The sequence below is a fragment of the Paenibacillus sp. RC21 genome, assembly GCF_044907935.1.
Taxonomy (GTDB): domain Bacteria; phylum Bacillota; class Bacilli; order Paenibacillales; family Paenibacillaceae; genus Paenibacillus; species Paenibacillus terrae_A.
Map to the genome: position 1 here is coordinate 57,672 of NZ_JBIYCS010000007.1, position 181,614 is coordinate 239,285.

Sequence of the window (181,614 nt, forward strand, 5' to 3'; positions counted from 1 at the left end):
TTTCCTTTTGCTGTTGTAGAAGATCAACGGCCAGCTTCTGATCTGCTAGCTGTTGACGACTTTGCTGAATGGTTTCCAGTTGTGTTTTGGAACGATCCACGGACAATTGGGCACCACGAATTTCTTCCGCTGCTTGTTTTACAGCAACAGATGCTTGTGTCGTTTGCTCTTTGGCTTGCATTCGTTCTTCCGCGGTTGCGCCATTGAGCAGCTTTTGCAGAGACTCTTGTTGCTGACTCAACTGATTTTTAGCTAAAGTCAATGATGAATCGGCATCATCCAATGCAGCTTTGGATACACTGCCTGCATCATATAGTGCTTTGTTACGATTATAGTTAGTTTGGGCCGTCTGAACGCTTTTGGTTGCGGAGGCTACTGCAATTCGCTGTTGCTGGACATCCTCATGCCGAGCACCATCATTGACGTGCTTTTCCGCTGCCGTGGCTTGACGCTCAGCGGCTTCTGCCCGCTGCAATGCTGCTTGACTCTTGCTTTGAGTTACTTGAGATTGTGCAATATCGAGCTGTGCCTGCTTTTCCTGAGTTGCAGCTCGTGCATAACCTAAGTCAATTGATTTTTGCTGTTGGCTGATCTGTGTATTGAACTGGGCAATTTGCGTTCGTAGTTGCTCCATTTGCAAATCTACATCTTTGGCGTCCAGCGTCATAAGGATAGTACCTTTTTTTACGGGAGTTTCCTCTTTTACTGGAATGCTGAGGACTTTTCCACCTACTTGTTCAAAGGATACATGAATGCTGTCCGAATTCAGGGTTGTACCTTTAACAGATCGTGAAGCATTGACTTGGTCTTGTCCGTTGGTTTGAAGGAGAAAACCTCCGCCGATCAGACAGGCAATAGAAATTAGAGGAATAATGAGACTGGTGATTTGTGTGCGATTCATTGAGTAAATACGCTCCTTTAAGTTAATCAATTGGCTTAGGCATGGAGATAGAATAAATAATAGGGTATGTAGATATTATTTATTTTAAAATTAAAAAGTAACCCGGCTAACTAAAGCATAAATTTTAGAGTTATTATGGTTTCGCTTTTTTATATATTTCTTGTGCTTGGGGAATGCCGAGTTCTATTTTTTGCAGTAACGTCAGCAATAACTCTTTTTCATCGGTGGATAGGTGGCTCATCAGCTTGGAGGTGCTTGTAAAATGTACAGGCAGCAGCCGCTCCATCAATGCTGTCCCTTGATCAGTCAGTTTAACGATGCTCATACGACGGTCAGAAGGGTGACTTTGTCTAATGACAAAACCATCGCGCTCTAAGCGGTCAATGAGTCCGGTAACAGTAGGTTTGCTTATTCCCACTTTCTCCGCAAGCTCTGTAGCCATCAGTCCTATGTTCATGTTTCGGTACAAGAGAATTAATATTGAAAATTTTCCATGAGATATACCGAATTGTTCAAAGCCCTCAAAGCTAACTTTAAAAGTACTGGAGGATACGCGCATAAAGAATAGCATGGCTTCTGTGGCTTTGATATCAATCTCGGGAATACGCTTGGAAAATTCTTGAAGTGTTTCACGAGTGGGCAAATCCCGTAAATCAAAATCCATAGGGTTCTCCTTTCGACTGGAAGTTATTACAATTCGGAATTTTGTTAGCTGGCTAATCATAATACAATAATATTTAAATTACAAGCTAAATTTTGATGAAATCTTTGTTTACGGAGTTTATAAATTCTTATCGGAAAGCGAACGTTTATCTTTGTTCCCTATCTTTAAGCCCACCAAAATCATCGTACATATGATCATAGCCAGTATGAACAAGGTTGGCATAAACGTCTGAAAAAGGTCGAGGCTCAGCCCGATCAAGGCAGGTCCCAGAGAGCCTAGCAAATATCCTCCAAATTGCATCATTGCAGACCATGAGGTAGCTTCTTCTGTATGCGCTGCTTCTTCGATTGGAATGAGTAGTGCTAAAGGAAACAATCCACCAGCTCCAATGCCCAGGAAAATAGCAGCCACCCAAGGAGAAGAGTGTGTCATCAACAGGACAATGCCGATCAATTCAGATAGACCACATAGAAGCAGCCATGTTGTTCTGTTTCCTGATTTACCGGCAAGAAGAGGGATGAAGAAGCTTACCGGGATTTGAATCAGGGTAAATAGGGTAAGCACCATACCGGACTGAGCATGGTCTAAACCCGCAGCTTGCGCGATGGGGGCCAACCAAGCAGTCACAGCGTAAAAAATACCCGCCATACAGCCAAAAAATAAAGTAAATAAATGTACCCGTTTATTCCTGATCGAGAAAGACGAACTCCGCAGGTTTTTTGCAGGAACTTCTCTTTTTTGGAGCAGGGGGAGAAGGAGTAGCACAGCGGGAACCGCTAAAATGCTCCAGAAGCTCAGAGCGTGCTGCCAAGAGTCCATTTGTCGGAAAAGTGGCACAGAAAAGCTGGATGCAACGGCTGCTCCGATTACCATGGAAACGGAATAAAGCCCGGTTAACCCTGGTTTCTCGGGAAAATATTTTTTGATAAACCCCGCAACCAAGGGGCCTGCGATTCCGATACCTATTCCAGAGAATATAGCGGTAGCGAGCAGGAAGGAAGTATGATGAACGAACATGCGCAGGAACGTGGCTATGAGGATCAACAGCATGGCTGCAAGCAAAGATCTTTCAACGCCTAAGCGATGCTGGAGCCAGATAGATGACAGAGAGAAGAGGCCCATACAGAAAATAGGCAGCGCCGTAATTAAACTGGCGGTCACCCCGCTTAATCCCAAATGAGCTTGAATGATATCCAGTAAAGGCCCGACGGACGTAATGGAGGGTCTTAAATTTAAGGAGATAAAAAATATAATCAGGATAAGATACACCAAACGCATACAAAACGCCTCTTTTCTTTAACGTTGAATTCATTGTAGATTTCGCTCTATAATAGATCAATACTATTTATTCTATATAAACAATAGTTATAAACTATGATTTGGAGGCGAGATTCTATGGAAATACGGCAATTGCAATATTTTCTTCGATTGTGCAAAGAGCTGCATTTTTCTGAGGCCGCCTACAAGCTGGGAATTTCGCAACCCACGCTGAGCCAGCAAATACGGGTATTAGAGGATGAGGTAGGGGTCCCTTTGTTCGACCGTATTGGCAAGAAAACCGTAAAGACGGAAGCAGGCGAGCTTCTGGAGCACTACGCTTCACAAGTCATTCAGCAATTGGAAAATGCAAAAAACGCCATATCTGATCTGACCCATCTCCATACCGGTCATTTGCGTGTTGCGGTTCTGCCCTCTGACCTGGATTATCGACTGACTCCTGTACTGATCAGCTTTCACAAGGAGTTTCCTCATACGAAGGTTCAGGTCATTCCCTCGATTGATATTTACAATGAAGTGCTCGATAATAAAGTGGATATTGGAGTAGGCTTGGGGATTCATTCGGATCACCGTTTGCACCGCATCCCTTTTTATACGGAAACGCACAGCTTGTATGTAAATACAGAACATGATTTAGCAGACAAAGATATAATTGTACCGGAAGACTTGGCAAAAGTTTCTTTAGTGATGTATCCCAAAGGATTTGTCGGGCGTGATCTGGTGGATCGTTGGTGTGAAGATCAGGGGGTTTTAATCCATCCTTTGATGGAAACAGGCTCAGCAACATCTCTGTTTCAACTGGTGAAAGAAGGCATAGGAGCTACGATTCAGCCGAGCCAATTGATTGAAAGCTTCGGGTCACTAGGGATTCGCGCGATTCCGATCAAGCATGCACCTACCCGACATTTGGAAATGTTTTATCGTGTAGATAAATATGTAGGTCCAGCCGCAAAAGCCTTTATTCAAAAAATGGAGACGTTTTTTGAAAATTGAAATCCAAAGTGAGGAACCTTGAATGACGACAAAACTATACTACTCTTCTCCGACCCTTACGGAGTGGGAGACTCATATTACACGCAGCATGGAAAGAGACGGCGGATATTTTGTTATGCTGGAGGAAACGGCTTTTTATCCGCATGGAGGGGGTCAGCCATGTGATACGGGAACGATTCAGGGCGTTCCGGTGGTGGATGTTTTTCTGGAAGAGGGCGATATTTGGCATCAGGTCGAACGTTTGCCGGAGGCTGAGAAGGTGGCTTGCACGTTGGATTGGGAGCGCAGATTTGATCATATGCAGCAGCATAGTGGACAGCATTTGCTGTCGGCGATTTGTCGGGAGTTGCTGGGAGCGCAGACGGAAAGCTTTCATCTGGGACAAGAGTACGCCACGATTGATGTAAACTGTTCTGAACTGACACCTGCGCAGTTATCCGCCATCGAGCAGGAAGTGAATCGGCAAATCTATAGTAATCGCAGCATCCAAAGTTATGTTGTAACGAATGAGCAATTGAAGGACATTCCACTTGTGAAAATGCCTAAAGTAACGGAGAATATCCGCATTGTCGAGATTGAAGGTATTGAATACAATGCTTGCGGCGGTACACATGTCGGCCGAACCGGGGAAATCGGAATGATCAAATGTCTGAAATGGGAGAAGCAGAAGGGGCTGGCGAGAATCCATTTTAAATGCGGCGTTCGCGCGCTTCAGGATTTTAACGAAAGTCTTCAGATTTTGGACGTGCTGTCTGCGAAGTTTAATACCGGGCGCAAGGATATTTTGACCCGCTTTGAAAAGTGGGAGCAGGAGCACAAGCAGCTCAAGGCGGAAGTGGACATCCTGCAAGAAGAAAATACTTCGTATCAGGCAGCAGAGTTGCTTTCTGCTGTTCAGGGGAAAGTTTTGGCTCATATTTTTGAACAAAAAACCTTTCAGGAATTACAGCAAATGGCTGCCAAGCTGACATCTGAGCATGATTTACTTGTATTATTAGCCACAACAGCAGAAAACAAAATCCTTCTGACGCATAACGGCACACAGCATGTTGCCTGCGGAGCATACTTTAAAGAGCATCTGGGCGCGTTTCAGGGTAAGGGTGGCGGCAGCAACCAATCGGCTCAGGCAGCGTTCTCGTCCCGTGAAGACCTTTTGAACTTTTTTGAAACCGCCCAGCGACAGTTTATTCAGGGCTAATGCAGGATTAGTGGCTCAGGGGTAGCTTCCACTTATGTTCTTTTTCCGTAAATAAAATAAAAGAAAATATGAGTGCCACGACAGCGCCCCAGATGGCTTTATCCCCAATAGCTAACGTCAAAAAACCTCCCAGAAAAGCCCCGACCAGAAAGGTGATCAGGATGACACCGTAACGCATGGCGCGAATGGCAGCATTCGTGTCCTTGGTCGTAATGGCGATATACACCGCCTCTGTGGCAGATCTGAGGTTCCCGGTGCTGACGGTGGAAGTGTACGGCGCATCAATGAGCTTGCGGAAGGAAGTCATTTGAACGGAAGCAACGAATGAGACGATCACCGTCACCACCGTATTGGGAACCCCCTGCGGAATCAGACCCACGATGAAAAAAATGAAAATTTCCAGCAGTAGAATGGCACGGGCCCAGTCCGGTGTCAGGCGGTGGGTAGATTTTCTCTTAATCCCCTCAGCTACAAAAACACCCAGCGAAAAGGCGATCAGGGGCGGGATATGGGCTAACGCCTGACCCCAGTTTCCCTGAATGGCTTTGACAGCCAGTAATACGATATTGCCTGTCTGAGCATTGGCGAACACGCCATCTCTTCCGACAAACGTATATGTGTCCAGAAAACCCCCTACTAATGAAAGTAAAGCGCCCAGTCGTAACGATTCGGACGTTACTTGATGTAAATGGATTTTGCCTTTCATATTCACGGCATAAGCCTCCTATGCTACAACGTCGATTCCTCTAACATAGCACGACTATTCTGATTCGACAATTCCATTGGACACTGCGGCACGAAAAACAGGTGTAAAAGGAGAAAAAGTCATGGAGAATAAAGGATTTGTGGAGGCAATTCGCAGCATGACTGCGGGCGAACAAAGATTATGGCTGATAGACATCATACAAGTGACAGAAGCTGTGAAACGGAACGAAGCTTCTAAAGATGATTTGTATGAGCAAGTGTCAGAGTTATATGATTACTTGCTTGAAACTCAAAACAGACACTCATGGTGGGAGCCTGACGAGGGTGGCACGCAGGTGCATATCGTGATTGGCGATTCTTTTGCAGGGAGTATGAAAATAGCACTCAAACAACTGGGATGGGAAGATACGCATCGGGTTATTCCTTTTCGGGATAACTATGCCATCGGCCCATTGTGGCAGCTTCAGCAGGAAATGGGGCGCAGGCAACGGCGGGAATGGTTCAGAGATCATATTTATGATGAGCATGATGAGCATGATGAGGATGCTGAAAGGGATGATTTTCTGTTGCTGGAGCAGTTTGCTGCTATTCCAGCGCAGGCGGATATTACGATCTGGACGGGGAGCAATACTCCTGAGCAGGTGGGGCTTCGTTTGAGCATGTACCTGCTGAGGAATATGTCTAACGATATTCGGATTAAAAATGCGGCAGATGCTTACAGCCGCGTATTTAAACGTCCGGATGCTACAGGCCTAAGATCAGGCGAGATACCTGCCGACAAACTACAAGCTATTCTAAGTCGAGAGGACAAGGGTGTTTCTTTAACACCAGAAGAAAGAGAACGAATGGCGGAAGAATGGTGTAAGCTGGCGATGAAGCCTGAGGTGCTACGTATATGGAAGGATGGGAGCATCGTTAATGTAGAAGAAAACGATTATGATGCCTATATTTTGAGTAAGGTGAATGAGTTGCACAAGCGGCAAGTCCAGCCTGATTTTATCAAATCAGCAAGAGTGATCGGAGAAGCTATGGGGCACCTGGATCAGCAGATGGGAGATGAATTTTTCGAATATCGGCTTCGAGCCCTGATTTATGAGGGAATGCTGGAAATCAAAGGCGTTCCAGGAGCCATGAGACGTTATAGTATTAGAAAGAAAGCATCTCCAAGTCCAATAAAAAAAGGGCCTGAAAATGCTTGATCGTATTACCTGTTCTGTGGGGGGCTCGGCTCAAACCTATTGCAAGGCTTGAACGAGGGCTTCGCCAAATTCCTGTGCGCCGTCTGGACCATCAGCAGTAATGATGTCGCTATGGGCAACCACATGCTGAGTCACATATTCGACTTGATACGTCTGGAGCTGATCCTTTTGCACGTCCACCGGATAGCATGCAGCCGCTCTGCCGGAGAGCAGCCCGGTTTGGGCCACGGCTACAGAGCCAGCACAGATGCCGGACAACAGAATCTTTTGCTCATGCGTTTGTTTTAGCAGGGCTTGGAGATCCGTGTTGTTCCACAGATGATCATTCGTGCCCGATCCGCCGATTACAGCGACCACATCATAATCAGTAGGGACAGCGTCTGTGAAAACCAGATTCGCGGTCGCTTTACCGTTGTAGTCACCGATAATTTCACCTGTTTTGGTACTAGCCAGCGTAACGGTAACGCCTGCTTGCTCCAGCGCTTCCTTCGGTTTAAACAATTCATCTTCATTAAAGCGTTCCGGGGGTATAATAAAAAGAGCCTTTTTACTCATACTTCATTCCTCCTTGAATGTGAAACGATATCTATTATTGTAGAATGGCTTCGTCCGGCTGTGAAGAATGCACTTTCAAGTGCGGAGGTTACCTGCAGGTTACTATTACGGTGCAAGTACGGTGCAAGATCATGATGGAATAGAAGGAGTTAACCGATATATGTCTGATACGCTGAGAGAAGAAATACGGGAGAAGATCGTCAACGGAGACTATAACTGTGAAAAAGAACTGACCTTGTCGGTGTTAAGCGGCAAGTGGAAGGTCGTCATTTTATGGCATCTGGGTGTGGAAGGGCCGCACCGGTTCAGTGACTTGCAAAGGCTGTTTCCGAAGCTGTCTCATAAAGTACTGACCAATCAGTTGCGAGAATTGATGGAGGACGGCATTGTACATCGAGAGGTGTATCCCGAGGTGCCCCCAAAGGTAGAATATTCAATGACCGAGCTGGGGATGACGATTTTACCTATTGTAGAAATGATGTATGATTGGGGGAAAAAGCGGGTTCAGTCTATTCGCGAGGAAATGCTACGAGGCGATATATAAGTAAATCATAGGGCAATCCGTCATATGAAAAATAGAACGCCTTGCGTCATGAGTACAATTGTACTCATGACGCAAGGCGTTCTTTGGCATGTTAGCAGTCTGTGTCCGTGTTGATTTAACGCAGGTTATTGCTGCTCAATTGCTGGCAGAACTTCAATCCAGCGGGTAGCCCAAGTCCCGATATGGTCAAACAACGGCGCTAAATCGCGTCCCTTATCCGTAAGGGAGTATTCGATCCGAACCGGCTTCTCTGGATAAACCATACGTTGTATGATTCCTTCTTCCTCAAGCTCCTTCAAGCGATCGGAAAGGACCTTCCCGCTTAAATTGGGGATTGAATTCTCAATCGCGACAAATCGTTGCGGACCGTTAGTTAGTTGAAACACGATTAATACCGTCCAACGTTTGCTCAGTAGCTCCATGGCTTTTTCAAACCGTGGGCACATTTGCGGAATGTTCATGTGATCACCTCATGCTCCTATTATTAACGATCCACTGTTAAAAGTAAATGATTTTACTTTACATAAATTTATTACTTGACGAAATAGAATGATATAAATATACTTTGTTACATAAAGTAACTTGTCGGATTCGATACGGACGTATATATAGCATTTTCCATCATTCGATTCCCCACGCTCGAAAGTACAATATATAGACGAACTAAACCGCTTCGATCTATATATTGCTGATTCGAAATCGCTCTTGGGATTGTTGCAAAATGCTTAAAATTTGATATTATAACGATGCAATTAAATTAACAGGTACGGACTAATTGTTGAGGTCATGGTTTAGGCGCAGGAGGAAGTCAGATGAAGCTGGAATGTGAAGTGTGCGTAGTTGGAGGGGGACCAGCCGGGGCCTTGTTATCCTGTTTGTTGGCGGAGCAAGGTGTTTCGACGATATTGGTTGAGCGGCAGAGCGTGGCGGGAAAGGCTTTTCGCGGCGAAATTTTAAATGATGAGGGTCAGCAAGTGATCCAAAAGCATAAGCTGCTCGAACAAATTCATGAGGACTACATCCTCGCTTCGACGAGAATCGAATATTGGGAGCATCAGCAGCAGGTGAAGACGATTGAGCCAGCGGTCGGTAATGTAGGGGTCCATATTCCACAGCCTCATTTTTTGGACGCTTTGCTCAAGCAGGCGGCTACGTATGAGTCCTTTCGTTATTTGGCGGGCACGACAGTGACTGCGCTGGAAGGCGATAGCGAGCAGGGATACACGGGCTTGATCGCTTGCGATAAGAACGGCGATGAGGTTACGATTCGCAGCTCTGTTATTGTCGGGGCAGATGGTCGCTATTCGACCATGCGCAAGCTGGCGCAAATGCCAGTGACGAATATCAGACACGGCTATGATCTGCTGTGGGCCAAAATTATGGCACCTGCCGGATGGGAGCCTGTCACACGTCTGGCATTGGTCAACGGGCGGCAGTTGTCTTTATTTTCGCAGGCTGAGGGCTATATTCAAATTGGCTGGAACGTAGATGAAGGCAGCTTTCCTGCCTTGTTTAAGCAGTCGTTTGAACCGTTCATACAGTTGTTGGCAGATGCATTTCCCGATCTGGAGCATAACGTGCATGATCACATTCGTTCGTGGAAGGACTTCGTACCGTTGGATATTTTCAGCAGCCGCAGTGATACGTGGTCGCGGAACGGACTGGTCCTCATTGGAGATGCGGCGCATACCATGACACCTACCGGAGCTTTTGGCTTGAACGCAGCCTTGAAGGATGCCGATGTACTGGCGAGTGAGCTTCTTCGTTTGCGTCAGGAGGGTGGATATACTGCAGCGGGCCTAAAGGAGTTCGAAGACGAGCGGTGGCTGACTGTCACAGAGCTTCAGGAACGACAGCTTACGATGGAATCCACGTTTCATGAATATTTTTTACAAGCAGAAAATCAAATCATATAAATCAGCGATTAGCCTTTAAATAGCCGGGGCTTCCGGATAGATAGAGCTTATATAAAGGATGGTGCAGAGAGATGAACCAAAAAGACGTAGCTACGTTACTTAATGATAAAATTCAAACGATTCGCGGAGAGCAATCTTCGACGATTTTGGTTGGGCCGATTAAGCTGCCAGTCAATTTGGAAGGGGAAACGGTTGTTTTTCAATGGTATTGCTGGTTGCCTGTACGGGATGAGGAAGATCGTCAGGACTTGATAAATGCCAACGCTGACACGATTGTGAAGCGTTTGTCCACACTGAATTTGGCAGAGGGGCAGCAATCGAGCGTACTGGTGTACGGCGATCTTCAACAGTCGGAAAATGCGCTTGTTCGTATGCATAGCATTTGCCATACTGGAGATATTTTTGGTAGCAAGCGTTGTGATTGCGGATTTCAGCTCCACCAGTCCATGAAAATGATTGTGGAGCACGGAACGGGTGCGTTGTTCTATCTGGCAAACCATGAGGGCCGTGGGATTGGCTTGTTTAGCAAAGCGATGGCTTACATTTTGCAGGAAGAAGGTATGGACACCGTCGAAGCCAACCACCAATTGGGCTTTGAAGATGATACTCGCAATTATGCGGATGCGATTAGTGTGCTCCGTCATCTGAGACAAAAACCGGTAACCTTAATTACAAATAACCCTAAAAAACTGGAAGCCTTGAAGCAATCCGGTATGAATGTCGCAGGGCGTATGCCGTTGTGGGGCGATGTGTCGCAATATAATGAACGGTATTTAAATACGAAGGTGGAACGGTCCGGCCATTTGCGGGATTTCGATTTCAGGGAGGTTCTATGACCACTCACGAGAAATATATGCGCCTGGCGCTGGAAAATGCCAAAAGTGCCAAGGGACAAACGGAACCGAATCCGCTCGTTGGCTCGGTCATTGTGAACAACGGCCGCATTGTCGGGATTGGTGCTCATCTGAAGCCTGGCGAGCCACATGCCGAGATTCATGCTTTGCGTATGGCGGGTGAACATGCTCAGGGAGCGACGATTTATGTGACGCTGGAGCCGTGTTCCCACCATGGACGGACAGGCCCGTGCGCGGAAGCGATTGTGAAGGCTGGCATTCGTCGGGTCGTTATTGCAGCGCTGGATCCGAACCCGCTGGTTTCGGGCAGAGGGGTACAAATCCTGAAGGATGCGGGCATTGAGGTAATCGTTGGGGTATGTGAGCAGGAATCTGTCCGCATGAATGAAGTGTTTAACCAATATATCGTGAGCAAGCGTCCTTTTATCACGATCAAATCAGCGGTGACGCTGGATGGCAAAATTGCCACTCGAACCTCGGAAAGCAAATGGATTACGTCCGAGGTGGCACGAGAGGATGTGCATCGCCTTCGTCACGAGCATGTAGGGATACTGGTCGGTGTACAGACAGTCATTCACGATAATCCGCAGCTAACCACTCGTCTGCCGGAAGGTCGGAATCCGATTCGTATCATTCTGGATAGCACGCTACGCATTCCTTTGGATGCCCGTGTCATTACAGATGGCGAGGCGCCTACCTGGATATTTACAGGACGTGCTTATGATGAAGACAAGCGGAATCAGCTGGAACAGCTGGGTGTAAAGGTATATCCGACACAGGATGAAAACAGTGATCGGGTCAACTTGCCGCAAATGCTGGATATTCTGGGCGCAGCGGAGGTGTCTTCGGTGTTCGTGGAAGGCGGGGCCGAGGTGAACGCTTCGTTCGTGCAGCAAGGACTGGCAGACAAGCTGGTACTGTATATTGCGCCGAAGCTGGTTGGAGGGCGCGGAGCACCGGGCTTTCTCGGGGGAGAGGGTGTGTCCGCCATGAGCGATGCGGTTGGGCTACAAGATTTGAGCGTAACGCAGGTTGGCGTGGATTGGAAAATAGAAGGGTATTTTGGGCGGGAAAAATGAGTGGGGTTGTGGGTGGGAGAAAGCGCTCCGCGAAGGGGTTGATCTTCCGATCGCTGTTGCAGTGGGATTCTTCGGATTGTATAAGACATGTAGAGGTAAGAATCCCACTGCAAAGGCGAACGCTCACGCTTCTCCAGATTCAACCCCTCCGCTCCGCTACTACCCGCCACAAAGTAACTCATTTTTCCGAAATGGTGTGGAGCAATGGGGGAAGGGCAAAAGGACTTAAAGGCTTAAAGACTTAAAGACTTAAAGACTTAAAGACTTCAAAGATTGAGGATCTGAAGGGCTACAAGCCTGGAGGATTCTTTTTTGTATACCTAACGTTTATTAGGGTGAATGGTTATTGGGATGAATAACTCATAGGGTGAACACCTAATGGTGTGAATGGTTTAGGGAATGAAGAAGTTTACATATATTGCAATATGGCAAAAGACACGAGGGAAGCGAATGTGCTTCTCAGGTGTCTTTTTTTTCTTTTTTTATGGAGTCGTAATACTTTCGCCATGTTCGTGAGTGCGGGTGTGCGTGATAATGATAAAGGCTGATACAGAAAGATATTACCGAGGTGAGGATTTCAAATGGTCCCGCAGTGCCTGCCTGATCGGGTGAGGTATCCTGTAAATCTGATGTATCCACCAAATTAGGGTTCGAATCCCAATCGCCTTCCACGCGACTCATGGTAGAGTATTTAAAAAATCGAAAAAAACCACTACAAAGACCCTAATGAGTATCCCATGTCTGGTCCACATGACAGAAATCGGGGAGGTGGCTATGCGGCCAGCGGATACCGGGGAGAGCAAGCGCTGACAGGCTCCGAAGCTTCGGGAGATATGAGTTTACAGTCGATGTTGGACTGATGAATTCCATCCTCGCAACACGGGAACAGGCGGAACCTTCCTTTTTCCTCAAGCTTGGCCCCGCCGTCCACACCGGAGGGATGCTCTGCAAGGGTCACTAACCCTACTACAACGAATAAAAATGAAGAATCCTCATTTTAAAAATGTGTTGATTTTAAGGCGGGCAGCAGCGGAGCGGTCCATTTGAATCTGAAGAAGCGAAGCGTTCGCCTTTGCAGTAGAATTCCTACCTTTGAATGTTTTATCAATCCTAGGAATTCCACTGCAACAGCGATCGGAAGATCAAATGGACCGCGGAGCCGCCACACGTAGAAAAAAGCACACTTTTAAGCTGAGGATTTTAAATACTAGGAGTGATACGATGTTTAAGAAAATAACGATTAAATCGGATGAGCGCGGGCTGCTGTTTAAAAAGGGAAGCTATCACAAGCTGCTGCTGCCGGGGACTTACATATTGAAGACATTTCAGCAGGAAACGGTTGAAATTTTGAATGTTGCCGAACCGTTTTTTGTACCGGATCATGATATTCGTTTGTTTTTGACGGATTCCGTTCTGCTGGAGCAATTGAGTGTCGTCGATGTAGAGGATTATGAATATGTGCTGCATTATGAGGATAATCGGTTCGTGGAGCTGTTGCCCGCTGGTAAATATGCTTTCTGGAACGTGCTCAAGGAGCATCGTTTTGTTCATGCGGATACCCGGCAGCCTGCGATTGATAAGGCGTTGGGGCAAGCCTTTTTGGCCAAGACACAGGGCTTCTGGAAAGCGCTTCAGGTGGCAAGCTATGAGCTGGGCTTCCTGTATTATGATAACGTGCTGCAAGGCGAGCTGAAGCCGGGTAAATATTATTTCTGGATGTCGACGGTGAACACGGAGATCAGAACGATAGATTTGCGACAGCAGCAGATGGACCTGATGGGGCAGGAAATCATGACTGAGGACAAAATCACACTGCGCCTGAACTTCGTCTGTCAGTACCGCATTGTTGACCCGCTGCGGGCCTTGGAATTCCGGGCATTCGAGGAGCAAATGTACATTATGCTCCAACTGGTGCTGCGTGAGTATGTCGGAACGATGAAGCTGGATGATTTGTTGAAAATGAAGCAGGAAATTGCGGAATATGTCTTGACCCGACTGAATGAGCAAAGCGGCGAATATGGGGTCACTTTTACGTCGGCAGGGGTGAAGGATATTATTTTGCCGGGGGATATCAAGGATATTTTGAACACGGTGCTGCTGGCAGAGAAAAAGGCTCAAGCCAATCTCATCACACGGCGCGAAGAAACGGCGTCCACTCGCAGTCTGCTTAATACCGCCAAGCTGATGGACGAAAATGCCACCCTCTACCGTCTCAAAGAGCTGGAGTTTCTGGAAAAAATCTGCGAGAAGATTGGTACCATTTCGCTGACTGGCGGGAATACGCTGCTGGAACAGTTGAACACGCTGGTTCACATGAAGGACGGGCAGGGAACCGTATAAAGGGATAGCGGCAGGTTTCACGCCCCTTAACGCAAAATACCACCCAAAAGATGAGCGCGAGACGGCTCAAGCTTTGGGTGGTATTTTACATCAATACGCTTAATTCGTCTTGGTCGAAGCGAGAAAAGCGTCCATATCGATCACCGGAACGAGAGCACCCTGATGCTCCAGTACGGTAGGAAACAGCTCGCGTTGCCACTCTTCCTCGTTGCTTTTCAACTGACTGTCCAGGGCGGAAGCTGTATCCTCCACCTGATCGACGAGCAGAGCAATTTTTGCCCGGCTGAGCAAAATCATCTTGTCCTCGGAGGACTCACCTGAAGCAGGGAGCAGCAGTTTTTTGCGCAAATTCAGGATCGTAAATACATTACCGCGAATGGTGACCATTCCTTCGTGCCATGACTCGGAAAAAGGAAGCGGTGTTCCTTTCTTGGCATTCATGACTTCTTCCACTTCTACAAAGTTTAAAGCGAACGTTTTGCTCGCCAGACTGCACATAATAAATTCGGACATAGGCCAATTCTCCTTACATTTGAGATAAGACTACAGGTTGTGAAGTGACGTTAAAATGGGTTAACTATTGCGTTTTAACAAATGGAAAGATAAAGTTGAAGGTGCTATGTAGCCAGGTTCTATTCACAGAATATCACAAAATAGCAGTTAAATCTTCCAAATGGCCAAGGCATGGCGCTCAGTTTCTCCTAATATGTGATGCTTTAGGAGATTGAAGTTGTGTCCGGTGGCACTACATTTTAAGATAAGCGGGTTGAGGTAGAATGGATCATGAAAAGCAGCGTCTAAGTATCGAGGCAGCCAGATTATACTATCTGAACGACTATAGCCAGCAAGAAATTGCAGTCAGACTCGGGGTATCGCGTCCCACGGTATCGCGGTTGCTTCAAGCTGCCAAGGAACAGGGATATGTAAGAATCAGTATTGTTGATCCGATGGAGGATATGGATGAGCTCGGAGAGCAGGTCAAGAAGAAATACGGGCTGGATACCGTTCTGGTCTGCTATTCGCCGTTAAATGAATATCAGGAGATCAAGAAGCATATTAGCAAAAAAGCTGCCGATTATTTGCATGAAACGGTACAAGATGCAGATATTATTGGAGTGACGTGGGGAACGACGATGCATGCGGTGGCGCTTCATCTCCAGCAAAAGCAGGTAAAGGGCGTCGAGGTCGTTCAGCTCAAAGGAGGCGTAAGCCATTCGCATGTCAACACGTATGCCGTGGAGACGGTGAATTTGTTCGCGGAAGCCTTTCACACGATTGCACGGTATTTGCCGCTGCCTGTGATTTTTGACAGCCACGCCGTCAAGAAAATGGTCGAGGAGGATCGACACATCCAGCGTATCATTGAGCTTGGCAAGCAGGCGAACATTGCCGTGTTTACGGTGGGGACGGTCAAGGAGGACGCGCTGCTGTTCAGATTGGGCTATTTTAATCATGAGGAGCAGAAGCTGTTACAGAAAATCGGCAAGGGTGATATTTGCTCACGCTTTTTTGATGATGAGGGCAATATATGCAGTCAGGAAATTAACAGTCGCACCGTTGGCATTGATCTGCCTGATTTGCGTAAGAAGGAGAAGTCCATTCTCGTAGCCGGAGGACAGCGCAAAGTAGAGGCTATCCGGGCATCGCTGCGTGGTAAGTATGCGAATATTTTGGTGACGGATCAGTTTACGGCACAGGCACTTTTACAGTAGACATATGGTTCGGCGTGAGGAAATATAAGCTAAACTAAAAAATGAACAGTTAAAACGGAGTAGGCGGAGTGGTGCTGTACAAGCGAAGCACCATCCGACTGCGCAGTGGCGCAAAGTGGCGCAATAGGTAACTTTTAAGTTCAGTTCATAGATGGGTAATGTGGACTGTAGATAACGTCTTATGTGCAGGCTTGAACATAATTTCAAAATGTGTTTTACATATGTTCAATGCCGTGCTATGATGGTCTTATCACAGAGAAGTAAAGGACATCGGTCCTAATACGATCTCTCTAATGAAGGAGCGTTTAGAGAATGAACATTGCAGGATTGATCGACCATACATTGTTGCGTGCAGACGCGACGAAGGATGAAATTACTAAATTGACCGCTGAGGCGAAGAAATATCAGTTTGCTTCCGTATGTGTGAACCCGACCTGGGTAGCTTACTCGGCAGAGCAACTGGCAGGAACAGGCGTGAACATTTGTACCGTTATCGGTTTCCCGCTGGGAGCCAATACGACGGCAACGAAAGCGTTCGAAACGAAGGATGCTATTGCCAACGGTGCAACTGAAATTGACATGGTCATCAACATAGGTGCTTTGAAAGAACGCAATCTGCAATTGGTGGAGCAGGATATCCGTGGTGTTGTGGAAGCAGCGGCGGGTACACTGGTAAAAGTGATTATTGAAGCATGCTTGCTGACAGACGAAGAAAAGGTACTGGCTTCTGAGTTGTCCGTGAAAGCAGGAGCGAATTTCGTGAAAACGTCGACAGGCTTCTCTACTGGCGGAGCAACTGCGGAAGATGTGGCTTTGATGCGCAAAACCGTAGGACCTGAGCTCGGTGTTAAGGCTTCCGGCGGCGTACGCAGTCTGGAAGACGTACAGAAATTGGTGGAAGCTGGCGCAAGCCGTATCGGTGCAAGTTCCGGTGTGAAAATCATCGAGGGTGAGCAGTCTACATCTTCCTACTAAGTTCATTTTAAAGTCATGGAGGGATTCGCGATGAAGGATCAATTGATTCAGGAAGCGCTTGAGGCGCGTAAACAGGCATATATTCCGTATTCAAATTTTCAGGTCGGTGCTGCGGTTCTCGGAAGCGATGGCACGGTTTATCGCGGATGTAATGTAGAAAATGCCTCCTACGGCTTATGCAATTGTGCAGAACGGACAGCGATTTTTAAAATGGTATCTGAAGGCTGTCGTAAAATTGATGCCATTGCGATTGTTGCAGATACGGCAGGACCTGTGTCTCCATGCGGAGCCTGTCGTCAGGTGATTTCCGAATTTGCTCAACCAGATACCAAAGTGTATCTGACCAACCTTCATGGCAACACGGAAGAGTGGACGGTGGACCAACTACTGCCGGGTGCTTTCCGACCTGCCGATCTGGGGAAATAAAAAAAAGAATGCCTCTTTCGGGGCGCATTCTTTTTATGGGTAATGTAAGCGCTTAATGTAATAAGGGGGAAATTTAAATGAAATATGTAATCGCTCTGTTGGGGCTGCTCGTTGTATTTGCACTTACTTACGTTGCCAGCAGTGACAAACGTAAAATCAGGTATCGTCCGCTGGTGGTTATGGTTGTATTGCAGGCGGCGCTGGCTTTTGTATTGCTGAATACAGGGATTGGTGAAATTCTGGTCAAAGGTTTTGCAAAAGGGTTTAATAGTCTGATTGGATATGCTATGGAAGGAATTAACTTTGTATTCGGCGGGATTGCGAATGAAGGAGCGGCGCCGTTCTTTATCGGTGTATTGCTGCCAATCGTGTTCATATCCGCGCTGATTGGGATTTTGCAATATGTAAAAGTGCTGCCTTTTATTATTAAATATATCGGGCTTGTCTTGAGCAAAGTAAACGGAATGGGTAAACTGGAATCCTACAACGCTGTAGCTTCGGCTATTCTGGGTCAATCCGAGGTGTTTATTTCCGTTAAAAAGCAAATTGGTCTCCTGCCGAAGCATCGACTATATACGCTGTGTGCGTCTGCGATGTCTACGGTGTCCATGTCGATTGTGGGAGCCTACATGCAAATGTTGAACCCCAAATATGTGGTTACTGCTTTGGTGTTGAACCTGTTCGGCGGCTTTATTATCTCTTCGATTATTAATCCGTACAAGATTGAGAAGGAAGATGATTTGCTGGAGGTTCAGGAGGAAGAGAAGCAGTCCTTCTTCGAAATGCTCGGGGAGTATATTATGGACGGTTTCAAAGTCGCCATTACGGTAGCTGCGATGCTGATCGGTTTTGTGGCGCTGATTGCCATGGTTAACGGGATTTTCTCCTGGGCGCTTGGAATAAGCTTTCAATCCTTGCTTGGTTATGTGTTTGCGCCTATCGCTTTTGTCATGGGGATTCCATGGAGCGAAGCGGTTCAGGCGGGCAGCATTATGGCCACCAAGCTCGTGTCTAATGAATTTGTGGCGATGCTGGATCTGACCAAGCAAACGGGCTTGTCGGATCGCACAATCGGGATCGTATCGGTGTTCCTCGTATCTTTTGCAAACTTCTCGTCCATCGGTATCATTTCCGGGGCTGTGAAGGGTCTGCATGAGAAGCAGGGGAATGTGGTGGCCCGCTTTGGTCTGAAGCTGTTGTACGGCGCGACGCTGGTTAGCGTGCTGTCGGCAACGATTGCAGGGTTGTTTTTGTAAAAAAAACAGCGAGTTAGGAAAGGAATTTCATCATGTCTAAATTCAAACGGATTCACTTGGTTGTTATGGACTCTGTGGGGATCGGCGAAGCGCCGGATGCTGCCCAGTTTGATGATTACGATGTAGATACACTGGGTCATATTGCCCGCGAACGCGGCGGTCTGAACATGCCGAATATGGGTAAGCTCGGTCTGTCCAATATTCGTTCTATTGAAGGGGTGCAAGCCGCTGAGCAACCTTTGGCGTATTACACCAAAATGCAGGAAGCGTCCAACGGTAAGGATACAATGACCGGACACTGGGAAATCATGGGCTTGAATATTGCGGTTCCTTTCCGCGTATTCCCTGATGGTTTTCCGGATGAGCTGATTCAGCGCATTGAGGAGCATACGGGCCGCAAAGTCATCGGCAACAAGCCTGCCAGCGGAACGGAAATCATTGACGAGCTGGGCGAGGAACATGTGAAAACAGGAGCGCTCATCATCTATACATCGGCGGATTCGGTGCTGCAAATTGCGGCGCATGAGGAAGTTGTACCTTTGAAGGAGCTTTATGAGATTTGCGAGTTCTGTCGTAAAATCACGCTGGAAGACCCGTACATGCTGGGCCGGATTATTGCGCGTCCGTTCGTAGGAGAGGCTGGGAACTTCTCCCGCACCTCCAATCGCCATGATTATGCGCTCAAGCCGTTTGGTCGTACCACAATGAACGAGCTGAAGGATGCAGGTCTGGATGTGATTGCATTGGGTAAAATCTCCGACATTTATGACGGAGAAGGTGTGACGAAAGCTGTGCGCACCGTGTCCAATATGGACGGTATGGATAAGCTGGTGGCTACGCTGGATGAAGATTTTACCGGATTAAGCTTCTTGAATCTGGTCGATTTTGACGCCGTATACGGTCATCGCCGTGATCCGCAGGGATATGGTCAGGCTTTGGACGATTATGATGCCCGTCTGCCGGAGGTATTCGCTAAAATGACGGATGAAGATCTGCTGATTATCACCGCAGACCACGGGAATGACCCGACGTATCGGGGAACGGATCATACACGTGAATATGTGCCTCTGTTGGTGTACTCCCCACGTTTTGCAGCTGGAGGCAAGGAGCTTGCGGTACGTAAAACGTTTGCGGATATCGGAGCAACGGTAGCGGATAACTTTGGTGTGAAGCTGCCTGAACACGGAACGAGCTTTTTGGCAGAGCTTCAATAATCGGAATTAGAATCAGGATTAAGCTCGGACAAATGGGACGGAGGAATAAAAAACATGAGTGTACACATTGGAGCCAAACCAGGAGAGATTGCAGAAACGATTCTGCTGCCTGGAGACCCGTTGCGGGCGAAATTTATTGCTGAAACGTATCTGGAAGACGTGACCTGCTACAACGAGGTGCGCGGAATGCTCGGATTTACGGGAACGTATCAGGGCAAACGCCTGTCTGTACAGGGAACCGGAATGGGACTGCCGTCCATCAGTATTTATGTCAATGAGCTCATTAGTGAGTACGGTGTGAAAAACTTGTTCCGCGTAGGTACATGTGGCGGGATGAAGGAGCATGTACACGTTCGTGACGTTATTTTGGCACAGGCTTCTTGCACGGATTCCGGCATGAACCGCCATATTTTTGGCGGCTACGACTATTCGCCGATTGCCAGCTTCCCTTTATTAAAGGGCGCTTATGATCGCGGTGTTGCCAAGGGCTTAAAAATGCATGTCGGTAACGTGTTCAGCTCGGACAGCTTTTATCGTGATGACAAATCAATTACACAAAAGCTGATGGAATACGGCGTACTGGGTGTCGAGATGGAGACTTCGGCATTGTACACGCTGGCAGCCAAATTTGGCGTAAACGCGTTGACGATTCTGACGGTAAGCGATCATTTGCTGACGGGTGAAGAAACGACAGCGGAAGAACGGCAAACGACCTTTAAAGAAATGATGGAAGTTGCCCTGGATACAGCAATATCCCTGTAAACGATCATACGCACAGTGAGGAGAAATGACATATGAGAATGGTAGACTTGATCGAGAAAAAGCGTGATGGAAAAGAACTGACCACCGAGGAAATAAATTTTATTATCCAGGGCTACACGCAGGGGGAAATTCCTGACTATCAGGTGAGTGCGTTAGCGATGTCCATTTTCTTCAAAGATATGACCGAGCGCGAACGCGCGGATCTGACGATGGCAATGGTTCATTCAGGTGACACAATTGATCTGTCCGCGATTGAAGGCGTGAAGGTCGATAAGCATTCTACTGGCGGTGTGGGTGATACGACAACGCTGGTGCTGGCTCCGCTCGTAGCGGCTTTGGATATTCCGGTAGCGAAAATGTCAGGTCGCGGCCTTGGACATACCGGAGGAACGATTGATAAGCTGGAGGCTATTGCAGGCTTCCACGTAGAAATCAGTAAGGACGAATTCGTGGATCTGGTCAATCGCAGCAAAATTGCGGTCATTGGACAAAGCGGCAACCTGACACCTGCGGACAAAAAGCTGTATGCGCTGCGTGATGTTACCGCTACGGTAAACTCGATTCCGCTGATTGCCAGCTCGATTATGAGTAAAAAAATCGCTGCCGGTTCTGATGCCATCGTACTCGATGTGAAGACAGGTGCAGGTGCGTTCATGAAAACCGTCGATGATGCCAAAGAACTGGCACACGCGATGGTAAGCATCGGTAACAACGTCGGCCGCAAAACGATGGCGGTTATTTCCGATATGAGCCAGCCGCTGGGTCTTGCCATCGGTAACTCGCTGGAAGTCAAAGAAGCGATTGACACACTGCGCGGTCAAGGACCAAAGGATCTGGAAGAGCTGTGTATGTCCTTGGGCAGTCAGATGGTATTTTTGGCTGGCAAAGCCAATTCCCTCGAAGACGCCGAAGAGAAGCTCAAAGAAGTCATTCGCAACGGCAAAGCGCTGGAGAAATTCAAAGAGTTTATTGCAAACCAGGGCGGTGACGCTTCGGTTGTGGATCATCCAGAACGCTTGCCACAAGCACAGTATCTTATTGAAGTACCTGCGAAGCAGGATGGTGTGGTCGCTGAAATCGTGGCTGACGAAATCGGTACGGCTGCGATGCTGCTTGGAGCAGGACGCGCAACCAAAGAATCCGAGATTGATCTGGCTGTCGGCCTGATGCTGAACAAAAAGGTCGGCGATGCTGTAAAAGTGGGCGATTCACTGGTTACCATTCATGCCAACCGTGAAGATGTAGCCCAAGTGCTGGAGAAAATTTACGCGAACATCCGCATTGCGGATCACGCCGAAGCTCCCGTACTGATCTACGGAACGGTGACAGAGTAAGCGTTAAGCCGTACTCATAAGGTTGTAATAGATATCGTGGTTATCGAGCCGGAGACCCTCAGTTAGAGGGCTTCCGGCTTTTGTAGCTCCCGCTTTGGTTAACCAAACAACAAGGAATTTCAATGATGAAAAGAAAGGATGAGCGGAGCTATTTTAAGCCGAAAGGAAAAAATGCTATTGTCAATGTCCAGTGAGGGTACTATACTGAACCTACAAACTGACGACCGTTCGTAAGGTTATTGGAGGAAGAACATGACACTGCAGAAAATTAAAGCAGCTGGCTTGCAGCAATTTGCGAGAAAGGGATACGATGCGGCCTCCCTGCATCTGATTGCTGATGAGGTAGGGATTAAGAAGCAGTCGATTTATGCCCATTTTAAAAGCAAGGACGATTTATTTTTGGATATATTTGCGGATGCGGTGGATCAGGAGATTTTGGAGCTGGATCGTTATTTTCAGGATCAATCCGAACAGTCCCTTGAAGCTGTCCTGCGAGGGTTAATCATTGAATTCAAGGAACGCTATGAGAGCGCCATGAATTTGCGTTTGATCCTGTATGTCGGCTTTCTAATTCCGTCTACGCTGGAAGCCCAGGTTCAGGCCCTGGTCACACGCTATGTAGAGCATAAAACCAGCTTGGTATATGAGCGGCTGGCAGCCGAAACATCGGTTAAGCTTCGTGTTCCAGCTCGATCCGCTGCAACAGCTTATATGAATTTGATCGAAGGCATGCTGGTAGAGCTGGTGTATAACGGTACCGCCGATTTTGATCCGCGTCTGGAAAGCTCTTGGGATATTTACTGGCATGGCTTGATTCAGGCCTGAGCATCTAAGCACTTGAAGAACATGATTTTATTGGGGGAAGAGAGCTGTGTCTGTGAAGGAAAGCTTTTGGTCCAGAAACTTTATACTTTTGATGATTTCCAATGCTATATTATTCATGGCATTCGAAATGCTTTTGCCGACGCTGCCGCTGTTTGTGGAAAGTCTTGGTGGTAGTCCGTCACAGATCGGCCTGGTGACAGGTGTGTTTGTGTGCTCAGCGATATTCATTCGTCCATTTTCTGGTAAGCTGATCCAGCTTATGGACAGGAAGTATGTTCTCATTATCGGGGTGGCGATTTGTATACTTGCCACGGGCAGCTACATGTTTTCCACCAGTTTGCTGCTGTTGCTGGTGTTCCGGCTGGTGCATGGCTTTGGATTTGGTATTGCTAGTACTCTATATGCGACTTCTGCCTCGGATGAATTGCCTTCTCATCGTATGGGAGAAGGAATGGGCTATTTTGGCGTAGGTGAGACGGTAGCGATCTCCGTGGGGCCGTTGATTGGCATATGGATGCTGCATGCAGCGGGCTTTAACGGACTGTTTTCCATGGGCGCTGTCATTATGCTGCTAGCTCTTGCTATGATCGTATTGGCTCGTCGCCATTCTGTTCAACCGACGAGTGCAGATACAACGAAGGAAAAAACGAAGGTTCCACTCAAATTATTTGAAAAAAAAGTGCTGCTGCAATCCTGTCTTGTACTGCTGGTCGGCGTAGTGGCAGGTGGAGTGATGTCTTTCGTGGCCTTATTTGCCAAGGAGCAGGGATTTACCAACGTAGCATGGTTCTTCTTTACGGTGGCTATGGCAAGCTTCCTCGTCCGACTGGTGTCCGGTAGAATTTTTGATACCAAAGGCCCGGCTTATATCCTGATTCCCGCAGGGGTTGTGCTTATCGCCGCCATTATCATGGTGGCCTCATCGCGGACGGAATTGCAATTTTTGGTCGCTGCTGTGCTGTATGGCTTGAGCTTTGGAGCTATTTTCCCGGCTTTGCAGGCTTGGGCCATCAGTGTGGTCGGAGAAGATGAGCGAGAGGATGCCGTGGGTTCGTTTTATAATTTCTTCGATTTGGGCATCGGGGGAGGCTCTTTGATTTTGGGTATGGTTGCGGGATTAACCTCCTATAAAACGATGTATTTGTTCTCCACTCTCCTGATTGCGGCATATTTAATTATATTTGTGGTTTATAGTGTATTGGATAAGAAAAAGTCCCGTAACACGCTGAACGTATAAGCGCATAGATGCCTTGGATCAAGTTTGAAAAATATGACAGCCGGACTCATAATAGATATGAGTTCGGTTTTTTGTATAGTAAGGCAGAAGGGCATCATAGAGGGGGAGAGACATGTTCGAATTATACAGCGATGTCCGGGGAACGGCCTATGAACGGCTGATTGATTATGCTATGGAACGAGCGCACACTTTTATGCTAGGCGTACATGAATGGGAGACAGAGGACATGGATATTGATTTCGACACGACTATCATGTTCAAGGAACTGTTACAGCAATTGAATCCATTTTTGCTGTCAACGCATTCCTATGAGGAGATGAGAGGAAAACATGCTGTAGCCTACACACAAGGAACGTTCTATCGATACCAATGCACGCCAGCGGCGGGGGAGCTGTTAAAGCGAGCGTCGTCCAGCTTGTTTTCCTGGATGCATCCGAAAGTACCTGAGGATTTGTGTTTCCAGAATGTCGAAGGAGAGGATTGGATCCTCAACATTGCTCACGAGCGAATAGGCAGACTGAACATGGGTAGAGAAGAGGCCGCTGCATTGGAGGAGCTTATCCCCGGTGTGTTCATTCACAAGCCTGAGCATCGGGATATAGATGCTTTTCTGAACGATGCCATTCGGCATCAGCCAGATCGGTTGGAGTTGATGGGGTTTGCTTTGACGGAGATACCGGAACGGATCAGAGAATTGTATTCTTTGCAGCATCTGACCATCTTCGAGCAGGATATACGATCATTACCTCCAGCTTTGTTCGAATTGGAATCCTTGGAGTCACTGACGATACAAGTAGCGGATCTGGAAGAGCTACCAGCCAACATTGCCAAGCTAACCCGACTCCAAAGCTTGAATATCGCTTGTGGGAGCTATGACCGTCCAGCACCGGATTACAAGGTGATTCCCAAGGATGAGTTGTCATTCCGGCATTTGCCGCCTGAGATAGGAGAGCTACAACAGTTGGAGTATTTGGATATACAATATAGCGGAATTCGTACACTGCCCCCTGAAATACAAAATCTGAAAAATCTGCGCTCCTTAAATGTTGTGAACGGATTGATTGAATCTGCCCCCGATTTTATATTCAAAATGACCTGGCTGGATCGTTTTCTTGTGGAAGATAAGCCGTTCCATCTGTGTAATCACGGCGACGACTAAATGGTATGGAAAATGGCTTATATCGTTTAGGATTCAACATATTTCTATAAAGGAGGAAATGAAATGGTAGATAAGTGGGTTTGGATGGGGGTCGCAGGGGCAATTGTGGGGTATGCCGCTTTTGCCAACTTATCGACGACTACGCATACTACATCAACGGCGAGTGTGGTGCACCCGGCTGCTCCGTTAAGTGTGCAGAATGAGCAAGGGGGCGTAACGAAGCGCATTGTACATGATCAGGAGATGCAATTTGAGGGGCCTGCTCATACGAACTTTACATTTGAAGAGGGACGGAAGCTGTATATCAGCATCAAGAATACAGGGAAGCAACCTATACGATATAAGCTTAAAAGCGCGGGTACGTCAGGCTTGTCAGGTCAGACAGATGGATTTTCCAGCCGAACGTTGCAGCCGGGAGAACGGCATGATCTGTTGTTGGTAAAGCCGGAGGAACAAAATGAAGCAACGAAGGATTCCACAACTGAGCTGATTTTGGATGTAAATACGGACGATGGCTCCAAAGGATCAGTGAAAACGTTCGCTTATATTACACTGTAAGCTCCTTCCATATGGGCACGACATGCGGTCATTAGCCTACTTATGTTACAATAGAACGGTTGAAGACTTAATGAACAGAATAGGTCAGAGCAGAAAGCAGAAGCAGAAAGGATGACCCGTTGTGCCCAAAAACCAAGAATACGGTAATCAGAAAATGTCACGGAGGCTGTCACTCACAGCCATTTTACTTACACTTACATTTGTAGCTCTCGCTGGCTGCGGCCAGGATAAGAATGCTGAAACCGTCGAGACCGGAAGCAATACAAGTGCGATAGAGCATGGAGCTGATGCGGATCGTAGTGGTTCAGCCCCAAATGAAAAAGTAGCGAAAGAGAGCGAGAGTGCGGAAAACAACGGAAATGAAGCGGAAAAGTCAAGTCCATCGGCCCCGGCTACTTCATCGGATGTTTCTTCCTCCCCAAAATCCGCCAATCCATCCCACAATCCTTTTGAGGTAGCAGGTATTCAGGACCCTAAGGCGTTTTTGAACACGTTCAAAGCGTTGCAGAAGGCTGTTGCCGACAATGACAAGGAAAAGGTGGCCAATTACATTTTCTATCCTCTGCGCGTCAACGACAGTGAAAAGGCACTAACAATTCCGAATAAGAAAGAGTTCATTGCCAAGTACGATCAGATTTTTACGGACGCAATTCGTGAAGCGTTGGTGAATCAAAAGACAGACGACTTGTTTGTCAATTATCAGGGAGTCATGGTTGGCTCAGGCGAGCTGTGGTTGAGAAGAGATACAAACAATCCGAAGCTTTTTGGAGTTTTTTCAGTCAATCTTGAAACGGTCGCCAATTAAGCAGTACCTCGTGTGTGAAAATAGCCTGTAAGCAGTCGGGAACATCCTGTTGTTCCTGACTTTTATCCCCTGAAGGAAGCGAAGCACAGATCATCCATCCCAAAAAAAGGTTTGACAACGCTCATAAACTCTCGTATTATATCTACATAACTCATTAAACAGGTAGGAATTAAAGAATTAAAGTATTAAAGTATGATCTCGCCATTGTGGCGGAGAACCTCTAGGAACAGCAGGCAGACACTGTCCAAGCGACAGGTTTGACCTATCAGGGCTGCATCAGGGAATTCTCCGCTCTTTTTTTTGGATACGTCTGTCAATAACAGGCGTAAATGAATTTGTTTTTATTAATTACATAGAATTAGGAGGGTTTTGATGAAAGGGAAATGGAAAAGTGGACTTATTCTCGGGCTATCTTTGGTTTTGACGTTGACGTTAAGTGCTTGCGGAGCAAGCAAAGGAGAAACACAGGCGAATGGCAGCTCTGCTGCGGGTTCCAAAGATGTGGAGCTGCTCAATGTTTCTTATGATCCGACCCGTGAGCTGTATGAGGCGTATAACAAGGCGTTTGCCGCTCACTGGGAGAAGGAGAAAGGGCAGAAGGTTACGATCAAGCAATCTCATGGAGGATCTGGTAAACAAAGCCGTTCTGTGCAGGACGGGCTGGATGCGGACGTAGTTACTCTGGCTCTGGGCTACGATATTGATGCGTTACAGGAAAAAGGGCTGATTAAAGAGGGATGGCAGGATAAATATGAGCATAATAGCTCTCCATACACTTCAACCATTGTGCTGTTGGTGCGTAAAGGTAATCCGAAAGGGATTAAAGACTGGGACGATCTGATCCGGGGTGATGTGCAGGTTATTACGCCGAACCCCAAGACGTCAGGTGGAGCCCGCTGGAACTACCTTGCGGCATGGGCCTATGCGCTCAAGAAAAACAATAACGATGAAGCTAAAGCCCAGCAGTTTGTACAGGAGCTGTACAAACATGTGCCGGTACTGGACAGCGGTGCGCGTGGAGCGACAACGACCTTTGTGGAGCGCGGAATTGGTGATGTACTGATCGCTTGGGAAAATGAAGCGCTGCTTTCCGTGAAGGAGCTGGGTACGGATAAATTCGATATCGTATACCCGTCGATCAGCATTTTGGCCGAGCCTCCGGTAGCGGTGGTCGATAAGGTTGTGGATAAAAAAGGTACACGAGAGGTAGCGGATGCGTACTTGAAATATTTGTACAGCGAAGAGGGGCAAACCATTGCTGCCGAGAACTATTATCGTCCAACGCTGGATAGCGTAAAGGCGAAGTTCAAGGATCAATTTCCCAAGCTGGAACTGGTGACCTTGAAGGATGTATTCGGAACGTGGAAGGAGACGCAGCAAAAGCATTTTAGCGACAAGGGCATCTTTGACCAAATTTATGTACCTGGAAGTTAATGGATTTCAGAGAGGGATGGACAGAACATGAGTCAAGTGCAAGTCACCCGAAAACGCGTACTTCCCGGGTTCGGGTTAACGATGGGATATAGTGTGCTGTACCTCAGTCTGGTGGTGCTGGTGCCTTTATCGGCGCTGCTTCTGAACTCAACCGGATTGACGTGGGAGAAGTTTTGGGATGTGGCGACTGACGTCAGGGTACTGGCTTCTTACAAGGTAAGCTTTTTGTGCGCTGCCGCTGCGGCGCTGATTGACCTGTTCCTCGGTTTTCTGATCGCCTGGGTGCTGGTGCGTTATGAATTTCCGGGAAAACGGATTTTTGATGCGGTGATTGATCTGCCCTTTGCATTGCCTACAGCGGTTGCGGGTGTTGCTTTGACAGCTCTATATGCGCAAAATGGCTGGATCGGCTCGTTGTTCGAACCGCTTGGCTGGAGGATGGCCTACTCGCAGACGGGTATTACGCTCGCGCTGATGTTTATCGGTATCCCGTTCGTCGTGCGGACGGTCCAGCCCGTGCTGGAGGAGCTGGACAAGGACGAGGAGGAGGTCGCCGCTACGCTGGGAGCGGGCAGATGGCGTACCTTTCGCAGCGTTATTGTGCCCGAGCTGATACCACCGCTGCTGACGGGCTTTGCGCTCGCCTTTGCCCGTGGCATCGGGGAGTATGGCTCAGTCGTCTTCATTTCCGGCAATATGCCGATGAAGACCGAGATCGCGCCGCTGCTCATTATGTCCAAGCTGGAGCAAAATGACTATGCCGGAGCTACGGCGGTAGCATTGATGCTGTTGGTCATTTCATTCCTGCTGCTGCTGGTGATTAACAGCATTCAGCGCTGGTCGCGGCGACGTACTGTCTAACGTTATCACGCAGGACAGTATGCGTTTGGTTCATACGATAGCGGTATATCCGCTGTTTAAGGAGGAAGAAACATCATGTCACAAGCGATAACCGGACAGGAGCTTACCCATGCATCTGTGCCTTCATCTGCACCGCCCAACAGGGTTACAACCGAAGCCCCTTGGGTGAAGTGGACGCTGATCGGTGCCGCTTTTCTGGCTTTGCTGTGGGTGCTGGTACTGCCGCTGATCGTCGTACTTACCGAAGCGCTCAAGCAGGGCTGGAGCGTATACGTTGAAGCGTTACGCGACCCGGACGCCATGTCGGCGCTGCGGCTGACGCTGTTGGTGGCGGCGATAACAGTACCGTTGAATACGGTATTTGGCGTAGCGGCGGCTTGGCTGATTACAAAGTTTCAATTTCGTGGTAAGGGCCTGCTGGTCACCCTGATTGATTTGCCCTTTGCCATCTCTCCTGTCGTCGGCGGATTGATGTATGTGTTGGTATTCGGCGCACAGGGCTGGCTTGGGCCGTGGCTGGACGAGCATGATATCAAAATTATTTTTGCCTTGCCGGGCATTATATTGGCGACGCTGTTCATCACGTTTCCTTTTGTAGCGCGGGAGCTGATTCCGCTAATGGAGGATCAGGGACACCAGGAGGAAGAAGCGGCGGTTACGCTGGGCGCACGCGGCTGGCGTATTTTCTGGAAGGTGACGCTGCCGAATATCAAATGGGGTCTGCTGTATGGCATTATTTTGTGTAATGCGAGAGCGATGGGTGAATTCGGGGCGGTGTCCGTGGTCTCGGGACATATCCGTGGAGAGACAAACACACTGCCGCTCCATGTGGAAATTTTGTATAACGAATATCAATTCTCGGCATCCTTTGCGGTGGCCTCGCTGCTGTTATTGTTGGCTCTCGCCACCTTAGTGCTTAAAAGCTGGTTTGGGCGCAAACGGGTTCATTAATGAAACGCAGGAACATGCTTGATTCCACAGGGTCTCTCTTCGCGTCTATCGTCGATGTTTGGCGATAAGATGGGAAGGGAGACCCTTGTTCTAAGATGACTTATATGGATAATAAAATGATCATATCAAGGCACGCAGCTGTGCCCAAGAGGAGCGAAGGGAATTATGAAACATCCGTTTCAGTCCTACCGTCAGCTATTTCCAGTGCTGTCCTCACATATTCATCTAGGGAGCTGCTCCCAAGGAGCCATATCAAGGCCAGTTTCTGCTGCAATCGAGGAATACCATCGAAGCTTGCTGCAACACGGGCATAATGGCGACTTGTCTATGGCACGGGTGGAGGAGGCCAGAGGACATTTTGCCAAACTGATCGGGGCGGAGCCTGACGAGATTGCGGTGCTGTCCTCAGCCTCCGAGGCGATTGCCAGGGTGGCAACTGCACTTCCTTATGTATCGGGAAAAGAAGGTATTGTGTACGCAGATACTGACTTCCCGACCGTAGGGCACATCTGGCAAGCGCAGGACCAATTCCGTGAGCACATTCGTTGTATCCCCTCCATGCATGGTGAGGTTACTTTGCAGCAGTACGAGAAACACATTACCGAAAACACTGCACTTGTTATGGTGTCCCATGTGAACTACACCAACGGATTTCAGCAGGATCTAAAATCTATGGCGGATGTGGCTCACCGAAATCAGGCGTTGCTGTTTGTAGATGCCTATCAGTCTGCGGGAATCATACCTATGGATGTAAAAGCGATGGGCGTGGATATTCTGGTGGCAGGAGCCCGCAAATATATGCTGGGGATTCCGGGAGTCGCTTTTCTTTATGTAAGCAACGATTGGATAGACCGCTTCAAGCCCAAACTTACCGGATGGCTCGGACAGGAAGCCGCTTCCCGGTTTGATATTACACGCTCGGTTCTGGCGGCAGGAGCCCGACGCTTTGAGACGGGATTGCCTTCATTCATTAGTATCTTTGCCGCCAATGCGGCCTTAAAGCTGCTGCTGGAAATCGGGGTCACGGACATTCAGGCGTATATGAGCGAATTGCTGGAATTTTCTATGGAGTATGGCCGCCGCAAAGGGTTAAGCATACGTTTGCCTTCCGGGGAAGGAGCTTTACCTGGCCTCATCGCTGTTGAGGTAGCCGATGCATCGGCGGTTGAGAGGCGCTTGAGAAGACAAAATATCATCGTTTCGGCACGGAAGGATGTGATCCGCGTGGCTCCGCATTTTTACAATACAGCAGAGGAAATCCGGCGGGTGATGGACGAGGTAGCGGCCATTTGATGAATCTAAAAAGCCTCTTCTGCGTAACGGGAGCGTAATGTTGTCCCTTTTACACAGGAGAGGCTTCTTTGGCATTTTCAATCTTGTTGATTATACAATCCGCTTGCGCAGCCAGCCGGAAATTAAATCCGTTAATATGATCAGGACCACAATGCCTAGCAAAATGACACCTACACGGTTCCAGTTGCGCATTTGGAGCGCAAACAGCAGCGGAGTACCGATACCGCCTGCCCCGACCAGACCGAGCGTGGTTGCGGAACGGATGTTAATTTCAAAACGGTAGAGCGAATACGAAAGGAACTGTGGAATCACTTGCGGCAGCACAGCGAAGAAAATCACCTGCAAACGGTTGGCACCACAGGCGATCAAGGCTTCCTGCGGCCCGTGATCGACGCTTTCGATCGTTTCTGAAAAAAGCTTCGCCAGCATGCCGATCGAGTGAATACCGAGGGCAAGCACACCCGCGAATGAGCCGGGTCCAACGGCCTTGATGAACAGGATCGCGACGATCATTTCAGGAAATACCCGAATGACGCTGAGTACAAATTTACCGCTGCCTGACAAGGGGCGTAACCGAGTCATGTTGCTGGATGCCCAGAAGGCAAACGGAAGACAGACAAATGCGGATACGAAGGTTCCGAGAACGGAGATAACCAGCGTATCCAGTAGCCCGCGCAGCAAGTCCTCTCCTTCAGGAATGTACACGAATGACCAGTCAGGATGAAGAAAGCCGTCCAGTATAGCGAGAGAGACGTTTTTGGCGGTTCCCTGCAATCCTTCGAACTGCATCCCACGGAAAGCCCAAATATAAATGATGATCAGCAGAATGGCTATCGCCCATAAACGCAGTCTGGAGCGAAGAGGTCTGCGAAGTGTGGAATCATTCATAATAGTTTCCTCCGTAGCATGTTACTGCCGTAATCAATCGCCAAAACGATGACGAGGGTCAGTAGAATGATGATGCTTGCCCGGTCATACCGGAACAGGCCAAGCGAACGGTCGAGCAGCAGGCCGATACCGCCCGCGCCGACCAGCCCCAGAACAGAGGCCGCACGTACATTGACCTCAAAGGTGTACAGCAAGTAGGACACAAAATAGGGCAATGCCTGCGGTACGACTCCGAAGGCAATCACCTGAATGCGGCTCGCGCCAACGGCGGTCATGGCTTCCAGCGGGCCGGGATCAATGGCTTCAATGGCCTCGAACGTCAGCTTCGCAATGATGCCGAAGGAGAAGAAGAGCAGGGCGAGCATCCCTGCGAACGGCCCGATGCCGAACACCGCCACAAAGATGGAGGCAAACAGCAGATCGGGAACGGTCCGCACGAGGTTCAGGATTGTGCGCATCGGCAGCGAGATCAGCTTGCGCGGCATGACATTGTAGGCGCACAGCAACGCAACAGGAATAGCCAGCAACGCACCCAGTGTCGTGCCGACAATGGCAATCTGGATGGTTTCCAGCATCGGCTTCCAGATGGTAGGCAGGTAACTCCAGTCAGGAGGAAACATTTCGCCCAGCAATTTGCCCATCTCCGGCAAGCCGACGATCAACTGGTAAGGCGTAGCATTCGTATGAATGGAGCATGCCACCAGCACCACAATAAAGATCATCCAGGTGGCGTAACGCTTGTAACGACCCGGCAGGGCTGGCCCTGCGGTCGGCTTTGATGGCTGCGGCGGTCCGGCTTGCGGTGACGGCGGCGTCGAAGAGAGCGGCTGGACAGTGGAGTCGGGCTTCATGATCCCACTCCCAGCAGCTCATCATGCTTGATGGCCCGGCCGTAGATTTCCGCAAAGGCATCATCCGTAGCTTCCTCCGGCGTGCCGTCAAAGACGACCTCTCCGGCACGCAATCCAATGATCCGCGTCGCATATTCGCGCGCCAGATCAATGAAATGCAGATTGACGATGGTCGTAATCTGCATTTCACGATTAATCCGCTGGAGGTCGTCCATGACCTGGCGGGTGGTCAGCGGATCAAGCGATGCGACAGGCTCGTCCGCCAGAATAATCTTGGCCTCCTGCGCCAGAGCGCGGGCGATGGATACGCGCTGCTGTTGACCGCCGGACAGCTCATCGGCCCGGCTGTAGGCCTTTTCGCGGATGTTCACGCGTTCCAGTGCCGTTAGGGCCAGCTCGACATCCTCCTTCGGAAAGAGGCCAAGAATGGTTCTGAGCGTCGAATGATAGCCGACTCGGCCGGAAAGTACATTGCGGAGCACGGTGGACCGCTTAACCAGATTGAAGCTTTGAAAGATCATGCCGATATCGCGGCGAATGCGGCGCAGCTCGCTGCTTCCGGCAGACGTGACAGACCTGCCGCCCACGACAATGTCGCCGGAGGTAATGTCATGCAGTCGATTAATGGAACGCAGCAGAGTAGACTTGCCCGCACCGGACAAGCCAACAATGACGACCATTTCGCCCTCTTTAATTGTCAGATTAATATTGTTCAACCCTTTGATGCCGTTCGGGTATGTTTTCGATACATTGCGGAATTCGATCATATGCTCCCAACTTTCTCCCCCCGATGGGGTGGAATGAAAACAACACCGCCATGAATACATGGACGGTGCTGCCCTGTCATTCGTAAAGCCTGTTTCGTAGCTACTGCCTCATTACAATTACGCGTTTGCTCCTATTACTTAACTGCTTGGCCGACGGCTTCGGCATATTCACGAACAGAATCGAAGTTTTTATCGTCACCTTTTTCATAGCCTACATGCGTATAAATTTCTTTAATGATTTGACCGCCTTCAGGGTCTTTGGCGATATCTATAAAGGCTTGGCTGATTTTGTCTCTCCACGCCTGATCCATATCGGAACGTACGCTGACCGTATCATTCGGAATTTTAGCTGTGTAATGAATGACACGAGTTTTTTCAAATACATCCGGAATTTCCTTCTTTACCGTGTTGCGTGCATCCTGGAAAACAGCTACAGCATCAACCTGACCGTTCAGTAGCGCCAGAATAGCAGCATCATGGCCTTTGATCGTTACACCCTGGACATCTGTGTCCGGGTCCACGCCGGCTTTTTTCAGCTCTGCTGCCGGATACACATAGCCTGCGGAGGAGGTTACATTTTGCCAGCCAACTTTTTTACCCTTCAGATCAGCCAGGCTTTGAATCGGAGAATCCTTTTTCACCACGATCATCGCTTTATAAAAGTTTACTTTTTCAGTTGTATCCTTGCCTGTACCGTCTTCAATGCCGTAGCGTTGGGCTTGCAGGAGCAAGTCAGCCGCTTTACGGTTATCGTGGGCCAATACATAGGCATTCGGCGGAAGGAATCCTACATCTACCTGTTTGGAAGACATGGCTTCCACAATTGTGTTGTAGTCGGGGGACACGGTTACTTTTACCGGAATTCCGAGCTTGTCGCCCAGCAGCTTTTCGAGCGGCTTGGCTTTGGCTTCGAGCGTATCTGCATTTTGGGAAGGAACGAACTGTACTTTTAACTCTGTAGGAACATAGGCTGTGCTTTCGCTTTTCGTGCCATCTGTGCCTGGAGTGGACGCGCTGTTGTTATTGCTTGCATTGGAGCTGCAAGCGGCCAGACCTGCCGCCAGTGTGAAGGTCATGCACAAGGTCAGTGCTTTTTTAAACAAAATAATTTCCCCCTAAAAATAGTAATAACGAAAAATTGAAAAAGTCTGTAAATTCTGTGACAAACAGAATCTTAACAGCTAGTCCGGTCACTAGGGTAAAAACTATTCCTGACTTTGGTAAAAAGTATGTAAAATATATCTTATACTCTCTCATTTCTATTCATTTAACATTCTCTTAACAGTACCCTGTTAGACTTGTTCAAGCTCTATGACCGAAGCTGAAGGAGAGAACAGGATTGGATATTTCAGATATCAATAAAGAGGTACAACAGCAGACGCTATGTCCTGTGAGGGTGAAATTCCGTGTTATGGTTACGACCGATCTGCATGTCAGCTTGTGGAATTACGATTATTATACGGATCGGGAAACATTACAGTACGGTCTTGCGCAAACAGCCAGTCTAATCCAGGCAGCTCGGTCCGAGGTACCTAACCACCTGCTGCTGGATAACGGGGATGTTATTCAAGGCAATCCGATGGGGGATTATGCTGTACAGCTTCTCCAACAGGACCCGAACGCCGTGCATCCTGCCTACAAAGCGATGAATCTGCTTGGGTACGAAGCGGGCAATATCGGGAATCACGAATTTAACTATGGATTGGAATATTTACAGACTTGCATTCAAGGAGCCAAGTTTCCTTTTATCAATGCCAACATCTATATGCAGGCGGATACAGATATAGATACGAAGAAAGATATTTTTACAGATAGCCATACAGTCGTGGAAAAAGAACGAAATTACTTTACACCTTATCTGATACTGGATAAGACGGTGGAGGATGAAGCAGGCGGCAAGCATTTGTTGAAGGTGGGGATTATCGGGTTTGTGCCTCCGCAAATTATGCAATGGGACAAGGCGTGGCTGGAAGGAAAAATCATCGTCAAGGATATGCTGGAGACAGCAAGACGGTTTATTCCGCAAATGAAGGCAGAGGGAGCAGATTTGATTATTGCCATGCCTCACGCGGGCTTCGAAGATATTCCTGAAACGCCATATATGGAAAATGCGGTGCTGCATCTGAGCAATGTAGAAGGGATCGACGCTATTTTGTTTGGTCATGCGCATAAAGTATTCCCCGGCCCTTCGTTTGTTGGTAAAACTCGTGTTGACGTGGAGCGAGGCACCATACATGATATTCCGGCGGTAGAGCCGGGCTTTTGGGGAGATCATCTGGGTGTCATAGATCTGGACCTGACCCTTATGGACGGAGCGTGGCAAGTGGCTGCCTCTTCTGCAGAGGTACGTCCGGTGTATGATCCAGTACGCAAGCAAGCGCTGGTGCAGCCGGATACTGCCATTCAGCAGGCGGTTGCGGAAGAGCATGCCGGAACGCTGGACTATATTCGCGCACCTGTTGGCCAGACGACATTAGCAGTAAACAGCTTTTTTGCCCAGGTGATAGACGATGCTTCCGTTCAACTCGTGAACGACGCGCAAATTTGGTATGTGAAGCAGCAGATGCAGGGGAGTGAGTACGAAGGTCTGCCCGTTTTGTCGGCAGCGGCTCCCTTTAAAACAGGCGGCAGATACGGGCCCTCGTATTATACCGATATTCCGGCGGGGACTTTTGCAATCAAGCATATCGCCGATCTGTACAATTTTCCAAACACACTGCATGTCGTCCGACTGACCGGGGGAGAAATTCGGGAATGGCTCGAATGGTCTGCCGGACAATTCCGACAAATTGATCCTTATGCAGAACAGGAGCAAGAGCTGATTGATTCGGATTTTCCGAGCTTTAACTTCGATATCATTGACGGGATTAGGTATCAGATTGATGTGACGCAGCCCGCCAGATATGATGCTGCTGGAATATTGAAGGAACCGGATGCGCACAGAATCATTCATATGTCCTTGGATGGAGCGCCGATGGATATGCAGCGAAGCTATTTGGTTGTCACGAACAATTATCGTGCGTTTTCTTCTACATTGGTCAATCCGGGTGGGGAACGAATCGTACTCGCTTCACCGGATGAAAATCGGCATGTGCTGACTGAATATGTGCGGCATATGAAGACGTTGACGCCCAAAGCAGACGGTCACTGGTCCCTCTCACCATGGCCGGGCCGCCCGCACGTGACATTCCTGACCTCACCGCAAGCAACAGATGCCGCCCAAGCCTATTCGGAGTTGCTTTATGAAGGATTGACCGCAGAGGGATACGCCAAGTTTGCCCTGGATTTCGGACGATCCTGAATTCTTTTTTTTAAAAATTGAATCCAAAGTGATCCAAACGGAAAGCTCCCCCGTTATACGGTATGTAAGCAACACATGACAACATATCCAACGAGGGAAAAGCGGACTCATTTCCATTCTTTATGAGCCTATGGCATCAAATGTTGAGCAAAGACTGTCCCTTCGGGGGTGGTTTTTTTGCACACGGATTATTTGAAATCGTACGAAATTCGTAATTTTATATGTCCTGAGTCGCGTTTAAGTTATTGACCTCCGTTATAATTAGACATATACTTTGATTAAACAAATTTTGGTTTAAAAGGTAATGAAAAAGTCACCATCATTTGATGGAGGGGGTGTCCCTTTGGAAAAAAACACCACGATTCGTGCAGAAATTGAAAAGTATATTCAGCGTGAAGGTATTTCCATGCAATGTTTCGCAGACGCTTCCAAGGTAAATCCGGGTACACTTAGTGGTATACTTAACCGGAATCCCCCACGGCCGATTTCAGTTAATCAGCTTGATCTGATTACCGGGGCTATGGGATTGGAAGAAGGGGCCTTGTTCGAGATGTATGTGGATGAATGTTTTATTCATTCCTTACCGCACTGGAGGAGGTTACGTCCGTTTCTTCTCCGTTGTTCAGAGCTGAACAAGCTGGAATGTATTTGCAGCGTACTTGGCTATCTGATGGATGATTTATCGAACATTCCGGCTATTTTTGAGACCGCAGAAGCGATGTTTGAAGACGACAGATATGAAGCCGCTATGCTGCTGTACAATTGCGTCATCGAGAGTGAAAAATATACCCACTCCGAGCGGTTAGCGATCAGCTATTTCCGTATATTCCAGGTTCAGATCAAGGATAACAAACGGAGCTTGAAGGCTGCTGTACAATTCCATTTGTACCGTGGTCGGTTGCCGGAAACTTACGCATTGGAAGGCTTACATATGCTATCTCAAGTGTTTGCGTTAAAAATGCAATGGTCCGAGATGGAAATGTATGCGGACGAGCTGCGAGAATTGGCTCAGGCGCTATACCGCAATCGGAACCGCTTTGGAGATGAGCATCTGGAGTTGCTCAAACCGCTTGTCTACTATTATGCACAGGGTCATCTGCTCAAGGCCAGCTGCTATGAGTTTCAGGGCAGGTATGAGGAATCCAAGAAATGGATTGATGGGTATGCAGATTTGAGCTGGTTTGAAGGATTGGACGAGGAAGGCCGGAAAGTAGTGGACATGCATCGTGTGTATGCTCAAGGCAATCGGCTCTGTATCGAAATTAAAATGGGCAATACCTCTGCAATTTATGAATATATTACGTATTTGCGCGAGCATCCGGACGAGACACTGGAAGGCTTGAATACGCTGCTGGAATCAGCGAACAGGTTCGGTTACTTTGCGGATGCCGAGCTGGGGCTATTCAGCGAGCAACTCAAGAGCTTCTGGGAGCTTGCCCCGGATCAATGGGACACTCACTACCGCAAGCATTTTAATGCATTCCGCTTCGCCTCCTTTTGCAAGGTGTATGCCGAATATCATTTTCGGAAGGGTGATTATGCGAAGGGACTGGGGCAAACACTGCATTGCTTGCAGCTGTCTGTAGACAATAGCTATACTGAGCATATTATCGGTTGCATGGCTTTGTTTGAGCAGCACCGGAATTTTGCTACCCCGGAACAGCAGCATTTGTATCAGAAGTTTTGTCTGGGCGTGCGTGAAAATGAAAAGAATCATGCTTATGATCACAGCACCGGCGGGTATTTGTAATCTTTGTCATTCAAACCTTCATAGATCCTATTCTTGTGAGGATGTTCCCGGTCAAAAGGGAACGTTCTCGTTTTTTAATGCTACTGTTTTCTGTGACTTTTAGCATAGGAAGAACGCATTGCGCGTTGACAAGTTTCGCATGCGGGATTAGGATAAATGCAGCACAGTAAGTGAAGGAGAGCATGTGAAAATGACGATTCCCAAAACATTAACGATAGCCGGCTCCGACACCAGCGGCGGCGCGGGTATTCAGGCAGACCTGAAAACCTTTCAGGAGCTTGGTGTATATGGAATGAATGTATTGACAACCGTAGTTGCGATGGAACCCCAAACATGGAACCATCTTGTATATCCTGTTGCGCTGGATGTGGTAGAAGCACAGCTGCGCACGGTATTGGAAGGTATCGGCTTTGACGCGATGAAAACGGGTATGCTCGGTTCTGTTGATATTATCGAACTGGTTGCCAGCCATCTGCGCAAGCATGATCTTAAACGGGTCGTTATTGATCCGGTTATGGTCTGCAAAGGCACGGATGAAGTGCTTCAGCCGGAAAATACAGAAGCGATGCTGGAATTTCTGATCCCGGGCGCTGATCTGGTAACGCCGAATTTGTTCGAGGCTTCGCAATTGGCGAAGAACGGACCGATTACGACGCTGGAACAGATGCAGGAAGCGGCTGCGATTATCCATGAGCGCGGGGCGAAGCACGTGCTGATTAAGGACCGTGGCAAAATTCGCGCAGGTAAAGCGATGGATCTGTTGTATGACGGAATCACCTTCGACTGGTTCGAGGCGGATGTTGTGAAAACAAGCTTCACCCATGGTGCAGGCTGCACCACGTCGGCAGCAGTAACGGCTGGCTTGGCCCAGGGGCTGACCGTACGTGAAGCGGTGGATCAGGCCAAAAAATTTATTACCCAGGCGATTGAAGGCAGCTTCAAGCTGAACGAATTCGTCGGCCCGACTCTGCATGCGGCACATCGTTTGCAAAATCAGTAAAGCATGAATGCATTTATAAAACGGCTGCTATAGGCAGTGCATCTACGATATATTTAGCGTTAGGCTAGAGTCTTAAGCCGCAATACAGGGTATTGCGGTTTTTGACGTTGTATTTTTTTGGAATTATATCTTCCAGTTTGCTCTAATCGTACTGTATAATAGGCATCAGATTTATTAAATTTAGGGAGGACTCGAAGCAATGACATTATTCAGCCAAATGGCTTATATCCGGCCAGTGCAAACTGAAATTGAACAGTGGTTTAAAACGCTTTTGCAGCAATTTCGTGAAGCGGACAGCGTAGAGCGTCAAAATGAAGTCATTCATGCCATTAATAAGCTGCGCAGTAACGTGGAAACGCAATTGCAATTAGTAGAGGTTCGGCACTCCATTGATACGGAGGACGCATTTTACAAAGCAGAGCAAGAGTACGCTGATGATTTCATGCCGGTCATTCAGGAGTATGTAACCGATTACTACCGGGCCTTGGTGGACTCGCCGTTCAGAGCCGAGCTGGAGAGCCAGTGGGGTAGCCAGCTTTTCAGTATCGCCGAGGTATCACTCAAGTCGTTCCACCCGGATATTATTGAGGATTTACAGCAGGAGAATAAGCTGACCTCCGAATACTCCCAATTGATTGCTTCAGCGAAGATCCCGTTCGAGGGAGAAGAACGTACATTGTCGCAGCTCCTGCCTTTTGAAATGGCGACAAACCGGGAGACACGCAAACAGGCCTCCGAGGCCAAGTATCAATTTATGAGCGAGCATGAGGATGAGCTGGATCGAATTTACGATGAACTGGTTAAGGTACGCACGCGCATAGCGCACAAGCTGGGCTACGATAACTTTGTAGAGCTGGGCTATGCCCGTTTGGGTCGTACCGATTACAATGCCGCTATGGTTGCCAATTTTCGCGAACAAGTGCTGAAACATATCGTTCCGCTGGCAACAAAGCTCAAGGAGCGCCAACGCGAGCGGATCGGAGTGGATCAGCTTCGCTATTATGATGAAGGCTTTAACTTTTTGTCAGGCAATCCTACACCCAAAGGCGACCCGGAGTGGATCATTCGTAATGGAGCACGTATGTATGAGGAGCTTTCACCGGAAACACATGAATTTTTCAGCTTTATGATCGAACGTGGGTTGATGGACCTGACTAGCAAAAAGGGCAAGCAAAGCGGAGGCTATTGCACGTTTTTGAGTGAGTATGGCACGCCGTTTATTTTCTCCAATTTCAATGGTACATCCGGTGATATCGATGTGCTGACGCATGAAGCGGGTCATGCCTTCCAGGTGTATGAAAGTCGACATTTTGAAATCCCCGAGTACCACTGGCCAACCATGGAGGCGGCTGAAATTCATTCCATGAGTATGGAGTTTTTCGCATGGCCCTGGATGAAGCAGTTCTTCGAGGACGATACGGATAAATATCACTTTGAACATTTGTCCTCATCGTTGTTGTTTGTCCCTTACGGCGTAGCTGTGGATGAATTTCAGCATGCAGTATATGAACATCCAGACTGGACGCCAGCCGAACGTAAAAGCGCATGGCGCTCCATTGAACGCAAGTATAAACCGCATTTGGACTATGAAGGCAATGAGTATCTGGAGCAGGGCGGGTTCTGGCATAAGCAGGGACATATTTTCCAATCCCCGTTCTACTATATCGACTACACACTTGCACAATTGTGCGCATTCCAATTCTGGAAACGCATGAGTATCGACCGGACAGCTGCGTGGGAAGATTATTTGAAGCTGTGCCGTGCCGGGGGGAGTCATTCATTTACCGGATTGGTGAAGCTGGCTGGTCTGATTTCGCCGTTCCAGGATGGATGTATCGCCTCTGTGATCGGAGAAATTGAAGCTTGGCTGAACAGCGTGGATGATAAAAAGCTTTAAGCTTAACCCAAAAGGGCATTTCACTTACCAGTAAAAGCTGAAAGGCTTGCAAATGAGATGTCCTTTGGGATGGAAACAGAGCTGTTGCACGGAAAAAGCCGGGAACCTCTACATGATGTAGAAGTCCCGGCTTTGTGTGTTTTTAGAGCAAATATAGCTCTATTAAAGCTTGGTATTCAGCGGTTTGAGGTTGGCCTCAATGGAAGCGCGACGCGATTCCAAAAATGGCGGTAACGCCAGCGATTCACCCAGAAACTCCAGTTCTTCATCTGTATCAAAGCCGGGTCCATCGGTTGCCAATTCAAACAAAATGCCGTTCGGCTCACGGAAATACAATGAACGGAAGTAAAAGCGATCCACGAACCCTGAGCTGGAAATTTGCAGTTGGTTAATACGATCAACCCACTGTCTAAGTTCTTCCTCAGTCGCAACACGGAAGGCTACATGATGCACACTGCCTCGTCCCGGGCGCTCTTGTGGAAGATCGTTACGTTCTTCCAGATGAATCTCAGTTCCGGTACCGCCTTCGCCGGTTTCATAGATGACCACATCAGGCTGCCCGGCAACGGTGGAAGAATAGGAGCCCTTTTTGCGGAAGCCCATCACCTGCTCCAGAATGAGGATCGTGTTCTCCGCTTTTGGAATGGTCAGATGAACTGGGCCAAGTCCGACGATGCCGTATTCAGCAGGGACAGGGCTTTTCTCCCAAGGCGTACCGCCCCGCACTCCGTTGTCATGCTCATCCGAAACCAGGAAGAAGCGCTGCCCTTCAAAATCCTCAAACGAAAGCGCCAAACGTCCCGCTTGATCCGTAATTTCACCATGTTTTACATCCAATTGCTCGAAACGGTCTTTCCAGTAATCCAGTGCTTTGTCATTCGGTACCCGCAGGGAAAGCGCCGAAATGCTGTTATTCCCCGTACGAGTTTGCCCCGCATGTGGGATTTCAAAGAAAGTGACTTCGGTACCAGCCGTTCCGCGCTCATCTCCATAAAAGAGGTGATAGACGCTAACATCATCCTGATTCACCGTTTTCTTAATGAGCCGAAGTCCCATTACCTGAGTATAAAAATCAACATTCTTAGCCGCCGCCGCCGTAATCGCCGAAACGTGATGCAATCCTAACAGTTTCATGTCATTATCCTCCTTGGTTTTTATATGATTAGGTTTTTCAAAGCAAAATAAACAGTCGTAAACTTTTCTTTATTATTTATTATCTTGATATTAAGATATATTACTTTGGATTGTTTGTCAACTTGAATTATACACTGACTCCAAAGACGGACAAAAATAGAAATTCGAAATAGTGCAAAAGCAGATACAATAAAGCCCGATATAGCCCAATGTAGATAGAATGAATTTTATTATAAAAGGAGTGTACTCGATGTATGCGGATAAGGATTTAACCATTAGGCCCGTTACAGAAGAAGACTTACATGCTCTTTGGACGCTAACCTATAAAGAAGAAGCACCGGAATGGAAACAATGGGATGCGCCTTATTATGAACATAAGACACTTTCTTTTGATGATTATTTAAAAGATAAGGAAAAGCGAATCGGGCAAGATGACTTTTGGCTCATTGAAGTGGAAGGTAAGATCATTGGATCGGTTAGCTACTATTGGGAGCATAAGCCTTCCCAATGGCTTGAAATGGGAATTGGCATTTATGATTCGCAGTATTGGAGCGGTGGGTTTGGTACCAGAGCATTGCGACTGTGGATCACGCATTTATTTAATACACTACCTCTAGTTAGAGTAGGCTTTACAACCTGGTCAGGAAACCATCGGATGATGAAGGTTGGGGAGAAGCTGGGGATGACCTTGGAGGCCCGGCTTCGAAAGTGCAGATATTATAATGGACAGTATTATGATTCGATCCGAATGGGGCTTTTGCGGGAAGAGTGGAAGTCGTAAGCTCCTAATTCAAAATTTTTAAAATCAAGTAGATCAAGCTGTCGGGATGCTCCCGACGGCTTTTTTTGCATGTTTTGTTCATTTCAAAAAATTTGACAGATACGAGATGACTGATATAATTTATGCTAGTTGATTTTTGATAATGATTATCATTATTGGAGGGGAGGACAGGGCCGAAGCTTGGTACAGGTTGTTGGAGAACAGGCTCCCTTGGTTAGAACATGAAATTGCGTTATTTAATACTGGCTTTTCTGGTACTGGCCTTCGCCTCGGTTTTTATCGGTGTTCATGATGTAACTCCACTTGATTTGTTCCACTTAACCAATGATCAGGCGCAGGTGCTCCTGATTAGCAGACTACCGCGTTTGATCAGCATCATCATCGCAGGAGCGAGTATGAGTATCTGTGGGCTTATTATGCAGCAGCTTACCCGGAACCGATTTGTATCGCCCACCACCGCAGGGACGATGGATGCGGCACGATTAGGTGTGCTGATGGCTATTATGGTGTTTGGAGCGGCTGGATTTTGGACGAAGATGCTGACGGCTTTCGGGTTTGCCCTAGCGGGGACACTGATTTTCATGAAAATACTGGATAAAATCCGTTTCAAGGACCCGGTATTTATCCCGCTGGTCGGTTTAATGTTCGGGGGCATTTTAAATTCGGTGACGACCTTTTTCGCCTATAAATACAATCTGATCCAGAGTATTTCCTCGTGGATGCAGGGTGATTTTTCACTGGTGATGAGTGGTCGCTATGAGATGCTGTATCTTAGTGTTCCTTTGGTTGCATTGGCGTACATATATGCGAATCGTTTCACAATTGCAGGCATGGGCGAGGATTTTGCGGCAAATTTGGGCGTACATTACAAGCGCACCGTCAATGTTGGTCTGGTGATCGTGGCTTTGGTTTCCTCCGTCGTCATATTGACCGTGGGAACGATCCCTTTTCTGGGGCTGGTTGTACCCAATCTGGTCAGCATGTATATGGGCGATAATCTGAAAAAAAGTTTGGCCCACACCGCGACCTTGGGCGCCGTCTTTGTGTTGTTTTGCGATATTTTGGGACGGGTCATCATTTATCCGTATGAAATATCTGTAGGGCTTACGGTTGGTGTGATCGGGAGCGCGTTGTTCTTGTATTTGCTGTTGAGGAGAAGGGCCTATGAATCCTAAATTAAAAATCGGCATATTAGCCGCTGCCGCGCTTCTGTTGATTGCTGCTTTCGTGTTTATAGATCTTCCGCATACCTGGCACTACGCGCTGCCACGAAGATTGAAAAAGATAGCAGCCTTCATCCTGACAGGTGGATCGATTGCTTTTGCAACGGTTATTTTCCAGACGATTACCAATAACAAAATTTTGACCCCGGGCATTATCGGGCTGGATTCACTGTATATGCTGATTCAGACGACCATTGTTTTTGCGTTTGGCTCTGTACCGTTCATTTCGACCAGCAGAGAGCTGAATTTCTTATTATCTGTGGGACTGATGGTACTGTTCGCGGGTTTATTGTACAAATTAATTTTTCGCAAGGACGGACGCGGGATTTATGTTCTTCTGCTGATCGGCCTGGTGTTCGGCACGCTTTTCAACAGTTTATCTACCTTTATGGAAGTGCTGATTGATCCGAACGAATATGCAAAAATTCAGGACAAAAGCTTTGCCAGCTTCAGTAATGTGAATACCGAGCTGCTGTGGCTATCCGTCGTGATTCTAGTGCTCGTATTCGCTTATGCGTGGAGGTTCATCAAGTATCTGGATGTGCTGTCGCTCGGACGGGAGCATGCGATTAACTTGGGGCTTCCATACGGATTTATTATTAAAAGATTGCTGGTGATCGTGGCGATTCTCATCTCCATTTCCACGGCGCTCGTCGGACCGATTACTTTTCTCGGGTTGATTGTGGCGAATGTGGCCTATCAAGTGATGAAGACTTATCGGCATCGATATATTATTCCAGCCTCCATCTGTGTCAGTGTCATTGCATTGGCAGGCTGCCAACTGCTGGCAGAGAGAGTATTCGACTTATCGACAACGGTCAGCGTCATTATTAACTTTATCGGGGGGGTGTACTTCCTGTACCTTTTGCTGCGGGAGAATAAATCATGGTAGAAGTCAAAAACGTATCCAAACGCTACGGGAATAAAAATGTGGTGGATCAGGTATCCGTCACCGTACCGAAAGGCACCATTACCTCCTTTATTGGACCTAATGGCGCGGGAAAAAGCACGTTGTTGTCGATGATCAGTCGTCTGACAGACAGCGATGAGGGAGAAATCCTGATTGACGGACAGGCCGTGAGCCTGACGAAAAGTGAGGATCTGGCCCGGAAGATATCCATTTTAAAACAGACCAATGATGTCAACATCCGCTTAACCGTGAAGGAACTGGTCAGCTTCGGCCGTTTTCCGTATTCCCAAGGCAGATTGAACAGCGAGGATCGCCAAATGGTCGAGCAGTCCATGGCCTACATGGGGCTGGAGGACATGAAAGACAAGCATATTGATTTGCTTAGCGGTGGACAGCGACAGCGGGCTTTTATTGCGATGATTTTGGCTCAGGACACGGAATACATACTGTTGGACGAGCCGCTGAACAATCTGGATATGAAGCATTCGGTTCAGATTATGAAGACGCTGCGCGCTTTGGTGGATGATCTCGGCAAAACGATTCTGGTCGTGCTTCACGACATTAACTTTGCCTCCTGCTATTCGGACTATATTGTGGGGATGAAGGACGGCAGGCTACTGAAGCAGGGAACGGCTGACGAGATGATTGATAGTCAGGTATTAAAGGATTTGTACGATATGGATATTCCGATTCAACAGATCGGTGATCATAAAATTTGCGTTTATTTCACATAGGGGGAATGTAAAATGAAGAAAAATATGATGTTTTTAACGCTGATGCTGGCGCTGGTACTGATCGTGTCAGCCTGCGGCAAAGCGGCTCCAGCCACTCAGGAAGCGACTGGCAACGGCTCATCTTCTGCTGCAACAACGGAATCGAAAACCATCTCGGTCAAACACGCACTGGATGAAAACCCGGTCCAAGTCAAAGTTAATCCAAAAAATGTCGTTGTTTTTGATTTTGGCTCATTGGATACGTTGGATAAGCTGGGTGTCGACGTTGCGGCGGTAGCGCAGCAGGATCTTCCTACGTATTTGAGCAAATATAAAGATTCCAAATATGCAAGTGCAGGCACGCTGTTTGAACCGGATTACGAGAAAATCAGCGATCTGTCTCCTGAATTGATCATCATTGGTGGCAGACAGGCAGATGCGTACAAAGAATTGAGCAAAATTGCACCGACCATTTCGTTAGCTGTAGACACCAAGGATTTTGTGAATTCCTTTAAGAAAAACGTTGAAACACTGGGTCAAATCTTCGATAAAGAGGATGCTGCCAAACAGGAATTGGCTACGATTGATAGCTCCATCAAGGCCGTACATGACAAGGCTGTAGCGAGCAAAGCCAAAGGACTGATCGTTCTGACGAATGAAGGTAGCTTGAGCGCATATGGCGAGCAATCCCGCTTCGGTATCATTCATGACGCTCTGGGCGTCACACCTGTGGACCCTAGCATTAAAGTATCCACGCATGGACAAAAGGTTTCTTTTGAATATGTACAGCAAAAAAATCCGGATTACATCTTTGTCGTTGACCGTGGAGCAGTCGTGGTAGAGGAAGGCAAGGAACAGGTTACAGGCAAACAAACGATTGAAAACGAGCTGGTGAAGAAAACCAATGCGTTTAAAAACGGTCATATTGTGTATCTTGACCCGAACTACTGGTACTTGTCAGGTAACGGTCTGGAATCCGTGTCCGAAATGATCAAGGAAATTGATGCCGCGCTGTAATGGATAACTTGTACATGATGGAGATTTGCATACGATGAAAGGTCATCTGGATTTCCAGCGTCAATTCCCCGAGGCCGTCAAGTGGTTGTTCCGATAGCACGATTGGAATATGGACTTTATGCAATAATCCCAAAGGATTGGAGATCGTGGAGTCTCTATGCCCTTTGGGGTTATTTTTTGCGTATAATAGAGTAATATTCAAAATTTAATGTTACACGCTAATGAAAGTGAGGGAACCCATATATGAAGAAAAATCGTCTGGGGTCTTCGGATCTGCTGGTAGGCGAGATTGGCTTGGGCTGTATGTCGGTCGGTACGGAGGAACAGCAAGGTGTTTACCTGATCCATGAAGCGTTGGATCGGGGCGTGAACCTGCTGGATACAGCGGATTTGTACCATCACGGACGTAATGAGGAAATTGTGGGGGCAGCGATTCGTGGACGGCGTCAAGATGTCGTTTTGGCGACCAAGGTCGGTAATCGGCGTATGCCGGGCCAAGAGGGCTGGGGGTGGGACCCGTCCAAGGAGTATATTCTGTCTGCGGTCAAAGAAAGCCTGCGCCGCCTGGGAACGGATTATATCGACCTGTATCAGCTTCACGGTGGGACGATTGACGACCCCATCGACGAAACGATTGAGGCTTTTGAACAGCTCAAAAGGGAGGGGGTCATCCGTTATTATGGCATTTCCTCGATTCGTCCTCACGTCATCCGTGAATATGTCGAGCGTTCGAATATCGTCAGCGTCATGAATCAATATAGCTTGCTGGACCGTCGGGCAGAGGAAGAGGTACTGTCATTACTTCAGGAGCGGGGAATCAGCGTCATTGCACGCGGGCCTGTCGCCAGCGGCGTATTGACCGACGAAGGAGAAGGCAAGGTAGCCAAGGGCTATCTGGACTACGAAGAGGCAGAGCTGCTGGACTTACGCAAGCAATTAAAGGCATTTACGAGTGCAGAGCGCAGCATGGGGCAGACAGCTATCCGTTATAGCCTGTCTCACCCGGCTGTTGCTGCTGTCATCCCGGGTGCAAGCTCACGGGGACAATTGGAGCATAATATCGCAGCAGCCAGTATCCCGCCGTTATCCAAGCAGGAGCGGGAGGCACTACAGCAAATTAGCCGGGCTAACCGCTATGGTGCGCAATACCGTTAATATGAGCACAGGTAGGGCAGAGGGGATCTTTGTCACACGGTCGGAAATGCGATTTGCCAGCCGATAAATTGGCTCATACTTTTGAACGTGTACTTGCCATAGTTGCAATATATGAAAGAATCATTACAATATAAGAATAAGCTCAGGTTTATAATCCATATTTGGTTATGGAGACGTTCATAAATATACTCTAGGAGGAACCAACAAATGGAACGCATCGAATCACAGCAGCAGTATCAGGATTTGATTAACGGTGACGGCTTGACGGTCGTAAAATTTGATACAACCTGGTGTCCGGATTGCAAGACACTGGATAAATTTATGGGTGGCATTATCGAGGAAAATGCAGATAAGCGCTTCTTTGCACTTGATGCTGAGAAATTCCAGCCGATTGCCGAAGAAAACCAGGTGCGTGGAATTCCGAGCCTGCTCGTTTTCCGTAACGGCGAAAAAATCGCTCATTTGCACAGCAAATATGCCAAGACGCCAGCACAAATTTCCGAATACCTGACCACGTTGGAATCAAAACAATAATGAATGATGCAAAATGCTGAAATAGAAAAAGGGTTATCCCATGGCTGACAAATCAAGCCTATGGGATAACCCTTTTTTGTCATACGAAACGAGCTGTAATTGCTGAAAAGCATGAAGGCTTTGCGGCAACAAACAACAGCTTACAAAATAATGAAGAAGAACACAGCCGCCAATACGAAGCGGTAGATGGCGAATGAAGTCAGGCTCAAGCGTTTGAGCAGACCGAGGAACGTTTTGATCGCCAGCATTCCGACGATAAAGGCAGTAATAAAGCCGGCCGCGAACACTGGGAAATCACTCATAGACAGATGATCCATGCTTTTGATCATATCAATACCCGATGCGCCCAGCATGACCGGAACAGATACAAGGAATGTAAATTCCGCGGCTGCCGTATGACTTACACGTGCGAATAGGCCCCCGGACATAGTTGAGCCTGAACGGGAGAATCCTGGCCATAGAGCTAGGACTTGGAACATACCAATGGTAAATGCTTGTTTGTATGTGATCTCATCCAGCGTATGTGATCTAATAGGCGGATGGAATTTTTCAGCCGCGATCATTAGCAAGCCTCCGATGACCAGACTGTACAGAACAGTTTGAGGGCCAAACAGGTATTGCTTGATTACATCACGGAACAACACGCCAATCACACCCGCAGGGATCATGGCCAAAATAATATGGAGCAGGTTCAGGCGCGGCTGGGTCGAGATTCTGCGTCTGAAATCAAATAAGCTCAGGAACCTGCGCCAGTACAATACGACAACCGCCAGCACAGCACCCAACTGCACAATAACCTCGAACGTTTTGACTGTATCATTCTCCGTGTTTAACCCGAGAAGATCAGCCGTCAGGATCATATGACCCGTCGAAGAGACCGGCAAAAACTCTGTCAGCCCTTCAATAATACCCATAATAATAGATGATAAAATATCCACTTTATTAGTTCCTCCTTACACGCGTGCAGGGCAAACGGCCTAAGCCGTTTGCCCTGGAAGTATGTCATTTCAGTAGGAGTGAACGCAAGTGTCAAGTGCACAGTGCAAGCCGCTCAGGTCACAGCGGTTCACTCCTGGGGAGAAGTGTCAGATTCCGCTTCCAACTCGGATACAGGAGATTCATTGTGCAGAATAATCTCCACCCGTCGAATACGATTTTTACCCATTTCACGAATGATAAATTTCACATCATCTTCTATGAATTCCTTGCCCTGTCTCGGTTCCGGAACCCGACTATACACCCACCCTCCGACAGTATCCACGTCCTCATCGTCCAACGTCAAGCCAGTCAGATCACTCAAATCGGAAAGCATCACCTTGCCATCCATCAAATAACTGTTCTCCGTCAATTTCTCGATTTCCTTCCGTTCATCCTTATCAAATTCGTCACGGATTTCGCCAACAATTTCCTCCAAAATATCCTCAATAGTAATCAGACCGGAGGTTCCGCCGTATTCATCGACGAGTAGGGCGATATGAACCTGCTCCTTCTGCATGCGTTTGAGCAGCGTGTTGACAGGTATAACTTCCGGAACAGTCAGGATCGGTTGAATCAGACTATTGAAATCAAGCTCAGGGTTGCGGTCATACTCAAGGAACAACTGCTTGGTATTAATCATACCGATGATCTGATCCTTGTTCTCTGTCGCCACCGGAAAACGGGTATACTGCTCTTCGTGAATGGTCAGCATGTTTTCTTTCAGCGAGCGATTCGTAAACAAGCATACCATATCTGTACGTGGCACCATAATTTCTTTGGCAACGGTCTCGTCAAAAGCAAAGATACGATTCACGTAGCCATATTCGGTGTTATTGATCTTACCACTTTCCACGCTTTCGGACAAAATGATCTGAATTTCCTCCTGAGAATGCGCTTCCTCATGCTCGCTTGCCGGTTGAAGACCAAACAAACGAACCAAACGGTTGGCCGAGCCATTTAGGAGCCAGATAAACGGATACATAATCCGGTTAAACCATACGATGACCGGGGAGGTCAACAAGCTTACTGCTTCCGCTTTGCGGATCGCCAGCGTTTTGGGAGCCAGCTCACCGATAACCACGTGCAGGTAAGTTACAATGACAAATGAAATAATAAAGGCCAGGATATGTGAAAATTCCCCATTGATGTTGAGCTGTTGAAAGAGAGGCTCCAGCAATTTGACCACGGTCGGTTCACCGAGCCAGCCGAGTCCCAACGCTGTAATCGTAATACCAAGCTGACAGGCGGACAGGTAGCCGTCCAGATTATTGACGACCTTTTGTAGCGCCAGTGCGTTTTTACGGTTCTCCACTACCAGCTGATCGACCCGGCTGGAACGGATTTTAATAATCGCAAACTCGGTAGCCACGAAGAAAGCACTAAATATAATCAACACCGCGAACAAAAATAGACTGACACCTATACCCATGTAATTTTCACTCATCCCTTTTTCGTTCAATTTTTAATGAACTCCATTTTAAGTTCACTTGAACTTATTTTAAGAACTTAAAAGCAAATATACAAGGTTCATATCCAATCATAGCAGGTCACCTACCTCCAATTTGCACGGAAAATAAGGCAAAACAGAACCCGCACGGATCATTGCTTCACTTTACAAGCCTAGTTTATGGGCGTATGATGAGTTCAAATGAACTTGAAATGGTTTAAAGGGAGGAAAGCAGATGGAGTCTTTTACCCTCACACGCCGTGATATGGCCCATTTGCTGCTGGCGATGGAAGGTCGCCGCGAATTGCAGCCATTGGCCGTTCTTCAGGATGCCTGGAGACGCACCCATATCCATCCGGGCCGTCCCGGCAGCACGATGCCGACATTTTTGTATACTGAGGTAACGCCTGTGCTGGATAAAATTATCAAGGGCAAGCACAGCGCAGCCTTTTCGTTACAGGAGATTGTTTCTCTTGGTCAACTGGTCGAATATAGCCATGTTTCATTGGCCTCTATGCAAAATTGGGTCAAACGCGACTTCAAGGAATTTCTCGGATCACCGAAGATCGGTAAAAAATATTCAGTCAACCAGGCCGCACTGCTGCTCATTGTGGAGGATTTGAAATCGTGTCTTGATTTTGAATCCATCCGTCAGTTATTTCATATCCTGTTCCAACAGCCAGAGGATGATACGGATGATCTAATCCAGCCGGTCGATTTGTACGCTGCTTATTCAACCTTGTTTGAGGAGCTGGATGCGAATGGAGATCAACTGCTGGATGTGGCAGGCGCCGGGGTTGCAAAAGAAAACGGGAATTCCGCTACAGGGCAGCAGCGTCAGGAAGGTGCGACAGAGGAATTGCTGATTCAGGCGGCAGATCAATACACCAGCCGTTTGCAGCATTTGACCCCTAACCAGTGTCAAGCCGTTCGGAATACATTGCTGGTAGCTGCGGTATCGGTGCAAAATAGTTATTTTTTGTCCATAGCACGCAGGTATGTGAATGCGACGTTGTTTCTGGACTTTCAAGGGTAGATCAGGATTGGCGCTAGAAGCCGATCCTATTTTTTTGCCCTTTTTCGAGTATTGTCTACCCTTTTGGAGACTGAAAAAGTATACAAAAGAGGTATATACACTCAAACGCTGTCAAAGATACAATAAACATATATCATCCAGCAATTGGAAAAACTTTGAATATCTCTTCCAAAGCATCTGAATACACACACAGGAGGTAATGGCATGTCCGATGTCTCCATCATCATTTGTACCCGCAATCGGATCGAAGATCTGACACGCTGTATACAATCTATCGCAGGACAGCAGCAGCTGGAGCATACGGCTGTAGAGCTGCTGATTGTGGATGACGGCGATATTTCCGACCAACAGGTCGAGCTGTACCGTGACATGGTATCCGGCTTGCCTCAAGGCGTTTTGAAGTATCATAAAAAAAGTCGTCCCGGCGTTTGGTTATCCCGCTATGAAGCGTTGTCTCTCGTACGGTATGATATCGTGCTGTATTTTGACGATGATGCCGAACTGGATGATAAACTCTATATCCGGCGCTTGCTCGATACCTATGATCAGGATGAAACGATTGTGGGTGTTGGAGGGATTGCAAAGGGACTACATTCGAGCCGGGCAGGGAAGCTGCTGGGCATTTTGACATTTCAGATGTCCCCGTCTCTCGGCAAGCTTTCGCCCAGTAGTCTGGCAGGTTCATTGCTGCGTTGGGGAGAAGCGACGGAGGTTTTTGACACGGAATTTTTTCATGGCTGCAACATGTCATTCCGGCGGGTTGCGCTTCGAGATATGAAGCCGTATCCGTGGATGACCAGCTATGCCGTGGCTGACGATTTGTATATGTGCCAGTTAGCGAGCCGTTACGGCAAGCTGGTTATCAATCCCGACTTAACAATCATTCATCACGAATCTTCAAGCTCGCGCGATAAGGCGGGCAAAGTAGCCAAGGCTACAGCGATCAATCACTATTATTTCCTTGCTCTGAAAAAGGCGGGAGCCATCCAGTACGGGGCGCTTTTATGGACCTTGTCCTACCTGATGTTCAAGGAGATACTACGTCGTAACTTTAATGCAGCAGAAGGATACAAGCAGGGGGTGCTGTTCATTCTGAATCCGCGCAAGCAAAAATATAACGAATATTTAGGCCCGGCGGTTCAGTAATCTGATTCCACACACATTTTCAGGATAAAGGGGGAGTATGATGTTAAGCTTGTCCATTGCCCTGTGCACCCGAAATCGGGTTGACGATCTGACCCGATGCATTAATTCAATAGCTATTGGTGGGGCACCGGAGGCATGTGAAACCGAGCTGTGGATTATTGATGATGGAGAACTGCCGAGGCATGTGCTGGAACGCTATAAGCGTCAATTGGGCAGAGCGGGGATTACCTACCGATACCATCGCAAGGAGCAGCCGGGCTTATGGCTTTCACGTGTAAAAACAGTTGAGCTGGCGCAGGGCGATATCATTTTGTTTCTTGACGATGATGTTGAGCTGCCGAACAACTATTTGAACGAGCTGATACGTACCTATGAGGCTTACCCGCAGGCCGCTGGTGTCGGCGGGATTGCGCAGGGCATGAGCAACAGCTTCATGGGAACCATTCGTTGCCTGCTGTCATTCCAGCAGTCCTTGTCCAAAGGAAAGCTGTCTCTCAGCGGTCAGTCCGGCTCGATGTACAACTGGCACAAGGCGAAGAAGACGTTTCGAACCGAGTTCTTTCATGGTTGCAATATGTCATTTCGCCGTGAGGCGATTCGCAGTCTGGAGCCGGTACCTTGGTTGCAAAGCTATAGCGTAGGGGAAGACCTGTTACTTTCACGAATTGCCATGAAAAGCGGCTCGCTATACATTAACCCGGCGCTTACGCTCCTTCACCACGAATCGCCGTCCTCGCGCGACAATATGGAGCAGGTCACTTATATGCGGGTGATGAATCATATTTATCTGTTGCGGGACGAGCGATCTGGGCCGATTGGCTATGCTGCGCTGTATTGGACGACGCTGTATCAAATTTTGAGAGAGAAGCCCAAGAAAAATCATACTGCCATTCAAGGCTACAGAAAAGCACTGAAGGCGATTTTTTCAAGTCAGAAGGAGCCTATGGGCGGAGGGCAGCTACCTGAACGCAATTCCAAAAAAACGGTAGGCTGATGGAGGTGCGGCAGGAGACTTGATGTGAGCATAGAGACGAGAGGCTTAATAAGGAACAGGAGTTGGACGTAACATGAGCACATGGACAGCAGCAAGGAAAGTATTCACGGGTGACAGTCTCGCCAAAACGATCATGCGCACGAGCTTTAACAATTTTTTCGTGCTGATCGTCACGACCCTGACTTCGATCCTGACCGCACGTATGCTCGGAGTCGAGGGGAAAGGAGAACTGGCGGCAGTTCTGTTCTGGCCTACGCTAATCGGCAGCGTGCTGAGCTTCGGCTTGCCAACGTCGCTGATTTATAACCTCAAGAAGAAAACAGGCACGACGGAACAATTACTGGCGTTGTCGCTGTGGATTCAGTTGCCTGCCAGCTTGCTGGCGGGGGCGGTGGCCTGGATATGTATGCCGCTGTGGCTGAATGGCTATGGTGCGGATATCGTCCACCTGTCACAGCTCTATTGTGCGGCTGCGGTACCGCTGGCGGTGCTTACGGCGCTGACAACAGCATTATCGCAAGGGCTGGATCGGTTTAGCGTATATAATGGACTGTTGTTTTACTATCCGCTGCTGAACTTCATCGGTCTGGTGACGCTGTGGCTGATAGGGCTGCTCAATGTGCAGCTGGCGGGGGCCGTGAATTTTGCCGCGAGTTTCCTTGCGCTGGTATGGGCGTTCCTCCGTTTGCGCAAGCATATGAATTTGCGTACTTTCCGCCCGTTCACCAGCCGCCAGGTGCTCCGCCCTTATTATAGCTATGGAGCGAGAGTCTACGGGATGGAGTTGATGGGGACGCTGTCCACACAAACGGACAAAATTGTCATCGTGGCGCTGCTGTCACCCAAAGCATTCGGTCTGTACTCTGTCGTCTATGCTCTGTCGCGTGTGTTCAATGTGGTGCAGAACGCTGTTACGAATGTAACCTTTCCGAAGGTGACTGGAATGGAGCACAGCAAAATTGTCGAAACCGTCGGTCGTGCTTTTCGCATCTCCATGGCTGCTATGCTGATCGTCATCGTGCCGGCTTTGTTCATTGGACGATACATGCTGGGCTTGCTGTATGGCCCCGCTTTTCTGGAAGCATCGTTAACCTTCTACCTGCTGTCACTGGAGTGCATCATCGGAGGTGGCTCATGGATTCTGGCTTCGGCCTTCAACGCACTGGGTCGGCCGGGGCTAGTGCTGTTTCGGCAAATTGTGGCATATGCGATTACCGTCGGGCTGTTCTTTATTTGTACCCCGATCTTCGGTCTGGACGGCATTGCCATTGCTTTGCTCGTAGGCGCTTGTGTACGGTTGGCATTCTCTCTGTTTTCATTCCCGATGTTTTTCGATGTTCCGTTATCACGGATCATTTTTGATAAAAGTGATATCACATTTGTTATTCAGACCATACAAAAGAAGCGCAGGAAGGGAGAACTGAAAGATGCCGAATTCGCATCCCATGGCTAAACTGAAAAATAAGCTGAGCGTCATTCTCGACGTAGTCCCCCAAGGTTCGAATATCATTTATGTTGACTACCCCGTGTATAACAACGGTGGGGACGTACTCATCATGAAAGGCACCGAGGCGTTCTTCAAGGATAACGGTATCCGAGTTCGTGCCCGTTACAGTGCTATGGATATTCCCGATCAGCTTCAAATTCCGGGCGACTGGATTATCGTGTGTCATGGAGGCGGCAATTTCGGCGATTTATATTCAAATCACCAAAATTTGCGGGAACGTATCGTGCGGGATTTCCCGAGCCACCGCATTGTAATCATGCCGCAGACGATCCATTTTCAATCCGAACAGAAGGGGAATGAGGTCGCTGCGCTGTTCAATGGTCACCCGGATTTACATATGTTTGTGCGGGATACACGTTCTTATCAGTGGGCCAAGGAAAAGCTGAATCAGTGCAGCATCACGCTATGCCCGGACATGGCACACCAGCTCTGGCCGTTGAAGCCGACGACAGAAACGGTCAAGGACGTACTGTACTTCCTGCGTACGGATATTGAAACCGTAGGGGGGCAAAAGCAATTCGACGACGAAGCAGATGCCGCCCACCGTCTGGACTGGGACACTCTGTTCACTCCGCTGGAAGTAAAAGGGATCGTCTACTTCCAGAAGTTTTACCGTCTGGACAAGAAAATCGGCGGTCCGCTGCCAACGCGTACCTTCTGGTACAAGTATACCGATCATCTCATGAACAAGGCGGTTACGCTGTTCAGCTCTTACCGCGAGGTTCGCACCTCACGGCTGCACGGTCATATTCTAGCCTGCCTGCTCGATATGCCGCATGTCGTCATTGATAATTCGTACGGCAAAAACTCGCAGTATTATAACACCTGGACACAGCCCAATCCCAAGGCGAAGCTGTTCATCGATACACCTGATGCGCTGGAGCAGCTTTCTTAATCTCTATTCCTCCGCACCATAAACTCGCAAAAAGCCTCCTGACCATTTACTGGTTCAGGGGGCCTTTTACTTTGGAAAGCTGATTATTTATCATTTCCTAATGTCATAGGAAATTCGTTTAATATCTCTGACATCCTTTGTCGTTTACAATGAATTCATAGAGTTTACAGGGAGGGTGATATGGGCAAAGTGTGGTGAAAGGGGGGGAGATCATAAATGAACAATCGTCAAATCAGTATACTTCTTCGTATTCTCTTTGGAAACGATCCACTTACCGGCAGTTCCATTGCGAAAGAATTTTTGGTCAGTGCCAGAACCGTTCGTTCGGATATTAAGCTGCTGAATAACGAATTGTCTAAATATAAAGTCCAGATTCATTCATCGAAGCAAGTCGGCTATTATATCGAGCCCAGAGATAAGAAAATCATTAGAGGTATTTTCGAGGAGTTCAATCTCACGGATCAGGAGACGGATGTACCGAATACGCCTATTGAAAGAACCGTGTATATCGTGCTCAAGCTCTTGTTTTCAACCGACTATATAACGATGGAAACTATAGCCGATGATATCTACGTTTCCAAGACGACCATTAATTATGATATCAAGCGAGTGAGTGAAGTCGTTCATAGCTTTTCAAGCTTGCAGTTAACGGTATCTCAAACCAAAGGCTTATTGCTGTCGGGAAATGAAATTTCCAAGCGGGCGCTTCTATACCATGCTCTACAGCAGGGGACAACAGGCAAGCACTTGGAAATTATGAATCGCATAAAATATCTGTTCAAGGAACCCCATGTCTATGATGATCTTATTGAGTTCCAGAAGCTAGTTATGAATATGCTTAATTCTTACGGGTACTTCCTAACCGATCAGGACATTTTCTCCTTGTTTATAGATTTTTATATCAGCATGAAGCGCAGCCAGACGGGATTTATTATAGATCAACAGATTGAGGAAGAGCTGGACCCGGATATTGTGAAAATTGTCTTGGCAGGTATGAGCAAGCTTATGGCTGAACCGGAGGAAAATGAACTGAAGTATCTACAGCAACGCTTCCAATCCAAGCGGCTGTTAAATGTGAAAAATGATGATTCATATACACAGAACCAAGAAGCTGTTGACATTGTGAAGCACTTATTGGTCGAGATACGAAGTAAATTTGGTATTAATTTTCTGAACAATGAGAATTTGACCCATAATCTTATTCAACATATAAGTCCGCTGATCTATCGTTTGAAAACGCATACTTTTGAGATTAATCCCTTAAAAGAGGAAACGCGAAGAAAGTATCCTTTTGCCTTTGAGCTATCGAATGTCCTTGTACCTATCATTAAAGAAAGGTACGGGCTAACGATTAATGAATCAGAGCTGACCTACATTTCATTACACCTTGCCGTGGCGCTGGAAGAAGTATTTGACAAGCCTGCGGTTGCCATTATGTGTGGCTCAGGCTTGGGAACGGCTCAGCTTTTATACCGCAAGCTGTTGTCCTATTATGGTGAACGGCTGAACATTTTGGGATGGTACTCTATGTATCAGCTTGAACAGGTATTGAATGGGGACTTGGGGCAGGTTGATTTTATAGTGACTACGGTACCCATAGAAGCGGACACAAGCATTCCTGTGTTGCAGGTCAATCCGTTGCTGAACCGGTCAGACCTGAATAAAATCGAGAAATATTTACAAAGTCCTATTCGTATTCACAGCCAGAACAGTCACGAATCAGGGAACGGCCATTCTTTTTTCAGCGAGGGATTATTTGAATACGTTAGACAGCCGGGTGATTACTTTCAAGTTCTACGTACATTAACAGCAAATTTGCTAGAGCAGCACATGATTAGCGATGGTGAAGAGTTCTATCAATCTGTCATTGAGCGGGAGCAGATGCAGTCCACTGTTTTGGCAAATTTAATTGCTCTGCCACATGCGATGGATTATATCTCCACCAAAACAGCTATTTCGGTAGGGGTGCTGGAGGAGCCGATCAAGCATGAAGGCAGAAAAATCAAACTGGTGATGCTGGTGGCCATTAATCCGAAGGAAAAAGAAGAGCTGAACCGATTGTACAGCATGATTGAACGAATTTTGGAAACAGACCATGTCAAAGCGCTCACAAGCGCGGAAAATTTTCAGGCTTTTATGGCAAATTTAATATAAAAGGAGATCGTTTATTATGAATATTTTATTAGTTTGTGCCGCAGGAATGTCTACCAGTATATTGGTCAGCAAAATGAAAAAGTCCCTTGAGCCAGATCAACAGGATTGGGTCATTGAGGCTCATCCGATTGGAGAGTTATCTGATTACATTAACAACTTTGATGTGGTTTTATTGGGACCGCAGGTGAGCCACAAGCTCAAGGGAGTCGAGAAGGAGTACGGTTCTTACGGTAAGCCGATTGCTGTCATTAATTCTCTGGATTACGGAATGGGTAACGGAAAAAAAGTAGTTGAGTTTGCAATTGAGTTAGTTCATAAAAACAATTTATGATCCAAATATGTGAGAAATAAAAAAGAAAGAAGAGGGATGGAATATGGAGACAGAGACAGAACAACATATTATGGGAATTATTCTACACTCCGGCGAAGCCAACAAAAAGGCATTTTCCGCACTCGGTGAAGTGAGAAAACGGAATTTTGAACAAGCCAGAGCACTGATTAAGGAAGCCTCCAAGGAATCGGTTCAAGCACATAAAGTGCAGACCAAGCTGATGCAGCAGGAAGCCGACGATCAAAAGCTGGAAATGAATCTGCTGGTTGTACATGCACAGGATCATTTAATGAACTCTTTATTAACCATTGATTTAATTGAGGAATTAATTGAAGTATTTTATGAATTGCACCATTAAAAATATACAAACATCGAGAAAGAAGGCGCAGCCATATGGCAATTTCAATAGAGTCCTTCACTGAAAAACTACAGCAATTTGCGGGAGTATTACAAGATAATAAATACTTCGATGCTATTTCCAAGGGCTTAATGGGGACGATGCCGATTATTTTCGTAGGCTCCATTGCGGCGTTAGTTAATGCCCTACCCATAGATGCCTATCAAAGCTTTATTACAGACACGGGATTGAAAAATTACCTTCAGTTGGCGACCAAGTTGACTACAGACATGATCGCTCTCTATGCCGTATTTAGTATTGCATACAGCATGTCCAAAAATTATAAGCAAGACGGACTGAATGCAGGCATACTGGCCTTGCTGAGCTTTTTAGTCGTCACTCCATTGGATATGAGTAAGGATGGAGCATTTTCCTTGCCGTTTCAGTGGCTGGGAGCAACCGGATTATTTATATCTATTATTATGGGTTTAATGGTAGGCAGATTATATGCTTTGCTTCTTAAAAAGGGAATATCCATTAAGATGCCGGATGGCGTTCCACCGTCCGTTGCAAAATCTTTTGCCGGGCTGATCCCGGGACTCGTGATTATCGCGGTTGATTTGTGTATTAATGGCTTGTTCAATGTAACTTCCTATGGAAATATTCATAACTTTGTTTATCATCTCCTGCAGACCCCTCTTCAAAATCTGGGAGGAACGTATTGGGCTTTTATTCTGACGATCGGGCTTTTGAGTCAAATCTTGTGGGTCGTAGGGATTCACGGAGGAATGGTTTGTTTGTCGGTGATGATGCCCATCTTTATGGCCTTGGATTTACAGAATTTGTCCGCCTACTCCGCAGGACAACCTCTTCCGAACATTGTGGGCATGAACTTCATGTTTGTGTACGGAATTGGAGCAGGCTGTTCGATTGGACTGGCTATTCTTCTGGTTGTGGCTAAAAGTGAACGTTATAAAGCGTTGGGCAAGATTGCTTTTCCATCGGCTATATTTGGGATCAGTGAACCGACCATTTTTGGTGCTCCGATTATTTTAAACCCGGTATTGGCGATTCCTTTCATCGTCAGTCCAATCATCAGTTACACACTGGCCTACTTCCTAACTACGATGGATGTATTGCCTCGTCTGGGACTGCAAGTACCTTTGGGTCTTCCACCTATTATTAACGGTTTTATGTCCGGTGGCTGGAGGGTTGCTTTGTTTCAGGTATTTTTGATCCTCATATCTCTTGCTACTTATTATCCTTTCTTCAAGTCACTTGATAAGCACGCGAAGAAGGAAGAATTGGGAGGTGCAGCCTGAATATGTTAGGAATTTGGAACTGTATTGTACAAACTGATGTATTGAATATGAAGTTCATTTTTAGAATTATCAACGACCATGGCTATACCGTAAATATGAAAATGGAGCCTATGAACTTTAACGTGGAGTTCTTTAAAGTTTCGGTGGATCAGAGAAAGTTGAAGGCCGTCGGACGGTCTGCTCTGCTGGCTGGCAAAGAAGTGACCTTGGAACTGGGCTTTGAGGCGGAAAAATGCAGCGGTTCTATTGATTTTCCCAAGTTAGGAAGCATCAAACTGGCGGGAACTGTAGGGGAAGGACCCTCGTTGCTCGAAGGACTCAAACAGAAAATTAAGGAAGAAAAACACTCCGAACCCGTTCAGAGAAGTGCTGCGGAAATTGATGCAGCCGTTAAGGAATGGCTAGACCGAATGACGTTAGAAGAAAAAATCGGCCAAATGAGCCAAACGGTAGCCTCAGCTTTTTCCTTTGGCAACACGGTCATTTCAGACACACCGCAGAAACTGGTGGAAGAAGGTAAAGTAGGCTCCATCCTTGGAGCCTTTGATATGAACAAGGTGTATGAACTGCAAAAAATTGCAGTAGAGAAATCACGCCTGAAAATTCCGCTGTTTTTCAATGCCGATGTTATTCATGGTTATCAAACGATTTTTCCGGTTCCCTTGGCTTGGTCCTGTAGCTGGGATTTGGAGGCGATCAAACGGGCGACTGCGATTTCAGCGAAGGAAGCCTCGGCCTCCGGCGTGACCTATAACCATGGACCCATGGTGGATATTACGCGCGACCCTCGTTGGGGCCGTGTAGTAGAAGGGGCGGGCGAAGATCCCTATTTGGGCTCACAAATAGCCAAAGCTCAGGTCGAAGGCTTCCAGGGCGAAGATTTATCCGACAGGGACTCTATCATTGCCTGCCTCAAGCATTTCATCGCATACGGTGCTGTTGAGGGTGGTCGAGATTACAATACGGTAGATATATCGGAACAGCGGTTAAGAGAGACCTATCTTCCTCCTTTTGAGGCTGGATTAGCTGCTGGCGCAGGCTCTGTTATGAACTCGTTTAACACGTATAACGGCATACCGATTGCCGGAAATAAACAGATATTAAATACGCTATTAAGAAAAGAGCTTGGTTTTGAGGGCATGGTTATTTCCGACTATGGTTCCATCTCGGAGCTTGCAGTCCACGGGGTTGCCAAAGATAACAAGCAAGCCGCCAAGCAAGCTCTGGATGCTACGCTGGACATCGAAATGGTCACACAGATGTATGCCAAGTTTTTGCCTGAACTGGTGGCAGAAGGCCAGGTTTCGGAAGAACATATCAATGCAGCAGTAAGCAGAATCCTTACTTATAAATACAAGATTGGAATTATGGACGATCCGTATCGTTACATTCGGCCGGAAGAGGCTGAACGGCTATACATGTCTCAAGCACATTTGGAGGAGAGCCGATCGTTGGCGAGAAAGTCCATTGTGCTGTTAAAAAACAAACAAGTGCTGCCTTTACAGAAGACGGGTCAAAAGCTCGCTTTAATTGGACCGTTTGCCCTAAGTAAAGATTTGTTGGGCTCCTGGCAATTCTCCAATTATGGAGAACAAACGGTAAGTCTGCTGGAAGGGGTATTATCCAAGCTTGCGGCGAACGATTCTGTTACAGTGGTGGCAGGCTGTGCCGTTGAACATAAAATTGAGGGTGGAATTACCGAAGCGCTTGAAGCCGCTGCTTATAGCGATGTTATCGTTTTGGCTCTCGGTGAGGAAAGCGAGCATTCCGGCGAAGCGGCTTCCAAAACGAAAATTTCGCTGCCAGAAGCACAACTGGAGCTAGCTCAAGAAATCGTAAAGCTGGGCAAACCGACGGTATTGGTACTTACAAATGGTCGTCCTGTGTTGTTAGACTGGTTTGAGACGCATATGGATGCCATCGTCGAGACATGGTATCTCGGTTCACAGGCTGGACATGCCATCGCCGATGTATTGTATGGAGACTATACCCCGTCTGGCAAGCTCACCATGAGTTTTCCGTATAATGAGGGGCAAATTCCGATTTATTATAATCACTACAATACCGGTAGACCAGCTACAGAACGAAAAGGAAAATATGCTTCAAAATATTTGGATGCGTCCAATGAGCCTTTATATCCTTTCGGATATGGCTTGAGCTACACGACTTTTAAATATTCTGAAGTAGTCCTTAATTCCGAGCATCTACATCGCGGAGGTAGTATCACAGCGAGTGTCACCGTTACTAATACAGGCGAATACTGCGGGGAAGAAATTGTACAGATGTACATTCGGGATTTGGTCGGCAGTGTCGTAAGGCCTGTAAAAGAGCTTAAAGGTTTTAAGCGGATTTCCCTGACTGCGGGTGAAAGTCAGCAGGTTATATTCACCATTACAGAGGATGATTTGAAATTCAACACTTCGGATGGCTCCTTTCAGGCAGAATCTGGAGATTTTAAAGTATGGATCGGCACTAATTCAAGAGACGTCCAGGAAGCTGCGTTCGAGCTATTGGATTAAGAAAAAAGCCACTACATGGTCGGAGGGGCGCATTATCGTTATTGTGCCCATTCAGTTCTTTGGTATCGACTTATTTATAGCAGGGCTTGTATGGCTGTCATAGATCAGGAGACTTACAAATCACTTAGTGTGATATGTAAGTCTCTTTTCTTGTTTATCTTTTTGACAATTCATTTCATGAATAGATATAATTTATGGGATAAAACTTGCAGTAGAATCGAGGCTGACGAATGAGCAATCAACCAATGGACATGCTTCTCACGAAGGATATCGTGCGCGAAGGGGAACCGATTTTGCGTACGAAGGTTGATCCGGTATGCTTGCCGCTGCGTGAAGAGGATCTTCAACAGATGCGGTGGATGATGGATTATCTGAAAAATAGTCAAAATGAAGAGCTGGCAACCCGTTATGATCTGCGTCCGGGTGTGGGATTATCAGCCAATCAGGTAGGTCTGAACAAAAGAATGTGTGCTGTCTATTATCAGGATGGAGACAAAACGGTTGAGTATGCGCTGTTTAATCCGAAGCTGGTCAGCCACTCGACGTCCATGATTTATTTGGAACAGGGCGAAGGCTGCTTGTCAGTGGATCGTTACATACCCGGATATGTCCCGCGTTATGAAAAAATTCGCATTAAGGCCAATTTGCCGGACGGAACGCAGGAACTGCTGACTTTCAAAGGCTATCCGGCGATTGTGGTACAGCACGAGATGGACCATTTGGATGGCATTATGTTCTATGACCGTATTAACCCGGACGATCCTCAAAAGCTGCCGCAGGGTGTGCATATCGAACCTTTTGTGCGTGAATAGTTCATGATCCGTAAAGTGTGGTGACTCCGTTCGCCACATTTTTATTTTGCAAAAAATATAGATATAGATGTTGCGAAGCTTTAAACTGAAATCATGTATATCGTGATGCGGTGAGTAAGTAATACATATTAATGTAAGCGCTTATCTAACGGGGGGATGGCATGTATCGTGGAGTTCGACATCTGATGAATAATATGCGTATGCGAAATAAGCTGCTGTTCTCCTACGTGCTGATTGTCATGATCCCGGTGCTGGTGGTGGGCGGCTGTGTCACGTTTTATTTGCGGGAGCAGGCTTTGGACAGTGCGATTGCCCAAACGGTGAACAATGTGGAAAAGATCAAGAGCCAGACTGCGAATTTACTGCGCGTACCCACGGATATTTCAAATGGGCTGATGTTCGATAAAAGGCTGAGGGAGATGGCGAATCGCCGTTATTCGGGCATGGTAGAGCTGATGAATGCGTATCATCAATACAAAGACTTTAATGAGTATGTACAGCAGTATAGAGAGATTGCGACCATCCGGTTTTATTCGTATAATCCGACGCTTGTTAATAATCTGGAATTTGTCCCTGTAGATTCTGGCATTGAGCAGCAGAAGTGGTTCGAGACGGCCTTGAAGGGGACGGCGATTAACTGGTTTTATATTCAGGATAAAGAGGACAACCCGGTTAATCGGCTGAGTCTGGTGAGGCAAATTCCCTTTCCCGAATACAATACCAAGGGAGTTCTGATGATTGCACTGAGTCAGACGGAGCTGAACCATATGCTCAGCAAGGAGCCGTTTGAAACGTTGATTGTGGATCGTAACGGAATTGTGGTCGCGGCTACCCATACACAGTCCGTGGGTCAAACATTGACGGATTTGCATTTGGGCTTTGATGTACAGGGTAGGGGTAAGGGGATATATGAAGCAAAAATAAACGGGAAATCCTCGAACATTATTGTGGATGAGCTGCTGCCAGCCTCAAGTGTGAGCGGATTGACGATTATTTCGGTGTTTTCGACGGAACACATTGTACAGGGAGCGAACCGAATCAGCTTGATCGGCGCATTGTGTGTTCTTGCGGTGCTGGTCATGGCTTTGATTCTGATTACGATGATTTCCTGGCTGATCACCAAACGGCTACAGCGATTGAGTTATGAGCTGGGTAAGGTGGCTGCAGGGGATTTCCATGTCGTGTCGAGCGTGGAGGGGATGGACGAAATCGGGGACTTGTCCCGTCGCTTCAACTATATGGTTGCCAGCATCCGCCAGTTGATGGGGCAAGTGTATGAAGCGAGTGAGAAAAACAACAGGCTCGAAATGGCACAAAAGGATATCAAGCTGAAAATGATGGCCAGTCAGATTAACCCGCACTTCCTGTTTAATGCGCTGGAGTCTATTCGAATGAAGGCGCATCTGAACGGGGAAGCCGAGATTGCAACGACGGTGCGTTTGCTTGGCCGATTGATGCGGCGGAATCTGGAGATTGGCAGCGGTAAAACGACAGTGCGTCAGGAACTGGATATGGTGCGATCCTATTTACAAATTCAGCAGTTTCGGTTTGGAAATCGTTTGGTCTATGAAGTGAATCTGGCAGAAAGCGCTGAGGAAATGTCCATTCCTCCATTAATTATACAGCCGCTGGTGGAGAACGCAGTTATTCATGGCCTGGAAAACAAGGAAGAACCGGTTACCGTGAAAGTCGATATTTCGATGGAGCTGCGAGAGTTGCAAATAAAAGTAGCCGACGATGGAGTTGGCATGGAGGCAGAACAGTTGGCCCGTCTGCTTGACCGTATCACAGGCACGGAAGAGCCGGAAGGGAGCAGTATTGGTCTGCGCAATGTTCACCAGCGTCTGACGCTGATGTATGGTGAACATTGTGGTCTGCACATGGAGAGCGTACCGCAGGCAGGAACAACCGTAACCTTTTCAATACCCAAGGAGGAGGGGTCGAATGTATAAAGCGATGATTGTGGATGATGAGCCTGCGATTCGTGAAGGATTAACCTCCATTATTGATTGGAGAGACTGCGGCTTTCATATTGTAGATACCGCAGGGAACGGGCGCGAGGCATTGGATAAATTTAAGGAGCACCGGCCGGAGCTGGTCATTGTTGATATTCGTATGCCGGGGATGAGCGGGCTGGAGGTCATACGGAGCATACGCGAAATGAACGGCGAGCCTTTTCATTTTCTCATTTTAAGTGGATATGCGGACTTTGATTATGCGCGGCAGGCGATGGGCTTTGGCGTGGATGGTTATTTATTGAAGCCTGTGGACGAAGAAGAAATGACGACAGAGCTGAAACGGGTAAGGCGAAGCATTGAGAGCGAAAAAGAAGACGGCAAGTGGGGGAACCCGCCTGCCCATGAGAGCGATTGGATCGAAATCCTGCTGTTTCCGGTTCAGGAAGATCGGGCTAATCGTGGTGCATTGGAACACAGCGACCCTCTCCACGGAGGAACGGAGCAAGCTGAACATCATGGCCAGCATCCGGCGCCACCCTCTTTGGATTGGAGAAGCTATCAGGTCGTACTGCTGGATCTTCGGATACCCGACTGGGATCGGCAAGCTCGGCAGTCGGCAGCAAAGCTGCGGCTAACGGAAATGTGCGGGGAGCAGGGCAGGGGGATTGTATTCGAGGCAGGAATATATACAGGCTTGCTACTTCCCTCCACGGTGGACACAGAAGAAAATGCTGTTCGATTGCTGGCTTCCTGGCGACAGGCGCTAAAGCCGTGGGCAACGAAAATATACGTAGCTGCTGGTGATCCGGTGGAGAGACTTCATGATATTTCGAGTTCTTTTGAACAGGCGCTGCGTCTACTGGAGCGTACTTTCCTGTTCCGTGCGGAAAGGGTGATGCTTACCAGTGACCTGCACGATTTGGAAACTTCGGACGAGGAAATGTGCGAAACGACTGACAAAGCATCAGACCCCATGCGTTATGCAGAGAAGCTGTACTACGCGCTGGATATGTCCAATCGTGAAGCTGCAATACGTGTATTGAAGGAAATGGAGGTCCAATTTCCACAGATCTATCGTTCAGAGGCTGAAATCAAGGCGGCGTTTGCACAGACATTTACCTTGGCGCTGAACAAGTATGCGGCTGGACAGGAACAGAGCCGTACGGTGCTGGAAGAGCATTCCCGCTTGATTACGGATGTATATGCCTATTCAACCTTGGGAGAGCTGGTGGATCGGTCAATGGAGCATGTGCTGCAATGGATTGGTCAGACCGATCCAGGTGGTAAGGAAACGATCATGAAACAATTGATTGATTTCATTCATAGTCATTATGATGAGAATTTGCGCTTGGAGCTGTTGGCGGATATGTTTAATTACAACAGCGGCTATTTGGGCAAATTGTTCAAAAGCCATACGGGCGAAGCTTTTAACGCCTATCTGGACAAGGTGAGGATCGAGCGGGCAAGGGAATTGCTTGCACAGGGAATCAGGGTGCATCAGGTGGCAGGACGTGTCGGATATGCCAATGCCGATTATTTTCACGGCAAATTCAAAAAATATGCGGGGATGTCGCCTTCCTCTTATCGTAGTCGGGTTCAGAAGAACAGAGGGACGGATGGCAGTTGATGGATTCCCGTGGGTTAAATTGATGAAGTCTCTCTTGCGGATGTCGGAGCAAAAGTCTCCGGACGAAGAGAGGCTTTTTGCTTGGAAAAAAATCAGACAGATCAATCGAAAATGTCACACTAACTAGAAGATTTGAGTTGTTTTCATAAATTCGCCATCATTACGACACAGCTTTGACACGATGTTCACACTTTCGATTCTATTTCATTCAAACCTATTCTATATAATGATGATATTCTGAAGCCGGATCATGAGATTCCGTAATGAAGATGCCTGAGGGGGCTATTCATAAAAAGTGATCGTTCCATATGTAATAATGTGAATACTATCACAAGGATGAAGGGAGGCTTCAGAACCCAATTATTAACATTCATTCTTAAGAGAAGCGCAGGGGGAGGAATAACATCATGGACGTATTAGAATTGGCACGGTTGCAGTTTGCAACCACAACAATTCTTCACTTTGTTTATGTGCCGATCTCCATTGGATTGTCGTTGCTGGTGGCAATTATGGAGACCATGTATGTAATCAAAAAAAATGATTTATACAAAAAAATGGCTCAATTCTGGGGAACTTTTTTGCTGATTAACTTTGCAGTAGGCGTGGTCACCGGGATTTTGCAGGAGTTCCAGTTCGGGATGAACTGGTCTGACTTCTCCCGTTTTGTCGGTGATGTGTTCGGTACGCCGCTGGCGATTGAGGCACTGCTTGCCTTTTTCCTGGAATCAACCTTTATCGGATTGTGGGTATTCGGCTGGGAACGGCTGTCCAAAGCAGTCCATTTAACCTGTATGTGGCTGGTATCCATTGGTACGATGCTGTCCGCCCTGTGGATTTTGGCAGCCAACTCATTCATGCAGCGTCCGGTAGGATACGAGATTCATAACGGTCGCGCAGAAATGAAAGATTTTTTCGCTCTGTTGACGAACGAACAACTGTTATGGGAGTTTCCACATACATTGTTTGCAGCTATTGCGACAGGGGCTTTTCTCGTGGCAGGTATTAGTGCATGGAAGCTGATGCACAAAAAGAATCTGGACTTTTTCAAGCCTTCTTTCAAAGTAAGTATTATTGTTGCATTGATTAGTTCGATGTTAATCCCGATGTTTGGTCACGGACAGGCTCAATATTTGGTGGAAACACAGCCAATGAAAATGGCTGCCAGTGAAGGGTTATGGGAAAACAGTAGTGACCCGGCCCCTTGGACAGTTATTGCAGGCATTGACCCTGAAAAGAAAGAAAACAGCTTTGAATTTAAGGTTCCTTATGCGCTCAGTTTGCTGTCCTATAATAAGCTGTCCGGCGCGGTACTGGGGATGAATGAGCTTCAGGCACAATACGAAAAAGCCTACGGCCCCGGTAATTATATTCCGCCGGTACGTACTACATTTTGGAGCTTCCGCATTATGATTGCAGCCGGATGTGCCATGATTGTACTTGCTTTGTATGGAGCCTATCTGACATTCCGTAAAAAATTGGAGGGTTCGCATCGTTGGTTCTTCCGGTTGATGATGCTCGGTATATCTCTTCCATTCATTGGAAATACTGCGGGTTGGATCATGACAGAAGTGGGGCGTCAGCCTTGGACGGTCTTTGGTTTACTTCAAACCAAAGATTCCGTTTCGCCTACCGTTGTGGCAGGGGAAGTGCTGTTCTCACTGATCTCGTTTACCGCATTGTATTTAATTTTAACGGGTGTGCTGACGTTCCTGTTTGTCCGTACGGCTCGCAAAGGTCCGGATATCGAACCACATCAGGAAACGGTAATCCATGATCCATTTGCTCAAGGGGGTGACACCAATGTCGTTAAATGATTTGTGGTTCTTATTAATTGCTGTGCTGTTTACCGGCTTCTTCTTCCTGGAGGGCTTTGATTTTGGCGTGGGTATGGCTACAGGTCTGGTACCGCGTAATGATCAGCAAAAACGCTTGATGATCAATACGATTGGTCCATTCTGGGATGCTAACGAAGTATGGTTGATCACAGCAGCAGGTGCGATGTTCGCGGCTTTCCCGCACTGGTATGCGACCATGTTCAGCGGATATTATCTAGTATTTGTATTTATTCTGCTTGGTTTGATTTTACGCGGAGTTTCCTTTGAGTTCCGGGGTAAGGCAGAAGGGAAATGGTGGACAGGGACGTGGGATGCCTGCATTCTGATGGGTAGCTTTCTGCCGCCGATGCTGTTCGGTATGGCTTTTGCGGCTTTGGTAAAGGGTGTACCTATTCAGCAAAACATGGACTTGAAAGCCGGATTCTCCGATGTGTTTAACGGATATACGGTATGGATTGGACTGACCGTGGTTGGGATGTGCCTGATGCATGGGCTAACGTTTATTTCTCTGCGGACGATTGGAGAAGTACGGGATCGTGCTCGTGTGATTGCGTCAAAATTTCTTCCGATATTAGGTGTTTTGCTCGCGGGTATGGTGGTATGGACTTATTTTGCAACAGACTTATTCGCACGTCGTGGCCCTTATATGTACGCTGCAGTTGCAGTGGGGATCGTCGCCTATGTGCTGTCATGGTATTTCCTGAAACAACGCCGCGAAGGTTGGGCCTTCGGGATGACGGGAGCTATCATTTTGCTGACATTCGTTTCGTTGTTCGTCGGCTTGTTCCCGAGATTTATGGTGAGCTCGATCAACAGTGCATTTGATTTGACGATATATAATGCAAGCTCCAGTCATTACACCCTGAAAGCCATGACGATTGTTGCAGCAACGCTTTTACCCTTTGTGCTGGCTTATCAGGCGTGGAGCTACTTTGTTTTCCATAAGCGTCTCAGTGAAAAGGACCATTTGGAATACTAATGGATAAAGCATGGTTTGGATTAAAGGGCATTCGGCCGGTAATGCTGCTGCTGGCCGCCCTTTCCCTGGCCCAGGGGGCCGCTGTGATTGTGCAAGCGATCTTTTTGGCGAAGGCTATAACGATTTTATTTGATAAACATCCGCTGGTGATGGCTTGGCCGTCACTGGCGTTGTTTTTCGCGGCTTTTGCGGCGAGGCATACGATGATCTGGCTGCAACGCCGGACAGCAGGCCGCTTTGCCGAAGCATCAGGCGCTTCCTTGCGGGAGCGTCTGCTTGCTCGTTTGTTCGAGCGAGGACCTGTTTTTGCTGCCAAGGAAGGCAGCGGCAAGCTGGTGACGTTGGCGCTGGATGGAGTGGATCGTTTTCGCACGTATTTGGAACTGTCCATTCCTCGTATGATTGACATGATGTGTGTGACGATACTTGTGCTCGTGTCTGTTTTCACATTGGATGTAATTTCAGGTGTGATTTTGACGGCTACGATGCCCATCCTGATTGGCTTCTTTATCCTGCTGGGCTTGGCGGCGCGGAAGCAGGCAGATAAACAGTGGCGCTCCTATCGCCTATTGTCGCATCATTTCACGGATTCGTTGCGCGGCCTACAGACGCTACGGTTTTTGGGCCGTAGCCGGGAGCATGGAGAAACGGTCGGGAAGGTCAGCGACCAGTACCGCACGGCTACGATGCGTACACTGCGGGTCGCGTTCCTGTCCTCCTTTGCGCTCGATTTTTTTAGTATGCTGTCGGTCGCTTTTGTGGCGGTAGGCTTGGGCTTGCGTCTGATTAGCGGATCGGTGGGACTGGAAGCGGCACTTGCGGTACTGATTTTGGCACCGGAATATTTTATGCCTGTACGCCAGTTGGGATCGGACTATCATGCCTCACTGGATGGCAAGGAGGCTTGGAGCGCGATGCGCTCCATTCGCGGTACAGAGAATGAAGCGGCTCAGCAAACAGATTCCGTGGATATCCTTACGGGGAGTGGCCGCACAGACAATGCTAAGGGTGACGGCAATGCCCTAAATATCACAGGACAGGATACGATCAGGCTATCGGATATATGCCTTCTTAATGAGGACGGTTCCGCACGACTTGACCACATATCCGCGAGTGTTGAGTCGCATATGAATATGATCGGCATCGTCGGAGCCAGCGGTGCAGGCAAAACAACGCTGCTCAGTTTGCTTGGAGGCTTCGCTGAACCGACGTCGGGTGAGCTGAACGTGAATGGGTGGGCATTGGCTGGTGATACCAAAGCCGAATGGCAGCGACATATTGCCTATATTCCGCAGCATCCGTACCTGTTCAGCGCTTCCTTGGCGGATAATATCCGGTTTTATGAACCGGAGGCATCCAACGAGCAAGTGGAATGGGCGATTGACGCGGTTGGACTGCGTGAGCTGGTGGATGGTCTTCCGAATGGATTGGATGAGCCGATTGGTGAAGCGGGCCGGACGCTGAGTGGAGGACAGGCGCAGCGGATAGCGTTGGCGCGTGCTTTGCTGAGTAATCGTCCGGTTATTTTGCTGGACGAGCCGACTGCACATTTGGATATCGAGACGGAATGGGAGCTAAAACAGACGATTTTATCTGTTTTGCAACATAAAAGAGTGTTTCTCGCGACTCATCGACTCCATTGGATGCCGGATATGGACTGTGTCTGGATGATGAATCAAGGTCGTCTGGAGGAAGCAGGATCACATAAGCAACTGGTTGCCCGTAAGGGAGGATATTACCGTTTGCTGACGGGAATGACGGAAGGAGGGGACGGAAGATATGAGAGCCACGGACAATAGCGGCCAAGGCTGGTTTGTATTTTATTTGAGACAATATTTTTGGGCCTTTCTGGCTGCGGCGCTATTGGGCGCTCTGGCAATTGGATGTGCAGGCGCATTGCTCTTTACGTCCGGTCACCTGATTACCCGTTCGGCTTTAAAACCGGAAAATATATTGATGGTGTACGTTCCGATTGTGCTTGTACGAACGTTTGGTTTTAGTAAAGCGGTCATTCAGTATCTGGAACGGTTGGTGGGGCATGATGCCGCGCTGCGTCTCGTGTCCCGTATGCGGGTGCGGCTGTATCGGGCAGTAGAACCGCAAGCGCTTATGATTCGAAGCAAGTTTCGCACAGGGGATCTGTTGGGTTTGCTGGCGGAGGATATTGAGCAGCTTCAAAACATATATTTGAAGCTGGTTCTGCCTGCGATATCGGCGTTGCTCATCTATGCTCTGGGGATTTCAGCACTCGGATGGATGGACGGAACCTTTGCCTTGATGATGGCACTGTATTGCGGATTTTTACTTTTTATCGCCCCGGCCATCTCGCTGTGGACCTCGCTCGCTAAACGACGAACGTTCAAGCAGGAACGGAGCACAGCCTATCAGGAGCTGACCGATGCATTGTTCGGCATGAGTGATCTGGTGCTGAGCGGTCGGACTGGACATTTTCTGGCTTCCTTCACCCAACGGCAAAACAAGGCTGCTGTAGTAGAAAATTCACTTCGGCGAAGCGAATGGCGCTCTCATTGGATCGCACAGTGCGTCGTAGGTGGCGGAATTGTGATGATGACCATATGGGCTGGAGGGCTGGTAGCAGAGAACCGCATAGAGGCAACATGGCTGGCGTCCTTTGCGCTTGTTGCTTTTCCATTGCTGGATGCCTTCGTCCGCGCTGGAGAAGCGGTGGTCCATGCGCCGGAGTATCAAGATTCACTACGACGGTTGAAAGATTCGGAAAAACATACACCTACAACTGCCGCATCTGTACCGTTTTCGACCTCGGCTTCTGTGCATACAGGGCGGCAAGCAGCAGGAGGCATAGTAGATAAAATAGAGGCGGAACATGTTACCGCCCAGCGATCGGGCAACGCAGGTGAACTGCTGCTGAACAACGTGAGCTACCGCTATACAGCAACGCAAGAATGGAGCGTGCGCGATATTTTCCTGCGTGTGCCGCAAGGGGGTAAGGTTGCACTGCTTGGTCGTAGCGGTGCGGGTAAGTCCACCCTGCTGAATCTGATTCAGGGTGCATTGCAGCCGGATGAAGGGAGCGTCACTGTCGCAGGTGCGCCCGTGTATACAGGCGGGGCGTATTCCAGCCTGTTTGCAGTGTTAAACCAGCAACCGTATTTGTTCGATACAACGGTAGCGAACAATATTCGGTTGGCGCGGCCCGATGCTACGTTGGAAGAGGTTCGTGCAGTAACGCAGCAGGTGGGTCTGGGAACGCTGATTGATTCCTTGCCAGATGGCTATGACACTCGGATGCAGGAAACGGGCCTACGCTTTTCCGGTGGAGAAAGACAGCGAATTGCACTGGCGCGGATTTTGCTTCAGAATCACCCCATTGTTCTGCTGGATGAACCAACCGTAGGACTCGATCCGCTGACAGAGCAGGAACTGATGCAGACGATGTTTCGTGTGCTGGAGGGCAAAACGCTCATCTGGATTACACATCATCTGACCGGAATGGAGCATATGGACGAGGTGATCTTTATGGAGCAGGGTGGCATATCCATGCGAGGCAGTCACGAGCAGCTCTGGCAGGAGCAACCCCGATACCGCAACCTGTATGAGCTGGATCATCCCGGTCTGTAAAGAAATAGAGAAGATCAGGCTTCGGTAAAATGAACATACACTTTGGAGTCGGCATGGATATATGCTGGCTTTTTTCCTTCTCTATCCGCTGTAGGATTGATCTTGTTCCGAATCAGCAAAAAAGGTATGCTTGGAGGCATAAAGACACTCGGAACGCTTTGGACCACTGATCTGCTCGGTTAGTGCAAGTTTCGTGCTGCTGCAAGGAGGCCCTTATGACGTATAATCAAATTAAATGGATTATCCTATTTGTACCTACACTAACGGTTGGAGCCTGGGAATATGTAAGACACCAGTTCTTGCTCCCCTATATATCCATGGATCTGGGAAACTGGCTGACTCCGGTCATCTTGTATTTGGTCAGTGTGACGCTGTTGACCAAGCTTTTTCATATGCTGGAACGTATTCAGATGGAGTTGCAACACGAACGCGCGGCCAAGGCAGCCCTTGAAGCCAGAGAGGATCTTGCCAGGGAGCTGCATGACGGGATTGCCCAATCACTTTTTTTATTGTCCGTCAAAATGGATCGCCTGGAGCATAACCAAGATCAGGAGCAGTATCGTCAGGATATTTATAAAGTCAGAAAGACCGTCCACGAAGTAAACCGTTATGTTCGTCAGGCGATTGCCAATTTAAGATTTGATCCGACCATCGACGAGACGCAGTCAACCAACGAATCTATGGACTATAAGGTGCAACAAATGATTCACGAAATTCCTGTGTACGTAGATATTCGGTGGAACATTCCCGACGATGCGCTGACTCCAAAAGAGAAAGTAGAGCTTCTGGCCTGCATTCGTGAGGCAGTTGTCAATATTGAAAAGCACGCAGGGGCTTCCAAAGGCTGGATTATTGGAGAAGGTGACCACGATCATTGGAAAGTCATCGTCAAGGATAATGGCAAAGGTTTTACGACCGATCCTTTTCGGTTTAAAGACCGATACGGCCTGAATATCATGAAGGAAAGAGCGGGAGATATGAACTGGACGTTGCAGCTTCTGTCGGATTCTTCGTATACCATGGTGGAAATAACCAAAGAGGGAGAACATAAATGACGCATACCCGTGTACTGGTCGTAGACGATTCTGCTCATGCTCGCGAGGCCATCTGTGAAATATTGTCCATGGATCAAAGCTTTGAAATCATCGGGATGGTGGACAACGGCGAAAAAGCAATTGAGTTTACCGAGCAGTGGCTTCCAGATTTGATCCTGATGGATATTTCGATGCCTGGAATGGACGGGCTGGAGGCTACACAGCGGATTAAGCTCATGTTTCCATATGTCAAAATAGTGATGATTACCGTGTCGGATGATATGATTCATCTGCTTGAAGCTTTGAAACGGGGGGCCCAAGGCTACCTGTTAAAAAATATAGCGCCCTCCACATGGCTGGAATACCTGCATTCTATTGTGAATGAGGAAGCACCACTGAGCCGGGAACTGGCTTTTCAAATCTTGAAAGACGTCACCATAACAGCGAAAAAGGAACCACAGGTCCGTCTTACCTCAAGAGAGCAGGATATTTTATATGGGGTGGCCGCAGGGTGGACGAACAAGGAAATCGCCGAAAAGTACGGTATTTCCGAGTACACAGTAAAAAACCATTTGAAAAATATTTTGCAGAAGCTGCATGTACAGAACCGTGTACAACTGACGAGATATGCATTGGAAATGGGGCTTGTTCCTGATGATCCTAAATTCAGGTCATAAGCCTCTTTGTTTTTTTGACACCATTTAGTTCAAAATATAGCTCGAATGAGGTATTTTAAATTTTGATTAACTTTTGTATACTGGTTAGAGTTGGCGTGCTTCACATGAACGGTCAACTGGAGGGGAATGATCTGAATGAAAACATTTATCTCTAAGCATTGGCACTTGATGCTGATTGGCTTTGTAGCGCTGATCGTGGGCGGGTTTGTCTTGTTTTATTTTCAGGGGAGCGTGTCGTCGTTTCCGGCTAGCCAACCTAAAACCGTTCAAGAAGAGCCGGACAAAGCCAAGTATGAAATTGCTACGGTCAATGTAGAGGGAGACGGTTTTTATCCTAAAAATATTGAAATAAAAGCTGGTGTCCCGACTAAAATTAATTTTAAGAGATCGACATCCTTTACTTGCATAGATGAAGTACAATCGTTGAAGCTTGGAATGGACGTCTTTATGGACCACGAAAATAACTATTTTACTGTCAAGGACCTGAAACCGGGTGTATATGAGTATAACTGCGGTATGTACATGTTCTATGGGACGATCACGGTAAAATAAATCAATACCAGCTTTCCAGCACATTTTTGCCGGGAGGCTATTTTTTTTGCCTTAATACAAGGTATCTATAATAATAGTCACAAAATGTTCAAGGTTATAAGGCATATATGGCTCAAGTGGGCCAGGTCATGACAAGCCAAAGGTAGGTAAGATGGAAGGAAACGATAGAGAAATGAAGGGGAAATATGAATAAACACAGGTTTATCCCAATGGTATGTATGCTTTTGACCGTAGTCTTACTGGCTGCTTGTTCTGGCCCTCAAGAGGGTTCAACGCAAGCAACACAGCAGCCAAAGAAAGAGCTGACCTTTCTGTTTAACTTTGCTAGTCAGACCGTTGATCCCGGTCTGGATTATACTCCGTTAAGAGCAGGTGTCGTAGAAACGTTGGTTAAACTGGACGAGAACGTAAAAATCCAGCCATGGCTGGCTACCCAATGGTCGAGTAAAGACGGGCAAAACTGGGAGTTTCAGATTCGTGACGGTGTAACCTTTCAAAACGGAAAAAAACTCACCGCAGAGACGGTTAAGCAATCGTTGGAACGCTCAATAGAGCTGAATCCGGGGGTTAAGCAGGTATTGCGAATTAAATTCATGAAAGCCTCCGGTCAAACGCTGCATGTGGTGACGGAAGAACCATTCCCTCAGTTCCCATCCGAACTGGTTCATCCCAATACAGCCATTCTGGATACAGAAGCAGCCGATCCGGATAAAAAGCCAATCGGTACAGGGCCTTTCCAAGTAGAATCCTTCACCGCAGGCACATCATTAAAGCTTACCCGCTATGATGCATATTGGAGTGGGGCGGCCAAGCTGGATCGGGCGGTTTTTGCTTTTAACGAGGATGCGAATGCACGTTTATCCGCCATTTTATCCGGTGATGCAGATATCGTCTATCGCCCACCTGTTGAAAGCATGGACAAAATGAAGCAAGACAACCAGCTCAAGCTGGATTCAGTGGTTAGCTTGCGTACACATGAGTTGATTTTTAACACGAAAAGGCCTTTGTTCCAAAATGCGAATTTGCGTAAGGCATTTGATGCTTTGGTTAACCGCGAGGAGCTGAAGGACGCTATTATGGGCGGACAGGCTACAGTGGCGCAAGGTCCATTTTTACCGGATTTCCCGTTTGTACCGGAATATCCAACCCGCAAAACCGGGGCTGAAGAAGCGCTCAAGTGGTTTAAGGAAGCCGGATTTCAGGTGGACAATGGCAAAGTAACGCAAAACGGGAAGCCGTTAACCTTAAAGCTGGTGACTTATGCATCCAGAGCCGAGTTCCCAATCTTCTCACAAGCTTTGCAATCGGAAGCCAAGCAATTGGGCATTACGCTGCAAATTGAGCAGGTTGAAAATTACGAAGACTATTTGATGAACGATACGACTTGGGATCTCGGTATGTACAGTCCGTTGATTGCGCCTCGCGGTGATGCCAGCTACTTTTTGAATGTATCGTTTTTGCCAGATGGAACGCTGAATTATGGAAAAATAAACGATGAGTCGTTAAATAAATTGATTTACCAGTTAGATCAAACCGTAGATACAGCAAAACGGGATGAACTAATATCTCAAGCGCTCACGAGAATTCATGAGCAGACGTACTATTCCTATCTGGTGCATCCGAACACGCTGGTTGTATACAAAGACCGTGTGAAAAACTGGGTTACCAGCAAAAGCGAATATTACATCCTTACCAACCAGTTGGATGTTGAAGCCAAATGATTCAAATGCTTGGGAAAAGGCTGATCGAGTTTTTCCTGTTTATTTTTCTTCTGTCGCTCATCAGCTTCGCGGGAATCAAGCTTGCTCCGGGAGACGCTGTCCGACAACTGCTGCGTGTGGATGATGTGGCGCTTACGAATGAGCAAGTGGAAATTCAAAGGGAGATCATGGGGCTGAATGAGCCGGTTATCGTGCAATATGGGGAATGGCTCTCGAAATTCATTCGTTTGGATTTGGGAGCTTCCTACATGACACATCGTCCGGTCATAGAAGAAATATGGACGAGGATGCCAGCGACGCTTCTTCTGACGTTTACCTCCATTGTGGTGTTGATCGGAGTTGCAGTACCGTTGGGCGCTTGTTCAGCTTTATATCCCAAGAAGTGGATTGATCGAGTCAGCCGGGTGCTCGCGATCATGGGAGCATCGATTCCCAGCTTTTGGCTAGGACTTTTACTTATTGAGGGGTTTTCGGTAAGGTGGTCGATCTTTCCAGCCATGGGGAACGGTACTTTGATGCATCTGGTGCTTCCTTCGCTGACACTGGGACTTACGATGGCTGCGGTATATGTACGTCTTATTCGTTCCAGCCTGTTAAACAGCTTGAGTCAGGATTTTATTCTGGGTGCAAGGTCCAGAGGGATTGGAAGGCAGCGTATTTTTTGGTTGCATGCGTGTCGCCATAGCCTGACTCCAGTAATGACCATGTTTGGCGTCAGTGTGGGAAACTTGCTGGGGGGAAGTGTCGTGGTAGAAACGATATTCGCCTATCCGGGTCTGGGAAAGTTTATTGTAGAAGCTATTCATAACCGGGATTACCCGATGATTCAGGGATACATTTTATTTATGGGTGCTGTCATTATGCTGCTTCACGTGATGACGGATGTAACGGTGGGATACGTGAACCCTGAAATCCGCTTGAAGGAGGGAAGACATTGAGTACATCCCGACTTCCTTTATGGTTGTTTATAGGTGGAATAGCTGCACTGTTCATCCTGCCTGAGTTTATGAAAAATGATCCGTTGCTCGTTTTGCTCACTCGTAGGCTTCAATCCCCAAGCGCCGAGCATTGGCTGGGTACGGATGGTTTGGGCAGAGATTTAATGTCACGGGTGGTATACGGAGGCAGAAATACGGTTGGAACAAGCTTATTGATTTTGCTTCTGTCTCTTGGTATTGGCATTCCTGCCGGGGTAATCGCAGGGGTTATGGGAAAAGGGGTAGACCGATTGTTCATGCGGGTGTCGGATTCCATTCTGGCTTTTCCCGATTACTTGATTGCGATTGTACTGACGGGCTTGCTCGGGCCGGGTGTCGTCAACCTGATGATTGCGATTGTATCGGTAAAATGGGTGGCATATGCTCGTCTGGTGAGAATCAGCCTGATGGCAGAAAAAAAGAAGGATTATATCTGCAGTGCCCGCTTGAGCGGGGTACCAACGATTCGATTGGTCATCCGGCATTTGCTCCCAGCGGCTTTCAGAGAAATTGTGGTCGTAGCCACACTGGATTTGGGTAAAATCATTTTAATGATCGCGGCTCTATCCTATATTGGACTTGGGCTACAGCCGCCTATCCCCGAATGGGGAGCGATGCTGAATGAGGGACGGGCCTATTTTCACAGTTCTCCGCTGGCGATGGTCATTCCGGGTGTAGCCATTATGCTGTTCGTTCTTTTATCCAATCTGATTGGGGATCAGCTACGGGACAGTCTTGAACTAAGGCCACGGGGGAAATGAAATGATGAATATTCTGGAAATAACCGGACTGCATTTGAAGTCCGAGCAAGGCTTGATTGTACGTGATCTTCATATATCCATTAGTGCGGGACAGTGCCATGCGCTGATTGGTGAAAGCGGTAGTGGAAAAAGTATGACCTCGCTGTCGATTGGCGATCTGCTTCCTGCAACGGTTTGGGTAGAATCCGGTAAGATCGAATTGTGCGGGCGCTCGTTACTCACCCTGTCCAAGAAAGAAAGAGAACGCCTTCGCGGGCAGGAAATCGCTTATGTTTTTCAGGACTATGCCAGCGTGTTTACGCCGTTTATCACCATAGGCAAACAAATGGACGAAACGCTAAAAGCACATCATGTGTTAGAACGCAAAAGCCGAAAAGAGCGCATCAAGCAAGTCCTCGAACACGTTCGATTAACGAAAGAAATATACAACCGTTATCCATTTCAGCTCAGCGGTGGGCAGCTACAAAGAATATCGCTTGCGGTAGCCATCATGCTGGAATCCAAACTGCTGATTATGGACGAGCCTACGACAGCATTGGATCAAACGAATGCCAACGAAATTTTACGGATCATTTCAGAGCTAAAAGAACGCACCCAATGCTGCATTTTGTTCATCTCGCATGACCTGAGAAACGTCAAGCGCTACGCCGATCAAGTCACTGTGATGCGTGAAGGCCAGCTTATGGAAACGGGGAACACATTGCCATTGTTGAACAACCCGAAACAGCCCTACACCCGAAGGCTGATTGAAGCTATTCCATCCTTGCGCCCATCAATGAAATCCGTGCATGAGTCCATATAGAGAGGGCGGTAACATCTTTATGAACCAGATACTTGAACCTGAACTTTTAGTCGTGCAGGACCTTCATAAATCTTACCGCAAAAAGGGACAAGTGCTTGGCGGGGTATCGTTGACGATTCGAGCGGGTGAATGTGTGGGGCTGATCGGAGAAAGCGGCAGTGGAAAAAGCACCTTGGCACGCTGTATTATGCTTATGCAAGCTATAGATCGAGGAACAATCCGGTTTCAGGGAACACCCGTTCAAGCAGGCAACAGGCAGTCGTTAAAACGTTATAAAGGACAGATGCAGGCCGTATTTCAAAATCCCTCTGCGGCGCTAAATCCAAGGTTTCGTTTACTGGAATCCGTCATGGAGCCACTGGATCAACTGGAACGAAAGGTTCCATCTTTTTTGAAAGACTGTGGTTCAGACAGAAGAGAAATAGCAGTGAAATTGCTGGAATTTGTGGGCTTATCACCTGGATTGCTGGATAGATATCCTCATGAAATCAGCGGTGGACAAAAGCAACGGCTTTGCATGGCAAGAGCTATCAGCGTGGAGCCTGCACTCATTATTATGGATGAACCAACATCCAGCCTGGATACCTTAATTCAGTCAGAAATGCTAAACTTGCTCAAGGAGTTGCAGGGGAGGCTGGGATTTTCGTATCTGTTTATTTCCCACGACCTACCTGTGGTGCAATATATGTGTGACCGGGTGCTAGTCATGCACGAAGGCCGTTTGGTGGACGAGTTTGTAAAGGAGGAACTGTTTGCTCCCGACAGACATCTGTACACCCGCCAATTAGTTGCAGAATATGATTGAGAGGTTTGACCAGCTTACATTGCTGGTCTTTTTGTATTCTATAATTTAACTTGAAAATTCACACGGAAAACGGAGCAGGCGGAATGGTGCTGTACAAGCAACAGCGATGGGAAGCACCATCCGCATACGTAGTGGCACGAACGTAATTTTCAACTCCCTCCCCATATATCTAATTTTGAACTGATTTTTCTCCTAATTCGTTGGGTATCCGCTTTCAAGCTAGCAAAGTATGATAATAGTAACTATATACAAGGAGGAGCTTGCTATGGAATCATCAACTGAAACCGCTTCCAATGCTGGTGCTACGATTCCTGAGTCTAACCGGGGCAGACTGCGCAAGGTACGCGGGCCGAAGCGCGGGCGTGGAGAAAAAGGCTTGTGGGACAGTGTAAAGCAACAAAAGTACCTTTATTTTATGTCCATTCCTTTCGTCATATGGGTGTTTGTTTTCAGTTATCTTCCGCTGTGGGGCTGGACGATGGCGTTTCAAAATTATAAGCCGGCCAAATCTTTTTCGGACCAGAAATGGGTAGGGCTGAATAACTTTATTGAGCTATTTCAGGATGAACGATTTTATCTTGTATTACGCAATACGCTGGCGATGAGCCTGATGGGTATTGTATTTGGTTTTGTTGTACCGATCTTTTTTGCCATTCTGCTAAATGAGCTACGGGGGATGCTGTTCAAACGATTTGTGCAGACGATATCCTACCTCCCGCATTTTGTATCCTGGGTGGTTGTCGCCGGATTGGTTACGAAAATGCTGTCCATTGACGGAGGAATTGTTAATGATTTATTGATAGCGCTTCATATTGTGGATGAGCCGATTCAGTTCATGGCGAAGGGGAGCTGGTTCTGGTACATTGTAACCGCTTCCGATATATGGAAAGAGACAGGCTGGAATACGATTATTTATTTAGCCGCCATTACCGGAATTGACCAGGAGCAGTATGAAGCCTCGCGTGTGGACGGGGCGAGCCGCTGGAGACAGATGTGGCATATTACGCTGCCAGGTATCCGTTCGACGATTGCTGTTCTGTTCATTATGGCGATTGGACATTTGGTGAGCAACGGTTTTGAGAAGCAGTTCTTGCTTGGCAATAGTCTCGTGACGGATTATTCCGAGGTGCTGGATCTGTATGCGCTGAATTACGGGATTAATTTGGGCCGCTTCTCTTACGGGACGGCAATTGGTATTTTCAACTCACTGGTCAGCATTCTGCTGTTGTTTACGGCGAACGGTATATTCAAAAAACTGACCAAAGAAAGCATCATGTAGGGAGGGAGAAGCAAAATGACGAATAAGGCATTTAATGCTACTCGGTCTGAAAAGCTGTTTGACCTGTTCAACTATATCCTCATGGCTCTAATCGTGGTGTTGACGCTGTACCCGTTTCTGAACGTACTTGCGATTTCCCTGAACAATTCAACGGACACGGTTCGCGGCGGTATTTATATATGGCCCCGCCAATTTACGCTTGAAAATTACAAAACAATTTTCCAGTACGATGGCCTTCTTCAGGGTCTGCAAATATCTATTCTTCGTACATTGGTCGGGACGGTACTCGGATTGATATGCGCGTCTATGCTTGCTTTTACATTGAGTCGGGTCGAGTTTCGCGCTCGTAAGTTTATTTCTACGTTTTTGGCGTTGACGATGTATTTTTCCGGCGGGATGGTGCCCGTGTTTATTTTGATGCGGGATCTGCATCTGCTGGGTTCATTTTGGGTGTACATTTTTCCAGGCTTAATTAGCGCATTTAACGTGTTTGTCATTCGTTCCTTTATGGATGGTTTGCCGTATGCGCTACAGGAGTCTGCCAAGCTGGATGGTGCGAATGATTTTACAATTTATTGGAAAATCATTTTGCCGCTGTGCAAACCAGTATTGGCAACGATTGCTCTTTTTTTGGCAGTAGGTCAGTGGAATGCTTGGTTTGATACGTATTTGTATAATGGTGGGGCGCCACAATGGACGACGCTGCAGTATGAGCTGATGAAGATACTGCAAAGTACGCAGCAAGGCGGCTCCAGTATGGCGAATAGTAACGATATGGCTAAGCAAATGGCTCAAATTTCACCAGAGTCGATTAAAATGGCAATTACAATTACGGTTACACTTCCCATTCTGATGGTATATCCGTTCCTGCAAAAGTATTTTGTAGGCGGGATGACGCTGGGAGCGGTGAAATCATAAAAGCCAGAATCCTGAGTGTAAAGCAACAGTTATTTGCAGGCTAAGTCATCATATGAATATAGGAGGATTTATACATGAAAAAACACTGGTCTAGATTTGCACTGATTCCCTTGCTCGCGGTGTCACTTACCACACTCGCAGGTTGTGGGGGAAGCGATAAAGCAGCAAAGGAAGGTACATCCAGCGGCACAGACCCGATTACGTTTAGCTTCTTCGGAGCAGATACAAGCCCGCAATGGAATGGAATGAAGGATGAAATAGGCAAGGAAATCACCAAGAAAACAGGTGTAACCTTGAATGCGGAATTTGATGTCAGCGGCGGAGGTGGAGATGACCGAATTGCTTTGATGGCAGCAAGTGGAGAATACCCGGACTTGGTTTCTCCTAAAGCGAATATCAGCAAGCTCGTGGATGCGGGGGCCATGATTGATCTGACAGATCTGATTAATGATCACGCACCCAATCTCAAAAAGCTATACGGACCCTATATGGATCGTTTGAAATACAGTAATAAAGATCAATCCATCTATGTCCTTCCTACGTATGCAGGTGTGGGACAGGAGAGTTTTGACGCGACGGGGGGATTTGAAATTCAGCATAAGGTGCTCAAGGAGTTAGGTTATCCAAAGGTAAGAACGCTACAGGATTATGAAAACGTACTCAAAACCTATGTAGCCAAGCATCCGACGATCAATGGCAAAAAAACGATCCCTCTCACGCTGGATGCAGACGACTGGAGAATTATGATTACCGTAACGAATCCTGCCTTCCAGACGACTGGAGCGCCGGATGATGGTGAATATTTTATTGATCCCAAAACATTTGAAGCCCAACTTCATTATAAACGTCCAGAAGAAAAGGAATATTTCCGTTGGTTGAACCACATGTACAATGAAGGGTTGCTGGATAAAGATTCGTTTGTGCAAAAAAGTGATCAATACAAATCCAAAATTGCCAGCGGTCGTGTCCTCGGTCTGATCGACCAGGAGTGGGGTTACCAGGATGCTGAAAATGCGTTAAAAGCGTCAGGCAAGGCCGATTCCAGTTACGCCCATTTTCCAGTTACACTTTCCGAGGAATACAAGGATCGTTCTTTTCAGGATACGGGTTTCACGTCCGGTTATGGTGTAGGTATTACGGAAAATTGCAAGGACCCGGTGCGGGCTATTAAATTCCTTGATTATTTAGCATCCGATGAAGGACAGGTGCTAGTGAACTGGGGCATCGAAGGCAAGCATTATGAGACCAAAGACGGCAAACGCGTCATCCCGGCTGATGTATTGGAGCAAAAAACGAATAATGCAACCAACTTCAATAAATCCACTGGAATAGAATTGTACACGTTACTCAGCGGACACTATGGCGACGGAGTGAAGGACCCTACGGGTAACTACTACACTGCCAAATTCCCGGAGCAAATTATCGCGGCTTATTCGGAGCCGGAGAAAGAATCACTTAAAGCGTATGGCGTAAAAACGTGGAAAGAACTGTTCCCGGACAAGAAAAAATTTGATGTAAAGCCTTGGGGCGCAGCCTATAACCTGACGACAGACAATGAATCCAACTATAACGTCACCTTCAAAAAAACGACAGATATTATCCGCAAACGTATACCGGAAGCTATTTTAGCTCCGGCTTCCAATTTTGATACGATATACGACAACATGATTAAAGAGCTGGATGCCGCCGGAGCGGTACAAATGGAGCAACAATATACTCAATTGGTGAAGGACAGAGTGGAATTGTGGAGCGGCAAGGCTTCTAAATAGCGAGCTGACTTAACGAGGCGCAACAAAATGATGGGTTGTCGGAATGACGGAGCGCTTGTCCTTGTGGTTCATACGGGATTGGCGCTCTGTTTGATCTCAATGGGGGAGGGTTCGATGTGAGACAACGCGAAAAGCATAAATCCCTGCGTTTATGGTATCGCCAGCCTGCTAAGGTGTGGGAGGAAGCATTGCCTGTCGGCAATGGGAGGCTGGGCGCGATAGTTTTTGGCGGGATCGGGGAGGAGCGTTTGCAATTAAACGAGGATACGCTCTGGTCCGGATTTCCCAGGGATGGCGTTCAGTATAATGCATTGAGATATTTGAAGCCCGTCAGGGAACTGATTGCGGACGGAAAATACAAGGATGCTGAGCATCTGATCAATACGAATATGCTGGGGCGGGATACGGAGGCTTATCAGCCTTTGGGAGATTTGTGGATTACACAGCAGGAACTTGGGGAAATTGTGGAGTATGAACGCGAATTGGATTTGACCACCGGAACGGCTGCGGTCATTTTTCATAACGGGGGTATCCGTTATACTCGTGAAGTCATCGCCAGTGCACCAGATGGAATTATTATGGTATCGCTGACTGCGGATAGGCCTGGAAAGATCAATGCAATCGTGCGTATAACTACACCGCATCCTTGTGAAACCGAGGCTGGCGAGGATGCACATTTTGGTGATTCATCCCCGTGGGATAGTCACAAGGAAGATGGCCCATCTAATGAATCAACGAGGGACGTAATTACGTTAACCGGACGAGCGCCCAGCCATGTGGAGTCAAATTATCGCGGGGATCATCCGCAGTCGGTTGTTTACGAGGATGAATTGGGGATGGCCTTTGCGGTTCAGGCGCGGGTTATCCCCGAGGGGGGGACGCTGACAGAGGATGCTGACGGAGTGCTGAGTGTATCGGGTGCGGATAAACTCACGGTGTATTTAGCCGCAGCTACCGGATTCCGGAGATTTGATACTAAACCGGACAGTGATGCAGCGGAACCGACAGGCGTATGCCAAGTTACTTTGGATAAAGCAGTCTCGCTTGGATACGAGCAGGTGAAGCGACGGCATGAGCAAGATCATCGGGGACTATTTGGCCGCGTTGAGTTAGAGCTTGGGAATGATATCGGGACGGATCGAATGACAAAAAGACAAATTCCGACTGACTTGCGATTGGAGCAGTACCGCGAAGGTCAGACGGACCCGGATTTGGAGGTGCTGTTGTTTCAGTATGGACGCTACTTACTGATAGCAAGTTCGCGTTCAGGCAGTCAGCCCGCCAATCTTCAGGGTATCTGGAATGACCGGGTGCAGCCGCCGTGGAACAGCAATTATACAACTAACATTAATACCCAGATGAACTATTGGCCGGCGGAAATATGCAATCTTGCTGAGTGCCATGAACCCTTGCTGCACATGATTGGAGAAGTCAGCCGTACGGGACGCAGAGTTGCTTCGATCCATTATGGTGCGCAAGGCTGGTCGGCCCATCACAATGTAGATGTGTGGAGGTATGCCGGACCGTCAGGCGGCCATGCCAGTTGGGCCTTTTGGCCGCTCGGGGGTGTCTGGCTAACCGCCCATTTATGGGAACGTTATCTGTTTACTCAGGATATGGCTTATTTGGCTGAGCAAGCTTATCCGCTGATGAAGGGAGCAGCCGCCTTTTGTATGGATTGGCTCGTGGAAGGCCCGGATGGCTGGCTAGTGACCTCTCCGTCTACATCACCTGAAAACAAATTTAAAACTCCGGACGGAGAGGATTGCAGTATATCCATGGGCTCCACGATGGATATGACGTTAATTCGGGAGTTGCTGAGCAATTGCATTCAGGCTGCGGAGCTGCTGGAATTAGACGATGAGTTCCGCAACCGCTGTGAAGAAACGCTGCAACGCCTGCTGCCTTATCAGATCGGTCGTCACGGTCAGTTACAGGAATGGTTTGCCGATTTTGAGGAAGCGGAGCCGGGACATCGACATGTTTCGCATCTGTATGGATTGTACCCTGGCCGACAAATTCATGTTCGCGATACCCCGGAGCTGGCGGAGGCGGCCCGCATATCTCTGCGCCGACGGCTCGATCATGGCGGAGGTCATACCGGCTGGAGCTGCGCCTGGTTGATTAACCTGTACGCGCGGTTGGAGGATGGCGAAGCAGCGCATCGGTATGTTCGCACGTTGCTGTCGCGCTCGACCTACCCCAATTTATTCGACGCTCATCCGCCTTTTCAGATCGACGGCAACTTCGGAGCGACGGCGGGTATCGCGGAAATGCTGCTACAAAGCCGTCCGGGTGAGCTGACCTTGCTGCCTGCCCTGCCTTCTGCATGGCCTGAGGGGCGGGTCAGCGGATTGCGGGGGCATGGCGGGATGACGGTTGGCATGGAATGGTCCGGTTCCCGGCTCGTCCGCGCGGAACTTACCGCATCCGCCCCGACGGGACGCTGCACGATTCGCAGTGCTCATCCGTTTAGCGCAGATGCTCGGCAGGCTCAGCCTGATCCGAAGCATGGAGGATTCATTTTGTCATGGAATTTTACCAAAGAGCAGGAAATAACGGACAGACAAACGATTATTATTGATGGAGAGGAAGAGCAAATATGACCATTTTTCAATTTCCGCAGGACTTTATGTGGGGGACGGCAACAGCAGCCTATCAAATCGAGGGGGCCTATGAGGAGGAGGGAAGAGGTTTGTCCATCTGGGATACCTTTGCCCATACGCCTGGCAAGGTGTTCAACGGAGATAACGGGAATGTAGCCTGTGACAGCTATCATCGCTACGAAGAGGATATCCGGCTGATGAAGGAGCTGGGTATTCGTACATATCGTTTTTCGGTATCTTGGCCGCGTATATTCCCCAATGGTGACGGTGAAGTTAATCAAGAAGGATTGGACTATTATCATCGCGTAGTAGATATGCTGAACGAAAATGGAATTGAGCCGTTTTGTACGCTGTATCACTGGGATCTGCCGCAGGTACTTCAAGATGCAGGAGGATGGGAGAACCGTCGCACGATTCAGGCATTTGTCCAGTATGCGGAGACGATGTTCCGTGAGTTTCATGGAAAAATACACCATTGGCTGACGTTTAATGAGCCGTGGTGCATCGCTTTTTTATCCAATATGCTGGGAGTTCATGCCCCTGGTCTGACAAATCTCCAGACAGCCATCAACGTTGGGCATCATCTGCTGGTTGCGCATGGTCTATCTGTACGTCGTTTCCGCGAGTTGGGCACCAGCGGTCAGATCGGCATAGCGCCGAATGTCTCATGGGCTGTGCCCTATAGCACTTCCGAGGAAGACAAAGCGGCGTGTGCGCGTACGGTTTCCCTGCATAGTGACTGGTTTCTCCAGCCCATCTATCAGGGTTCGTATCCTCAGTTTCTGGTAGATTGGTTTGCTAAGCAAGGAGCTACCGTACCTATTCAGGAAGGAGATATGGACATTATTAGCGAACCTATTGATCTGATCGGTATAAACTACTACGCTATGTCCGTCAATCGTTTTAATCCCGAAGCTGGATTCCTTCAATCCGAAGAGATTAATATGGGGCTGCCTGTGACAGATATCGGCTGGCCGGTGGAATCGCGCGGGTTGTATGAGGTACTGCATTATTTGCAAAAGTACGGCAACATCGACATTTACATTACAGAGAACGGGGCTTGTATCAACGATGAGATTGTGAATGGCAAGGTTCAGGATGACCGCCGTATTTCCTATATGCAGCAGCATTTAGTGCAGGTACATCGGGCGATTCATGACGGCCTTCATGTGAAAGGCTATATGGCATGGTCGCTTATGGACAATTTTGAATGGGCTGAAGGATATAATATGAGATTCGGCATGATTCATGTCGATTTCCGCACTCTGGCCCGCACCCCCAAGGAAAGCTACTATTGGTATCGAAATGTGGTAAGTAACAACTGGCTGGAGACCAGACGTTAAAAGAAAATGTACTTTGATACTAAAGCGGACATTGGCCTGTCTTCGCTCCCTTTTGTTTGAACAACGAGTTCTCTGGGGTAATAATATCCAAGTTGAATTGCAGGTTGCTAAAAGTATGGTGAAGCGATTAAGAATATAATCACAGGGATTGTGCATACTGACAAAAATACCCGAAGAGGGCGCTTCATCAATTTTAGACCAGAGGGAGTGGAGGATATGGCTTCGAATTTTAGAAAATCAGGATCGAACGAAAAGCAAATGAGCCGCTCAGTGTCTGTCATCGCCTGGCTCGCTTGGATTGTAGGCGTTATTCTTATTTTGTTCAATTTAGGTAATCTAAGTGATCGTAATATATATTTAATGGTGGGTATTGGATGTGTCGTTGGCGGATTTTTTATTTATATGATCGGAAAAGGGCTGGTCATTGCCCGCAAGAAGGAAGATCAGGAGAAGGGACGCAGTTAATACAACTGAAAAAACATCTATAGAAAAACAACAACGTGGGTCTTCGTACAGTGTGGAACAATAAACTGTCTGGAGCCCCGTTTTTGCTTCCTGACATCGCAAGAACAAACTTCAGCTACAAGCAGTCTGTCTTCCTTGGAATGCTTCGATATAGTTTTGGCTTATGTCACCTTTTTAGTAATAGTAGATTTTGAATTTGCAAGAGAAATTTTATTTTTAGAGAGGTTTTTCACAAAAAACGGACAAATAATCGACAATTCTGTTAACAATAAAAAAAGTCCCCTCTTTTCTGATATCTTATATAGGGGCAACATTACAGGAGTTCGTAAGTTTTGAGTAATTTATTATTAAAGGAGAGGGGAACAACATGAACAAAAAACCAAAAGCGATTATTGCGTTGGTTTTGACCGTGCTCACGGTAGCATTGCTCATTTGGACGTGTTTTTATGCTGGCGGAAAATACGTTGTTTTCGATCCGAAAGGACCTATTGGGCAAGCACAAAAAGAGCTGATCATTCTTTCAACGTCTATGGCTGCACTTCTAATTGTACCGGTCATGTTTTTGACTTTTTTCATCATTTGGCGTTATCGCGACGCGCCGGATAACAAGGCGAAGTACCAACCCCACTGGGACGACAGTAAAAAACTGGAGACCGTATGGTGGAGTATTCCGATTGTTGTCATCTTGATTCTTGCGGTTATCACTGCGAGATATACCTACTTGCTGGAGCCTTCCAAGCCAATGGCAAGCACACAAAAGCCAGTAACCATCCAAGTAACTGCACTGGACTGGAAATGGCTCTTTATGTATCCGGAGGAAGGTATTGCTACAGTCAATGAAATTCACATTCCTAAAGGCGTTCCGGTCCGTTTCGAGCTGACTGCTGATGCGCCGATGAACTCGTTCTGGATTCCGCAATTGGGCGGCCAGATCTACACCATGTCAGGCATGGCCATGAAGCTGCATTTGCAGGCTGATCAAGAAGGAACTTACTTTGGTTCGGGCGCAAACTTCAGCGGTGAGCATTTTGGACAAATGCGCTTTGATGTAGAGGTTCAGTCGGATGAAGAGTATAAAAACTGGGTCGCTAACATTAAAAAGCAGTCCAAACCGCTGACAAAGGACGGCTATTTGGCGCTTGCAAAACCAGGTTTGTCCCAGCCTGATGAGTATTCTTCGATTCCAGACGGTTTGTTCCAGGATATTGTGACCAAGTATGTAGTGGAAGGAGCTCCTAATCCTCATGGCGGACATGGCGGAGCATCCACAGAAGGTTCTTCCAAGTCTGGCAGCACTGAAGATACAGGCACCATGAGTAATATGAATATGAGCGGACACAATTAAATGATTATAGGGAAGGAGGCCCCCAATGCTTGACAAAATAAAAGAGTTTGCATCCACTTTCTTCGTTACTGGAGACCCAATGATTTATGGAGCGGATGTTTCTATCGCTCTCGCGATGATCGGGATCGTGTTTGTGCTCACTTATTTCAAAAAATGGGGCTGGCTTTGGAAAAACTGGTTGACTACCGTTGACCATAAAAAAGTCGGTATTATGTATATCCTTGCAGCCATCTTGATGCTGTTCCGCGGAGGCGTGGACGCACTGTTGATGCGTTTACAGCTTGCTACACCGGATGTTACACTTTTGCATCCTGAGCATTACAATCAGATCTTTACAACGCATGGCACGATCATGATCTTGTTTATGGCGATGCCATTGATGTTTGGTTTGTTTAACATCGCGGTACCACTTCAAATTGGTGCGCGTGACGTTGCGTTTCCTTTCCTGAACGCGCTGAGCTTCTGGCTGTTCTTTATGGGAGCGATGCTATTCAACCTGTCCTTCGTTATTGGCGGTTCGCCGGACGCAGGTTGGTTGAGTTATCCACCGCTTTCGGAGCTGCAATTTAGTCCCGGCGTCGGTCAGAACTTTTATATCTGGGGTATACAGATTTCTGGTATAGGTTCATTGGCTACGGGGATTAACTTTATTGTTACCATTATTAAAATGCGCGCACCTGGTATGACCTGGATGAAAATGCCTGTCTTTACGTGGTCCGTATTTTCATCATGTGTTATCATCATTTTCGCGTTTCCGATTTTGACGGTTACTTTAGCTTTGCTATTCCTTGACCGCTTCGGAGGAGGACATTTCTTTACACTTGATTTCGGCGGTAACCCAATGATGTATATCAACCTGATCTGGATGTGGGGTCACCCTGAGGTTTATATCGTGGTTATACCTGCCTTCGGTATTTATTCCGAGGTCATCAGCGTATTCTCCAAAAAGAAATTGTTTGGCTACAAATCCATGGTTTACGCCATGTTCATGATTGCTATCCTGTCCTTCTTCACCTGGGCGCATCACTTCTTCACGATGGGATCAGGCGCAGATGTTAATGCATTCTTTGCCATTTCGACGATGGTTATTGCAATACCGACAGGGGTTAAAGTGTTTAACTGGCTGTTCACGATGTATCGGGGTAAGATCACATTTAAGACACCTATGATGTGGGCAATCGCCTTTATTCCGAATTTCCTGATTGCAGGTTTGACGGGCGTCATGTTGTCTGTAGCGCCTGCGGACTTCCAGTTCCATAACAGTTACTTCCTGGTCGCTCACTTTCACTCCGCTCTGATTGGCGGTGTAGTGTTCGGCTATCTGGCAGGTCTGTACTACTGGTGGCCTAAAATGTTCGGCTTCACTCTGCCTGAAACGCCGGGTAAATGGGCTTTCTGGTTCTGGAATATCGGCTTCTATGTGTGTTTCATTCCACAATATTCCCTCGGTCTGATGGGTATGACACGTCGTCTGAGCACTTACGGCTGGGATACTGGCTGGCAGCCGCTTAACCTTGTATCAACCGTTGGAGCATTCCTGATGGGGATTGGTTTCTTGTTCCAGGTTCTTCAAATTCTTCTGGGTATCAAAAATTTCCGCAAGCTGAAGGATACAACTGGCGACCCTTGGGGTGGTCATACGTTGGAATGGTCGATCCCTTCACCTGCACCGGAATACAATTTTGCTACCATCCCACAAGTAGAAGAACGTGATGACTGGTGGGCAGAGAAAGACAAACGAGCAAAAGGAATTTTCAGAAAGCAACCGCCAATTGAAGCGATTCATATGCCGAAAAACTCGGCGATTCCATTCATTATGTCGGTATTCTTTTTCATCGCAGGTTTCGGTTTTGTATTCGGGTGGTCGATCTTCTATATTCCGGGTCTGATCGGCGTTGCGATTTGTATGATTTGTCGTTCTTTCTTCTCGTATGATGGCGACTACTACATCCCTGCGGATGAGGTAAAACGCACGGAAGCGGCAATAAGGGGGTCTGTATAATGGCACAAGCAGCAGCACATCACAGCCATGATCATGACCACGGGCATCACGATCCACAAGAATTGAAGATGCTTGGTTTCTGGATCTTTCTTGTAACGGACGTAATCCTGTTCAGTACCTTGTTCGCAACCTTCGTCGTCCTTCGGAACAGCACAGCTGGAGGACCTGGGGGCGCAGAGCTGTTTAACATGACGGGCGTTATCATTGAAACGTTCCTCTTGCTCACAAGCAGCTTCACAAGCGGTCTGGCTGTGTTGGCCATGAACAAAGGAAGCATGAAGGGATTAATCAACTGGTTAATCGTGACGGCGATCCTGGGTCTTGGTTTTATCGGTTTTGAGGTTTACGAGTTTGTTGAATTGGTACACGAAGGAGCCAATTTTGGAACGAGCGCGTTCCTGTCGGCATTCTTCACATTGGTCGGTACGCACGGACTTCACGTTTCGTTAGGTCTGGTGTGGATGATCGGCCTTATGTTTCAGTTGAAAAAACGCGGGCTCACTCCAGAGACGAAGGGCAAAGTTTCGGCATTGAGCTTGTACTGGCACTTTTTGGACGCTGTCTGGATCTTCTTGCTGACAGTCGTCTATTTGATGGGGGTGATGTAGATGGCACAGCATCAATCAGGAGCGGGTTCGCATGGTCATGATGAGTCTCACGGTTCAGTGAAATCCTATGTAATCGGATTTATTCTGTCCATCGTACTGACCATCATTCCTCTCGGTGTGGTCATGAATCATATGTTGAGTCGCACTTCAACTATGGTTGTTATTTTGGCCGCAGCAGTGCTGCAATTTCTGGTGCAGTTATTCTTCTTCATGCATATCCGTGAAAGTAATGGACCACGCTGGAATGTCATGACTTTGATTTTTGGTGTAGTCATCCTGTTGACCATTGTTGGCGGTTCTGTCTGGATTATGGAATACAACATGGTAGCACAATAATAAGTACAAACTAATTAGGTAAGAGGAAGCAGCTTAGAGCCGCTTCCTCTTTTTTTGTGAGTATCGTGTTGGAATATAAACTGTGGCTACTTGAACTCAAGTTTAACTTTGTGTAAAATGGAATTGTATAACAGTAGGGTGAAAACGATAACACTAGTTGAGAGCGGAGGATGAAAATAATGAATACAGATATACTATTTAAACCTTTTAAGGCAGGTAACTTATCTCTTCCCAATCGGATCGTTATGGCTCCAATGACACGGAATTTTTCTCCTCAAGGTGTCCCAGGCCCTGAGGTTGCCGCGTATTATCGTCGCCGTGCGGAAAATGCAGTCGGATTGATTATTACCGAGGGAACTGCTATTAATCATCCCGCAGCCGTGGAGCACACGAGTATTCCTAACTTTTATGGTGAAGGTTTGAAGGGGTGGGCGAAGGTAGTCGAGGAGGTTCATGCGGCGGGTGGCAAGATTATTCCGCAGCTCTGGCATGTGGGTGCGGCCCGGAAAATAGGCGCGGCTAACCAGCCGAATCCCGAGGCATTACCCGTCGGTCCGTCCGGTATCACTCCTGCTGGTGAAAAGGTAGTTGAGCCGTTGACTGAGACCGAGATTGCTGATATTATCGCAGCCTATGCCCAAGCCGCAGCCGATGCCCAGCAGGTGGGATTCGACGGCATTGAGCTTCATGGTGCACACGGCTATTTAATTGACCAGTTTTTCTGGGATAAAACCAACAAGCGTACAGATCAGTACGGAGGCAATTTGGCCCAGCGTACTCGGTTTGCGGTGGAGGTCATTGAGGCTTGTCGTCGTGCAGTGGGTCCGGATTTTCCAATTGTACTGCGATTTTCCCAGTGGAAGATGTACCATTATGGAGAGAAATTGGCACAGACACCGGAGGAGCTTGAACAGTTTCTGGCTCCATTGGTGAAGGCCGGGGTGGATGTATTCCATTGCTCAAGCCGCCGTTTTTGGGAACCGGAATTTGAAGGGTCTGATCTAAATTTAGCAGCTTGGACCAAAAAGCTAACAGGCAAGCCGGTCATTACTGTTGGCTCCATTGGTTTGGAGAAGGCTTTTTTGAGTGAACTGGAAAAAAATAATAACAGCCAGACCGATAATTCGAGTAGCGTACAGGCAAGATTAGAACAACTTGTTGGGCAAGTAGAGCGAGAGGAAGCTGATCTGGTTGCGGTTGGACGGGCTTTACTGGTTGACCCGGCGTTTGCGGTTAAGTTACGTGATAAACGGATAGAGGAACTCGTGCCTTACAGTGATGAAGCATTAAAAACGTTGAATTAAGCTTTATTTAGCACAACTTTATATAGGGTGGATACCCAGGCATTGAGACTTGAAAATTCTCCGTTACAGGGCAAGCTGTAATATAAGCTATTCGTAAATTCTACGAATTTGCTATAATAGGAGCATCAAGTCGAAATACACGGGGTGAAAAGGATGAATTCTGAAACGGAAGCTTTGGATTGCGAGCCGGCTTGTCACGGTTCAGACAAAGAAATCGAACACATAAAATCTTCTCTTGTTGAGGATTCCATCGCATACAAAATGTCGGAGCTGTTCAAAGCCTTGGGTGATCCGACACGGATCAAGCTAATCTACGCTTTGGCCCAGAAGGAGCTGTGTGTACATGATTTGACCCAGGTGTTGAATATGGGGCAGTCTGCGGTATCTCACCAGCTTCGTTATTTGCGCAATCTGCGCATTGTCAAACGGCGCAAGGAAGGCAAAACGGTGTTTTATTCGCTGGATGATAATCATGTGGAGCAGATATTTTTGCAAACCCACCAGCACATTTCACATCAATAATTTTGGGATAGAAAAAAAGCAGGGCGCCAAGCGATTGGCGCTCTTTTGGTGTTTGTCCGATGAAATAGATTTATTTGGCGGAAAGGGGCTATTATCATTGACTTTTACTCATGATACTGAATATAATGAGTTTAATAAATAATATATGAACAGTTGCTCATATATAGTTAATTGGAGGCCAATGATTATGGATGCTCTGAAAAGAACGGAACGGCACGAATGGATTTTGGAAGGCTTGGATTGTGCCAACTGTGCTCTAAAGATTGAAAATGGAGTCAGTAAAATAGAAGGTGTGCTTGATTGCTCGGTCAATTTTGTAACGAAAACATTGACGATGACAGCAAGCTCGGATCAAAAAGAGGAGATTTTTCGTCAAACGGAACGGAAGGTTCACAGACTGGAGCCTCACGTCCGAATGATCGTAAAAAGCGCCCGGGGACGCTCTGGTGAGAACAGTCGCAGTGTGGCGGGTGCAGCACAGGCAGGCAGCGCAGGGGAGCGCACCCATAGTCATGAGCATAGTGAAGGACATACGCATGAGAACGGCCAACAACATGGAGTTCACAGCCACACAGGTCATACTCATAGTCATGAAGCACATGCTGAGGAAGTTCATGCCCATGATGGCCACCACCATGGCGAACATGCACATGATCATGGTGATTCCACACATGCTCATTCACATTCGCATGGAGATGACAGCCATGCCGGGCATACACATGACCACGGTACAGACGGTATACGCCGCATGATTACACGCTTGGCTATTGGTGCAGTCGTTGCGGCTGTTGCCTGGTGGTTGCCTGTAGAGGGCCTAGGCAAGCTGGCACTGTTTTTACTGGCATATATCATTGTTGGTGGAGATGTAGTCATGCAGGCTGTGCGCAGTCTGGTGCGAGGAATGGCTTTTGACGAATATTTCCTGATGACGCTGGCTACTGTTGGTGCATTTGCAATTGGGCAATATCCGGAAGGCGTAGCCGTCATGTTCTTTTATCAAATCGGTGAGCTATTCCAGGGCATTGCGGTTAATCGTTCGCGCAAATCTATCAGCGACCTGATGGATATTCGACCGGACTATGCCAACCTGAAGACGGCTGATTCCGTAAATCGGGTGTCACCCGAGGATGTGCGTGTAGGTGGTCTGATAGTAATCAAGCCGGGCGAGAAGATTCCGCTGGATGGTAAAGTTGTAGACGGAAAATCGCATGTGGATACCTCGGCGCTGACGGGTGAATCCGTGCCTCGTACCGTAGAGCCGGGAAGCAGTGTGATGAGCGGATTTATCAATACGAACGGACTTTTAACTGTAGAGGTTAGCAAGGAATTCAGCGAATCAGCAGTCGCCAAAATTTTGGAGCTAGTGCAAAATGCGAGCGCCAAAAAAGCGCCGACCGAAAAGTTTATCACCAAGTTTTCCAGATACTATACTCCTGTTGTGGTTATCGTTGCGCTGCTGCTGGCAGTCGTTCCACCGCTCGTCGTACCGGGAGCGCAGTTTGCAGATTGGGTATATCGTGCACTTGTTTTCCTCGTCATTTCTTGCCCATGTGCGCTGGTCGTATCCATTCCGTTGGGCTTCTTTGGCGGCATCGGGGCAGCCTCCCGTTCAGGTGTGCTGATTAAAGGCGGGAACTATCTTGAAGCACTGAACCATGTGAAATATGCTGTTTTTGATAAAACAGGTACACTCACCAAAGGGGTTTTCCGTGTAACAGGCATTTATCCTGCCGGAGAATTTACGAAGGAAAGCCTGCTGGAAACGGCTGCTTTGGCGGAGCTGCATTCCACGCATCCTATTGCGGCATCCCTGCGTGATTCCTATGGCAAGGAGCTTCAAGCCGAGCGGGTACAGCAATATAGCGAGATTTCCGGTCATGGGATTCAAGCGCAGATAGATGGTCGTCTGGTGTTGGCCGGGAATGCGAAGCTGATGGAGCGGGAGCAAGTTGCTTTTGACGATGCACAACGTGCAGGAACGATGGATGAAGGAACGGTCGTTCATGTGGCTGTAGACGGAACGTATGCCGGATGCATCCTGATTTCGGATGAAGTCAAGGAGGACGCGGCACGAACGATTGCTTCACTGAAAAAGCTGGGTATAGTGAAAACGATCATGCTGACAGGTGACAACCGGACGGTTGCAGAGGCCGTTGGACGACAGTTGGGTCTGGATGAAGTACGTGCAGAGCTGTTACCCCAGAATAAAGCCGAAGCGATTGAACAACTGTCTGCAAGTAAAAAAGCGGGCGACAAGATTTTGTTCGTGGGCGACGGGATTAATGATACCCCTGTGCTCGCACTGGCGGATGTAGGTGTAGCGATGGGCGGTTTGGGTTCAGATGCCGCGATTGAGGCGGCGGATATCGTGATCATGAACGACGAACCTTCAAGATTGGTTACAGCGATTCATATCGCCAAGCGTACACGCCGCATCGTATGGCAGAATATTATATTTGCACTAGGCGTCAAAGCCGTGTTTCTCACTTTGGGTGCGTTCGGTATTGCTACCATGTGGGAGGCTGTATTCTCCGACGTGGGCGTAACACTTCTTGCCGTACTGAATGTTATGCGTGTACTGAAAGTACGTTCTTTTGAATAAAAAAATCAATGCCCTCGGGTTATCATCGGATGTATTCATCCTTTGAAATCCGGGTTTTTTTTCGTTTCATGCTGCAGTTTAATCTATGCTTTCCTGTCGTTCTACAGATATGTATAAATGTGGGGTGCGCCTAATACGTTAAGGTAGGGACCTTACAGGTAAGGCTCATTTGAATTCCACTTGACGTCTAATAGGTAAGCGTTTTCTTTTATGGTGGGATACTCAAATTCGTGTGTGCCAACTTGCTGACGGGAGAAAGGATGGATTTGTAGCATGGAGGCTAAACTGATGCATGTATTCGCAGAACTATTGAGTGAAAAAAACAATCGGGATTGCGATGACCCCGAGTCAGGGAGTAAGGTCGCTGCTGCACAGAGACTGGCTATCGAGTCGGTGCTGGCAGGGTGCAGTGAAGTATCTGCCTCACAGGAGGAAGACCCGCTGGGCTGGCTGGTCGGATTAGCCGAACAGGGCAGGATCAGTCAAGAGGAGGCGTTGCTGGCTGCGGACTCCGAGCTAATAGGGGAAACGCTGCTGAATAAGGGCAACGATGACAGGGAAGCGATGACCACACTGCTGGAGTGGGGCGATGAATACAGGCGTACATTCATACGTATCTATGCTGATAATCCTGCCCATGTGAATTATACAAGCAAGGAGTCAACGATCGGTCTAAGTATGGGCAGCCTTGATGGCTATAGTCTTCTGCACGGCCCCTTGTCGCAGTCGTCCAGCCGTGTGGCTGAATTATGCCGTGCCTATCTGGACGCGGCAGAGTCCGGGCATACGATTCATGGTCCTGACGGGGAGCCTGACCCCCTCCTTATTCCAGGCTCCCGTGCATCAGACACGTACAAAGCCTTTAATCAGGCATCTGGCTTGCCCGGATTGTGTGAGCATCTGTCCCGGCGAATTATCGGGCTGCTGGAAACAGAGTATGAAGGCTTGTTCGAGTCTCTGAACGGATTACCACTCACAATCGCCCTGATCGAACAAAACAATGCGGTGGGCATCGGAAGCTTGCAAGATATGCAGTTGGAGGCGTTGCTGCGTGCGGCGTTGCGAAGTGTGCAGCGGGGGGGAGAACCGCAGTTGGAGATTGTGGTGCGCAATCCGGCTGGCGTGAACCAATTCCAGGCAACCCGGGACTGGATAGACGGTGTTGCGGAGCAGACCTTATGCGGCCGCCTGCGGTGCATTCCATATCGGGTAGGCGTGCTTTTGACGGTCGATGCCCCCTCGAAGCTCAACGTCAGCCAAACATGGAACAGGCAGGCCAAACCGTCTCATGAGTCTGCCAGCGCCAACCTCATGCCGGAAGTGAAAGCGCAACAGATCAAGCAGGCGGTTCAAGCCGCAGATATGGCGCGTTTTGCCGATGCGGTGATTTTGGAAATCGCACCGATTCCATCATATAATGGCGAGGCCGTGCATCGGTTGAATCAACCCGTTGCTGGTAGTTTTGAGAACACCAGTGAAACGATAAAATGCATGACGCACGCTATTCGGGGTGTGAAATCCGAGCTGCCCGTATGGGTGGCGTTAGATGTTATTCACGATTCGCTGGATGAAGCTGCCATCTGGGGAAGCGGGCTAACGGGCGTGATTTGCCCGGAAAAAGCAGCTTCCGTTGCACGTCTTGCGGCTGCACGCTTCGGACTGCTGCAACAAGCAGAGCAGCAACAAGGCTCTGTTGCTCTACAAAGCCCCGCCCAGCGGTTTCCGCTGTAGCCCAATCCCGAAGGTAACACGCAATTCGTATGACAGCATGCTTTTAAAATATATAGGATATCTGCGCTGTTTGCGCAGGTATCTTTTTTATTTGGGCGAATGTTGGTTTACAACTGGAGAAGAAAAGGGTTATAATAAAGCGAAAGTTTCTCTAAACCAAAATAATTGCATAAATGCAAAAATGATTATCATTCTCATTGCCAAACATGCTGTTTCGGGCTTCCCGAAGCAGCATGTGCTATTTTAAGGCACTTAACAATGGATATCATTCTCAATGAGATGCAGTAACAAAGAACAAAAAAGGAAAGGAATGTGACATGATGCAAGCAGTTCAACAACTTCAAAAGACATTGTCTCCCTCTGATCGGATACTTTCAAAAAACAGCGGCAGCGGACGGCCAGGCCCGAATCGCAAACCACAATTCCAGCTCAAAAGCATGCTGAAAAACAAGGAGATGCAGGCTGCTCTGGGCAGTGGAACACTTATGCTGATGGCATGGGGCGTCTCGCATTGGTCGCAATGGCTGGCGGTCATCCTGTATGTGGTTTCCTACGCCCTAGGTGGCTGGTCTAAAGCTAGAGAAGGCATTGAGACGCTGGTCCGTGAACGTGAACTGGATGTCAACCTGCTCATGATCGCAGCGTCATTGGGGGCTGCGGCTATTGGCTATTGGAATGAAGGAGCAATGCTGATCTTCATTTTTGCACTCAGCGGTGCACTGGAGAGCTATACCACCGAGCGCAGCAGCAAGGATATTTCCGAGCTGATGGCGTTGAAGCCGGAAACGGCTTTGCGTCTGTCCCGCGAGGGGACAGAAACGGTCGGTATTGAGCAACTGCTGCCGGGTGATCTGCTGCTGGTGAAGCCGGGCGAGCTGATTCCGGCGGATGGCCGGATTTCCAAGGGGGTTTCGGCGGTGAATCAGGCATCTATTACCGGGGAATCCATTCCGGTGAACAAAGCGGCGGGTGACGAGGTATATGCGGGCACCATTAACGGGGAAGGCGTGCTGTACGTGGAGGTTAGTCAATCCTCCGAAGGCACTCTATTTTCAAAAATCATCCGTATGGTGGAGGAAGCGCAGACAGAGGTCCCCGATTCCCAACGGTTTATCAAAAGGTTCGAGTCGATTTACGCCCGAATTGTTGTTGCGGTTACGCTGATTGTTATTGCAGGTGCGCCAATGGTATTGGGATGGACGTGGGCAGCGGCATTTTACAAGGCAATGGTATTTCTCGTTGTGGCCTCACCATGCGCACTCGTGTCGTCCATTATGCCAGTCATGCTGTCGGCTATTTCCAACCGTGCCCGTCGGGGCATCCTGTTCAAAGGTGGTGCGCATGTGGAAAATATGGCGCTGACATCTGTCGTCGCCTTTGACAAAACAGGTACGCTGACCATCGGTTCGCCTGTTGTAACCGACTGGATTACCGCCACAGGCTACGATGTTAATGAACTGTTACGCATTGTCGCGGCAATAGAAAGCTACTCCATGCATCCGTTGGCACGAGCGATTGTAGCCAAAGCCGAAGCTGAATTGGGGCAGCGAGAGCTTCCCGCAGTGGAGCAAGTACAGTCTCTAACCGGATGGGGAATGGAAGGCATGGTAGACGGGGTGAGGTGGAAAATCGGGCGCACGGATGCGCTGGATGACGCTGGCCCGCTGGCAGAGCCGGAATGGGTAGAAACACGTGCCCGGCTGGAAGCCGAGGGTAAAACCGTATCCATTATCCTCGCGGATGACAGGATAGTTGGGATGCTGGCACTGCGCGACGAGCTGCGGCCACAGGCGCAGGAGGCGGTGAGACGCCTGCAAGCGCAGGGAATTCAGGTCGTTATGCTGACCGGAGATCGCCCGGAAACCGCCGCCGTGATCGCGGCGCAGGCCGGAGTCGATGCGGTATACGCTGGTCTGATGCCGGAGGACAAAGTCAATCATATTCGCATGCTTCGGGAGCAGTACGGGCATGTCGTCATGGTCGGCGACGGTGTGAACGATGCTCCGGCACTGGCTGCCGCAACGGTCGGACTGGGCATGGGTATGCATGGTAGTGGAGCCGCACTGGAGGTCGCGGATGTGGTGCTGATGAACGATGGCATCGAAGAGATTGCCCCGACGGTAGCACTGGCACGCAAGGCACAACGGGTGGTCAAGCAGAATATGATCTTCGCCGTAAGTGTCATTTTACTGCTCATCATTAGCAACTTTGTGCAAGATATAGCTTTGCCATTTGGCGTTATCGGGCATGAGGGCAGCACGTTGCTTGTCATTTTGAACGGCTTGCGCTTGCTGCGGTCATAAAGCAAATAAGATCATGATCCTAAGATGATAAACGAGAAGGAGCATTCACATCCCTTAAAGGACAGGGGATGAATGCTCCTTTTTTGCGTGCCAGCCTATCGTGAAAGGAAAATAAAGTATTAGACTGAAAATTATCAAGACCTTGGTTGAAAAAAACTTATTAAAATAAAAGGATCTACATATTATGCATAACTAATATGTAGATCCTTTTATTTTCCAAACTGAGAAAAAAAGCATTAATCGAGGATCGATCGTTACGCTAACGGGCAGTTTAACGCAACAATATTCTGGAGCGGTAGCCTTAGATTCAGGTTATTTAACGCCCTCTATTTGCAAAGGCCTTCAAGATCGAAACATACGCGGTATGTGTGTCCGCAACAGCAAGAATTGCCCTATCGAACTACGGATGGACGGAGCACCTTAGAATCAGCAAAAGAAACCCGAAGTCTCATAAAAGACTTGGGTTTCTCGTCAATCTGAGTAGCCTTTAGGACTACTCTTTATTTACTAATATTAAACCAACCTGGCATTTCTTGAAATACATTCCAAAGTTTCTCTGGAATATTAAGCTGGTTGAGTTTCGAAACGTTCAATTCAGAATCTACCTCGGCTTCACGTCCATTTGCGACCTTTTCAACCCAATTAGGATCCATAATTAACGCATGCCCAATGGCGACTAGCGGCAAACCTAATTCCATAGCTTTAAGAGCATCATCCGGTGTTATTATGGAACCAGCAGCCATCACAGGTACCTTACCGTTTGCTCTTTCAAGAATTAATTCAAGCCGTGTTTTTTCATCTTGACTATCTACTGGCTTTGAAGACACATTGTCTAATGAAGCATGTATATAATCTAAATCCTGTTCAACAAGGATATCAATTAATTCATACGTGTCTTTCATACGTAATCCGTCCACTTTGGAGGATTCTTCAGGGGAAAATCGGAATCCTAAAATGAATGGTTTTGTAGCATGTTTTTCAATGACAATTTTGATTTCTTCAATAATTGCCAATGGAAAACGCAAGCGATTTTCAAGTGATCCTCCCCATTGGTCCGTCCGTTGATTTGTCGCTGGCGACCAGAAATTCTGAATTAAAAATCCATGAGCCCCATGAATTTCGACGCCATCAAATCCGGCTTCAATCGCTCTTCTCGTTGTGTCTCCAAAAGCACGTATAATCGACAAGATCTCCTCATGTGATAGTTCTCTTGTTTCTGAAGTTGAACCTAAATTAGTAACTTCGGGTTGCAATGCACTCGCACTAACTGCATCCAATCCAGGCACGGCTTTATTGCCAGCATGGAAAATCTGTAGGATCGCAGGGGCGCCTCCACTTTTCGCTGCCTCAGCTAATTTTCGTAGACTTGGAGTAAATTCATCATTGTACCCAGCGAATTCATTCGTAAAACCCTGCCCATTAGGTGTAACATGAGTACACCCTGTAATGACGAGTCCTACTCCATTCACTCTTTGTTTGTAATACTTTACTTCGTCATCCGAAATGGTAAGATCGTCATTACTTGACCAGGTTGTCATAGGTGCCATAACGATACTATTCTTAATTGTTATTCCATTTCTGAATGTGAAGGATTCAAATAACCTACTGTATTTCTGATTCATTTCATTAACCTCGCTCTCATATTTTCTTTTCTATTTCAGTTTAATTGGTTTCCGTTACGGCAAGTCAAGTATTTATTTTTATATGGTTAAATATAGATTTTTTGCGTTGTCATTCTCTTTATGATATATATTTAGTTACAGTAACTGTAACTAAAGGAGGGGGACAAGTAGATGTTGTATTCAATGACATATGTAGTGGAGAATTTAAATGTATCTGCAAAGACGCTTCGATTTTATGAAGAGCAAGGGATATTACCAAATATATCTCGTGACGAAAAAGGCCGTAGAGTTTATAGCGAACAACAAATAGATTGGATTTCTTTTATTCGTTGCCTCAAAGAGACAGGCATGCCTCTTTCAAAAATAAAGGATTACAAGGAACTTTATGAATTGGGAAATATTACCTATTTACAAAGAGAAGAAATGTTGATGCAGCATAAATTGGAAGTGCAGAAGAAAATTGACGAAAGTTTTAAACACTTAGAAGAAATAAACTATAAAATAGCCATGTATGGACTTCAGAAAGAAGAGGTTATGAAAAACCCCAACTATAACTTTAAATGTCACGGCCTGGAGATTAAGACGGTGAATTAATGTAATGTACTTACGCTAACGGAGAACGTTAGTTAAAATATTACAGCGGCAACTTAAGACTATATTTTTTAGTCTAAATGTGCCGCTGCGTCTCTGTGAACACGTCAAAAATCAGTCAGGTCTTACTTTTGAGGAGTGTCTATTCTCCATTGACTTTTCAGGCTCTAAATTTGAAGCCACGAGATTTATTAATTCGAATTTGAAGACATGCATTTTTACTAATTGTATTCTCAATAATGCGATATTCGCTGGTAACTCTTTAGATGGTACAAATTTCTCAGTCAGGTGATGCAAAACTGCTGGACGGGATAAGTTGGTTCGTTCTGTAATTTCCCCAACCCTCATACCGGGCGTTCCCGCACTCTGCATTAAAGTTATAATAATCGCTTGCCTGGTTTCGTCACCAATAGCGTTTAGCATCTTCTGATTATCTTTGAACGCATGTAACAGATTAACGCTGCTGTTCAGATCAATCATAACCATCCTCCCTTTAGTTAAATGGTTTAAGCTGTTGAGTGATTATAGAGTAGCATGCGTATAACCGTAAGGCTACATCGGGAAAGAAGATCGAGATGGTTACGACAGTAATCTGCATTTCTAAAAGCCTTACTGAATTATCAGATTGACTTTAAAGACATTACATTCTTAGTGAGCCCTGTAACGGATAAGACTGGAACTACCAAGGTTGGACAATACTTTGCACATCATATACTGAAATGGGTTGACCCTTGAGCTAACGGGAGACGCTAGTTGAATGATAAAAGCGGCAGTCTAAGACTTTATTTATCAAGTCTTGGTCCGCCGCTGCTTCGTTTAATGGATCAGTCTAAAACTAATTTTTCAAAAGCTGACGATTTTTTAATTTTAAAATCGCGTTAAATCAACGACTCCAGTCTAATACTTTATTTTCACCGAACACCTATCGTGTTGCAGGTTTATCTCCGTCGAGGTATAGACCGCCGCAAGAACAGGGAGAACAGCAGTCCCGCCAGTGCAATTCCGGTAGCAATGATAAATGCATCGTTAATGCCGTGGATCGTCGATTCTGTGACGGCACTTCGATATACCTGCTGTAACGCAAGCGCCGAGCCAGTTTCCGTCGAAACTCCAGCCGTTTGCGCCAGGGTTTGCCCCAGCTCAGCTACGCCTTGGGTTAAAGGAACATTGGCGGTGGTAGCCACATTCGCATAATCCGCCAAATGAATGGTAGCCCGGCTGCTCATCACCGTAATGAGCCATGCGGTGCCGATAGACCCGGCAATTTGCCTTACTGTATTGGACATGGCTGTACCGTGGCTGCCCAGATGGGGAGGAAGCTGATTCAGCCCTTCTGTCTGTACGGACATCATTAACAATGACATCCCGAAGCTGCGAATCGTATAGATGATCATAATGTGTCCATAGGTCGTGGCATCCGTCAGCAGACTGAATTCCCATGTCGTGACTGCCGTAATGATCAACCCGATAATTGCCAGTGGCCTTGCACCAATGCGGTCGAAAATCGCTCCCGATATCGGTGACATGACACCCATCAGCAGTGCGCCGGGCAATAACAGCAAACCGGATTGCAGCGGTGTAAAGCTGCGTATATTTTGCAGATAAATCGGCAGCAGCAGCATTCCGCCGAACATCGTCATATTGACGGTAGCGCCGACCAGCGTGGATACCGTAAAAATATCATACTTAAACACACGGAACTCCAGCATGGGCTGTCTCATATTCAGCTCGCGTACGACAAACATTACAATAAACACGAGCCCGGCAGCGAGCGTGAGCACTACTGTATTGCTGCTCCAGCCCTTGTCTCCAGCGGAACTGAAGCCATACAGCAGGAAGCCAAAGCCAAGGGTCGAAAAGATCGTTCCCAGCAGGTCAAAATGAGGATACGTCAGCTTGGACACATTTTTCAGCCAGCGTACGGCAAACAGAATATCAATGATCGCCAGCGGAATGACCAGTAAAAATAGCAGCCGCCAGCTGTAATGCTCCACTATCCAGCCGGATAAAGTGGGTCCTATCGCTGGGGCAAACATCATCGCGATGCCCATCGTTCCCATGGCTGCCCCCCGTTTTTCCGGGGGAAATACGGTCAGGAACACGTTCATAACCACTGGCATGATAATACCCGCTCCGCTGGCCTGAATGATGCGTCCGACCAGCATAGGCGCAAAGCCGGTACTGACGGCGCAAACGACAGAACCAGCAGTAAACAGCCCCATCGCGGAAATAAACAGCGCACGTGTCCCGAACGACTCAATCATGAAGGCGGTAATCGGAATCAGAATCCCGTTGGTCAGCATATATCCGGTGGATAGCCATTGAACGGTAGTTGCGGATACATTGAAGTCGTTCATCAAATGCGGAATCGCCACATTCAGCAGGGTTTGATTCAAAATAGAAATGAAGGCGCCCAGCAGCAGTACGGACAGGATTCGTCCGATGGACATTTTTTGTTCCATGACAGCCTCCTACTTGTGTACTCTGATGCTTGCACTCATGCCCGGGATAATGCCCAGTCCTTTGTAGCCTTGAATGGAAATGTTAACAGGCACGACCTGCGTCACCTTGGTATAGTTGGCAGTAGTATTGGAGGTAGGGAGCAGCGAAAAGGTGGCGGCCGTCGCCAAACCGATCTTTTCGATTTTGCCGCTTAGGGACGTGTCGGGATATGCATCAATATATACATCCACCGTCTGCCCCACCTGAAGATCCTGCACAGCCGTTTCGTCTATATTGGCGGTAATCCATAAATTGTTCAGATCAAAAGCCTTGGCCAAAGGCGTACCCGCTCCGACAATCGAGTTGTTGACCGCAGATTGCTGCACAATGGTGCCATCGGTTGGAATGGTGATGCTAACCCGGCTTCCGCCACCCTCTACACTGCCAAGTGTGCTTCCAGCCGTGTAGGTTTTGCCGACTTCAGCGTTCCAGCCTGTAAGCTTGCCCGCGCTTGGAGAGGCAACGGTGACCGCTTGTCCGCTCACTTGGGCATTGTCTGTTTTTATGTAGTTAGCGGATTGATTGTAGTAATAGGCGGCGGCTCCGCCACCTGCCAGAATAATGATAATAACCAGCAGGTTGACCAATATGGCGCGTGAATTCATGTGTACATGCCTCCCTAGTTCTTGGATTTTCAAAGTATGCGCCAAAAGTTTCACAATATTCAGCCGGATTTTAGGGAAGGATAAGAGCGCATGTGAAAAGGATGATTTTGCTGACAAAGGATGATGCGCATAATGACGACCAGAATCATGATTGTATATGACAGTGAAAATGGCCATACGGAGCGTCTTGCTCGTTCCATTGCAGAAGGCGCACGCCATGAGCACACAGAAGTGTTGCTGAAGCATGTCGATGAAGCCGATGTGAATGAACTGGTGAACGCAGACGCGATCATTTGGGGATGCCCGGGTCATTTTGGAACGATCAGCAGTGGCTTGAAAAGCTGGATTGATAAGCTCGGGTATCTGTGGGCGCAGGGCAAGCTGGTAGATAAAATCGGAGCGGTGTTCTGCACAACTGCTACCGTTCATGGCGGCTTGGAATCCACACTGCTGAATTTGATTACTCCGATGCTGCATCAAGGCATGATTATCGTAGGGCTGCCAGCTAATATTACGGAAAATGCGCTATACGGCTCCTATTACGGCGTAGGGGTGACGTGTCCGGTGGAGACAGACCCGAACGGTCCGCCCAATTTCCCAACGGGTGATGATCTTGCACTTGGTCGGTCTTTGGGCCAACGGGTCGCTGAGACGGCGGGACGGTACCGTAACGCTGGCAGAGAATAGGAGGCCGCTCATGACTATTGCTTTTATCGTAGTAGCTGCGGTTGCTTTTATCTTTTTGCTGGTATTCAACACGAAAATGGCGCGTAAACCCTCTCCCAAAAAAGCGGTCAGCCCGTCCGACGAGGATTCACGGCAAAGAAGCAAACGTCCTTATCCGGTGGAAGTGGAGCCCAAGGCGAGGGAGTTGCCGGATCCTGATTCTACGCGAGAGACGCGCCATAAGGCTGCGGACGCGGAGATTCATCATGAGGAGTCTGACGTAGATACCAATACCAGGCCGATGAGAGTTAGCGTACACACCAAAGATTCCTACGGGGATCAGGACTATCGGGCGGCTTTACGCGGATTTGCCGGAAAGGGCGAAGAAAAGGAAGAACCGCATAGAAATAACCATGGAGAACGTGAGACGCACAAAAGCGAGGACGAGCAATATCGTGAAGCGCTGCGTTCTATGAACCGAAAAAAATGAATTACGAACGAGCCATCCCTGAAAAGGCTGCTCTTCTGTCTGGACTACAGGCAGAGGGCAGCCTTTTTGTGATACACGGCTATAGCCATTCGGTTAGACCAATCATCGTAATCAGACCGAGAATAAAAGAGAAGGTTGCGATACGCTGGTTCCCGTCCCCGTGGCTTTCGGGAATCAGCTCCTTGTAGACGATAAACATCATCGCTCCTGCGGCAAAGGCAAGACCGTAAGGAACCAGTCCATTAACCCAACTGCTCAAATAAAATCCAATCAGACTTGTAATAATTTCAACGGCCCCGGTGAGGGTAGCAATGCCCAATGCCTTGAAGCGCCCAATGTTTTGATTCACGAGGAATAGAGCGACGATAAAGCCTTCCGGGGCATTTTGCAGACCGATGGAAAAGGCAATGAGATTACCAAGATTTTGAGTTTCGCTCGCATAGCTGACCCCGACGGAAAGTCCCTCGGGCAAATTATGCAGTGTAATGGCCGCGATGATGAGAAAAGATTTGGACTCCAGATGAAAGGTTTTGGAATCCGGGTTCTCCAGATCGGCATGTGGAATATACATTTCCATCACTAACAGCACAAGACAGCCGAGTAAAATCCCCGCAGACAGCACGAACCAGTTGGAATGATTGATGGCCTCGGGAATGAGGTTGTACACAGATGCAGAAGTCATGATCCCCGCAGCATAAGCCAACAGTACATCACGAAGACGGTGCGTAATTTTACGCATAAACAGTATGGGCACGGCACCGAGCCCGGTGGACAGGGCAGAAATAAGGCTGCCTACAAACATGTCACTCATAATCGGGATAATCCCTCCATACCTTATTAATCTTTAAGGTTCGCTTCATGAAAACTTCATTTGACTGTTTGCAGCTCTTTCCGCATAATGGAATTAGGATTTAGAATCAGTCTAAGTCATAAAAAGATATTAAATATGTGAATCGTTTTTGCAAGATCCGGGTGTCCACATTTTTGAATGAGCGTCTGGCAGAACTACTTTTAGAGTATATGCATTAGCCCATCTCCCGGTACCGAAAATTCGCTATATCATTCTTATCATATTTTAGGAGGAACAAAGATATGTACAAGTCCATTATTATAGGTACCGGCCCTGCCGGTTTGACAGCTGCTATTTATCTGGCACGCGCAAATATGAGTCCACTGGTGATTGAAGGACCGCAACCGGGCGGACAATTGACTACAACAACAGAAGTTGAAAACTTCCCTGGCTTTCCCGAAGGAATCATGGGACCCGATCTGATGGATAATATGCGTAAGCAAGCAGAGCGTTTCGGTGCTGAATTCCGCACAGGCTGGGTGAACAAGGTCGACACAGCCGCTCGTCCGTTCACATTGGATGTGGAGGGCTTGGGCGAATTGGTTACAGATACGCTGATCATTTCCACAGGTGCGACTGCGAAATACCTGGGTATTCCGGGCGAGCAGGATAACATTGGACGTGGCGTGAGCACTTGCGCAACCTGTGACGGATTCTTTTTCCGTGGCAAAGAAATTGTTGTTATCGGTGGTGGAGACTCGGCGTTGGAGGAAGCAAATTTCCTGACACGTTTTGCTTCCAAAGTAACGCTGGTGCATCGTCGTGAAGAAATGCGCGCCTCCAAAATTATGCAGGACCGCGCTCGTGCAAACACTAAAATCGAATGGGCACTGAATCGTACTCCTGTAGAAGTGATTGCTGACGAGAACGGGGTAACTGGCTTGAAAGTATTGAATAATGAAACAGGTAAAGAGGAAATTATTACAGTTAGCGGCGTATTCGTGGCGATCGGTCATCATCCGAATACTGGCTTCCTGGGTGGTCAAATCACAACCGATGCGAACGGTTATATCGTTGTAAATCCTGGTACTTCCGAAACGAACGTACCTGGGGTATTCGCTTGTGGCGACGTACAGGATACACGCTATAGACAAGCGATTACAGCAGCAGGCAGCGGCTGCATGGCCGCTATGGATAGCGAGAAGTATATCGAAAGCCTGGAGCACAGCGCGCTGGCCCTGTAATATTTCGTACAAGTATGAATATATATATAATTTCTAAAAAATAATTTATGAGGTGATATTCATGGAAAAAGCGATTGTATACACATCCACAAACTGCCCGCATTGCCGTCAAGTGAAAAGCTATTTGACTGAGAAGGGTGTAGAGTACGAAGAACGCAACATCGAAACCAATGATGCTTTCGCTCAAGAAGTTTGGGACATGGGCATTCGTGCCGTTCCATTGACCCTGATCGGAGAAGAACGTATTTCCGGCATGAACAAAACCAAGTTTGAAAAAGTGTTGAACGCTTAATCCAACTTCATAACAGACGACGGTTCTGTGATCGTCGTATGGTTTTAAAAAAGGCCTTCGCTGCAGTTACGTACTGCGATGGGGGCCTGTTTTTACAAAAATATTCGTGAAAATACAGTCTTAGGCTGTGATCAGTTGGTTTGATTTTTTGTGAGAAATTGCTTTTAATATAACTAAGTAGTGAGTATCCATTACTTCAAATACGCTGATGCAGGCACTCGCGTGTACCCGCTTGGGGGCACCTCATGGATGGAAAATTAGTTCCATTCCTATCCCGCAGGGAGATGATCTCTGTCGTGCCGTTTTAACTTTAAACATTAACATGGATCGGCCTTGATATCTTATCAGGGCGGTTTTTTTATGCTGTCCATACAAGATTTGCTTACTCTGGAAGCGTTGCCAACCGAGGAGCAATTAATTTGTAAAAGGGATGCTTCGTAGTACTCACGAAGCATCCCTTTTACAAATCCTGAATTCTGAAATCTTATCCTTGGGCATTGAAGGATGAGATTAGAATACCTTTCCGATCAACTAATCCTAATTCGTAGGCTTTCTCGATAGTCGTAAATCTTTGATTAGAAAACACATTAAATCCATTTTTCTGCTGATAGATACGATTATTTGCTTCTTCATCAGTTGATATACGACGAGCATTACTGTGGTTCACTTCCTGATCCTTCTGTATCGCATCCATGAACTGTTGAAAACTCATGGATTTGGATTGGGGAGTGTTTGGAATGTGGCATACTTGATTTTGAATACGGTTTACAAGCGTCAGTTTAGTGTAAGCCGCAAATTCAGATGTAAATTGCCCGTTGATTTTTGCGCTAATTGCCAAGAATAAGCCCTCCTTGTTAATGTTCTCATTCTTGTTATCGGCAAAAATGTTGTAAACATTTACCTTTTTCTGTTTTTATTTTTCAACGGTGATAGCAATATTATCAGTGAAGGTTCTATTAGGAGGATAGTAATCTTGGGCGGTTGCAAAAAGAAGTCCTGAAGTTACGTCGCTAAGATCAAAAGCGCGATAGTAGATCGTGCCAATTACATTATTTCCCGAATCTGTTATATAGTCATTGGGCAGGGCTTGTGTGGTAGGAATGATAGTACCATCTTGTACAATGTTTGGTTTTGGAGGAGATCCCCAAATCGTTCCTCTGACCTGAACAGCTATCACGCCTTCTGTTCCAGATAGATGAGCATTGCTCCACTCATAGTTGTATCCATCAGAGGTAATTCCGACGATTTCGAGGCTTGTCAGTGGTGGGGTAGGTGCCGCGGAAGCAACAATAGGAAGCAGGAAAAGAACAAACGCCAACATTAATGAAACGCTTAATCCATAAAGCTTCTTCATTTGTATTCCACCTTTTTGGATATTTATAGTTTGAAATAATGGCAGAACTGTAGCAACTAATAAAGTCACTTCCTTTTATATGAATTTCTGCCTATCATTCGAGACTATCAAATGGAATAAAAAAAGATTTGTAATAATATTTTGTAAAACAATTGTACTTCAATAAGCAGTAATTAGAATTTGGGAAAATTATTCATAATATGAATTTTTATAAAAATAAATAAGCGAAGTATTGTTCCCAAAAAATAAGTCGCAGAGTGAGGGGGGAAAACTAATATAATTACTTAGAGTCTTTTTATTATATTTGACTAATTGAATAATATGCATAAAGGTTGATACGTAGAGCTGGTTCTCATTACAAAGATACCCTTACACGCCCGAGAAAAGGAGCAGTCGCCGCGTAGGCTGCACCCAGCATGGTCGAACGGCTGCCAAGCGTGGAAAAACGGATTTGCAGCTGCCGTCGGTGATAGGGCAAGGCACGTTCATCAATCACCTCACGCATACTCTGTTCCAGCCATGTTCTGGCTTCCGCCAGTGGACCGCCGATGATAAGCATTCCGGGGTTGAGGCTGTTCACAATGTTGGTAATGCCCACGCCCAAATATCGCCCGATATCACGAAAGACGCTTAACGTATTCGTGTCACCTTGCAGGGCAAACGGCAGTAATTCCGCTGTACTGTGTGCGGGCAGCTTGAAAGTGGATGCCGCATACGCCTTCTCCGAAGCATATAGTTCCCAGCAGCCCCGGCTACCGCAGGAGCAGAGCCGCCCGTTCCAATCAATGGACATATGACCCGTCTCTCCGGCGTACCCCCAGGCTCCTTGATACGGCTTGCCGTCAATGATAATCCCGGCCCCAATCCCGGACCCTGCACTGATGTAGACCAGATCCCGCACCAGTTGCCGATGCTCACCGTCCATACCATAGTACAGCTCGCCCTGTGCGCCGACGTTGGCCTCGTTATCCACCACCACGGGAAGGCCAAGCTCTTCCTCAAGCTGATGCCGCAACGGAACCTCTTCCCAGCCCAGATTGGGCGCGAACAAAACAGTTCCCGATTCATCCACCATACCCGGCACCCCTAGCCCAATACCGACGATACCGTGAGGGGATTGAGGGGCTGTCTGCATCAGTCCCTGAACCAGCTTTTGAATCTGCTCCATAACAAAAGCAGGATCATGCTGCGCAAGGGGGAAGGTAAGCTCTGTTTCAATGGTTCCTGCCAAATCGGTCAGAGCACCCTTGATATACTGCACGCTGACCTCGATGCCGAGAACAAAGCCCGCACGACTGTTAAACAGCAGCATTAAAGGCTTGCGACCGCCACTGGATTCACCTAATCCCGTTTCATATACAAGCCCGTCGGTGATCAACTCCGCCACCAGGTTGGAGACGGTAGCCTTATTTAACCCGGTTTGACTGGATAATTGTGCTCGGGATAGGGGGGCATGGAGGCGAATACGCTCCAGCACAATGGATTTATTCAGCTTTTTGACAAGCGCCTGATCGCCAGTGACATTCATGATTTTTTCACTTCCTGTTGGTGTAATTCCCAATAGTATATCATAAAAACAAACTTAGTTTAAGCAATAGACAAAGTCTTTTGGCTGTGCTAGAATCTTTTTTGTAAACGTTTACTATAAAGATTGCTATAACGGTTACCACAAAGGAGGAACTTATTAATGGCTTATTTCGAGCAGGTATCTAAAATTAATTTTGAGGGCAAGCAATCCAATAATCCTTTTGCGTTCAAATTTTATAATCCTCAGGAAATTGTGGCTGGGAAAACAATGGAAGAGCATTTGCGTTTTAGCATGGCCTATTGGCATACACTTGTTGCAGGTGGCTCCGATCCATTTGGGGTAGAGACGGCGGAGCGTCCGTGGTCCAAGTTTACCGGGCTGGATTTGGCGAAGGCCCGTGTGGAAGCTGCTTTTGAACTGCTGGATAAGCTGAACCTGCCTTATTTTGCTTTCCATGATGTTGATATTGCTCCGGAAGGCGCGTCGCTCAAGGAATTTTACAGCAACCTGGATACCATCGTGGATTTGATCGAAGATCATATGAAGGCAACGGGTAAAAAGCTGCTGTGGAACACGGCGAATATGTTCAGTCATCCTCGTTATTTGCACGGAGCGGCAACGACCAGCAATGCAGATGTATACGCTCACGCTGCAGCCCAGATTAAAAAAGGGTTGGAAGTGGGCAAACGTCTGGGCGCGGACAACTATGTGTTCTGGGGAGGCCGTGAAGGCTACGATACGCTGCTGAATACAGATTTGAAGCTGGAGCAGGACAATTTGGGACGGATGTTCCATCTGGCCGTAGACTATGCGCGGGAGATCGGCTTTGATGCCCAGTTCCTGATCGAGCCGAAGCCGAAGGAGCCAACCAAGCACCAGTATGATTTTGATGCGGCAACGACGATTGCTTTCCTGCAAAAATATGATCTGGATCAGCATTTCAAGCTCAATCTGGAGGCTAACCATGCAACTTTGGCGGGTCATACTTTTGATCATGAAGTGCGTGTAGCACGGATTAACGGCATGCTGGGGTCACTGGATGCAAATCAGGGAGATTTGCTGCTGGGCTGGGATACGGACGAATTCCCGGTTGATCTGTATGATGCAACCCTGACCATGTATGAAGTGCTGCAAAATGACGGCTTGGGTCGCGGCGGTATCAACTTTGATGCCAAGGTGCGCAGAGCATCGTTTGAGCCAGAAGACTTGTTCCTCGCACACATCGCAGGTATGGATACGTATGCGAAAGGCCTGAAGGTAGCTGCCAAACTGATCGAGGACCGCGTGTTCGAGGACTTTATCGACAAGCGCTATAGCAGCTTTAAAGAAGGTATTGGAGCAGACATCGTATCCGGTAAAGCAACGCTTGCTTCTTTGGCTGAATATGCACTGGCGAACGAAGCACCACGCAAAAACGTATCCGGTCGTCAGGAGTATCTGAAAGCGACATTAAATCAATACATTTTAGCGGATTAATGCCAGAACCTATACATGAGACAGCGTCTATATGGTAACAGGAAAGGAGGAATTTCGATGCAGGAAAAGCAGAAACAGGAGCAAGAGCGCTACGTCATCGGCGTGGACTTGGGTACCAGCGCGGTCAAAACGGTGCTGGTCAACCGCAAGGGACAGGTGGCTTTTGAAACCTCCCAGTCTTATCCACTCCATCAACCGAAGGCAGGGTATAGCGAGCAGCATCCCGAGGATTGGGTCAGCGGTACGTTAACAGCACTGAAGCAGCTCGTGGAAAAGGCTGGAATCGGCGAGGCAGATGCTGTGGACGGCATTAGCTTTTCGGGACAGATGCACGGGCTTGTGCTGACCGACAAGGACGGCCAAGTGCTTCGTCCAGCCATCCTGTGGAACGATACACGTACAACGGCGCAGTGCCGCCGCATTGAAGAACAGCTCGGACCGGATCTGCTAAGTATCGCGCGTAACCGGGCGCTGGAAGGCTTTACGCTGCCCAAGCTGCTGTGGGTGCAGGAGCATGAGCCGGACGTGCTGGCTGGTGCAGCCCATTTTATGCTGCCGAAGGATTATGTGCGGTATCGCCTGACGGGAGAACTGGCAACGGAGTATTCGGATGCGGCGGGCACGCTGCTGCTGGATGTGGCCAAAAAGCAGTGGAGCCAAGAGATTGCTGCTGCTTTCGAACTGCCGTTGACTCTGTTCCCACCGTTGGTGGAATCGTTCGATCAGACAGGCACGCTGCTGCCGGAGATTGCGGAGCAGACCGGACTTTCGCCTGCAACGAAGGTGTATGCAGGTGGCGCGGACAACGCATGTGGTGCGATTGGCGCTGGTATTTTGAGCGAAGGCCGCACCTTGTGCAGCATTGGCACCTCAGGCGTTGTGCTTTCCTATGAGGAGCGCAAGGATATTGATGTGCAGGGTCGGGCGCATTTTTTTAATCATAGTGAGCAGGATGCTTATTATATTATGGGCGTTACGCTCGCGGCCGGGTACAGCCTGACGTGGTTTAAGGATACCTTTGCACCGGAGCATTCCTTTGATGCACTGTTGGAAGGTGTGGACTCGATTGAGCCGGGTAGCCGCGGGCTGCTGTTTACGCCTTATATTGTCGGCGAACGTACCCCTCATCCTGATGCAACCATTCGAGGCAGCTTTATCGGGATGGATGCGGGGCATAAGCTCGCACATTTTACACGGGCGGTGCTGGAGGGAATTACATTCTCGCTCAAGGAATCCATTGATATTCTCAGAGGAACGGGCAAAGCGGTGAATGAGATCATTTCCATCGGCGGCGGTGCGCGTAATGAAGCGTGGCTGCAAATGCAGGCAGATATTTTTAACGCGGATATCATCAAGCTGGAAAGCGAGCAAGGGCCTGCCTTGGGGGCGGCGATGCTGGCCGCTTACGGAAGCGGCTGGTTTGAATCGTTGCAAGCGTGCGCGGAATCTTTTCTCCGTGAAGCAGCCAGATACTCGCCAGACCCGGAACGTGTGGTTCAATATGAAGGCCTGTATGAGCTGTATCGTGAAGTCTACCTGCACACGCGGGAGCTAAATGAACGGTTGGCGGAATACCGCTAAATATTGTGAGTTTGAGAGTAAAGGAAAAGCGTCTTCGGGTCAGGATAAACCCGCAGACGCTTTTTTCATGGGGATGCTAAGCTTGGATTAGATATTTCTGTTGATGTTCGCTTGGTCTTCCTTCACAGCACTCGTGGCACAGCCCGGACATGATTTGCTCGATGAGCATCCGGCACAAGCACCTTGACGGCTTTTTCGCAAAAAGCGTACGAACACCCACGCGCTATAACCGAGAATCACCAGTAAAATGATGATATTGATCATGGAATCCACTTCCTTCTATTTTCATAGGGCTCTAACTTAACCCCAACCTAATAATCTGCCACACTGATAGATCACAACGGCAATAATATATGCAACGGTCAAAGGATAGATCACGGAAAATCCGGTCCAGCGCCACGAAAGGGTTTCTTTACGAATGACCGCTACCGTGGCCAGACATGGCACATACAACAGAATGAACACCATGAAGCTAAAAGAGGCTAACGGCGTAAAGGCATGCCTTACTTGCATTTCTAGTCCCTGCATGTCCGGAACGTGGTAAATGATATTCATCGTCGATACCACAACCTCCTTGGCCATAAAGCCTGTGAGCAGGGATGCGCCTGCTTGCCAGGTACCGAAGCCGAGAGGGGCCAGTATGGGGGCGAACCATCCTCCAACAGTGGCAAGCAGGCTGTCATTCATTTCTGCACCGAACCCTTGGGGGCCGAAATTGGACAAAAGCCAAATACCGACGGACCCTGCGAGAATAATCGTTCCAGCTTTGCGGACGAAGCCCTTAACCTTTTCCCACGTGCTGCGAAACAGTGTAAGAGCTTGCGGCACACGATAAGGGGGAAGCTCCACGATGAAGAGGGAAGGCTCACCCGACAAAAAGGATACCTTGGAGAAAACCTTCGCAAGTACAAGCGACACGACGATTCCTAGCACGTACATCAGCATGATGATGCTTGCTGCGTGTGTTGGGAAAAATACGCCCGCAAACAACGCATAGACTGGCAGGCGGGCGGAGCAGGACATGAAGGGTACCAGCAACGTCGTAATGAGGCGTTCTCTGGGCTGTTCAATCGTACGTGCCGCCATAATGGCTGGAACATTACAGCCAAAGCCGATAATAAAGGGAATGAAGCTTTTCCCGTTCAAGCCGACAGCTTGCATGAGACGGTCCATTAATATCGTGACCCGTGCCATATACCCGGAGTCTTCAATCAGCGAAATAATAAGGAACAAAATGGCGATCTGAGGCAGAAAAACGAGCACGCCCCCGACTCCCGCCACGATGCCGTCCACGACTAGACTTTGCGTAAAAGCGGACGCGTTCAAGTGAACGAGCAATTCAGAAATCCAACTGCTTAGTGTCCCTGAAAAAAATCCGTCCAGCATATCTGAAAGAACAGTACCCGCCCAATCGAAGGTGAACTTGAAGGTAGCGTACATCAGCAGCAAAAAGATCGGAATCCCCAGATACCGATGGGTTAGCAGTGCGTCCAGCTTGTCTGTCAGACTGTGCGGCTTGAGTTTGGACGTGTCGAGCGCCTTTGTACACAGATCAGCGATCCACGCTGTACGTATAGAACGGATATGCTGAGCGGGAGTAGCCGAATAGCCTTCACGGAGAAGTTCTTTCTCGCAACGCTGGATGCGATCCGTTATTTTTTCATGCTGTACCTCATTCGTCATCCATTCCATAACGACAGGATTGTTTTCCAGACACTGTAGAGCTGCCCACCGAGGGTTTGGCACAGATGTATTCGTCAGCAAGCTGCAAATATCTGCTATAGCGGCTTCGACGGCAGGGCCGTAATCCAACTGGAAGGAATTTGGCGAATGTCGTACCTCTCGAAGTGATGCGAGCATTTGCTTACTGCCACTGCCCGTGCGTGCCACCATGGGAATGATGGGAACGTTCAATTGATCAGCCAGCAATTCCTTGTTCACTAGAAGGCCCGTGGCATCGGCTACGTCGGTCATATTTAAGCCAAGTACGAGCGGACGGCCATATTCCAGCAGTTGTACAGTCAGGTACAGATTACGCTGGAGCTGGGAGGCATCCACGATGTTAATCAAAGCCGCAGGCGGTTCTTCCAGCAAATAACGGGTAGCGATACCTTCATCCAGCGAAAGTGGAAGCAAGGAATAGGCACCTGGCAAATCCACCAAAACGGCAGACTTGTCGCGCAGCAGACCTGTTTTCTTTTCCACCGTAACCCCGGACCAGTTCCCTACCTCTGCATACGTACGAGTCAGCTTGTTGAATAATGAGGTTTTCCCCGTGTTGGGATTACCGAATAGAGCGATCATGTCCATGAAGGAACGACCTCCAGTTGTTTTACCTGATTTTGACGGAGGCCGACCAGTTGACCGTTGCATTCAATAACAATAGGGCCGCCCAACAGACTGATTTTTTTTAACCGTATAATGGAGCCTTCGTCAATGCCCATGTCCGTTAAGCGTCGACGCAATGAGGGGTGAAGAGAGGCAAGAGATTGCAGCCGCACGGGTTGACCCGGTGGAGTACGAAGGAGCGAGATACATTCTGGCATGGTGCTCAGCCTTTCTAATGTAGAATGAGAATCAATATCAATGATTTCCGATGCCAGTACCTTATCATAAGGAGTGCCAAGCTGCTGTGATAAAACTCTCTGTGAACGGTATGGCCTGTCTGTTGCCTATTCAATCGGGGAGATAAGCGTAGTGTCAAAACCTGTCTTTATCCAGATTCTCGCCCGCCTGTAACCGACAAAACTAGAGCGCTTGGGTTAGCTGTTTTTATGGTAAGATAGAGCTGTTTACAATTATGCTAAGAAGGGCAGGAACGCTCTGTATGAACAGAAAAATCGGGGTTAGGCTTATAAAATGCCTGGTGGCAGGTGCAGCGCTGGCTGTGTTGCTGCCGCATGCTGTGGAGTGGGGGAACAATGTATATGCTGCGTCGGTCAAGCCGGCTCCGTCCGTATCGTCACAGCAGCTTCAAAATAAGCTTTTACAGGCAATGGCTACGCGGAGTGAAACGCTGACCTTTACATATCAAGGGCGGGTGAACGGTCTTAAGCAGCAGTTACAGACAGCCATCAAACAGGCGATGGAGAGCGACCCGTATGTGAATTATACGATCAAAAGCTACGCATTCAGCTATACAGGCACAACCACGTCCGCTGAGGTTACGATCCGTCTGAGTTACCGGGAGACGAAGGAGCAGACCGCATATGTAGATAGCACGGTTAAAGCTGTGCTGGGGGACATCATTACGAAGGGGATGACGGATCATGAGAAGGTGAAGGCCATTCATGACTGGATCGTGGTTCGTTTGAAATATGATGAAACGCAGCAAAAGTACACGGCATACGATGGCCTGAAAACCGGAAGCACGGTGTGTCAGGGCTATTCCTTGCTGGCCTACAAAATGCTGGAACGCTCTGGGATTACCAACCGGATTGTAGAGGGAAGAGCAGGAGGCCAGCTGCATGCATGGAATCTTGTTTTGCTGGATGGACATTGGTATCACATGGATACGACATGGGATGATCCGACCCCGGATCGTGGCAACGAGGTAAGCACTTCGTATTATCAATTGACTGATTCGGAAATGCGCAGGGATCACTCCTGGGTTAAACAGTATCCTCAGGCGAACACATCGTATCGACAGACATTGTCGGGGTTGATAGCTGCGGGAGGACCCAAGGCTGCTGTGTATCAAAAGCTGTACAATAACCTGGAATATCCGCTGCAAGACGGCAAGGGTCTGGTTAAATCATCCTCCGAAATCAAGGAGCAGGTTCGCAAAGAGATTAATAAGGGAGGGGCCACGCTTACCTTTGGCTATCAGGGGACAGAGCGAAGTCTCAAAGAAGATTTACAATCGTTGTATCAGCTCGGGTTAAAAACCATCTCCTATCAGATCACGGATTTAGGCAGCACCGGAAATCTCCGTGTAACTCTGAAATGGACCTGATCATTTTGCTGCAATAGAAAAAGCTACATTCATAAGGGAGTATTTTATTCATATGCATAAGCGTTCTTTTACTTATCTGCTCGGCACGCAGACGATGTCGAATGCGGCCGATATTCTTTATATCATGGCGCTGGTTTCTCTGGTGTTTCATGAAACGAATTCGATCTTTTCCTCGGTTCTCGTTCCGTTGTTGCGAATGGGCGCACAGATGATTAGCGGCTTTTTAGCACCGCTGATATTGGCCCGATTCCAGCTTCCATTTATTCTGTTCGTTTCCCAATTTGGCCAACTGGCTTTCTTCGCTCTCCTGTTGGGGCATTTGTGGTCAGCGGGCACAAACCCGGTATGGGTGCTTGTGTTTACACTGGTAGCAGCGATGTCCTTTCTGGACGGTTGGACCACACCTGCACGTAATGCGCTGATTCCGCGCCTTGCGTCCGGGGAAGGGTTGATGCGTGCGAACAGTCTCGTATCGGTCAGCGATCAGACAGTGCAATTGGCCGGATGGGGGCTTAGCGGTGTGCTCGTCGCCGTGATGGGCTCGGAAAAAACACTGCTGGTCGCTTGCGGGCTGTATACGGTGGCCCTGATCTTTACCAGCTTGATCCGTGATCCGCTAGAGGGCAAAGCCCATTATTTACTGCAACCCGGAACTCGGGTGCGAAGCGGAGACGTTTTGGCTTCAACATCGCCCGCACAGTTGGAAGATACACTGTATGGCCCGGAGTCGGAGAGCCCGGCGTTACCTCCCAAGCGCAAAAAGGAAATATTGCGCGAAGGGTGGAGTCTTATCGGAGCCAGCCGAAGGCTCAAAGCTCTTATTTTTATGGATATGATCGACCTGCTGGGTGGTTCGGTTTGGGTAGGAGCATTCACGCTTGCCTTCGCTCAGCAGGTGTTGCACAAAAGCGAGGCATGGTGGGGATACATTAATGCGGCGTATTTTGCAGGCGCGATTGGCGGCGGGATCATTGTTCTCGCTAGTGTCAAGTATTTACAGCGCAGACTGCTGCCCGCGATGCTGGTGGGGATGGCTTGCTATGGACTGTTAACGGCTTGGTATGCGCTTAACACATTACCGCCGCTGACGCTGCTGATCGTACTGTTGATGGGATTGCCTGCGGAAATGTCCGTCGTATCCCGCCGTACGATGATGCAAATGAGTGTATCTGTGCACGATTTACCCAAGGTGCTATCCGCACAGGCTACGCTGACGAGCATGACGTTTTGCATCTCGCTATTGCTGATGGGCTGGATTGCAGATCATCTGGGCATCGTTAATTTGTACTTGTTTTCTGCACTGCTGACGCTGATTGCTGTGATTTATGGCATCTTTAGCCGTCGTGCCTTGTCTATGTCTTTGACAGCTCCGATTGCTTCTTCTTCCGAATAACAGAAAAAAAGCCCATCTCCACATATCAGGGAGAAGATGCTGATGAACCTGATCTGATCCATAGGACCGTTCATCCGCATTTCCACCTGTATATGCCCGGAGACGGGCTTTTTTACTATTGTTTATTTACCGGAAGACGCATCCGGGTCCAAATCACACTCGTTTAGTGGAACGATTTTGGTACGCTTGATCCATTTGTAGCCGAGCCACAGAAGAAGGAATAGCGGCACACTCATGTACGTAGCGATCATCGTTTTCCAGTCAATGGCTTGCCCGGTAAAGGCATCGGCACCTTGCCCGATAATCACGATGATACATAGTGCGAAGGCAAATAAGGGACCAAACGGGAACCAGCGGGCTTTGTACGGAAGCTCACTCAGACTGCGACCCTGTGCTGTAAAGGCACGGCGGAAACGATAATGGCTGACCGCAATACCGACCCATGTAATAAATCCGCACATCCCGGAAGCATTTAGCAGCCAGTTGTACACCACACCGTCCCCATACAGGGAGGCGAGGAAGGCCAGCATACCGACAGCGGTCGTGATCAGCAGTGCATTCATGGGAATGCCGCGCCGATTGATATGTCCGAGGAAACGGGGGGCTTTGCCTTCCCGTGCCAAAGCGTACAATACACGTGTTGCCGCGTACATCCCGGAATTACCTGCCGACAATACGGAAGTCAAAATAACGGCGTTCATAACGGAGGCGGCAATCGCAAGCCCCGCTTTTTCAAATACCAGTGTGAACGGGCTGACCCCGATGTCACTGATATCTCCCCGCAGCAAATTCGGATTGGTGTACGGAATAATCAATCCAATGACGAGAATCGCCAGAATATAAAAGAACAGGATGCGCCAAAAGATTTGACGGATGGCGCGAGGCACATTTTCACGCGGGTTTTCGCTCTCTCCGGCGGCTACCCCGATCAGCTCGGTTCCCTGAAAGGAAAAGCCTGCGGCCATGAATACGCCCAATACGGCGAAAAATCCGCCGTGGAACGGGGCATCGCCCACAGTGAAGTTAGCGAAGCCAATGGCTGGACCTCCCATAATGCCGAAGATCATCAGCACACCCACGGCGAGAAAGATAACCACGGTCACAATTTTAATCATGGCGAACCAGTATTCGGATTCACCGTAGCCTTTGACTGTCAGCGCGTTCAACGCGAAGATCACGGCCAGAAATAACAAACTCCACCAAGCGGAGTGACTTTCGGGAAACCAGTATTTGATCAGCACGGTCGCCGCTGCCAACTCTGCGGCAATCGTCACGGCCCAGTTGTACCAGAAGTTCCAGCCCATGGCGAAACCAAAAGCCGGATCGACGAAGCGGCCTGCATAGGTATTAAAAGAGCCGGATTCAGGCATAAACGTAGCCAGCTCACCGAGGCTGGTCATCAGGAAGTAAACCATGAGGCCGACCGCTGCATAAGCCAGCAGGGCACCTCCGGGTCCGGCTTCTGCAACCGCGCCTCCACTGGCAAGGAACAGGCCTGTTCCGATGGAGCCCCCAAGGGCGATCATCGTCATATGTCGGGCTTTGAGACTTTTCCGCAAGGTTGCGGCAGGTGTTGCTTTGTGTTGCACGTTCAAACACTCCTTCATGAAATAGTATTTCATGTCAGGGCAAGAGCCTGAAGGAGGGGGATTACAAACGTCAAAAGACCGCAGGGAATACGCCTGCGGTCTTGTCTATGCATTCCGCACCATACCTTCTTCTATAACAAGATAGCTCAACACACGTGTCTGTGTCAGGACATCGCGTGACAGTTCTGCTCCTTTCGGTCAGCAGCCCCAGCATTCGGAGTATTACAAAGAGTCGGCTCCGCATACTTCGGCGGGTGTACCTTTCCACAGGAATCACAGACGGCTCTTGGCGTCTCCTCCGGTGTACTGATTACATCCGCGACCTCTACCTCATCATAAAACAGGGTTGATGAGGTGTATGACATGATATGTTATTGTATAGCAAACTAAAGTATATCGTACCTGTACATCTTCTGACAATCGACAATTTTTTGAAGGTCCAGTCGTAAAATCATAAATCAAGAGTTACGCTTGGCCATCTGCTGCCAAACCGTACCTGCGGCTTGCTCGCCTGACTCAATGCGCTCCAGCGCCATTTTGGCCTGTAGACTGACCTCGAATTCGGGGTCATCTACAGCCTTCTCCAGCGCGTCACGCGCGTCCTCGGTGCCGACCTCGTACAAAAAGCGGGCAGCCCGCCAGCGAACCAGCTTGCTGTTATCTGACAAGGCTCCGATCATAGCTTCGGTAGCCGCCGGGTCGCCGATATCCGACAGCGTATCGCCCGCCGTACGGCGTACGGCCGCTGAAGGATCGCGTAGCGCCTCGAACAGCAGCTCCATCGCCTCCGGTGTGCGCAGATCGCCCAGATAGACGACCCCCAGCCGCCGTAGCTGCATTTTGTCGTCATGCAGCGCTTGGCGGATGAGCGGCAAATGCTCAGGCGTCGGCTCCAACCGATCCAGCGCGGCGTAGCGGGTACGCCAATCCTCGTGCGCCAGGGCCTGCTCCAGCTCAGCATCGCTCCATTCGCGACGTTCCTCCACGAATTCGCTGTTGTCCGCGCCGTGGGCAATCGCCTGCTGGATAATCTGCTCCAGCCGCTCCTGCGGGAAGGCCGCCTCCAGCTCCTGCTCCACCTCGCGTGCGATATCCGGCAGATCTCCGTAGCGGACGCCGTAATCGCTCAGCTTGCGCTCCTTGATCAGCGTCGCGCTGGCTACCCGGGTTACAGCCTGCACGAAACGGTCGGACAAGGAAATCCGTTCCTCCTGCTGGCCCGCCTTGACCCGGATTTGCATCGGAATGCCCCGGAAAAATTGCACAAATACCTGTGCCTCACCAAACGCTTCCCCTGAGGTTTCCTCCGGCAAGTCCCAATTGGCGTCTGCGCCTTCCTCGCCTAGCTGGTCCCGAACCTGACCCAGAATGGTAGACCAATCTGCGTTCCCTTTGCGGTCAAGGGCTACAAAATCCGTCGTATGAAACACGCTTTTGACTCCTTCAATGCCTAGCATACGCCGGATAAATGGGGGAGCGGAGCGTTCATTATCCCGTGTATATGTTCTGCGAATGCCCGCTTCCAGCCGCTCATCCAGATGCAGCATCATGGTGTTCGGACTGGGAGTTGGCTCGATAGATGTTATTTTCATAGCTCGGTATAGCCTCCTATTCAAAAGTTCTCCATATATAGCTTATCTGTATTGTACCTCATTCTATGAACGTCTCCAAAGAGGGAGTTCGTCATTTTGATGAAAATACAATGATAAATCTCACACTAATGAGGCTAAAAAGTAGCTGCCCAGAACGATTCGAATGCACATGGCAATATTCAAAATGGAATCCTGCTAAATTTATAACGGCAGCATGGTTAAAAATAACAAAATTTAGCTAGACTAAGATGTGTTCTCCCCATGCTCCAAACGACGAGTAAAGGAGGCGTTCCTATGTTCCGCAAGCAGGAAAGGACGCTCATTATTGTGTGTATTGTGATAGCGGCTATTATGCTGTACGCAGTCATTAAAAGTATAGCCCGCCTGACTCCCTAGATCTTAATCCAAAGGAATAATATACACGTGCTTTCTATTTAAAATGTGAAATGAAGGAGTGAGTACCATTTGTCTTCACTGGACCCCGTATTGCTAAGCCGGATGTTGACCGGAATTACCCTGTTTGTTCATATTGTATTTGCATCCATTGGCGTTGGCGTGCCTTTGATGATTGCGCTCGCGGAATGGCGCGGGCTGCGAACTGGTGATCCGCACTATACGCTGCTGGCCCGACGGTGGGCGCGGGGGTTTGTCATCACCGTTGCCGTAGGTGTCGTCACAGGTACTTCCATTGGACTGCAACTCAGCTTGCTTTGGCCTACCTTTATGCGGGTGGCTGGACAAGCGATTGCGCTGCCCCTGTTTTTGGAGACGTTTGCTTTTTTCATTGAAGCCATTTTTCTGGGTATCTACTTGTACACCTGGGATCGGTTTAAAAGCAAATATTTTCACCTGATGCTGCTCATTCCGGTAGCGATTGCCTCATCTGCATCAGCGGTTTTTATTACAACTGTGAACTCGTTCATGAACCAGCCTCAAGGCTTTACACTTAAAAATGGAGTCATGACAGATATTCATCCCATCCAGGCCATGCTGAATCCGGCCACGCCCACCAAAGTTTCTCATGTGCTGGCTTCTTCGTATACGTTGAGCGCCGGGCTGCTGATGGGACTGGCTGCCTATAGTATGTTGCGGGGGCGTAACCACCCGTATTTTAAAAAAGCGCTGAAGCTGACCGCCACCTGCACCATTGTATTTGCCATCAGCACCGTGATGATCGGAGACGCTTCCGGTAAATTCCTGGCTAAATATCAGCCGGAAAAGCTGGCTGCCGCCGAATGGCATTTTGATACAATGACGCACGCTCCTTTCGTATATGGCGGCTATATGGACAAGAACGGAGATATCAAGTATGCCCTGAAAGTGCCTTATGCGCTTAGTGTTTTAGCCGGGAACCTGCCCAGTACGGAGGTCAAGGGACTGAATGATTATCCTGTGGATCAGCGTCCGCCGCTGTCTATCCACTATATGTTCGATCTCAAAATCACGACTGGAGTGCTGATTCTCGTCATTCCGCTGTTGTATCTGATTCGCAAACGTTTGCCAGGACGCAAACCATACCCCAAATGGCTGCTGCTGGCACTCATTCTGGTGGGGCCGATGGCTATGGTAGCCATTGAGCTGGGCTGGATGTTCGCGGAGGTTGGCAGGCAGCCGTGGATTTTGCGCGGCTATATGAAGGTGTCCGAAGCAGCGACCACCTCCACCAGTGTGGGATGGATGCTCGTGATGTTTATCATTTTGTATCTCGTGTTGTGCTTCTCGGCCATTAAGGTTCTCAGCAAGCTGTTCCGAAATAAAGATGCAGTGGAAGAACTAAAGCAGCTGGGTCTGGAAGGGGCTGAAGGGAAGTGAGCTATGAAATTGTCGGTATCGCCATTTTATGGACCTTCCTGTTCGGTTATTTGATTGTGGCATCTATTGATTTTGGCGCAGGCTTTTTCAGCTTTTACAGTGTGCTGACAGGTCACCAGAACAAAATCCACAACATTATTCAGCGGTATTTATCGCCGGTGTGGGAGGTAACGAACGTATTTCTCATTTTTTTCGTGGTGGGACTGAATGGTTTCTTCCCGGATGCGGCTTATTACTATGGCACAGCGCTGCTCGTTCCCGGCAGTATTGCAATTGTGCTTCTCGCGATCCGCGGGGTGTATTATGCGTACAATACGTATGGATATTCCGGTACAAATAATATCGTCTACATGGCATTGTACGGTGCGACAGGGCTGCTGATTCCGGCGGCGCTGTCGACGGTCCTCGCCATTTCGGAAGGCGGCATTATTGTGGAAAACAGCACAGGTGTTCATCTGCGATGGGGTGAGTTATTAAGTAATTCCTATACGTGGGCGGTTATTTTCCTGGCGCTGGTGAGTGTGCTGTATATCTCGGCGATGTTTCTGTCCTATTATGCCAAAAGGGCGGGAGACAAGGTCGCTTTTGAAATCGTGCGTGGATATGCGCTGCTCTGGAGCGGCCCAACGATTGTGGCGAGTCTGCTCGCATTTTTTCAGATTAACAAACAAAATCCAGACCACTTTGCCAATATGCTGAACATGGCATGGATGTTTGTCGCCTCCTTCGTCTGCTTTGTCGGAGCTGTCTATCTGGTATGGCGACGGCGTCATCTCGGAACCTCCTTTATTCTGGTCATGCTGCAATTTGCATTTGCCTGGTATGGCTATGGCCGCTCGCATTTGCCGTATGTTTTGTATCCCTACATTAATGTGCATCACAGCTTTACGAACTCCGCCATGGCGTATGCATTGATTACGGCGTTTAGTGCGGGGCTGCTGGTGCTGATTCCGTCACTGATCCTGATCTTGAGACTGTTCCTGTTCGATGCGGATTATGTGCGAGGACAAGCAGGGAAGAAAGGGTGAGTACAAATGGCTGCTTTCGAGCATTTTACGATCATGTATGAGTCGCCTATTATTATTGTGGTGGCGATTGTGTTTCTGTTTATGTACTCGGCACGCTTTAAAAATCCACAGGACTGACAGCAGCATCTGAGATGGCCCTTCCTGATTGATGGGGGAGGGTCCATTTTTGCATGTAAAAGGCGGATTGAATTATACTTTACATACACCAGCATGTTGCATCATTTGATGTTCACACTCGCGTGTAATATATAAATGAATTGAACCGTTTCGGTTTCTTTGGAGAACGGGTCCATCAGGGGAGGAGTTACATCATGCCCAAAGTTCGTTTTAACAACATGGATCATGTCAACACGGATAAAACACTCAAGCAATTCAGACAATGGCGGCAGGAGCGCCGCAGCAAAACGAAGGATTATACGTTCGTTGTTCCGAACCATCCCCCGGAGCTGGAGTTTTTGCACAGTAACCGGGAAACGACGACGGCGACCTGGGTGGGGCATTCTACCTTTTTCATCCAGTATCTTGGACTGAACATCGTTACGGATCCGGTGTGGGCTGAACGTATGGCATTTGACAAAAGACTGGCTCCGCCCGGCATCCGCATTCAGGATGTACCGCCGTTGGACATCATTCTGCTGTCTCATTCGCATTATGATCATTTGCATATGGAATCGTTGCGCAAATTGTATCGTGCAGATACGCTGATGCTTATACCTTCGGGGTTAAAGTCGAAAATGGTCCACAAAGGCTTCCGTAACTGCTATGAGCTGAAATGGTGGGATCATTTTACGATAGGCGGGGTGCGCTTCACGTTTGTTCCGGCCCAGCATTGGACGCGGCGTACGCCGTTTGATACGAATACTTCGCATTGGGGAGGATACGTGCTGCAAAGTGAGCAGCAGGTGATTGGCTCTGGCACGTCCGTCACAGAAACGGATTCTAATTCAGATACGGCAGCTGCACCGACGTTGTACTTTGTGGGAGATACCGGATATTTTCGTGGCTTTAAGGAGGTTGGCGAGCGCTTTGACATTGACCTGACCTTTATGCCGATTGGTGCATATGAGCCGGAATGGTTCATGACTTCGCAGCATGTGACACCGGAGGAGGCGTTGCAGGGGTTCGTGGATTGCGGCGCGGATCAGATGATCCCGATGCATTACGGAGCCTTTAAGCTGGCGGATGATACGCCGAGAGAGGCGCTGGATCGTCTCGAAGCGGAGCGTGAACGCTTGGGCATCGCCAAGGAGCGCATTCATATACTGGGACACGGTGAGACGCTGAAAATTCAAAGCCGCTGTTCAACTACAATCTGAGGATCTCACATAAAAAGCGACTCTGCGGACAATGGTCTGCGGAGTCGCTTTTTATGGCTGTTTTTGAATGAGTGAAAAGGTGCAGGCAGACAAGTCTGTCGCTGTGTTACAGGATTAAACCGCTTCGGTATCGTTCACCAGAAAGGAATCGGAATCGGTGTTGGTAATGGGATGCCGCACGATTTTGACTTCATAAAACGTAATTTTATTTTCTAAAATATAGTCCGGAATTTGGCGGTGGCTGTGTGATTCACGGAAAGCTTCGCTTTTGGTCCAGCCTTGGAAGTTCTCTTTTTCCTTCCAGCGTGTGCTAATCGTTACTTCCTCATAATCTTTTGTGTTTTCAGTGAGCAGTACTTCCAAACCGAGGAAGCCTTCCATTTTCTCCACTTTGCCTTCTTTGTTAAAGCGTTCGATGAGCAGGTGGGCATTGCCCGGGGTGATTTTAGATGTGTTTGTAACAATAACCATATTAAATTCCTCCTGAATGATGTGGTATGGTCGGTATAATGACCGGATAGCCACCCTCAAATTTGATTGTAGCGTTCATTTCATAAATGTCGCGAAGAAAAGCAGACGTCAAAATCTGACGGGGTTCGCCAGCCATGGCGATTCGTCCCCTTTTAAGCGCAATCATATGATGACAATAGGCCGCAGCTTGCTGCAAATCATGCAGTACCATAACAATCGTCAAGCCGGACTCGTGATTGATACGCCTCAGCATATCCATAACCTCAAATTGATGGGCGATATCCAGAAAAGTGGTAGGTTCATCGAGCAAAAGAATGCCCGTTTGTTGGGCCAAAGCCATTGCAATTCGCGCTTTTTGTTGTTCACCTCCCGATAGAGTATGGAACATCCGATCCACATAGGGCTTCATGCCTGTGATTTCCATGACATGGTCCACAATATGCTGATCCTGTCCGGTATGCCGTGTCCTCAAGCCTTTGGCATGAGGGGATCTTCCGTAAGCGACCAGTTCACGAACTGTTAATAACGGCAGCATATCCTTTATTTGCGGCAGCATTGTAATCGTCTGGGCCAAATCACGCCGCTTGTACTCCTGCACGGGCTTGCCCAGTACGGAAACCTGCCCCTGATCCTGCTTGAGTAGCCGGGTAATAATCCGCAAAAGCGTGGATTTGCCCGAACCGTTGGGTCCGACAATTGCGGTGAGCTGTCCGGCGGGCAAGGTAATGTTTACATCGTCCAGCTTGAAATACCCGCGCTGCAAGGAGATATGCTCACCCTGAATGGCTGTCATCCGAAATTCCCCCGTTTCTTGAGCAGGATTAAGAAGAACGGCGCTCCGATGACGGCCAGCAAAATACCTACAGGCAGTTCAATTGGATCAAACCAGGAACGTGCCACCGTATCCGCCAGTACGACCAGTGTCCCGCCGCCCAGAATGGAAAGGGGAAGGAGGAAACGATAATCCTCCCCAATCAGCAGTCGGATTACATGAGGAACGACCAGTCCTACAAAACCGATCAGCCCCGCTACACTGACTGCCGTACCGGCGAGCAGGGCAGAGAGCAAAATAATGAGCAGCCGCTGAAGCTCTACACGCTGTCCGAGCAGTTGCGCTGAATCGTCGCCCAGTAGCAGCAAATTGGCAGGCTTGATCGCAAACAGGGAGGCGATTAAGCCAATGATGGCGTAAGGCGCCATGAACTCCAGATGATGCCAGCTTCGTCCGTTCAATCCGCCGGATAGCCAAGGGAGAACCGCTTGCACGCGGTCGCTGTACATGACCATCACGCCGTTCATGACCGCGCCCAGCAGTGCGTTGATCGCAACACCCGCTAATACGATTTTGACGGGAGAGGCTCCCCGATCCCAAGCCAGCAGGTAAATTGCAACGGCAGTCAGGAAGGCCCCCAAAAAGGCAGTTACCGGAAGGAGGTAGCTAAGCTGTGGAAGCATGACCATCGTAATGACCGCAGCGAGTCCGCCACCAGCCGATACACCAATAATGCCGGGATCAGCCAATGGATTTTTCATGACTCCCTGAAGAAGTGCTCCCGCAGCTGCCAGACAGGCTCCTACGAGCAGACCCACTAATACTCTGGGCAGCCGGAGATCCATTAGGATCGTGCGATAGGTGGAGTCATCATTATGTAGCAAAACCTGATTGATTTCTCGTAGTGGAATCGACACCGATCCGTAAGCCAGGCCGTACACGGATACAGCTAACAGCAAGATCGGAAGCGTAATCCAGGCGATGGTGCGTCTTCTGGCGCGTTGTAGTTTGTTCATCGCTTATTTCGCCGGATACAGCTTTTGGTGCATCAAATCCAGTGCCTCAGTAACCCGTGTGCCCGGATTTGTTCCGAACAGATCTGAGGGTAATACCTCGACCTGATTGTTTTTGACCGCCTTGATTCCGCTCCAAGCTGCATTTTCCTGCATTTCCTTGATAAATGCGGCTTTGACCTCTTCCGTATTGCCGTGGGTCATAATCAGGATGTAGTCAGGGTCGGCCTGTACGATGCGTTCCGTGTTTAGCTGCGCGTATTGCGGGAAATTTTGCAGGCCCGGAAAATCAGCGGCAATATTAGCACCGCCAGCCATTTCCAGAATATTTCCGCCTAATGAATTCGGCAATGCCGCCATATATGTGGCCGGGGCTCCGTAAACAAGCAGCACTTTAGGTTTGGAGGTAGAGGCTGTTTCCTTTTGTAATGTGGCTACCTGTTGGTCAATTTGCTGATTCAATTTCACGGCCTGAGCCTGCTTTTGCAATAATTGCCCGAAGAGTGTAATTTGCGACTGAATATCTTTGACTGAATTGGCCCCTGTCAGCAGCAGCTGTGAACCGACACCTTCAATAGATGGAATGTCCTTCTCATTCATAGGGTAATTGCCTAATACGACATCCGGTTTGAGCATCGTAATTTTCTCCAGATCGACCTCATGAGTAGAACCTACTTGTTGAACGTTTTCAGCAGCAGGCACGACGGAAGGTCCATTCGAGTTGGGTCTGCCGACGGCTGTTCCGCCCAAAGCATATATGATATCCAGATCGCCATTGCTGAGCGCAATAATATGTTGAGGGATACCTTGGAACGCCAACGTCCGCTTTGAAAAATCAGTAACCTGAATCGCCACACCGCTTGTTGTGCCGGAAGTGGCAGATACAGAAACAGTGGTTGGTTTGTGATCTGCCGTTGGAGAACCATTACTGCATCCGGTGACTGCTAATAAAAGCGCTGCGGATGACCACAACACATAAGATTTCATGTCATTCCTCCTGCAATTTTAAGTTAAACAATAATGATAATCATTTTCATTTATGTATAAGAGAATGATAATGAATATCAATAGGAATTGTCAATTGAAAAAACCAAAATTTTAAATAATTTTTTTACTGAAATGGAGAGGATGGGATTCTTGGTATAGAGGAAGGTGTCCTAAATTTTTCTTAAAATATAGCATATATCAAGGGGTTATATACACGCAAATACATATTGACATATTCGAAAAGTGTAAGATATATTGGTGATGGGTTCACTTGGCTTTGCGAATTTCTGGATGGGAAGGTGGGGAGAAAAAGCTCAAGAAGAGCTATTTTTTTTTAAATTCAATTGAGAATGATAATCAATTAACTTATATTCTCGTGGGGAGGGACTGCTGTCAAAATGAGGAAGGGTTATTCTGCAATGATTGCTGTGTTTCTGCTGGTCAGTGTGCTGAGCTTTTGGCCAACTTCATCATCTGTGGTAGCCGCTACGGCTTCTACAAAATTGGCGGATGGTACATACACGCTTAAATACGATATTCTCAAGGCCGAAAACGATTCTGTATCCATGGCTAATGATTATTTTGAGAAGCCAGCCAAGTTGTATGTGAAAAAAGGCCAAATGACCATGCAAATCAAGCTGAATCACAGCGAATGGACAACCGGGTTTAAAGTGGATTACAAAGGCAAAATCATCGACACAAAGGTCATTCATAAGGATGCCAAAACTGATACCCGCACTGTACAATTTCCAATAACAACTGTGAACAGCCCGCTAATTTCAAAAATTCATGTTACCGTCCCTGCGTATAACTACGATCATGACTATACCATTCGCTTCGCTTTTGATTCCAAAAGTGTCAAAAAAGTAGCGGCCGTCCAGTCAACGAAATCAACCAAATCTTCTAAGAAGTAATTTCAAGCAATCTTATCGTTCATGAAATCAACATAAATTCAAGCATAAAAAATGGAGGAGTGTGTGTAGATATGAATATGGTAATGAATCGCTTTGAGCAGTTTTCTTTCAAAAAGGTACTCGTTGCATTGATCATGACAGCGCTTGTTTTTGCAGTTATTGCTCCGTTCTCTGCTAAAGCGGCAGCAGCCGACGGCACGTATGCAGTAGACTATACCGTTCTGAAAGATCAAACGAATGAAACCTCCCGTCTGGATAGCTATTTGACGAAACCAGCTCAGGTTATTGTAGCTAATGGCAAAAATGTTGTTCGTTTGACTGTGAAAAGCAGCAATCTGATCACAACGTTCAAAGTGGAACAAAACGGTGTACTGCAAGATGCGACTGTGGTAAGCACTGATACTGCCAACAACACTCGCGTAGTGGAATTCGAAGTTGCTGACCTGAATGCTAAAGTCAACGCTTACGCTGAAATCACCATTCCAGTCATTGGCTACACAGGCAAGTATGACGTACAACTGCAATTCGACGAAATCTAATCCAAAATAAAACGTAAAAGGAGACTGAGAACATGAACATGATCATGAACCGTATGGAAAAATTGTCTTTAAAAAAAGTGATGCTTACTGTATTGATGGCTGCGCTTGTTTTTGTGGTACTAGCCCCATTTTCTTCCAATCAAGCAAATGCGGCTTTGCCTAACGGTACGTATCAGTTACCTTATACGGTTTATAAAGATGGAACCACTGAAAAATCCTACATGGATACCAATGGTTATGTAAAAAAACCAGCCACTCTAATTGTTACGAATGGTCAAAATAAAGTGAGAGTAGCTATTACCAAAAGTGCTTGGGTCACTGAATTCAAAACGCAACAAAATGGTCAATATGTGAATGCGACTGTGGTAAGCACATCAGGAGATACAAGAATAGTAGAGTTCCCTGTCAGTAGCTCGTCCCAAAAATTGAACGTTAAACTGCATGTAAGTGTGCCTGAAGAATACACTGGTGGTATTCCATACGATCATGATTATGTGGTTCAATTCCAATTTGACGACAGCGATATTTAAGGTTTTTTTGTAAAAATATTGATTTGAACTGAATACTCATTTGGAGTTTCAAAGCTCCAAATGAGTATATTTTAAGTAGGGGGATACATCACTTTGAAAAGCCGATTCAACAAATATTTTACGACATTTGCCGCTATTATAATGTTGTTTTCTTTATTTTCCCCGTATGTACTGGCGGCGTCTGAGGATGAGTCATCTCAAACTAATCAGTCTAGCTCCAGCACTACAGTAACTAGTGCAACCTATGCTACCTATGAGGAAGCACCTGGCACATATACCGAACCTGCTAATGCCACAACGGCTACCTATGCTAATGGGGAATATCTTATCGACTACAAGCCTTTAAGAAAGACCTCTACTGGAAGTACTCGGGATTCGAGTTTTAAAACGAACTATACCTTCCCTGGGGATTTGACAATCCAAGATGGAAAATATCATTTTTCATTTAAGTTTGCGGAAGCTCAAGGTCTTTCGAAATTTCTGGTAGAACAAAACGGGGAAACGGTTCCCGCAAAAATAGAAGTAGATTCCGGAAAAACTTCGGGAACTGTAAGTTTCGATGTTTATGATTTTCATCAAAATGTAAATACGGAGTTTGGATTTAATAGCAGTTCTCCATGGTATGTAGATACTGATCCTGACTATTCGGTGAAGGAATGGATTGAGTTTGATCCTTCCAGTCTGAGACTTAAAAACTCAACGGAGAATCCAACTGTTCCACCAGTAACACCACCGGTAACGCCTCCTGGTGGAGGAGAAAAGCTATCCGATTTGGATTTCATCCTTTTGAAGGATGGAACAGATGAAAAGTCTACGATGGATGGGTATACGGAGAAACCGGGTGCTCTGATAAAACGCAACGGTAAACAATATGCCCAATTTACATTGAAAAACAGTAAGCAGATTGATGGCTTCAAGGTAGAACAAAATGGGGTGTTAACGGACACTTCCGTAGTAAGTGAAGATCAAACTGTGAATACACGAATGATTGAATTTGAAGTCCAGGAACTGCCTGCCAAGTTGAACGCATGGGTAAGTATCAACTGGCCGGAGGTAAACTATGTAGGCACCTACAATGTAGACCTTCAGTTGGCTGCGGTACAGTCACCATCCACCTTGGCAGATGGAATATACTCCATTAACTTCAATACTCTGCATGCTACCAAGGATCAAGCTTCGTCAATGGCGCAATATCTGATGTCTCCGGCGACTTTGACGGTAACGAAGGGTCAATATGAGGCTTCCTTCACCATTAAAGACAGCACGACAGTGACGGAGTTCAAAACAGAGCAAAACGGAACGCTAACGGATGCAGATATTGTAAGTGAGGACAAGACAGCCAATACTCGCATTGTGAAATTCAAGGTAGCGGATTTGGACGCTATTCTGAATGCACAAGTACATGTAAGCACAAGTTTTCAAGGAACTGTGTATGAAATGGATCATAAGATCCGTCTCCAGTTCGACAAGAGTAGCATTACTGAAACGGGTACATCTCCTTCAGTAACGAGTTCTAATTTGAACTTCACCCTTTTGAAGGATGGAACAGATGAAAAGTCGATGATGGATGGATATACGGAAAAACCAGGTACTCTGGTTGAACGTAGTGGCAAGAAATATGTACAGTTCACTTTGAAAAACAGCAAGCAAATTGATGGCTTTAAAGTAGAACAAAAGGGAGTATTAGCGGATGTTACCACGGTAAGTGAGGACAAAACTGCTAACACGCGCGTTGTTGAATTTGAAGTCAAAGAAGTGCCAGCCAAGCTGAATGCATGGGTTAGCATCAATTGGCCTGAATTGAACTACGTGCAGACGTATAATGTGGATCTTCAATTAAGTTCTGCAACCTCATCAGGCTTGGCCGATGGAACGTATTCGATTAAGTTCGATACGCTTCATGCAACCAAGGAAGAAGCATCTTCGATGGCAAGATACCTGGTGTCTCCTGCAACATTGACGGTGCAAAAGGGTCAGTATGAAGCTTCCTTTACTGTTAAAGACAGCACTACAGTAACGAAGCTGAAAACGGAACAAAATGGAACTTTGACGGACACGGGTATTGTGAGTGAGGATAAAGCAGCGAATACTCGCGTAGTGAAATTCAAAGTAGCCGATTTGGATGCCGTTTTGAATGCACAAGTGCATATCAGCACGAGTTTTAATGGAACTCCGTATGAAATGGATCATAATATCCGCCTTAAATTTGACAAAAGTAGCCTGCCGGGAACGGACAATGGATCAAATCCGGTAACATCAAATCTGGACTTCACGCTGTTAAAAGACGGTTCAAGTGAAAAGTCCATGATGGATGGATATACGGAAAAACCAGGTACTCTGGTTGAACGTAGTGGCAAGAAATATGTACAGTTCACTTTGAAAAACAGCAAGCAAATTGATGGCTTCAAAGTAGAACAAAACGGAGTGTTGACCAACGCAATCGTAGTAAGCGAAGACAAAACGGCCAATACACGTGTTATTGAATTCGAGGTTAAAGAAGTGCCTGCCAAGCTGAACGCATGGGTAAGCATCAACTGGCCTGAATTGAACTATGTAAATACCTATGATGTTGATCTCCAGTTAGGAGCGGCAACAACCCCGGTTGACCCTGGAACGCCAGGTACGCCCGGAAAGGCCTTAGCTGATGGAACTTATTCAATCAACTTCGATGCATTGCATGCAACGAAAGATCAAAAATCAGCAATGGCGCAATATTTGTTGTCTCCAGCAACGTTGACGGTATCAAAGGGTAAGTATGAAGCTTCCTTTACGATCAAAGACAGCGCCACTGTGACGGAGTTTAAAACGGAACAAAACGGAACGTTGACGGATGCAGATGTCGTAAGTGTGGACAAGAAAGCCGACACTCGTGTTGTAAAGTTTAAAGTGGTGGATTTGGACGCTATTCTGAATGCACAGGTCCACGTAAGTACGAGCTATAACGGAACGGTTTATGAGATGGACCATAAGATTCGTCTTCAATTCGACCGTAGCAGCATTGCGGTTAAAGGAACGGATGGGGGTACAACTCCTGGGACTGAGAACGGCAAATATAGCATTGATTTCTCTGTGTTCAAAAACGGAAGCAATGAAATATCTGTGATGGATGGCTATATGCAAAAACCAGCCACTCTGTTGAAGCAATCCGGCAAAAATTTGATCCAGATCAAAATGGACAAGAGCAGCTGGATTAAAACGTTCAAGGTAAACGGTGCAGAGGCTCAGGTTATTGATCAATCGACCTCTGCAGATACAAGAACCGTCCAATTTGAAGTCGCAGATCTATCGGATAAAGTTACGGTTAATACACATGTCATTGTACCGGGTCTGGAATTGGGTGGCATCCCTTATGACCACGTATATGATGTGCAGTATCAATTCGAGCCTGCTACCATTCGCAGCTTTGTCGAACCGTCCTCTACAGGAGCGGCAGATCCAATCGTTAAATTGGATTTTGACAAGCTCGTCAATGGTAAATATGTTTTGAAATTCAGCATTGTTTTGTCTGATGGAACAACAGGAGAGGATTCTCCGGCTCAACGCTTTATCACCAATGAACCAGCGCAATTAGTCGTGGAAGGCGACAAACGGTTTGTAGGTCTAAAGCTGCAAAACAGTAATGAAGTGAAGGCATTGCGCATTTGGGATAACGCAAGCGGAGGCTACAAAGACGCAGAAGTGACCCAGGAAGATGCAGCAAGTAATACAAAGAACGTTCGTTTTAGCGTGAGCGACTTTAAGAACAACGTAAAAGGCCAACTGGTTGTTTACGAAGCTCCGAAGGTAGCGAGTGCTGCTCCGATGGTCTTCAAGGCTGAGGATCGTGTGGAGAAGGTATATGATTTTGAATTCAAATTCAATACTAGCGATGTAACGTATTACAACGATAAAAAGACAGGCGAAGTTGAAAAAGGGAAAAGCAATTTAGCCGATGGAGAGTACACAGCGAACTTCCGTGTGCTGGCGAATGGAACGGACAAGGATTCTCTTGTGGCTCCTTTTGTACAGAGCCTCGCGAAGCTGGTTGTGAAGAATGGCAAAGTGCAAGCACATCTAACCGTTACGGACAATCAGGCTTTGAAGTTGTTCCAAACGGACTTTGAAGGCCGTTATGCCAATCCAACCGTTGTTGGTTCCAACACGAAAGGTGACACGCGCACCATCGCTTTTGAAGTGCCTGATCTGGACAAAAAGCTGAGCGTGTACACACAGGTATACTTGCCTGAGAAATTTATTTTGAATGAGAAGTTCGGCGGACAAATTCAATTTGACCGTGCATCGCTTAAAGGTGAGGGAGTCAATGCAGCTACAACCGCACCAGCTGCTGAGCGGACAGCAGAAACGCCAACACCTGTGGCTGAAACGAAACCTGTAGTTGAGCAACCAGCTCAAACAGTCACTTCCGAGAAGCAATACACGATCAATTACAACGTATTTAAAGATAAAACAAGCGAAGCTTCCGTCATGGATGGATACCTCGACAAGCCTGCTACATTGATTGAAAAGGGAGACAAGCGTTATATTCAAGTCACTTTGAAGAATAGCTCCTGGATGCCTGTTCTACAAGTGGAGCAGAATGGTAGCCTGAAAGATGTAGAAGTTATCTCGACATCTGGCGATACGCGTGTCGTTCAATTTGAAGCAGGGGACTTGTCTCAGAAAATCAGTGCCTACACACACGTCATTGTACCTGGTTTAGTTCTTGGCGGTGTGCCATATGATCACTGGTATACAGTTCAATTCCAGTTTGATGAAGCGAGTCTGAAAGCAAAATAACATCAGGTCGCAGTAGCATCAAACCTGCTCAAATAACAGAATAGCTTGTATGCAAGCAAGTCTTGGTGCCCTGGCATCAAGACTTGTCAGCATTTCATTACCCGAAAAGTTGAGGCTCATGCAGCTTCTATATTTTGAATTGAGGTGATTTGGCTTTCATGAAACGATATACAGCGTTGGTACAAGGGAAATCGTTCTGCTTTTATATGTTGATGGGTCTGGTGTTTTTGTTGCTCGCCGGATGCTCGGGAGGAGCAGCGGCTGGACAGAACGATAATGAAGGCGCAAAATCAGCAGCAACGTCCGGTGATAAAACACAGCCGCGTATTGTGGCTACAACGGTAGCCATTGCAGAAATTACGGATGCGCTGGGCCTGGATTTGGCAGGCAAGCCGACAAGCATGAAAGTACTGCCTGACCGTTACAAGGATGTACCTGATGTGGGTAATCCGATGAGTCCTGATATGGAAAAGGTGATGTCGTTGAAGCCGACGGACGTACTGTCGGTTACGACACTAAAATATGATCTGGAGCCTAAATTTAAAGATTTGAAAATCAATGCCGAATTTTTGAATTTTGAAAGTCTAGCGAATATGCAAAAAGAAATTCAAAAGCTGGGAGATACGTTCGGCAAAGCCGAAAAGGCAAAGGAGATTAATGGAGCTTTGGACGCTAAAGTAGCCGAGATTCAACAAAAGATCAAAGGGAAGAAATCCCCTAAAGTATTGATCTTGCTGGGGGTACCGGGAAGCTATCTGGTGGCTACCGAGCATTCCTATATCGGGGATCTGGTTAAAATTGCAGGTGGGACGAACGTAGTCCAAGGTGAGAAGGTTGAATTTATTGCCCACAATACAGAAGCCTTGCAACAGTCCAATCCGGATATTATCTTGCGTGCTGCACACGGGATGCCAGATGAAGTGGTCAAAATGTTCGACGAAGAGTTCAAAACTAACGATATTTGGAAACATTTTAACGCTGTGAAAAACGGACACGTCTATGATCTGCCAGAGCCGCTGTTTGGAACAACAGGAAATTTGGCGGTAAACTCGGCGCTGGATGAGCTAGTGAAAATGTTGTATCCTTCGAATTAAAGGAAGCTGATGACATGTCGAAAAAAGGTTGGAGCTTTATCGTTGTAATCGCCTTGCTCATCGGCGTCATTCTCTATTCAGCGATGACAGGCAGTCTCAAGGTGAATTTGAGTCAATTGGTGACCGGATTGTGGACAGGTACGGATGATCAGGTGAATGTGGTCAAGGATTTGAGACTACCGAGAATTATCGTAGCCGTGATGGCGGGAGCCACGCTTGCGGTGGCGGGTGTTTTACTGCAAGCCGTGATGAAAAACCCGCTGGCTGATGCCGGGGTTATCGGTATTTCTTCGGGGGCAGCTTTGGTTTCGCTGATTGCGGTTACGATCTTTCCGGCACTCTATTTCTGGATGCCCTTCTTTTCTTTTATCGGTGGTGCGTTGGCCTGTCTCATGGTTTACGGATTTTCATGGAAATCCGGCCTGCATCCGATTCGTCTGATCTTGATCGGAGTCGCTGTGAATGCGATTTTTTCGGGTCTCGGGCAGTCGTTTAACTATCGGGGCAGTTACGCGGTCACCAGCATTAATCAGGTTACAACCTCAACCTTGTCCATGAAAAAATGGGTTGATGTCGAGGTTATTGTGACCTATGGCGGGATTGGGCTGATTTTAGCCATGCTCGTGTTTTCCTGGTGCAATTTTTTGTCTCTGCAAGATAAAACAGCTAAAAATCTGGGGTTCAATGTGACGCGTGCGCGGCTTTTGATCTCCGTTATTGCTGTGCTGCTTGCAGCAACGGCTACAGCCATTGCTGGAGTTATTGCCTTTATCGGCCTGCTCGTTCCGCATTGTGCCCGCTACTTGGTTGGTTCGGATCACAAGTGGCTGATTCCGTTCTCCGCCTTGTGCGGCGGTTTGTTGCTACTGCTTGCGGATACACTGGGCCGGACGGTGCTTGCTCCCAATGAAATTCCGGCTTCCATTATTATGGCCGTCATTGGCGGGCCGTTCCTGATATTCCTGATCAGAAAGGCGGATCGCACTTATGGACATTAAGGATATTACCTTTTCATATGACCGGAAAACGGATCGTCTTCACGCCATCAATGCTGTCATTGAGCCGGGACGGATTACAACCATCATTGGTCCCAACGGCTGTGGCAAATCGACGCTGCTTAGCGTCATGTCGAACAATGCGGCTCCCCGCCTGGGTCAAGTGATTTTGGACGGTAAAGAGATTGCCCACTACAAGCCCAAGGAACTAGCCCGTCAACTGGCGGTAGTTCATCAGCAGAATGAGGCACCCTCTGACTTGACCGTAGAAAAGCTCGTCAGCTTCGGAAGACTCCCGCATAAGAACATGTTCACAGCCAGACGTGACGAGGACGAGCAGGCGGTCGAATGGGCGATAGCCTGTACGAATCTGGAGGAACGCAGAACACGCACGCTGGACCAGCTATCCGGGGGAGAAAGGCAGCGTGTATGGATTGCAATGGCCTTGGCACAACGGACACCGATTTTATTTTTGGATGAGCCGACCACCTATCTGGATATGTACTACCAGCTTGAAATTTTGGAACTCATCCGGCAGTTAAATCAGGAATACGGCCTGACGATCGTAATGGTGCTGCATGATATCAATCAGGCTATTCGTTATAGCGACGTTATGATTGCCATGAAGGAAGGACGCATTATAACGAACGGTCCGCCCGCTAAGGTCGTCACATCCGATATGATTCAGGCAGTATACGGCGTGGAAGTAGTCGTAAGACATGACGCTGAGGCGGGAATGTATCTTATTCCGATAGGGGTTGGGGCTTCCGCAGATTCTTCCATACGTTTACAAGCACAGGGAGTGTAGATATTGTCTGCTGAATAGCTCGTCTGTCTCCTGGTGGCATCGAATTTGGAAACAAGAAAAAATGGTTCTGGCCCGCGTTTTTGTCAGGAGACAATCGTGGGGATGGAAGCATTTTTTATTTTATTTTTAGAATATCGACGGAGGTTTCAGGGTTGATCGGTTGACACACGGTTCGAATCCGATCCGTTGTGTGTTATACTATTGCCGTCGGTAATTTTGTGATTAGCACTTTACTAATGATAAGGATGGTATGCTCATATGATCAGTACAAGCGGCGTAACGCTTCGTTATGGTAAACGCCCACTTTTTGAAGACGTAAATATCAAATTTACTCCTGGGAACTGCTACGGCCTGATTGGGGCAAATGGCGCGGGCAAATCTACCTTTTTGAAAATTCTTTCCGGTGAAATTGAAGCCAATTCAGGCGAGGTTCACATGACACCGGGCGAACGGATGGCAGTGCTCAAGCAGAACCATTACGAATACGATGAATTCCCGGTTCTGGAAACCGTTATTATGGGTCATACGCGTCTGTATGAAATCATGAAGGAGAAAGATTCGCTGTATGCTAAATCAGAATTCACAGAGGCAGACGGCCTGCGTGCCGGCGAGCTTGAAGGTGAATTTGCGGAGCTGAACGGATGGGATGCCGAGCCGGATGCGGCTTCATTGCTGATCGGTCTTGGGATTACGCGCGACCTGCATGACAAGAACATGTCTGAGCTGAGCGGTAATGACAAGGTACGTGTTCTCCTGGCTCAAGCGTTGTTTGGTCGTCCGAACAACTTGCTGCTCGATGAGCCTACCAACCATTTGGACCTCGAATCCATTCAATGGCTGGAAAATTTCTTGATGGACTATGAAGGCACCGTCATCGTCGTATCCCATGATCGTCACTTCCTGAACAAGGTATGTACGCATATTGCGGATATTGATTTTGGCAAAATCCAGATGTACGTCGGCAACTACGACTTCTGGTATGAGTCCAGCCAGCTTGCGCTTGCCTTGACTCGTGATGCCAACAAGAAAAAGGAAGAGAAAATCAAGGAACTGCAAGCCTTTATTCAGCGCTTTTCTGCGAATGCTTCCAAGTCCAAACAGGCTACTTCACGTAAAAAACAACTGGATAAAATTACGCTGGACGATATTCGTCCGTCGAACCGTAAATATCCGTTCCTGAACTTCAAGCCTGAACGCGAAGCGGGCAAACAGCTGTTGACGGTAGACCGTCTCAGCAAATCCATTGAAGGCGAGCAAGTGCTGAATGAGTTCAGCCTGGTTGTGAACAAAGGCGATAAAATCGCGTTTGTTGGCCCGAACGGCTTGCCTAAATCAACGCTCTTTCAGGTATTGATGAACGAAACCGAAGCGGACAGCGGTGAATTCTCTTGGGGGATTACGACTACTCAGGCTTATTTCCCGAAAGACAATTCTACCTATTTTGAAGGTGTGGATATGAATCTCGTGGAATGGCTGCGCCAATATTCCAAGGACCAGGACGAAACGTTCCTGCGTGGGTTCCTGGGGCGTATGCTCTTCTCAGGTGAAGAAGCGCTCAAGAAAGCAAGCGTGCTGTCCGGGGGCGAGAAGGTTCGCTGTATGCTGGCCAAGATGATGCTGAATGGCGCCAATGTGCTGCTGCTGGATGAACCGACCAATCACTTGGATCTGGAATCCATTACAGCGCTGAACAATGGTCTGATCGACTTTGACGGTACCCTATTATTCACATCGCATGACCATCAGTTCATTCAAACTATTGCAAACCGCATCGTGGAAATTACGCCGAACGGTGTAATCGACCGTACGATGAGCTATGATGAATACTTGGAAAACGATGAAATCACGAAATTGCGTGAAAGTATGTATCCGGTAGAAATCGTCTAAAACCAGCTAACCTTCAGTAAATCGATAAATAAAAAAGAGGAGCTCCTTCAGGCCATTTATGATGGCGGCGGAGACTCCTCTTTTTCGTTTGCGCCATTACCAATGGCTCACACCGTCAGGGCTACAGGGCGAAGATAATTCTGCCTGAGTCCGATGCGGTATAGCCTAATGGGTTGGCTTATGATCCGCCTGTACGACGGCGTTGGTTGTTCGGCTTCTTCGTATTTTGGCTTTTCAGTGTTTTGGCGGAACCGCCTTGAAAGCCGCCCTGCTGTGAAGCGCCGGACTGCTGTTTTTTTTGTGCCAGCTTTTCCCGAATGGCATCTGCGAGATTAACTTTACGTGGTTCATTAGCATTGCTCATGAATAAATTCCTCCTGTTGCCGCCAAATTCATGTCAATCATGCTGGATTGAAGGAAAACGCGGCTGTGTCCCCATTTTATACGTTTTTAAAAGATGGGACAAGGGCAACAATGATAACATGACGACGGGGCGGGCCGGAAGAGGGGGTGCCTATTTTTTGCATAAAGGAAAAAAAGTTTTATATACCCCACAGGAATGGGGCTTGGCAATACTTTTTCGTTGTTCCTACAGCGATGCGGAGCGGAAAGACTGTTTCTCTAGACCCACACAAACATGGTCTGTTATCCTGAAAATAACTGTTACCCAACGGCAAATGGTTATTTTCAGGGCAGCTAAGCTGCTTGTTTAAAGGGCCATTGCATAGGGCAGTTAAGCTGCTTGATCGAAGGTTTATTTTCAGGCAGCTACGCTGCTATTTTTATTTTTGGTTGGCGCAGCATGGAATGGTATAAAAGTTTATCCTGACTTTACGGTTTTCCCGTGATTATTATGGTGAGAACGTTCTGTCGGGAACTCTAATTTTGAAGGAGTGTCCCCCGTTGTGGTGAATGTGTATGATGAAATACGAAAAGGTGAGCGAGGGGCATGGGTGAGCATTATCGCCTACCTTTTTCTGTCCGCTTTTAAGCTGATTAGTGGATATATATTTGCTTCCAGTGCGTTGCTGGCCGATGGATTTAACAACGTCACCGATATTGTGGTTTCCGTTGCCGTACTGATCGGGCTGCGAATATCTCAAAAACCGCCGGACTCCGACCACGCCTATGGACATTTTCGGGCAGAAACAATAGCGGCATTGCTGGCATCTTTTATTATGGCTGTCGTCGGTCTTCAGGTGCTTATTGACGGGATCGGAAGTATTTTCAGAGGCGGCAAGCAGACGCCTGATGTTACTTCCGCAGGAGTAGCGGTAATATGTGCGGTCATTATGCTGGGAGTATATATGTACAACAACAGACTGGCGCGGAAAATTAACAACAAGGCGTTACTGGCGGCAGCCAAGGATAACCTGTCAGATGCGCTCGTCAGTATCGGTGCAGCGGTTGGTATTATCGGGGCACAGTTTGGATTGCCATGGCTGGATACGGTTGCAGCTATAGCGGTAGGATTTATTATCTGTAAAACGGCGTGGGATATTTTCAAGGACTCTACACACAGCCTGACGGATGGTTTTGATGAGCAGGAGCTGTCAGACTTACGCAGCACGATTGCTCATATACCCGGTGTGGAGGGGATTCGGGATGTCAAGGCGCGGGTACACGGCAATCATGCTTTGGTGGATGTTGTCATAGAGGTGAACCCGCAACTCAGCCTGATTGAAGGACATCGGATCAGCGACCGGATTGAGGAACGCCTGCAAGAGGTTCATAATACGATGCATGTTCATGTCCATGTGGAACCCAAATTATAGATTATTTATTTAATAATTAGTGTTAAAAATGACTTTAGACCTATGTATAAAAGGTGTATGCGCTACCTTTTGTGACGTTTGGATTATATCTCTCTTCCTGTTGCTTTTACTATAATGAAAGCATGTCCGGCTATATTCGTCGGAATTGGACTTGCTCTTCAAATTCGTAAAAACAGCCAGGAGGTGCAACATTGAGAAGACGCGTGATGGGAATGCTCATGACGTCAGCCGCGCTGTTGGCAGCAATTCATGTGGCGCCGGGTCAGGTTGACGCAGCGGCATCGACAGCATCTACGGGACAGAAGGCGGTTATTCAGGCGGCTGTAAAGCTTAGATCCGGCCCTTCGACTACGGGAGATGTAGTCAGCTTTATGAAGCAGGGAGAGGCCGTAACGGTATTGGAGAAAACAAACAGCTATTGGTATAAGATCAAGACGTCTGATGGGGTAACTGGATACACAAGCAGCTCCGACAAGTACATAAAAGTAGGCGCTACCAGCGTCGCTGCTGCTGTCACCGAGCCTGCCGTCCGTAAACCGGAAGCCAAAGAAGTGCTTAAAACTAACAGTTCAGCCAAAGAGGCTCCAGCCTCAGTGAATAGTTCTGCCGGTCAAACGAAAGCTACGATTCAAACGTCCGTTCGTTTGCGGGCGGAGGCATCCACTTCATCCGAGGTTTTGGGCTATTTGAATGCAGGAGATATCGTCACCATTACAGATCCAAGTAACGCCTATTGGTTCAAGATTACCAATGCTGATGGCACGGTGGGCTATGTCAGCTCGTCTCCACAGTATATTCGTATTGGCGAGGGCGTTGTTGTGCAGCAGCCTGTGGCTGCTCCAGTAACATCTGCTCCTGACACCACCGCGATTCCTGCTGTAGCAACTCCTGCGGAAGCCATAAACTTGCCTTCTGGTGACGCAGTGGCTGCCATTGAACAGGTTATTAACACAGGGATGACTTATCTCGGTACTCCGTATGAATATGGTTCGGATCGTAACAGTACGGTTACTTTTGATTGCTCGGCATTTACCCGTCAAATTTTCCGTCAGGCTGCAGGTATTCAGCTTCCGGCGGATTCACGTTCACAGGGTGAGTGGATCAAGCAGAATAGTCAGCCAAACACAGACATGACCACGCTGAAACGTGGCGATCTGCTTTTCTTTACCAATTACAATGCGTCTTCCGGGGCGTATACGTCCTTGGACAATTCCTCCCAAACGATTACACACGTAGCTGTATATCTGGGAGACAACAAGCTTCTTCATACGTTTTCTGTAGCGGGTGGCGGTGTGAAAGTTACGGATTTCAGCAAGCCTTGGCAGGATCGTTTCCTGTTCGGGGGGAGCGTAATCCAATAAAAGCATCATTAACCTTAAAAAAATTCCGCATTAAAAATAGGATGTTCCACAACCCTGTAATTGGGGCGGGAACATCCTATTTTTAAAGCTATATAATGATATATCTTCACTACACTTGATTCAGACTTCTTCTATTACGCCTATGACGCTCGTCTTCTTCCGGTAAAGAGTGAAATGACGAACAACACCAGAAATAACACAAACAATATTTTGGCGATTGTAGCAGCTATGGATACAACGATACCAAAAAAACCTAAAATCCCGGCGATCACGGCAAAAACTAAAAATAAAGCGGACCATTTCAGCATGTTCTGCATCCTCCTTCAATTGTATATAATGTGGCATACTCACAGCCGGTAGAGCGTGGCTGCGAATGACGGCTGAATCATTTGAATCTTTCGTGGCTCTGCCATCGTTATATGTTGTTTTAAACCGTGCCCGAATCCGTGAAACATAGCGTCAGGAGTGGGGGGGAAGCAAGCTGCAACGTTGTTTCGTGTCTGAATGTAAGGGGTAACTATGCAGTAATCATAAACATCATCGTGAAAAACGAAAGAGAGGTTAGGCCATGTTAACACAGGTCAGTATTTTTATTATCGCTATCGCATTTGCAGTTCTCGTTATTTTCCTCATTAAAACACTTAAAGCAGCACAAGGCTCTCTGGAAAAGGCAACTCAGACTCTCCAGGATGTACAAAAAACGGTAGATGAACTGAGCTATGAAGTAAAGCAAACGGTTCGACATGCCAATGATATTACCGCTGATGTTGATCATAAATTGAAGCAGGTGGAGCCTGTAATGGAATCAGTTAAAAACTTGGGCGAGGTGCTTAACGAAGTCACTCTGGCTGCGAAGCAGGCTTCAGCGGCATTAATCACCCGGTTTCAGAAGCCGCATCATACGGTGGATAAAAAGACCGGTACAGAAACCGCGATTAAGTCAGCTGCGTCGAACAGGCCACAAACTTCAACGGAACGGACGGTTCATAGCTACAATGCGACCTACGAGGAGCCTGCAGCAAAGCCAGCCAAAAACTGGTTGGGTTATGTAGATATCGCTGCCGGGGTGTGGCAGAAAATGCGTCAGTAGCATAGTGGCTGAACCGTAAACTATAGGAAATTCATTGAAAGGGTGAGATTTATGATGAAGATATTGCTAGCTGCTGGTTTGCTCACTCCCTTTTCCGGACAGGATACGGTTCAGCAAGCCGTTTCCCCGCATACGGCGGGGCATGTAGTAAGGGCTGTGCAGACGATTCCCGCCAAAAATGCCGTACCGGCTGATTTTCATACGCTAAACGGTATATCTTTGGACGATACGCGTGCGGATGTATTGAAAAAACTGGGCAAGCCCCTTCAAGTAAAGGAGGATACGCTGCTGCTTTCTACGGAATATCAATATCCTGACGTCGTGGTCGGTATGCGAGATGATATGGTTTCTTATGTGCATGTAGATCCCGCTGCTGGACGGATCAAGGTCAATGACCAGTGGCTGCCGCTAAAACGGCAAACGCTGGATAAGGTGCTGGGTGGCTCACAATTTACGGCAGAGGACGGCGAGGTATACGTTCGTGGACAGCGTGCGATCAAAGTTTTTATGGATGAGGCGTCCGATAAGCCTAAATATGTCGAGTTTTTTGACGAAGCCGAATGGTAATGTTTCTAATTTTAAGAGCATGACATAACATGGAAGTTTCAAACGAATGTACAGCGTGTAATAGTCAGAGAAGTCAATCCTAATAAGGAGCGTGAGAAACATGAATCAGACCCATCATAAATCTTATGCCAAAGTGGTAGAGAACGGTGTACAAGCCATCGAAGCGGTGAATGAATTGCGCAACACGGGCTATCGTTATGAGGATGTGTTTGTGCTCGCTCATGATCAGGATCGGACGGATCGTATTGCAGATACAGTGGATGCCAAGGAAATCGGGATTAAGGAAGAGGGCGTTTTTGATTCATTAGCCAATCTGTTCCGTTCCCGTGGCGACGAGCTTCGCGCTAAAATTACTTCCTTGGGATTTACAGATACGGAAGCTGATTTTTACGAAAAAGAACTGGATCAGGGCAAAGTTCTGGTCATTGCCAAAAAAGCTTGATAACGCCGGTTGAGCAGGGAAATAGACTGGCATTAGAGCTGAAAAAGAGGATGCTGACCGCCGCACAAGTGCTTCGCGGTTCCTCCAAAAACATAGATAAGGAATGGGGCGAGGGCCTCATTCCTTATCTATGTTTTTGGAATGCCTTCTTATGGAAAGCTAATTCATGTCCATAAGGGCGTTGCCGCTTAAACAGGTAAGTATAATACATGGGTTACAGATAAGGAGAGAGAAATGAGAATCCTAATTGTTGACGATAATCCGACCAATGTCATTATTATTCGTGAAATATTAAAGAAAGAAAATTATAAGGATGTTATCTCTGCCAGCTCAGCCGCAGAAATGTTGGAGCATTTGGGGATCGGCGACCGTACCATTAGTCTGCGTCCTCGACCTTCCGATATTGATTTGGTTCTGCTGGATATGATGATGCCTGAAATGGATGGTATCGAAGCTTGCAGCATCGTGCAGGAGTACGAGCATCTGAAAGATATACCCATCATCATGGTAACTGCTGTAGGCGATTCCAAGAAACTGGCAGAGGCACTGGATGTAGGGGCCGTCGATTACGTCACCAAGCCTATTAATAAGGTAGAATTAATGGCCAGAATACGGCTTGCCTTGCGTCTCAAACAGGAAAAGGACTGGCATAAAGACCGGGACCAGCGGATTCAGGACGAGCTGAAGCTGGCCGCGATGGTACAGCAGGCTGTGCTTAGTCCTGCCATTCAAGACCCGGTGCTGCAAGTAAATGCCCTGTATCAGCCTTCCTTTGAACTGGCGGGAGACTTGTATTCCTGGTATCCGCTCGGGGAAGGTAGATATGCGATCATTTTGCTGGATATGATGGGTCATGGCATCTCTTCTTCACTGTTCTGCATGTTCATTGCATCTGTACTCAAAGATACCGTGACCACATACGTAGAGCCCGAAAAGGTGATTCAGGAGCTGAATCGTCGCTTTAATCAACTGGATTTGGGCAAGCAGCTCGTGCAGTATTATTTTACGGCGATTTATATGGTCATTGATACCCGTTCTCGGCGGATTGATTATGTGAATGCGGGGCATCCACCTGGGCTGCTGTTTAGTCAGGACGGGAGCATCACCAAATTTGACCGTGCGTGCAGTCCGGTAGGTTTATTTGATAAAATTGATGCGGAAATGCACACGGTCCATTATGAAGGAACGGGGCATATCGCTTTGTATACCGACGGCTTGCTGGAGGCCGTAGAGGGCGAATATGAGGAACAACTGGAGTATTTGACTGCGTGTCTGCGCAAGCATGAGGAATGGAATGAAGAAGCGATGCTGGATGCTTTTTTTCGTAAAGAAGCACCGCAGGATCGCGATGATGATAAGTGCCTGATCTGGATTTCATTGAAAGAGGGAGAGAGCTTGCATGAAAATCAGAAATAAACTGCTGATCGGCTTCGGGTCGCTTATGGCGATCCTCCTTGTGCTGACACTAATCAGCTATGATCGAATGGGGAGTCTGAATGAGCAGCTGAATCAGGTTTACCAGGACCGCTATATGAAGGTCCGAAAAACAACGGCCATTCGCGGTCAGGTGAACGATATGGCGAAGGTTATGGCCAATCTGATATTAAATCCGGGGTCCTCTGTCAGTGAGGCCAAGCGAGAGCTTGATGGTATTACTGCTTCCGGAACTAAGGTGCTGGAGGAATTGGAATCTGGTTCTGGTACCAGTGAGGAGCAGCAGCAAGTGGATCGGGTAGCGGCCGCTTGGAAAGACTTTTTGAGCTATGAACAAAGACTGATTTCCTTGTTGGGGCAAGACCGTATTGAGGAAGCAAATGCTTTCCGTAATAGTACGGGGTTACCTGCTCAACAGGAGGCGCTGGACAGTGTTTCTACACTTTCCGTTTTTCAGGATCGGGAAATAGATCATGATATGGAGCAAGCCAATCAGGCTTATCAGGAATCCGTGCAGATTACCACAATTCTGATGGTCGCCGGGCTACTTATGGGGTTATTGGTTATCTTGTGGGTGCTTCCAAGTATTGCGAAAGGTCTAAACATCGTTAACCTCATGATCAATGGCTTTGGCAAAGGAAAATACAGGGCGATCAGCCGAATGAACGTAGCCTCCAAGGACGAGATTGGGGAGGTTGCCCGTGTATTTCAGCAAATGGCTGGAGACCTGGAGGAAAAGCGTAAGTTCGAGCACTCCGTCCTTCAGACGCAGAAGGATCAAGCCTGGCTCAATGCTAACACGGCACGGGTGACAAAACTGTTCCGAGGCGTGAATTCACTGGAGCAGGTCGCACAGATGTTTATCAGTGAGTTTACGCCTATTTTGGGAGGCAGCTACGGAGCGATTTATTTGCAAGGCAAGCAAGTGGAAGATGATCAATTTAAGCTGTACGGCTCCTACGCGAAGGAGGTTGCTGAAGATTCGATCAAGGACGTTATCCATGTTGGCGAAGGCTTGCTTGGACAAAGTGTTCTGGATCGCAAACCGATCCTGATTACGGAGACTCCTGACGGATATTTGTCCATCGGCTCCGCATTAGGGGCAAGTAAGCCGGTGGGGATTATGATTTTCCCTGTATTGTTCGAGGATGAATGCATCGGTGCTGTGGAAATAGCGTCGCTGGATCGCTTTAGTGATCTGGAAACGAAGCTGCTTGCTCAATTAGTGGAGAGCTTGGGGATTATTTTGAACAACATCAAGGGACGGATGCGGGTAGAGCAACTGCTGCGCGAATCGCAGGCGTTGACTGAGGAATTGCAGTGCCAGTCCGAAGAGCTTCAAACCCAGCAAGAGGAGCTCAAGCGTTCCAACGAAAATTTGGAGGAGCAGACGGAGGAGCTTAAACGTTCGGAAGAGCTGCTACAGCGTCAGCAGGAGGAACTGGAGCATTTTAACACCGAGCTGATTGCCAAAACGAGAGCGCTGGAAGAGCAGGTTCGGGAAGTGGAGGAAAAGAACGACGAGATCGAACGTGCGCGTGCCCAGTTGGAGCAGCAGGCGATGCAGTTGGGCATCACAAGTAAATACAAATCGGAATTTTTAGCCAACATGTCGCATGAATTGCGTACTCCGCTGAATAGCTTGCTCATTCTTTCTCAGCTCCTGTCCGAGAACAAGGACGGCAATCTTAAGCCCAAGCAGGTTGAATATGCACAGACCATTTATATGTCAGGCGCAGATTTGCTGAAAATGATTGATGAAATTCTGGATCTATCCAAAGTGGACGCCGGGAAAATGGATATTAACCATGAGGCCGTCAACCTGAAAGAGCTGGAGATATTTGTGGAGCAAAATTTTGCTCCGGTCGCAGCCAAACGTGAGCTTCAACTCCATACCGAGATAGAAGAAAGCTTGCCGGAAGCCATTATAAGTGACGGTTATCGTCTCAAACAAATTTTACGGAATTTACTGTCCAATGCATTCAAGTTTACGACAGAGGGATCTGTTCGTTTTAGTGTATCAAGGGCAACCGGTGACCAGCTTCCCGGTTTTCTAAATCCGCATAAATCCTATCTGGCCTTGTCTGTACGTGATACGGGTATCGGCATTGCTTCGGATAAAACGGGTCTGATTTTCGAGGCATTCCAGCAGGTAGATGGAACAACCAGCCGTAAATACGGCGGAACTGGACTTGGCTTGTCGATCAGCCGCGAGCTTTCCAGATTGCTGGGCGGTGTCATTACAGTAGAATCTGAGCCGGGGCAGGGCAGTTGCTTCACACTGTATCTGCCGGAACAAACGCAAACAACAGAGGGAGCAGAGTCGCAATCGGGCACGGCACTGGATATGGGTGGCGTCGCAGCATCGGCAGAATCGGATTTTCCTATGCTTGTTCCCGCTGAGCAGCTGCCTATGTATCAGATGCCTTCGAAGGAAAAATCGGAGGACATCGTGCACCCGGGCGACGACCGTAACGATATTGCCTCGATGGATAAGGTATTACTGATCATAGAGGATGATGTTAAATTCGCTAAAATCCTGTACGATATGGCTCGTAGCCGTGACTTTAAGGCACTTATCGCTCTCCAGGGAGACGAGGGGCTGGACATGGCCAGATCCTATTTGCCGGACGCCATTATTCTGGATATTCAATTGCCTGTTATGGATGGTTGGTCCATTTTGGGTGAGCTGAAAGGAAATTCATCTACGCGGCATATTCCGGTACATGTTATTTCGGTTATCGACGATGTGAAGCAAGGCTTGATGATGGGCGCGATTGCCTATCTCAAAAAGCCATCTTCAAAGGAAAGTTTGGATAAGGCATTTTCACATATTAAATCATATACAGATAAAATGGTGAAACGTCTTCTCGTGGTCGAGGACGATGATAATCAGCGTAAATCCATTATTGAACTGATTGACCATGACGATGTTGCCATTACGGCGGTTTCGACCGGGCAGGAAGCGCTGAATGAGCTGGGGATGCAGCGGTATGACTGTATGGTGCTGGACCTCATGCTGAACGATATGACAGGCTTTGAACTGCTAGGCCGCATTCGGGACAATGAGCAACTGACCGATCTGCCGATTATTATTTATACGGGTAAAGATCTGGACAGCAAAGAAGAAACGCAACTGCGTAAATTTGCGGAGTCCATTATTATTAAGGATGTCAAATCGCCGGAACGGCTTTTGGATGAAACGACCCTGTTCCTGCATCGTGTCGAGGCGAATCTCCCTGAGGATAAACGTAAAATTTTGCAGAAGCTATATAACAAGGAAGAATTGTTTGAAGGTAAAAAAATATTGTTGGTGGATGATGATATCCGAAACGTATTCGCCCTGTCCAGCGTGCTGGAAGGCTACCGCATGGAGGTTACTTTTGCGGAAAATGGTAGAGAAGCGCTGGAAATGCTGGAACAGACACCTGATTTTGATCTGGTGCTGATGGATATGATGATGCCTGAAATGGACGGATATGAAGCCATGCGGCGAATCCGGCTGATGCCGCAATTCGAGAAGCTGCCTATTATTGCGCTCACAGCCAAGGCTATGAAGGATGATCGTTCCAAGTGTATTGAGGCAGGCGCTTCCGATTATGTGAAGAAGCCGATTCAAACCGAACAGCTTTTGTCATTAATGCGGGTATGGCTGTATTCGTAGCCCGAAAAAATGGGTAATATAAATCAACACATGATTGGAGCGGTACTGGCAAAACCTATTCAGGAATTGGAGAGAGATTATGACATCAAAGGATACGGCGGATAATGCTGCTATTGAACTGAAATCGAATGAAACGGAGCGGGAGATGATTGAGATTGAGCTGTTGCTGGAAGGCATTCATCGGCTGTACGGCTACGATTTTCGTAACTACGCTCTGCCTTCGATCAAGCGGCGTATTTATTATCATGCACAGTCCGAGAAGGTTAGCACGATATCAGGGCTTCTGTCGAAGGTGCTGCATGATCGCAGCGCCTTCGACAGACTGGTGCAAAGCCTTTCGATTCCAGTGACCGAGATGTTCCGTGATCCTGAGCTGTTTCTGAATTTCAGGCAGAAAATAATTCCGATTTTACGGACATATCCGTATATTCGAATATGGCATGCAGGTTGCTCGACAGGTGAGGAAGTATACTCGATGGCGATCATGCTGCATGAGGAAGGCTTATATGATAAAGCCCGTATTTATGCGACGGATATGAATAACCTGTCTTTACAGCAGGCGAAGGAAGGCGTATACGGAATTGATCGAATGAAGCTGTATACCAAAAATTATTTGGAGTCAGGAGGTACGCAATCGTTCTCCGAATATTACACAGCCAAGTATGATTCAGTGATGTTTCATCCTTTTTTACGTAAAAACATTATTTTTGCGGAGCACAACTTGGCGACAGACCGGTCCTTTAACGAGTTCAACGTTATTTTTTGCCGGAATGTCATGATTTATTTTAACGATGAACTTCGCAACCATGTACACGGGTTGTTTTATGATAGCTTGAGCCATTTTGGCGTATTGGTGCTTGGGGCCAAGGAATCCATACATTTTACCGATTATAGTGATTCCTACGAGCCGCTGGACCGGGTAGAAAAAATATACCGGAAGATTAAATAGAGATGCTTAGGAGGATCCCATGGGGCTTCATGAACCGATTCATATACTGCTGGTAGATGACAGACCTGAGAACCTGCTCGCTCTTGAAGCGGTGCTGGAGAGTGAACAATATAATTTGGTAAAGGCAACATCCGGGGAAAAAGCACTGCGATGTCTGTTAAAAGATGAATTCGCACTGGTAGTCCTTGATGTGCAAATGCCGGGTATGGATGGAATTGAGACTGCAAAGCTGATTAAGGCCAGAGAGAAGACGAAAGATATTCCGATCATCTTCATTTCCGCTAACAGTAAGGAAGCGGAGCATTTGTTTGCCGGTTATTCAGCGGGTGGTATTGATTATATGGTGAAGCCATTCATCCCTCAAATTCTCAAGTCCAAAATTGAAGGCTTTGTGCAAATGTATCTGACCAACAAACGCCTGAAAACACAGTCCATGCTGCTTCATCAGAAGACGCATGAGCTGGAAAAGATGAATAGCGAACTGATTGCCGCCAAGGAGGCAGCCGAAATCGCAGCCAATGCCAAAACGGAGTTCCTGGCTATGATGAGCCATGAAATTCGGACACCTATGAATGGTGTGATTGGCATGATTGACCTGTTAATGGGAACAGAGCTGCAAAGCGATCAGCAGGAATATGCCGATATCATTCGCCGCAGTGCAGATGCGCTCGTAGCGGTCATTAACGATATTCTGGATTTTACCAAGCTGGAGTCAGGCAAAATGGAGATAGAGGAATATCCGTTTGATCTGGTTTCCTGTATCAAGGAAGTTTTCAGCCTGTTTACGGTGGAAGTAAATCGAAAGAATCTGGAGATGGATTATTTTCTGGATGAGCAGCTACCGCCAGTGTTATACGGTGATATGGGAAGACTGCGTCAGGTTCTCATTAATCTGGTATCCAATGCCGTCAAATTTACAGATCGTGGTGGTGTATATGTCTTTGCATCGGTCAAAGAGTGTAGCGACGAAGGACTTACCATTGAATTTTCCGTGAAGGATACAGGCATTGGTATTGAGCCCGCCAAGGTTGGAAGGCTGTTTCAGCCCTTTTCCCAGCTTGATTCTTCGATGACGCGCAAATATGGTGGAACTGGTTTAGGGCTCGCTATTTGCAAAACATTGGTGAACATGATGGGCGGCGATATCCGTGTGGATACAAGTGGAGAGCAGGGGGTAACATTCCATTTTACAACGAAGCTTGGCTTTGCTCAGGAAAATGAACTGGAGGGAGAGTCCAGTCACGAATGGGAAATTCCCCATCAGAACTCCTCAAGCCGTAAACCTGTACTGGTCGTGGATGACCATCCGATCAACCAGAAGCTGATGGTCAATATACTGGATAAGCTCGGTTTGGCTTCGGATGTGGCAGCAGACGGGCAACAGGCGCTTGATATGGTCATGGCTAACCAGGATTATGACTATATCTTCATGGACCTGCAAATGCCTGTGATGGACGGATTAGAGTGTACGGGCAAGGTGCGTGAACAATTGGTGGGAAGGTCACAGCCTGCTATTATCGCCATGACAGCGAATGTGATGGAAGGTATTCAGCCCCGATGTATTGAGGCTGGAATGAACGATTATATTAGCAAACCCGTGAAAATCAGCAGTGTAAAACAGGCTCTACTGCGGCATTCTCCGAATCATTTTCCAATGCAATCAGGCAAAGACCAAATTCACGAGGCGTAGCCTGATGCGTAGATGGTGACATTTGGAAGGTGCAGAAAGCATCATACGGTGATTCAAGCGATCGTATAATGGGTTAGTATGTAAGGAAATCTTTTTTCGGGAGAGTAGGCCTATGAATACTAATAAAAATGAGAAGTTCAATGCGATTACAGAAACAAGTGAAGGAGTAAATACCGTTTACCTTAGCGGAGAGCTGGATCTTTCGGTGGCACCTGATTTTCGTCTGGTGATGGAGCCTTTGGTGGGGGAATCCGGCCAGGACTTGATTATTAACTTAAAAGAACTTAAATACATTGACAGTACAGGTATCGGTATTTTGTTATCTATTTTGAAGGCAAGGCATGGGATGGAGTCCCGGTTTGCCGTTCAGGAGGTACCACCTCAAATACAAAAACTGTTCGATATGACCGGTATTGCCAAATTCTTTGTCCCCCAGGAGAATTCCCAATAGGAAAGGAAAGAAAAAGAAATGAATGCTCAAATTCAAAAAGTTATTCTTAATTTGCCGGCAACTGCTGACTTTGTCGATATTGTAAGATTAAATTTGTACGGAATTGCCGCGAAAATGGGATTCTCTTACGAGGATATAGAAGACATGAAAGTGGCTGTATCTGAAGCCTGTAATAACTCTGTCCTTTATGCTTACGGTCATGAAGGCGGAGTGGTGGAAGTAACATTCGAATTTGACGAAGCTTCGTTGTCCATCCGCGTCAAAGATGAAGGGGAGAGCTTTGAACGAATGGAGAACCCGTCCCGACTTGCATCCTTGCATGACAAAGAGCTGAATGATGCGCAGGTAGGCGGACTGGGCTTCTATCTCATGCAGGCGCTTATGGACGATGTCCATATCTTGAATGAGACTGGAAAAGGTACGGAAGTCGTGCTTGTAAAGCGTCTGGTCAGAAGCGAGGAAAAAGTATGAATGAAAAGGTAACTCCCCCGGAGTCGATGGATGAAGCCGTTGGTCTAATCTGGGAGTACCAGCGAACCAAAGATAACGAGATTGCTACCGTACTGATCCGCAAGTATGAGCCGATGGTCAAGATGGCTGCCGGGAAAATCTCCCGTAACCGTCCGGACTTATACGAGGATTTATATCAAACCGGTCAGATGGCATTGATACGTCTGCTTCAGCAATACGATATCAGCTTGGGTATCCCCTTTGAACCGTATGCAATGAAAAGTATGCTGGGACATATGAAAAATTATTTGCGCGACAAATCCTGGTACATTCAGGTTCCCCGCCGCATCAAGGAAAAGGGTGCGCTCGTTCAGCATGCCATCGACGAACTGACTGTTAAACTGGAACGTTCGCCGAATGTGAACGAGATCGCGGAGTATTTGGACCTTACTGTGGAGGAAACGATCGAAGTGCTCGCAGGCCGTGAGTGCTACCATTATGTGTCACTGGACTCACCTTTATCCCAGGAGGAGAGTGCGGCTACGTTAGGCGAGCTTATCAGCTCGGATGCCAATGACTACGACACCGTGGAAAAACGAATGGATTTACAACAAGCTTTAAGCCAGCTTAAAGAGCAGGAACAGAAGGTGCTCCTTCTGGCATTTCAGGATGGTCAATCTCAACGTGCGATTGCGCAGACCTTGGGCGTATCGCAGATGAGCGTATCCCGCATCCAGAAGCGGGCGACCGAGAAGCTGAAACAGATCATGTCTAATTCTTCTATCTCATGAGTGAAAGACGACCTTCATGGTTTCGATTACTGGACGTCACATCGTAAGGACACGCCATTCCATCAGGGAAGCGTGTCCTTTTTTAAAGCGGAAAAGGAGGGGGAGGAAGGGTGAAATCTACGGCAGAATTTGAACAGATTTCCTCCTTTCGCGGAGGGTGGGAATGGTGGGACATCGGCGCTACAGACTGGCAGGACCCCATTATACAAGAGCTGAAAGAGAAACTTCCGGAGGCCCGGGAATGGCTGGACAAGGTAGAGGACATCCCATCCAGTTTTATTTCTGTGCGCTTTCTGGATGGCGTTCAACCCTTGATATGCGGATCGCTGATCTATTCCATTCAGGAGGAAATCGACAGTCAACGCGATTGTAACAAGTTCTATTTTCTGGTCCTTGGCCAGAAATTAGTGACCTTAAACCTGGATCAGAATACCCGCGAAATCATGCACACGGCCGAACGTCAAAAAATGCTCGACCGATGTGAAAGTGCAGCTGATGGCATGTTTGTACTGGCAAGGGCAGTTCTTCATTATTTTCATACGGGGATGGACAAATTCGAGATTAACCTGAGAAAACTGGAAGAGAATATGGAGAAAAGAAATGCCCGTACGCTAATGGACTCCATATTGAATGCGCGTTTTGAGCTGTTGTATTGGAGTAATATGTTCATTCCATTTTCAGAACTGGTAACGGCTTCCCGGGAAGCATATCTGGATGAGCTGGAGGAAAATCGCTTTTTTAAGCAGCTACTTCACCGTGTCAATCGAATGGAAGGGCTGTTTCGGCATTATGAAAAGGAAATTGACACGTTGATCTCCATTGACGATGCCATTTCTGCATTTAGGGGAAATGAGATTACGAAGACACTCACCATTGTAACAGCCGTATTTACGCCTGCAACCGTAGTGGGCGCCATTTGGGGCATGAACTTCGAGAACCTGCCCTGGATCAAAACAGGCTGGGGCTTCACCGCCGTGATTGCGGCGACCCTGTTAAGTATGGTGGGGATGTACGGCTGGCTGATGATGAAGGGATGGACAGGAGATTTGCTGAAAGCTAACAAGCGCAACAAGCTCTAGCTCAGTCATCCAAAATGTACAGATAAAAACGATCCATGGTAATGGGCTACGTGTACGCACGAACCTCTGGTTACTATGGATCGTTTGCCGTCTAATTTCCGCCTTGGCTCATTTTAATATAGCCCAGCAGCTCGGCAATAAAATCTCCGATGATCGGAAGATTCAGTTGTACAAGGAAGCTGAGCAGCCAAGCGAGCAGAGCGAGTATGACAACCGTACCCAGCGTAAGGCCAAGCCCCCTTGCAATGCCTGCGGTCAGGTTACTGATGATCCTTTTTTTAGGATTGGAATAGGTTTCCAATACATCGCGAAATTCTACTCTTTCCAGCATGTCGGCTATTTGATCTAAGCGCTTATTAAGCCGCTTCACCTCATGACGCAGTTCAAAAGGGTGCTCATTCACATCAAAATCCCTTGTTTGATCCTGACCCTGTCGGGGATGAAAGGTCCGTTTGTTGTTTACGCTAAGATTATCTCCATACGAGTTTGGCTTGCTCATCGTCATCCCTGCCTTTCTGTCATCTAAAAAACAGCCAGCTTCGTGCATGCTGGCTGTTCAGTGCTTTAAGGTCTATTCTTGTTGTACACAGAATTCCCTGTCATTAGGAAGTGGTGTTTAATTGTTTTTGCGTTTCCTTGGCAGCTTGGGCCGTTGCATCCATAATTTCTTGATCAGCCTTGACTGCTTCATCAGCAACATCGGCAGAGGCTCTGGCTACGCTGGATAAAATAATGTCTTTACTACCAGATATGGTTTTAGCTACATCTTCTGTTTTAGTGGAAACCGTTTTAGCCAGATCCGTTGCTTTGTTGCTGACTACGGATGCAACGTCTTTTGTTTTATCGGCAACCACTGTAATTTTATCAGACAAATCGCTGCGCAAATCGCGACCCGGCTTCGGCGCGAACAGCAGGGCTGCCGCAGCACCAATCAAACCTCCGATGAATAAACCCTTTGCAAAGCTTGAAGTATTACCTACCGTATTTTGATTATCAATGTTACTCATGTCATATCACTCCTCTTATAGAATAAAAAAATATATAAATGTTAGGTAGCACTTCTTAAAAGCCTGGACACAAGTCCGAGCAGGAACACAAATAATGCGGTTCCGAGTATGGCAGGAATGACTGCAAAATCACCGATGACCGGACCCCAGTTTCCCAGCAGCGTGACACCGAGCCAAGCTCCTACAAATCCGGCGATCATAGAGCCTGCAATGCCGCCGGGCATTTCATGGCCAGCGAGAGCGTCGCCAATCAATCCGATAATAATAGCCATTACTATACTTAATACTATTCCCCACACACGGATCGCCTCCTTTATCCTTCAGTTTAGCAGAATCATAATGCTTTTTGTGAGTGCTGAGTTTAGAGTGCTGCGTTGTCTTGCTTACTTCGTATATAAACGCCGTGACTCCGTGTGAAACAAGAAACCGTCTCGAACCGCTTACGGGCGGGGAACAGAAGGAGGCAGAGAACCCTGCAGCCGTGCTCGCCAATAGATAACAGGAACGGTAAACACGAGCCAAATGATTCCTGCGATATAACCACCCGCTATGTCGGTTGGAAAGTGAACCCCCAGATAGACACGGCTTAGCCCGATCAGGAGAATCAAAAGTACGCCAAGAACGCAGGGAAGGAAGATAGAGCACTCATGAATTTTTCGTTCTATCGCCCAAATGGCAAAAATCATGCCGTAAAATCCCATGGAAATCATGGCGTGCCCGCTGGGAAAACTATAGCCGCCGACTTCTACCAAATGTTGAAGGGATGGGCGCTCCCGTTGCAAAACTTCTTTAATGAGCGTGTTCAACACCCACATGGCCGTAAAGCTGCTTATTACTGCAAAGGCATAAGCTCTCGAACGGAGATATACCCGGCACAAGGCGGCAATACCCAGGGCAATGAGTAAAGAGACACGGAAGGAACCGAAAGACGTAATGAATACAGCGACAGGCAGGGGCTTGTGATGAGCCGCCGTTGTGTCTGGAAAGATTGCAGCCTGAATGCGTTCATCCCAATATAAAAAAGGAGCTGTACCGATCCATCGAACAATGTAGGCAATGAGAAGCAAAACGGCAATCAAGACGATGGATGCGTACAGACTGCGACGTAAATAGTATGGCAAAAAACGGGATGGCTGAGGTTCATGGGACAGCATATGTAGGGAATCTCCTCCTTATGGCTTCGTACATAGATTTATCTTTTCGTACTATAAACTTAACCAATATTGAACTTGAGAGCAAAACGTGACTGGAGCACCGCTCTGTTAATTAAAAATACAAGCTAGAGGTAATGTGGAAGTGTCTGAACTAGTGTTGGCAGATCTATGATAAAGACATCCGCGAAGAAATCCATCAGAGAATGAAAAAAATAAAGCTCGTATCCCGTTGCGCGTCTGTTGATGCGAACGGAGATACGAGCTTTATTTACGGGCACAGGCCGCTACCATGAACAGTGTCACCCAAGATGGTAGGCTGTAAGTAAGCTAAACGGCGTGCATCTGTCTTCTGATTCAGGAGGGATTACGTAATCTGCCCAGCTCGGAGACGATGGCCTCGACTTCTGAAATACTCAGATTAGGCTTGCTTATCACCATTTCATAGACATCACGGAGATCCTCGTATTGCTCCAGAGAGAAAGCGGAGGACTGCATAGCAGCGCCACTCGCCATACGAAGCTTGGTTTTGATGCCTTCAATCATATGTTCAATGTTGGCATGAGACGGTACAGACAAATCCATCGTTAATGTTCCATCCTTTCATAATCAGGGGAAGTTGCCTGTATTGTACCATGTTTTTGTTGTAGAATGTACTGAAAGTCAGATTATCGGTCAACGGCCGGATCAAGGAGGATGGACGAAGGTGTCTTTGTATAATCGGGCTTCCGTATCCAGGCGCTCTTCTTTAGACAGTAATGCAGAAAAAACAGATCGCAAAGGGCTCGTACCGTTTTTTCGGGAAATTCATTCTCTTCATGAGGTGAATAAGCTGACCTTTGTTTGTATCGGCACGGATCGTTCGTCAGGCGATACACTGGGACCGCTGGTCGGCACCATGCTTATGGAACAGGGCTTTCCACATGTGATAGGCACCATGACTGAGCCGTGCGACGCGGATCATCTGGTTTCGTATTTGGAGCGTATTCCCCAGGACCATCATGTGATTGCCATAGACGCTTGTCTGGGGCAGCAAGGATCGGCGGGGATGTTTCTGGTTGCCCGTGAGCCGCTAACTCCGGCGCGTTCGGTCGGACTGGCCCTGCCGTCTGTCGGAGATTACAGCGTCGCAGCCATTGTGAATGAGCGTAGTCCCAAACCCTACTGGACATTGCAAATGACATCACTACATCTCGTCATGACGATGGCTGCACACATAGCCCATGCTGCGTCTTGCGGGTTTGGCTTAAGAGCAGATTCGCAAGAATTTCCAGAGGGATACCGTTTCAGATATTGATGGTCTGCTTAATAATATACATCAGCATGTTCTAATCATAATATATTCGCACCAATAGATTATATACAGAGAAAGAAGGGTTCCACATGGAAAAGGTACTATGTGAAGGAACGACGATCTGCTATGCCGAACAGGGAAAAGGAGAGCCCATCATCCTGTTGCACGGATTTTGTGGAAGCTCTTCCTATTGGGATAAGGTTGTTCCATTGCTGTCCCAAAGCTATCGCTGCATTGTTCCGGACTTGCGTGGTCATGGACGTAGCGATGCTCCGCTTGGAGCCTACACGATTGATCAAATGGCGAATGATGTGCTTAAGCTTCAAGAGCAACTGGACATTCCACAGGCTGCCTGGTTCGGCCATTCCCTAGGGGGCTATTTGACGCTTTCTGCGGTACAGCGCCATCCCGAGCGACTTACAGCCTTCGGGCTGATTCACTCCACCGCCTATGCGGATACAGAGGAAGGAAAAGAAAAACGGAACAAGGCCGTATCCACCATTCAAACAGAGGGAATCACCGCATTTGTAGATGGACTCGTTCCCGGACTTTTTACTCCACAACACGTAGAGTCCTTTTCGGATCAGGTGCTCAAGGTCAAAGAAATCGGTTATAAAACGCCGCCACAAGGAGCCGTAGGCACATCTTTGGCGATGCGTGAGCGTTCTGACCGCCGTGACGTGCTGTCGGCTTCCACCTTGCCCACTCTGTTAGTGGCGGGGGAGCAGGATCAGGCGATTCCTCCCGCCCGGACGTTTACGACGGATCGGGCCGGGGTCACTCAGGTCACCATATCTGAAGTTGGCCATATGAGCCTGTTCGAAGCGCCGGAACAACTGGCACATGCCATTTTGGCATTTTTACAACAAAACATCCAGCAGTAAGCCCGAGCAGCAAAGCCAAAAACCGGAACCATCTGGTGCAAATACAGAGGGTCTCCGGCTTTTTTGCGTTTTAAATTGATTTTGGTTGTACAAACTGGTTTCCGTCTTGACTGAGTCATTTGGCTTTTGCACAAGGATGACTTACAATCAGAAGTGTAATGGTTCCTGGTTGTCGAGGCATCGGGATGAAAGGAAGGGAACGGCTTGCTCAGAAAAGATTATTTGCTCAGTATGATGGAAGAAATGACATCCGCAGTGGCATCGGTGCTCGGTCTAAGGCGTGAAAATAAACACGTCGAAGCGCTGAAACAACTGGATGACCTGCTTAACAAGCAGTTTCGTCTTCGTTCAGATTTGCTCAGACGATTGCCGCCGGAACAAATTATTGAGCTTTTCCGACTGGGTCCCGGTATTGAAGCGGACAAGCTTCAGCAGGTGGCTCGCATATTGGAAGAAGAAGCCGCTATTTACCTGGAAACCGACAGAACAGACGAGGGGATACGAATCTTGATTAAATCCCTTCATCTATACTTGTACAGTGATTTGAATGGCGCGACCCGTGACATTCAGGTTCTGCCTGAACGAATTGCGTGTATCGTCAATTTGGTTCGGGAATATGAGCTACCAGCCGATACAAGCAAGCTGCTGGCTGTCCATTACGAGCGAGAGGACAGACTGGACGAGGCCGCTGATGTCTGGTTCGGACTGGCATGGGAGCAGCCGGAGCTGCTGCCAGAAGCAGAGGCATTTTATAATCAATTGCTGGATAAGACTGATGCGGAGCTTCAACGGGGTGGACTTTCACGCCGGGAAGTAACCGAGGGTTTGGTCGAGATTACCCAACTACATGAAAGAAAGTGAGATGTACCTTTTGGATTCACTGCGTGAACTTATATACCAACTAACTACAGGAGGATCCCTCATAACCGCGACGCTGAGTCAGCTTCGTAAACGGGAGGATGCTTCCTTTACTAAAGTGCAAATCAAGCCTGTGGAATTGAAGAACAAGCTGCATTACCAGTTTGCTTTTCATTACAGCAACAAAGTCATTCATGAAAACCTGCCCCCTGACGAAGCTAACGAGCGCATGACCGCCTTGTTTGAGGACACGTTCCGTCAAGGACTTTTGTGTGCGAAGGATGCGGACTATCAGGTGCTGATCAGTAAAAAATATAAAGTGTCTATTTTGACAAAATCACCGAGCAAAAGTACAGCCGACCTGTCTCATAACCGCAAAAAGCAATATGTGCTGGAAGAAGGAGAACGGATTCCTTTCCTGATTGAGCTTGGGATTATGAATGAGGACGGCAAGGTACTGGCCCGCAAGTATGATAAGTTCCGCCAAATCAACCGTTTTCTCGAAATGGTGCAGGATGTACTGCCTAACCTTCCCGTAGGCCGCCCGTTAACCATTGTGGATTTTGGCTGCGGCAAATCATATTTGACCTTTGCGCTGTATCATTATTTGGCAGTACAGCAAAAACGACCTTTGCAGATCGTGGGTCTGGATTTGAAGGCAGATGTTATTGAAACCTGTAATCTTCTGGCTCAAAAGCTGCAATACCGCCAATTGGAGTTTTTGGTCGGTGATATCGCGGACTATAACGAGCTGGAGCAGGTGGATATGGTCGTGACTTTACATGCCTGTGATACCGCAACGGATGCCGCGCTGGAGAAGGCAGTTCGTTGGGATGCATCTGTCATTTTGTCGGTTCCGTGCTGCCAGCATGAGCTGTTTAGCCAGTTGGAAAATCCGGTGCTGGAGCCATTGCTTTCCCATGGTATTTTGAAGGAGCGCTTTTCAGCGCTGGCAACAGACGGTATCCGGGCCAAGCTGCTGGATATGATGGGATACCGGACACAGTTACTGGAATTTATCGACATGGAGCATACGCCTAAAAATATTTTGATCCGTGCCGTCAAAGGGCAAGCAGGGGAACGCTCTGTTTTATGGCGTGAATACACGGCATTTCGGGATTTTATTCATGCTGATCCTTATTTGGAGCGTGCTTGTGCGGATTTGCTTCCCGAGGGAGCAGGGCAGACGAAGAAACAGGGATAGAAATATAGCAAAAGTGGGGCCACTGCGGGGTGGCTCCACTTTTTTTGTAAATCACAGTTTACAGTTGCCGTTACAGGTTGCTCCCTTTGCGTAGCCTATTCTTGGATACGCAGAATTATCCGCCATAGGCACTTCTAAAGGCAGTGCACAAAACGGCGCGATCTACCTTCCACAATGCCGCGAGTTCCTCACTGACATCCTCATCCCACCAGTCGCACAGTAGTCTGCGGTTGCTGTGGTTTTCGGCGATCCAGATGAGGTGTCCAGCGACCTTGCGGCAGTACAGCTCCTCGCCCTGCTTGACCAGCTCGGGAGCGATGTGAAGAGGCAGACGCTTGCAGGTTCGGTACAGCTCTTTGCTGCATGCGCGCCGGATACCACGAGCCGTGGGTAAACGAGATTGTGGATTGTTATGTTTGGGGATTTTGCCGGGAGGCATATCATATCCCCTCCTCTCTCTCACAACTTATGCGGGCAGAAGAGCGAGGGTCACTGACCTCCCTGTTTGGGCGAAGTGGCGACTTGTTCTGCCGCTGTGATACACTAATGAAAATAGAGAAACAGGCAGGGAGTGGGAAGAAAAATGGACCATATATCTAGTATCATTAATTATTTGTTTGAGATCATTCGTAGTCTTGGGTATTTTGGTATTATGCTAGGCCTGATGGTTGAGGTCATTCCAAGTGAAATTGTCCTCGCTTATGGGGGCTTTTTAGTTTCCTCGGGTCACATTAATTTTTTTGGTGCGGTCGTGTTTGGAACCATTGGCGGAGTGCTGGCACAACTGTTTATTTACTGGATTGGACGCTATGGCGGCAGACCGGTATTGGATAAGTACGGAAAATACATACTCATCAAAAAAAGCCATGTCGACCACGCCGAAGCCTGGTTTAACAAATACGGCACAGGGGTCATTTTCACAGCCCGCTTTATCCCTGTTGTGCGTCACGCGATCTCCATCCCTGCCGGGCTGGCTCGCATGAGTGTATGGCGCTTTATTGTTTTGACGACGCTAGCAGTTATACCTTGGTCTGTTCTGTTTATATATTTAGGAATGCTGCTTGGAGACAAGTGGGAGCAGATTGACGAAGTGGCAGCACCTTATATCAAACCGATTTTGCTGGTTGCCCTTGCGCTCTTGATCATTTATTTTGTTATCAAATGGATTGTGTCCAAAAAGAAGAAAGGGAGTGTATAACATGAGTCGTACTAACGTGTCGCAATATTTTGGAAAAGGTCTGAGCCCCGAACAGTTTATGGAGGGGATGGAAAAGAACAAGGAAGCCTTCCGCTCCGGGTATGATCAGTTTGTGTGGAACCGTGAAGAGGACCGTGAGTATTTTGAAAGCCTGAACCATCGGGACGACCTGCGTGTACTCATTTTGGCCGCCGACTGGTGTGGAGATGTAGTTCGCAACGTGCCAGTTGTATTCCGCGCGCTGGAGAATAGCGGGATTCCGACTGAAGTACTGATTTTGGAAAATCATCAAGCGCTGATGGACGACTTCCTGACGATGGGCGGACGTGCTGTGCCGATTGTGATTTTTGCCGATACAGGGGGTCATGTACTGGGTCACTGGGGACCGCGCCCTACACATGTTCAACAAATTATGATCGGGTTCAAACGTGAAAATCCAGATCGGGAAGCCGATGATTATCAAGAAAAAATTGCGGTGGCCCGTAAAGAAATGGCTGAGAAATATGGGGAGGGAACCGAGGTTCATCCTGTAATTGTTCAGGAATTGCGCGAGCTCATCTCGGGATTTTAAAATATGACGTTGTCTATTCGCAGCTATAATCTGGGCCCGCTCCAAACGAATGCCTATTTGCTTCAGGGGGATGACCCGCAGCGTGCCGTTATCATTGATCCTGGCATGAATCCGGGTTCTTTGCTGAGAGCCATTGAGTCACTGAAGATTGAAGCCATCTTGCTGACCCATGCTCATTTTGATCATATCGGTGGAGTGGATGAGATTCGCAAAGCGAAGGGCTGTCCGGTTTATCTGCACCCTTTGGAGCAGGACTGGCTTACATCCCCTAAATTAAACGGCTCTTTGATGTGGCCCGAGGCATCCCCGCCGATCTCGACGGAGCCTGCCGAATATGATTTGGCGGAAGGTCAGCAATTGAACCTGATCGGGCATACATTCAAGGTGTTCCATACACCTGGGCACTCACCCGGAAGCGTCAGCTTTTTGTGTGGTAAGGACTTGTTCTCCGGCGATGTATTATTTCGTCAGGGTGTCGGCCGCACAGACTTGACAGGTGGGAGGGAACGGGACTTGTACGATTCCATTCAGAACAAATTGTTCCCGCTTGGAGATGACATTACGGTGTATTCCGGTCATGGTCCCAAAACGTCCATCGGGTATGAGAAAGCCAACAATCCGTATATACGATAAAAAGTGATGAATGTTTTCAGCTGGGGCATAATCAAGGTTGTGACAGGTTTTGCCCCATTTCGACAACAAATTATAAATTATGTATAGACAAAGGTTTTTATTTTTGTTAACATACACATATTGAAGTTACATACTAAACTCGCGAAGCACGCAAGCTGTGGATGAATCCCGGTTTGCGTTCTTTTTTTTGCCCATTAAGAGGATAAAGAGGCATTTGGCCGTCAGATCACAAGGGGGAGCATCAATGAAAAGGAAGTATATATCTGGGTTACATCGTGAGAATGGAGATAGCCGCCATTTTTCCATAAAGACAGAAGACGGAGCTTCTGTGCAAGGTTCTGAACCGAAGGTAATAACTTGGAAAAAGGTAACAAAACAGGACGGAACCATTGCACAGAATTGGCACACAAGGCTGAATGAGTACAGACTGGGACGTGGAGACGGACAGTTTTGAAGATACATAGATGATATAGACAAGCTACTTTTTTTTTAGTAGACTTAGCAGATAAGTTCAGACAAACGGGGGGGCTAACGATGCATCATTTAGGAACTAGAATTATGATCGTCGCGGATGCTTTTGAGCAGAATCTTCCTGTAGGCGAACATGGTTATATCATTGCTTACGACCGTAACGCGGACAATGCTTTTGACTATGTCATTCGCGTCCCGAAGGTGAATCGCAACTTTTTTGTACCGTCCGGGGACATCGAGCTGGAAGAAAGTATTTTGAAGCTGGAAGCCGAGCGGATTGAGCGTGAAGCGCTGATAGATTACGCCCTTGCTACGCATAATGAGAAGCTGTTCAGACATGTGATGAACGGTGGTCTTGATTCGGTAGAGGTTGAGGAAGAAGAAACCGCGACAGAATTGTTGTCACAGGCTGATTTTATTAGACAAGTCAATTTACGTGCTTGGATATAGGGGGGGCGGCTAATGCCGACTCTTTTGAAGAATATATAATTAGCACGTTTTTAGCTCCTATCGCTTTTCGAAAGAGCACCGAGAGGTGCTTTTTTTTATATACATTTAGTAACATTTACCGCTCTGCTATACAGTTTGATTCTGTACCGCGTCAAAGATTGAATTGTAAAGGGTTCTATCCTATAATTAAAAACGTTATTTCAAAGTTCGGTGCAGCATTTTTGATATCAGGATTTTGCAAAATTTGATTCCAGTCGCTCTGAAGTGCAATATATAGACGAACTAGACCCTTTCGATCTATATATTGTTCATTGGAAGTCGCTTATTGGATTTTTGCAAAATCCTCTTATACACGAGGAGGTTTTTGTATGAACATTTCCACGGAAGATGTCCGTCACGTAGCCAAGCTGTCCCGGTTGAATCTGACCGCAGTCGAGGAAGACACAATGACAGGGCAATTGAACGCTATTCTTCATTATGCGGAGAAGCTGAATGAGTTGGATACGGAAGAGGTAAAACCGACCACTCATGTGCTGCACGTCAGCAATGTCATGCGGGACGACGAAGTTCGCGAAAGTTTGACACACGAGCAAGTGATGCGCAATGCACCTGAAGAAGAAGACGGACAGTTTAAAGTTCCTGCTGTTCTGGAATAGATTTCACATTTGAAAGGAGGATGCAAATTGAGCTTGTTTGATAATACATTGCCGGAAATACATAACAAGCTGCATCAAAAGGAAATTTCCGTGAGTGACCTGGTGGGTCACGCTCTGGAGACGATTGGTGCGAGGGAAGACAAGATCAAGGCCTATATTACGGTTGACGAGGAGCAGGCACGTGCATCCGCACGTCAGCTGGACGATCATCTGATCTCGGGAAAGGAACGAGGTTTGCTGTTTGGCCTGCCGGTCGGCATTAAGGATAACATTGTGACAGAAGGGCTGCGTACAACATGCGGCAGTCAGTTTTTGAAGAATTTTGATCCCGTGTACGATGCAACGGTTGTTGGCAAATTGCGTACGGCGCAAACCGTGACACTGGGCAAAATGAACATGGACGAATTCGCCATGGGCGGCTCTAACGAGAACTCCAGCTTCTTCCCGGCACGAAATCCTTGGGATCTGGAACGCGTTCCCGGCGGCTCCAGTGGCGGCTCGGCTGCGGCTGTAGCAGCAGGCGAGGCTTATTTCACCCTCGGTTCTGATACAGGCGGATCCATTCGCCAGCCTGCGTCCTATTGTGGCGTAGTGGGCTTGAAGCCAACCTATGGTCTGGTATCACGTTTTGGCCTGGTGGCCTTTGCTTCCTCTTTGGACCAAATTGGACCGATTACGAAAAATGTTCAGGATTCGGCGTACGTCCTTCAAGCCATTGCAGGCTATGATCACAAGGACTCCACTTCTGCCAAGGTAGACGTTCCTGATTACTTGAACGCTTTGACCGGAGATGTAAAAGGGCTTCGTATTGCTGTACCTAAGGAGTATCTGGGTGAGGGTGTCGATCCACAGGTCAAGGAAAAGGTGCTGGACGCGCTGAAAACGCTGGAAGGACTGGGCGCGGTATGGGAAGAGGTTTCTCTTCCGCACACCGAATATGCGGTAGCCACATACTATCTGCTGGCTTCATCCGAAGCATCGTCCAATCTGGCCCGTTTTGACGGTGTACGCTATGGCGTACGTGCAGACAATCCGGACAACCTGCTGGATCTGTACCATCAATCCCGCACGCAGGGCTTTGGCCCCGAGGTGAAGCGCCGGATTATGCTGGGCACCTATGCGCTGAGTTCCGGGTACTATGATGCTTACTACTTGAAAGCTCAAAAAGTGCGTACACTGATCAAACAGGATTTTGATCGTGTGTTTGAACAATATGATGTCATTATCGGACCTACTGCGCCGACCACAGCTTTTAAAATCGGTTCGCAAGTGGATGATCCATTAACGATGTATTTGAACGATATCTTGACGATTCCGGTGAGCTTGGCTGGAGTGCCAGCCATCAGTATCCCTTGTGGTCTTGCAGATGGATTGCCGGTTGGACTGCAAATTATCGGAAAAGCCTTTGACGAGTCTTCCGTGCTGCGTGTAGCGCATGCATTTGAACAAAATACCGAATTTCACAAGCAGCGTCCGCAGCTGTAATTTGCCGAAAAGGAGGGAACCCATTCATGACTACTACTACATCCAAATATGAGACGGTCATCGGACTGGAAGTCCATGTGGAACTGCATACGAAGTCTAAAATATTTTGCGGATGCTCGACATCCTTCGGAGCACCGCCAAACTCGCATACATGTCCCATTTGTCTTGGGCATCCGGGGGTACTGCCGGTATTAAACCGTCAGGCCGTTGATTATGCGATGAAAGCGGCGATGGCGCTTAATTGCACGATTGCTGATGTGAGCAAGTTTGACCGCAAAAACTATTTTTACCCCGATTCACCCAAGGCTTACCAAATCTCGCAATACGATCAGCCGATCGGCGAGCATGGCTGGATTGATATTGAAGTGAACGGCGAGACAAAGCGTATCGGTATTACCCGACTGCATCTGGAAGAGGACGCAGGCAAATTAACACATGTCGATGGCGGCTATGCGTCTTTGGTTGATTTTAACCGGGTCGGTACACCGTTGGTCGAGATCGTTTCGGAACCGGAAATATCTTCACCTGAAGAAGCCAAGGCTTACTTGGAAAAGATACGTGCTATTATGCAGTATTGTGACGTATCCGATGTGAAGATGGAGGAAGGCTCGCTTCGCTGCGACGCGAACATTAGCCTTCGTCCGCATGGACAGCAAGAGCTAGGTACTAAAGCAGAGCTAAAAAACATGAACTCCTTCCGTGGAGTACAGCGCGGATTGGAATATGAGCAGTTCCGCCAGGAACAGACGCTGGAGGAAGGCGGAACGATTGTACAGGAGACACGTCGTTGGGATGAGGCCCAAGGTAAAACTCTGTCCATGCGCGGTAAGGAACAGGCGCATGACTATCGTTATTTCCCGGATCCGGATCTCGTTACGCTGCATATTGATGCAGAATGGAAAGAACATATTCGTGCTTCGATTCCTGAACTGCCTGACCAGCGAAAAGTTCGCTACACCTCGGAATATGGATTGCCTGAGTATGATGCACAGGTAATTACGTCTTCCAAGCCACTGGCCGATTTGTTCGAGGATAGTCTTCAATACACGAAGGATGCCAAAGCAGTATCCAACTGGATTATGGGGGATTTGCTCGGGTATTTGAACAGTGCAGGTGTGGAGCTGTCGCAGGTTAAACTGACAGGTCGGGGCTTGGGTGAAATGATCGGACTGCTGGAGAAGGGGACGATTAATAGTAAAATCGCTAAAACGGTCTTCAAGGAAATGCTGGAGAGTGATAAACTGCCGCAGCAAATTGTTGAAGAAAAAGGGCTTGTGCAAATCAGTGACGAGGGTGCGATCATGACGATCGTTGAGCAGGTTGTAGCGGCTAACCCGCAATCGGTTGAGGATTACAAAGCTGGCAAGCAGAAGGCCATCGGATTCCTGGTTGGTCAAGTGATGAAGGAGAGCAAGGGCAAAGCAAATCCTGGCCTCGCCAACAAGCTGCTGACGGAAGTGTTAAACCGCTAATGGCATAGATTTGAAAGGGGTTTGTCTTATAGGGACAGGCCCCTTTTTGTATAGGCTCTGTGATGAGCTGCGGTACGCAATTTGGAAGTGCAATGGCATGTTACGAGTTTCTCTATAGAAAGCAGTAGCACAGCCTGCCCTGAATAAAAGGAGGGATACAGCATGATTAGCATATGTTCATTGGAAGATGATGAAATGGTCAGTCAGATATGGCATCTTCAGCACATCGCTTACAGACTGGAGGCTGAGCGGATCGGTTTTGATGAAATACCACCCCTTATGGATACGTTTGATACGCTGCGAAGCTGCGGAGAGACATTCTATGGCTGGATTGAGGACGGCGACCTGCTAGGGGCGCTGGCGGTGCAGTCTGAGTCGTCCGATTCGCTCACTCTTGCACGTATGATGGTTCATCCGGATCATTTTCGCAAAGGGATTGCTGACTCCTTAATGAAGCATGTTTTGAATGAATATCATCATATACCGTTGTTTATCGTATCTACAGGAACTTTAAATGCTCCTGCGGTGGCCCTTTATCGAAAACATGGCTTTCGCCCCGTATCGGTGGTAGAGGTGGCTCCGGGCGTGGAATTAACCACATACCACCTGCATAACGTGAAATAGCACTCAAATAGCCTTACTAGCACAGAAACCACGAACCCGGCGAGGGAAGCACAACATAACCGGAGAAGGGAGCTTTATGGATAATCCTTGGGTTATAGACAATTCGCATATCATTTTACGGCTTTTGCTGTCCATGCTCCTCGGTGGATGCATTGGCTTTGAGCGCGAGCGTTCAAAGCATGCGGCTGGTTTGAGGACTCATATTATGGTCAGTCTCGGTTCGACGCTTATTATGCTGCTCTCCATTTACGGCTTTGCCGATTTTATCAAAGAAGCCAATGTACGTATTGATCCGGCTCGCTTGGCTACAGCTGTGATTACGGGAGTGGGTTTTTTAGGCGCTGGAACTATTATATTTACAGGCAAGTCCATCACTGGTTTAACGACAGCCGCCTCTATCTGGGTGGTAGCAGCTATTGGCCTTGGAATTGGAGCAGGGTTTTATTTTCCATCTATAGCGGCGACTGTACTCGTATTTCTAAACTTATGGGTGTTTAACAAAATCGAGTTGCGGTATATGCGAGGACGCCAGCCTCATCTGATTACACTGTATGGGTTGTCCTCTCACGGATTACTGGAGCAAATTTCGACTTATTTAGAGCAAGAAAAGGTGGAAATACGTAAAATAGTGATCAAAGAGCATGAAAATGTACCTTTTCACGAGGTCCACCCGGATCGGCAGAGCATGGAGGTTTCCTTGGAGGTGCTGGCCCGCGGCGATTTTAATCCGGTGCGTATTGCAGCCGATCTCAGGCAGTGGGAGGATGTAGCGGCAGTTTCCGTGGAATGAGGGTTTAACATATTTTTTCCAGTTACTCTTGAATCCGATTGGGGTACTATCTAACCATTGGAGCATTTGCTGCGGATCACGCATGGAATTCAAGGGGGGAGGATGGCATGGACTCGGAACAACCGATACTGTCTGGAGAGGAACAAAAGTCACCGGAGCCGGAACAGCGGGAACATCCCAAACAGGGTAAACGTTTTAAATACGCTAAATTTCGCAAAGGTATTTCCATTATAATGGCAGCATTGTTACCCGGACTGGGGCATCTTTTTTTAGGGCTCTTCATTAGAGGGCTTACATTTATCGTATTGCTTCTGTTAGATATTTTTGCGATGCTGTATGTCGCTTCTGACGGCTTGAGAATTAACATTCCGTTGCTTATTTTGCTCGGCTTGTTCATTCCTGTTTTGTATTTTTATAATGTATATGACGTGTTACAATCAGCGGATTATATGGTTCGCTATCGCCGTAAGCCGGATCGTAATGCACAGATGGATGCACGAGGACAGCAAAGCAGTCCATTTTATGCTTGGGAGAGAGGCTTGTCTTTTGCCGTGCTGCTTGTGGCGGGTGGCGGACTTATGATTCTGTTTCGTATGAAACCACGCTGGCTGGGCAACTTTTTCGAGGATTATGGCTTTTTGACGTTAGCTATTTTATTAATGCTGATCGGACTATTAGTCTTTTTGCGAGAAGTCGGCTTGTCGGTCAAGCGTAAAAAGGTTAAGGAAAGAGGGTGAAGCTGGCGTGCACCGCAAAATAAGAGTCGGGCGCTACACCTCTTCGCTTCTGTTGATGGCTGTAGGCGTTCTGCTTATCCTGGATGTTGTTCAACATACCGAATATATGCTTTTGCTGCTCATATGGTGGCCCGTTATTTTTGTGCTGTGGGGACTGGAGTATCTGATTTTTTTTGGGGTGTACTACCGCAAGGAGGGCAAGCCCGACAACGGACGGCGTTTCAGACCTGATCTGAAGGGAATTGTCTCCGCATTGGTCGTGGCCGCTGCTGTTTTTATCGTGACCCAGCAAAATCATTATATGTATCTGTGGAACAGGGTTAGTTTGAATCTGACCGCGGCGTCCATGGATTTTAGCCAGGCGAAAGGAAATCGATATGATATGGGCGGCATCCTGGTGCCTGTAACGATGCAGACGTCCGATTTGATAGTTGATTCGGTCAATGGCGATGTAACGCTGATCAGACGACCTGTATTCAATGTAGAAGTACGTGCGACCCTGTGGGTGGATCAAGCGCCTGCTGCTGAAGCGGACAAGATTGCTCAAGGCTCCTCGCTGACTTCTACCGACGGCAAGACCATTCAGATTCGTCCTGAGGTACAATCATACGGAGCATCGAGCAGACGTCAGCCCCGTACGAATATGCTAATTACAGTGCCAGAGGATCGGCGATTTAATATGCAGATCAGAACCTCCAACGGGGATATTACCCTGAACGGAGTAGATGCTATCGACAGCATCCGGCTTGAGAGCGGAAATGGGAATCTGACGGTTAATGATGCTATCGGCAATGTCAAAGGAGTCACCTTGAACGGTCGGATCAAATTGCATCGTATCACCGGAGATGTAGATATGCGAACCAATCGCGGCGATATGCAGGCAGGGGATATTGAAGGAACGGTTGCGCTACGCACGATGGTAGGCGACATTCAGCTTGCCCGCTCGGAAGGTGATATTACGGTTGATACCCAAAATGGTGACATGAACGTTCTGAATCCCACAGCCAAGCTGAATGCAAATTCGCTCAATGGCGGGATCAAGGTGCACAGCGAGCAGGTAGGTGGAGATTGGAAAATATACAGTGCTGTCGGTGATATTGCGTTGGATCTTCCGTCGAATGGTGACTTTCAGTTGGAGGGGTCCAGCAGTTACGGCAATCTTCGATCAGACTTCCCTTTTAAAATAGATAGTAAAAGTATCTCAGGCCAAAATGGGACAGGTAAGTACTCGATCAACGTGGAAGGCAACAGTAATTTAACGATCAAGAAGCTACTAATGCCATCGCTGCCTGGCTTGGACGAGTCGGCAGGAACGAATGTGCCTAATGCGTTAGAAACGCCTGCGGCTCCATCTGAATCTCCCGCTACCGGAGCCTCTAACGGGTCATCCAGCGATAATGCGGCGCGTTGACAAGAAACTTGAATTGACCGTACAATGTGAATAGACGTACAACGTGAATAGAATGTAAAATAGTTGTAATAAAGCAAATCGTAAGTAAGGGATAAGGCGGTGGACATATATGGCAGCTCGCGTCCAGCATGCTTTGGAACTTCTAAAGAAGACAGGTGTACGCATAACACCCCAGCGCCATGCCATATTAAACTATTTGATGGAATCTATGGGACATCCGACCGCTGATGAAATATATCGTGCGCTCGAATCCAAGTTTCCAAGCATGAGTGTGGCTACGGTTTATAATAACTTAAAGATGTTTATAGAAGCGGGTATGGTACATGAGTTGACCTATGGAGATAACGCCAGTCGTTATGATGCCAATGTTTCGGAGCACTATCACATCATTTGCGAAAAATGCGGAAAGATTGAAGATTTCAGTTATCCGTATTTGGCAGTTGTGGAACACCATGCCTCGTTAGAGACAGGTTTCGAAGTGCATGGACATCGTATGGAGTTATACGGAGTGTGCAAAGCTTGCATGAACAAGGAAATTCAGCAAAATAAGGAATAGAAGTTTTTCGGTGCGGTATGTATATATTGTAATGGGTTGGAAACGTGAGAAATTCCCCACAAGCGGGGATTTACCGCGTTTTTTTGTTTAAATAACTTGTCTGTCAGCAACCAGTTCAGTTTACGTTATCCTGTAATTCAAAGTTCCGACAATGGAGGTTGAATATTGGCCAGAAATCATTCCAGACGCCGCCGTAAACGTTCACGTTTCAAAGGGGCTACAAGCTTGCTGTTGTTCGCAGCGATCATCTGCGCAATTACTGTCGTATGGTTCGGTAATCCACTGCATGAAAAACCCGATTGGCAAGGCAGTATCCGCCCCATTTTTATCCAGGGAAAGCTAACCGGGTATGAAGCTCAAAACTCTGGCAAGAACATGCTGGTACCACTCAAATTTGTGCAAAGTAAAATCAATCCAGCGATTCGTTACGAGGATGACAGCCAAACTATCATTTTGGCTACGAGGCAAAATTTGCTACAAATGACCGTTTCCAAGCCGCAGGGGGAATTGAATGGAACATCATATACGCTCAGTGCAGCTCCCCAGATTATTAGTGGATCGGTTTATATACCTATGCAAGCTGTCCGTGAAGTATATGGTGTATCCGTTCATGAAGACACAGTGACGGGTGCAGTCATCCTGATGAAAGCCGGAGAGAAAGTCAAACTGGGAAACGTGGAGAAGAAGGATGGACGACAGGATGCCAAAATTGCTTTGCGTAAAGAAGCCTCCAGCCTGTCTTTTATTTTGACGGATATACCTCAACAAACGAAGGTGCGCATTTGGTCCAAACAGGCTGATTGGTATTTTGTTCAACTGGATAACGGCTACGCTGGATATGTGCAGGCGGCCAACATCTCTGAAGGAGAGGAGCTTGCGGTCGCCCCGGCTAAAGATACTCCATCTATCTCGGAGAAGCACTGGGAGGGAAGACCTGTTAACCTCGCCTGGGAGGCCGTTTACAACCGTAAACCTGATCCTTCCAAATTTGACCCTATGCCTGGAGTGAATGTGGTGAGTCCCACCTGGTTCAGTGTCATAGATAATGAGGGCACCGTACAAAGCAAAGCGGACCCTGCCTATGTCAGTTGGGCGCATCGCAAGGGGATGGAAGTATGGGGCTTGTTGAGCAACAGCTTTAATCCTGAATTAACGACAGAGGCCTTGTCTACCTTTGAACGGCGAAAGTCGATTATAGATCAGATGATTACACTTGCCGGTGAAAATGGTCTGGACGGTATCAATATTGACTTTGAAAATGTTCATACGAAGGATGGACCCAATGTCACCCAATTTCTGCGAGAGCTTAAGCCGATGGCACGTGAACATGATTTGATATTGTCTATTGATGTGACACCTAAATCTCAAAGTGAGATGTGGTCTGCTTTTCTGGATCGAAAATCATTGGGTTCCATTACGGATTATCTCATGGTTATGGCCTATGATGAGCATTGGGCAGCCAGCCCGAAGGCTGGTTCAGTCGCCTCGCTGCCGTGGGTGGAAGCGTCGATCAAGCGAATCATTCAGGAGGATGAAGTACCATCTCAAAAAGTTGTCTTGGGCATTCCGTTATACACTCGTGTATGGTCTGAAACACCTAAAGGGGACACCATCAAGGTTAGCTCCAAATCACTCGGTATGGAGTCAGCAGCAGCGATTATCGAGAAATTTAAGCTAAAGCCTAAATTCAGAGCGTCGGAAGGCCAGAATTATGTCGAGTATAATGAAGACGGCATTGTTAAAAAGATTTGGCTGGAGGATCGTGTATCGCTGGAAGCGAGGGTACAACTTGCCAAGTCATTGAAACTTGGGGGAATCGGTGTATGGAACCGGACCTTTGCGAATGAAGCCGCTTGGGATTCTTTAAAAGAAATAAGTAAATGAGGAATTTGCAAAAATCCTGAAATAAAACATAAAATTTATAGAATTGAAGAAGGAAGTTTCTTTTTTATGTAGAAATGTTCACATATATCCAAATTTAGCGGTAATGGCCGCCTTACAGGTATGGAGGGAGAAGTGCAGCTAACCAAATTAAGCTTGATGTATGATGAATTGTTGCAGGAAGATTCGATCGGCATTATTTTGTATAGAAAGCCGAGCGAATATTTTCATGGAGCCATGCTGTACGATTTTGATGAACTCATTCTAATTATTGGAGAAAGCCGGAAGCCAGCCCGTTCCATTCAGCATTTACTGATTAATGGCTTAAGGTGTCAGGTGTTGTACGCAACACTGGATTGTCTGAAAGGGTGGATTATCGCCGGTGAACATGCCATCATAATAGATTATTTACTGGAAGGCCACATCATATGGGAGCGGGATGAAAGGGTCAGTCTTTTAAGGCGGGAAATTATTGAATTCAACGGCCCGTTACGGGAGCAAAAGCAATTTCATGAGTTCGCCCGTTTTCTGGCTAATTACGTTCATGGTAAAAGAGCGATGCGAGAAGGTCGGATTATTGACGCTCATCAGAGTATTCTGAAGGCGTTGGATCATTGGGCATCCATTGAGCTTATTGAGCGGGGGATTTATCCGACGGTTCACTTGTGGGTTCAGACACAGCCGTTGGATCGAACGATCTACAAGCTGTACAACGAACTCACGTTAAGTACGGAAACTCTTGAGCAGCGGGTTGAGCTTGTGCTGCTTGCTTGCGAATTTTCAGTGATGTCTAAAATGGAGGGGTGCTCAGCACCGCTATTCCGCATTTTAGGCAGCAGACGGGAGCCCTGGTCCATAGATGAGCTTATCAATCATCCTGAGCTAAAAAATCTCCAACTGGATCTTACCGTAGTGCTACGTAATCTCGTATACCGCTCATTGATCAGGGAATCGGCTGGCGGGAATCTCAGGAATCGCGGACACCATAGTGAATTACGTTATTCCCTTATTTAATTGATACATCGAATCAGCGGGAGGAAGGTCCGTTAAAACGGGTTTTTCTTCCTTTTTTATTCGTAATAGAGTCACATTGACGCTCAAAACATAAAAATTGTCGTTAAAGGTTGACGAGTTTATAAAAGATATGCTAAGTTATAACTCGCCCCATTAAGCAGCATGAATAATTTAGACCTGTTTACAGCAGGATAAATATGTTGCAAACAAGCATGAAAATAAATTTTAAAAAAATGCTTGACGTAAAATGAGGTTATGTGTTACATTATTTAAGTCGCCGCTGAGACGCGGTGGTGAAACGAAGCAAGACAAAAGCAAGACAAAATGTAGGTTTGATCTTTGAAAACTGAACAACGAGTGAGTACGGATTTTGCTTGCAAAATCCAACGCTGAGATTTTGGTACATGCCGTCAGGCTGTATAAA

Annotated in this window: 168 protein-coding genes, 1 pseudogene and 1 riboswitch (1 of these 170 cut by a window edge); of the genes and pseudogenes, 130 read left to right on the forward strand and 39 right to left on the reverse strand. The window is 47.6% G+C overall.

Going from position 1 to position 181,614, the window contains the following annotated elements:
* The 3 genes from ABIA61_RS20490 to ABIA61_RS20500 all read right to left on the reverse strand — a co-directional run.
* A protein-coding gene (locus ABIA61_RS20490) for an HlyD family secretion protein (protein WP_404581189.1) crosses the window boundary here: on the reverse strand, positions 1 to 901 show its 5' portion. The gene continues 419 nt to the left of window position 1, outside the view; only the first 901 of its 1,320 coding nucleotides appear in the window; its start codon is at positions 899 to 901; its stop codon lies off the left edge, out of view.
* A 133-nt stretch (positions 902 to 1,034) separates the two neighbouring features.
* Positions 1,035 to 1,565, reverse strand: coding sequence for a MarR family winged helix-turn-helix transcriptional regulator (locus tag ABIA61_RS20495; RefSeq protein WP_283653399.1), 531 nt, complete (start codon positions 1,563 to 1,565; stop codon positions 1,035 to 1,037).
* Between the two features lie 117 nt (positions 1,566 to 1,682).
* The gene (locus ABIA61_RS20500) at positions 1,683 to 2,843 is read right to left on the reverse strand and encodes an MFS transporter (protein WP_283653398.1); all 1,161 of its coding nucleotides are present in this window, start codon (positions 2,841 to 2,843) and stop codon (positions 1,683 to 1,685) included.
* A gap of 117 nt (positions 2,844 to 2,960) precedes the next feature.
* On the opposite strand from ABIA61_RS20500, the gene ABIA61_RS20505 reads away from it, so the two are divergent.
* The gene (locus tag ABIA61_RS20505; protein WP_404581190.1) at positions 2,961 to 3,836 is read left to right on the forward strand and encodes a LysR substrate-binding domain-containing protein; all 876 of its coding nucleotides are present in this window, start codon (positions 2,961 to 2,963) and stop codon (positions 3,834 to 3,836) included.
* Between the two features lie 22 nt (positions 3,837 to 3,858).
* Positions 3,859 to 5,034 carry an alanyl-tRNA editing protein gene (locus ABIA61_RS20510; RefSeq protein WP_404581191.1) on the forward strand — a complete coding sequence of 392 codons (1,176 nt, stop codon included), beginning with the start codon at positions 3,859 to 3,861 and terminating at the stop codon, positions 5,032 to 5,034.
* 7 nt (positions 5,035 to 5,041) lie between these two features.
* Here the strand turns inward: ABIA61_RS20510 and ABIA61_RS20515 are convergent, their stop codons facing one another.
* Positions 5,042 to 5,746 carry a YoaK family protein gene (locus ABIA61_RS20515; RefSeq protein WP_404581192.1) on the reverse strand — a complete coding sequence of 235 codons (705 nt, stop codon included), beginning with the start codon at positions 5,744 to 5,746 and terminating at the stop codon, positions 5,042 to 5,044.
* Between the two features lie 115 nt (positions 5,747 to 5,861).
* On the opposite strand from ABIA61_RS20515, the gene ABIA61_RS20520 reads away from it, so the two are divergent.
* Positions 5,862 to 6,938, forward strand: coding sequence for a DUF1835 domain-containing protein (locus ABIA61_RS20520; RefSeq protein ID WP_404581193.1), 1,077 nt, complete (start codon positions 5,862 to 5,864; stop codon positions 6,936 to 6,938).
* Positions 6,939 to 6,974: 36 nt separating this feature from the next.
* Here ABIA61_RS20520 and ABIA61_RS20525 read toward each other — a convergent pair whose 3' ends face one another.
* Positions 6,975 to 7,493, reverse strand: a complete 519-nt coding sequence (locus tag ABIA61_RS20525) for a DJ-1/PfpI family protein (RefSeq protein ID WP_404581194.1) — start codon at positions 7,491 to 7,493, stop codon at positions 6,975 to 6,977.
* A 160-nt stretch (positions 7,494 to 7,653) separates the two neighbouring features.
* Between ABIA61_RS20525 and ABIA61_RS20530 the strand changes: the two genes are divergently transcribed.
* Positions 7,654 to 8,037: a winged helix-turn-helix transcriptional regulator gene (locus ABIA61_RS20530; RefSeq protein ID WP_404520744.1), complete on the forward strand. Its 384-nt coding sequence runs from the start codon at positions 7,654 to 7,656 to the stop codon at positions 8,035 to 8,037.
* A 125-nt stretch (positions 8,038 to 8,162) separates the two neighbouring features.
* Here ABIA61_RS20530 and ABIA61_RS20535 read toward each other — a convergent pair whose 3' ends face one another.
* Complete coding sequence (locus tag ABIA61_RS20535; protein WP_069290443.1) at positions 8,163 to 8,498, reverse strand: winged helix-turn-helix transcriptional regulator; 336 nt, start codon at positions 8,496 to 8,498, stop codon at positions 8,163 to 8,165.
* Positions 8,499 to 8,849: 351 nt separating this feature from the next.
* On the opposite strand from ABIA61_RS20535, the gene ABIA61_RS20540 reads away from it, so the two are divergent.
* The 5 genes from ABIA61_RS20540 (at position 8,850) to ABIA61_RS20560 (ending at position 14,226) form a co-directional block, all read left to right on the forward strand.
* The gene (locus ABIA61_RS20540; RefSeq protein ID WP_404581196.1) at positions 8,850 to 9,953 is read left to right on the forward strand and encodes an FAD-dependent monooxygenase; all 1,104 of its coding nucleotides are present in this window, start codon (positions 8,850 to 8,852) and stop codon (positions 9,951 to 9,953) included.
* 71 nt (positions 9,954 to 10,024) lie between these two features.
* Positions 10,025 to 10,789 (forward strand): GTP cyclohydrolase II, encoded by a 765-nt coding sequence (locus ABIA61_RS20545; protein WP_404581197.1) that lies wholly within the window; start codon positions 10,025 to 10,027, stop codon positions 10,787 to 10,789.
* Positions 10,786 to 11,886 (forward strand): bifunctional diaminohydroxyphosphoribosylaminopyrimidine deaminase/5-amino-6-(5-phosphoribosylamino)uracil reductase RibD, encoded by a 1,101-nt coding sequence (gene ribD, locus ABIA61_RS20550; RefSeq protein WP_404581198.1) that lies wholly within the window; start codon positions 10,786 to 10,788, stop codon positions 11,884 to 11,886. Before ABIA61_RS20545 ends, ribD begins: the two co-directional genes overlap by 4 nt.
* A gap of 737 nt (positions 11,887 to 12,623) precedes the next feature.
* On the forward strand, positions 12,624 to 12,746 hold the full coding sequence (locus ABIA61_RS20555) for a hypothetical protein (RefSeq protein ID WP_283653390.1): 123 nt from the start codon (positions 12,624 to 12,626) through the stop codon (positions 12,744 to 12,746).
* Between the two features lie 361 nt (positions 12,747 to 13,107).
* Positions 13,108 to 14,226, forward strand: coding sequence for a slipin family protein (locus ABIA61_RS20560; RefSeq protein ID WP_192511378.1), 1,119 nt, complete (start codon positions 13,108 to 13,110; stop codon positions 14,224 to 14,226).
* A 99-nt stretch (positions 14,227 to 14,325) separates the two neighbouring features.
* Here ABIA61_RS20560 and ABIA61_RS20565 read toward each other — a convergent pair whose 3' ends face one another.
* Positions 14,326 to 14,739: a chemotaxis protein CheW gene (locus ABIA61_RS20565; protein ID WP_404581199.1), complete on the reverse strand. Its 414-nt coding sequence runs from the start codon at positions 14,737 to 14,739 to the stop codon at positions 14,326 to 14,328.
* Between the two features lie 263 nt (positions 14,740 to 15,002).
* On the opposite strand from ABIA61_RS20565, the gene ABIA61_RS20570 reads away from it, so the two are divergent.
* From ABIA61_RS20570 to ABIA61_RS20645, 16 genes are all read left to right on the forward strand, one after another.
* Positions 15,003 to 15,938, forward strand: a complete 936-nt coding sequence (locus tag ABIA61_RS20570) for a DNA-binding transcriptional repressor DeoR (RefSeq protein ID WP_404581200.1) — start codon at positions 15,003 to 15,005, stop codon at positions 15,936 to 15,938.
* Positions 15,939 to 16,250: 312 nt separating this feature from the next.
* Positions 16,251 to 16,913, forward strand: a complete 663-nt coding sequence (deoC, locus tag ABIA61_RS20575) for a deoxyribose-phosphate aldolase (protein ID WP_404520748.1) — start codon at positions 16,251 to 16,253, stop codon at positions 16,911 to 16,913.
* A 30-nt stretch (positions 16,914 to 16,943) separates the two neighbouring features.
* A complete protein-coding gene (locus ABIA61_RS20580; protein WP_404520749.1) occupies positions 16,944 to 17,339 on the forward strand; it encodes a cytidine deaminase in 396 nt (131 codons plus the stop codon).
* 77 nt (positions 17,340 to 17,416) lie between these two features.
* Entirely contained in the window at positions 17,417 to 18,595 is a 1,179-nt protein-coding gene (locus tag ABIA61_RS20585; RefSeq protein WP_044644558.1) for a NupC/NupG family nucleoside CNT transporter, read from the forward strand.
* Positions 18,596 to 18,627: 32 nt separating this feature from the next.
* Positions 18,628 to 19,809, forward strand: coding sequence for a phosphopentomutase (deoB, locus tag ABIA61_RS20590; protein ID WP_404581201.1), 1,182 nt, complete (start codon positions 18,628 to 18,630; stop codon positions 19,807 to 19,809).
* 54 nt (positions 19,810 to 19,863) lie between these two features.
* On the forward strand, positions 19,864 to 20,571 hold the full coding sequence (deoD, locus tag ABIA61_RS20595) for a purine-nucleoside phosphorylase (protein ID WP_025686143.1): 708 nt from the start codon (positions 19,864 to 19,866) through the stop codon (positions 20,569 to 20,571).
* 32 nt (positions 20,572 to 20,603) lie between these two features.
* Positions 20,604 to 21,905 carry a pyrimidine-nucleoside phosphorylase gene (locus ABIA61_RS20600; RefSeq protein ID WP_283653382.1) on the forward strand — a complete coding sequence of 434 codons (1,302 nt, stop codon included), beginning with the start codon at positions 20,604 to 20,606 and terminating at the stop codon, positions 21,903 to 21,905.
* A 252-nt stretch (positions 21,906 to 22,157) separates the two neighbouring features.
* Positions 22,158 to 22,730, forward strand: coding sequence for a TetR/AcrR family transcriptional regulator (locus tag ABIA61_RS20605; protein ID WP_404581203.1), 573 nt, complete (start codon positions 22,158 to 22,160; stop codon positions 22,728 to 22,730).
* Between the two features lie 46 nt (positions 22,731 to 22,776).
* Complete coding sequence (locus tag ABIA61_RS20610; RefSeq protein ID WP_283653380.1) at positions 22,777 to 23,967, forward strand: MFS transporter; 1,191 nt, start codon at positions 22,777 to 22,779, stop codon at positions 23,965 to 23,967.
* Positions 23,968 to 24,079: 112 nt separating this feature from the next.
* Positions 24,080 to 25,126 carry a leucine-rich repeat domain-containing protein gene (locus ABIA61_RS20615; RefSeq protein ID WP_404581204.1) on the forward strand — a complete coding sequence of 349 codons (1,047 nt, stop codon included), beginning with the start codon at positions 24,080 to 24,082 and terminating at the stop codon, positions 25,124 to 25,126.
* A 63-nt stretch (positions 25,127 to 25,189) separates the two neighbouring features.
* Positions 25,190 to 25,684 (forward strand): hypothetical protein, encoded by a 495-nt coding sequence (locus tag ABIA61_RS20620; RefSeq protein ID WP_283653377.1) that lies wholly within the window; start codon positions 25,190 to 25,192, stop codon positions 25,682 to 25,684.
* Positions 25,685 to 25,805: 121 nt separating this feature from the next.
* Entirely contained in the window at positions 25,806 to 26,489 is a 684-nt protein-coding gene (locus ABIA61_RS20625; protein ID WP_283653376.1) for a hypothetical protein, read from the forward strand.
* Between the two features lie 372 nt (positions 26,490 to 26,861).
* Positions 26,862 to 27,923, forward strand: a complete 1,062-nt coding sequence (locus ABIA61_RS20630) for a sulfate ABC transporter substrate-binding protein (RefSeq protein ID WP_404581205.1) — start codon at positions 26,862 to 26,864, stop codon at positions 27,921 to 27,923.
* A 27-nt stretch (positions 27,924 to 27,950) separates the two neighbouring features.
* Entirely contained in the window at positions 27,951 to 28,784 is an 834-nt protein-coding gene (cysT, locus tag ABIA61_RS20635) for a sulfate ABC transporter permease subunit CysT (RefSeq protein WP_283653374.1), read from the forward strand.
* A gap of 75 nt (positions 28,785 to 28,859) precedes the next feature.
* Positions 28,860 to 29,735, forward strand: coding sequence for a sulfate ABC transporter permease subunit CysW (gene cysW / locus ABIA61_RS20640; RefSeq protein WP_283653373.1), 876 nt, complete (start codon positions 28,860 to 28,862; stop codon positions 29,733 to 29,735).
* Between the two features lie 165 nt (positions 29,736 to 29,900).
* The gene (locus ABIA61_RS20645; protein WP_404581206.1) at positions 29,901 to 31,028 is read left to right on the forward strand and encodes an aminotransferase class V-fold PLP-dependent enzyme; all 1,128 of its coding nucleotides are present in this window, start codon (positions 29,901 to 29,903) and stop codon (positions 31,026 to 31,028) included.
* Positions 31,029 to 31,118: 90 nt separating this feature from the next.
* Here ABIA61_RS20645 and phnE (ABIA61_RS20650) read toward each other — a convergent pair whose 3' ends face one another.
* From phnE (ABIA61_RS20650) to ABIA61_RS20665, 4 genes are all read right to left on the reverse strand, one after another.
* Positions 31,119 to 31,916 (reverse strand): phosphonate ABC transporter, permease protein PhnE, encoded by a 798-nt coding sequence (gene phnE / locus ABIA61_RS20650; protein ID WP_283653371.1) that lies wholly within the window; start codon positions 31,914 to 31,916, stop codon positions 31,119 to 31,121.
* Positions 31,913 to 32,767: a phosphonate ABC transporter, permease protein PhnE gene (phnE, locus tag ABIA61_RS20655; RefSeq protein ID WP_283653370.1), complete on the reverse strand. Its 855-nt coding sequence runs from the start codon at positions 32,765 to 32,767 to the stop codon at positions 31,913 to 31,915. Before phnE (ABIA61_RS20655) ends, phnE (ABIA61_RS20650) begins: the two co-directional genes overlap by 4 nt.
* The gene (phnC, locus tag ABIA61_RS20660) at positions 32,764 to 33,534 is read right to left on the reverse strand and encodes a phosphonate ABC transporter ATP-binding protein (RefSeq protein ID WP_404581207.1); all 771 of its coding nucleotides are present in this window, start codon (positions 33,532 to 33,534) and stop codon (positions 32,764 to 32,766) included. Before phnC ends, phnE (ABIA61_RS20655) begins: the two co-directional genes overlap by 4 nt.
* A 134-nt stretch (positions 33,535 to 33,668) precedes the next feature.
* Entirely contained in the window at positions 33,669 to 34,637 is a 969-nt protein-coding gene (locus ABIA61_RS20665) for a phosphate/phosphite/phosphonate ABC transporter substrate-binding protein (protein ID WP_404520754.1), read from the reverse strand.
* Positions 34,638 to 34,873: 236 nt separating this feature from the next.
* Between ABIA61_RS20665 and ABIA61_RS20670 the strand changes: the two genes are divergently transcribed.
* The 4 genes from ABIA61_RS20670 to ABIA61_RS20685 all read left to right on the forward strand — a co-directional run bounded on the left by ABIA61_RS20670 (position 34,874) and on the right by ABIA61_RS20685 (position 41,482).
* Positions 34,874 to 36,835, forward strand: coding sequence for a bifunctional 2',3'-cyclic-nucleotide 2'-phosphodiesterase/3'-nucleotidase (locus ABIA61_RS20670; RefSeq protein WP_404581208.1), 1,962 nt, complete (start codon positions 34,874 to 34,876; stop codon positions 36,833 to 36,835).
* Positions 36,836 to 37,178: 343 nt separating this feature from the next.
* A complete protein-coding gene (locus ABIA61_RS20675; protein ID WP_283653367.1) occupies positions 37,179 to 38,585 on the forward strand; it encodes a DNA-binding protein in 1,407 nt (468 codons plus the stop codon).
* Between the two features lie 190 nt (positions 38,586 to 38,775).
* Complete coding sequence (gene thiD / locus ABIA61_RS20680) at positions 38,776 to 39,585, forward strand: bifunctional hydroxymethylpyrimidine kinase/phosphomethylpyrimidine kinase (protein WP_044644540.1); 810 nt, start codon at positions 38,776 to 38,778, stop codon at positions 39,583 to 39,585.
* Positions 39,586 to 39,784: 199 nt separating this feature from the next.
* A complete protein-coding gene (locus ABIA61_RS20685) occupies positions 39,785 to 41,482 on the forward strand; it encodes a M3 family oligoendopeptidase (RefSeq protein WP_283653366.1) in 1,698 nt (565 codons plus the stop codon).
* A 162-nt stretch (positions 41,483 to 41,644) separates the two neighbouring features.
* Here the strand turns inward: ABIA61_RS20685 and ABIA61_RS20690 are convergent, their stop codons facing one another.
* Positions 41,645 to 42,616: a ring-cleaving dioxygenase gene (locus ABIA61_RS20690; RefSeq protein ID WP_283653365.1), complete on the reverse strand. Its 972-nt coding sequence runs from the start codon at positions 42,614 to 42,616 to the stop codon at positions 41,645 to 41,647.
* Positions 42,617 to 42,866: 250 nt separating this feature from the next.
* Here ABIA61_RS20690 and ABIA61_RS20695 point away from each other — a divergent pair, with 250 nt between their 5' ends.
* From ABIA61_RS20695 to ABIA61_RS20725, 7 genes are all read left to right on the forward strand, one after another.
* The gene (locus ABIA61_RS20695; RefSeq protein WP_404581209.1) at positions 42,867 to 43,397 is read left to right on the forward strand and encodes a GNAT family N-acetyltransferase; all 531 of its coding nucleotides are present in this window, start codon (positions 42,867 to 42,869) and stop codon (positions 43,395 to 43,397) included.
* Between the two features lie 221 nt (positions 43,398 to 43,618).
* The gene (locus ABIA61_RS20700; RefSeq protein ID WP_014278186.1) at positions 43,619 to 44,572 is read left to right on the forward strand and encodes an ABC transporter permease; all 954 of its coding nucleotides are present in this window, start codon (positions 43,619 to 43,621) and stop codon (positions 44,570 to 44,572) included.
* Positions 44,562 to 45,512, forward strand: coding sequence for an iron chelate uptake ABC transporter family permease subunit (locus ABIA61_RS20705; protein ID WP_283653364.1), 951 nt, complete (start codon positions 44,562 to 44,564; stop codon positions 45,510 to 45,512). The genes ABIA61_RS20700 and ABIA61_RS20705 overlap by 11 nt, the downstream gene beginning before the upstream one ends.
* Positions 45,506 to 46,264, forward strand: a complete 759-nt coding sequence (locus tag ABIA61_RS20710) for an iron ABC transporter ATP-binding protein (protein WP_404581210.1) — start codon at positions 45,506 to 45,508, stop codon at positions 46,262 to 46,264. The genes ABIA61_RS20705 and ABIA61_RS20710 overlap by 7 nt, the downstream gene beginning before the upstream one ends.
* Before the next feature lie 12 nt (positions 46,265 to 46,276).
* Entirely contained in the window at positions 46,277 to 47,260 is a 984-nt protein-coding gene (locus ABIA61_RS20715; RefSeq protein ID WP_404581211.1) for a siderophore ABC transporter substrate-binding protein, read from the forward strand.
* Positions 47,261 to 47,503: 243 nt separating this feature from the next.
* The gene (locus tag ABIA61_RS20720) at positions 47,504 to 48,415 is read left to right on the forward strand and encodes an aldo/keto reductase (protein ID WP_283653361.1); all 912 of its coding nucleotides are present in this window, start codon (positions 47,504 to 47,506) and stop codon (positions 48,413 to 48,415) included.
* Positions 48,416 to 48,622: 207 nt separating this feature from the next.
* Entirely contained in the window at positions 48,623 to 48,949 is a 327-nt protein-coding gene (locus ABIA61_RS20725) for a thioredoxin family protein (protein WP_044644532.1), read from the forward strand.
* 140 nt (positions 48,950 to 49,089) lie between these two features.
* Here ABIA61_RS20725 and bacA read toward each other — a convergent pair whose 3' ends face one another.
* Both bacA and ABIA61_RS20735 read right to left on the reverse strand, forming a co-directional pair.
* A complete protein-coding gene (gene bacA, locus ABIA61_RS20730) occupies positions 49,090 to 49,887 on the reverse strand; it encodes an undecaprenyl-diphosphate phosphatase (protein WP_404520760.1) in 798 nt (265 codons plus the stop codon).
* Between the two features lie 128 nt (positions 49,888 to 50,015).
* The gene (locus ABIA61_RS20735; RefSeq protein ID WP_283653359.1) at positions 50,016 to 51,386 is read right to left on the reverse strand and encodes a hemolysin family protein; all 1,371 of its coding nucleotides are present in this window, start codon (positions 51,384 to 51,386) and stop codon (positions 50,016 to 50,018) included.
* Positions 51,387 to 51,609: 223 nt separating this feature from the next.
* On the opposite strand from ABIA61_RS20735, the gene ABIA61_RS20740 reads away from it, so the two are divergent.
* The 40 genes from ABIA61_RS20740 to ABIA61_RS20935 all read left to right on the forward strand — a co-directional run bounded on the left by ABIA61_RS20740 (position 51,610) and on the right by ABIA61_RS20935 (position 102,888).
* On the forward strand, positions 51,610 to 52,410 hold the full coding sequence (locus ABIA61_RS20740) for a DUF1836 domain-containing protein (protein WP_283653358.1): 801 nt from the start codon (positions 51,610 to 51,612) through the stop codon (positions 52,408 to 52,410).
* Positions 52,411 to 52,614: 204 nt separating this feature from the next.
* Positions 52,615 to 53,556, forward strand: a complete 942-nt coding sequence (locus ABIA61_RS20745) for a glycosyltransferase family 2 protein (protein ID WP_283653357.1) — start codon at positions 52,615 to 52,617, stop codon at positions 53,554 to 53,556.
* A gap of 40 nt (positions 53,557 to 53,596) precedes the next feature.
* Positions 53,597 to 54,550, forward strand: a complete 954-nt coding sequence (locus tag ABIA61_RS20750) for a glycosyltransferase family 2 protein (protein ID WP_349361973.1) — start codon at positions 53,597 to 53,599, stop codon at positions 54,548 to 54,550.
* Positions 54,551 to 54,623: 73 nt separating this feature from the next.
* Positions 54,624 to 56,003, forward strand: coding sequence for a lipopolysaccharide biosynthesis protein (locus ABIA61_RS20755; protein ID WP_404581212.1), 1,380 nt, complete (start codon positions 54,624 to 54,626; stop codon positions 56,001 to 56,003).
* Positions 55,978 to 56,952 (forward strand): polysaccharide pyruvyl transferase family protein, encoded by a 975-nt coding sequence (locus ABIA61_RS20760; RefSeq protein WP_283653354.1) that lies wholly within the window; start codon positions 55,978 to 55,980, stop codon positions 56,950 to 56,952. Before ABIA61_RS20755 ends, ABIA61_RS20760 begins: the two co-directional genes overlap by 26 nt.
* A 216-nt stretch (positions 56,953 to 57,168) precedes the next feature.
* Positions 57,169 to 59,106, forward strand: coding sequence for a BglG family transcription antiterminator (locus ABIA61_RS20765; RefSeq protein ID WP_283653353.1), 1,938 nt, complete (start codon positions 57,169 to 57,171; stop codon positions 59,104 to 59,106).
* 16 nt (positions 59,107 to 59,122) lie between these two features.
* Entirely contained in the window at positions 59,123 to 59,437 is a 315-nt protein-coding gene (locus tag ABIA61_RS20770) for a PTS sugar transporter subunit IIB (protein ID WP_192511402.1), read from the forward strand.
* Between the two features lie 43 nt (positions 59,438 to 59,480).
* The gene (locus ABIA61_RS20775; protein WP_283653352.1) at positions 59,481 to 59,795 is read left to right on the forward strand and encodes a PTS lactose/cellobiose transporter subunit IIA; all 315 of its coding nucleotides are present in this window, start codon (positions 59,481 to 59,483) and stop codon (positions 59,793 to 59,795) included.
* A 35-nt stretch (positions 59,796 to 59,830) separates the two neighbouring features.
* Positions 59,831 to 61,096, forward strand: a complete 1,266-nt coding sequence (locus ABIA61_RS20780; RefSeq protein ID WP_283653351.1) for a PTS sugar transporter subunit IIC — start codon at positions 59,831 to 59,833, stop codon at positions 61,094 to 61,096.
* A gap of 2 nt (positions 61,097 to 61,098) precedes the next feature.
* Positions 61,099 to 63,615: a glycoside hydrolase family 3 N-terminal domain-containing protein gene (locus ABIA61_RS20785; RefSeq protein WP_283653350.1), complete on the forward strand. Its 2,517-nt coding sequence runs from the start codon at positions 61,099 to 61,101 to the stop codon at positions 63,613 to 63,615.
* 230 nt (positions 63,616 to 63,845) lie between these two features.
* Complete coding sequence (gene def, locus ABIA61_RS20790; RefSeq protein ID WP_283653349.1) at positions 63,846 to 64,427, forward strand: peptide deformylase; 582 nt, start codon at positions 63,846 to 63,848, stop codon at positions 64,425 to 64,427.
* A gap of 161 nt (positions 64,428 to 64,588) precedes the next feature.
* Entirely contained in the window at positions 64,589 to 66,379 is a 1,791-nt protein-coding gene (locus tag ABIA61_RS20795; protein ID WP_283653348.1) for a cache domain-containing sensor histidine kinase, read from the forward strand.
* Complete coding sequence (locus ABIA61_RS20800) at positions 66,372 to 68,012, forward strand: response regulator transcription factor (protein WP_283653347.1); 1,641 nt, start codon at positions 66,372 to 66,374, stop codon at positions 68,010 to 68,012. Before ABIA61_RS20795 ends, ABIA61_RS20800 begins: the two co-directional genes overlap by 8 nt.
* A 407-nt stretch (positions 68,013 to 68,419) precedes the next feature.
* Entirely contained in the window at positions 68,420 to 69,826 is a 1,407-nt protein-coding gene (locus tag ABIA61_RS20805; RefSeq protein ID WP_404520764.1) for a cytochrome ubiquinol oxidase subunit I, read from the forward strand.
* The gene (cydB, locus tag ABIA61_RS20810; RefSeq protein WP_283653345.1) at positions 69,813 to 70,826 is read left to right on the forward strand and encodes a cytochrome d ubiquinol oxidase subunit II; all 1,014 of its coding nucleotides are present in this window, start codon (positions 69,813 to 69,815) and stop codon (positions 70,824 to 70,826) included. The genes ABIA61_RS20805 and cydB overlap by 14 nt, the downstream gene beginning before the upstream one ends.
* A complete protein-coding gene (gene cydD / locus ABIA61_RS20815) occupies positions 70,826 to 72,625 on the forward strand; it encodes a thiol reductant ABC exporter subunit CydD (protein ID WP_404581214.1) in 1,800 nt (599 codons plus the stop codon). The genes cydB and cydD overlap by 1 nt, the downstream gene beginning before the upstream one ends.
* Positions 72,606 to 74,426 carry a thiol reductant ABC exporter subunit CydC gene (gene cydC, locus ABIA61_RS20820; RefSeq protein WP_283653343.1) on the forward strand — a complete coding sequence of 607 codons (1,821 nt, stop codon included), beginning with the start codon at positions 72,606 to 72,608 and terminating at the stop codon, positions 74,424 to 74,426. The genes cydD and cydC overlap by 20 nt, the downstream gene beginning before the upstream one ends.
* 215 nt (positions 74,427 to 74,641) lie before the next feature.
* The gene (locus ABIA61_RS20825; RefSeq protein ID WP_404581215.1) at positions 74,642 to 75,481 is read left to right on the forward strand and encodes a sensor histidine kinase; all 840 of its coding nucleotides are present in this window, start codon (positions 74,642 to 74,644) and stop codon (positions 75,479 to 75,481) included.
* Positions 75,478 to 76,137 (forward strand): response regulator, encoded by a 660-nt coding sequence (locus tag ABIA61_RS20830; RefSeq protein WP_404520766.1) that lies wholly within the window; start codon positions 75,478 to 75,480, stop codon positions 76,135 to 76,137. The genes ABIA61_RS20825 and ABIA61_RS20830 overlap by 4 nt, the downstream gene beginning before the upstream one ends.
* 135 nt (positions 76,138 to 76,272) lie before the next feature.
* Entirely contained in the window at positions 76,273 to 76,689 is a 417-nt protein-coding gene (locus tag ABIA61_RS20835; protein ID WP_283653342.1) for a cupredoxin domain-containing protein, read from the forward strand.
* A gap of 209 nt (positions 76,690 to 76,898) precedes the next feature.
* Complete coding sequence (nikA, locus tag ABIA61_RS20840; RefSeq protein ID WP_404520808.1) at positions 76,899 to 78,410, forward strand: nickel ABC transporter substrate-binding protein; 1,512 nt, start codon at positions 76,899 to 76,901, stop codon at positions 78,408 to 78,410.
* Complete coding sequence (gene nikB, locus ABIA61_RS20845) at positions 78,407 to 79,348, forward strand: nickel ABC transporter permease (RefSeq protein ID WP_404581216.1); 942 nt, start codon at positions 78,407 to 78,409, stop codon at positions 79,346 to 79,348. Before nikA ends, nikB begins: the two co-directional genes overlap by 4 nt.
* A complete protein-coding gene (gene nikC, locus ABIA61_RS20850) occupies positions 79,345 to 80,148 on the forward strand; it encodes a nickel transporter permease (protein ID WP_404520768.1) in 804 nt (267 codons plus the stop codon). The genes nikB and nikC overlap by 4 nt, the downstream gene beginning before the upstream one ends.
* Position 80,149: 1 nt before the next feature.
* On the forward strand, positions 80,150 to 80,950 hold the full coding sequence (locus tag ABIA61_RS20855; RefSeq protein WP_404520769.1) for an ABC transporter ATP-binding protein: 801 nt from the start codon (positions 80,150 to 80,152) through the stop codon (positions 80,948 to 80,950).
* A 19-nt stretch (positions 80,951 to 80,969) separates the two neighbouring features.
* A complete protein-coding gene (locus ABIA61_RS20860) occupies positions 80,970 to 81,755 on the forward strand; it encodes an ABC transporter ATP-binding protein (protein WP_404581217.1) in 786 nt (261 codons plus the stop codon).
* A gap of 265 nt (positions 81,756 to 82,020) precedes the next feature.
* Positions 82,021 to 83,034: an ABC transporter permease gene (locus tag ABIA61_RS20865; protein ID WP_283653338.1), complete on the forward strand. Its 1,014-nt coding sequence runs from the start codon at positions 82,021 to 82,023 to the stop codon at positions 83,032 to 83,034.
* Positions 83,035 to 83,049: 15 nt separating this feature from the next.
* On the forward strand, positions 83,050 to 83,952 hold the full coding sequence (locus ABIA61_RS20870; protein ID WP_404581218.1) for a carbohydrate ABC transporter permease: 903 nt from the start codon (positions 83,050 to 83,052) through the stop codon (positions 83,950 to 83,952).
* Between the two features lie 74 nt (positions 83,953 to 84,026).
* Positions 84,027 to 85,721, forward strand: coding sequence for an ABC transporter substrate-binding protein (locus tag ABIA61_RS20875; protein ID WP_404581219.1), 1,695 nt, complete (start codon positions 84,027 to 84,029; stop codon positions 85,719 to 85,721).
* A gap of 116 nt (positions 85,722 to 85,837) precedes the next feature.
* Positions 85,838 to 88,327 carry a glycoside hydrolase family 95 protein gene (locus ABIA61_RS20880; protein WP_404581220.1) on the forward strand — a complete coding sequence of 830 codons (2,490 nt, stop codon included), beginning with the start codon at positions 85,838 to 85,840 and terminating at the stop codon, positions 88,325 to 88,327.
* Entirely contained in the window at positions 88,324 to 89,670 is a 1,347-nt protein-coding gene (locus ABIA61_RS20885; RefSeq protein WP_283653335.1) for a GH1 family beta-glucosidase, read from the forward strand. Before ABIA61_RS20880 ends, ABIA61_RS20885 begins: the two co-directional genes overlap by 4 nt.
* A gap of 216 nt (positions 89,671 to 89,886) precedes the next feature.
* Positions 89,887 to 90,135, forward strand: a complete 249-nt coding sequence (locus ABIA61_RS20890) for a hypothetical protein (protein WP_283653334.1) — start codon at positions 89,887 to 89,889, stop codon at positions 90,133 to 90,135.
* 367 nt (positions 90,136 to 90,502) lie between these two features.
* Positions 90,503 to 91,480 carry a ubiquinol oxidase subunit II gene (gene cyoA, locus ABIA61_RS20895; RefSeq protein WP_283653333.1) on the forward strand — a complete coding sequence of 326 codons (978 nt, stop codon included), beginning with the start codon at positions 90,503 to 90,505 and terminating at the stop codon, positions 91,478 to 91,480.
* Between the two features lie 25 nt (positions 91,481 to 91,505).
* Positions 91,506 to 93,482, forward strand: a complete 1,977-nt coding sequence (locus tag ABIA61_RS20900) for a cbb3-type cytochrome c oxidase subunit I (protein WP_283653332.1) — start codon at positions 91,506 to 91,508, stop codon at positions 93,480 to 93,482.
* Complete coding sequence (gene cyoC / locus ABIA61_RS20905; protein ID WP_137060315.1) at positions 93,482 to 94,090, forward strand: cytochrome o ubiquinol oxidase subunit III; 609 nt, start codon at positions 93,482 to 93,484, stop codon at positions 94,088 to 94,090. The genes ABIA61_RS20900 and cyoC overlap by 1 nt, the downstream gene beginning before the upstream one ends.
* On the forward strand, positions 94,091 to 94,426 hold the full coding sequence (gene cyoD, locus ABIA61_RS20910) for a cytochrome o ubiquinol oxidase subunit IV (protein WP_283653331.1): 336 nt from the start codon (positions 94,091 to 94,093) through the stop codon (positions 94,424 to 94,426).
* Between the two features lie 179 nt (positions 94,427 to 94,605).
* Complete coding sequence (locus tag ABIA61_RS20915) at positions 94,606 to 95,730, forward strand: NADH:flavin oxidoreductase (RefSeq protein ID WP_404520776.1); 1,125 nt, start codon at positions 94,606 to 94,608, stop codon at positions 95,728 to 95,730.
* 153 nt (positions 95,731 to 95,883) lie between these two features.
* Positions 95,884 to 96,252 (forward strand): ArsR/SmtB family transcription factor, encoded by a 369-nt coding sequence (locus ABIA61_RS20920; protein WP_014278144.1) that lies wholly within the window; start codon positions 95,884 to 95,886, stop codon positions 96,250 to 96,252.
* Between the two features lie 187 nt (positions 96,253 to 96,439).
* Entirely contained in the window at positions 96,440 to 98,854 is a 2,415-nt protein-coding gene (locus ABIA61_RS20925) for a heavy metal translocating P-type ATPase (protein WP_404520777.1), read from the forward strand.
* Positions 98,855 to 99,127: 273 nt separating this feature from the next.
* Positions 99,128 to 100,585: a PEP-utilizing protein gene (locus ABIA61_RS20930; protein WP_404581221.1), complete on the forward strand. Its 1,458-nt coding sequence runs from the start codon at positions 99,128 to 99,130 to the stop codon at positions 100,583 to 100,585.
* Between the two features lie 320 nt (positions 100,586 to 100,905).
* Positions 100,906 to 102,888, forward strand: coding sequence for a heavy metal translocating P-type ATPase (locus ABIA61_RS20935; RefSeq protein ID WP_404581233.1), 1,983 nt, complete (start codon positions 100,906 to 100,908; stop codon positions 102,886 to 102,888).
* Positions 102,889 to 103,388: 500 nt separating this feature from the next.
* Here ABIA61_RS20935 and ABIA61_RS20940 read toward each other — a convergent pair whose 3' ends face one another.
* Positions 103,389 to 104,510 (reverse strand): NADH-dependent flavin oxidoreductase, encoded by a 1,122-nt coding sequence (locus ABIA61_RS20940; RefSeq protein ID WP_283653327.1) that lies wholly within the window; start codon positions 104,508 to 104,510, stop codon positions 103,389 to 103,391.
* A 171-nt stretch (positions 104,511 to 104,681) separates the two neighbouring features.
* Between ABIA61_RS20940 and ABIA61_RS20945 the strand changes: the two genes are divergently transcribed.
* On the forward strand, positions 104,682 to 105,104 hold the full coding sequence (locus tag ABIA61_RS20945) for a MerR family transcriptional regulator (protein ID WP_283653326.1): 423 nt from the start codon (positions 104,682 to 104,684) through the stop codon (positions 105,102 to 105,104).
* A gap of 79 nt (positions 105,105 to 105,183) precedes the next feature.
* Positions 105,184 to 105,393 (forward strand): pentapeptide repeat-containing protein, encoded by a 210-nt coding sequence (locus ABIA61_RS20950; protein WP_404520810.1) that lies wholly within the window; start codon positions 105,184 to 105,186, stop codon positions 105,391 to 105,393.
* Here ABIA61_RS20950 and ABIA61_RS20955 read toward each other — a convergent pair.
* The 3 genes and pseudogenes from ABIA61_RS20955 to ABIA61_RS20965 all read right to left on the reverse strand — a co-directional run.
* A pseudogene (locus tag ABIA61_RS20955) lies at positions 105,387 to 105,581 on the reverse strand (winged helix-turn-helix domain-containing protein); the annotation flags it as partial. The gene ABIA61_RS20950 and the pseudogene ABIA61_RS20955 overlap by 7 nt on opposite strands.
* A 458-nt stretch (positions 105,582 to 106,039) precedes the next feature.
* Positions 106,040 to 107,563, reverse strand: a complete 1,524-nt coding sequence (locus tag ABIA61_RS20960) for a DHA2 family efflux MFS transporter permease subunit (RefSeq protein WP_404581222.1) — start codon at positions 107,561 to 107,563, stop codon at positions 106,040 to 106,042.
* 9 nt (positions 107,564 to 107,572) lie between these two features.
* Positions 107,573 to 108,208: an HlyD family efflux transporter periplasmic adaptor subunit gene (locus tag ABIA61_RS20965; RefSeq protein ID WP_137060298.1), complete on the reverse strand. Its 636-nt coding sequence runs from the start codon at positions 108,206 to 108,208 to the stop codon at positions 107,573 to 107,575.
* A 132-nt stretch (positions 108,209 to 108,340) separates the two neighbouring features.
* Between ABIA61_RS20965 and ABIA61_RS20970 the strand changes: the two genes are divergently transcribed.
* Both ABIA61_RS20970 and ABIA61_RS20975 read left to right on the forward strand, forming a co-directional pair.
* Positions 108,341 to 108,895, forward strand: coding sequence for an NAD(P)H-dependent oxidoreductase (locus tag ABIA61_RS20970; protein WP_404581223.1), 555 nt, complete (start codon positions 108,341 to 108,343; stop codon positions 108,893 to 108,895).
* A gap of 10 nt (positions 108,896 to 108,905) precedes the next feature.
* On the forward strand, positions 108,906 to 109,364 hold the full coding sequence (locus ABIA61_RS20975; protein ID WP_283653322.1) for a hypothetical protein: 459 nt from the start codon (positions 108,906 to 108,908) through the stop codon (positions 109,362 to 109,364).
* A gap of 79 nt (positions 109,365 to 109,443) precedes the next feature.
* Here the strand turns inward: ABIA61_RS20975 and ABIA61_RS20980 are convergent, their stop codons facing one another.
* Entirely contained in the window at positions 109,444 to 110,175 is a 732-nt protein-coding gene (locus ABIA61_RS20980; RefSeq protein WP_044644496.1) for a ZIP family metal transporter, read from the reverse strand.
* A 281-nt stretch (positions 110,176 to 110,456) separates the two neighbouring features.
* Here ABIA61_RS20980 and trxB point away from each other — a divergent pair, with 281 nt between their 5' ends.
* Together trxB and ABIA61_RS20990 are read left to right on the forward strand one after the other, a co-directional pair.
* Entirely contained in the window at positions 110,457 to 111,398 is a 942-nt protein-coding gene (trxB, locus tag ABIA61_RS20985; RefSeq protein ID WP_192511426.1) for a thioredoxin-disulfide reductase, read from the forward strand.
* A 61-nt stretch (positions 111,399 to 111,459) separates the two neighbouring features.
* Complete coding sequence (locus ABIA61_RS20990; protein WP_014278134.1) at positions 111,460 to 111,690, forward strand: glutaredoxin family protein; 231 nt, start codon at positions 111,460 to 111,462, stop codon at positions 111,688 to 111,690.
* Positions 111,691 to 112,174: 484 nt separating this feature from the next.
* Here ABIA61_RS20990 and ABIA61_RS20995 read toward each other — a convergent pair whose 3' ends face one another.
* The 3 genes from ABIA61_RS20995 to ABIA61_RS21005 all read right to left on the reverse strand — a co-directional run bounded on the left by ABIA61_RS20995 (position 112,175) and on the right by ABIA61_RS21005 (position 114,572).
* A complete protein-coding gene (locus ABIA61_RS20995; protein ID WP_283653321.1) occupies positions 112,175 to 112,528 on the reverse strand; it encodes a hypothetical protein in 354 nt (117 codons plus the stop codon).
* 75 nt (positions 112,529 to 112,603) lie between these two features.
* Positions 112,604 to 113,044: a hypothetical protein gene (locus ABIA61_RS21000; protein WP_404581224.1), complete on the reverse strand. Its 441-nt coding sequence runs from the start codon at positions 113,042 to 113,044 to the stop codon at positions 112,604 to 112,606.
* A gap of 355 nt (positions 113,045 to 113,399) precedes the next feature.
* Positions 113,400 to 114,572, reverse strand: a complete 1,173-nt coding sequence (locus ABIA61_RS21005; protein WP_283653319.1) for an ROK family transcriptional regulator — start codon at positions 114,570 to 114,572, stop codon at positions 113,400 to 113,402.
* Between the two features lie 159 nt (positions 114,573 to 114,731).
* Here ABIA61_RS21005 and xylA point away from each other — a divergent pair, with 159 nt between their 5' ends.
* The gene (gene xylA, locus ABIA61_RS21010; RefSeq protein ID WP_283653318.1) at positions 114,732 to 116,048 is read left to right on the forward strand and encodes a xylose isomerase; all 1,317 of its coding nucleotides are present in this window, start codon (positions 114,732 to 114,734) and stop codon (positions 116,046 to 116,048) included.
* A 57-nt stretch (positions 116,049 to 116,105) separates the two neighbouring features.
* Positions 116,106 to 117,629 carry a xylulokinase gene (gene xylB, locus ABIA61_RS21015; RefSeq protein WP_404520783.1) on the forward strand — a complete coding sequence of 508 codons (1,524 nt, stop codon included), beginning with the start codon at positions 116,106 to 116,108 and terminating at the stop codon, positions 117,627 to 117,629.
* 87 nt (positions 117,630 to 117,716) lie between these two features.
* On the opposite strand, the gene ABIA61_RS21020 is transcribed toward xylB, so the two are convergent.
* Genes ABIA61_RS21020 through ABIA61_RS21030 form a run of 3 tightly spaced genes read right to left on the reverse strand, consistent with a single transcriptional unit; the run spans position 117,717 to position 120,175 of the window.
* Positions 117,717 to 117,893, reverse strand: coding sequence for a FeoB-associated Cys-rich membrane protein (locus ABIA61_RS21020; RefSeq protein WP_082067089.1), 177 nt, complete (start codon positions 117,891 to 117,893; stop codon positions 117,717 to 117,719).
* Between the two features lie 36 nt (positions 117,894 to 117,929).
* Positions 117,930 to 119,939, reverse strand: a complete 2,010-nt coding sequence (feoB, locus tag ABIA61_RS21025) for a ferrous iron transport protein B (protein ID WP_404520784.1) — start codon at positions 119,937 to 119,939, stop codon at positions 117,930 to 117,932.
* Positions 119,930 to 120,175 (reverse strand): FeoA family protein, encoded by a 246-nt coding sequence (locus ABIA61_RS21030; protein WP_044644606.1) that lies wholly within the window; start codon positions 120,173 to 120,175, stop codon positions 119,930 to 119,932. The genes feoB and ABIA61_RS21030 overlap by 10 nt, the downstream gene beginning before the upstream one ends.
* A gap of 281 nt (positions 120,176 to 120,456) precedes the next feature.
* Between ABIA61_RS21030 and ABIA61_RS21035 the strand changes: the two genes are divergently transcribed.
* A complete protein-coding gene (locus ABIA61_RS21035; protein ID WP_283653315.1) occupies positions 120,457 to 121,584 on the forward strand; it encodes a transglutaminase domain-containing protein in 1,128 nt (375 codons plus the stop codon).
* A gap of 52 nt (positions 121,585 to 121,636) precedes the next feature.
* Positions 121,637 to 122,977, forward strand: a complete 1,341-nt coding sequence (locus ABIA61_RS21040; protein WP_404581225.1) for an MFS transporter — start codon at positions 121,637 to 121,639, stop codon at positions 122,975 to 122,977.
* A 122-nt stretch (positions 122,978 to 123,099) separates the two neighbouring features.
* Here the strand turns inward: ABIA61_RS21040 and ABIA61_RS21045 are convergent, their stop codons facing one another.
* Together ABIA61_RS21045 and ABIA61_RS21050 are read right to left on the reverse strand one after the other, a co-directional pair.
* Complete coding sequence (locus tag ABIA61_RS21045) at positions 123,100 to 124,566, reverse strand: amino acid permease (RefSeq protein ID WP_149095171.1); 1,467 nt, start codon at positions 124,564 to 124,566, stop codon at positions 123,100 to 123,102.
* A gap of 134 nt (positions 124,567 to 124,700) precedes the next feature.
* A riboswitch (Lysine riboswitch) is annotated at positions 124,701 to 124,902 on the reverse strand.
* 122 nt (positions 124,903 to 125,024) lie between these two features.
* The gene (locus tag ABIA61_RS21050) at positions 125,025 to 126,158 is read right to left on the reverse strand and encodes a virulence factor (RefSeq protein WP_283653312.1); all 1,134 of its coding nucleotides are present in this window, start codon (positions 126,156 to 126,158) and stop codon (positions 125,025 to 125,027) included.
* A 465-nt stretch (positions 126,159 to 126,623) separates the two neighbouring features.
* Here ABIA61_RS21050 and ABIA61_RS21055 point away from each other — a divergent pair, with 465 nt between their 5' ends.
* The 4 genes from ABIA61_RS21055 to ABIA61_RS21070 all read left to right on the forward strand — a co-directional run bounded on the left by ABIA61_RS21055 (position 126,624) and on the right by ABIA61_RS21070 (position 130,314).
* Positions 126,624 to 127,970: a cytochrome ubiquinol oxidase subunit I gene (locus tag ABIA61_RS21055; protein WP_283653311.1), complete on the forward strand. Its 1,347-nt coding sequence runs from the start codon at positions 126,624 to 126,626 to the stop codon at positions 127,968 to 127,970.
* A complete protein-coding gene (locus ABIA61_RS21060; RefSeq protein WP_404520785.1) occupies positions 127,967 to 128,998 on the forward strand; it encodes a cytochrome d ubiquinol oxidase subunit II in 1,032 nt (343 codons plus the stop codon). The genes ABIA61_RS21055 and ABIA61_RS21060 overlap by 4 nt, the downstream gene beginning before the upstream one ends.
* A 6-nt stretch (positions 128,999 to 129,004) precedes the next feature.
* The gene (gene cydS / locus ABIA61_RS21065) at positions 129,005 to 129,115 is read left to right on the forward strand and encodes a cytochrome bd oxidase small subunit CydS family protein (RefSeq protein WP_404520786.1); all 111 of its coding nucleotides are present in this window, start codon (positions 129,005 to 129,007) and stop codon (positions 129,113 to 129,115) included.
* Positions 129,116 to 129,309: 194 nt separating this feature from the next.
* Positions 129,310 to 130,314 (forward strand): MBL fold metallo-hydrolase, encoded by a 1,005-nt coding sequence (locus ABIA61_RS21070; RefSeq protein ID WP_404520787.1) that lies wholly within the window; start codon positions 129,310 to 129,312, stop codon positions 130,312 to 130,314.
* A gap of 114 nt (positions 130,315 to 130,428) precedes the next feature.
* Here ABIA61_RS21070 and isdG read toward each other — a convergent pair whose 3' ends face one another.
* The 4 genes from isdG to ABIA61_RS21090 are packed head-to-tail and all read right to left on the reverse strand — an operon-like array spanning position 130,429 to position 133,557.
* Positions 130,429 to 130,785: a heme oxygenase gene (isdG, locus tag ABIA61_RS21075; protein ID WP_404520788.1), complete on the reverse strand. Its 357-nt coding sequence runs from the start codon at positions 130,783 to 130,785 to the stop codon at positions 130,429 to 130,431.
* 1 nt (position 130,786) lies between these two features.
* A complete protein-coding gene (locus tag ABIA61_RS21080; RefSeq protein ID WP_404520789.1) occupies positions 130,787 to 131,578 on the reverse strand; it encodes an ABC transporter ATP-binding protein in 792 nt (263 codons plus the stop codon).
* Complete coding sequence (locus ABIA61_RS21085; protein ID WP_283653307.1) at positions 131,575 to 132,573, reverse strand: FecCD family ABC transporter permease; 999 nt, start codon at positions 132,571 to 132,573, stop codon at positions 131,575 to 131,577. The genes ABIA61_RS21080 and ABIA61_RS21085 overlap by 4 nt, the downstream gene beginning before the upstream one ends.
* A 3-nt stretch (positions 132,574 to 132,576) precedes the next feature.
* Positions 132,577 to 133,557 (reverse strand): ABC transporter substrate-binding protein, encoded by a 981-nt coding sequence (locus ABIA61_RS21090; RefSeq protein WP_404520790.1) that lies wholly within the window; start codon positions 133,555 to 133,557, stop codon positions 132,577 to 132,579.
* Between the two features lie 398 nt (positions 133,558 to 133,955).
* Here ABIA61_RS21090 and isdC point away from each other — a divergent pair, with 398 nt between their 5' ends.
* The 8 genes from isdC to ABIA61_RS21130 all read left to right on the forward strand — a co-directional run bounded on the left by isdC (position 133,956) and on the right by ABIA61_RS21130 (position 145,100).
* Positions 133,956 to 134,471, forward strand: coding sequence for a heme uptake protein IsdC (gene isdC / locus ABIA61_RS21095; RefSeq protein WP_283653305.1), 516 nt, complete (start codon positions 133,956 to 133,958; stop codon positions 134,469 to 134,471).
* 71 nt (positions 134,472 to 134,542) lie between these two features.
* Positions 134,543 to 135,010: an NEAT domain-containing protein gene (locus ABIA61_RS21100; protein ID WP_404520791.1), complete on the forward strand. Its 468-nt coding sequence runs from the start codon at positions 134,543 to 134,545 to the stop codon at positions 135,008 to 135,010.
* A 32-nt stretch (positions 135,011 to 135,042) separates the two neighbouring features.
* The gene (locus tag ABIA61_RS21105; protein WP_404520792.1) at positions 135,043 to 135,540 is read left to right on the forward strand and encodes an NEAT domain-containing protein; all 498 of its coding nucleotides are present in this window, start codon (positions 135,043 to 135,045) and stop codon (positions 135,538 to 135,540) included.
* A 93-nt stretch (positions 135,541 to 135,633) separates the two neighbouring features.
* Positions 135,634 to 140,316 carry an NEAT domain-containing protein gene (locus tag ABIA61_RS21110; RefSeq protein ID WP_404581226.1) on the forward strand — a complete coding sequence of 1,561 codons (4,683 nt, stop codon included), beginning with the start codon at positions 135,634 to 135,636 and terminating at the stop codon, positions 140,314 to 140,316.
* A 158-nt stretch (positions 140,317 to 140,474) separates the two neighbouring features.
* The gene (isdE, locus tag ABIA61_RS21115; protein ID WP_404581227.1) at positions 140,475 to 141,410 is read left to right on the forward strand and encodes a heme ABC transporter substrate-binding protein IsdE; all 936 of its coding nucleotides are present in this window, start codon (positions 140,475 to 140,477) and stop codon (positions 141,408 to 141,410) included.
* 14 nt (positions 141,411 to 141,424) lie between these two features.
* Positions 141,425 to 142,408, forward strand: coding sequence for a FecCD family ABC transporter permease (locus ABIA61_RS21120; protein ID WP_283653300.1), 984 nt, complete (start codon positions 141,425 to 141,427; stop codon positions 142,406 to 142,408).
* On the forward strand, positions 142,398 to 143,213 hold the full coding sequence (locus ABIA61_RS21125; RefSeq protein WP_404581228.1) for an ABC transporter ATP-binding protein: 816 nt from the start codon (positions 142,398 to 142,400) through the stop codon (positions 143,211 to 143,213). Before ABIA61_RS21120 ends, ABIA61_RS21125 begins: the two co-directional genes overlap by 11 nt.
* Before the next feature lie 258 nt (positions 143,214 to 143,471).
* The gene (locus tag ABIA61_RS21130) at positions 143,472 to 145,100 is read left to right on the forward strand and encodes an ABC-F family ATP-binding cassette domain-containing protein (protein WP_283653298.1); all 1,629 of its coding nucleotides are present in this window, start codon (positions 143,472 to 143,474) and stop codon (positions 145,098 to 145,100) included.
* 178 nt (positions 145,101 to 145,278) lie between these two features.
* Here the strand turns inward: ABIA61_RS21130 and ABIA61_RS21135 are convergent, their stop codons facing one another.
* Complete coding sequence (locus ABIA61_RS21135) at positions 145,279 to 145,464, reverse strand: hypothetical protein (protein ID WP_283653297.1); 186 nt, start codon at positions 145,462 to 145,464, stop codon at positions 145,279 to 145,281.
* Positions 145,465 to 146,005: 541 nt separating this feature from the next.
* On the opposite strand from ABIA61_RS21135, the gene ABIA61_RS21140 reads away from it, so the two are divergent.
* Positions 146,006 to 146,875 (forward strand): cation diffusion facilitator family transporter, encoded by an 870-nt coding sequence (locus tag ABIA61_RS21140; RefSeq protein WP_044644467.1) that lies wholly within the window; start codon positions 146,006 to 146,008, stop codon positions 146,873 to 146,875.
* A 191-nt stretch (positions 146,876 to 147,066) separates the two neighbouring features.
* Entirely contained in the window at positions 147,067 to 148,236 is a 1,170-nt protein-coding gene (locus ABIA61_RS21145; RefSeq protein ID WP_404581229.1) for a C40 family peptidase, read from the forward strand.
* A 140-nt stretch (positions 148,237 to 148,376) separates the two neighbouring features.
* Here the strand turns inward: ABIA61_RS21145 and ABIA61_RS21150 are convergent, their stop codons facing one another.
* Positions 148,377 to 148,544, reverse strand: a complete 168-nt coding sequence (locus ABIA61_RS21150; protein WP_134912682.1) for a DUF1328 domain-containing protein — start codon at positions 148,542 to 148,544, stop codon at positions 148,377 to 148,379.
* 260 nt (positions 148,545 to 148,804) lie between these two features.
* On the opposite strand from ABIA61_RS21150, the gene ABIA61_RS21155 reads away from it, so the two are divergent.
* The 11 genes from ABIA61_RS21155 to ABIA61_RS21205 all read left to right on the forward strand — a co-directional run bounded on the left by ABIA61_RS21155 (position 148,805) and on the right by ABIA61_RS21205 (position 160,843).
* Positions 148,805 to 149,326, forward strand: coding sequence for a DUF948 domain-containing protein (locus ABIA61_RS21155; RefSeq protein ID WP_283653293.1), 522 nt, complete (start codon positions 148,805 to 148,807; stop codon positions 149,324 to 149,326).
* A 51-nt stretch (positions 149,327 to 149,377) separates the two neighbouring features.
* Positions 149,378 to 149,893, forward strand: a complete 516-nt coding sequence (locus ABIA61_RS21160) for a hypothetical protein (protein WP_404520797.1) — start codon at positions 149,378 to 149,380, stop codon at positions 149,891 to 149,893.
* A gap of 100 nt (positions 149,894 to 149,993) precedes the next feature.
* Positions 149,994 to 150,335 (forward strand): YflT domain-containing protein, encoded by a 342-nt coding sequence (locus ABIA61_RS21165; protein ID WP_283653290.1) that lies wholly within the window; start codon positions 149,994 to 149,996, stop codon positions 150,333 to 150,335.
* A 234-nt stretch (positions 150,336 to 150,569) separates the two neighbouring features.
* A complete protein-coding gene (locus tag ABIA61_RS21170; RefSeq protein ID WP_283653289.1) occupies positions 150,570 to 151,751 on the forward strand; it encodes a PP2C family protein-serine/threonine phosphatase in 1,182 nt (393 codons plus the stop codon).
* Positions 151,735 to 155,433, forward strand: coding sequence for a response regulator (locus ABIA61_RS21175; protein ID WP_404581230.1), 3,699 nt, complete (start codon positions 151,735 to 151,737; stop codon positions 155,431 to 155,433). Before ABIA61_RS21170 ends, ABIA61_RS21175 begins: the two co-directional genes overlap by 17 nt.
* Before the next feature lie 79 nt (positions 155,434 to 155,512).
* The gene (locus ABIA61_RS21180; RefSeq protein ID WP_283653287.1) at positions 155,513 to 156,382 is read left to right on the forward strand and encodes a CheR family methyltransferase; all 870 of its coding nucleotides are present in this window, start codon (positions 155,513 to 155,515) and stop codon (positions 156,380 to 156,382) included.
* A 19-nt stretch (positions 156,383 to 156,401) separates the two neighbouring features.
* Positions 156,402 to 158,072, forward strand: coding sequence for a response regulator (locus tag ABIA61_RS21185; RefSeq protein WP_283653286.1), 1,671 nt, complete (start codon positions 156,402 to 156,404; stop codon positions 158,070 to 158,072).
* Between the two features lie 112 nt (positions 158,073 to 158,184).
* Positions 158,185 to 158,523 (forward strand): STAS domain-containing protein, encoded by a 339-nt coding sequence (locus ABIA61_RS21190; RefSeq protein ID WP_283653285.1) that lies wholly within the window; start codon positions 158,185 to 158,187, stop codon positions 158,521 to 158,523.
* Positions 158,524 to 158,541: 18 nt separating this feature from the next.
* Positions 158,542 to 158,994, forward strand: a complete 453-nt coding sequence (gene rsbW / locus ABIA61_RS21195; RefSeq protein ID WP_283653284.1) for an anti-sigma B factor RsbW — start codon at positions 158,542 to 158,544, stop codon at positions 158,992 to 158,994.
* Entirely contained in the window at positions 158,991 to 159,764 is a 774-nt protein-coding gene (locus tag ABIA61_RS21200; RefSeq protein WP_283653283.1) for a sigma-70 family RNA polymerase sigma factor, read from the forward strand. Before rsbW ends, ABIA61_RS21200 begins: the two co-directional genes overlap by 4 nt.
* A 110-nt stretch (positions 159,765 to 159,874) precedes the next feature.
* Complete coding sequence (locus ABIA61_RS21205) at positions 159,875 to 160,843, forward strand: magnesium transporter CorA family protein (protein ID WP_283653282.1); 969 nt, start codon at positions 159,875 to 159,877, stop codon at positions 160,841 to 160,843.
* Between the two features lie 91 nt (positions 160,844 to 160,934).
* Here the strand turns inward: ABIA61_RS21205 and ABIA61_RS21210 are convergent, their stop codons facing one another.
* From ABIA61_RS21210 to ABIA61_RS21230, 5 genes are all read right to left on the reverse strand, one after another.
* A complete protein-coding gene (locus tag ABIA61_RS21210; protein ID WP_283653281.1) occupies positions 160,935 to 161,348 on the reverse strand; it encodes a DUF5665 domain-containing protein in 414 nt (137 codons plus the stop codon).
* Between the two features lie 97 nt (positions 161,349 to 161,445).
* Positions 161,446 to 161,850, reverse strand: coding sequence for a YtxH domain-containing protein (locus tag ABIA61_RS21215; protein WP_283653280.1), 405 nt, complete (start codon positions 161,848 to 161,850; stop codon positions 161,446 to 161,448).
* Between the two features lie 41 nt (positions 161,851 to 161,891).
* Positions 161,892 to 162,149 carry a GlsB/YeaQ/YmgE family stress response membrane protein gene (locus ABIA61_RS21220; protein WP_404520802.1) on the reverse strand — a complete coding sequence of 86 codons (258 nt, stop codon included), beginning with the start codon at positions 162,147 to 162,149 and terminating at the stop codon, positions 161,892 to 161,894.
* A 141-nt stretch (positions 162,150 to 162,290) separates the two neighbouring features.
* Positions 162,291 to 163,004, reverse strand: a complete 714-nt coding sequence (locus ABIA61_RS21225) for a phosphatase PAP2 family protein (RefSeq protein WP_283653278.1) — start codon at positions 163,002 to 163,004, stop codon at positions 162,291 to 162,293.
* A 354-nt stretch (positions 163,005 to 163,358) separates the two neighbouring features.
* Complete coding sequence (locus tag ABIA61_RS21230; RefSeq protein ID WP_283653277.1) at positions 163,359 to 163,586, reverse strand: DUF1128 domain-containing protein; 228 nt, start codon at positions 163,584 to 163,586, stop codon at positions 163,359 to 163,361.
* A 121-nt stretch (positions 163,587 to 163,707) separates the two neighbouring features.
* Here ABIA61_RS21230 and yyaC point away from each other — a divergent pair, with 121 nt between their 5' ends.
* From yyaC to ABIA61_RS21250, 4 genes are all read left to right on the forward strand, one after another.
* A complete protein-coding gene (gene yyaC / locus ABIA61_RS21235) occupies positions 163,708 to 164,298 on the forward strand; it encodes a spore protease YyaC (RefSeq protein ID WP_283653276.1) in 591 nt (196 codons plus the stop codon).
* A gap of 86 nt (positions 164,299 to 164,384) precedes the next feature.
* The gene (locus ABIA61_RS21240; protein ID WP_283653275.1) at positions 164,385 to 165,179 is read left to right on the forward strand and encodes an alpha/beta fold hydrolase; all 795 of its coding nucleotides are present in this window, start codon (positions 164,385 to 164,387) and stop codon (positions 165,177 to 165,179) included.
* 204 nt (positions 165,180 to 165,383) lie between these two features.
* The gene (locus ABIA61_RS21245; protein WP_044644449.1) at positions 165,384 to 166,040 is read left to right on the forward strand and encodes a DUF6483 family protein; all 657 of its coding nucleotides are present in this window, start codon (positions 165,384 to 165,386) and stop codon (positions 166,038 to 166,040) included.
* Positions 166,027 to 167,241 carry a class I SAM-dependent methyltransferase gene (locus tag ABIA61_RS21250; protein WP_283653274.1) on the forward strand — a complete coding sequence of 405 codons (1,215 nt, stop codon included), beginning with the start codon at positions 166,027 to 166,029 and terminating at the stop codon, positions 167,239 to 167,241. Before ABIA61_RS21245 ends, ABIA61_RS21250 begins: the two co-directional genes overlap by 14 nt.
* Before the next feature lie 115 nt (positions 167,242 to 167,356).
* On the opposite strand, the gene ABIA61_RS21255 is transcribed toward ABIA61_RS21250, so the two are convergent.
* On the reverse strand, positions 167,357 to 167,680 hold the full coding sequence (locus tag ABIA61_RS21255; protein ID WP_283656328.1) for a dehydrogenase: 324 nt from the start codon (positions 167,678 to 167,680) through the stop codon (positions 167,357 to 167,359).
* 144 nt (positions 167,681 to 167,824) lie between these two features.
* On the opposite strand from ABIA61_RS21255, the gene uptA reads away from it, so the two are divergent.
* The 15 genes from uptA to ABIA61_RS21330 all read left to right on the forward strand — a co-directional run bounded on the left by uptA (position 167,825) and on the right by ABIA61_RS21330 (position 181,190).
* Positions 167,825 to 168,439 (forward strand): undecaprenyl phosphate transporter UptA, encoded by a 615-nt coding sequence (gene uptA / locus ABIA61_RS21260; protein WP_283653273.1) that lies wholly within the window; start codon positions 167,825 to 167,827, stop codon positions 168,437 to 168,439.
* A 1-nt stretch (position 168,440) separates the two neighbouring features.
* Positions 168,441 to 169,010 (forward strand): thioredoxin family protein, encoded by a 570-nt coding sequence (locus tag ABIA61_RS21265; RefSeq protein ID WP_283657312.1) that lies wholly within the window; start codon positions 168,441 to 168,443, stop codon positions 169,008 to 169,010.
* A gap of 3 nt (positions 169,011 to 169,013) precedes the next feature.
* The gene (locus ABIA61_RS21270) at positions 169,014 to 169,643 is read left to right on the forward strand and encodes an MBL fold metallo-hydrolase (protein WP_283653272.1); all 630 of its coding nucleotides are present in this window, start codon (positions 169,014 to 169,016) and stop codon (positions 169,641 to 169,643) included.
* A 244-nt stretch (positions 169,644 to 169,887) separates the two neighbouring features.
* Positions 169,888 to 170,097, forward strand: a complete 210-nt coding sequence (locus ABIA61_RS21275) for a hypothetical protein (RefSeq protein ID WP_283653271.1) — start codon at positions 169,888 to 169,890, stop codon at positions 170,095 to 170,097.
* Between the two features lie 80 nt (positions 170,098 to 170,177).
* Positions 170,178 to 170,564, forward strand: a complete 387-nt coding sequence (locus ABIA61_RS21280) for a hypothetical protein (RefSeq protein ID WP_014278076.1) — start codon at positions 170,178 to 170,180, stop codon at positions 170,562 to 170,564.
* A 368-nt stretch (positions 170,565 to 170,932) separates the two neighbouring features.
* Positions 170,933 to 171,220: an Asp-tRNA(Asn)/Glu-tRNA(Gln) amidotransferase subunit GatC gene (gene gatC / locus ABIA61_RS21285; protein ID WP_283653270.1), complete on the forward strand. Its 288-nt coding sequence runs from the start codon at positions 170,933 to 170,935 to the stop codon at positions 171,218 to 171,220.
* A gap of 27 nt (positions 171,221 to 171,247) precedes the next feature.
* The gene (gene gatA, locus ABIA61_RS21290; protein WP_283653269.1) at positions 171,248 to 172,705 is read left to right on the forward strand and encodes an Asp-tRNA(Asn)/Glu-tRNA(Gln) amidotransferase subunit GatA; all 1,458 of its coding nucleotides are present in this window, start codon (positions 171,248 to 171,250) and stop codon (positions 172,703 to 172,705) included.
* 26 nt (positions 172,706 to 172,731) lie between these two features.
* Entirely contained in the window at positions 172,732 to 174,177 is a 1,446-nt protein-coding gene (gene gatB / locus ABIA61_RS21295) for an Asp-tRNA(Asn)/Glu-tRNA(Gln) amidotransferase subunit GatB (protein ID WP_283653268.1), read from the forward strand.
* Between the two features lie 162 nt (positions 174,178 to 174,339).
* A complete protein-coding gene (locus ABIA61_RS21300) occupies positions 174,340 to 174,801 on the forward strand; it encodes a GNAT family N-acetyltransferase (protein WP_404520804.1) in 462 nt (153 codons plus the stop codon).
* Positions 174,802 to 174,877: 76 nt separating this feature from the next.
* Positions 174,878 to 175,591: an MgtC/SapB family protein gene (locus ABIA61_RS21305; protein WP_283653266.1), complete on the forward strand. Its 714-nt coding sequence runs from the start codon at positions 174,878 to 174,880 to the stop codon at positions 175,589 to 175,591.
* A 107-nt stretch (positions 175,592 to 175,698) separates the two neighbouring features.
* Positions 175,699 to 176,328 carry a hypothetical protein gene (locus ABIA61_RS21310; RefSeq protein ID WP_404520805.1) on the forward strand — a complete coding sequence of 210 codons (630 nt, stop codon included), beginning with the start codon at positions 175,699 to 175,701 and terminating at the stop codon, positions 176,326 to 176,328.
* Between the two features lie 7 nt (positions 176,329 to 176,335).
* Complete coding sequence (locus ABIA61_RS21315) at positions 176,336 to 177,739, forward strand: DUF4097 family beta strand repeat-containing protein (protein WP_283653264.1); 1,404 nt, start codon at positions 176,336 to 176,338, stop codon at positions 177,737 to 177,739.
* Between the two features lie 109 nt (positions 177,740 to 177,848).
* Positions 177,849 to 178,295 carry a peroxide-responsive transcriptional repressor PerR gene (gene perR / locus ABIA61_RS21320; protein ID WP_283653263.1) on the forward strand — a complete coding sequence of 149 codons (447 nt, stop codon included), beginning with the start codon at positions 177,849 to 177,851 and terminating at the stop codon, positions 178,293 to 178,295.
* A gap of 165 nt (positions 178,296 to 178,460) precedes the next feature.
* Entirely contained in the window at positions 178,461 to 180,179 is a 1,719-nt protein-coding gene (locus ABIA61_RS21325; protein WP_283653262.1) for a glycosyl hydrolase family 18 protein, read from the forward strand.
* A 120-nt stretch (positions 180,180 to 180,299) separates the two neighbouring features.
* On the forward strand, positions 180,300 to 181,190 hold the full coding sequence (locus tag ABIA61_RS21330; RefSeq protein ID WP_404581231.1) for a nucleotidyltransferase-like protein: 891 nt from the start codon (positions 180,300 to 180,302) through the stop codon (positions 181,188 to 181,190).
* Positions 181,191 to 181,614 lie beyond the last annotated feature (424 nt).

Excerpts from the sequence above, each read along its gene's own strand:
- ABIA61_RS20495 (WP_283653399.1), bottom strand. The coding sequence starts at position 1,565 with ATGGATTTTGATTTACGGGATTTGCCCACTCGTGAAACACTTCAAGAA.
- ABIA61_RS20500 (WP_283653398.1), bottom strand. The coding sequence starts at position 2,843 with ATGCGTTTGGTGTATCTTATCCTGATTATATTTTTTATCTCCTTAAAT.
- ABIA61_RS20505 (WP_404581190.1), top strand. The coding sequence starts at position 2,961 with ATGGAAATACGGCAATTGCAATATTTTCTTCGATTGTGCAAAGAGCTG.
- ABIA61_RS20510 (WP_404581191.1), top strand. The coding sequence starts at position 3,859 with ATGACGACAAAACTATACTACTCTTCTCCGACCCTTACGGAGTGGGAG.
- ABIA61_RS20520 (WP_404581193.1), top strand. The coding sequence starts at position 5,862 with ATGGAGAATAAAGGATTTGTGGAGGCAATTCGCAGCATGACTGCGGGC.
- ABIA61_RS20525 (WP_404581194.1), bottom strand. The coding sequence starts at position 7,493 with ATGAGTAAAAAGGCTCTTTTTATTATACCCCCGGAACGCTTTAATGAA.
- ABIA61_RS20530 (WP_404520744.1), top strand. The coding sequence starts at position 7,654 with ATGTCTGATACGCTGAGAGAAGAAATACGGGAGAAGATCGTCAACGGA.
- ABIA61_RS20535 (WP_069290443.1), bottom strand. The coding sequence starts at position 8,498 with ATGAACATTCCGCAAATGTGCCCACGGTTTGAAAAAGCCATGGAGCTA.
- ABIA61_RS20540 (WP_404581196.1), top strand. The coding sequence starts at position 8,850 with ATGAAGCTGGAATGTGAAGTGTGCGTAGTTGGAGGGGGACCAGCCGGG.
- ABIA61_RS20545 (WP_404581197.1), top strand. The coding sequence starts at position 10,025 with ATGAACCAAAAAGACGTAGCTACGTTACTTAATGATAAAATTCAAACG.
- ribD (WP_404581198.1), top strand. The coding sequence starts at position 10,786 with ATGACCACTCACGAGAAATATATGCGCCTGGCGCTGGAAAATGCCAAA.
- ABIA61_RS20555 (WP_283653390.1), top strand. The coding sequence starts at position 12,624 with ATGTCTGGTCCACATGACAGAAATCGGGGAGGTGGCTATGCGGCCAGC.
- ABIA61_RS20560 (WP_192511378.1), top strand. The coding sequence starts at position 13,108 with ATGTTTAAGAAAATAACGATTAAATCGGATGAGCGCGGGCTGCTGTTT.
- ABIA61_RS20565 (WP_404581199.1), bottom strand. The coding sequence starts at position 14,739 with ATGTCCGAATTTATTATGTGCAGTCTGGCGAGCAAAACGTTCGCTTTA.
- ABIA61_RS20570 (WP_404581200.1), top strand. The coding sequence starts at position 15,003 with ATGGATCATGAAAAGCAGCGTCTAAGTATCGAGGCAGCCAGATTATAC.
- deoC (WP_404520748.1), top strand. The coding sequence starts at position 16,251 with ATGAACATTGCAGGATTGATCGACCATACATTGTTGCGTGCAGACGCG.
- ABIA61_RS20580 (WP_404520749.1), top strand. The coding sequence starts at position 16,944 with ATGAAGGATCAATTGATTCAGGAAGCGCTTGAGGCGCGTAAACAGGCA.
- ABIA61_RS20585 (WP_044644558.1), top strand. The coding sequence starts at position 17,417 with ATGAAATATGTAATCGCTCTGTTGGGGCTGCTCGTTGTATTTGCACTT.
- deoB (WP_404581201.1), top strand. The coding sequence starts at position 18,628 with ATGTCTAAATTCAAACGGATTCACTTGGTTGTTATGGACTCTGTGGGG.
- deoD (WP_025686143.1), top strand. The coding sequence starts at position 19,864 with ATGAGTGTACACATTGGAGCCAAACCAGGAGAGATTGCAGAAACGATT.
- ABIA61_RS20600 (WP_283653382.1), top strand. The coding sequence starts at position 20,604 with ATGAGAATGGTAGACTTGATCGAGAAAAAGCGTGATGGAAAAGAACTG.
- ABIA61_RS20605 (WP_404581203.1), top strand. The coding sequence starts at position 22,158 with ATGACACTGCAGAAAATTAAAGCAGCTGGCTTGCAGCAATTTGCGAGA.
- ABIA61_RS20615 (WP_404581204.1), top strand. The coding sequence starts at position 24,080 with ATGTTCGAATTATACAGCGATGTCCGGGGAACGGCCTATGAACGGCTG.
- ABIA61_RS20620 (WP_283653377.1), top strand. The coding sequence starts at position 25,190 with ATGGTAGATAAGTGGGTTTGGATGGGGGTCGCAGGGGCAATTGTGGGG.
- ABIA61_RS20630 (WP_404581205.1), top strand. The coding sequence starts at position 26,862 with ATGAAAGGGAAATGGAAAAGTGGACTTATTCTCGGGCTATCTTTGGTT.
- cysT (WP_283653374.1), top strand. The coding sequence starts at position 27,951 with ATGAGTCAAGTGCAAGTCACCCGAAAACGCGTACTTCCCGGGTTCGGG.
- cysW (WP_283653373.1), top strand. The coding sequence starts at position 28,860 with ATGTCACAAGCGATAACCGGACAGGAGCTTACCCATGCATCTGTGCCT.
- ABIA61_RS20645 (WP_404581206.1), top strand. The coding sequence starts at position 29,901 with ATGAAACATCCGTTTCAGTCCTACCGTCAGCTATTTCCAGTGCTGTCC.
- phnE (WP_283653371.1), bottom strand. The coding sequence starts at position 31,916 with ATGAATGATTCCACACTTCGCAGACCTCTTCGCTCCAGACTGCGTTTA.
- phnE (WP_283653370.1), bottom strand. The coding sequence starts at position 32,767 with ATGAAGCCCGACTCCACTGTCCAGCCGCTCTCTTCGACGCCGCCGTCA.
- phnC (WP_404581207.1), bottom strand. The coding sequence starts at position 33,534 with ATGATCGAATTCCGCAATGTATCGAAAACATACCCGAACGGCATCAAA.
- thiD (WP_044644540.1), top strand. The coding sequence starts at position 38,776 with ATGACGATTCCCAAAACATTAACGATAGCCGGCTCCGACACCAGCGGC.
- ABIA61_RS20685 (WP_283653366.1), top strand. The coding sequence starts at position 39,785 with ATGACATTATTCAGCCAAATGGCTTATATCCGGCCAGTGCAAACTGAA.
- ABIA61_RS20690 (WP_283653365.1), bottom strand. The coding sequence starts at position 42,616 with ATGAAACTGTTAGGATTGCATCACGTTTCGGCGATTACGGCGGCGGCG.
- ABIA61_RS20695 (WP_404581209.1), top strand. The coding sequence starts at position 42,867 with ATGTATGCGGATAAGGATTTAACCATTAGGCCCGTTACAGAAGAAGAC.
- ABIA61_RS20700 (WP_014278186.1), top strand. The coding sequence starts at position 43,619 with ATGAAATTGCGTTATTTAATACTGGCTTTTCTGGTACTGGCCTTCGCC.
- ABIA61_RS20705 (WP_283653364.1), top strand. The coding sequence starts at position 44,562 with ATGAATCCTAAATTAAAAATCGGCATATTAGCCGCTGCCGCGCTTCTG.
- ABIA61_RS20710 (WP_404581210.1), top strand. The coding sequence starts at position 45,506 with ATGGTAGAAGTCAAAAACGTATCCAAACGCTACGGGAATAAAAATGTG.
- ABIA61_RS20715 (WP_404581211.1), top strand. The coding sequence starts at position 46,277 with ATGAAGAAAAATATGATGTTTTTAACGCTGATGCTGGCGCTGGTACTG.
- ABIA61_RS20720 (WP_283653361.1), top strand. The coding sequence starts at position 47,504 with ATGAAGAAAAATCGTCTGGGGTCTTCGGATCTGCTGGTAGGCGAGATT.
- ABIA61_RS20725 (WP_044644532.1), top strand. The coding sequence starts at position 48,623 with ATGGAACGCATCGAATCACAGCAGCAGTATCAGGATTTGATTAACGGT.
- ABIA61_RS20740 (WP_283653358.1), top strand. The coding sequence starts at position 51,610 with ATGGAGTCTTTTACCCTCACACGCCGTGATATGGCCCATTTGCTGCTG.
- ABIA61_RS20745 (WP_283653357.1), top strand. The coding sequence starts at position 52,615 with ATGTCCGATGTCTCCATCATCATTTGTACCCGCAATCGGATCGAAGAT.
- ABIA61_RS20750 (WP_349361973.1), top strand. The coding sequence starts at position 53,597 with ATGTTAAGCTTGTCCATTGCCCTGTGCACCCGAAATCGGGTTGACGAT.
- ABIA61_RS20755 (WP_404581212.1), top strand. The coding sequence starts at position 54,624 with ATGAGCACATGGACAGCAGCAAGGAAAGTATTCACGGGTGACAGTCTC.
- ABIA61_RS20760 (WP_283653354.1), top strand. The coding sequence starts at position 55,978 with ATGCCGAATTCGCATCCCATGGCTAAACTGAAAAATAAGCTGAGCGTC.
- ABIA61_RS20765 (WP_283653353.1), top strand. The coding sequence starts at position 57,169 with ATGAACAATCGTCAAATCAGTATACTTCTTCGTATTCTCTTTGGAAAC.
- ABIA61_RS20770 (WP_192511402.1), top strand. The coding sequence starts at position 59,123 with ATGAATATTTTATTAGTTTGTGCCGCAGGAATGTCTACCAGTATATTG.
- ABIA61_RS20775 (WP_283653352.1), top strand. The coding sequence starts at position 59,481 with ATGGAGACAGAGACAGAACAACATATTATGGGAATTATTCTACACTCC.
- ABIA61_RS20780 (WP_283653351.1), top strand. The coding sequence starts at position 59,831 with ATGGCAATTTCAATAGAGTCCTTCACTGAAAAACTACAGCAATTTGCG.
- ABIA61_RS20785 (WP_283653350.1), top strand. The coding sequence starts at position 61,099 with ATGTTAGGAATTTGGAACTGTATTGTACAAACTGATGTATTGAATATG.
- def (WP_283653349.1), top strand. The coding sequence starts at position 63,846 with ATGAGCAATCAACCAATGGACATGCTTCTCACGAAGGATATCGTGCGC.
- ABIA61_RS20795 (WP_283653348.1), top strand. The coding sequence starts at position 64,589 with ATGTATCGTGGAGTTCGACATCTGATGAATAATATGCGTATGCGAAAT.
- ABIA61_RS20800 (WP_283653347.1), top strand. The coding sequence starts at position 66,372 with ATGTATAAAGCGATGATTGTGGATGATGAGCCTGCGATTCGTGAAGGA.
- ABIA61_RS20805 (WP_404520764.1), top strand. The coding sequence starts at position 68,420 with ATGGACGTATTAGAATTGGCACGGTTGCAGTTTGCAACCACAACAATT.
- cydB (WP_283653345.1), top strand. The coding sequence starts at position 69,813 with ATGTCGTTAAATGATTTGTGGTTCTTATTAATTGCTGTGCTGTTTACC.
- cydD (WP_404581214.1), top strand. The coding sequence starts at position 70,826 with ATGGATAAAGCATGGTTTGGATTAAAGGGCATTCGGCCGGTAATGCTG.
- cydC (WP_283653343.1), top strand. The coding sequence starts at position 72,606 with ATGAGAGCCACGGACAATAGCGGCCAAGGCTGGTTTGTATTTTATTTG.
- ABIA61_RS20825 (WP_404581215.1), top strand. The coding sequence starts at position 74,642 with ATGACGTATAATCAAATTAAATGGATTATCCTATTTGTACCTACACTA.
- ABIA61_RS20830 (WP_404520766.1), top strand. The coding sequence starts at position 75,478 with ATGACGCATACCCGTGTACTGGTCGTAGACGATTCTGCTCATGCTCGC.
- ABIA61_RS20835 (WP_283653342.1), top strand. The coding sequence starts at position 76,273 with ATGAAAACATTTATCTCTAAGCATTGGCACTTGATGCTGATTGGCTTT.
- nikA (WP_404520808.1), top strand. The coding sequence starts at position 76,899 with ATGGTATGTATGCTTTTGACCGTAGTCTTACTGGCTGCTTGTTCTGGC.
- nikB (WP_404581216.1), top strand. The coding sequence starts at position 78,407 with ATGATTCAAATGCTTGGGAAAAGGCTGATCGAGTTTTTCCTGTTTATT.
- ABIA61_RS20855 (WP_404520769.1), top strand. The coding sequence starts at position 80,150 with ATGATGAATATTCTGGAAATAACCGGACTGCATTTGAAGTCCGAGCAA.
- ABIA61_RS20860 (WP_404581217.1), top strand. The coding sequence starts at position 80,970 with ATGAACCAGATACTTGAACCTGAACTTTTAGTCGTGCAGGACCTTCAT.
- ABIA61_RS20865 (WP_283653338.1), top strand. The coding sequence starts at position 82,021 with ATGGAATCATCAACTGAAACCGCTTCCAATGCTGGTGCTACGATTCCT.
- ABIA61_RS20870 (WP_404581218.1), top strand. The coding sequence starts at position 83,050 with ATGACGAATAAGGCATTTAATGCTACTCGGTCTGAAAAGCTGTTTGAC.
- ABIA61_RS20875 (WP_404581219.1), top strand. The coding sequence starts at position 84,027 with ATGAAAAAACACTGGTCTAGATTTGCACTGATTCCCTTGCTCGCGGTG.
- ABIA61_RS20885 (WP_283653335.1), top strand. The coding sequence starts at position 88,324 with ATGACCATTTTTCAATTTCCGCAGGACTTTATGTGGGGGACGGCAACA.
- ABIA61_RS20890 (WP_283653334.1), top strand. The coding sequence starts at position 89,887 with ATGGCTTCGAATTTTAGAAAATCAGGATCGAACGAAAAGCAAATGAGC.
- cyoA (WP_283653333.1), top strand. The coding sequence starts at position 90,503 with ATGAACAAAAAACCAAAAGCGATTATTGCGTTGGTTTTGACCGTGCTC.
- ABIA61_RS20900 (WP_283653332.1), top strand. The coding sequence starts at position 91,506 with ATGCTTGACAAAATAAAAGAGTTTGCATCCACTTTCTTCGTTACTGGA.
- cyoC (WP_137060315.1), top strand. The coding sequence starts at position 93,482 with ATGGCACAAGCAGCAGCACATCACAGCCATGATCATGACCACGGGCAT.
- cyoD (WP_283653331.1), top strand. The coding sequence starts at position 94,091 with ATGGCACAGCATCAATCAGGAGCGGGTTCGCATGGTCATGATGAGTCT.
- ABIA61_RS20915 (WP_404520776.1), top strand. The coding sequence starts at position 94,606 with ATGAATACAGATATACTATTTAAACCTTTTAAGGCAGGTAACTTATCT.
- ABIA61_RS20920 (WP_014278144.1), top strand. The coding sequence starts at position 95,884 with ATGAATTCTGAAACGGAAGCTTTGGATTGCGAGCCGGCTTGTCACGGT.
- ABIA61_RS20925 (WP_404520777.1), top strand. The coding sequence starts at position 96,440 with ATGGATGCTCTGAAAAGAACGGAACGGCACGAATGGATTTTGGAAGGC.
- ABIA61_RS20930 (WP_404581221.1), top strand. The coding sequence starts at position 99,128 with ATGGAGGCTAAACTGATGCATGTATTCGCAGAACTATTGAGTGAAAAA.
- ABIA61_RS20935 (WP_404581233.1), top strand. The coding sequence starts at position 100,906 with ATGCAAGCAGTTCAACAACTTCAAAAGACATTGTCTCCCTCTGATCGG.
- ABIA61_RS20940 (WP_283653327.1), bottom strand. The coding sequence starts at position 104,510 with ATGAATCAGAAATACAGTAGGTTATTTGAATCCTTCACATTCAGAAAT.
- ABIA61_RS20945 (WP_283653326.1), top strand. The coding sequence starts at position 104,682 with ATGTTGTATTCAATGACATATGTAGTGGAGAATTTAAATGTATCTGCA.
- ABIA61_RS20960 (WP_404581222.1), bottom strand. The coding sequence starts at position 107,563 with ATGGAACAAAAAATGTCCATCGGACGAATCCTGTCCGTACTGCTGCTG.
- ABIA61_RS20965 (WP_137060298.1), bottom strand. The coding sequence starts at position 108,208 with ATGAATTCACGCGCCATATTGGTCAACCTGCTGGTTATTATCATTATT.
- ABIA61_RS20970 (WP_404581223.1), top strand. The coding sequence starts at position 108,341 with ATGACGACCAGAATCATGATTGTATATGACAGTGAAAATGGCCATACG.
- ABIA61_RS20975 (WP_283653322.1), top strand. The coding sequence starts at position 108,906 with ATGACTATTGCTTTTATCGTAGTAGCTGCGGTTGCTTTTATCTTTTTG.
- ABIA61_RS20980 (WP_044644496.1), bottom strand. The coding sequence starts at position 110,175 with ATGAGTGACATGTTTGTAGGCAGCCTTATTTCTGCCCTGTCCACCGGG.
- trxB (WP_192511426.1), top strand. The coding sequence starts at position 110,457 with ATGTACAAGTCCATTATTATAGGTACCGGCCCTGCCGGTTTGACAGCT.
- ABIA61_RS20990 (WP_014278134.1), top strand. The coding sequence starts at position 111,460 with ATGGAAAAAGCGATTGTATACACATCCACAAACTGCCCGCATTGCCGT.
- ABIA61_RS21000 (WP_404581224.1), bottom strand. The coding sequence starts at position 113,044 with ATGAAGAAGCTTTATGGATTAAGCGTTTCATTAATGTTGGCGTTTGTT.
- ABIA61_RS21005 (WP_283653319.1), bottom strand. The coding sequence starts at position 114,572 with ATGAATGTCACTGGCGATCAGGCGCTTGTCAAAAAGCTGAATAAATCC.
- xylA (WP_283653318.1), top strand. The coding sequence starts at position 114,732 with ATGGCTTATTTCGAGCAGGTATCTAAAATTAATTTTGAGGGCAAGCAA.
- xylB (WP_404520783.1), top strand. The coding sequence starts at position 116,106 with ATGCAGGAAAAGCAGAAACAGGAGCAAGAGCGCTACGTCATCGGCGTG.
- ABIA61_RS21020 (WP_082067089.1), bottom strand. The coding sequence starts at position 117,893 with ATGATCAATATCATCATTTTACTGGTGATTCTCGGTTATAGCGCGTGG.
- feoB (WP_404520784.1), bottom strand. The coding sequence starts at position 119,939 with ATGGACATGATCGCTCTATTCGGTAATCCCAACACGGGGAAAACCTCA.
- ABIA61_RS21030 (WP_044644606.1), bottom strand. The coding sequence starts at position 120,175 with ATGCCAGAATGTATCTCGCTCCTTCGTACTCCACCGGGTCAACCCGTG.
- ABIA61_RS21035 (WP_283653315.1), top strand. The coding sequence starts at position 120,457 with ATGAACAGAAAAATCGGGGTTAGGCTTATAAAATGCCTGGTGGCAGGT.
- ABIA61_RS21040 (WP_404581225.1), top strand. The coding sequence starts at position 121,637 with ATGCATAAGCGTTCTTTTACTTATCTGCTCGGCACGCAGACGATGTCG.
- ABIA61_RS21050 (WP_283653312.1), bottom strand. The coding sequence starts at position 126,158 with ATGAAAATAACATCTATCGAGCCAACTCCCAGTCCGAACACCATGATG.
- cydS (WP_404520786.1), top strand. The coding sequence starts at position 129,005 with ATGGCTGCTTTCGAGCATTTTACGATCATGTATGAGTCGCCTATTATT.
- ABIA61_RS21070 (WP_404520787.1), top strand. The coding sequence starts at position 129,310 with ATGCCCAAAGTTCGTTTTAACAACATGGATCATGTCAACACGGATAAA.
- isdG (WP_404520788.1), bottom strand. The coding sequence starts at position 130,785 with ATGGTTATTGTTACAAACACATCTAAAATCACCCCGGGCAATGCCCAC.
- ABIA61_RS21080 (WP_404520789.1), bottom strand. The coding sequence starts at position 131,578 with ATGACAGCCATTCAGGGTGAGCATATCTCCTTGCAGCGCGGGTATTTC.
- ABIA61_RS21085 (WP_283653307.1), bottom strand. The coding sequence starts at position 132,573 with ATGAACAAACTACAACGCGCCAGAAGACGCACCATCGCCTGGATTACG.
- ABIA61_RS21090 (WP_404520790.1), bottom strand. The coding sequence starts at position 133,557 with ATGAAATCTTATGTGTTGTGGTCATCCGCAGCGCTTTTATTAGCAGTC.
- isdC (WP_283653305.1), top strand. The coding sequence starts at position 133,956 with ATGAGGAAGGGTTATTCTGCAATGATTGCTGTGTTTCTGCTGGTCAGT.
- ABIA61_RS21100 (WP_404520791.1), top strand. The coding sequence starts at position 134,543 with ATGAATATGGTAATGAATCGCTTTGAGCAGTTTTCTTTCAAAAAGGTA.
- ABIA61_RS21105 (WP_404520792.1), top strand. The coding sequence starts at position 135,043 with ATGAACATGATCATGAACCGTATGGAAAAATTGTCTTTAAAAAAAGTG.
- isdE (WP_404581227.1), top strand. The coding sequence starts at position 140,475 with ATGAAACGATATACAGCGTTGGTACAAGGGAAATCGTTCTGCTTTTAT.
- ABIA61_RS21120 (WP_283653300.1), top strand. The coding sequence starts at position 141,425 with ATGTCGAAAAAAGGTTGGAGCTTTATCGTTGTAATCGCCTTGCTCATC.
- ABIA61_RS21125 (WP_404581228.1), top strand. The coding sequence starts at position 142,398 with ATGGACATTAAGGATATTACCTTTTCATATGACCGGAAAACGGATCGT.
- ABIA61_RS21130 (WP_283653298.1), top strand. The coding sequence starts at position 143,472 with ATGATCAGTACAAGCGGCGTAACGCTTCGTTATGGTAAACGCCCACTT.
- ABIA61_RS21135 (WP_283653297.1), bottom strand. The coding sequence starts at position 145,464 with ATGAGCAATGCTAATGAACCACGTAAAGTTAATCTCGCAGATGCCATT.
- ABIA61_RS21150 (WP_134912682.1), bottom strand. The coding sequence starts at position 148,544 with ATGCTGAAATGGTCCGCTTTATTTTTAGTTTTTGCCGTGATCGCCGGG.
- ABIA61_RS21155 (WP_283653293.1), top strand. The coding sequence starts at position 148,805 with ATGTTAACACAGGTCAGTATTTTTATTATCGCTATCGCATTTGCAGTT.
- ABIA61_RS21160 (WP_404520797.1), top strand. The coding sequence starts at position 149,378 with ATGATGAAGATATTGCTAGCTGCTGGTTTGCTCACTCCCTTTTCCGGA.
- ABIA61_RS21165 (WP_283653290.1), top strand. The coding sequence starts at position 149,994 with ATGAATCAGACCCATCATAAATCTTATGCCAAAGTGGTAGAGAACGGT.
- ABIA61_RS21170 (WP_283653289.1), top strand. The coding sequence starts at position 150,570 with ATGAGAATCCTAATTGTTGACGATAATCCGACCAATGTCATTATTATT.
- ABIA61_RS21175 (WP_404581230.1), top strand. The coding sequence starts at position 151,735 with ATGAAAATCAGAAATAAACTGCTGATCGGCTTCGGGTCGCTTATGGCG.
- ABIA61_RS21180 (WP_283653287.1), top strand. The coding sequence starts at position 155,513 with ATGACATCAAAGGATACGGCGGATAATGCTGCTATTGAACTGAAATCG.
- ABIA61_RS21185 (WP_283653286.1), top strand. The coding sequence starts at position 156,402 with ATGGGGCTTCATGAACCGATTCATATACTGCTGGTAGATGACAGACCT.
- ABIA61_RS21190 (WP_283653285.1), top strand. The coding sequence starts at position 158,185 with ATGAATACTAATAAAAATGAGAAGTTCAATGCGATTACAGAAACAAGT.
- rsbW (WP_283653284.1), top strand. The coding sequence starts at position 158,542 with ATGAATGCTCAAATTCAAAAAGTTATTCTTAATTTGCCGGCAACTGCT.
- ABIA61_RS21200 (WP_283653283.1), top strand. The coding sequence starts at position 158,991 with ATGAATGAAAAGGTAACTCCCCCGGAGTCGATGGATGAAGCCGTTGGT.
- ABIA61_RS21210 (WP_283653281.1), bottom strand. The coding sequence starts at position 161,348 with ATGACGATGAGCAAGCCAAACTCGTATGGAGATAATCTTAGCGTAAAC.
- ABIA61_RS21215 (WP_283653280.1), bottom strand. The coding sequence starts at position 161,850 with ATGAGTAACATTGATAATCAAAATACGGTAGGTAATACTTCAAGCTTT.
- ABIA61_RS21225 (WP_283653278.1), bottom strand. The coding sequence starts at position 163,004 with ATGCTGTCCCATGAACCTCAGCCATCCCGTTTTTTGCCATACTATTTA.
- ABIA61_RS21230 (WP_283653277.1), bottom strand. The coding sequence starts at position 163,586 with ATGGATTTGTCTGTACCGTCTCATGCCAACATTGAACATATGATTGAA.
- ABIA61_RS21240 (WP_283653275.1), top strand. The coding sequence starts at position 164,385 with ATGGAAAAGGTACTATGTGAAGGAACGACGATCTGCTATGCCGAACAG.
- ABIA61_RS21250 (WP_283653274.1), top strand. The coding sequence starts at position 166,027 with ATGAAAGAAAGTGAGATGTACCTTTTGGATTCACTGCGTGAACTTATA.
- ABIA61_RS21255 (WP_283656328.1), bottom strand. The coding sequence starts at position 167,680 with ATGCCTCCCGGCAAAATCCCCAAACATAACAATCCACAATCTCGTTTA.
- uptA (WP_283653273.1), top strand. The coding sequence starts at position 167,825 with ATGGACCATATATCTAGTATCATTAATTATTTGTTTGAGATCATTCGT.
- ABIA61_RS21265 (WP_283657312.1), top strand. The coding sequence starts at position 168,441 with ATGAGTCGTACTAACGTGTCGCAATATTTTGGAAAAGGTCTGAGCCCC.
- ABIA61_RS21270 (WP_283653272.1), top strand. The coding sequence starts at position 169,014 with ATGACGTTGTCTATTCGCAGCTATAATCTGGGCCCGCTCCAAACGAAT.
- ABIA61_RS21275 (WP_283653271.1), top strand. The coding sequence starts at position 169,888 with ATGAAAAGGAAGTATATATCTGGGTTACATCGTGAGAATGGAGATAGC.
- ABIA61_RS21280 (WP_014278076.1), top strand. The coding sequence starts at position 170,178 with ATGCATCATTTAGGAACTAGAATTATGATCGTCGCGGATGCTTTTGAG.
- gatC (WP_283653270.1), top strand. The coding sequence starts at position 170,933 with ATGAACATTTCCACGGAAGATGTCCGTCACGTAGCCAAGCTGTCCCGG.
- gatB (WP_283653268.1), top strand. The coding sequence starts at position 172,732 with ATGACTACTACTACATCCAAATATGAGACGGTCATCGGACTGGAAGTC.
- ABIA61_RS21300 (WP_404520804.1), top strand. The coding sequence starts at position 174,340 with ATGATTAGCATATGTTCATTGGAAGATGATGAAATGGTCAGTCAGATA.
- ABIA61_RS21305 (WP_283653266.1), top strand. The coding sequence starts at position 174,878 with ATGGATAATCCTTGGGTTATAGACAATTCGCATATCATTTTACGGCTT.
- ABIA61_RS21310 (WP_404520805.1), top strand. The coding sequence starts at position 175,699 with ATGGACTCGGAACAACCGATACTGTCTGGAGAGGAACAAAAGTCACCG.
- perR (WP_283653263.1), top strand. The coding sequence starts at position 177,849 with ATGGCAGCTCGCGTCCAGCATGCTTTGGAACTTCTAAAGAAGACAGGT.
- ABIA61_RS21330 (WP_404581231.1), top strand. The coding sequence starts at position 180,300 with ATGGAGGGAGAAGTGCAGCTAACCAAATTAAGCTTGATGTATGATGAA.